Raw genomic sequence first — 230686 nt, 5'->3', positions numbered from 1 at the left:
AGATGGAGATATTGTTGTCTTATCCCCTGCATGCGCCAGTTGGGATCAGTATACCTCTTTTGAAATACGAGGACGCATTTTTAAACAAGCTGTGCATACCTTGTAATAAGAGCAAGTCCCAAGAAGAGGTGTTGCCCTATGCACAGTAGTCTTAAAAAACCTGATAAGCTGATTGTAGCAGCTATTTTCTTGTTACTTATCATCGGGGTAGCAATGGTTTATAGTGCAAGCGCTGCTTATGCTTATCACCGTTTTGGAGACAGTTTTTTCTTTGCGAAACGGCAAGTATTGTTTGCGGCCCTAGGTGTATTTTGTATGTTTATAATCTCAAGAATGGACCCGGATAAATTTTATTTTGCAGCAAAGCCAGTTTTAATCGGATGTTTTATCCTGCTTTTGATCGTTTTGATCCCTGGTGTTGGGATTTTGCGAAATGGAGCGAGAAGCTGGCTCGGTATCGGAGCATTTAGTATTCAGCCTTCGGAGTTTACCAAACTAGGAATGATTCTCTTTTTTGCTCGTTGGTTTTCGAAGAAATCTTTTCAGATAGAGAAGTTTAAACAAGGTTTTATTCCGGGGATGTTACTTCTTTGCTCTGCTTTTGGCTTGATTATGTTACAACCTGATTTAGGTACAGGTACAGTCTTGATGGGAACAGGCCTCATTCTCATCTTTGTTGCAGGAGCGCGGTTTCAGCACTTAGGAAGTTTTTTGATGTTAGGTATTGCGGGCTTTGTCGGCTTGGTTCTAGCTGCTCCTTACCGGGTTCAACGAATTGTTGCCTTTTTAAATCCATGGGAGGACCCGTTGGGAGCCGGTTATCATCTGATTCAATCTCTTTTTGCCATTGGTCCTGGTGGATTACTGGGGCTCGGGATTGGTATGAGCAGACAAAAACATCTGTATTTACCTGAGCCGCATACCGATTTTATCTTTTCGATATTGGCCGAAGAGCTCGGGTTTGTCGGTGCGGCAAGTGTAATTATTTTATTTGCCATACTCATTTGGCGCGGTTATCGTGTTGCCATGTCAATGCCGAATCAATTTTACAGTCTGATGGCTGCTGGTGTTACTTCAATGATTATGATTCAAGCAGGGATCAATATCGGAGTTGTATCTGGAGCATTCCCTGTAACAGGGATCACGCTTCCGTTTTTAAGCTATGGAGGGTCATCATTGACCCTGACCTTAGCAGCTGTAGGAATTTTACTTAGTTTATCACGCTTTGTTAAACAGTGAGGGAGGAGCAACTATGAAACGCATCTTACTAACCGGTGGTGGCACTGGGGGTCACATTTATCCTGCACTAGCAATTGCTCGTGCAGTTAGAGAAAAATATCCAGAAGTAGAAATTGGATATATTGGTACAGATAATGGTCTAGAATCCAAGATTGTTCCCAAGGAAGAGGGAGTACAATTTTTTACTGTGGAAATCCAAGGCTTTAAACGCAGCCTGTCTTGGGAGAATGTGAATACAGTTCGCAAATTTATTCGTGCTGTGAGCAAATCAAAAGAATACATAAAAAAATTTCAACCAGATGTAGTAGTTGGTACAGGAGGGTATGTGAGTGGACCAGCAGTCTTTGCGGCTCATCAGTTAAATATTCCAACGATGATTCATGAACAAAACGCCGTTCTTGGATTGACGACTAAGTTTCTTGCTCGTTTTGCAGATGTGGTAGCAGTAAGTCTAGAAGATACTGCCAAACATTTGACGGGTGCTAAAAAAGTTGTGTACACTGGAAATCCACGTGCTACCGAAGTAATTCGAGCAAACAGAACAAAAGGAAGAGAATCATTAGGTTTGATGGAAAATACACCTGTCGTACTCATTTTTGGCGGCAGCCGTGGTGCAAAATCCATTAACCAAGCAGTACTTGGAATGCTTCCAAAGCTAAAAAACCTTCCAGGTGTACGCTTTGTTTATATTACAGGAGAAGTCCATTATCAAGACATTACTGCGAAAATAAATACACAAGAATATCCCAACTTAGATGTAAAACCTTTTGTTTATAATATGCCTGATGTTTTGGCGACAACGGATCTCGTTGTAGCAAGAGCAGGTGCATCAACTTTGGCTGAATTGACTGCGCTTGGAATCCCATCCATCTTGATCCCATCTCCTTATGTGACCAATAACCATCAAGAAGCAAATGCTCGTGTATTAGAAGAACAAGGTGCTGCCCGGTTATTGTTGGAGCGAGATTGTAATGGAGAGAATCTATGGGGTAAGATAGAAAATCTCGTTCTTGACCCAGAAGAGAGAAAAGCGATGAGCGCAAATGCCAAAGCATTGGGCCGCCCAGAAGCAGCCACTCTAATCGTAGAAGAACTGGAACAACTCATAACAACAAATGTCCACTCCTAGAAGAAAGTTGGTGAACAGGGAACGATGGAAAAACATCTATTAGAAGAGTTCCAAAAGCATGGAGTAACCCATATTAAACAGAACGAAGCCCTTTCCCGACACACCACTTGGAAAGTGGGAGGTCCCGCAGATTTTTATATTGAACCTGCCGATAAAGAAGAATTAATGAATGCGATGAAAGTCGTTACTGAACATAAATTGCCTTGGCGAGTGATTGGCAGAGGCTCCAATCTCCTTGTAAAAGATGGGGGGATTCGAGGAGTTGTCTTTCAACTTCAAAAAGCATTTGACTATTTGCAAATAGAAGGAACAACGGTAACTGCTGGCGGAGCTTATTCCACTATTTTATTAGCGAGCAGAACAGCAAAAGCTGGTTTAACCGGTTTGGAATTTTCAGGGGGCATTCCCGGCAATGTCGGTGGAGCCGTTTATATGAATGCAGGTGCCCATGGTTCCGAAATCAGCAGAGTGTTAAAGAGTGCAGAAGTACTCACAGAATCTGGCCAATGGTTACAACTGAGCAATGAGGAATTACATTTCCGGTATCGTACCACCATCCTTCAAGAAGAGATCAAGGGTATCGTCACAGGAGCAACCTTTGAACTAGAAAAAGGGGATGCCAAACAAATAACGGCATCACTCGCTGCCTTTAAAGATCGAAGACGCAAGACACAGCCTTTGCAATATCCTTGTGCTGGAAGTACTTTTCGCAATCCACCAGGAGATCATGCTGGTAGATTGATCGAAGCCGCTGGATTGAAGGGATACCGAATTGGGGATGCAGAGTTCTCTACGCTTCATGGGAACTTTATTATCAATTTGGGACAAGCCAAAGCAAGTGATGTGTTAGATTTGATCGATCATGCGAGAAAGACGATTGCAGAAAAATTTAATGTAGAGCTTGTTCCGGAAGTAGAGGTTATCGGGGAAGAATAGTTTGCTTGAAAACTATTCTTATTTCATAATAAAAATAGGCTTGGAATTCTACCAAGGAGTCACCGTGAGAGTTATCTTTTGGAGCGCGGTCATCTTCGGTGCTATGGCCGGCTTGGGCTTTTGGTCCGCTGCCAAGCTCCGCAGGAAGTTCAACGATGACCAAAGCGAGATGATCGATGCCCTGAAGGTCCTCAGCTATCACCGATGGCGCTTTACTTTTTGGGCTGCTCTGGATGTCTTAATCGGCATGTGGCAGTGGCTGTTCTAAGTTCTACCTCTCTTCATCGTGTTTCATATACGACTTGAAGAGAAGCCCCTCATCACGACGAGCACTAAAAAGATGATAATAAGAATAAATATAAAGGTAAATAGGAGTTCCATTTTGGGTCTCCTATTTTATGTTGCTTAATTAGATAGAAAATAGGGACTATTATGGATTTATTTTAGTTTACTTTATAATTTAAATAACATGTTATACTCGAATAAACCGAATGTATTTGTCTTGCTCAGGAGATTGTTTTGAAGACGCCTATTGGTCTCGTGGTTCTCGTTTTGGGTTTCCTTTGTATGCTCGCCCTCCGGAGGTACCGAATGATCTACACGGTCGATAAGCCGACGGTGATCCTGTTTCTCTTTGGAGTCAGCTGCATGCTGATAGGGTCCAAGATTCTGAACAGTTGACAGACATCCGAAACTTCTGCTGGCTTTGACTTTTTGATCTCAACCAGCACCGAGCCCACCACACCCAGTGGTGGGACAACGAAAATAAATAAATTTTAAATACAAAAAATGGAGATTATTTCCAATTGCTTTATCTTTGGGATTCTCTCCTTTTTTCTTTTGTGGTAGTATAGAGGGAAGAAATTGGACAAAGGAGAAGGTGGCATGGTGGAAAGGGTTCCTCCTTTTCGCATCAGAGTCGAGCGCAAAGCTCCATCATTATGGGCAGTTTTGTTTATATTTTTGTTTTTCATAGGCATTCTATTTGTACTATTTCTACGCTCCCCACTCAGTCACATTTCCAAAATTACCATTACTGGTAATCAAATCTTAACCAAACAGGAAATTTTACAGCAATCGGGGATTCGCCAAGGAATGTCTTTTTTTGGTGTAAAAACAAAGGATGTAGAATCCAATCTTCATCGAGTAAGTGCAGTCAAACTGATCACTTTGGATAAGCAATTTCCCAGTACTATCACGATCAAAGTAGTGGAATATCCGGTTATCGCTTACATAGATGACGAGCAAGCTCTCATCCCTCTTTTGGCTAATGGAGCTTTTCTCCAAACTCATCCTGTCACCTCTATGTTGAGAACAATGCCCGTAATGGAAGGATGGGACAAAGAAAAAGCTACTTTTTCGAAACTTACATCGCAATTTGCTCACTTACCGGCTTCTACGCGCAGTCAAATTTTGACCGTACGACCGTTGGAAAATAAGCCGGCATATGCTGTGCTTTCGACACGCAGAGAGCATAAAGTAGAGGTTCGAATTGATCAATTAGCTGAAAAGATGAAATTATATTCCAGATTTTTGAATCAACCCCCTGGAACGGTTCACTTATTGGAGAGCGTATGGTTTACACCTGAACATTAAAATCAGTCTATTTTCCATTACTGTAATATTATGTAATTTACATACCAGAAAAAGGGGATTTGTCTTTACTGTTGAATTATCACATGGAAGAGATACTATCTTATCCCGCTTTTCGATACTCTTCGGGCAAGGAGGTGCCCAAGACATGAGCAATGGATATCTAGTAACGTTAGATATTGGATCTTCGCAAGTACGAGTTGTAGTAGCGGAATTAACGAAGAATAGAACATTTCCTATCGTCGGTGTTGGTACTGCTGTGTCTCAAGGTATAAAAAAAGGAACCATCATCGACGTTGAACAAGCAGCAGGGGCAGTACGGCTTGCTATAGAACAAGCAGAGCAAATGGTTGGTATAGAGATTACAGATGTATATGTAGGTTTATCTGGTAATCATGTCTCCATCCAGCATAGCCATGGTGTGGTCGCGACTTTAAATCAAGATCGAGAAATCGAGGCTGTTGATGTGGAACGTGTGTTACAAGCAACAAAAGTTATCGCACTTCCACCAGAGCGCGTTATTATAGAAGTAGTTTCGAAACAGTTTATTGTGGATGGTATTCCTGAAATTCGTGACCCGATCGGCATGGTTGGGGTACGATTAGAAGTAGATGCCATGGTTGTTACTGGTTCCAAAACGGTAGTCCACAACGTTTATCGCTGTATAGAAAAAGCTTCGCTACATATGGCGGGATTCGTCTTTTTGCCACTTTCTATTAGTGAATTTACCCTGACAGCAGATGAGAAAAATTTAGGAGTTGTTCTAGCCGATATTGGTAGCGGAACGATTAAATTAGCATTTTATTCCCAAGGAAACTTGGCTGGTACAGCAGTTATTCCTATGGGTGGAGAATATATTACTACAGATCTAGTGTACGTTCTCCAAACCCAAAAAGATGTTGCCGAAGAGTTAAAATGTAGACATGGGATTGCAGTAAAGGCACATGCAGACAAACGAGAATCGATCCCGATTCCGATGATGGCAGGTAAAGAACGATATTCTTCACAGTTAGAACTGGCGCAAATTATGGAACCACGCATTATGGAAATTTTCCAGCTGATCAATCAGCAAGTCAAAGCAATGGGTTTTGCAGCAGAACCTGCCGGTGGTTATGTATTAGTAGGTGGAGTAACGGAAACTCCCTATCTATTAGAAGCAGCTAAATCCCAGTTAGGACAAGCAGTTCGTATTGCTAGATCAAAAGAAACTTCCATTTCCTCACCTGCTTTTTTAGCAAGTGTCAGCATGATCCATCAGTTAGCGAAGCAGGGAAGTATTTTAGTAAACAAACCACCTCGTAAAGAAACAGTGCCTCGGATGAAAGAAAAGAAGCGGCCATCTGCATTTCAGAGGATGAAAAATTGGTTAAGTGAATTTATATAGTGTTGGAGGGAATAGCATGCTGGGTTTTGACTTAGAGTTTGATATTGAACAAATCGCACAGATTAAAGTAATTGGTGTTGGGGGTGGAGGAAGCAATGCTGTCAATCGCATGATTGAAGCGGGTGTACAAGGTGTAGAGTTTATTGCAGTGAACACTGATGCCCAAGCATTGAATCGTTCCAAAGCGCCTATCAAATTGCAAATTGGAGAAAAGTTGACTCGTGGTTTAGGTGCAGGAGCCAAACCAGAAGTAGGTAAAAAAGCGGCAGAAGAAAGTCGTGAACAAATTGAAAATGTACTCCGCGGAGCAGATATGGTTTTTGTCACCGCAGGTATGGGCGGAGGAACCGGCACAGGAGCAGCTCCAGAGATCGCTCATATTGCTCGTGAGCTAGGTTCTTTAACAGTTGGGGTAGTAACCAAACCATTTAGTTTTGAAGGAAGAAAGCGTTCTGTACAAGCTGAGACAGGTGTAGCTTCTCTAAAAGAGAATGTCGATACGTTGATCGTGATTCCAAACGACCGTCTGTTGGAGATTGTAGATAAAAACACACCGATGTTAGAAGCTTTCCGTGAAGCGGACAATGTACTGCGTCAAGGGGTTCAAGGTATCTCCGACTTAATCGCTGTACCTGGATTGATCAACCTCGACTTTGCTGACGTGAAGACCATCATGACAGAACGCGGTTCTGCTTTGATGGGAATCGGTACAGCAGCAGGTGACAACCGGGCGACAGAAGCTGCGAAGAAAGCAATCTGTAGTCCTTTACTAGAAACATCCATCAATGGAGCACGTGGGGTATTGATGAATATTACAGGTGGAGCAAATCTCAGTCTTTATGAAGTAAATGAAGCTGCTGATATTGTGACCCAAGCCTCTCATGCGGAAGTAAACATGATCTTTGGGGCAGTGATCAACGAAGATCTTAAAGATGAGATCCTCGTTACCGTTATAGCAACTGGATTTGATAATCAATCCCAAGAAACGGGTGGAACAACACAATCCAAGAAACCTATTTTCCATGAACGGGAAAATGAATTTACTCCACTTTTTAAACACAATAACATTCGGCTTCAAAATGAAGAAAAGAACAACAAAAACACCAATCCTGTGATTGATGAAAGCTATGAAATCCCTACGTTTTTGAGGAATCAATTTAAAAAGTAATTAAATACAAATCGCGCTTTTATAATGTGCGCCCCTTAAAGTTAGGCCAAGAAATCTAACTTTAAGGGGTGCATTTTTAATGGAGAATTATGTTTTATTTGTAATATATTCCATAAATTTACTTAAAAAGTATTATATTTGAACTGCTGGATCAAATAGTTATGTTTTCTTCATCTGCTCAGATGAAAAAGGATGCTGCACCTATGTATGATGAGACAGAGGAGGGACTGTTTTGTGCTTTAGTACAGCAGCACGACCTGTATACGTGGTGTGCTTGTGCCGTTGTGAAAAGGGTATATCTTCGCTAGTATTAATTGTATCTATTTTTGTTAAAGTAAGTTTATAAGGATACAGGAAAGGAATCTTAAAACATGATCTTAATTGTAGAAGATGAAATCGCTATCTCACGTGTTTTGTCTGCCTATTTGCAAAAAGCTGAATATACGGTAGAACGTGCCTATGATGGGAAGGAAGCAATAGCAAAATTTGATCAACTACAGCCAGAGCTTGTTTTGTTAGATGTGATGCTTCCTAAATCAGATGGCTGGGAAGTATTAAAACAAATACGGAGCAAAAGTCCATGTCCGGTAATTATGATAACAGCATTAGATAAGTTAGACGAAAAACTTACTGGACTCGATCATGGAGCAGATGATTATATTAGCAAACCATTTGAACCAAAAGAAGTAGTTGCGCGTGTACGTGCTGTTTTACGTCGGTATAATCAGATTTTAGAAGAGAAGGATGTTATCTATTATGGTGGATTAAAGCTTGATTTTCATGCTCACATCGTTATATTGCATGGAGAAAAACTTGATCTAACCCCACGAGATTTATCGTTATTATTGTTTTTAGTGAAAAATCCCAATCAAGCATTTACGAGAGAACAATTGTTAGATCATGTATGGGGAGCTGGTTTTGATGGAAGTGATCGATCTGTAGACCTAGCAGTGAAACGATTGCGGAAAGCATTATCCAAGTGGTCAAAAAAAGAAGGAGAAATTGTTACCTTAAGAGGAGTGGGTTATCAATTATATGTCCATTCAAAATAAAACAAGCAAGAAGCAGGTTTCATTAATTAAGCATTGGACCAGACGTTATGTACTCATTTTACTTTTATGTTTAATCATTGTGGGATTGGTTTCGAATTATTGGATGAAGTCATTGCAAATAGAAGATCGATTAACTTTTCTAAAGTTTTTTGCTAGAGATCTTGCTGAAAATCAACCTCCACTGAATCAGACGAAGGCTCCAAATAGCGATATAAATGCATCAGATCATAATGACTTTGATGAAAACATTCGTAAGCGAAAAGAGAGATTTACCGATTTAAAAGTACAAGTGATTAATGAAAAAGCATATATCCAAATTTCCAATCAGTATGGTAGAGCTGTTTTCCAAAATCAAGAGGTAAAAGATCCAGAAATTAAAGCAATCCTTTCTAATCAAAAATTAGTGACGAGAGAAGCAATTGAAACAATACATACAAAAAGTGTAGGGACATTGTATCTTATTTCAGAACCAATTCGTAAAAGTAATAAAGTAAATGGGAATCTTTATATGTTTATAACGGAGAAAGATCTCTTGGGGAATATCTCCAAAGATTTATTTATAACTTGGTTCATCATTATCGTATTACTAGGTATTTCAGGTTTTTTTATTATTTATTGGTTATCCATACGATTAACTCGACCTATCCGTAAAGTAGCCGATGCAGCATCGCAAATACGCAAAGGAAATTATCAAGTTTCCTTATCAGAAGAAGAAATTAGAGAAAAAGAATTATATGAGTTAGTTTCTTCGTTTAAAGAAATGGCTGTGCGCTTAAAAAAACTAGAAGAAATGCGAACAGAACTTTTAGCAGGTGTAACACATGAATTGAAAACGCCGGTTACCTCGATAAGTGGCTTAATACAGGCTGTGAAAGATAAGGTTGTCACTGGAGAAGAAGTTGAAGAATTTTTAGATATTTCAATTGCAGAATCAAAAAGATTAAAAAATATGATTAAAGATTTGCTGGATTTTAATTCCTATGCTGTCGGTGCAATTCAGGTAAACATAGAAGAGATGAATATGAATGAATTAATCAAAGAAGTTATTCATCATTGGCAAGTAACAAATAGACATGATTCCATCGAAGTAACTGTTTCCTTACCGGAAAATATACTTTGGGCGCTTGGTGATCGTCTAAGAATTCAGCAAATACTATTCAATCTATTGCGTAATAGTCAAACAGCTAATAAAGAAGACGGAAAGATTGAATTAAAATTGTATCAAGATAGTAAGGAAATGATCTCCGTCGATGTGATAGATACCGGCTGTGGAATTCCATTGTCTGAACAATCGTTTATCTTTGAGCGTTTTTTCCGTGGTGCTGCTAAAAAGGATCGAGTGAGTGGGTTGGGACTTGGGCTGCCTTTTAGCAAAATGTTGGCAGAAACACAGAAGGGAATTTTAGTTCTGACAGAAAGCTCATCAGATGGAACTACTTTTACACTTGCACTTCCAAGCGTTAATGTGAAATAGGTTAGGATTATTCAAAAATCTTTCAAAAATATAAATAATCTGGACATATACCTGACTTATTCCTTCTGTATAGTTACTCATGTATTTAACAAGGAGGTTACATATTATGAAAAAACAAATCATCACGATAGCATTAGTAGGAGCTGTATCACTAGGAGGATTAATTCCATTTGCTGGTACTTCACATGCAGCAGCCCTAGACAAGCAGTCAGTGAAATCTGTTGAACTCAAACATCAAACTCCAACTCCAACATCAGTAATAAAACATAGAAAACACGTTCCAGTAATAAAGCACAAAAGACATGTTCCGGTAATAAAACACAAAAAACATGTTCCAGTAATAAAACATAGAAAACATCATGTACCAGTAATAAAACATAAAAAACATCATGTATTAGTAAAACATGCTCCAATCCTAACACATAAAAAGTAACTTCACAGCACCATTAAAAAGAAGTGAAATCAAAACAGTGCCGAGTCAATCAGCACTGTTTTTTTGTAGTTAAATGATATAAATAAATATAAAGAAAAACTTAAATTTTTAATAAGGGGTAGTGACAGGGTTCCTACCATAGACCGCAAAGTAGCATCATGATGTAAATGATTCTCCTAATTCGAAAGGTCTTCTTTAATGAGAAATCCATTAGAATCAAAAATAGTTATTCGGATTGGGGGAAAAACTTGATGAAGCGGAATTGGAGTCCAGATGAATTATTAGAACATTTTGGATTGGTTCCAGTTGAAAAACAACTCATTGGAAATAAAACGGGAGCAAGTCGATTAGGGTTTACGGTTTTACTGAAGTATTTTCAACACGAAGCTAAATTTCCCAATAAGAAACAAGGCATTCCTCCAGTAGTGATTGAGTTTATTGCAGAGCAATTAGATCTACCTCCAGACTTATTTGAGGAATATCGCTGGGGTGGTAGTGAGCGCAATTTTACCTATCACCGAAAGCAAATCAGAGAATTTTTTGGTTTTCGAGAAATTCAGGAAAAAGATAAGGGACGCTTAAAAACATGGTTAAAAGAACAAGTCCATTTTAGCCATGATACCAATGACTTAATAACAAAGGTCTATGGCCTTTTTCGGAAATGGAAGGTAGAACCACCTCAACCGATTACTTTGGAACGAATGATTCATTCCGCCATTGATACATTTGAAAAGACATTCTATCACACAACATACCAACAATTATCTGAAACCACCTGTTCACGGTTGGATGCTCTTCTTGAGTCCGCTATAGAGGAAGAAAACGAGGAATGGAAAGAAGAACAAAAGAAGGAAACCCTCACTTTTCGCTATCTATTGTCGTCTCCCAATAAACCGAGTGTAAACACGATGAAGGAAGAAATAAAAAAGCTGTTAGCGATTCGTCATCTTCAAATTCCTGATTCGCTATGCAAACAATTAACTCCGAAAATACTTAAGATTTATCGATTGCGTGCAGCTACTGAAACGGTAACGGAGCTTCGTGCCCATCCACCTTATATTCGTTATAGTTTGCTTGCCATTTTATTTTGGCATCGCTTAGCAGAAGTCACCGATCACTTGGCAGATTTAATCGATGAAGTTACTAGAAAACTTGGAAATAAGGCTGAAAACAAAATCAAAATCGAAGTGGTAAAAGATTTACAAAAAGTAGAAGGAAAGAACAAACACATCATTGATTTATTGGAAGCTGCTATTACCCATCCAGAAGGTGTGATCCAAGATACCTTATATCAAGTGGTAAATCCAGAAACCATTCGAAATATCATCCAAGAAATGAAACGAAACAAACGGGAATACCGAGAAAAAATTTACACCAAGATGCACACTTCCTATCAAGGGCATTACCGATCTTCTTTCTGTGACATGTTAAAACATCTGGATTTTCATTCGAATAATAAAAATCATCAGCCGGTAATTGAAGCGATTCAACTCATTCGAGACTATGAAGAAAGTGGACAACGCTATTTCGCTCTTTCGGATGAAGTACCAATTGAGGGAGTCATCCAACCGAAATGGAAAGAGATCCTTATTGAAACGGATAGTAAAGGAGAAGAACGCGTCAATCGAGTAAACTATGAGATTGCTGTTTTGCAATCGCTACGAAAGCGACTACGCTGCAAAGAAATTTGGATTGAAGGTGCAGATCGCTATCGGAACCCAGAAGAGGATCTTCCCCAAAATTTTGAAGAACACAAAGAAGAGCATTTTCAAGCCTTGAAAATCCCACTGGATGTCGAACTGTTCATCTCGAAAATAAAAGATTTGATGAAAGATAGCCTAAGTCTATTGAATCAAGGGTTCGAAGAGAAAAGCAATCTAAAAGTAGTGATTACTACGAAGAATAACAAAGGCTGGATAAAAGTCACTCCACTAGAGAAACAGGAGGAACCTCAGCACTTGGTGCAAATTAAAAATCACATCAAGAAACGCTGGTCTGATCTCAATTTGCTCGATATCTTAAAGGAAACGGACTTTCATACCCATTTTACCGAGCATTTTAAGTCTACCGCGGATCGACAGATTTTAGATCAAGAAACGATTCAACGACGATTGCTACTCTGTTTGTTTGGTCTAGGAACGAATACCGGTTTAAAGGCAGTTTCTGCTGGAAATGGTACCGATAGTTATCGGGAACTTCGCTATCTGCGGTATAAGTTTATCCATAAAGAACATTTGCGGAAAGCCAATGCAGAAGTGGTGAACCGAATTATCCTTTACCGATTGAAAGAAGTTTGGGGAGACGCTACTACTGCTTGTGCTTCTGACTCTACCGCATTTGTTGCTGTGGATCAAAATTTCTTAACTCAGTGGCATCCCCGTTATCGAAGACGCGGAGTTATGATCTATTGGCACGTAGATCGGAAGTCAGCTTGTGTTTATTCTCAACTAAAATCTTGTCTTTCTTCAGAAGTTGCTTCCATGATGGAAGGCGTTCTTCGCCATTGCACGGATATGGAAGTAAATAAAAATTATGTCGATACGCATGGTCAGAGTGTCGTTGCCTTTGCTTTTTCCCATTTGCTCGGTTTTAAACTGATGCCACGCTTCAAAAATATTGGTTCGCAAAAGCTGTATCGCCCTGAAACAGGAATGAATGAAGCATATCCTCACTTACAACCTGTATTAAGCAAACCAATTAACTGGGATCTCATCCGACAAGAGTATGAACAGATCGTCAAATATGCTACTGCTCTTCGTTTAGGAACTGCATCGGCAGAGGCTATTTTAAAGCGATTTACAAGGGATATCCAACATCCCACCTATCGGGCAATCTGTGAATTAGGCAAAGCCATTAAAACCATTTTCTTATGTGAATACCTACACTCGGAAGAAATTCGCAGAGAAATCCAGGAAGGCCTCAATACGGTGGAGAATTGGAACTCTGCTAATACCTTTATCTTCTACGGAAAAAATAGTGAAATGCGTTCGAATTCTTTGGAGGATCAAGAGGTGTCAGCATTGTCCCTTCAGTTGCTTCAAAATTGCTTAGTCTATATGAATACCTTGATGGTTCAAGAAGTTCTCTATGAAAACAATCAATACTGGTTGAAGAAAATGACACCAGAAGATTTTAGAGGATTATCTCCATTGTTTTATCATCATGTAAATCCATATGGAACTTTCAAGTTGAATATGGAAAAGCGAATACCAATTAAATTGAATGTCGCTTAAAATCATTTATTGGAGTCTTCAAAGTTAATATAGCATTTTATATAAATTACGCGGCGACTGGAAACGATTAGCAAAGGCTAATTGTTTCCAGTCGCCTTTCCCTTACTAGGGGATTGCGCAACTCATCTCAAAGAGGGGTATGGCACCGATTCGGGAAATGAGGGGCAACTATGGAAATAAAATACATTTTCATTTGCGAGTTTCCTTACAATTACCCTCATTATGTGTTCAGAAAGATATCGGTTTTGCAACACACAGGAGTTGGTTTTGATTTGTCCAGATAAGTGTAGACGATTCAGTAGCCTATCCACTTTTTTTGCTGGAAAGTCGCGCACCCCGCTTTCTCCTAAGAGACAGCGGGGTGCCGTTGGTGTGGGTGTCAGAGGCTCAGCGCGAGAGCGCTTCCTCCACCACCTCACTAAGAGGGGACCACTTCTTAATCAGGCCGTTCGCCTCCTCCGCAGAAGAGAGGAAGAGAAGGTTCTTCATCTCGTTGTCCGGGTCCTCCCGGCGGTCGAAGCGACGACGACACTCCCTCTTCGAGGGGGCGTCGTAGATCCCTACGAAGTTGATGCTCTTCTTGTCGCGCACGACGCCCATGATCTGCAGGTTGTTGGCCGGAAGCCCCGACTCCTCCGTGATCTCTCGCTCCGCGTGGGCAAAGAGGTCGGGGATGTCGAGGATTCCCGCGAAGGGGAACGCACCAGCCGTCTTGTGCTCGCCGGCGACGATCCACTTGGGGAGCCGGTTGGCAACCCACTTGGGGAGCCAACGCCAACGACGGACCCCGAAGGAGGCGATGTTGACGGTCTTGAACTGGATCTTGACCGCCAGTACGCCACCTCGAAGTTCAACGATGACCATCTCTTCGGGGAGCCGGTTGAGCTGGTCGAGCAGCTTCGAGTACTCCCTGCGGAACGTCTTGAAGTCCATTCCGAGGGAGGAGATGTCGATCTCCAGCTCCTTGCCTCGCGACGCACGCACGGCGAACGAGGTGTCCCAGAGGTGGACATTCTTCGCATCGTCACTGACGACGGCGGCGTAGACGCGACCGTTGCGACCTTCGGGGTTCGTCGACTGCCAGTCGGCGTCGATCTTCGCCTGCAACCACCCGGGCAGAAGGGAACTCACGACGTACTGGTTGGGTACGAATCCGTGCGGAAGGGTTTCGAACATGATGACTCCCTGAGTCTCAGGTGGGCTACAACCCATACCAACAATACTTAATATTCATGATAGCAAAAGAGGAGAGCATGTTTCAATTCAAATAAGTTTCTGGACTGGATTAAGTTATCAAAAAAATAAACATTTTCTAACGGTGGATGTATTCATTTTCCCTGTTCGATATTCAATGACCAGTTAAATAACCTTGTCTTTGTTACTGAACACACTAAACATTAACGGAAATTTGTAATTAATTTCCAAGTCGATCCCTCAATGTCCTAATCAGTGCCTTACCCCAAAGAGGTGAGCTCACCTTGCTGATGGTTGTAACGGAAGGTGTGAAGGTCACATTTTAGGACTGATTGCGGTACTAAATCGATTATAGATAAAAACGAAAGCACTTAAAATCTTATTACTTTATAAGAAATTTGCTATAATAGAAATACTGTCAGTAATACCTGCGAAGGAGCAATCATGCGTGATCTGAACCCGGCAGTCTTCCAGATCGACGGTCTGGAAGACAAGTTCTTCACCAAGCTCACCAAGGGTCAGTGGCGAGTTGCAGTGTCGCCCCCCACCGGCGAGGACTACGTGTTCTTCAAGACCATGCTCTCCAGCGAGGAGGAGTGGACGGACTTCCGCCGCCGCGCTGAGGCTGGTGAGTTCGAGGACAAGTTCCCGGGTCTCCAGTTCCACATCGACCCCCAGGAGTCGCACGACATCGTTGTCGCGATCCCGCAGGTCATGCGAGACGGAATGTGGACCTCCGTGGTCTACGTGTGTCTCCACATGTAACACCCGGCGGCTCACAATCGGCACCTAACTGTTCACAAAATATGTGATCAGTCAGGTGCCGACGTGTTTTTAAGCTCTTTATAAATATTGAAACATAATATAAATTATGTTTACTTAATGAGCAAAATCAGCTAGGATATAAGCTAGTAATGAAACATAATTGATGAAATGAGTGCACGAATTCGATGAAACATAATTTATCAGAAGATATTCTTTGCTTGTTCGAACAACATTTGACCTTGAATGGAAAATCTCCTAACACGATCTCCTCTTATCTATCTTCTGCGAAAGCATATATTCAGTGGTTCCAAGATCGATTCCAGAGGGTTCCACAGCAATTATTTGTGGAGAATGTAGCTGATTATAAAGTTTTTCTCCAGCAAAAAGGCATTGCTCCAAGTACGTTTAACTCTCACATGGCTGGTTTGCGGTCTTGGAATGAATATTTTATTCAAATGGGGGCGCAAGATCATTTGGTGATCCAGAAAGAGGATTGGAAGAAGGTTCAGCACGGATATGCATCACCAGCTGTACATAGTGAAGCCGATGTACAACGATTTATTCAGACGGTGTTAGAATCAAAAAACAAACGCGATTATGCTTTGGTGAATTTACTGGTTTATACCGGTCTACGGATCAGCGAGGCTCTTTCATTGGTAATCCATGATCTCTATTTGGAATCACAAGAGTTGCTAGTGAGAGATGGGAAGGGAAAGAAATCTCGAACCGTTTTTTTATCGGACAAGGTGGTTCGATTATTGAGAGGTTACCTAAAACAAGAAAGATCCAAGTATCGACTGACAGAAGCTAGCCCGTATGTATTCGTTAGTAACCGCAGCCAACGACTCTCAAGAATCACTGTTTTCAAGTCATTTAGCAAGTATAGCAAGTTAGCTGATATTCAACCTGCAATTTCTCCACACGATCTTCGACATTTCTTTTGTTCGAATGCATTAGAAAAAGGATTAAATGTACATGAAGTGGCATCCATCGCTGGACATAGTAACATCCATACCACTTTGCTTTATACCAATCCTAGTCGGAAAGCAATGCTGGATAAGTTAAACCAGCTCTAATATAAAATAGGCTGGTTATGATTATAACTCACAACGGGATAATTTATTATTTTAATAAATATTATTATACTTTGCGGTCTATGGTAGGAACCCTGTCACTGGGCCAATAAGAAAAAGAATCCCCTAAAGGATTCTTTTTCTTATTGACGATTCTGTTGCTCTTCCCACTCACTTCGTAATAAACCCATGACGATACGGTCATAGTTACTACCATCACGAAGTACAGCTGAACGCATTCTTCCTTCTATCTTAAAACCAACTTTTTCATAAGTTTTGATCGCTGCATCGTTATATTCAATAACATCGAGCCCAACACGATTCAAATTAAGTTCGTGGAAAGCATATCGCAACATAACTTTTATTGCATCTGTTCCAAGCCCTTTGCGGCGATATTTTGGATCTCCAATGCCAATTGCCAAAAGCCCTGATTGATTGTTCCATTCAATGGAGTGCAAGGCAACGAACCCGATGAGAACATCGTTTTCTATCGTTCGTATAGCAAATTGAAAACCACCCGGCATACGACTTTGTAAGCGGTCCGGGGTTTGTATCTCGTCTAGTGTTTTTGGATAGGCAATATCAGTATCCAATCTTCGGAGTGTATCTGCATCTTCATACCAATGAACCATTTCCATTGCATCATTTGCTTGAAAAGAAGTCAATCGCACTTGGCTGCCATGAAAAAGTGAAGTTAGCTTTAATGTCATTTCTTTATCCCTCTTTTTTTCTAAAAATTATCACCTCAGTTGTTGACGAAACGTTTATCCCAATCATTGGCGTTCATTCCTTTATGTAAGATATTATAATTTTAAATCGAAATTCTTTTTATTTCAATGAAAAACATAAAGAGAGCATGGATGTTTCATTTCAAGTCTTGTTTTGTTTGAAATGCAATTCTTTCATCAGCATCTTGAGAAATGAGAGTGAGCAGATCATCTAACTCAATTATTTGAATATTTAAAATAAAAATACCCTCCATAATTGCATGCCGTGATTTTTCCTTTTTCGCCAAAAGAATCAAAAATAGTTAGGCAAGTTTCAACAGACTTAGCAATATATATCTTTTATACTGCTTACGAAGGCCAAGGGAGAGAGGAGAGGGACTAGCTGGTTGTATATGCAGATGTCGTATTTGTTTTAAATGGTTGTATCGACTTTCTCTTACTGTGGCTGACTTCGGGCATACGGAAGGAGAGAACGACGGTACTTCGTTTGTTCTCTGCATCGATTATCGGTGGTCTGTATGCAACTCTTTACCTATGGCCAAATTTTACGCTGGCCTATACGCTTCCGGTTAAAATTTTGTCTTCTATCTTAATGATTTGGATCGTATTTGGCTATCGGAATCCGTTTGTATTTCTCCGAACTTTAGGAGTTTTCTACTTTATTTGTTTTGTGACAGGTGGAACAATGGTCGCACTGCATTATTTGCTTGTAGGGGACGCACAAGTAGCTGGGGGGATATTATTTACTGAGACAAAAGGATGGGGTTCTCCTGTCTCTTGGGTATTCATTATGATTGGCTTTCCGCTCGTTTGGCTTTATACCAAGTTTTCCTTCCAATCGATGAAAGAACGAGATCAGATTGAACAGTATATGACTGCTGTTCGCATCCAAATACAAGGGAAGAGTTTTGAGTGTACTGGATTAGTCGACACAGGAAATCAACTGAGGGACCCCATTTCACGGGCACCTGTCATGTTAGTAGAAATGAAGCAGTTGATCGAATTTGTTCCCGAAGAAGTACATCGGATGTTTCTTTCAAAAGATTGGGAGCAGAGTTGGAGTGAGATTCCGCCAGAGTGGATGGTTAAAATAAGAATTATCCCATATCGTGCAGCTAGAACTGATAGTAATATGATGATTGCTTTTAAACCAGATCAAGTAGAGATATGGAGAGACGACCAGTGGAATAATGTTGGAAAAATTCTCATAGGAATAGATGTCGGGCAATTATCTACTGATGGTTCCTATCAGGCGATTATTCATCCTTCCTGTTTATCTATTGTTAGTTAAGGAGGTAGTCATATTGTTAGTCAAATGGAGATTGTTTGCACAATTGTTCTGGTACCGTTTACTTATACACATGGGACTTCGCGGACGTGAAATTTACTATATTGGTGGAAGCGAAGCATTACCACCTCCATTATCGAGGGAAGAAGAAGAGCATCTACTTGTTCGGCTTCCAAGTGGGGATGCAGCCGTACGGGCAATGTTAATCGAGCGTAATTTGCGATTGGTTGTCTATATTGCTCGTAAGTTTGAAAATACTGGGATCAACATAGAAGATTTGGTTTCCATCGGAACGATTGGTCTTATCAAAGCCGTCAATACATTTGATCCCAGTAAAAAAATCAAACTAGCTACGTATGCGTCACGTTGCATAGAAAATGAAATTCTCATGTTTCTACGTCGTAATAATAAAATCCGTTCGGAAGTCTCATTCGATGAACCTCTAAACACGGATTGGGATGGCAATGAATTGTTGTTATCGGATATTTTGGGAACGGAAAATGATACGATCTATCGTGACATAGAGGATCAGGTCGACAAGAAAATTTTACGTTTGGCGCTCGATAGTTTAACGGAGCGAGAGCGGAAAATTATGGTTTTACGTTTTGGATTAAATGGTGGAGAAGAAAAAACACAAAAAGATGTTGCAGATATGTTGGGCATTTCACAATCTTATATTTCTCGACTAGAAAAAAGAATAATCAAACGATTGCGAAAAGAGTTCAATAAGATGGTCTAGGAAAACCTTTATATTTCTTTGTATTTTTTCTGATGACATAAGAGGATGACTACTAACACAAATTAGTTAATTTACATTTTATGTATTTGAATTATATTTTTCCCTCCGAAGGAGATACTTAACATGATTTCATCCTGAGGAGGGACTTTTTCTTGGCACGAAACAAAGTAGAAATTTGTGGAGTAGATACATCAAAATTACCAGTCCTAAAAAACCAGGAAATGAGAGAGCTGTTTCGCGAGTATCAGGCAGGGGATTTGGATTCTCGAGAAAAGCTAGTGAGTGGGAATCTCCGTTTGGTCCTAAGTGTTATTCAGCGATTCCATAACCGTGGGGAATGTGTAGACGATCTCTTTCAAGTAGGCTGTATAGGACTCATGAAAGCGATTGATAACTTTGATTTAGGTCAAAATGTTAAGTTTTCCACTTATGCAGTTCCGATGATCATTGGGGAAATCCGTCGTTATTTACGAGATAATAACCCTATTCGAGTATCACGCTCCTTGCGAGATATTGCCTATAAAGCACTCCAAATGAGGGACAACCTTACAAACAGACATTCTCGAGAACCCACGGTTCAGGAGATATCCAAAGCACTAGGTGTTCCCAAAGAAGATGTTGTATTTGCTCTAGATGCTATTCAAGATCCAGTTTCTTTGTTTGAACCCGTCTTTCAAGATGGAGGGGACCCAATCTATGTGATGGATCAAATTAGCGATGAGAAAGCAAAAGATATTCAATGGGTAGAAGAAATAGCTTTAAAAGAAGCGCTTGCCAGGTTAAATGACCGGGAAAAAATGATCTTATCTATGCGTTTTTTTGAAGGCAAGACTCAGATGGAAGTTGCAGATGAGATTGGTATTTCCCAAGCTCAAGTCTCTCGTTTAGAAAAAGCAGCTATTCATCAAATGCATCGCTATGTTACATAATATAAAAGAGGATTCAACTAATAGTTAGATAGGTAAAAAACAGCAAACCAGTGCGATTGCACTGGTTTTTAATTTGACTAATATAGGAAGAGACTTTATCTTCCATCAAAGCTCTGACTGAGGTCACTCAAGATGTTTTGTTTTTGCGATACAGCACTATTCCGATGATGAGAAGAACTAGACCTGCAACAATCATAAGAGGATAGCGGGTAGCTGTTTTAGGCAGTGCCCCACCATTCGATGCAGCGTCAGTAGCATCTTTAGCAGTTGTAGTTGGTTGTGTTTTTGTATCTGTATTTGAGTTACTAGGATTAGGTGTAGGATTGTTATCATTACCTGGTGTTTGAGTGGAATCGTTTTTCACTTCAAACTTTTTCGAGTAATCAAATTTGATCTGTTCATCGTAATCATGCATTTGGCCATTAAAAGAGAAGGTTACTTTATATGTTCCATCTTTGAAGTCGGAAAAAGCATGGGAAAATTCGAGTCCATCAACATCTTTTTTACTATACTTGCCAACTACTTTTCCCTGTTTATCTTGTACCTGTATCTTCCACTTTCCGTAAGCCTTATCAATATTGGTTACATTAATTTTAAATAGATCTTTTCCTTTGATCGAATTATCATAAGTGACTTTTAGTCCGAAGATTTTAAATTGATCTGTCAGATTCATCTCTTTCCCATCTACTTTACCCGAAAAACCCACCTTTACATCCAATTCTTCTCCAAATTTATATCCTTTTAAAGGGATATTCAGAGAGGTTCCATTGTGCTGCTTGGATTCTTGTTTGAGTCCATTGTAATAATAAGTCCAAATTCCTTTTACTTTTGTTCCATTTTCTATTGTTGCTCTTAATTGTTTTTTTTGTGTATTCTTATCACTAATTTTCAGCTCTACGTTATTATCATGTTTTTGCGCTTGCTGATCAGAATTTAAATTTTCTGTTACATTCTGATTGATGTTGTTATTATTCGTATTGGATTCAGCAAAAATAGTAGATGGAGCATTAGAAATTAAGAAAAAAATAAAAAGAAAAGTAATCAAAGGAATAGTAAATCTTTTCATGTAGTAACCTCCTGTATTCCTTCATCTAAATAGTTAAGTATAAGATTCTTTTTTTCCCTGTATTTCTACTATATGCGGAATAAAGCGATTGATCTATTGGTAAATCATACATTTTAATAGGAAGATTTGTAATTACAAAAAATTCGCACCAATAAAATCTATGATGGAATAACTTTATGGTTTATAGAGCTTCTCAATAGGAAGATCTTTTGTGTCTAGTGTTTGATAGGGATTTATTGAATTTTAAAAAATTATAGTATAAGAATTTTTTTTATTTCATTCCATCTGATCAGAAGAAGGGAAGAGTGTTTAACGAGAATGTAGCTTCATATATATAAATATTATATGGTTGACATTGGGGAGTTGCGGATATGATGAAGATATCAGAGTTACAGGCAAAAGATGTGGTCAATATTGCAGATGGGAAGAAATTAGGGCAGATTCAGGATTTGGAGCTTGATTTAAAACAAGGACTCATCAAGGCTATTGTTGTTCCGACAGAGCAGAAGTTGTTTAGCTGGTTATCAAGCGGGCAGGAAGTGGTCATCCCATGGAATCAAATAGTAAAGATTGGTTCGGATGTTATATTGGTACGTTTAGGTAACAGATACCAAGAAATGGATGCTTATACACAAAAATAACAAGATTCCTTAATAGGAATCACTTTTTTGTTTTGGTGTAGTCTCTTTTGAAATGTTAAGATAAGACATAGGAGGCTATCTGCATGGAACCATTTGTATTATATAGTAAAAATCATCCCTATTTGCATTTAGCGCAATGGGAATCAACCTTTCCACATTTGGTTGCTGGTATGAGTACACGTACCGAGCAGAATCGCAATTATGCATTACATGTCGGAAATTATCCCGAACAAGTAATCACCAATCGGCAATACTTGGCAAAGTCTTTATCTTTTCCTTTTGAAAGTTGGACTTGTGGAGAACAAGTTCATCAAGATCATATTGAATTGGTTATGAGTGCCGATCGCGGAAAAGGAAGAGAAACACGAGATTCTGCGTTCGCATGCACAGATGGACTTATCACGGATGAGTCTGATATATTGTTAGCCTCATTTTATGCAGATTGTGTACCTCTTCTCTTTTATAGCCCTGATCTGGATATGATTGGGGTCGCTCACGCAGGATGGAAAGGTACTGCGGCCAACATTGGTGTGAGCATGATAGAAAAATTTCTCAAGTTAGGAGCGGATAAAAACCAAATTTTGGTAGCGGTTGGTCCATCTATTGGCAGTTGTTGTTATGAAGTAGATGACCGTGTGATGGAACCGCTTTATCAGTTGTTGCCAAAAGCATTTGATGAGTCTATATTTATACCTACAACACGAGGACATTATCGACTGGACCTAAAGAAAGCAAATCAACATTTGCTTTTATCCACAAGACTAGCCAATGATCAGATTTTGGTAAGTAATCGCTGTACCCAATGTGAAGACACTCTGTTTTTTTCTCATCGAAGAGAGGCGACGAACGCAGGGAGAATGGTTGCTTTTATTGGGAAAAGAAGGAGTAAGGAATGATAGTTATGGAACATTTTTCAAAAAGGATTGCGGAAATTAGGCATCGTGTTGATAAAGCATGTGAACGTGCTGGCCGTAGTCCTGATGAAGTAAATATAGTAGCAGTTACCAAATATGTCGATACAGAAATAACCAATCAAGTGATGAATGCTGGATGTTTGCATATTGGTGAAAGTCGTGTGCAACAAGCTGTGCCAAAATGGAAGCAGCTGGGAGACAGAGGAACCTGGCATTTCATCGGTCATCTTCAGAGGAACAAAGCAAAGGATATTATTGGACGTTTTGAATATTTACATGCATTAGAAAGTTTACAGCTGGCAGCTGAGTTAGATAAAAAATGTGCTTCAAATCACAAAAAGATAAAATGCTTTATTCAAGTGAATGTATCTGGAGAGAAAACAAAATTTGGAATTTCTCCTGTCGAATTAAATGATTTTGCAAGGTCAATGGCGAATTTTTCACATATTGAGCTTGCGGGCCTGATGACAATGGCACCAAATACTCCCGATCGAGAAGAAGTGCGACCCGTTTTTCGGGAGTTAAGACACTTGCAAAAAGAGTTACAGCGCCAGCAATTTGCTGTTCCACATTTATCGATGGGCATGTCGCAAGATTTTGAGGTAGCTATCGAAGAAGGAGCTACTTTTGTGCGATTAGGTTCTATTCTAGTGGGGACAAGCTCTTAGACGCCCGGTAGGGAGGAGAGGATTGTGACAATTATGGGAAGATTTATGAATTTTTTCGGAATGAATGATGATGAAGAGCAGTTCGATGAGATGGATCTAGATAGAGAGCCAAACAATAATGCAAAAGGGAAAAGTAATATTGTGTCTTTACATACACAAAAAAATATTCGTTTGATATTGATTGAGCCACGTGTATTTGAAGAGACACAAGAGATTGCGGATAATTTAAAAAGTCATCGTCCAGTTGTAGTAAATTTACATCGAGTCAGACGTGATCAGGCAAAACGTGTAATCGATTTTTTAAGCGGTACTGTTTATGCACTGGGTGGTTCGATCCAGAGGGTAGGGGATCATATTTTCATTTGCACCCCTGCGAATGTAGATGTACAGGGCACGATTACGGAGATCATGAACGACGAAACTTTTTAAAATTCTTAGTTGAGGTGACTTTAAGCCATGATTTTACTCGATTATGTACCTACTATTATTAAATGGGCTTTTAACATCTTTGAGATTCTACTCATTATATACATCCTTATGTCTTGGGTCCCTCAAGCTAAAGATTCCCCGATTGGCATCGTAATCGGCAATATAGTAGAGCCATATCTCAATATATTTCGCCGTTTCATCCCGCCAATTGGTATGATTGATTTTTCTCCAATTGTTGCAATTTTTGCCCTTAAATTTGTACAGATTGGACTACTGACCGTCTGGTTTTGGATTGTTTCTCTCATATAGGAGTCTGGGCTATGGATGATCATCAACTTTTTACTCATTTTCGCAAAGAGGAACATGCTTTTGTTGAACGGGGACTTGATTGGATATACCAAGCATCTAGGAAGCACAAAGAAGTACTAACTTCATTTTTAGATCCAAGAGAACAATATATTTTATCTACACTGGTCAATCGAGAGAATCAAGATATCCGCATGGAAAAAGATGGTGGATATACAAACGCAGAAAGATGCCGCATATGTATATTTCCTGAATATCTCTTTCCGGATGCAGATGCTTTTTCTCTTGTTTATTTAAGTTTTGATAGCGAATTTTCATTGGAGCATAGAGAAGTTCTCGGCTCTCTACTTGGACTTGGTATTCAGCGTTATATGCTGGGAGATATTTTACCTAAATTAAATGGTGCAGATGTCATAATAGCAAAAGAAATGAAAGATTATGTGATGGGTACCTTGACAAAAGTGGGGAGAAAGGGGATTATCATTTCGGAGATTGCTCGTGATCAACTTTGGACAGAGCAACAACAAGGAATGGAGCAACAAGCTGTTGTCTCCTCTTTACGCTTAGATACCATCATTGCAGCTGTTTGTCGAATTTCCCGTTCTAAATCTGTTGATTTAGTTCGATTAGGTAAGTGCAAGGTAAATTGGCAAACGATCGATCAAGCTGGTTATATTGTTACAACGGGGGATGTTATTTCCGTTAGAGGTTATGGTAGAATTCGACTGAACGAAGTGCGAGAAGCGACAAAAAAAGGGAGGCTTCCTATACGATTTTTACGCAATCTCTAGCTGTTTCCAGTTATTTCTACATAGCTAGGTGGTAAATAAGCAGGATATCTGTTAATATTGTCGAATAGGGAAGGCATGCGATAGACCATACAGGAGGTATGCTTAGATTAAGAGAGAGAAATCTTTCTAGTAACTAACTATAATCCTAAGTGGTACTACTTTTGTCTGTGATCGGGACTATTTCTAGAGCATGCAGTTAATTTGGAGGTGCATTCATGCTAACGACGACTGAGATACACAGCAAAGAGTTTAAACGCTCTTTTCGTGGTTATGATGTCGATGAGGTTAATGATTTCCTAGATCAGATTATACGAGATTATGATTTGATTATTAGGGAGAAAATGGAATTAGAACAACAAGTGGAAGAGTTGCAAGCTGAATTAGAGGGAGTTATGGAAGGCGAGTCCATGTACGCTAATTCGCAACAGCAACAACCGGTTCAAGAAGTTCCAGCTCAACAAACCCCGTCTCGCTTTGCTGCGGATAATACGATGAATTCCTTGCAACCTACAGCAGCAGCGCTGACCTCGATGGAACAAAGCATCCATAAGTCGATTCGAGTTGCGCAAGAAGTGGCTGACGAAGTTCGTCTAAATGCGAAAAAAGAAGCTGAACTTATTGTGCAGGAAGCGGAGAAAAATGCAGACCGTATCATCAACGAAGCTCTTACCAAAGCTCGTGCGATACACACGGAATTGCTTGATTTGAAACAAAAATCTACGATCTATCGCACTCGATTTCGTACCTTAGTTCAATCTCATCTTGACATATTGGATAACTCCGATTGGAATTCACTAGAAGAAATTGAACAAGGGCTTGACGAACATGATAAACAACTTGAACAATTATCAGAAGTAGACGATAATCAAGACTATATGATTGAAAATACATTACCAACTATTCAGCATGATTTTAATGATGAAGATGCTTTAGTAATGGATGAAGTTGCAGTTTCTTATATGGAAGAGGAAGAAGAACCTCGCCGTGAATTACGAAGAACTTCACGTAAATTAAAGAAAAAAGCAATGTTCTAGTCAAAAGTATGGAGTGGGACAAGTAGCTAGAAATACTCTTTCTGCCAGCGAGCTAGGGATGGTGTAAGCCTAGTAAAGAGACTTTATGCTATATCACCCAGGAACTGTTCACCTGAACTTCAAAAATCGATAAGTAAGGTGAGACGGCTGACTCTCGTTAACGAGTTATGAGGTAGTGGCAATATAAAATGTCACTACGAATTTGGGTGGTACCACGAGAACCTTCTCGTCCTATGGGATAGAGGGGGTTTTTTTATTTTATTGTAAAGGATTGGGAATATGGCCGATTATAGTAAAACCCTCCAATTACCAAAAACTGCTTTTCCGATGAGAGGGAATTTGCCTAACAAAGAACCAGAACGCCAGAAACGTTGGAAAGAAGAAAAAGTGTATCAGCAAGTTTTGCAAAGACGTCAGGGTGCCCCTAAGTTTATCTTGCATGATGGACCTCCATATGCAAACGGAGATCTGCATATTGGACACGCTTTGAATAAAATCTTAAAAGATTTTATTGTTCGGTATAAATCACTTGCTGGGTTCGATGCTCCTTATATTCCGGGTTGGGATACACATGGTTTACCAATTGAGCATGCTATTGTTACCAAGAAAAAAGTAGATAGAAGATCAGTTGATATTCCAACTTTTCGAGATCTTTGTACAGATTATGCGTTATCTTTTGTGGAACGGCAAAAATCCCAGTTTGAACGATTAGGTGTACGTGGAGATTGGGAAAATCCATATATTACGCTTAAACCTGAATATGAAGCTGAACAAATTCGTTTATTTGGAGACATGATGGCAAAAGGTCATATTTATCGTGGAATGAAGGCCATCTATTGGTCCCCTTCTTCGGAGACCGCACTTGCCGAAGCAGAAATTGAATACCATGACAAACGATCTGCTTCTATTTATGTAGCTTTTCCAGTGATGGAAACTGGGGGTGTTCTTCCAGAAGGAAGTGAAGTAGTAATCTGGACAACCACTCCTTGGACAATCCCAGCAAATTTAGGGATAGCTTTAAATGAAAATTTTTCCTATAGCCTTGTAGAAACTGGGGGCAGAAAACTCGTATTAGCTACAGATCGGGTAGCCTCCGTAATGAAAACGATCGGTGTAGAAGATTATAATATAACGAATAATTGGCAAGGGAAAGAACTGGCTGGTGTCGTTTGTCGTCATCCATTCTATGATCGGAAAAGTCCCTTAATTTTTGGAGACCACGTTACATTAGATGCTGGTACAGGTTTTGTACACACTGCACCAGGACACGGGGAAGATGATTTCTGGTTAGGTAAGAAATATAATTTAGGTGTGCTTTCTCCTATTGATGAAAAAGGAAAATATACGGATCAAGCACCTGGATTTGAAGGTATTTACTATGAAGATGGAAATAAAAAAGTTACGGAAAAATTAGAAGAGGTAGGAGCATTATTAAAACTCACCTTTATCACACACTCTTATCCCCATGATTGGAGAACCAAGAAACCGATTATTTATCGGGCTACGGAACAATGGTTTGCTTCTATCGATGGATTTCGAGCAGACATGTTAGAGCAGATCAAACAAGTGAAGTGGACTCCAGAATGGGGTGAAGTAAGGTTATCCAATATGATAGCTGATCGTGGAGATTGGTGTATTTCTCGTCAGCGCGTTTGGGGTGTACCACTGCCGATATTTTATTGTAGTTCTTGTAATCATCCCCATATCAATGAAGAAACGATTGGATTTATCGCCGATTTATTTGCGCAAGAAGGTTCAAATGCTTGGTATAAAAAAGATGTGACTGAGCTAATGCCAGAGGGACACATTTGTGAACAATGTGGTGCTAAAGAATTTGTGAAAGAAACAGATACGATGGATGTATGGTTTGACTCAGGCAGCAGCCATCGTGCAGTGCTCACTCAGCGCGAGGAGACAGTATGGCCTGCTGATTTGTATTTAGAAGGCTCGGATCAGTACCGGGGCTGGTTTAATTCCTCTCTTTCTACTGCTGTAGCAACAACAGGACATGCACCATACAAAGCAGTTTTAAGTCATGGGTTTACCTTAGACGGAGAAGGACGCAAGATGTCGAAATCACTTGGAAACACCATCGATCCAGCCAAGGTGATGAAACAATATGGAGCGGATATTTTGCGACTATGGGTAGCTTCTTCTGATTACCAAGCTGATTTCCGTGTATCCGATGAAATCTTGAAGCAAATCGCGGAAGTGTATCGCAAACTTCGTAATACATTCCGGTTCTTACTTGGAAACTTAGCGGACTTTGATCCTAGAGCGCAGCAAGTATCCATAGATCAAATGGATGAATTAGAGAAGTATGTACTCATCAAGTTACAAGCATTGGTAGAACGTGTGACCAAAGGCTATGAGAAATATGATTTCAATCTGGTTTATACCAACATTCATCAATTTTGTACCGTATTTCTCTCACAGTTTTATCTCGATGTACGAAAAGACAGATTGTATGTCGAAGCACCAAATTCCGTTTCTCGCCGTGCGACACAGACCGTTCTACATGAGCTATTGGTGACACTTGTTAAGTTATTAGCACCTATTATCCCGCATACAGCAGATGAAGTTTGGGAGTATGTTACTGGTGAAAAAGAAACAAGTGTTGAGTTGACGGATTTTCCAGTAGTAAATGTTGATATACTAGATTCTGTATTGGAAAAGAAATGGGATCAATTTTTAACCCTTCGTGATGTTGTATTTAAATCATTGGAAGAGGCACGTACTGCTAAGGCCATTGGAACTTCACTAGGAGCAAAAGTGGACATCACACCAGGATTTGAAGCTGCAACATTGCTAAATCGAATTCCAGAACTCAAAGATTTGTTTATCGTATCTGATGTGGAAATTCACCCGGTTTCTGGAGATGTAGAAACGATTGAAGTACAAGTAACGGCTGCATCTGGTGAGAAATGTGAGCGTTGCTGGGTAATCTCCCCATCTGTGGGTCAGAATGAGCATCATCCATCACTTTGTGATCGCTGTGCTCCTATAGTTGAAGATTGTTATACGAATGAAATAGATGTTTCATAGGAACAAGAGTTGCTAATTAGCAACTCTTTTCTTTTTGGTTACAAATCAAAGAAATGATTGAAAAAAATTGTCTGAAAATGTTGGAAACGGTTACTTTAATGTTTAATATTTCTTATAATAGAAAATGAGTCCCAATTTTAAACGGATTAAATCTATAATTGTGAGGTGTTTCCATCTTGATTAAAACCGTTTCTATTTACAAAGACATTGAAAACGTGGAACTATTTGAGCAATTTTACAAAAAAGTTATCTTTCCACGGCTTCATAAATTTCCTGGTGTTCTTTATACAGAGGTTACAAGAATGGTTCCGATCAGTGAGGAAAAAGTAGCAGAGGCACTTAAAGGAGTCGAATTTATTTTAGAAACCTACTTTGAGTCTTATCAAGTATTGGATACAATTTATTCGACCCCAGAGGGGCATGAATTAATGCAGTTAATTGAAGATCATTCCCCAGGAGAAATGAATTCGTTTGTAGGGAGTAAACAAAGATTTTTGGCTGATTGCTATAAAAACAGACAAGACCAAGATACAGATTCTGATCAAAAATACCTTGATTCTTTTTAAAGGAAAATATCAATATACATAGGAAAGAAACTAATCACATACCTATCACTCTATTCACATAACGAAGAAAAATTTGATCCATTTTCAAGACCCCTAGAAAGACTTATAGGGGTCTTGAATGTGTTAGGAACTACAAATATTACGGATAGATATCTTGGAATGCACTCGATTTATATGAAGTAAGGTTTATGATCAGCGCCGCTGAGAAATAGGAAAGCCTTTCCCAGCGGTGGAGGGGTGGATGAATGATTGTCATCCGCCCCTCCACCGCTGGAGCACACATGCAGACAGGTCATCAGACCCGTTCGCCGTCGACTTCTACCGTCGGCCAATCGGGGTCGGTGTCGACGATGATTTCCTTCCCAGTATAGGGCTTGTAGTCACTGTACACACCGCGGTATAGGGCCTGCTTCTGGGGATTGGTTGTCATGGCGGTGTATACGAACCCACCGACCTCGACTTCCTCTGCCATGAGCTTGTGTTCCTTGCTCTTGGCAGAGGCGTTACCCTTCAGAGAGATGGTGCCGCGAATCTTGATGGACTCCGCCTCACAGTCGAACCCGTACAGCTTCAGGCGGGCGAGCTTTTCGCCTACACCTGTTACCTCTTCGATGTTTCCCTGCTCGGAGAACACCGTCGAGCCCCAGATGATCGCTTTCCTCTGTCCGGTGGTTCGTGTGGTGCTCACCTCACCGATGACACCTCGGATGCGGCCATCACGGATGATGGTGATGTTGTTCGGGTGATCCGGCACCTCCACAGCGTGCCTCGGCTGGCAGCAGTAACGAGCTTCGTACCCGTAGTAGCCCTTGCAGCTTCCGCGGACGATGATGTCTTCGTCACCGATCTGGATGGAACCCTTAGCACTCACCCGGAGGTGGGCGAAACCCTCTTCCAGCTGATAGGTCTCATAGGTTCCGTCGATTTTGATGATCTTGTCGTCCTTACGAACGACAGTGCCGCTTGCACGAACCGTCCCGTCGAGGAACTCGATCTCGGCACCGATCAGTGTTTCCGTGCCGTCCTCGTTCGACCGTCGGCCGGTGGCCGTCCATTTGTAAGTGGCGGTCTTACCGCCCAGACCGAGGTCGATCGAACCCAGCATCTCGCCAATGGCAGGCATGGCTCCCCCTTCAAGGGATGTGGTGCTCCAGCAGTTTGTACAAATATTATACTACGTTGATATAGAAAACAAAATATACCCAACTTTCGATCATGACGCATCAAATGTACAGACGCTCACAATTTCCACGATAAGTGAATATAGCAGAGCATTTTCTTGCATTACTCATGTAGTACAAACCAAATGGATAATATATAAATGTGACGGAATGTGATTCAAGTTAACTCTAATTCACTAACTTTTACAGTTAGAAGGATTAACTGTAAAATAATGAACAGGTATTGCGGAAGGGAGTAACAAATGGATATTCGCAAAGGAACAATGGATGATCTTAACAAAATCGTAGAAATGTATATTATCGCCAGACGTGACCTTCAAGAAAATGATATTCACCAATGGGATCACAACGATCCTAGTATTCAGATGTTACAAGAAGATATAAAAAAGGGAAACTTGTATGTCGCGGTTCAAAATGAAGATATTCTTGGTTCTATTGTTTTAGACGAAGAGAAAGAACCTGAACATAAAGATATCGATTGGGCAGTAGAAGATGGTAAAGCTCTCTATTTGCATCGATTAGTGGTTCATTTGGATTTTCAAGGAGAAGGCACAGGCAAAGTTTTAATGGAATTTGCTGATCAATATGCCAAGGGGCGTGGTTATACTTCTATTCGTCTCGATGCTTATGAAGAAAATGAAGTAGCTAGAGGGCTGTATGAGAAGTTTGGATATAAAGAGATGGGACAAGTTTATTTCCCAAGAAGGGAAGTACCCTTTTATAGTTATGAGAAGAAAATACAGACAGAGCGTAAACAAAAATAGATACAGGGTAAGAAAAATAATCCTATCTCCAATAGTGAGATAGGATTATTTTTTATCTTTTACAAAGGTCACTGCTTACATTTTTTCAGAATAGATGATAAAATACCATGATTTACCTGTTCGTAAAAGGGTTCTTCGTTTAAAATCTTTATGTCGGCCTAACTAGAGAGAGAAAAATGGAAACGACGATTATTGTCCAGAAGAACCAACGATGGTGGACAAAGGAGTATGTATACATTGTCCTTGTCAACTTCTGTTTGATAGGGGCATTTTATCTCATTGCTCCAATCTTGCCGCTGTTTTTGGAGCAGGACAAAATGACGGTATCGGAAGAAGAAGTCAATCTGGCTGTGGGAATCTTTATTCTTCCCACCTTTGTTTTCCGACCTGTCTCGGGATATCTTTGTGACCGGATTGGTTATAAGTCGATCGGCCTTGTCGCAATTGGGTTGATGGGACTGTCCTTCTTTGGATACGCAACAGTAAAAACTGGAGACCAACTGATTGTCTGGCGATTGGTTCATGGTGTTGCATATGGCTTGTCCATCCCTCCAGTAAAGGCATATTGTACACGCATTATCCCTAAAGGAAGCATCAAGGGGCTAGGTTATTTCAGTGCTTCTGGGGATTTGGCGATGACAGCAATGACTGCATTCAGCTTGTTCATGGCAGAAAACGGTCATTTTTGGGACGTTTTCAAGGTTGGGATTGCCTTCGCCTTGCTCGGGTTTCTTCTCTTCAGTGTACTAAGGAAGCCTGAAGTGGTGAGGATGAGCACAGGAATCCTTCAAAAGGATGAAAAACAGATGTCCTTGCCCCAGGTTTTCAAGGTGATCAGCCCATTTGCTTCGATTATGGGCTTGGCTACGATCTACACTGCAGGTGTAACCACCTATATCTACCCTTATACGAAAGAAATGGGGTATGATGGTCACGCCTATAAGTTTATGATGGTCAACTCGCTAGTCATCCTGTTTGGTCGGGTGCTGGTGAGTAGTTTTGCTCGCAGTCAAGAAAGTAGTGGAAAAGGCTTGGAACGAAGTCGCTTGGTAACTGTATCTTATAGTTGCTTTGCGATTGGTCTTCTTTGCCTGAGCTTCGGGAAAAATTTGCTTTTCTTTTACATTGCCGCAGTGGCTAATGGAATGGGGCTCAGCTGCCTTGCTCCTTGTGTTTACTCGCTGGCAGTTGTTTTTGTTCCTGAAACCAGAAAAGCGATGGCTACAGCTATCTTCTACACGATCTATGACCTTGGAGCAGTTTTGCCTCCCGTAGGCAATGCTTTAAGAGAATGGATTGGGTTTGGGTACCAAGGTATGTGGATGATGGATTCACCGTGCATGATGTTGTCCGCTGTCTTGGCTTACCTACTCATCATCAAAAAATCCCATACAATCTGGGATGAAACACCAAACGAATAATTGGTGTACGGTAGCCGGTGAACAAGTGAAAACTTGTCTGCCGGCTGCCTGCGTTTTAGTAAGTACTTTTTTTGTTTTTGGAAATGCTAACAAAAAAAGTGTGGAGGATGTTCGATGAATCAACAACAGCTTGAGAAGTTAAAGCAGCTATTAATAAAGGAGAAACAAGATTTTAAACAGCGTTTAGAACAAAATCATGATTATGGGTTAGAAATGGGAATGAATGACTCGGTTGGAGAATTATCGGGCTATGACAATCACCCGGGAGACGTTGGTTCAGAGCTATTTGAACGAGGGAAAGATTTGGCATTGCAAGATGCGGATCAGCATCACATCGATGCTGTGAATCGTGCTTTATCTCGTATGGAACGAGGGAGTTATGGAATATGTGAGGTATGTCACCAAGAAATTCCTTATGAACGATTAGAAGCTGTTCCGTGGACAACTACGTGCAACGGGCATCAATCTACTCATCAAATTACTGGGCATCGTCCGATTGAAGAAGAGGTGATAGAAAATTCTATAACACACAGCTTTAAGGATGATAGTGATTACAATGGCTTTGATGGAGAGGATGCTTGGCAGTCGGTAGAGCGTTTTGGCACATCCAGTCCACCTGATGATTTTCAAGATGGTACATCCTATGATGAATTATTGGAAGATAACGATGAGCCCCAAGGATATGTGGATCTTATTGAAGGGTTTGCCGTCACCGATATAACCGGTCACAATGAAGGAATGCCGGAAATCATTCATAACGAAGCATATTATCGGAAAGAAAGAGAACTGAATTTAGACGAAGATAGCTAAAAATACAGTAATAGGAAGCGACCATTGCTCATTATTTATGAGATGGGAAAGGGTGCTTCCTTGTATTAGTAAGAACAGATATTTTCAGAGAATCTGGAGTGACGCATATTAGGCTAGTGGGAACCCGTTTTCCCAGTTTACTGCCTGTTGTTCTTAAGTAAAACATAATCGTTCAAAAGTCATTTTCCTCCTTCGTCTCCTTGTGCTACAATCGGAAATGAATAAATGGAACGGGGGAGTTTTGTGTTACTTTTTTTTCTCATATCGATCCTAATTATCGGACTTGATCAATTAAGCAAGTGGTGGATTGTCCAACATATGGAGCTATATCAATCAATTTCTGTGATAAATAACTTCTTTTCTATCACCTCTCACCGCAATCGAGGTGCTGCTTTTGGTATCTTACAGGAACAGCGTTGGTTGTTTATTGTAGTGACAGTTGGTGTTGTCATTGCAATTATTGTATTTATGGTGAAAATGAAAAAAGAATCGATGCTGACGAAGACAGCACTCTCTTTTGTGCTGGGTGGAGCAGTAGGAAATTTGCTTGATCGGATTCGTACAGGAGAAGTTGTTGATTTTTTTCATTTTCAGTTTGGGAGTTATCATTTTCCTATCTTCAATGTTGCGGACTCCGCAATTTGTGTAGGTGTAATTTTGTTTTTAATTGCGAACTTAATGGATTACAAAAAAGAGCAGTATGATACTTCAGTTGGAGATGCCTAATGGATATACACCAAGTGATTATTACCGAAGAGATGGCAGGAGAGCGTTTGGATAAAGCAATCGCAGGATTTGAGCCAGATTGGTCTCGGGTACGAGTACAAGAATGGATATCAAACCATCGCGTTTTGGTAAATGGAAAAATAAAGAAAGAAAGCTATCGAGTAAAACTCGGAGAAAAAGTGGAGATAGATGTTCCAGAAGTAGTAGACTCCGATATTTTACCAGAAAATATTCCCTTAGAGATTTGTTATGAAGATAAAGATGTTTTGGTGGTGAATAAACCTCGTGGCATGGTCGTCCACCCTGCTCCTGGTCATTATAGTGGGACATTAGTTAACGCCTTGCTTTATCACTGTAAACAAGAGTTATCTGGGATAGGAGGGGTAGCTCGTCCCGGTATTGTCCATCGGATCGATAAGGATACCTCTGGCTTGCTCATGGTTGCTAAAAACGACCTGACCCATCATTCGTTGGTAGAGCAATTAAAGGAACATACGATAACGAGAATGTACCTTGCCATCGTTCATGGTGTTATCCGCCATGAACGCGGCTTGATTGAAGCTCCAATTGGTCGAGATCCGAGAGACAGAAAAAAGATGGCGGTAGAACATCGAAATGGAAAGCATGCAACTACCCATTTTACCGTGATGGAAAGGTTTGCTGAGGCAACTTATGTAGAGTGTAAGCTTGAAACTGGCCGAACTCATCAAATTAGAGTCCATATGAAATCGATTGGTCATCCGTTGATTGGGGACTTGGTATATGGACCTGTAAAAAATAAATATGGGTTTGAGGGGCAGGCTCTCCATGCAGAAGCATTAGGTTTTACTCATCCTCGCTCAGGAAAACGAATCGAATTAAAAACGGAACCGCCATTGGCTTTTACTCAACTAATGGAAAAACTGCGTTCAGAATAAACCTAGGGATTTCCCTAGGTTTTGCATTAGGCTTATAGAAAATTTATTATTGTTTATCAAAAGTTTTTGTGTTTTTCAAGGAGTATGATTCTCCTTCCCCGACATATCTGCCACATGTTCCATATGGATTTTCCAATATCATCTTTAAAATTTCTTTTCCTTCTGAGGTATTGACTAGCTGTCTGACATCATCGATAGTTTCGTAATAGGTCTCCATTACAAATTTTATATCTTGAAAGCTGGTGGGTATTTCTCTCGTGCTTGTGATTAGATGAGTAATTTTCACCTTGATTACACCAGGAAATTTGATCATTCGTGGTAAGACGTTATCAACATAATATTTTTCAAACTTTTTTTCATCTGTAATTTTTGTATAAATTCCAACTGTTTTATACATGTTCAGGCGTCCCCTTTATGCACTAGTTGTAATTCTTCAATGAGGGCAGTCCTATATGGATATTTACGATGACGCTGTTTAGTGGAAGTAGTATTGTTTTAACTTGTGCCAGTTTTCTGGTAAATTGTTGATAATCAAAATATTCTGTAGCGAATCGAAGGAATCCTGCAATTTTTAAAATATATTTATGTTTGTTGAAATATTTAGCTGTACACAAATAAAAATGTAAGCGATCAAAAAGGCATCTTTTTGAATAGATGCCTTTTTTGATGGATAATTTTATATGCTTTTATGCAGTAACGACATCATCTGAAACAGGAGTAGATGAGGAACTGGTCTCTTCTTGTTCTTTGATATGTTGATGATGTTCTGGATAAGCATAGCTGCCATGTTCGGAGATATCTAATCCGAGTTGTTCCTCTTCTTCGGAAACCCGGAAACCAACTACCGCCTTTATCGCAGATAGCAGAACAAAGGATGCGATTGCAACATAGAGAATGGTCACAGTGACTCCTAAAGTTTGTACTCCCAATTGTTTCAAACCACCACCATAGAACAAACCAGCGGAACCGATCCCGACTTTTTCAACTAATTTAGGTGCAGCGAAGAAACCAGTGGAAATTGTTCCCCAAATTCCAGCTACTCCATGGACAGAAAAAGCATAGATTGGATCGTCAATTCCTCTTTTTTCAAGGTAGCTTGCAGAGACGACGGTAATAGAACCAGCAATAAATCCGATAACAATTGCAGCCCATGGCTCAACGAAAGCACAGGAGGCGGTAATAGCTACTAAACCAGCGAGTAACCCGTTTACCATAATCGATACTTCTAATTTTTGTCTGCGTAAATAAGCCATTGACATCGCGCCTAATACACTTGCAGCTGCACCTAGATTGGTAGTCAAAGCGACATAACCAAAGAATCCATCTTTTAGTGTCAAGGTGCTTCCTGGATTAAAACCAAACCAACCAATCCAAATGATAAGTGCTCCTAGTACAGAATACACTTGGTTGTGACCGGGAATCGTGTTGACAGAACCATCTGCGTTATATTTTCCTTTACGAGGACGGAGCATCAAAGTTGCAACAAGGGCTGCTACTCCCCCTTGTAAGTGGACGACTGTTGATCCAGCAAAGTCTTGTTTGCCTAATTCATGCAACCAGCCTTCTGTACCCCAAACCCAATGGCCGACGACGGGATAAATAAAGATGGTAAAGAGTGCTCCAAATAGTATATATACACTCAACTTAGCTCGCTCCGCAAATCCACCCCAAGCGATAGCTAAAGAAACGGCAGCAAAGGAGAATTGAAATAAATAGGATATTTCTACAGGTATTGTACCTGCTGAAGTTGGTGTTGAAAGGAAAAAGTTATTGGTTCCAATCCATTTTCCATCTCCAAAAATGAATCCGTATCCAAACGCCCAGAAAGCAATAGCAGCAATAGAAAAACTAAGTAACTGTTTCGCTGCGATATGACCTGCATTTTTCATTCGTGTTGAACCTGCTTCTAACAGAGCAAATCCAGCTTGCATAAATAGTACCAATACTGCACTGAAGAAGACCCAAAAGGAATCTGCCAATAATGATAAATCTGCTAATTTCAAATCCAACACCCCTAAAATTTTAATATTGTTAACTTATCTAACACATAAATGTGTTCAGAATTAAAATGTTGGATTGATAATAGCATGATCGGGCAAATAAGGCAATTTTGTGTAAGGAATGCTGACATAATGAGTATAATTCCATTTAAATCTGAACATTTGCCCTTTTATAGCTCGTATTGATCGAGAAAAGTTAGCATGAAAATATGGGAAGGAGGATCGGAATTTAAGCAATATCATCTAAATTTGATAATTTTTTTTGATATTTTTAATGAGATGAAAATATTAGATGGATAGCCCTCTCTATCAAGTTTCCAAACGTTAGTGAGTTAGTTCTAAATAGCATTTATTCAAAAAAAGAACTAGAATTTATGTAGTCATTGAAAAGAAATATCAGGATAAATTAAATGAGTATTACTTTTTTTCTTAATTATCTGTGATAATAGTATATATCTAGATAGGGGGGATAAAATGAAGCAATCATGGAAAACAATTACTTTCCTATTTGCAATTGTATTTTTTGTGTTTATAGATGGTCATACAACGTTTGCAGAAGAAGGTTATCCACCAGAGTTACAGGTGGGCATTGAACCTAGCAGCACATCCAAAGGGACAATGGTATTTTTTCTAAACATTTCAGGTGAGAAAAAAGCAGTTGGAACATGGAGTTATATCCATAATGGAAAAAAAGGACCTTCTATTTACAAAGAAAACAATGTAACGATCTCCATCCCTTCTTTAAATCCCAGCAAAACCGAACATCTGACTTTTCAGTTTCATGGACAGATTGATGGAAAATCATATACGCTGACTCATGATATCGTAATTCCCACTTTTCGAGTGGAAATTAAAAATAATACGCTGTCTGTTGCACCATTAATGGATTATTTACCGGTAAAAGGTGATTTTGCGATTGCGTTTTATGATCAAAAGAATGAGTTAGAAAATGCATGTATTTTTTATGAGGAAAGTTATGGTTATTGTTCGCTTGATGATCTTGACAAAAGCAAGACATATTCGCTCGCCGTTTATTTTGATGGTTCATTTGAAAGTTATGGTTCGGCCTACGAGTTTAGTTTTGTTCAAAAAGGAAAATATCAACAGGGTAAGCTAGCTTTGCAAAAACCAAATTTTTATCCTTCTGAAAAAGAAACCTCTCAAAAAATTCAAGAGATCATGATAAATGATCCTGCTTATCATAAACGCCTGGAAAAACAAGATGAAATAAATATGAAACCCCTCCTTTGGGATTTGTTTGTCATCATTCCTTTGGCTTTGATTTTGGTGTTTAATGGAAGAAAAATGAAATCAAAAAGTAACCAATTTTTTTAATTTTTGTGAGGGAGGTTTTGAATTGAAACACTTATTTTGGGTATTTTCTGCTATTCTTTTCTTGATTTGTCCTCTTTTCTTTTGTCTTTGTACCCCTGTATGGTCTGCGTCTCCATCTTATCCAAAAGAACCGAGCAATTGTATTTATCAACTCCAACCAATCTCCCAAACAACTGGACCAGATTTAAAAGCTGATCTGAAACCGCATATAAGTCCAAAGGAACCGTTGCAGTTTCATCTTTATGTGGAATCAGATAAAAAAGTAACAGGCACATGGAGTTACAGCTTAAATGGTAAGCCTATTTCTGCTATCCAAAAAGAGGATACTGCTACGTTATCCATACCTCATCTAAACCCGGCTCAGACACAATGTATTACTTTTCAATTTCAAGGACAAATTGGAGGGAAACCTTATACATTAATCAATCAATTTGTCTTGCCGACATTCCAGTTGATAAAATACGGTGAAAAATATGGAAATCTTCTTGAAGTTCAATCGACACTTGAAATGGATTTTACAGGAAATGGAGATTTAGCAGTTGCGTTTTATGATGAGGAGAATCAATGGAAATATGCTTGTGTAGAAAAGGATACGAATTTTTCGATAGTCAGTTGTTATCCTGATCAAACATTTGACCCTGAAAAAACATATAAAGTCGTCGCTTACATTGCTGGTACAGTGAAAAGTTTACAAGGACACTATGATTTTGCCTTTGCGCAAACAGGAACCTATCACGCAGGAAAACTTTCTTTACAGCAACCAGAAGCCTATCCATTACGATGGAGAATAGAAAATAAAATTGAAGATATCCAATTTGAACATGATAATCCGAAAAAACCAATGACATTCGAAATAATATTCACTTTGATAGTTTTATTTCTTTATTGGTTCTTTATTCGACAATGGTGGATACAACGAAAGAAAACAAGAGGATGAGAATGGTTTGTATAAAAACAAAGAAAGATACTTTATGTACTGAAGTGCTAAATATCAATGAAGGATGGTTATTTGGTCGAGAAAAAGTTGATTTTCATATAATTGGTATGAATTGTCCCTTGAAAACAAAACCTTTTCCTATATGAATTTAAGAAAAGGAAGGATATTATGGGGCAACGAAATATTTTTGCATACTTTCAAACAATGGATCAAGCGCAGAAAGCAGCAGAAGAATTAAAGGCAAAAGGATTTGAAACCGTATCGGTCGACCGATTTTCTCCGATGTTAGGCGGTAATCCATATGATGGGGATGAAGAGATTACAAGTATTTTTCAAAATCAAAGTAACTCGTTAACTACCACAACTTTAGGATCACCGCCAATGGACGATGATGCCCGGATATTGGCAGCTACTCATCCAGATGCAAGTGGAATATCTGGTGGGACAGGGTTTTCCCATCCAGAGGATATATGTGTCACTGTCATTACAGACAACGATCATTATGAAGAAGCTTCTCGTATATTGGAACAATATGGTGCGAGAGAATAGGTAATTTTTTCTGCATGGTTATAGCGAATACGTTTTACTTATATGAAAACTACTTGAGTGTGTAGAGCAACTCAAGTAGTTTTCATATAAGTAAAGCCAATCAAAAGATAACTAACCAGTTCTCCAAATAAACAGAGCAGAGCATTTAGGAATAGATCCATTAGTTTCCCAGTTCCATCTAACTGTTTCATAATAGATTCTAAAAGAAAGAGCAGAAAAACTTCCTCCATCATCAAAAACCCTCATTCTAGCAGACCATAAGGTGTAAGACTTATCATTCCTTCTGTGATAACAGTTAGTAACAAAAATTTCGAATGTGAGAGTACATTCTGACGGAAAACAACTAGCTGAGATCAGCCGATTAATCGATGCTGGTAAAATCCAAATAACAATTGATACTGTTCCACCCTTAGCAGAAGCGGTGAAGGCACATGAACTTAGCGAAAGTCAGCGGGTACGAGGAAAAATAGTTTTAAAAGTTAATGGATAATAAGCGTTTAAGCCATCTCTAAAAGATGGCTTTCTCTATTACGTAAGATCATATAAAAGTTTATCGTAAGAATTCTTTTTGTCTCTAATAGGAGGTAAGACATCTTCTCAACGAAATCCCCCGGAAGCTGTGATTCTTTCTCCTGTTAACCAAGCAGAATCATCAGAAGCTAAGAATACAACTACAGGGGCGATGTCTTGTGGTTTTCCAAATCGGCCAAGTGGTGTGACTTTAGCCAGTGCCTTTTCTCGCTCACTGCCAACAATACCGAGACTTTGGGTTCCCTCTGTATCAGTTCCTCCTGGAGCGACCGCATTGACCCGAATGTTTCGGGGTCCTAGTTCTTTTGACAGTGCTACAGTGAGAGAATCGATTGCTCCTTTGCTGGCGGAATAGATTGTTGAGTTGATGACAGGATTCTTACTTGCAGTCGAACTGATATTGATAATACTGCCGCCACTGGATGGAAAATATTTCAGAGACTCCTGAATCATAAGGATTGATCCCAGGACGTTTGTGTTGAAAGACAAGTGGAATTCTTCCTCCGAAACATTTTCAATGGCTTCAAATTTATATAATCCAGCATTGTTTACAAGCACATCGATAGAACCAAAAACTTTACTCGCTTCTTTCAACATTCGTTTCACGTCCGCTGAATTCGCTACGTTACCTTGAATACTGATCGCTTTGCCTCCCTTTTCCATTATTTCTGCTACAACACGATCAGCACCCTCTTTACTGGAAGAATAGTTTACGACAACTGCTGCTCCCGCTGCTGCTAATTCGATTGCGATCTGAGCCCCAATTCCTTTTGATGCCCCTGTTACGAAGGCGGTTTTATCGGATAGTTTGCTCATATGATTTCCTCTTTTCTGATGTGATAGATAATAGTTGCATGTTGACAACAGTGTTAATTATTTTTCTTAAGAATAGAATCATTATAGTCTTATATCGCTGTTTCTTTGTAAAAAGAGTTTTCGATTCATGAATGAACTTTTATGCTATGAGAGGATCATAAGACGATTATATATTGTCGAAACGTAGAATATTATGTAAAATATATGAAAGAATTTCTAAATATCAAACAAAGGATTTATCATGCGTTGGTGGAAACTCGTGCCGCTTATCCTCGGTCAAATGATCATGATCGTCACGGTTAATGATCTGATCAGCCAAGCATTGCACGTTTTGCTCGATCAGCATGGACTGTCATCAGGCTTGATTATGTCCAGCTTCTGGTTGACCTGTATGATTTGTGGTCTTCTCTTTGGGAAGATCGTGGATCGGTATGGGGCGAAGAAGCTGGCTATCCTGTTTCTTCCGATCCTTTTGGGAGCAACCAGTCTGTACTCCTTCGCTCATACAACGAAGGAATATGTCATTGTCCAAGTATTGATTGCGGCAGTATTTTCATTGTTGACCAATGCTTTGATCGTATTGATGCGGACGAGCATTCCTGCTGACCCCAAATTTCAGGTCAAAGTCAATGGTTACAGAGCAGCGAGCAACTATATCGGTTCAGGGCTTGCCATGTTTCTCGGGCTCCAACTCGTGGTTAACCCTACCAAGCTTTGGTTGACTGTAACGGAGATCATGGCGGTCTCGGTCATTTTGGTATATTGGGGCATTGCTCTAGTCAGTGACTCGGAGATGACCTTGAGGCAGGAAGTGTTGGCACTGATCAAAAGCGTGTTTCTCGCATGCTTTAGGGGCTCCAAGCAGATGATTGAAAAGGAGGCCTTGTTCGTAGCCCTTCCTGGAATGGGCATTTCTGTCTGCTACTTGGCTTTTCTAACCTACTTTGCTCTTTATGTAGGAAGGGAAACAGCAGGAGGAATCCTATTTATTGCTGTCATAGTGACCGGCATTTCTACGATGACTGTTGCACCAAAAGTAATGGTGAGTAGAGGGTATCATTTCCTCTTGGGATCGAGTATCCTGCTTCTACTCGGAAGCCTGATCTTGATTCGGATTGGTCATCCTATCTGGCTCCTTGTGGTAGCTGGAGTGATGATGGGGCTTGCCATCGCGGGGTTTAGTACTAGTATTTCAGAGGAAGTCAACCGCCGGGTTAGCAGGGACCGGCTTGGTGCAGGCTATGCAACTTCAGGCTTTTTGCAAAGTCTTGGTGGAGTAATTGGGACTAGCTTCTCGGGTGTGATGTGGGGGATCTGGCGTGAGAATATGTGGATCTCACTCATTCCCTTCCTAGCGGCCTCACTCATTCTCCTCTACTGGATTCGGTTGAAAACTGAGAAAGATAAAACAGAAACTCTGAGTACCATCCAACAGTGGAGAGAGCTGTATAAATTGAGGTACGAAGCTGCTAATGAGGTAGCAAGTGCTGCTTTTCTAGCTATGCCCAATAGCTATACCTATAAGTACTGGATGAGGCTGAATCAAGATCTCGTGGACGCTCCGAAAGGTCTAGTCTCAGACTCTGAAATTCTAGTATTTAAGACCCGAAGTGTTGCTCTTGCGTTTGGTCTCCTGCGAGCTGCAGCAAGTTCAGGAGTAAGTACAGGAACAGGTTCAGGAAATTGGGGGGATTTTCGTCAGACGACCAGATTCCTTCGAAGCAGACTGACCCAACTTCTGGAGCAAATCGATCGAGAAAAAATCCAAAATACAAAACTATTTGAAAACTATCTGGGTTTTCAAGCCATGTGGAACTCAGAAGACAGTGTACAGGACTATCAGGCAGAGCTAGAACAATCCAGTTTGATTTTGTGGTGCTACAACCTTCGACAAGTCTGCACCTCCGAATTTCTTCCCAGCCCCAAAATGATTCAACGTCATTTGGAGGCTGTGCGGATTTTGGGTGTGCTGGAAGAAGAACCTAAGCTGCAAAAAAGCCTTATTCAAGAATTGGATAGGCTTGAGGATATCTATGGAAATTGGGCTGATCAAACAGATCTAGTCTTTTCAAATGATCTAGTCTTGGTATAGATTCCGATGCACCCCTCCTTCTAGAAGGAGGGGTGCAATGCTTTAGATACGAGGTCAAAAAGGATATTTCTCATTCGAGGATAAATGAATCGTTTTTCCATCAGAAGTTCATAGGGGTTACTATATATTGTCCCAACACGGAAGATTGTGTAAACTGTATGAAGGAACTCCTAAACATCAAACAAAGGATTTATCATGCGCTGGTGGAGACTAGTACCTCTAACTCTCGGGCAGATGATCGTCATTGTGACGATCACTAGCCTAATCAGTCAAGCATTGCATATTCTACTTGATCAGCAAGGGCTGTCCATCGGGTTGATTATGACCAGCTTCTCCTTGACCGGATTGATTGGTGGACTCCTCTTTGGAAAAGTGGTTGATCGGTTTGGAGCGAAAAGGTTGGTACTCTTTTTCCTCCCTATTCTCTTGGGAACGATCTCCCTTTATCCTCTAGCTCACACGACAAAAGAATATGTGATCATTCAAGTACTGGTCGCTATCGTATATTCTTTGCTGGGAAATGCTTTCGTCGTGTTGATGCGGAGGAGTACTCCTTCCAATCCCAAAGTTCAAGCACAAGTCAATGGCTACCGTCTAGCAAGTAACTATCTCGGTTCAGGACTTGCAATGTACCTGGGGCTTAAGCTTGTGAACTATCCATCTCTCCTTTGGTTCACAGTAACAGGAATCATTGCAGGAGCGATGATTTTGGTTTACTGGGGAATTAAGCTTGTTCACGAACCGGAGAGAACGAGGCAAACAGCGAAAACGCTGGTCAAAAGGGCATTTTTTGCTTCCCTTCGGAATACTAAGAGATTGATCGAACGAGATGCCTTTTTTATCACTCTTCCTGGAATGGGCATTACCGCTAGTTACTTTGCATTCCTCACCTACTTCGCTCTCTATGTAGGGACAGAAACAGCTGGTGTAATCCTCCTTACATCGACTATTGCCAATGGGATCGTCTCCGTCACTATCCTACCAAAAGTAGTAGTCAGCAAAGGCTACCCCTTCGTCATGGGATCAAGTATCCTGATCCTGATCGTAAGCCTGATCTTGATCTGGACTAGTGGTCCCTTCTGGCTTCTTTTGGTAGCTGGAGTCATGATGGGGGTTGCAGTCGCAGGAAGTGCCCACAGTATTTCAGAGGAAGTCCATCATCGAGTAAACCATAGACTACTCGGGGCTGGATTTGCAACCTCTAACTTTCTAAGGCAACTTGGTGGAGTCATTGGCACCAGTTACTCTGGTTGGATGTGGGGGATCTTGGGAACCAATATGTGGATCTCGCTCATCCCCTTCCTGCTGACCTCAGGCACACTGCTCTATTGGATTCAAACAAGGGCACGTAAAGAAAAAACAGAACATCTTACCGTTGAACAACGGAGATATCTCTTCGCTTCAATGTTCGAAGTAGCTCAAGTGGTAGCGGTAGGGGAAGAAAAAACATCTTTTTTTGAGACTTCTCAAGATCCATGGGACTCAGCTCCCACCCCATGGGAGCAATGGACGGGAATCCAATCCTACCTTAGGCGACCAGGAGTTTTGAAAGAGAGAGAACTAGAAGAGTCTGAAGTACTGGTGCTAAAGACAAAAAGTATTGCGCTGGCACTTAGCCTCTTGGTAGTGGTAAAAAATACAGGAGAATGCAGTTATGATTTCCAAATTGTTAGTCGAAAGCTGATCCGAATGCTTCGGAGGAAGCTGACACACCTTTTGAAGGAAATCGAACGAGCAAAGCTGCGTGACAGCTCCCTTGTTTTCTCCCACTTGGATTGGTGGAATCCTGAAGACACCGTTCAGGAGTTTCAGGCAGAACTCGAACAAACAAATCTGCTTCGCTGGAACTCCAAAATTCCATACAAGGAATTTCCATTTTCAGTGGGAGAGCACGCTAAAAAGGTGCAGCAGTTTCTCGAAGCTGTGCAGATCTTGAGGGTGTTGGAACCTTCTGATCAAGAAATCATCGAAAGAGAAATAAAACAACTTGATGTAGCCTACAGGAAGTGGTCTGGTCAAGCAGATCTAGTCTTGGGATAGGTTCCGCTGTGCTGCTCCTTCTAAAAGAAGCAGCACAGCTCAAATATAAGGATTAAGTTGATCATTCGGAAATGATTCGGTGATTTTTTAACATTTCTGTCTGATTAACTCTAATGAGAAGTCGTTAATAATCAAGTTTTGCCAAATGAATGTTAGCTGTACCGTGATATCGATTTCATAGAGTGGCGATTTTTGTTGAATCAAACGTTTGATTTTTATATTTCTTCTAATTTATTTTTTGCCCAATGCTCTTTTGCATCTAAAAATACATAAGGTAAATTTGTCGCTCGGATATAGGGATTTACATAGGTAGTGTAGAGTTCTTGTGGTAAACCGAAATATGGAGCGACGTTTAGACAAATATATTCGCAGCCAGAATGTTTTATCTTCTGCAAAATGAAGACAGCCGTTATTGATAAATAGCCTCTCACCTTCTCGAACTACTTGTTCTTCCTCATTTATTTGAAAATTTGCCTCTCCTTTTACAATCAAAACCATTACCATTTTGAAGAATGGTAGTTTTGTACCATGCAATTGATAATTCGACCATTCGATGCTCTGTGAGTTCTTTAAATGTTTGATCCACCTAAAAATCTTTCATTGGTACCTCACCAACTCAATATCATGATACTTTTTGGTCGATTTACGTGTTATTTTATTTATGTATAATTTAGTATTATTTTATCATCATAATATTTATATATATAGAGGTGGAAATTGACCATGATCAGGAGAAAGGGGTTGTTTTTTTCGTTATCACCGGAGCAACATTTTGGGGAATTGGGGGCATAGTTGCAAAAAAGCTACTTCAACAATACGCAATCGATGTGAAAACAAGGAAAAAGATAAAATGAAGAGAAGTTGCCTTTTTGTAGTCCATATTACATAGCCTCAGTGATAGGGATCTTCCCTAGACCGCAAAGTAGCACCATGATATCATAGGGATAATTAGCGGATTTAATGTAAAATTTTATGTGTAATCAAATAGTATTAAGAGGTTGTTCCTGTGCAACATCAGCTTCTCACATCCGAGCCATGTACCAAACTTCTTTCGGCCTAAAAAATGTTTGCAATTCAGTGAAATTCGTATAGCGGAGGATTGTTGACTATGGCAAATATAAGCGTTATTGTCCATGACTTAAATACGAAGGAAGACAATATGCTGGAAGAAGTATGGAATGGTCTTAACTCTCCGGTTAAAACCATTCATGCCAAATATTTTTACGATAAAAAGGGTTCGGAATTGTTTGAGCAAATAACCGAAACGGATGAATATTATCCGACTAGAACTGAGATATCGATTTTGGAAATGTACAGAGAAGAAATTGCTAAAAGAGTTGGGCAGGTGACAACACTAATTGAGTATGGCAGCGGCAGTAGCAAAAAAATTAAAACATTGTTAGCGTCCCTTCATTCACTTAAAGAATACATGCCGATTGATATATCAAAAGACTTTTTATTTCAATCTTGTTTGAAGCTGTCACATGAATTTCCGAAATTAAAGATAGAGGCTGTTTGTGGTGATTACATGCATCCGTTACAACTGCCATTGGATCACGCCAAGAGAAAGGTCGTGTTTTTCCCGGGCTCCACGATTGGTAATTTTGAACCGAATGAAGTGTATGATTTTCTGAACCGCACCTGCGAACTGCTTAACAGTGGGGACGGCTTTATTATCGGGGTGGATGTGAAAAAAGAAACTCATATCTTAAATGCTGCTTATAACGATCAAAAGGGTATTACAAAGGCATTTAATTTGAATATATTGAACCGGATTAATCAAGAGTTGGGAACTGAGTTTCAGCTTGATCAGTTTGAACATGTGGCGTTTTATAATGAGGAAAAAGGACGAATCGAAATGCATTTGAAAAGTAATTGCGAGCAGAAAGTATCTATTGGACAGTACGTGATTTCATTTCAAAAAGGAGAGTATATTCATACAGAAAATTCATATAAATACACTGTACAGGAGTTCCAGTCTATTGTGTCTCAGTGCGGATTTGTGCCTCTTGAAGCGTGGACGGATGAAAATGAATTGTTTAGCGTTCATTACATTGAAAAAATATGAGAGAGTGCCTGGGAGAATTTTTTTCAGGCAATTTCTTTTTTATTTTTATGTGAGTTGGAGCGAACAAGTAAGGTCATATTGATTTGGCAAGTGGAAATACTGTTTGGAAAGGTGTTAGTCTGCCACTATAAGTATAATCAAGAATGAATTGTGGGATGTACGGTTATTTTCTATTTTTTCGAAAAAAGATAAGAGAGAGGATCTCTACAAATCTATAGAATTCCTCTTTTTTTTGCGTTTTTTATATGAAAAAGGTGTCATTTTCATTGACTTACGAAATTTATCAATAAAATAACTTGTGGTATTAAAACCCACTTGATTCAAAACAAATTGAATTTCATCATAGTGAAGTGGTGTATATCTTAACATTTTGAAGAATGGTAGTTTCATAACATGCCGTTGGTAGCTCAACTGTTCTATACTCTGTCAGTACCTTAAATGCTTGATCAACCTTAAAATCTTTCAATTGTACATCTGCTTCTCAAATATCATTACATTTTTTGTTTGATTTAAGTATTTTTTTATTTATATATAGATTATTATTATTTCATGATCATAATATTTTTATATATAGAGGTGGAAGTAAACCATGAGCAGGAGAAAGGGGTTATTTTTCGTTATCACCGGAGCAACATTTTGGGGAATTGGGGGTACAGTTTCAAAAAAGCTATTTGAACAATACGCAATCGATGTCAATTGGCTTGTAACAACACGGTTACTCATTGCCGGTTTGTTACTATTAACCATTCAATTGATAGGAAATGACCGCTCTCAAGTATTTGGTGTCTGGAAGAACAAAAAAACCGCTATTCCATTGATTATCTTTGGATTAGTCGGAATGCTGGCTGTTCAATACACGTATATGGCTGCAATTCAACATGGGAATGCTGCTGTTGCAACGCTATTGCAATACTTAGCACCTGTATTCATCATTCTTTATTTGGTTTTAAGCAGACAATCTGCTTTGACAAAACGAGATATATTAACAGCTTCACTGGCATTAGCTGGCTGCTTTTTCTTATTGACAAATGGATCGATCTCCAAATTATCAGTACCTACACTCTCCATTGTTTGGGGTATTTTATCTGGACTAGCGGCAGCCTTTTATACGTTATATGCGGTTCCATTGCTCAAACAATTTAATTCCCTTGTCATTGTAGGATGGGCTATGGTGATTGGCGGCTGTGCATTAAGTTTTATTCATCCGCTGTGGCAAATGAACTTTAAGAGTTTACCGTTAGAAGCTTATTTCTATTTAATTTTTGTTATCCTCTTTGGTACTATGATTGCATTTTGGTTTTATATCGAGAGTTTACAAGGTTTGTCTCCAAAAGAATCAAGCCTTTTAGGCAGCCTTGAGCCACTATCTGCTGTGTTGACAACTGTTTTTTGGCTAAAAGATTTGTTTGGTATTTTTCAATGGATCGGGACGGCTTGTATTATTGGAGTTGTTTTTATTTTGGCTTTGAATAAAGATCCTTCTTCGATGACTAGTCCATCTTCCGAAACCGAAAAGCCTCTCCATGTGTGAGAGAGGCTTTACTTTCTCTTTTTTTTGAAAATTAAGTATATTTTAAAGCAGAACGGGCCCTATGTCACTACATTAAAATTTGTAATATTAAATTGCTTTTTCCTATTTATATTAATGTAAATATTATTATAATAGAAAATATATTGAATAATATAACATCTGGGGTGATTAGTCTGAAACATTCATTTTCAAATCCTTTTCCTTGGTTTAAGCAAATGATGGAAAATAGTCCTGTTGTGTATGACAAAGATTTTATGCATTATTTCGGCAGCAAGGGTACATGGCATGTATTTCGCTATGATGATGTACAAAACGTATTCAACGATCATGAAAACTTTTCTAATGAGTACTTTCCTAAAGTAGCAGAAAGTCCAGTGTCGATAGCCATGTCAGTAACAGATCCACCGCGTCATAGACAACTTCGTTTGCTAGTATCAAAAGCTTTTACTCCACAAGCAGTAGATGATATGAAACCTTGGATTGAGAAAATTACCCATGAACTGTTAGATCAAGTGGCGGATCAGGGTGAAATGGATGTGACCCGCGATTTAGCTGTATCTGTTCCGATTCAAGTGATTGCGAAACTGTTAGGAATATCGCCTCAAGATCAAGATAAATTTAAAGAATGGTCGATTATGTTTGCAAAACAACCTTCGGAAGTTGAAGGAGGTGCAGCAGGTTATTTTAAAGCTCAACAAGAGATGGGTGAGTATTTCCTAAATATGATTGAGCTTCGCAAGGTACAGCCTGAGGATGATTTAATCTCGAAACTATTGCAGGCTGAAGTAGATGGTGAAAAGCTGTCAACAAATGACGTATTGGCTTTTTGTATTCTCTTGTTAATAGCAGGTAACGAAACGACTACCAACCTTATCAATAACTCCATCTTTACACTTATTGAAAATCCTGAGATACAAGAGCATCTGGTTGAGCATCCGGCAGATATCCCTAATGCGATTGAAGAAGTGCTCCGATTTCGGTCACCCCTGCAATATATAAATCGAATCGCCGCCAAAGATGTCCAATTAAGAGGGCAGCAGATCAAAAAAGGTGACTTTATCAATTTATGGATGGGTTCTGCAAACCGGGATGAATCCGTATTTGCTAATGCCGATCAATTCAACATTCATCGAACAAATTTGAAGCACATCGCGTTTGGACATGGCATTCATTACTGCATGGGAGCACCTTTAGCCCGTCTTGAGGCGAACATCGTACTCCGATTGCTGTTTGAACGGTTACACCAATTCCAGCTCAAAGATCAGAAACAACCTGTTATGAATCAAAGTGCTGTGACATACTCCATCAAGGAGTTTCCGGTGATCTTTCAAAAGCGCTAAATCTAAAATACTGCGACAAAAAGAACCGTACCCTTGTGTCGCAAACAAAACAAACAATCCTTAGGTGAGGATTGCAAATGATTCAAAAAAGAAACCATACCTAAAAACAATCTACCCTTTTTTAAGAAGGTAGATTGTTTTAATATATATGTGATTAAAAATCATATGCAGGCTCCCGGGACGGGGATCACATACTTAATAGCATGAGTTCCATCCCGGGCGGACCATCAGGCAGCGACGTTGGCGAGCTCAGCCGCCTTCCGTTTGATCGCATCCACAGCATGTTTGGCCGAGACGGTGGCCGGCTTGTCGTTCAGACCTGCCTTGTTGACGTACTGCTCGGCGTCCGTGAGCCGTTTGTAGAGCTGGCTCTCCTCTGCGATGGTCAGCTTGGAGCTGATATCGAACAGCGTCTTGAGGCCGTCCTCAAGCGCCTCGCCATTCGTCTTCTCGGTCATGGAGGTGCTGGTCATTTCGGGTCCTTCCCCCTGATGGTGAGAGAGTTGTAGTTAATACTATACTTTAAGTATAGATTATAGGCTGAATACAGTAAATACTTGAAGACTATAAATAAGTAAGAGCAATCTTGCTATCCTCTGCGACAAGGGGATGGTTCTTATTGTCGCATTGCTAGTTTAGAAACGACCTATGGAACAAAGTGATACCTTTGCCAGATAAATAGTAAGAATAAAAGATGAAACCAGTGTTCTTTGGTACTTTACCGGAGACACTGGTTTCATCTTTTTCTGGAAATATTGGTGATGATCTCTTGATCATAATTGAACTTTTTCTCACATAAATTAGTTTGAAAATAGAGGACAGAGTTTGACAAGCAGAACCATTTTAGAAGTAAGGAAAGGGCGAAAATAAGATGCAAAATACTCCGAAAGATAGCAGGAATGGTCATGGTCTTTCCAAGTGGAAGATAGATGAACCGGCAACTTTTCATTCAGAGACGGTAGGAAAAAGAGGCCCTATACTGGAACAAGACAATATTTTGCATGAGACATTGGAAACTTTCATCCATGAAAAAATATTGGAACGACCTGTTCATGTGAAAGGTTATGGAGCTTTTGGCTACTTTGAAACAACAAATTCCATGTCAGCATATACCAAACTCTGTTTCTTACAAAATCTAGGTCAACAAGTCCCCGTTGCGGTGAGATTTTCTCTTGCTATAAGCACGAAGGGTACACCCGATACTTCCCGCAATATCAGAGGATTTGCCACTAAGTTCTATACGGATGAGGGTGTTTTTGATTTGGTTTGCAATCATATTCCTGTATTTCTTATACGTGATCCGATGCGTTTTCCTGAGACTGTTAAATCTCTTTCGCCATCGCCAATCAATAACTTGATTGATCCTGAACGATTTTGGAGCTTTGTAGCAAGAGCACCAGAATCTACTCATCTAGTTGTTCGGCTTTATTCCGATGCAGGTACAGTAAAAAGCCTGCGCCACATCCCGGGTCATAGTGTAAATACATATGTCTGGAAGAATGCCCAAGGAATTCGCACCTATGTAAAATACCACTGGATTCCTGCTGCTGGCATAAAGTATATAGACAGTAAAGAAGCAGCCTATTGGAATGGGAAGAATCCAGATATCGCTGGAGAGGACTTATACAGCGCGATAGAAAAAGGAAAAACGGTAGCGTATGGACTTTATGTACAGCTCATGAATCCGGAGGATGAAACGGAACTGCCTTATGATCCTCTCGATGATACGAAGGTTTGGGATGAACAGCAATATCCCTTGATGCCTGTTGGTCAATTGGTGTTAAACCGCAATCCTGATGACTATGCAGAACAAGTAGAAAAAATAGCCTTTTCACCGTCCAATCTATTAGAGGGAGCAGAATTATCAGATGATAAAATGCTTCAAGGAAGGGCAAATATTTACTGGGATTCTCAGCGTAGGAGATTAGGCCCAAATTTTCGTGCTATCCCTATCAATCATCAAAAAAATTGGTCACCAGCGAACCTTGTGACAAGCGGCTGCGGGAGACATCTAAAAGGCCGTATCGTGCGCTGTGCTATACCAAAACAAGATGATTTTACACAGGCTGGTCACTATTACGATTCACTTTCGGAGGGAGAACAAGAACACCTTGTAAAGAATCTAGCCAATGATCTAGCTGGAATCTCTCCTGAAATACGAGACATTGTCATGCCATATTTCTATCATGCTTCTGTCCAATTAGGAGAACGGATTTCAAGTCAGATAGAGAGGAAGAGAAGGAGGGAGTAGGGCTCTATTTTCTCATCTCATTTATCAATGAGGCGATAAGGAGTTTGGAGAACGGAACCTTGTAGAGGCACCCAGTTGTCCAGTCGTACGAACATAAGTAATCATATAGATGAAAGTCGTCATAGTCTCTTTTTGTTGCATTTAAAATGTACTGACCGGCTGATAGCAAGGGTATCAGCCGGTCGTGTGTTCCCGTTAAGGGATTACTTATCTGTCTTTGTACAGAATGCTCCTGAGCATCTCATTCAGGACATCCGTCGGGATCTGGACACTTCGGTGTGGACTGACCATATTCACGCCTGCTACCTAGGCTAACAGACCAAAAATCATTTTCGACGAAACCCAGGTACAAATGTAGCCAAGGGGCATAATCTTGAATAACGATTTCGGCCCCTGCATCATAGAGTTTTTTCGCTTTCGCAAAGGTATTTGCATGTCCAAGAAAGCGAACTCCCGCTGCTTCTGCTGCTTGATAATCAGTGGGAGAATCGCCAATCATCAAGCATTCTGCTGGTTCTCGCTTCAGGAATCGCATTGCGTCTATGAGACATTTTGGGTTGGGCTTAAGATCGCGAAAATCAGAACTACTGCGACCAAATACAGCGTCTCCAAAAAACTCCTGCCACCCATTTACTCTAACAACATGGTTTGCCGCTATTGTCCTGTTATTGGTCACAATTGCCATCGACTTGTTGTTCTTCTTGAGAACGGGAAGCAATTGATCAGTAAATGGGGTAGGCGGAGCTACCAAAGCAGCCGCAATTTCCAAATAAGTTAGTTTTTCTTCCCAGAGAGCGAGGTCTCGACAATATGGTTCCGGACTCGGCCGATCAATAGACCGAATTACCTCAAAAGGATCATCTTCAAGAATAGCCTTTTCTGGCAAGAGCTTCATGAGCCAAAGGGTTTGTTTCAGTTTATGAGCCTGTTCGTAAGCTGGACGTGATCCGAAGAGGTGACAAAGTGGACCATCCATATCGAATAGGAACGCCTCTACGCCTTCTAGTTTCTTTTGCAAGGTTTTCCCTGATGGATTGACATACTGACCGAACTTTTCTGACAAAGACATTTTGCTCCTTAAGGATAAGAGGATTCTGTCTATGTAATTCTATCGAATAAGCATGAAAATTGCAAAAGGAAAGGATCTATCCATTTTATGCGACAAGGGGACGGTTCTGTTTGTTGCATTGCTAGTTTAGAAACGATCTATGGAACAAAGTGAATTTACCTATGTCTATTTGATAGTTAATAATGAATCAGTGTTCTTTGGTGCTTTATCAGAGACACTGGTTTCATCATTTCTGGAACTTTCTTATTCTCACATAAATTAATTTGAAATGAGAGGACAGAGTTTGACTAGTAGCACCATTTTCTCAGCGTCGGAGAATAGGCTCAAATTTTCGTGCTATCCCTATCAATCATCAAAAAAATTGGTCACCAGCCGACCTTGTGACAAGCGGCTGCGGACGACATCTAAAAGGCCGCATCGTGCGTTGTGCTATACCAAAACAAGATGATTTTACCCAGGCTGGTCAATACTATGATTCGCTTTCAGAGACAGAACAAGAACACTTGGTAAAGAATCTAGCTAATGATCTTGCTGGAATCTCTCCTGAAATACGAGACATTGTCATGCCATCATGCTTCTGTCCAATTAGGAGAACGGATTTCAAGTCGAATAGAGAGGAAGAGAAAGAATTAGTGCAAGATAAGGACTGTTCCCCCCTTGTTGAGTTTATAAATAAAACAAAAAAGAGGTTTTCTCATATTTTCGGGAAGACCTCTTTTTATAGTGATATTTTCATTATTCAACTGTATCGTCATCATTCCCCATTATGATAATCTTTCAAGACTAAATTTTATTCTCTTTTTGCTGTCATGCTGTATTTATATTGACAGATTCACAAAAAAATCAGTTATCAGTTTCATCGCCGGGTGCCATCATAAATTGATCAGAAAAAATCATAAATCTCATCCTCTTCACTTTTGATTTCCAATTCATTTTGAATTTCAAGCATTTGTTTCATACATTGTACCAGCTCATCATGTTTATTCAAAACATCATAGCAACGTGATAACCTAGATAAAGCAGTATATTTTCGATTAATAAAACCATGTTTTCTAGTTATCTCAATAGATTCCTGGTAGAAAGGAATAGATTTCTCCCATTTCATTTGTTTGCTCTGTATATCACCTTGTACGATTAAAGCTTTAGCTAATCTGAAATCATTTGTAATTTCTCGGCTGATCTCAATAGCTTTTTTAGAATGTTTTTCTGCTTTCGACCAATCTTTTTGTTTGGAATATAAAATTCCTAAATATGTGTGAGTATCAGCATGTACACGTGGAAAATCAAATTCCTGATCCATTAATAAGACCATTTCAAATCGTTTCAATGCTTTATGATATTTATTTTGTTTTATGAAGATACTTCCCATTACATTTAAGAGATCGAAGAGTCTATCTGGAAACTCATTTATGATCGCAAATTGAATAGCTTCTTCACAAATTGTGATTGCCTCCGTGTACATCCCCCAACTTCGCAAAATCATGGATCGGAATTTGTGTAAATTAAGTACTATTTTTTTCCGTTTGATCTTTGCGATTGAGTTCCATAGGTCATCCAAAATTTGAGAGGCATAGTTTGTTTGGGAAGTTTTCATCAAGTAGAGCACTTTGTTACTAAGTAGTGAGTACTTGATATCTTTTCGAGCTAGTGAAGTATCATAAGATTCTAAACCTGACTTTACATATTCAAGAGCTCCAGTGAAGTTATTCTGGTTAAAACTACAGATGCTCAATTGATTATAACATGCTGAGATTATATTATCTGAAGGTTCAATTCTATATTGGCTACAGATTTGGATTCCTTTATTGCAAAATTTCTCAGCAAATTTCCAATTCTGAGATTGTCTATAATATAAGCCTTTCAAATAACAAAGTTCAGGGGTCAAAGGATGAAAATCGACTAACTCAATTATAGTTAGTTGTTTCATTGCAACTTCATTCAATCCTTGCTCAAGTAGTGATTCCACACAGTCAAAAGTAAATCGCAGCTCCTCAATGGATTCTTTCTCTTGCTCTACAACTTCATTCAATTTCTTTTGTGTTATCCCAAGCTTTTTCAACAAATACTCAAACGTTCCGTCTCTAGTCTTTACCTCTCCTCTTTCCAAATTACTGATCGACCCAGATGAAATATGGTAATCTTCTAAATCCTTCAAACGAAGTCCCTTTTCTTTTCTCACTTTACGAAGCACATACCGAACTAGTGGGTTATCTGGATTATATGTTTCCAAACCTAGCACTCCCTCTATTATACTATTTGACCAATTATGCCATAAAGTGAATTTATCCGACATAATATTTTGATTTCAATTTCTATTTTGAAATTAGGGGTTTCGTTAATCGTAAATGTCATAAATACCTTGAGACGAGATGAAAGGATGAGATTTGTTTTTAAGTAGGAAGTTAAATTGGGAGATAGAGGGAATTATGCAAAAATTGCATCTATAATCAAGAACTAGACGATTGGGAAGCGAAATTAAATACGGAAGGCATGAGTACAAAAGATGTCTGTCCAGTGATGAAAAATTATTTGGACTACTTCCAGTTATTTTAAGGGAAAAGAAAGGATCACACTAGATGGATGTAGCGATTCGAATAGAGAATGTCAGCAAAACCTATCAATCCAAACGACAAACGGTAGAAGCAGTAAAACATGTTTCTTTGGAAATACAAAAAGGAAAGATTGTTGCTTTGCTGGGACCAAATGGATCAGGTAAAACGACGTTAATGAAAGCAATGTGCGGGCTTTACATCGGGATTAGTGCAGTTGCTGTCTTTAGTTTTATCCTACAAGAAGAAATGCGATTGGGCACTCTGGAACAGATCTATCTAACTCGTACATCTTTAGTCAAAATGCTTTTCGGAAGAGCAATAGGGACATTTTTATTTGACGCGATTGGGGGAACCGTGTTAGCAGCCATGACATTTACGTTTATTTCGCTTTTTACATCTATTCATCCTTGGGAGATGTTTCGTCTTCCGATTTCATGGTTTGCATTTATTATCATTGTCCTCTTTACGATGATAGGTATTTATGGATTTGCCTTTCTCCTCGCAGGATTGTCTCTTGTTTTAAAACGGATAGGAGCAATAACCATAGTTTTGAATTATATTTTTCTATTTTTCACTGGTATAACTCTTTCTCAACAAACGCTGCCAACTGCGCTGGATGTGTTTTCAAAATGTTTACCGATTACTTGGGGGAGCATCAACTTGAAAAATATGATTCTTCTCAAATTGCCGTTTGAAGATGTAGTAATGAGTTCATCTTTTGGATGGTTGATGGTAAATAGTTTTGTTTATTTAGTAATAGGATTGATTTTATTTTATAGGCTGGAAAAACGAGCAAGAAGGAATGGAAATTTAGGAAGCTATTAGGAGATGTAATTGGATTGTACCACACCATTCCATACGCATTAGATTGGACACCTAAGATAGCTAGAAATGGGTAAGTAATGTTGAACGTTTTAAGATTTATTCCTGATAAAGCAAAAACATCCCAAACCACTTATAGTGGAGAGGGATGTTTGTTCGGTTTTTAGAATCAAAGCAAAATCTTTCCAAGCTGAAAATGGATCTGATCTTGTGCACGAACTAAATATTTGGGTGATACTATTTGAGAATTCACTTGAACTTTCCCCTGTTTAATCCATTTTTGAATCTGAGTACGACTCAAATCTTGTATTCTAGTAGAAAGAACTAGATCCAATCTTATTGGTTTATCCATAGACTGAATGGAAATTTGTATGGTTTGTACGCCTTGCTGGAGTATTTCTTGGATAGATTCGATTGGATCTTTCATTACCTCATTTTCAAATTCCAATTCCACATCTTCGGTTGATAAAATAGGTTTTGCCTTGTAGATGTCTAGTTTCTTGTTCCAAGTATGATCATTGGGGCATTTATAAATCGCAAATTGATAGATATCTTTTCCATTCGCATTATGCCTCCGTTTCATAGAATCAACGAATGGCACCTTTCGTCCGCATTGGGGGCAGTATCGTGCAGTTGCTTCTTCAACTATTTGATCAAAGCTCCAATGATAGAGATGGATCGACATTTTCCTTCACCTCGTAGGTAAAAGGAACGCAAGACCATGTCGCAAAAGGAGATGTCGACTTTTAAATAAAAAAATGCGGAATAACCCTAAGGTTCTCCGCATGATTTGTTTATAACAACTTATTCCTGCGTTCCTTGTAATGGTTAAAAATAGGCAGACTAATCCCGTGATCGAAATTGGTGAAAAAAGGATTGTATGCTATTTAATTGATAAACCATTACAAGTAAACTGGCATAAGTATGAATGCTCCTCTCAACTATCTCCAGTATTGATAATACCCTATTAATCTCTACTTTTCAATCTTACTATGGCTACCATCGTTTGTTTTAATTTATACTTTGAAATTTTGAATTCTCTACCTTTGCGATTCTTTCATTTAGGAGAGTTAATCTGAATACAAGTGAACGGTTTTAAAGGGAAAGTTAAATTCATCTAATGCGAATAATAACAGGAATATTCAATCTATAATAAACCCATGAACTTAGATTGGATGATCGAAAATAAGACTGTACCCATCGAAGTTACGAATGCCTTACAGGAAATAGCGGACAAATATGGCTACACGGCTGACCTCATGCATCAGCATAAGCAAAAAATCATAGATGAACTGAAGCAGACAGGTAAGGGATATATCGTGAAATTTCTATTTTCAGTAGGGTTCGATCACCACGAAAGATGGATTCACGCCTTGATTCGGATGGAAATCAGGCGGTTACAAGCGTTAGATAAGGGGAGAATCAAATGACATTACGATTGCAAGTAGAAGGTTGCCGGGAAAAGGTGAGAGCGTTTGTGGATTCGCTTCAATGTCTGCCACAATGGCGATTTCACAGTGGTTCCAAAGTGTCCCTATCAGAGGAAGAATATCGGATTGAATACACCTTTGAAGAGAAAGCTTATCAGAAACCTTCCATTCCAACGAGAAATGTAAGTAAGCTGATGATTACAAGTGAGGCAGGTCAGAAATTCGAGTTGGTACTCTTAGATGCGGAAGTAGTGCAGATGGGAAAAGGGATGACCTATATACATGGACGCAGTTTTGATATTTTTTAAATAGGGAGATATCCGTTCTTACGGATTTCTCTTTTTTGTATTGTTCTTCAATGAGTCTATGTCATTGAATCTATCTAAGATGATAAACGACTTATTATAGCTAATATTGAAAATATTATCAAATTATGGTTAGATGAAAGTATGTCTGTTTTGATCTGATGGAAATATGTACTTCTCGCCTGATCGAACATGATGTTCTCGGCTGAGTTGAGCTGCATGTTTGCTCGATTGCGTTATCGTAAAAACAGCTGCTTTTGGCAGGATTAGCGATAACAACGCAGGTAGAGGGCTTTCGTCATTCCCTGCACATTACTTTGTTTTACCTTTAGCTTTTCGTCTACCTCAAGTAGACACTGTGGACGGTAGGCCAATGCATAGCATCTGGCCGCGTGCGACGTGACTGATCTCCCTTAATAAAAGGGGGAAATAATGAATGGAAAAACAAACGAAAGTTGTTGTGGACCAACAGTCATGTCAAGAAGTAGAGGGATTAAACACATACCCGGTAGAGACGATCGAGGTGAAAGATGCTAAAATCGACTCACTGCTCACGGAGTTGAATGAGATGAAAAATCGGGCAATTACTGCCGAGGCTCAATTTCAATTGATTTCACAGGAACTCGCCGCAACCAAAGTCGAGCTCCAAAAGCAGCAAGCAGAAACCAATGAGATGGAAAATTGGGCAATTAAGGCCGAGACTCAATCTCAATTGACTGCACAGGAACTCGCTGAAACAAGAGACGAGCTCCAAAAGCAGCAAGCTGCAAAAAATGAGTGGGAAAACCGGGCCATCAAAGCTGAGGATGCTTTAGAAAAAGCGAACTCCGGTAAATGGTGGAAAATAGTGTTAGATTGGGTTGGACTAACGACGTTTTCGGTGATTTTCAGTAAAGCTGTCGAAAACGGTTCTACCCAAACAATAAATAAGATCACACCACTGTTTCCAGTCGATGCGATCTTATCAATCCCCTATGAATACGCGGCTTTGCTTTGGCAGGCTCTCCGTGTATTTGTAGGTTTATAACACATTAGACGGGGGATCGGTCACGTCGCACGCGACCTGATCACCGTCCACAATATTTTATAAGAAGCAGAGATTTCTGTCAAGAATTCTCATGGAATATATTGGTTTTCCTCGTTCTTGATCCAGCCGCTCTAGTGAAATGTTGTCCATCTCTCCCTCGCTTCCTTTCCCATTTGGAGTAGTTTTTATACAACAACCTCATAAAATGGATTAAAATTAGGATATATAAGTAGAAATAAAGCTAAAAATCAAGATACGAAATAAGAACAAAGGGGAGATTTCATTGAACTTACATGTTCTTGAGCAGTTAGAAGAATTACTGGAATTAGTTCCTGAAAAACTAAAACTATTATCAGAAGGGGAAATTATCAAAGCACTCTCTCCGGGAAAGTGGTCGCGCCTTGAAATTATCGGTCATTTGTGTGACTCAGCGATAAATAACCTGTCTCGTTTTATTCAAATTCAGTATCATCCAGAGCCGATGGTAGTCGCTCCATATAATCAAGATGAATGGGTTTTTGCACAACACTATAGAAATGCATCTTTAGATGAGGTGCTGACATTATGGATAAGTTTAAATCGCTCAATTGTTCGTGTGATATCTAACATGCCAAAAGAAATGTTCTCTCGTACATGTATATTGCCCAACGGCGATCAGGTAACACTCGAATGGTTGATATATGATTACCTACAGCATATGAAACATCACTTAGAGCAAATATTCCCTGGTTTTAAAAAACACTATAGTTAAAGGAGGCTAGTGTTTAACATCAGCCTCCTTTGTATATCTATTTACTTTAAAAGGCTGTTTAAATTAATAGAATCTGCAATCTTTTTGTTTCCAGCATCTCCTGGATGGAGGTGGTCTCCTGAATCATACTCTGGTAATAATCTTGCTGGATGCTCGGGATCTTTCAGGATAGCATCCAGATCCACTACGCTATCAAATTCACCACTGCGAATCCATTTGTTCACTTTTTGGCGAAGTTCATCTTTGTCTTTGCTATAATAATTATCTAGCTCTGTTCCCGATAGTGCTCCTTCAAATGGAGTCAGAGTTACACCAATGACTTTGATATGATGAGCATGAGCTTGTCTGATAAGTTGGCGGTATCCTGCAACCAATTCATCAAATGTCGGTCTTTTTTCGGCAGGAGCAAAACCGGTACCCGGCCAGCTGATATCATTAATGCCGATCAGCACAATTACCGATTTTACATTTGGTTTGCTTAGTACATCTCGATGGAAACGTGATAACACACTTTCTCCCATGCCGTCTTTTAACAAACGGTTTCCGGAGATTCCTGCATTGATTACCGAAACATTTTGTGAGATAAGACGATCAGCAAGGAAATTGGTCCAACGGGTATCTGCATCTACGGTTGCTCCATCGCCATCTGTGATCGAATCTCCTATTGCTACAACAGTACCGTTGTTTTTAGGAGAATGTACCGATATACCTGTTACATACATACTTGCATCGGTAGTAGAATTAGGTGTGATACTCGTTGCTGATGTAACATTTCCATTTGCGATATAGGTGGTTTGACGTGCATCCCAGTGGAATGTTGTTGGGATCGTTGTTTTTGGTAAATACAAACTTATACTTACTATGGACGATGGATCAACTTTTAAAGCTATGGTATCACTGACGATAGATGATCCTGCTGGAATGACAACTGATGTTTTCCCGCCAAATTTTATTTTTTGATCTGTATTTTTCACAATATTTGATCCTTTATCCGTTAAGGCAACATGCGCTTCTCCGATGGTTAATGGTTCTTTTCCATATTCATTGGAAAAAGAAATACGTATTTGATTTCCTCCGACGCTAATTTTGGCGATTTGACGTATTGTTTGGTTTGAGATTTTCGCAGGTAATTTTGTAGGTAAAGGAAAATCAGCTCCCCAAGTTGGCTCCGGACTAGCATTCCAAGTTGTTACCCAGTTTTTATTTATCTTTTGCACATTGGTGAGTGCATGACTATCTTTATAAAAATTTGCAAAAACGGTGGGTTGAATAAAAGGAAAGGCAAAAAGCGCTGCAACAAAAATACCAATAATAAGGGATTTATATCTTTTCATTTTTTTTGCTCCTTTTTTCTATTGATTTAAATTGGTCTCGATTATAGTTGTTTTAAGGAACCGCCATTTACCATGTACTCTGATCCAGTGACAAAGGAAGCTTGATCGGAGGCGACAAAGGCAATAATAGCAGCTGCTTCTTCCGCAGTTCCTAATCGCCCAAGAGGTAAGGCTCTAATATTTTTAGCGAAATGTTCAATTGCAGCTTCTTTATCCATATCAAATGTGGCAGCAAGACCATCTGCGAAACCACCTGGGCGATCCCATAATGGAGTTCTGGTAGGTCCTGGAGATACGACATTGGAGCGAATTCCTTTTGGTCCAAATTCTTGAGCAATGGATTTAGAAAGGCTCAACATTGCAGCTTTGGATACACTGTAATCTGGGAGCATGGCATCTGGAAGCTGCCCTACTTCAGAAGAAATACTGACGATCGAACCTTTTTGCTGCTGAATCATATAGGGCAGGGCAGCGCGAGTGACGCGAACCATACTCATAAAGTTGGTGTGAAGAACATCTTCCCATTCTTCATCTTCAATGGAGAGAAATCCATTGCGAATAGGAGCAATCCCTACATTATTTATCAAAATATCGATTCTACCAAACCTATCTACAGCAGTTTGAATAACAGATTCGGCCCCTGCTCGTATACTTAAATCAGCGGATACGGCAATAAGCTTATCCGTTGAAATATGCTCCATAGCATCAATACTCCGACTTGCCCCTACTACTTTAGCACCTTGTTCTAAAAATAAATGGGTCGCTGCCAAACCAATTCCCGAACTAGCTCCAGTGATCACCACTACTCTATCAGTGAGTTGTAAATCCATGTGATTACCCCTTACTTTTTGAAATAAATTTCTACTTCTTGCCTGTGAACAAGGCTGGTGTTTGACTTCAAAGGTATTAGGATATTTGTTTCGGTTGATAGCTTGCTTTTTTGGGGCTGTAGGCCAAAGTCCGCACTGCGATTAGGATAAGACTGAGTGCAAGGAATAAGATGCCAGCCCACACTACGTAATGAGTTCCCATATTGGAAATAAACAATCCTCCAACAGAAGTTCCGATGGTAATCCCTAAGTTGGCAAAGGCTACAAATAAACCATTCGAAAATTCAGGTGCTTCCGGTGCAGCAGATGTGATCCAGTATTGGGAGATGTTGAGCCCTAAAGTAAAGAGAACACCCCAGATGGCGATTAGGAACATCATGAGACCAGAAAAATCTGCCAGCCCATACACCAGCAAATAAATTACGGTAAAAATAAACGGATATACCAATGCGGTAGGCATTGCTTTTTTCTGAAGGAATCTACCTGCGACAATGTTCCCGATGATCCCGGTTAGACCAAATAATACTAGCATCAGACTGATCTGTTTGCCCGACATATGTGTTACTTGATCCAAATACTCCGCAAAATAACTATAAACGGCATACATGGCAGAATTGATGCTAATAACGGTTAAAATGCTTAACCATACCAATGATTTCTTTAAAATGCTCAGTTGTGATCCATATGAAAGTCTTTCTTTTACTGGCATGGATGGAATGAAAAGCAAAATAGCTATAAAAGCAATGGCATTCACAATGGCAAAGAACCAGAGAGAAGCATCCAGAGAGATGGAATTCGCGATCAGGGTTGCAATGGGTGTTCCAATAACCATCCCGGCAGTAACACCCATAAATATTTTGGCATTTGCTTTCGTGAGTTGATCTTCACTAACCGTATTAGCTGCTGCAACAAAAGCGACAGAGAAGTATACGGGATGAAGAAATGCAGGGATGATTCTAGCGATTAAAAGCAGAGGGAAATTGCTTGCATAGACGGAAATGACGTTGGTAAGGACGAAAAGACCTATCACTAACAGCATAGAAGTTTTTCGGTTTATTCCTGAAAATAATAGAGGCATGATCGGCCCCGTAATGGCAACTGCTAGTGCGAAAAGACTGACAAGTAATCCAGTTTGGGATGCGCTAATGTGGAAATGTTCCGCAATCTGAGGTAATATCCCGATGACTCCCATTTCGGTATTGATAATGCCAAAAACTCCAAATGCAAGAATAAAAACAATGAGTGATTGGTACCGTGTCTGAGTACTCATTTTTTAAATACTCCCCTTCTTAGATGTGATAAAAAGTTGATAACACAATTGATAGATACAGTTGAAATCTATGTGATACTAATTAATCAATGTACTAATTTTCTAGTACAAACGAATAGTAACACGCAGAAGAGGTAGAGTCAATATATTTTTTAAAGTACTAATTATTTGGTACATTAGTAATTTGAATTTTATTGATTGATATGTTATTCTTTTCTTATGAGAAAACCATTTCAACCAAATAAAAATGATATTCGTTTATCTTCTGTTTTACATGCTTTGAGCGATCCGAGGAGATTACAGATTGTAATGAGCTTAGGGAAAGATGGAGAGGAAAATTGTGCGATCTACCATGATTTGATGCCCAAATCAACATTAACTCACCATCTCAAAGTTCTTCGAGAGGCAGGTGTGGCACAAGTAAGGATTGAAGGAACACAACATTTCTACTCATTGCGATATGATGATCTTGAGGAACTTTTTCCAGGAATGCTCCAAGCTGTTTTACAAGTGAACTTAGAAATGATTGATTAAGTTTCTAATTAAGAAAAATAAGGGTTAATCCATCAGTTGGATTAACCCTTATTTACGATCTAGCAGAATTCGTTAGCAGGTTTCATTGCATGGTTCAAACTTTGCGTAGAACGCCGTCCCATCCGGTCAAGTTTTCGCATCAAATAGAGCTTTTTTATCTTCAAGATCATTTTCAGCAGGTGGATGTTTGTTATTCTCCTTCGTTTTATGGATTATGATAGAGGACAAGTTTATAAAGTGAAGAAGTCGCTTTTGTTAAAGAAACGAGGAGTGACTTGATATGGAAACAAATTGAATATTCTATTTCTAAAACAAAACATAAAGAATGGGCAATTTTCTATCCCAAAGTTCTTCTAATCTAACTTTTGCTTCTCTAATATCTCCTGACTGCCTGGCAAATCATCAAACCAAGCAGCATCATCGGGACATTCCAATACCATAAAATGTCCATAAAAATGAGGATTACGAGCTTGATGGTATTTTAAATAGATTTTACCATCATTTACGGCAAGGATTTCTATTTTGCCAGAGGAGTGACTCATAACATATCGAACTCGTTTTCCGAGTCCCGATGTTTTTGCTTTGGCATTTTCGATGATCTCATAAGCTTCTTTTAGGGTTAAGACAAAGCTTGCATTCCCTTTCACTGGACGGTTTTGAAAAAAATAATAAGGAGTGACACCAGCCCAAGAGAGTTTATCCAATAATTCCGTGAGTACAGCAGGATTGTCATTGATTCCTTTTAATACTGGTGTCTGATTAACGACTGTAACCTTTGCTTTTTGTAAGGCTTCAATGGCTTTATAAGCTTCCACAGTCAATTCTCTTGGATGGTTATAATGCGCCATGATATAGAGACGATTCTCTAGTGTACTGTATTTTTCCAATACCTTTAGTAGTTCTTCATCTTCATAAATTCGCTTCGGATGAAATGCCGGCAGTTTTGTACCAAAACGAATAATTTTTACATGAGGGATTTGGCGGAGTGAGTGGAGAATCTGTTCGATTTTTCGCGTAGAGAGGATGAGAGAGTCGCCGCCAGTCAGCAATACATTATTGATATTTTCATTACTGCGGATATAATCTAACCCTTTGCTTACATCTAAGAAAGTCTCTGAAACATCGTTTCGAAACAATCGCTTACGAAAACAAAAGCGGCAATAGGCACCACATACTTCCGATACTAGTAATAATGCTGTAGTTCCATACTTGTGCTGGCAACCGGCAACAGTATAATTCAAATGTTCATCTGAAGCATCCCAGCTTCCATATTCATCAAGTTCTGCTTCTTGCGGAATGATCAGTTTGTAAATTGGATCATCTGGGTCATCCCAATCGATGAGCGAAAGATAATAATCGTTTACACGAAAGACAAATTCATCTGTAATCGTGCTTAATATTTTCCGTTTCTCCTCAGGAATCCTTTCTAGGCTGCGAATATCCGTTATATAGCGCAAAAGGAACCCTCCACTCCTCTAATTATTTCTAATAGTAAGTATATATTTTTTTGTTTATTTAATTAATATATAATTTTATTTATATTTTGCATTAAATAAGATTTGTGGCTTAAACATGCTATGATCAGGACAAAATCAAGAAGGATAGAATGAAAGATATAAAAATCAATCTACCTGTTAGGAGAGGTGCACAAATTGGCAAGTATCGATGATTTTCAGAAACTAGATATGCGAATTGGGACAGTAATATATGCAGAACCTTTTCTAGAGGCGCGAAAACCAGCAATCAAATTAAAAATTGATTTTGGTGAAATGGGAATAAAATATTCTTCCGCTCAGATTACCAACCGATATGTTCCTGAGCAACTTATTGGCAGACAAGTAGTGGCAGTTGTTAATTTTCCCCCTATGCGAATTGCTGGCTTTAAATCCGAAGTTTTGGTACTTGGGGGAGTTCCAGGACCAAGTGATGTCGTTCTGTTAAAACCTGATGAGACAGTCGAGAATGGTACTGCTGTTTTATAAATTTTCACATAAAAAAAGCAGCTTCGCTGAACTGCTTTTAAATTTCGCTTCGTTTTATGATTTGTTTCTCCAGCCATTCCCAAGGGAAGAGCTTTTTGAGTAACAGGGTTGATTGGATACCTTTTCCGATGGGGTATCTTAATTTGGGACGATTGGATGAAGCAACACGGACAATTAAATCTGCTACTTCTTGCGGATTTCCAGCTTGGTCAGCAGTTTTTTTCATTTGGTTCATCATGTTGTCCATACTCGTTTGATAGGCAGAGTTTTCGTTGTTATGAACAGTGGATACACCTTTTGACCAAATCGCTGTCTGATAGGAGCCGGGTTCGATTAAAGATACATACACGCCAAATGGAAGCATCTCCAGTCGGAGTGATTCACTAAATCCCTCTACGGCATGTTTGGATGCTGCATAGGGACTCAGTGCTGGAAAACCAAATTTCCCACTGATACTACTGATATTGATAATCTTCCCTTCTTTGCGCTCACGCATATGAGGCAAAATGCTTTGTGTTATGGCGACTAATCCAAAAAAGTTTGTTTCGAATTGCTGGCGATATCTCTCAATGGTTACATCTTCGCAAAAACCTGCTTCTGCATAACCTGCATTGTTTACCAAGACATCTATTTTACCGACACGCTGGATAATATCCCTGGCTGTTCTTCTTATCTCTTCATGATTGGTCACATCTAATTGGACAAGTTCCAACTTGTTTTGATGTTCCGCTAAAATACGATCTTTTAAAACTTGACCTTTTTTCAAGTTTCTCATCGCGGCAATGACATAATATCCTTTTGCTATAAAAGAGATGCTGGCAAGTAATCCAAAACCACTAGAAGCTCCGGTGATAAGGACGACAGGTTTGTCCATCCTATTCTTCCTTTCTATTTTTTGGAAAGTGACATACGGATATATTTTTTTCTTTCGTTCATCCTATATCTTGATAAGCATCTATTCAAAAGTCAAAGGAGAACAAAGAATGAGAAAGCAATTGGTATGTTTGATATCCGTATTATTACTAAGTTTTTCGCTTGCCTATCTTACTCCAGCTCATGCTGCTACTATTGGTGATGATAATAACAGTCGAAATGCGCGGCCTAACAACACCAATAACGTACCAAACCATAACAACAGAGACAGTTTAAATAATCGTTACAATACAAACGACATCAATAAGCGTAATACTCCATACAATACAAGCAATATTACCAACCCAAATAATAACGATCAATACAGTCCCAATAACATGAATAACACCAATAATATACAGCGTCGCGGTACCACTTTCACTCGTACATCGACAACAATGACTAATCGTAATGCTCCAAGCTATGGCTGGTTAGGACTAGTTGGGCTGATTGGATTTTTAGGTTTGCTCGGTTTGAGAAAAAGAACAAATAACTAAGTATGAAAAGATTCCCTTCGCACACTACATAGCTTAGGGAATTTTTATTTATTTCTTTTGCAGCTCATAACTCAATTTTTGAATAAAAATCGTTTCCGCTTTGGAGAATCGGGTTTCTTCAGCTCGAACCCAACCAAGGTGAACAGACTCAGGGTGTGGGATATCCAGTTCAATAATTACAAGGTCTCCTTTTACCACTTGAGGTAGTTTGGAAAAGGAAAAGTCCAAACCAATTGTGACAATGTTTTCTTCTTGCAGGGCACGGAAAATCGCATCTTGGTTATTTGTCGTAAACATGATATTTGCTTGTCCATATTTTTGCTGAAATTGCTCCATATACCACTTGATATAGTCATCGTTAAAGAAAACAAAGGATTGTGCCAGTAACTCTTGCGGAGTGATGGTACGCAAGAGAGCGAGAGGGGATTTACGACTGACACAGACAACCATGCGTCCTTTTAACAATCGTCCATATGTCAGGCGGGTATTTTTTTGTATGAGGTGTTCAAATAAAATGATCAGCCCAAGATCAACTTTGTTATTTCGAATGTCATCAATGATTTCTTGTGTTCCTTTTTCGCTAATCTCCATTTTTATTTGAGGATAAGCAGTCTTAAATTGAATCAAGGTGTCTAGATAAAGGGAAAGTGGACCTGGAATCGTAGCAAGATGCAATTGACCACTCTGCGTATTGGAGAAGTCAGACGCTTGATCCTTCAATTCTTGTACTTTGCTAATGATTTCAAATGATTTTTTAATGATTGCTTCCCCCTCCACAGTAGGTACGGTTCCTTGACGGGATCGGGTGAATAGTGTTAAACCAAGCTCTGCTTCTAAATTAGAGATCGATTGGCTTACTGCCGATAAGGTGATATGCAAGTTTTGTGCAGCATTGGTAAGCGAGCCTGTTTTGGCTACTTCAATGATGCATTCCAATTGTTCTAAGTGCATCTTTCTCCTCATCCTTTACTTATATTTAAGATAACCTTATTATCATTAAATTTACCTTAATATATTACTTCGTTAATATAGAAGCAAATGTAATTTTGATTTCCTTTATCATAGCAATGATTTATCAGAAACAAAAAATGAAATATTCCATTTTTATAGAGATACTTTTGGGAGTGTACGAATATGAAATTGTTTCAAGTATTTAAAGATGATCTTAAACATTTTGTAAAAAAACCCATGCTCATTATTACCTTTATAGCTGTCGCTTGTGTTCCCATTTTATATAGTGGTTTTTTAATCAAAGGGACATGGGACCCATATGGAAAACTGGAGAACTTACCGGTAGCAGTTGTCAATTTGGATAAAGGTGCTGCCTACAATGGGAAACAGTTAAACGTTGGAAAAGAATTTATGGATAAATTAGAAGAGAATCCGAAATTCGCTTGGAAATTTGTCAGTCAAGATGAAGCAAAACAAGGAATGGCTGATAATCGCTATTATGCGATGATCACGATTCCAAGTAATTTTTCCAAAAATGCAGCGTCCTTAAACACAGATGATCCCCATCAGGCAGAGATCCAGTATGAATCCAATAGTTATTACAATTTTATAGCAGGGCAAATAAGTGAAAATGCGACCAAAGAGCTGCGTACCGGGCTGTCTGATAATTTAACACAAGCTTATACCAGAAGTGTTTTCGGGCAGTTTACCAAGCTTTCCGATGGTCTGCAAACAGCAGGAAAAGGTGCAACAAATATTCAAAAAGGTGCCGGCCAGTTAGATGATGGATTAACAAAAGTATCTACCAACTTAGCGAAGTTATCTACTGGTGCAGTCAAAATTCAAGAAAGTACCAAAAAACTATCCGATGGTTCTACCGGATTGGTACAAGGTACGGGAGATATTAACAAAGGTGCTAACGACTTAGCGAGTGGAACAAAAAAGCTTGCAGCAGCAGGAAAACAACTGGAGACAGGGGCTAAAGAAGCTAAAACAGGTACTGCTAGTCTAGCAAATGGAATCCAAGCCTCAAAACAAGGAACAGATCGCCTTACGGCAGGACTTCAGTCTTCATTAAAAGGGAGCCAACAGTTAGAAGCAGGTTTGTCTGCTTCCAGTTCGTCAAGTAAAGATTTAGCGAATGGTGCATCGCAAGTATCTACTGGGTTGCAGCAAATGCAAATCACTCATCCGGAGCTTGCTTTAGACCCTAACTTTCAAAAGTTATTAGCTGCGAGTATTCAGGTGTCCTCAGGAGCCAATCAATTGAGTGAGGGGCAATCCAAATTATTAGCAGGCAGTAAATCGCTCACTTCTGCTCAAGAGCAATTATTATCTGGAAGTCAGCAATTGAGTCAAGGAAGTAATCAGTTGTTACAAGGAGCAAAGAAGCTCCAAACCGGTCAACAACAATTAGAAGATGGTCTTCACCAATACAATACAAAGTTTACAGGTGTAGTATCAGGAAGTCAGCAATTAGCGGAAGGTTCGAAACAATTACAAGCAGGAGCAGGAAAATTGCATGATGGACTTGGCCAGCTATCCTCGGGAAGTGGCACCCTAGTCTCAGGCAGCCAGCAGCTAGCAACAGGCACAAAGAAATTAGAAGTTGGAGCTGGAAAGTTAAGTGATGGCTCAGGAGAACTTGCTGCGAAGTTAAATGATGCAGCTGATCAAACAAGTCATATAAAAGCAGATGACAAAACCATCAAGCTATTTTCCACACCTGTATCAATCAAAGCAAATGACGATCGTCATATTAGTCTATATGGGTACGGGATTGCGCCGTATTTTATATCGCTCGCTTTATTTGCTGGTTCACTCGTATTCACGACTGTCTTTTCTGCTCGGACCTCTACGACGAGGAAAGATGCAGCTGGTTGGAAGTTATTTGTGAGTAAGACATTGACCTTTGCATTGATGAGCTTGGGGCAGTCTCTTATTGCATGTACCATATTGATATACTTCCTTGATATAGAGGTTCAAAACATCCCGCTGTTCTATGGTTATACGACACTAGTAGCCTTCACGTTTATGTTTTTCTGTCAGGCAATGGTAACCTTGTTTGACCAAGTTGGACGCTTTCTCATCTTACTAGTCATGATTTTCCAATTGGCTTCCAGCGCAGGGACATTTCCATTTGAGCTGCTTCCTAGCTGGGCAAAAGCACTCAATCCCTGGCTGCCAATGACATATAGCATTCGTGGATTCCGAGATGTAATTTCCAGCGGTAACTTTGGGGACTTACAAACTGATGTAAACCATCTCTTGATTTTTTTCGTTATCTTTCTAGTATTGACGATAGGTTACTTTTTCTTTAAACGTCCTAAAAGAAGAAAAGCTATGGCGAATTTGGTACATGCATAAAATGTAGACATCAATTCTGAAGTTTAAAATAGCTCGCCTAAGGTTAGGCGGGCTATTTGGTAAAGAAATGAAGCTGTTTTAGAAGACTGTACTTTTATGATACATGTTTGGTTTCTTTGATTTTGTACTCTTTTTTGATGAACATAAGGATGATATCGATTACTAAGAATAAGCAAATTCCAGCTAGCCAATATAAAAAGTCTGTCTTTGCCATAGTGTACAGTTTCCACTGACCAAATTCGTACAACATAGTAATGACATAACTAAGGATAGTAAAGACAATGACTTGAACAAGTATAGAAATAATTCCCCAATATTTGTTTTGTACTTTTTTTACAAGAAATTCTATGAATAAAGAAACTGGGATACTGATGAAAAAGATTAATGGAATAAGGTAAAGATTCCAAAAGAACATTCCTAAACCTAACTCATCTGAACCTGTAAAGATTACAAGCGAGCAAATAATAAACCAGTAAAGAATAGATCCAACTAATAATTTCCTCTTTAATGAAGAGTATTTACTTGAAATAGAGTAATTTTCTTTCGAAATGTTGATGAAAAAATGATTGAGTAACCAAAAGAACACTACAGCTGCAAGTATAGGACAATAAAGGTTTGGTCCTGAAGCATCTGCAATTGGTCTTAATAACAAAGTAGAAATCACACCAATAAACAAAAAATGTAGTAAAGCAGAAATGATTTTTACATTATTCTGTATCTTCTTTGTGATTGTGTCGAACACAAGGATACAGGTAACCCGAAAAAAAATAGGATTGGAATTAAGAAAACACCCATTTCTACTGCTAATCCAAAGTTTAAATCCCGCTAAAATAAATAACCATACAAAGCATAATATCCAATCAATAATACATAAATAATGGCGCTGTTCATCAATTTTTTTCTTACCATCATTATCACCTCAAGTTGTTTTCCTTGCTTTCACAATATCAAGTACTTATCTCTTCTCCTATTGATAAAGCTAAAGAAAAACTTACACTTTTGTAAGGATATTTGTTATGTTTCGAGGTGAGTTTGAAAATTACGACAAAAAATTTTAAATACTAAGAAATGAGAGCAAATCAAGTACTTTAGAATGGGTCTTTTTTTTGTTAAAAATGTGTTGACTCTCCTGTAAGAGGAGACATTAAGCTCAAAGAGAAAGGAGAGGTGAGATGTATTTTACAGTAAAGGAAATGGCAGAAATGTCGCATATAACGGTGAAGACACTACATCATTACCACAAGATTGGATTGCTTTTACCAGCAAAAATAACCGAGGCGGCTTATCGTTTGTACAGCATGACGGAACTGGAACGATTGCAGGAGATTTTGTTTTATCGAGAGTTAGATTTTCCGTTATTGGAGATTAAACGATTATTGGATCATGAAGCCAATCGGCAAAAAGTATTAGCAGAGCAAAAACAATTATTACTAACGCGTAGAAATCGGTTAGACCAGTTATTAGACACGATAAGTAAATCGATAGACTTTGAGAAAAGGGGAGTAACCATGGAGAAACAAGATTTATTTAAAGGATTTCGCAATGAGGAAGATTGGAGAGAGGCACTCAAAGAACAAGATCAGTATTTACAAGACAAATATGGGTATTCGCTATTAGATGAACAAAAAGAAATAAAGGTAGACGATCTCAACGAAAAGGCAGGGGAAGCGGTTCGTTTTACAAACAAGATGATCGTAGCATTACAAAAAGGTACGAAGTTTAATGACGTACAATTGCTAGAGACAATTGGAGAACATGTCGCTTATTTAAAAGCCCAAAATTTGTTATCCGATGATGCTCAGTTTGTAGAACAGACGAGATTCTTTTTAGAAGATGATTTCCACCGGACGATGTTGGAGGAACAGCAAACAGGACTTGCTTATTTTCTCTATGTTTCAGCAGAGGCTTATATTCAAGGTAATAGATGATAAATTGAAGTTAAAGTGAAGTGATGTATTTAAAAACAGATATCACAATAGTAAGACTTTATGATTTAGATTTTATTCCATTTGACAAAAGTAACATAGATGAGGGATAATACTCCTAGTTTAAAAAGGAACCTTTAATACAGTCCTGTGAGGCTGGCAAGGATGCGGAGATAGTACTATGACGTACTTCTTGTTCAGTGTGGGCAAGAAGTTTTTTTATTATCCACAAAGGAGCATTCCATTGTCCACAAAATTAATTTTGGATGAAGCGGCTGTTCGCCGAGCACTTACCCGTATTGCGCATGAAATTATTGAGCGCAACAAAGGGGTAAAGAACACAGTGCTAGTGGGAATCAAAACACGTGGGGTTTTTTTGGCAAGGCGTTTGCATGAGCGCATCTGGCAAATTGAGGGGCAAAAAGTACCGATTGGGGAACTAGATATCACGTTATATCGAGATGACCTGACTGAGAAAAACGATGAACCTCAATTGCGTGAAACCAATGTTCCTGTCATTGCAGGGAAAAAGGTTGTGCTGGTTGATGATGTGCTTTACACTGGTCGGACGATTCGAGCTGCGATGGATGCGTTGATTGATCTGGGAAGACCAGAGATGATCCAACTTGCTGTACTCGTAGACCGCGGACACCGTGAACTGCCGATTCGACCAGATTTTGTAGGAAAAAACGTTCCTACTTCCAAGCGAGAGATCGTTCAAGTTTCCCTCATGGAAGCAGATCGTCAAACCGATGAAGTTTCCATTAAGCAAAATAAGTAAATAATTCCTTTTAAAGGCGGTCCTGTGAGGCTGACAAAGGCAAACTTTTGAAGGTACCAAAAGTCTCTTTGTCATGCAGGCAAAGAGACTTTTTTTGACCAAATCAGTAGGGGGAGAACAGATGGCTAAAATACTATTGAAAAACGGACGTATTTTGGGAACGGCAGGAGATGAGTTGGTTACTCGAGACATCTTGATCCATGAAAATCAGATTGAGCAAATTGGGGAAAACATAGTAGATAAGGAAGCTACAGTAATCGACTTAGCTGGGAAATTTGTTGCTCCAGGATTTGTTGATTTGCATGTTCATCTGCGGGAACCCGGATATACCCATAAAGAAACGATTGAAACAGGAGCAAATGCAGCCGTTCGTGGTGGTTTTACAACGATTGCATGTATGCCAAATACACGCCCGGTTATCGATACAGTAGAAGTAGTCAAAGAAATCCTCGCCAAAGCAAAAACAGCAGGCAAAGCGAGAGTATTACCGATTGGCGCAATCACCACTCGCCAGCTTGGAGCTGAGCATACTGATTTTGAAGCATTACTGGAAGCAGGTATTTTCGCACTCTCCGATGATGGAGTAGGAGTTCAAAGCAGCCAAATGATGCGCGAAGCAATGCGAAAAGCGAAAAAGCTCGGATTACCTATTGTTGCCCACTGTGAAGATGACACCCTAGTCAAAGGTGGAGTAGTTCACGAAGGGAAATTTGCCGCAAAACACGGCTTGACAGGGATGCCAAGTCTATCCGAATCCATCCATATCGGACGTGATATTTTACTAGCAGAAGACACTAGTGTGCACTATCATGTCTGTCATATCAGTGCAAAAGAATCCGTGCGATTAGTCAGAGAAGCTAAATCTCGAGGTCAAAAGGTAACAGCAGAAGTTACCCCACACCACTTGCTGCTCTGTGAAGACGATATTCCAGATGTGGATGCGAACTGGAAGATGAATCCGCCTCTTCGTGCGAAAGAAGATAGAGAGGCATTGATTGCAGCATTGCAAGATGGCACGATCGATTTTATTGCAACCGATCATGCGCCGCATAGTGAGGAAGAAAAAGCAGCCGGAATAGAACTTGCTCCATTTGGAATCGTAGGTTTGGAAACAGCATTTCCTCTTCTCTATACCAACTTAGTAAAAACAGGGAAATTTACGCTGCGTCAGTTGGTGGAGTTAATGAGTACGAAACCAGCAGAACGGTTTAACTTACCGTATGGAAAGCTGGAAGCAGGACAGCTTGCCGATATTACGGTGATTGATTTGGAACAAGAACAGGAAATTGATCCAAAAACCTTCTTGTCCAAAGGGAGAAATACACCTTTTGTCGGATGGAAAACGCAAGGTTGGCCAACGCTGACAATTGTTGATGGTAAAGTAGTTTGGTCGGCTTAAAAAACAGATTGCATAAGCGGAGGGTGAACAGGATGAAAGCACGATTACTTCTCATAGACGGTACAGTATTTACAGGTAAATCATTCGGAGCAACTGGAGAATCCATTGGAGAAGTCGTATTTAATACAAGTATGACTGGGTACCAAGAGATTGTCACAGACCCATCTTACTGTGGGGAATTAATCACAATGACGTATCCGCTCATCGGAAACTATGGGTTTAACCGTGAGGACAACGAAGCTTTACAACCTCACTGCCAAGGTTTAATCGTTCGAGAGCATGCAGAGTATGCAAGCAACTGGAGAAATGAGATGCCGATTGACGAGTGGCTCGCCATGCATCATATCGTCGGGATTTCGGATCTCGATACACGGATGTTGACGAGAAAGATTCGAATTCATGGGACGATGAAAGGCATGATTACGACAAGTGAGGAGCCTGTTGAAGTTCTTTTATCTCGCCTGCAAGATGCTTCTCTGCGTACAGACCAAGTAGCACAAGTGAGCACGAAGAGCGTACAAATTTCTCCTAACAATGGGAAACGTGTGGTTTTAGTAGATTATGGAGCAAAGCACAACATTCATCGTGAATTAATGGAACGCAATTGTGAAGTAGTAGTGGTTCCTTATAACACAACTGCGGAAGAGATTTTGAAATATCAACCAGATGGTGTGATGCTTTCCAACGGACCTGGAGATCCAAAAGATGTTCCAGAATCTGTCCAAGCGATTCAAGGTTTACTCGGCAAAGTTCCGATCTTTGGCATCTGCCTCGGACACCAACTCTTGTCACTGGCTTGTGGAGCAGATACGGAGAAATTAAAGTTTGGTCATCGCGGGGGCAATCATCCAGTAAAAGAGTTAGCAACTGGACGCTCATACCTCACAGCGCAAAATCACGGTTATGTGGTTCGCGAAGAAACGCTGAAAAATACAGCTCTAAAAGTTAGTCATGTTGCGTTAAATGATGGAACAATTGAAGGTGTCGAACACAAGAAATTTCCTGCTTTCTCGGTACAGTATCATCCAGAATCAGCTCCAGGACCACTGGATAATGGTTACTTGTTTGATCGGTTTATGACAATGATGGAGGGGAAATAATCATGCCAAAAGATACATCACTTAAGAAAATCCTCGTAATTGGATCTGGACCTATCGTAATTGGGCAGGCAGCTGAATTTGACTATGCTGGTACACAGGCTTGTCAAGCATTAAAAGAAGAAGGTATGGAAGTTATTCTCGTCAACAGTAATCCTGCAACGATTATGACCGATACCAATATGGCAGATAAAGTTTATATCGAACCGTTAACGGTCGATTTCCTCACGCAAATCATTCGCAAAGAGCGACCTGATGGCTTACTTCCTACCCTTGGAGGTCAAACTGGGTTAAACCTTGCAGTAAAACTAGCAGAGGCAGGTGTCTTAGAACGAGAAGGCGTTCGCTTGCTTGGAACAGAACTGCGTGCGATTACTTGTGCCGAAGACCGTGACCAGTTCCGTGCTTTGATGCACGAGTTAAATGAACCCGTTCCTTCCAGCGAAATTGTACACACCGCTGATGCAGCTGTTGCATTTGCCAACAATAATGGTTATCCGGTTATCGTCCGCCCGGCTTACACTTTGGGTGGAACCGGTGGCGGTATCGTAAACAACGAAGAAGAATTGCGCGAAATCGTGGAGAATGGCCTTCGTTTAAGCCCAATCACCCAGTGTCTCATCGAACAGAGTATCGCTGGTTTTAAAGAAATTGAATACGAAGTAATGCGAGATGCCAATGATAATGCGATCGTCGTTTGTAACATGGAAAACTTCGATCCAGTTGGTGTGCACACAGGAGACAGTATTGTTTTCGCTCCAAGCCAAACTTTGTCTGACAAAGAATACCATATGCTGCGCTCCTCCGCGCTAAAAATGATTCGTGCTTTAGACATTCGCGGCGGATGTAACGTTCAATTCGCACTAGACCCAGACAGTTTCCAATACTATGTGATCGAAGTAAATCCACGGGTTAGCCGCTCAAGCGCATTAGCTTCTAAAGCGACTGGCTATCCAATCGCCCGAATCGCCGCCAAAATCGCTATGGGATACACTTTAGATGAACTGATCAATCCAGTGACAGGACAGACCTACGCTTGCTTCGAACCAGCCTTAGACTATGTGGTTAGCAAAATTCCACGTTGGCCTTTTGATAAATTTTCTTCCGCTAACCGACGTCTTGGCACACAGATGAAAGCGACTGGGGAAGTCATGGCGATAGGACGTACGTTAGAAGAATCCCTGCTCAAAGCTGTTCGCTCTCTGGAGATCGGTGCAGACTACCTCTACTTAACGGAAACGGCTGAGATGACTCGCGAGGAATTGGAACATAGATTGGTACGAGTAGATGATGAGCGTCTCTTCTTACTTGGGGAATGGTTCCGTCGCGGTTACACAGTAGAAGATGCTCACCAACTCACAAAAATCGATCGTTTCTTTCTAGTCAAACTGGAGCGAATCATCAAGTTAGAGCTTCATCTAAGTGAAACAAGCGAATTGACAGCAGACTTACTCTTGACTGCAAAGCGATTGGGCTTTACGGATCGAACGATTGCAAGACTTACAGGAAACAAAGGAAAAGCCATTGCTAAAAAGCGCAAAGAGCTTGGAATTACCCCAGTTTATAAAATCGTAGATACTTGTGCAGCTGAGTTCTCTGCTTCTACTCCTTACTACTACTCGACTTATGAGCAAGAAGATGAAGTGGAAAAAGGTGATAAGAAAACGGTTCTCGTCCTCGGTTCCGGTCCGATCCGCATCGGTCAAGGGGTAGAGTTTGATTATGCCACTGTACATGCGATTTGGGCCATTCGCGAAGCCGGCTATGAAGCAGTTATCATCAACAACAATCCAGAGACCGTATCTACTGACTTCAACACATCTGACCGCCTCTACTTTGAACCGCTCTTCAAAGAAGATGTGATGAATGTGATCGAACGAGAAAATCCGATCGGCGTGATCGTGCAGTTCGGTGGTCAAACAGCTTTAAACTTAGCAAGAGATTTACGTGAAGAAGGGATTCCAATCCTCGGTACTTCACTAGAAGAGATTGATCGAGCAGAAGATCGGAAAAAATTTGAGAAACTGCTCAGCGATGAAAATATCGCTCAACCGCCAGGATCAGCAGTGACTTCGATTGAGGCAGCAGTCCAAACTGCCACGGACTTGGGATATCCAGTGTTAGTCCGCCCATCCTATGTCCTCGGTGGACGTGCGATGCAAATTGTCTACAACGAAGCTGAACTTCGCGATTATATGGTAGAAGCAGTAAAAGTTAACCCGGAGCATCCAGTATTGATTGACAGATACCTTCTAGGAAAAGAATTAGAAGTAGATGCGATCTGCGATGGAGAGCAAGTCGTGATTCCTGGGGTCATGGAACACATTGAACGGGCTGGTGTACACTCTGGTGACTCCATCGCAGTCTACCCGCCGCAATCGATTACTAACGAGCAAAAACAACGCTTAGTGGAGATTACGACAAGTATTGCAAAAGCACTCAACACCAAAGGACTTATCAATATCCAATTTGTGCTGTTCAAAGAACAGTTGTATGTCTTAGAAGTGAATCCACGAGCATCTCGAACAGTGCCATTTTTAAGTAAAGTCACAGGCATTCCAATGGCACAAGTAGCTACCAGAATTATGCTCGGTGAAAGCCTAGCAGATCAAGGTTATACAGGAGGATTATGGCCGGAAACTCCTGAAGTAGCAGTAAAAGTTCCTGTGTTCTCCTTTGCCAAATTACGCCGTGTAGATATTATGCTTGGCCCTGAAATGAAATCGACTGGAGAAGTGATGGGTCGAGATCGCGATTATGCAAGAGCGGTCTACAAAGGTTTGATCGCAGCGGGAATTTCCTTGCCTCGATTTGGTACAGTTGTGGCAACGATCGGAAATAAAGAGAAAGAAGAAATAATTCCGCTGATGGAACGCTTTATCCAACTAGGATATCGGGTTGTTTCTACCGCTGGAACAGCAGATGTGCTGGAGAAAGCTGGTATTCCTGTCCAAAGAGTAAACAAACTAAAAGATGGTTCTCCTCATATTCTTGACATGATACGCAAAGGAGAAGCAGATTTAGTCGTAAACACTTGGACGCGTGGCAAAACCCCTGAAAGAGATGGGTTCCTTATCCGCCGTGAAGCAGTAGAGCACGGGGTAGCATGTCTCACCTCTCTTGATACCGTGGAAGCATTACTGACAACGATGGAAACCATTCACCTGTCTGCTCTGCCGATTGGCGAGGAAGCAAAGGTTGCCAGAAAACAAACGGTAATGGTGTAGGAGGGGCTCATGAGTAAACAAGTAATCATCGCTCTGGACTATTCCCTGCAAGAAGCGGAAGCTTTCTTGCACTCCTTTCCGCCTGCGTTTATCAAAGTTGGTTACCAATTGTTTTATGAAGCTGGTCCTGCATGGGTTGCCAAAAAGAAAGAGGAAGGCTACCAAGTCTTCCTCGATCTTAAGCTTCATGATATCCCGAACACCGTTTACGAAGGGGTAAAAACGGTGAGTAAACTTGGAATTGACTTATTAACGATTCATGCCAGCGGCGGAAGTCAAATGATCAGACGGGCGCGAGAAGCGGTAGAGCAAACAGCTACCGCAAACCACCGCACCAAAATTTTAGCAGTCACCCAATTGACCAGCACAGATCAAGCGATGTTGACGGATGAACTACAAATTCAAGGAAATGTGTCCGATTCTGCGATCCATCTTGCCCAGTTAGCACAACGATCAGGCGCAGATGGTGTCATCTGTTCGGGTCAAGAAGTAAGTGCGATAAAACAAGCAACTGCTTCGAATTTCCTAGCTGTTACCCCAGGAATTCGTCCAAAAGAAGCTGGCGCAGATGATCAAAAACGAGTTGTTACCCCCGTGGAAGCACTTCAGCGTGGAGCGGATTATCTGGTCATTGGCAGACCGATTACCAAAGCGAGCGATCCAGTACAAGCATATGAAAACATCTTACAATCGATCGAGGAGGCAACAGCATGAGTGAGTGGACATTAGAAGCAGCGATTGAACGGACAGGAGTATTAAAAAAGGGTCACTTTCTCTTAACATCTGGCCGGCACAGTGACCAATACATGCAAATGGCACAATTACTCCAATATCCTAGAGAAGCAAAAGAAGCTGGAGATGCTGTAGCAAAACTGTTTGCAGATCAAGAAATCGATCTCGTAGTAGGACCTGCGCTAGGCGGAGTGATCATCGCTCACGAAGTGGCAAGAAGCCTTGGAGTCCGCTGTATCTTTGCCGAACGCAAAGAAGGCGAAATGCAAATCCGCCGCGGTTTTGAAGTAGACCCTGGAGAACGCGTCTTGGTCATCGAAGACGTTGTGACCACAGGCGGTTCAGTGAAAGAAGTTATCGCGCTCTTGGAAGAAAGAGAAGCGAAGATCATCGGAGTAGGTTCTTTAGTAGATCGGTCAAAAGGCGAAAATCCGTTTGATGTTCCTTATAAAGCACTAAAAGCAGTGCAAATTGAAAGCTACTTAGCAGAAGATTGTCCATTGTGTAAAGAAGGTATTCCTGTGGTGAAACCTGGAAGCAGACATAAAAAATAAATTTGGATAAAGTGCCATCATGAATATGATGGTACTTTTTTTGTATTTATAAACAATTTATAATAGGGTAAGGAAGCGTTGTCTAACAGAGAGAAAAAACAATGTTGACGCCGAGTTCCTCTACCCCTACTCAGCTGTTTGCGGCTGATGTTTATACATTGAAGAGGATTGCAGAAGGGAAAAGGCAGGTTATCCTAGTTCATGGTTATCCGGGATCAGGTAAATCACGCTATGCTCAAAGGATGATTCGTGATTTTCGAAGACTCCTTGGTCTCAATGTAACCTTGATTGATCCAGACGAACGACACCGAATTATCAAGGGAGAAGTCCCCCCAAAAGTAGGTAGAAAGGCGATGAGAATCGCCTTGAAAAGGTTCGTTATGGAACTGTTGAAACCCTCCAAAAATCCCATTCTTGTTGCAGATGCGGGCGACAACCAAGGGATGAGGGATTCCATGATCTACTTGGCACTAGCCGTTTGTGAACTCTGGAATAGACTAGCACCTAAAATAGGGCTCAGAGAATACCAGACTCACATTCATCTTGTAATGGTACAGACTGATTGGTGGGTTGCGCTTTGTAGGAACGCTGTCCGTGATCGGCAGGTTGACCCAACTCTATTTGGGGATGCGGTTAACGGTGTCGATAGTACCTTTGAGTCAATGAAAGAGCTCTGTGATACATGGGAAGTGGTGGACAGCGGACTTTCCGAGAAAAATGCGCAGTTGTTCAGATTGTTGTATCAAGAGAAGAAGTGCAATTACAACCTACTACCTGATGGTTCCGTGTTTGGAACACTCCATTGTTCGAACGCAGTGGTTTCAGAGGGTGACCATCTTTGTCTCTTCCATCGGGCTCAAGTAACTAGGAGCCAGTTGAAATTTTGAAGAGATACCAGCAGTGCACCTTCTACACAGAAGATGCACTGCTGTCTGCATATAAGGTTATAGCCACTAATACGAAAATATAGTAAACTGATCACAAGGAAGAGTCTTTAAGGAGTGGAAATGAAATTTCTTTCTGTAGAGGACGTAGCTGCTGAAATCAAAAGACGGATCACCAGAGGTGAATTGGTGATCGGCGCTGCGCTTACCCCTGAAGAGGTTGTAGCTAAGGTATTTAAGACAGATAGAAATACGCTGCAACTCGCCCTTGAGCAACTTCACGAAGAGGGATATTTGGATGAGAGGAATCGAGTCCATAGGGATTGGCGTGATCGAACAAAAGCAAAGGGAGCATATGGTTCCACCCTCGTGCAAAATCTGCTGGAGGTATTCGGGGAAGCTGATGACGTGAGAATTTGCGTTTATAGCTTTACTTCGGAAACCTTCAATGGCGCTATGGGACCCATTTGGGAGAAGATTCAGAACAGAGAACTTGCGATTGGTTCGCTTTCTGTAAGGCTGTTGGTTTCGAACCCTACTGCCCCCCTTGTGATCCCAGCCATGGTGAATGATCCAAACGATCCTTTTGCGCTAGAGCGTTTGCTTCAGATCACGGATGAGCACACCAGAAAGCTTGTTAATGGTTTTAATGCGTTGCGGGAGAACGAAAATGTCGGTGATATTTGCATCGAGCTTCGAATGCTTCCGCAGACACCCACCCACAAGGTGCTGATCCTCAATGACCGATATTTGCAGGGACTGTATATTCCAGAACGGGTAACTATCCAAAACGAAGATATGACTGATCTTCGAGGATGGAGGATGCCCTTGGATGTCTCTCGAAATGTCGAAGAAGTTGCGGCAATGGTAGATTGGTTTGATGGGTGGTGGAAAGTAGCTACCCCTGCAGAAGTATAGAAGTAATTTGACCATTTCCATGTTTCTACTGTATGGAATAATCGGTATAGTAGAATGAAGGCGGCAGTGACAACTCAGTTGCCACTGCCGTCGCCTGTAACAATAGCTGTTTCAGGCTATCCAGCAGACGGTTGATCTTCTGCTAGGAGTACTTTAATATCGCTGGCCAAGGCCTTGACTTTCTGGATCAGCTTCTTTGCTAGTTGAGTAACATCGAAGGTTACATCCGACAAGCACTGTGTCCAGCTGTTCGAGACTGACGTGGAGACTGTTTGAATCCCCAATGGACTTTCCTCTTGCTCCAGACGTGCAGAGGCTTCGTTTGCAAAATCCCCCGCCTTCTTCACCAATGCCATTGCTGTCTTATAACGATACACCCATTCTGCATGAGTCCCATCTTTGTCAGCATCCGGCGCGTTATAGTTGCTCTTTGCCTCACTTGTCCGATCGATTGCCTCGTTCAGCTTGAGAAGCTCCTCTTGGCATCGTTCAATAAGCTCCAAGTAATGGAGAATGACTTCTCTTTCCGCTCCAAACGCTCTCCAAGCCGCTTTCTGTGTTTCATTCAGCTTGTTCCAAGCATCAAGCATAGTCGAGAACATGGTGCTATCTTGCCATGGATGCAGAGAAAAGTCTTCTGTGGAGATCAAGTCTCTCACATCTCGATAAGCGAGGACCAACTGATTGCGATCGCCGAGGGCTTGGTGAAGAGTCTCTGTCGCCTCCTCAAGCCTCCTCAAACTTGCCGATGAACAGAATCCCCGCACGTCTTCAGGGTTATAACTTCCCACGATGAACATTTCGAAGCTATCTGCTTTTGAAATGGGAGCCTCATCTGGATGGAACATTCCAGTGTGACTCATCGGTTGAAACTTCACTTGATGCAGATAGGAATCCTTGGCATATTCCTTCATCAGGTCGGGAAGAGTTGGACTATTGCTGAACACCAGGAAGACCCGGTATTTTTCTGTGGTTTTCTTTTCTACGAAGTCCAGCAACAGTCCAATCGAAATGTCATCGCCTTGTTCTCGGCTTGCGATTTTTACACATGAGACTTTACGGGATACCTTTAGCATGCTATCCGCGTAAGTTGTCCATGCATGCTCCTCGCCGGTGCCAAGAACAATGATGATCTTTCCGCCACTGTCTTCCAGCAAGTCGTGAAGTGTGGGATGAGAGGGTGCAAGTTGTCGGGTCATAGTAGGTAAATCCATTCTGTGAGTCACTGATTTAAATCTATTATAATCAATAACCGAATGGATGGAAAGGTTTCAAAAAAACACGCGGGCTAGGGGACGATGTCCTCTAGCCCGTTTCACTACGTTCCCGCAGTATTCTCCTCATTTAGGAGTTAGATATCCAACAGTGCAGTTTCTTCAGCTACCCCATTCCAGTGGCTGTCGAATGCCCTTCGGTTCTGTTCAGCTTGTTCTGTTTTTGCTGAGTAGTAGATGAGAGGCACATCTGTACTGAGCAGGTCACAGATATGCATTACCTCTCCGTTGTATTCGACGTTATGCCTCCTATACACATATGGTGCGGACAGGGACTCTTCATCGTTCAGGTAAATTCTTGCTGTAGGCATTATGGGTGAAGTCTTGATCAAGACTTTAACCCGTAGTTCCCCAGCTTTCTCTAGCGAATCCATTTGTTGAACGAGTGGAATTGCGAAACTTTGGCAAATTCCTCGCAGTCTTTCCTGAGGACGAGGATCAGTTGGATCGTCGACTAGGAAAGGCAGTCCATGCCTCAAGTTGAAGTTCGGCAGCATCAGACGGACAGTGATGGACTTCGGACGTGGCCGCCTCCCCATACGGATATCCGTGATGATGGGGATAATGGCATCGTAAAGCGACTGTGTAGTGACACTCCAAATAGAGAGTTCTACCTCTTCTTCGAGAAAGGTTCTTTCTAGAAAATTGTGAAGTCTTTCAGCAGGGGAGAGATGTGGTTCATAGTCCATATCCCATCCCTTTTTTGATGCTGAGATAATCCAGCGACCATAACTGAATTCGGTCACAAATCCCTTTTCCAGAAGAACATGGAGTGCTCTGCGCATGGTACTACCAGCTACCCCACATCTCTCAGCCAAAGCACTTTGAGACCAGTGCATGTCTGAAATGGAGCCGGTTCGAATTTCCTTTTCCAATGCTGCTGCAATTCTGAGGTGTACTTCTTCTAAATCCATCTTCACTCCTAAAGATGTAGGTGACAATAATAATTATACTGATTTTCTATCGATATAGCTATTTATGTCAGCTGGGATAATTCAATATTTTTTAGGGATGAACATGGGATTTAGAAAGAAAATAATATAAAATGAGTGTAGACCTGTGTTTCAAAGAGAAAGAGAGAAAAGTGAACACAAAAGGTGTGAAGGAACTTTTCTACGCCGGGGCAAAAGAAATCGACGAACTCAGCGCAGGATACAACGGTATTCTAATTGCGGAGTTTGGTCTTCCTGGTGTCGGAAAAAGCGTTGCTGCTCGCAATACGCAATGGGATTTCGAACAACTGAACAGTACCAAAATCTTTCGTCCTAACCATGTTGTGATTTTGGATACGGACAATTATCTCTCCGAGGCTGAAAAAAATGGTGAAATCGAAGTTACGAGAGAAAGAGCAGATCGAGCTTGGGAATTGACGATTGCTGAATATAGAAAAATCATCGTCAATGCCTCAAACCTAGTGATCATCGTGCCCGATGCTGGGGACGATTTGACGAAGAGAACTGAGATCTACGAGCTTGCCAAGGCGAACAATTTCTACATTCATTCCAGGTACCACAGAGCGTCTACCGAAACGGCTATTGAATGGAATGGAAATCGCCTGCGTAAGGTGGATTTCCACATTATGTATCGCGTATATCTGAGCTTGGAGACAACTTGGAAAGATATGCACGATAAGGGTCACAGCTTTGAGATTGTCGACGTCAAGCGTGTAGATTTTGATGCAGTTATTCGAAAGTTCTCTGCGACACAACTATCCAGTTTCCTTGCAGAAAACGTCTCTCTCATTCATACTTGCGTCGAGTATGCTAATGAGAATCAGGACGTTGAAAGAGCGCGCAGGGCATGGACTATGGCCAGAGACTTGCTTTCGTGGAAGACTCCAATTCTTCAGGCGTACCGAACTCGAGAGGGTTCGGAAGACGTAATGGGATGGTGGGCCTCTCTCGAACAATTGAAAGAGGATTCCTGGAATACATGGAAAAATCTCGAAAAGAGTCCATCTGTTTTGTCAGCCATGGCGATTTCTGAAGTAGCTTGGGGAGCTATTGGTGAGGTATCTCAGAGGATTGACGATCTTCGGGCAGTTATTCCCAAGGCATTTGAATTTGCAGAGCGAGCGAGTCGTTTGACCGATGATTCCAAGCCTTCTTTGCTTCAAGAAATCATTGCGTTTAAGCAAATCATCTATGAAGCGAGGAAAGCAGCACAAAGAGCAGAGGTTGCTCAACAAGATGCTCTCCGGTATTTGGAGGATTGCAAGAAACCGGAGAATACCAGTCGTGGAGAGATCCCAACAGACTTGGACATCTTTGGCGCAAGCTTGGAAGCTGGGAAAGCATCTCAAAAATGGGAAAATCTAGGCTGCGACACTTTCCTTGACACCTTGCATGTAGTTCTTACCCGACAGCTGAAAGTCATCCAAACTTGGATGGATGAACAGATCTGGAACGACAGTGTGTGGAATAGGGCAAGAATTGACTTGTACGGGGTCTTGAAAGAACTCGAATTGAGGCTCTAGTCCGGTTCTACACCAGCGGCGGTGACAACACATGATGTCACCGCCGCACTACGTTTACTTATAGTTTTGATATTTTGGCCCATATGTATCCATTTGATGAATCTTACCAAGAGAATGTCAAGAAATTCATATACGATGTGTCCAGCACTGTTTTCTCTGTTTTATGTCAAGGTTGAAATTCTTTTTGGGGAGGAAAAGAGGAACTTCAAAAAAAGTAGATTGAAAAGAACGCGGGCTAGGGACACGATGTCTCTAGCCCGTTACTACGTTTCCGCAGCCCCTATCGCTTTTTGAAGTCAGATTTCCTCCAGTAGTATTTTTTGATCAATCGAATCCCATTCTGAATCGAACGTAGTCTGGTTTTGTTTCATTTGTTCCGTCCCTGCTGGGTAGTAAATGAGAGGTACGTCTTTACTGACCACGTCCAAAATTCTCATCTCTTTGCCATTGAAGGTGACGGTGTGCTGTCTCTTGTGGTAGAAACCAAACAAGGATTCTTCACCGTTGAGATAAAATCGACCTGGAGGCAAAGTGGGGCTTTTCTTAATCCAGACATTTGCGACACGCCCAGGTGTCTGCAAAGACTGAATTTGTCGAACCAACGGAATAGCAAACCGTTTGGCGATTCCCCTTATTCTATTTTGAGGACGCGGATCAGCAGGGTTATCTAGTGACCTCGGTACCCCAAGAGGAACAGAATAGTCTGGAATAATCAACCGGATGGTGATTGATTCAGGACTGTAGCGATTTCCATTTCGGATATCCGTAAGGATCGGAGCCAATATCGGAAATAGGAACTCTGTCGTAAAACACCAGACTGAAAGTTCTGCTCTTTGTTCTAGGAATGTTCTGTTCAGAAAGTTGGACAGTTTCACAGAAGAAGGGAGACTAGGATGATAGTCCATGTCCTTTCCCATTCTGGATGCGATGATGACCCATTCCCCATATCGTTCTTCGTTAACAAATCCCTTTTGTTGAAGTACGAATAGAGCCATCCGCATAAGAGAAACAGGCACATGAAATTTTTTAGCTTTCTCATCCTGATTCCATCGCATTCCCGAAATGCAACTGTGACGGATCTCATTTTCCAATGCTTCTGCAAGTTCTATGGCGAGCTGGAGCGGCACTGTTTGTTCTGTCTTCATCTTTACTCCAAAAGCACTAGGTTACAATATTCATTATACTATTTTTTTAAGAATCTGCTATTTTAAAATAGGTACTAATATGGTAGGAATTTGATTAATAAATTATTTAGGAACATTTAAAAACAAATAGGATTAGAGATAAAACTGATATAAAATAAATTTATCCAAAGTTTCAGAGAGAAAAGAGAGAAACGGTGGAAACGAAAAATCATCCAGTTGAACTTTCTGGTGCCAGTGCAAAAGTGCTCTTTGAGCTCAGTGCTGCATATGATGCCATTGTGGTTGGCCTGTCCGGTCTGCCTGGTGTTGGCAAAAGTGTAGATGCTGAAGCATTGCAATGGGATTTCATGCTAGAGAATAAGAGCAGAATCTTTGGCCCTTACGAGGTTTTTATCTTGGATACAGATAAAAATCTTCCTAAGGAGCAGCAGGAAGGGAGAATGGCTGTCACTCCAGAAATCGCCGACATGGCATGGAAAAAGACGAAGCGTCAATACAAAAAGACCCTCGGCCCAAATAGGGTCATCATTTTCCCTGATGCTGGTGACAATGTGGAAGAGAGAATCAAAGTTTATGAAAGAGCACTAAACCGTAATGCTTATCTCTTTCTCAGGCACCATCGATCTGATTTTGATACAGCTGTAATCTCTAATGCAGGCCGTCTTCGTAAGGTTGATCCTTGGATCATGTGGCGTGTATTCGAGGCTATGGAGAACGCTTGGAAGGTCTTGCATCAGTTTGCTCATGGGTATGAAGTCATCGATGTTAAGCGTGTTTCTTTCCAAGAAGTAGCGCAGAATACATCTTTGCAGGATCTCCTTCATTATCTAGGGGAGAATATCGAAGTGCTCCAAGTGCGAGCCAACCAAGCGATGCGAGATGAGGATGCTCAAGCGATGCGATTGGTTTGGAAGGCTGCTAAGGATCTGCACGCTTGGCGTGTTCCCATCCTTAAGACTTACCGAACTCGATCAGGTTTGGAAGTGGTTGACGCTAGTTTGGCTCCTTTGAAAGATGTCGTGCAGACATCATGGGAAACATGGCGAAGCATTGAGAAGAAGCAGAACTCATCTATTTTGGTTACCATGGATCTGCATCAGGCAGCCTGGAGTGCTACAGATAAGGTAACGAAAGCCCTTGAGCAGCTTCGGATTGCTATCCCTCAAGCCCTTGAGTTTGCTGACAGGGCTAGCATTCTGCAAGATCCCAAGAGTGCCCTGCTTCAAGATGTTGTCAGGTTCAAGCGAATCATTCGTACGGCTCTAGATGTTGCTGAAGAAGCCGAGCTAGCACGTCAAGAAGCTTGGCATCTCTTTGAAGAGAGTAAAAGAGCAGATACTGGCCTTACGATTCCTGTAGACTTGGATCTCTACGAAGCGGGGTTAAATGCAGGAAAAGCAGCCAAGTATTGGGCAGATTTGCAATGCGGTGAGCTTCTAGAGTCATGGAAGACTGTACTGAAGCAACAACAGAAGGTTCTCGAAAAATGGAATAAAACGCAAGTTTGGGATGACGAAAAGTGGAATAATGCAACACAGAAGTTGTATGTGGTCTTGACAGAGCTCAAAAATAAGCTCTGCTAACTCTGATCCATATTTGCGGCGGTGACATCCTTTGTCACCGCCGCACTGGGTTTACTTACGATCCAGTATTTTAAATATGATAGAACAAGCTCAAACTGCTTATCATGAAAACAGTCACACTTCTATCCGATATAATTTGGAAATATATGCTATAATCATCTCGATATGGACAGTATATGAGGTGGGTTATATGTTGAAAAATAGCAGAGAGTTAATTTTCATACTATTTATATTATTATGTTTTACATTATTTTCATTCTATTTTAAATATAAAGTAGAAGCCAAGGAACCGAAACATAAGGAAGAATTCTCCATAGACTATGGCTCCATACAACAAGAAGGCTATATCGCCTACCTCCGAAAAATAGGGAAGATTACCGCCACTACAACCCCTGAACAAATCGATAAAATCATCCAGAATGAACTACAACAAAGGCAAAATCGTTTTCCATTCACAAATGGGATTGATACCACGAGTATATTTGGCAAACGAGTATATTCCCAGCAACAAAAGCTTCTGCAAAAAACCATCGATAAAGTGAATCACCTTTCTGAGCAAAGAACTCTGCCTGCTTTGACTCATCATGATAATGCGGTAGTTGCCCTAATTGAGTTTCCGGATCAGAAACACAATCAGATTAAACCAACAGCAAAGAGCAGCTTTTGGACCAATGATTTTAACCCTGCTCACTATCGTCAACTCATTTTTGGGATAACAGCTTTGAGGCATAATGGCAAAAGATTGATCACTGCCAATCAATACTATAAACAACAATCTGCCGGCTCGTGGTCGTTAGCCGGAGATGTGACGGATTGGACTGTTGCCAAGCATGATGCTGCTTTCTATGGGGCTCATCATAAAACGGATGAGTATGACCAAAATGATGGTAATCCAACAGAATTAATAAAAGAAACGTTGCAGAGTGTCGCGGCTAAAATCAAAGGGAAAGAAAAGTTGTATGACCAGCGGGATCCTTATGATCTTGACGATGATGGCAATGTAATGGAACCCGATGGATTGCTCGATAATCTATTTGTTGTGCATGCTGGTCTTGGGGAAGAGGAAAGCGGCGGAGATAATGCGATCTGGTCGCATCGATCCGTCATCGGACCTAAACCAGTGGAGATTCCAGGAACGACTCTAAAAGCATATGATTACATCATCCAACCAGAAGATGGAGCAACTGGAGTGTTCGCTCATGAATACGGGCATAATTTGGGCTTGCCTGATGAATATGATACCGGGTCAACAGGTACTGGTTCACCAGTAGAAGCATGGTCTTTGATGTCCTATGGCAGTTGGACTGGAGAGATACCGGGAACAGAACCATCTGGCTTTAGTCCGTGGGATAAATTATTTTTTGCTAGTTTGTACGGAGGAAATTGGTCTATCCCCAAAATAATCAAATTAGAAGATCTAAAAACACCAAAAACGCTTGGTTTGCAGGAAGCAGTGGCACCTGTGAAAAATGGGAAAATGATCAAAGTGGATTTGCCGGATAAGATCGTTTCTCCGCCGCTTCGTCCCTTAGGTAAGAAATCCTACTATTCTACGAAAGGAAATATGCTGGATACAAGATTGATTTCCCCAACAATCGATTTAACCAATAAAAAATCAGCTGCTTTGAATTTTGATACATGGTATGACATCGAGTCTGGATATGATTTTTTATATGTGGATGCATATGTAGATGGAGCAAAGGAACCAAAACAAATTGCTTCCTATACTGGCAAAACAGGTGGAAAATGGGTAAAGAAACAGCTTGATTTATCTTCCTTTGTTGGACATCAAATTCGTTTGGAATTTCGGTATGTGACAGATGTTGGGGCAGCTCAAGAAGGCTTTTATGTGGATAATATCCAAGTTGCCGCAGATGATAAGCAAATGTTTATGGATGATGTGGAAGGAAAACCGCTCTTTACACAAAAAGGGTTTCAAATTTTCGATGGTTCTCCGATCGCCTATCCAAATTACTACTTAATCGAATGGCGTACCCATCATGGACTCGATCAAGGTCTTGCTCATATTCGCCGTAATAATAGCATGCTGAGCTACGATTCTGGTATGCTCGTTTGGTACTATGACGCTAGTTACGGAGAAGATAATCAGACAGGACTGCATCCGGGAGAGGGATTTTTAGGTGTAGTGGACAGCCATCAAGCCGGACATTTTTGGAGTGATGGAAAAGTAGGATCAACCCGTTATCAAATCAACGATGCAGCATTTCATTTTAAACCAACAAGCCCGATGGATATTCAGTATCCAAAAGTGGAAATGAAATATGACAGTGTCTCCGGAATTCCTTATTTCTCCGACAAAAATGATTATAGTAGTTCCTTTAATCCAGCTGGTGGAAAAATATTGCCAAAACATAACCTTGCGATTACATTAAAAAAAGTAAGTAAAGACGAAAGAAATGTTTGGATCACTTTTTCAGTCCGATAAAGCATCCGCCCCCCAGAGTTATCTGAGGGGCGTTTTTGACTACTTCAGCAGCATTTGTGCTAATGGAAGTGCGTAAGTAGTCAGATGGAGGCAGAACTTGTGAAGCGCTTGATCCACAAAGGGGGCTCCTCCTCCATCTTCGAAATAGGATTTTTGTCCCATGCGCATCATCTTGGCTTTCACGGGCCAGCGCCGATCGATGAAGCCGTGGAGAACAGCGTTTACGATCAGCCAAAGGAGGAAATTTGTCCACCCGATCAGCTCTACGGGGTTGAACTCGACTCCATGTTTACGAATCATCGCGTAGTTCAGCATGTAACTGGATGCTACGAACAATACACCGATGCTCAGCGAATAGGACGACACATGGAGGAAGTTATACCACAGGCTTTTCAGATAGTCTTTCCTCTTGTCCCCGTAACTCTTTCGGTAGTCGAACAGCAGAAGGAAGGCTTCGCGACAATTCCATTTCTTTTCTTTGGTTTCCTGATCGAGTGTACCCTTATGTTGATCCATCTTGTCCGTTTGCAGAACGTAGTCTCCTACGCTATGTCCGACGAAGGCACAGTGCCACAGGATCAGTATCGCGAGGATGTCGAATGTCACGTCCTGCATTTGTTTGTCTCCAATAAGAAGCGGAAGGTATCCATTTTCGTTCCTTTCTAGTATAGATTAAAATAGAAACAGTGTTAACAATTAAAATAAAGTATTATTTTTGGAGGTGACTATGCAGTATTATCCAGTACATACCTTCCCTGTAGAGGAAGAGAAAAAAGAATGGATACAAAGAGATCTAAGAAAACAAATGGTTATTACCCCTTACTCTCATACCCCCAAAATTGTATGCGGGATTGATCTTGCCTATAAAGACAATCTAGCAGCAGCAGTTATTGTAGCGATGGATCATATTACTTTTGAAATAGTAGAGTTAGTTTGGCATGTAGAAGAAGTGATAGAACCATATGTGCCGGGAATGCTTGCATTTCGTGAATTGCCACTTATTTTAAAAGCTTGGGAGAAGCTTACGATGGAACCCGATGTCGTGTTTTTTGATGGAAATGGAATGCTGCATCCGAGAAGAATGGGAATTGCTTCTCATGCATCTTTTTTTCTGCAAAAACCGACGATTGGGATAGCGAAAACATATTTATTGGGAGACCATAAACCACTCGATTTGAAACAAGGAGCATATGAGTTCATCGAGGATCAAGAGGAGGTAATAGGTGCGATAGTTCGAACACAAACAGGGGTGAAACCTGTTTATGTGTCAACCGGTAATTATTTAACCTTAGAGGATGCGATACGACTCAGCATGGAACAAGTAGGAAAGATAAGCAGATTGCCTGAGATTGTCAGGCAGGCAGATATTCATTCGCGAGAAGTATTGCGAGAATACATGCAGCGTCCAAAAACGATATAATAATAAAGTCCGTAGAAACAACCGAAGGGAAATCCATGTTTTCTCGATACCTCAGAATGTTCCCCGCAGCTTTTTACCCTTTCATAGGGGTAAACCTTCTGTCCTGTGGCATGATGTACTTGGGGAATATGTCCGTTCCGCTTCTCTCCGATCAACACGGCTGGGAAAAAGAAATGGGGCAGATCAGCGCCCTGTTTCTGGTCGGCATAATGTTTGGACGAGCGCTGGGGGCTTGGCTGCTCAGCAGAGTGAATAACTTGTATGCCCTGCATATTTGTATGGTACTGCTTGTTATCACGACATTTCTGTATGGATTTGTCGGACAAGCTGCTGTCGTCATCACGCTTCGTTGGGTCCAAGGATTGGTTCAAGGAGTAACGCTATCCTTGAGTGATATCATGGTGACACGAGTTTTGAACAGTCCACCACCAGGTAAATCAGATGTACCACAACAGCAATATGCCAAAGGAATGGGGTATTACTCTGTTGCGGGAACCATCAGCATGTTCCTCTTTGGCACTAGTGGCCTGTATCTGATGCAAGATTACTCGTCTCCCATTGTTTTTGGGATAGTGGCGATTCTCACCTCGCTTATTTATATTTGGATGACTCGATTCATGTCGAAGAATCCCGCATTTATCGCAGCCCAAGAGAAACAAGAAAAGGGCTGGAGCTTTTTTGTCCTAGCAGCAATTCCGTTTGGATTTTCAGCAGGCGGAGTATCAGCTGTTTTTACTGCACTCAACTCTTATAGCCAGCCGATTGCGGAAGTGAAAGGCTTGGCGCTGGGTACGGTTACAGGTGGGATCACACTTGCCATTCTGTTTGGACGAGCACTAGCAGGATGGTTTGCTAGACGCCTTCAAGCGAGCATTGTCCTTGGCATTTGTGTCATCTGGCTTGGGAGCGTGTTGCTGTGGAGGACAGAGGGCATTATTTCCTGTATGGGAATTTTGGAGATTGGGTTTGGATTTGGGATCACCATCATCTTGTTCTTTGATGTTCTTCAGCGTCAAATGAATCCTCAGACGATCGGTGCAGCTTTTTCCACCTTTTCGATCATTTGCTTTGACCTTATGCCAGCTTTCGCCAAATGGCAATATGGGAAAGCATCTGTGGAACAGGGGTATGAAAATGCTCTGGGGCTTCTAGTTTGGTACCCAGTGGGCTCTCTTGTCCTGTTTTTGCTGTATATAGGGATCAGAAAACAAAAATAGTATCCCTTAATTGGCTGGTGCAGATGTGCCAGCCACCCACATTATAAATTCATTTGAAAATAGATAATACAAATCGAAAGGAGAGAGTTAGATGAATATTCAATTGATTCGCCATGCGACATTATGGATTGAATATGCTGGGAAGAAATTACTGGTAGACCCAATGTTTAGTAAGCAAGGTGAACTCCCTGCTGCTCCTAACACACCAAATGAACAACGAAATCCACTAGTAGATTTATCTTTGAAAATCGAATCCTTTTTGCAGCCTGATGCAATTTTGCTCACTCACTCCCATCGAGATCACTTGGATGAGGCTGCTGTACAACGTTTATCAAAAAATTTGCGTATCTATTGTCAGCCAGCAGATGAGCAAAAATTAATCGAGCTGTCTTTTACAGATGTCCAAGTAGTAGAAGATCAAGTAAATTGGGATGGTTTAAGTATTATCCGCACGGGTGGTCAGCATGGCAGAGGACAAATCGGCAAACAGATGGGAGCTGTTTCTGGATTTATCCTTCAAGCGGAAGAGGAAGACTGCTTATATATTACAGGTGACACGGTTTGGTGTGAAGAAGTAGAACGAGCGGTAGAAGTATATCGTCCAGAAGTTATCGTTGCGTTTTCAGGTGCAGCTCAATTTCTTACTGGTGGCGCGATTACGATGGATAAAGAAGATTTACGACAATTGCATGCATCATCTCCAGAAAGCAACATTGTGGTGGTTCATCTTGATACATGGAATCACTGTCTACTGACGAGTAAAGCGCTGAGTGATTATTTAGTAGAAACTGATATGTTTGATAGATTTCATATCCCGCAAGATGGAGAAATTGTATTGTTTTAAGAACAAAGCCCAGCTTCTAGCTGGGTTTTTTGACGAGTTCTTCTTCTTTTATCGAAGGAATCTTCATTTCATTGATGTGAGAGAAAGTAAAGACAATGAGAGCTGACCATATGAAGCTAAAGCTGATAAGTTCAATTGAGGTAAAAGTTTCATGAAAAAAGAAAATACCTAAAATTAGGTTAATTGTCGGCGCAATATACTGTAAAAAACCCATCGTAAACATGGAGACTCGTTTTTGACCAATACCAAACCAGAGCAAGGGAACCGCAGTGAGTATTCCTGAAAGAATGAGAAGAATGATGACAGAAGTGGAAACATGGTTGAGCGAGCCTGTCCCATTGCTTTCCACAAAAAATAAATAAGCCATTGCAAATGGGGTGAGGAAGATGGTTTCCAATGCAAGGGAGAGGATAGCATCTGCTTGTACTAATTTTTTGAATAGTCCGTATAAAGCGAATGTAAGAGCTAAAGAAATCGAAATCCAAGGAATTTGTCCATAATTAATGGTTAGAATAATCACACTTATCAATGCAAGACATAAGGAGGCAGTCTGCCATTTATTTAACCTTTCTTTTAAAATTAACATCCCAAAAGCGATACTGATCAAAGGGTTAATATAATATCCCAAGCTAGCTTCAATGACATGATCGTTGGTAACAGAATAGATATAAATAAACCAGTTGGCACTCATAAAAATAGATCCAGCTAACACAAGTAATATTGTTTTTTTATTAGATAGGATTTCTTTTAACAAATGCCACTGTTTTCTTATGGTGATAACAATGGCAACAAAGACAAATGACCAGACAAAGCGGTGTGCTAGTATCTGAAGGGAAGGAACTTGTTCCATATAATGCCAATATATAGGCAGTATTCCCCAGGAAATAAAAGCGAAAGAAGCATAAAGCATGCCGGCTTTATCATCTTTTAAATTAGATGACATAATGATAACCTCATTTCTTGAAAGATTATTTATATATTAAAAAGAGAATATTGTAGAAAAAGAATTGAAATTATCTTGCGAGATGGAATTGTTCTGATAATCCTATCATATTTAATAGTTATTATATACTAAATTATAATATTTCATTTTATTATCGAAATAATATAATTCTTCTCGGTTTTAATCTTTTTTTGGTTTCGATCCTTTTATTCATTTTTTTAACATTTATAGAAAAATAGTAATATCTGCTTTTTTTATTACATAACCGAAAGAAACCTCAAAGCTGACTTGTTGAACTGTCAGTTTTGAGGTTTGTTTTCTAAAATGGATTGCAGTTTTTGTTCCTCTGGAGTGACATAGAGGGTTTTTTGATCCACATAGATCACAAATCCAGGCCGTGCTCCAGAAGGTTTTTTTACATGTTTTACCAAGGTATAATCTACAGGAACTTGACTCGATTCTCTTGCTTTGCTGAAGTAAGCTGCAAGCAAAGCCGCTTCTGTAAGGGCAGTTTCGGAAATACGATCTCCGCGTATGACGACATGGGACCCGGGAATATCTTTGGTATGGAGCCATGTATCTGTTTTTTTCGCTATTTGATGGGTGAGTCTTTCATTTTGTTTGTTGTTTTTACCTACTAAGATAGTGGTGCCATCACTAGCTTTATAGGAAGCAGGAGTGGGGGAAGAAGATTTTTGACGACCCTTCTTTACCTGCTTCTTGATCCATCCTTCTTCGGTTAATTCCTCGCGAATTTGTTCTACTTCTGCTAGATTTGCAAGAGCGATCTGTGCGAGAACGGATTCTAAGTATTCGTTTTCTTCTTGGGCGATTTGAATTTGTTCTTCATTATATTTTTTACCGGCTTTTAGCTTCTGGTATTTTTTAAAATACCGCTGTGCGTTTTCATTAGGAGTAAGTGCTTCATTAAGCGGGATCGTAACTTCTCCAGCAGATTCATCATAGTAATTAACAACGGTAATCGACTTATCACCGCGATTTATTTGGTGCAAATAAGTAGTAAGCAGCTCTCCAGACAACCGAAAGGTTTCGGCCTTGGATGAGTTTGCGATTTCTTTTTGCAATACTTTGATCTTTCGTTTGTTCTTCTCGACATCACGTGTCAATTTTTGAACCAAAGCTTGTGTTTGTTGGGCGACTCGATCTCGTTCAGCTTTATTTCCATAAAAGGCATTTAAACATGTACTCATCGTAGCGAAAGAGCGATGTTCTCCTTTTTTATGGGATAAGGAGCTAGAGGAGAAAAAGGTGCGGTTTTGGTCGATGACAATCTCAGGTTCATAACGATGAGCCAACATATTTTGCTGCCATATAAAAAATGATTCCCAAAGAGATTCTCGATCTCCTAACGTTGCTCTGTAGAGTATTTCTTCCGCTGGCAAAGGCCCTAATCCCATAAAGTGATTAACCATTTGTTTCGCCAACTGTCCTGCATTGTAATCCAAACTTGAAATAAAAGTATCCTGCTGAACAGTTAGTGGATTTATTTTCCCTTGATCAGGAGGGGAAACATATTCCACTCCTGGTAGTACTTGTCGATACTGGCTTGTTTGAAATCCGACACGACGCATTGCGTCAACAATCTTGTTTGTTTCTGGATTTAATAAAATCACATTACTATGACGTCCCATGATTTCGATGATAAGCTTTCTTTCCACCATATCCCCGAGCTCATTTTTTCCTTTTATCCAAAAGTGAATGATTCTTTCCATTTCCACTTGTTCAATTTTCTCGATCATGCTTCCTTCTAATTGTTTGCGCAGCAACATGCAGAACATCGGAGGTTCCGCTGGATTTTCATACGCAGCTGTAGTCAAGTGACATCTAGCATAAACCGGATGACATGAAAGCATTAATTTATGGTTTTTTCCTTTTGCCCGGATGGTGAAAACGATCTCCCATTGGCTAGGTTGATAGATTTTCGTGATGCGAGCCTTCGTTAATTCTGTATGTAATTCATGAGCAACCGCACGAGTAACGGTTCCATCAAATGACATAAAACTCCACTCCCTTATCTTACTCATTGTACATGATCATCGATTTGAACACCATTCCTACTTCTAACCTGACTTGTCCTGCATAAGATGAAAAGAGAAGGTTGTGGGACAAGGGGGAAAGTCATGACGGATACATCACGTTTTGTTGGATGGACAGCTCAGAAAGTTACCGAGTACTTTGGTGTAAAGCAATCAGCTGGCTTATCAGAAAAAGAAGTGAAGAGCCGACTTGCAAAAGTAGGAAATAATCAACTTTCTGAAGGGGAGAAAGTCTCTTTATTTGCTTTGTTTTTTAGCCAGTTCCAAGACTTTATGGTCTTAATTTTACTTGTGGCTACCTTGATTTCAGGCCTTTTAGGAGAATATGTGGATGCCATTGCCATTTTGAGTATCATTGTGCTCAATTCGATTCTTGGCTTTGTGCAAGAAGTGAAGGCAGAACGTTCATTGTCGGCATTGAAAAAGTTGTCTGCACCTATGGCAAAAGTATATCGTGATGGTGAGTGGAAGCAGATCGATGCATCCTTACTTGTACCAGGAGATGTCGTAACGCTCGTGACTGGAGATCGGATTCCGGCAGATATACGTTGGCTGGAAACTACTGGACTAATGGTGGAAGAATCCGCATTAACAGGCGAATCATTACCGATTGAAAAGATAGTAGAACCGTTGACACAAGCTGATCTGACCTTAGCAGATTTTCGCAATATGAGCTTTATGGGAACAATGGTGGTCAAAGGTTCTGGATTGGGAGTAATTGTAAACACAGGAATGAAAACGGAAATGGGACGCATTGCTCATTTGATTCAAAGTACAGAGCAACATACAACTCCATTGCAAAGACGACTAGAACAATTAGGAAAGATATTGATCATTGTCGCGCTTTTTTTGACTGCTTTGGTGGTGGTCACAGGTGTTATGCATGGGCAAGATATGTATAAGATGTTTCTTGCTGGAGTCAGCTTAGCAGTTGCTGCTATTCCTGAGGGTCTACCAGCGATAGTGACGATAGCATTAGCGCTTGGCGTGCAAAGAATGATTAAACGAAAAGCAATCGTAAGAAAGCTGCCATCCGTGGAAACGCTCGGCTGTGCATCTGTCATATGTTCAGATAAAACCGGTACGCTGACAGAAAATAAAATGACTGTCACTCATGTTTATACCAATCAGCAACTTTTAACGCTTGAAAATGATGACTTAGCTGGGCAAAATCCAACTTTACGGCAACTTTTACAAATTGCTGTACTCTGTAATAATGCGGCTTTGGTACGGAAAGGAAAAAAAGTCAGCTACGAAGGTGATCCGACTGAAGGAGCACTGATGGTGATGGGAGCACAAGGAGGTGTTACCCGTGAGGTTTTGGATGATAGTTGGGCAAAAATAAAAGAACACCCATTTGATTCAGTACGGAAAATGATGTCCGTGGTGGTCGAAAATAAGCAAAAACAAAAAAAGCTACTTGTCAAAGGTGCACCAGATGTACTGATTCGCGACTGTACCCATATTTTACAAAATGGAAGAGTAGAGCCCATAACAGCAAAAGTCCGACATCAATTGCTTGAGAAAAACGAAGAATTAGCTTCCGATGCTCTGCGAAATCTCGCATTTGCTTACCGTGAAGTGAGTGGCTCTGTTCTTACTCAATCTGAATCTCAATTAGAGCGAAATCTTATTTTTGTTGGTCTAGCAGGGATGATCGATCCCCCGCGTAAAGAAGTGCGGGAAGCGATACGTCTATGCCGCAAAGCAGGTATTCGTACGGTGATGATTACAGGCGATCATCAAGCGACTGCGGAAGCTATCGCTGTTCAGCTAGGTATCAAACGGCAAAATGGTTTGACAGTGACTGGGCGGGATATCTACAATATGAAAGACAGTGAGTTTGAGCAACAAGTAGAAAATATTGATGTGTATGCACGCGTTTCCCCTGAACACAAACTTAAAATTGTTTCTGCTCTCCAACAAAAAGGACATGTTGTCGCGATGACAGGGGATGGGGTTAACGATGCGCCTGCGATCAAAGCGGCAGATATCGGGATTTCAATGGGAAAATCTGGTACAGATGTATCCAAAGAAGCATCATCGCTTATTCTGGCCAATGATAACTTTGCAACGATTGTGTCTGCTATTGAAGAAGGCCGTCATATCTATGATAATATACAAAAGTTTATCAGTTATTTGCTAGCGAGTAATGTTGGAGAAATTTTGGTTATGTTTTTTGCTATGCTGATGGGATTACCCTTACCACTGATCCCTATCCAAATATTATGGGTAAACTTAGTTACAGATGGATTACCAGCGATGGCTTTAGGAGTGGACCCAGCAGAAGAAGACAGCATGTCAAGGTCGCCGCGAGACAACAAAGAGAGTATCTTCGCTCGTCGTGTCGGTTGGAAAATAGTCACTCGAGGTCTGCTCATCGGACTGTGCTCTCTGCTCGCTTTTTGGGTTACTTATCAAGAAGCTGGTCAATTGGAGTTGGCACAAACGGTAGCGTTTGCCACACTTGTATTTTCCCAGTTAATCTATGTATTTGACTGCCGCTCTACTGGAACGATTTTTGAACGGAATCCATTTTCAAATTTGGCACTTTGTTTTGCCGTTCTCATCTCGATCTTACTGTTAGTTATGGTCATCTACTATCCGGCCTTCCAGCCCATTTTCCATACTGTACCATTACAGTTGCATGAGTGGGTATTGATCACCGTAACTTCAACACTGCCAGTAATTTTGGCGGGTCTAATGGATCAACTGCGCAAACCGATCAGAAAAACAGTTGCACAATAGAAAGGAAAGCACATCATGAAATTCCATAAAATGCATGGGTTGGGAAATGATTTTGTTATCGTTCAAGCAGAGGATCAAATGCCGGATAAAGTGTCTCAGTTAGCAATCCAAATCTGTGATCGACATACGGGCATTGGTGCAGATGGGCTTGTTTTCATCACCCCTTCCGAAAAAGCAGACTTGCACATGCGGATCTTTAATGCTGATGGCACCGAAGCGCAGCAATGTGGAAATGCTATTCGCTGTGTTTCCAAGTATTATTACGAACGAATGGACAATAGCAAAACGGATATTTTGGTAGAAACCAAAAGAGATATTCAATCGATTGTTTTACAAGTAGAAGCAGGTATTGTGACAAAAGTACAAGTAGACATGGGAGAACCAATTCTCGTACCTTCCCAGATTCCAGTAAAGTCGCAAACCATTCATGATCAAGTGGTCATAAGAGAACAAGCTTATGCATTTACCGCTGTTTCTATGGGAAACCCTCATGCCGTGATAGAGGTAGAAAGTTTATCAGATGAATTGGTAAAAGAAATCGGACCTCAGATCGAGACAAATGCTATATTTCCAGAGAAAGCAAATATCGAATTTACCACCATCGTATCTCCCGAAGAAATCAAGATGCGAGTATGGGAGCGTGGTGTAGGCGAGACGATGGCTTGTGGTTCAGGTGCCTGTGCAGTACTTGTCGCTAGTCATCTCAATGGAAAAGCAGGTCGCCAGGCAGCGGTTCACCTACTGGGTGGAGATTTGCTGATAGATTGGAATGAAACAGACAACCATGTGTATATGACTGGTCCTGCGGAGTTTGTATTTACGGGAGAGTTTTTCACAGTCTAATAAGAGATATTCGTTACCAAGAAATGTTCAGAAACGACAGCCCCCCTCTATCGAATGATAGAGGGGGCTATTCTTACTGTGTCAGAGCACAGTCTTTGGAAAGGCATCGACTCCATCGCTTGGAGTAGAACCTTGTAGTAACAAGAGATCCCCTGAGAACATCAAAGAGAACCTTGGAGATCAAAATAGCGTCCAGTCCCCAGTTTCGCATCATCCACAGAGAAGCAATCCAAAGCGTGGTTACGATGATCACACTGTTTCGGCTGCCTTTTTGATCTTCAACTGCGGAGAGTCCTCCCCTGTACATGACGCAGTAGCAAGTGAAGGGCACAAGGTAGAAGGCTGCCGCAAGAGAAATCTTTTGTGCAGATTGGATTGTCAACGGATCATCTGTATATAGGTGAATGATCCAGTTCTGGACTAAGTATTGGAGAATCGCCAATACTCCCAAAAACAAACAGGTGAGTCCGAGGAAGGTATTGACCGTATGCGCAAGCTCCTTATCTTTTTTTACCAGAGCTCGCACTAGTTCTTGCTCTCGAGGGTTCTTTTCTCGAGAGGATGAGATTGTTTCATGCAATTGATGGTGAAAAGCAGTGCGCTCACCATAGAGTTTACTGACTGTAGGTGTCATGACTGCGATAAAAGCCTCCATCACCACAAAAGTAAACTGGGTGAGGTCAGCATTGATTCGCTGGGCGACATATGCCTCTGTACTGACATAGATCATCACTGTTCCATAGGCGATCAGTGACCCTCTGATAAAAATCCCTTGAACCAACGTATGTTTGGAGAGGATGAACATATCCTTGAGGATAGCCCACTCCCACTTCCAAGGAAACTTTTCGTGGAAAGCTTGTTGCTTAAGGGGACGGATCAGGAGCAATAGTCCAATTACTTGACAGATCATCGTCACCCATGCAACACCCTCAAGCCCAAGATCGGTGAAGTGGACGACAAGAAGTACCAAGAAAATGTGCAAGGCATTCATCCAAGCACTGGCCTTCAAAGGAGACTTGAAGTCTTCCATTCCTTGCAAGGCTGCCGTAGCCAGCAATCGAACGCCCTCGACGAAGTAGAGCCCTCCTAGAATCCTAAGGTAAGGAGTTCCCAAGACTACTGTTTCTTGATTCGAACCACTTGCTTTGAGCATTTGTGGGGCAAAAAAGAAAGTGAGGGAAGAAAGCAGCAGGCACAAAGACCCGACAAGGTAAAAGCCTTGGACAATGATTTCTCCCCTTCTGGAATGCGTGTTTCCAGAAATCTGATCTTCCCCCAGCGACTTGCCCACTTTCGTGTTGGTAACATTAGTCAAGGAATCGATCAGGAGACTGAAAGTCGAGAGGATCATGTTGGATACGCCAACTGCTGCTACAGCGTTGAGACCAAGTTTATTGGAAACGAGCAGTCCGTTGGAAAAGATAACTAACTGAATTAGACTTTTCTCTGTAACTGTTTTCCACAGATGGTTTTTGTTCTGTTTCAGCAGACGCCAGTACATGCATTCTCTTTCTTAGCGTTGTTCTCTAACAATTACTATCATATAGTAAAAATGAAATATTGGGAATATTTTTATTAGTTCTTTAGTAAGGGTAGTGTATGATTTATATCGTTTTACTTTCCTTATATGTGAAGAAAGTATTTGTAATCATTTCTGGTGATGAATACAGTGCGAAGAAAATTTCGGTGAGCTTAGCAGAAACCATGAGGATATTCAAAACAGCAGCACCTCTTCATCCGCAGATGAAGAGGTGTTTTTTTACTGTGTCAGAGCACAGTCTTTGGAAAGGCATCGACTCCAACGCTTGGAGTAGAACCTTCTTGCAACAAGCGATCCCCTGAGAACATCAAAGAGAACTACTGTGATCAGAAGTGCATTTAGTCCCCAATTTGCTCTTTGCACCACTAGCACAGTTACGATCCAAATAAAGGTAGCGATCATCACGTTGAACATGCTGCCTTGTTGGTCTTCTACCGCAGCAAGTGCGGCTCTGTACGTAATAGAGTAGCAGGTGAAAGGGATAATCCCTAGGAGAAACATGAGAAGCATTTTCTGAACGAGAGGAACAGTCGAAGGATTATCGGTATAAAAATGACGAGTGATCCATTCTCCTGCTGTCATCAGCAAGAATGCCAGCAGATACATGGAAAAGCTTGCCAATCCTAGCGTCCAACTGACTATCCCGATTAGCTCCTGATCTTTTTTCTCTCTTGCAATTGCTAGATCTCGAATGTTTGCCTGCTTTTGATTCAACTTTGAGAGCTGTGCTTCATGGAGTTGGCGATTTAGAAAGGTCCTTTCTCCATAAAGTTTGCCCGCCAAAGGATTCAAGATCGCAGTGAATGCATCCATCATGACAAACGTGATTTGAGTAATTCCTACTTGAATACCGGAGGCAGCATATGCTGTTGTTCCAAATGAAATCAGCACACTCGCAAAGAACAACAGTGAAAACCTAGTCAAAAGTCCTTGAACCATCGTAAACTTGGACAGCTGGAACATGTCCCATAGAAGGCTTTTGTCCCATTTCAAAGGAATTCCCTTTGGAAAAGCCTGTATTTTAAGGGGACGTACCAAGATGAGCAGTCCAACCACTTGGCTCGTAACTGTCGCCCAACCTACAAATGCAAGGCCGTGATCCAGCCCGTCAATAATGGGAATGGTAAAGGCAAGATGCCAGGCATTCATCCAGAAGCCGGAACGCTTGGGGGAGTGGAAATCTTTCATTCCTTGGAGACTCGCTACGGCTTGCTCCCGAAGTGCTTGCAGGAAGTAGAAACCCCCAATGATTTGCAGATATTCTGTACCAGCCTTTACCGTGTCATCATCTGCTCCACAAAGCGAAAGTAGTTGTGGAGCGAAAACGATGGACAGGAGGCTGAGTGTCAGACTAAGGATACCTACAAGATAAAACCCTTGAACGATTACTGATCCCTTACAGGATTCAGTAGCACCTGACATTCCTTCTTCACCCAATGTCTTCCCTACTTTAGCTGTGGTGACAGATGTGAGTGCCAGCAGCAGGTTAAGGTAAGTGAAAAGGATGAGATTGGAAATACCTACTGCTGCAATGGAAATAAGACCCATTTTCGCAACGATCAAACTATTGGTAATCAATAGGAGTTGATCATAACTTTTCTCAAGAACGGTCTTCCGTAAAGGTTTCAAGATTTGTTTCGGTTGATCCCAATTCATGTTTTTTCTTTCTGATCGAGTTGTGGATATTTCAATTTATTATAGCACCCAAAATGGATTTCTTACTGTTTCCAAACTAATTTATTACAAACTGAATTAGTGCTCCAACCAGGAATAGGGGGAGTATTTGCAGAAGAATATCAATCAAAAACTTAGCAGTAAATAATCCCTAGTACCTGAGAAACTAGAAGAACCGTTTAAAACGGCAGCACCCCTCCATCGACCGATAGAGGGGCGCTAATTTTTACTGTGTCAGAACACAGTCTTTGGAAAGGCATTGACTCCATCGTTTGGAGTAGAACCTTCCTGTAACAAGTGATCCCCTGAGAACGTCAAAAAGAACCTTGGAGATCAAGATGGCATCCAGTCCCCAGTTCCGCACAAACCAAAGCGAGACAGCCCAAAGCGTGGTTGCGATGATCGTACTGTTTTTGCTGCCCTTACGGTCTTTCACAGCATTAAGACCTCCCCTATACATCAAAACGAAACAAGAGAAGGGTACCATTGCGAACAACGATCCAACGGACATCTTGTGAGCAGCTTGGATTGTCACAGGATCATGTGTATAGAGCTGAATGATCCAGCCTTGAACCAAATATTGGAGGATTGCCAACGCTCCCATTACCAGACAGGTAAGTCCAAGGAAGCCATTTACAGTACGTACTAGCTCCTTGTCTTTTTTTAGTAGAGCTTGAACTCGTTCCTGTTTTTGACCGTACTCCAGTGAGGTGTCATGCAGTCCCTCATGCAGAGCTTTTCGCTCCCCATACAGCATACTGACTGTAGGTATCATGACTGCGATCAAAGCATCTAGCATCACATACATCCACGAAACGATATCAGCATTGATTCGCTGGGAGACATATGCCTCTGTGCCCACATAGATCATCACAGATCCATAGATGAAAAACGAACCTCTGGTGAAAATCCCTTGAACCAATGTATCCTTGGATTCCTTGAACATCTCCTTGAAAATCACCCGTTCCAACTTCCAAGAAAACTTTTCATGGAAAGCTTGCTGCTTGAGAGGCTGGATCAGGAGCAATAGTCCGACCACTTGACTGACCAACGTTGCCCAGGCAACACCAACAAGCCCAAGGTTGGTGAAGTAGACGACAAGCAGAACCATGACAATGTGCAAGGCATTCATCCAAGCGCTGGCCTTCAAAGGAGACTTGAAGTCTTTCATCCCTTGCAGCGAAGCTGCACACAGCTTTCGCAGACTCTCGAATAGGTAGAGCCCCCCAAGAATCTTCAGATAAGGAGTTCCTTGTGCTACCGTCGCTTGATTTGCCCCACTAACTGTGAGAATTTGTGAGGCAAAAAAGTAAGTGAGGGAAGAAAGAAGAAGGCTCAAAGCCCCGACAAGGTAAAAGCCTTGGACAATGATCATTCCTGGTGGGAAGCAAGAACTTCCAGAAACTTTCTCTTCTCCCAATGACTGACCTACTTTTGTGTTGGTAACACTAGTCAAGGAATCGAGCAGGAGACTGAAAGTCAGGAGGATCATACCGGACACGCCAACTGCTGCTACAGCGTTGAGACCGAGTTTGTTGGAAACAAGAATACCATTGGAAAGGATCACCAACTGACCAAGCGTTTTCTCTGCAAATGTTTTCCACAGTTGGTGTTTGATCTTTTTCAGTAGATGCCAGTACATGAGCTCTCTTTCTCAGTGGTTGATTTCTAATTTTTCTAATTACTATCATACAGGATTTAGGTACCAAAAAGAATTCTTTCTTTTTGATGAGATGGTCGCTATGGAACTTATTGGATAAATAAAAGATTCCAAATAGACGACTATCATTTTTTATCATTCATGGATTATATTCCCGAAAACATATGCAAGAATTAGAGAAACTAGAAGAGTCGATTAAAACAGCAGCGCCCCTCCATCGACCGATAGAGGGGTGCTAATTTTTACTGTGTCAGAGCACAGTCTTTGGAAAGGCATCGACTCCATCGCTTGGAGTAGTACCTTCTTGTGACGAGCGATCCTCTGAGAACATCGAAGAGAATCTTGGAGATCAAGAAGGCATCCAGTCCCCAGTTCCGCATCATCCACAACGAGGCAGTCCAGAGACAAGTTGCAATGATTACACTATTTCGGCTGCCTTTGCGATCTTCGACCGGAGCGAGTCCACCCCTAGACATGACAAAGTAGCAAGTGAAAGGAACAAGCCAAAAGACAGCAGCTAGAGAGAGCTTGTATGATTCATGGATCGTCGCTGGATCGTTTGTATATAGGTGAATGATCCAGTCCCAAGCCAAATATTGTAGGACTGCTAACGCCCCCATAAACAGACAGGTGAGACCGAGGAAGCTATTGACCGTACGTACAAGCTCCTTATCTTTGTCTACCAGCTCTTGAATCTGTGTTTGTTCTTGATCAACTCGCTTCTGGGACGAGAGAGTGTCATGCAATTGGCGGTGCAGAGACGTGCGCTCCCCATACAGGATACTGACAGTAGGAATCATGACTGCAAGAAAAGTTTCCATCAGCACGTAGACAAACTGCATGATGTCAGCTTGAATTTTCTGGGCGACATATGCCTCTGTACTGACGTAGATGAGCACCGTTTCGTAGACGATCAGAGATGCTCTTGTACAGATCCCCTGAACGAATGTGTGTTTGGAGAGGATGAACACATCCTTCAGGATAGCAGTATTCCACTTCCAAGGGAGCTTTTTTTGGAAAGCTTGCTGTTTGAGGGGACGAATCAGGAGCAGAAGTCCGACCATTTGACTGATCATCGTTCCCCATGCCACACCCACTAGACCCCAGTCGAGGAAGTGGATGGCAAGCATCACCAAGGCAATGTGCAAGATATTCATCCAAGTACTAGACTTCAAGGGTGACTTAAAATCTTTCATACCTTGCAAAGCTGCCGCAGCTAGCACTCGTAGCCCCTCGAAGAGGTAAAGACCTCCCAAGATTTTCAGATAAGGAGTTCCTTGTGCTACCGTTGCTTGATTTGCCCCACTTACTTTGAGCATCTGTGGAGCAAATACGAAGGTAAGGGAAGAAAGCAGAAGACATAGGGACACAACAAGGTAAAAGCCTTGAACAATCACTACCCCTTTTTGGGAGTGAGTGCGACCTGAAACCTGCTCCTCTCCCAATGTCTTGCCAACTTTTGTACTGGTAACACTGGTCAAGGATTCAATCAGGAGAAGCATGGTCCAGAGGACCATGTTGGATACACCTACTGCCGCCACAGCATTAAGGCCTAGCTTGTTGGAAACAAGCAACCCATTGGAAAATACCACCAGCTGACTGAGGGTTTTCTCTGCAAATGTTCTCCACAGATAGTGTTTGTTCTTTTTCAGTAGAAGCCAGTTCATGAGTTCTCTTTCTCAGAGTGTTGATTTCTAATTTTTCTAATTCCTATCATACAGGATATAGGTTAGAAAGAGAATATTTCCTTTTGATGAGTTAATGATTCTGGCGGTGCTAAAAAAATGTATGTACTTAGGAGATTAGGCTAAATGCTTATTTATCGAATCAAAAAAATCCCCTCCTAAGTAGACCAGATAGCTTTCTGTCTATTATTTGGGGATCTTATTATTAGTTAATGTTAGATTATTATCCAGTGAACAGTTGCGTCCAGTAGCTGCCATAGCTGCCGCCAGCAACATAACCAACACCGATTTTGGTATACGCTGGATTTAAAATATTGGCACGGTGACCGGAGCTGTTCATCCAACCTGTCACAACAGCTTGTGCAGTAGGATAACCAGCTGCGATATTTTCCCCAGCGGTGCGATAGGAGACACCAAATTGTTTTAGCATATCAAATGGAGACCCATAAGTAGGGGATTGATGAGAAAAGTAGTTTTTGTCTATCATATCTTGAGATTTTTTGCGGGCGATCGAACTCAACTTGCTATCGAGCTCTAATGGTTTTAATCCTTGTTTTGATCGTTCGACATTTACTAGACGGACTACTTCTTTTTCAATTGGCAGTACACTTGAATCAGTGGTGGATGAACTGCTGTTCGATGATCCACTACTTGAGGTTGAAGGTGTCTGATTGGAAGAAGTGGATGGTTTTGTATTCGTTTGATTGGAAGATGAGTTACTTGTTGATGTTGTTTGGTTATGAGATGTGTTTGAATTTGCAGTTTTTTTGGTGGTTGTTTTCTTGGTCACTTTCGTTTTCTTTGCTTTGACCTTTTCTTGGGCTATCGTTTTAGGGAAAGAAACTTTAATTACCTTAACAGTTGTTGCTTTAGTTGCTGTTTTACAAATATTTGCTGGTGTAGATGATTCTCCTGCTGCTTGTCCAAATGTTGGGAGCAAAAAGAGTGCAGGTATGATCATCACATATATCCACCGCATGATATCCCTCTTTTCTAAAAAGATTTTTATGTGTGTACCAGTATATATGATTTTTTTGTGGATAGAGTTGCCAATTTAAGGGAATAGAATACACACATAAATGATTGGCAAGGAGGAAGTATCCTATAAACGCAATAATATTGCGTAGTGGGAAGATATGCGATTTCAAATTCTTCTTAAAAACTACTTGTGTTTTGTGAAATTGGAACTCCAAAATAACCTGTTTATACATTCAAATTAAAATTTAAAAATTGAAGAAAAAATGTAATATATTACCTTGTGAAATTCGAATTATGCTTATTTACACTGAATTTTGGTTTGTTGTATTATGATAATAATAACAAATATTTGAGATTTACATTTTTTTCTACCTCTTTCTTTTCGCTATAAAAAATAAAGGAGGTCTTTGTCGTGAAACTGTATCGTGTAAGTTTTGCGGTGATGTTCACATTTGCTTTAATCATCTCTAGTCTTTTTGTCCAAGCAAGAAGAGTTGATGCTCTATCGTATGACGGTACCAATCCCTATACAACTGGTTGTGCTTACAAAAGCTCGTTTGTGTATCAAACCAAGTACATTTATATGACGACGAGAACCGGAGACAAAGTAAAACTTGGTTATTTACAAATGTGGGGAAGCTCTTACTGTCATACAGCTTGGGCTGAAGTGCATTTGTACAGTGCTGCTCCTTACAATGGCTACGCTAATGCATTTATTCACAGAAGTAATGGTACAGAATCGAATTGTTGGAGTTCAGGTGGAAACGGGACTGTGGATGATGGACAACATTCCTGTCATACTGGACAACTATGGGATAAAGATCCATATCAATCTTGGAGTGCTGGGGATATTGGTAATTGGGGTGCCTACACAAGTTGGTTTTAATTTCATGGAATGAATGAAAAGTGCGCGCGAATTGAAAGCGCTTACTTTTTGGTTTATTGAAACATAAATACTCCTTCATTCGTAAAATCTTTAGATGAAGGAGTATTTATGTTATTTATTACTCGGATGTAGAGTATAAAAAAATCTTTATGCGGGTATTCGATAATTCGTGAAATGTAGTAGGTTTTAGTTGTTATCTTAAATGTTATTATTTTCTTTTAATTGTCATTATATTTATGGAAGTGCTGCTATCTATTGTTTTTAGAAAAAAATATAATAGATATACATTTAGAAATCATATTAAAAGAGGGAGTGGATTAGGTTGTTACATAAATTACGTATCAGTCTGTCCGTCGCTATCATCGCTGCATTCGGATTTGTATTGGGAACTGCTCCAACCTTTGCTGCTAACTACTCTAATGATGGAAAGAGTCCTGTTGCAACTGGCTGTAATAAATCAGGCGTTGTCAAATCGACAAAATATATTAACTCATATAATCTCAAAGGTACAATCCAACTCGTGTACAGTACCAAATGTAAAACAGCTTGGGCATTTGTTAAACTTTCGAAACCTTACTCTTCCAAATACGGTTACGTTAACGCAGTGATCCATCGCAATAACGATAAAAAAACGTATAGCTGCTATTCCATAGGTGGAAATGGCCGCATTATAAAAGGTCAGAGCACTTGTTACAGTGCAATGGTGTATGACTACAAACCAAATACTTCTTATGCACAAGGAACCTATAGTCCTGGGGAAGCAGATGTCTATAGCCTAGGTAGAACTTCAAGTTATTAAACAACCAAAAGCCCTGCTGAATGAAAGCAGGGCTTTTTTTCTTTCTACGAGTTAGTAGATAGAAATGGATTAAAACTTTTTTGAGCGTAATTCATTGCGTCTATAAACGCCTTTTCTTTTGATCGTTCTTCTGGACTTACATTCTCTATATGAGTGTGAAGCCACCATATGTTTCCAAAAGGATCTAAAATACGTACACCTCTATCTCCCAAATATCGTGTGATTGGTTTGGTCATTGATTTTTTAAATATAAAGCTCGTCCTTGCAAAAATCCAACATATTTCTCCTTTGGTCTCCTTGTCCCTTGGGTATAATAACCAGAAATTTCTGAAAAAAATCTAGATATAGATATTCAACCCTCATCTTCAAACAAAGATTCAATGTAATTTGTGGTTCGTTCAATCTCGTACTGCATGATGTAGTAACCAATATAAGCATATAAATTATGAAGGCTTTCGTCGGAGCAAACCTCTATGAATTTAATGTAGTTAGTTAGTTTTTCTTGTGTAAGTTCTTCCGGCCTTTGAAAGAAAACCACTAGTTTGTATCTGCTGATTAGTTCATCATGCAGAAATTTTGATAACTCAATGTTGGGGTGCTCCATTACAACTTCATATATAATTTCTTTAATCTTCATGTGCATATATTAAAATTGTACCTGATGGAGTCTGAAAGATAGTAACATTTTGGAGTTGGAGTAAACCTGTTTCAAATCCCTCAATAGGCTCTATAAGCAGCTTTAATTGGGGAGATTTAGTTTCTAATAAAGGCAGTTCAAATACACATAACATGTAAAACACTCCTTTTATCTGATTGAGTTGTTAGTAAAATTATAGAATCTAAATAAAAATAATTCAATGTTTATATTTTTTAGATAAATTAGTAATATATTTTTCATAATTGGAAGGATAAAGGGAATTTCCGCTGAATATGTAATGCAAAATAAATTATTGTATTACGGGAGATATAGCTGATGAATAGAAAGCTGTTAGGGACAAAACTGAAAGAGCGAAGAAGTGAATTGAAAGAGAGTATGGACAGTATTTCTGATGAATTTATTTCAGCTTCTACAGTTGGAAACATTGAACGAGGCTTACCAAATGTAGCGCAAGAAAAAATTCAATACTATGCAGAAAAACTTGGACTTGGAAAAGAGCTTTTTGGAATCTTGAGTGATGCGGAGCGAAAAGAAAAAGAGTTAGAAGCAGAACTTTCTAAATTAGGTGGAGTTTTGACTGCTGACTTTGACGCCTCTGTGAAGAGATTGGAAGAGCTTAGTTTTTTAAATAAGGACAGTAGATTATCACCTCAATATCACTATTTACTAGGTCGTTGTCAGTTTTTAAAGAGAACAGTACATGGAGAGAAAGTGCTTTATAAAGCACAAAGACATTATAATGCAATTCTCAATTTACTTCTGAAATCGTTAGAACCTGATGAGGCTAATTTGAAGGCAGCTACATTAAACGAATTGGGTAGGACATTTTATTATTTGAGAGACTACGCCAAAGCATTAGAGTGTACAGAGCAAGGAATAGAAGCTTATAGAGAGAATGGTAAACGTCAAGCGACTTTATTTTATCTTTTGATAAATAAGGCAATGTATTTAGAGCATTTAAATGAGGATGAAAGAGCATTGCGAACACTAGAAGAACTTTGGGGAAAAATATCTAATTCGAATCCAACAAAGATACTTGCTGTATTACGGTTAGAGACATTTTTGCAAATCCATATTAATTTTGCCAAATTACTTAATAAAGTGAAGCATTATCATAGAGCTCTAGAATTTGCAGAGGCTGGTGTTAACATTGCAAGGCAAAATAATAATTATGATAAATTAGCTTTGCTCTGGACCACCATTGGAACCATTTATGAAGAGAGAAATATTGATGAAGCTGTTCAGCATTATCTAAATGCTTTAAGTATCAGAGAAAAGGTAAAAGAGCAAAACATTGTTTATGCTCTTAAAAATCTTGGATTTCTTTATATAAAAATGAAGAGGTTTGAGGAATCGCAGAAAGTCTTAAAGGAAGCTATTGAGATTGCAGGTAAACGAAAAGATGAAGTGACAATCTTAGATACTTTGATGGTACAAGGTGCTTGTTATCGTGAGCAAGGTTTGTATCTAGAGGCGATACCATCATATAAAGGAGCACTAGAATTATCAGTAAAACATAAGCAATTAAAAAAACAGTATGAAAATATTGTGAATCTGTGTTATTGTTATAAAAAAACAAACAATATGGAAACACACCAATATTATTTACAAAAGACATTTGAGCTTCAAGTTAGTATGATGGATTTGGAAGCGACCCATCAATGAGGCTAGGGGGTATCCTTTATGCGTTTTCATGGACCAGACGATACAGTTGGAGATGACTAGATTTTTTCATGAAGAACCTGTAAAAATTGCAGGTTCTTTTTTATGCTTAAAAAATTGAAATGAGGTGTTAATGAATGGATTATAAAAACATTGTAAAAGAGATATTAAGTAACTTTGAGAATGTTAATGAGCATGATTGGAGGTTAAAGGGAATTGCATTGCTTGGAAAGATGCGAAGCGGAAAAGATACAGTAGCTGATTATGCTGTTAGGAGATACGGATTTACTAAATATGCTTTTGGTGATGCACTTAAACAGTACGCTCATATATATTCTGATGTTCCAATTGATGCTGGAGAAAAACCAAGGGAACTATAGCAAGAATTCGGGCAGAAATGCAGAGAGATTGATGAAAACATTTGGATTAAATGTTTGATTGGCACTTTGAATTATGATATGCCAAGCCTTTTTATTATCTCTGATATGAGACAACCGAATGAAAGGATGTTTGTACATGTGAATGTGATACCAGTTATTAAAATTGAGAGTAATTTGTTTGTAAGGCTTGAGTGAATCAGAGGAAAATGACAATTTAATATGAAATCATTAATTCATGAAACGGAAATGCGGGTAGATTTGCTTGCACTTGATTTCAAAATAGAAAACGATTCAACTATTGGGGAAGCAACAAAACAATTGGATAAATTAAGGGGGATTTTTCGATGACACCTGAAAAATTGCATATGGAGCTACTGAAAATTGAAATACAGGACAGCGATTTTCTAATTGATTTAGAGAATGCGCTGTTTATTTTGTCTGATGAGGAAAAACAGGTATTTGATTTATTTTATAATCAGGTCTCATCAACACATGGAATTGTTGATGAGACCAAAATAAATTACATGAAGGTGCGCAGTTTGTTGAAGAGTTCAATTGCTTCATCTTCATAGATTCCATATTTTAAATCGTACACTGTAATTCCCGTTAGTTCTGTTATGAATGGTGTTAATTCTTTTCCAGCTTCCAATTTAACGAAAGTATGAAAAGTTCCTATCTCATTACCTAACAAACAGGGCTGTGTGAGTTGAATAATCTTGTTGATTATCATGTCGAACGTTCAATGAAAGAAGAACGCAATAAAAGATGCAAAGAAAAGGACCAGAGAGGAATGGAAAGAACTCGAACACAGTCTAAAGAACGAGCAAATCACAAAAGAGAAAATACATCAATTGATTGATAGTTATGTTGATGCTGGCCTTCTTGAAGATGATTCACTAAAAGAAAGATTTAAGGAATGCAAAAGTTATAGTTGCGGTAATTTCTTTTACGCGAAAAATAAACGTATTCAATATTGTAGCTATACTTGGTATTACAACCAGCACAACGCAATAAAGAGGAAAAAGAAGAATGGGACATATTTTAAGAAATCGGACTACTTGCCGAAGCTTGAAACATCAAAAAATGTGGAGTGGATTGTAAATCTGATAAGAAGAATGATAAAAGGGTTATAGGACTTGGAAAGATGAATGAGCAGGTAGTAGTGAAGCGGTATTATTTGAATTTAGTTGTATTATCTGTAATTCCTTATTTATACAAATCTTACCCACACTTCATTAACAATTGTTGGATGTTTTTGAATTCATCAGAATTTATAATAAACATAACGCTTAATAGAAGGATAGAGGGATGCTAGTATGAAAATTGGAAAAAGTATATTTACTGTAGTGTTGTGTGCAGGAGCTTTACTCACAGGTTTTGGACAACTAGAAAATGCCCATGCTGCCGGAATTGGATTACTAAATAGTGGACAGAGTGTTGCTGTAGGCGTGGCAGCCGGTGGTAACATAGCAAATTTAAACGTAGACAAGAAGCATGAACATGTCCACGTGATAAGAGAGGCTGAATCTGACCTTGAAACAATAGGAAACTTAGACTTTTGAGAATGGGGGTAACACTATGAAAATGAAAAAAGTATTTCTTTCCACAGCTTTACTATTAGGATTTGCTTTTACAACTCTTACCCCTGTCGCTCACGCTACTGATGTATTGAATTTAGTTAATGCAAAACGTATTCCTGTCTCTGTTCTTAGTGAGGGCAATACTCCAGCAGACAATATTCAGGTAACGAGTGTAGAACAAGAAGTAGTTGGTAGTTGGGTAGGTGCTGATGGGGTTGTTAGGGAGGCGAAACGCCCATATGAAGAAGATGCAGTTGAAGCTATACTGGCAACACTGATAAGTCACGATTATGAGGAATAATGAAAGTGTATCTCTATAGAGCTCAAATAATGGAATGCTGCTCATTTAATTGAAATACTAAAAACAAAAATAAAATTACCAGAAAATTTCGGTATAATTGTAGTTGATTTATTTGAATGATGCCAAAGTGCAAAGTAATCCTTATTAAATCAAGGATAGTTTTCATTTTGGCTCGTTATATTTATACATTGATATGAATATTAATTCCTATGCGATATTCTGTTATACAAGTGAGGGTGTTATTCTTCAAAACGCGATTTCAGAAAAGAATAGGTCAGATTATTCTGAATGATATGTCTTGATTTCGGTTCTAAGGGGGTGTGGTGAGATTTTAAAGGACCTTCCGAGGGGTATTTTTGAGCTTAGAAACGAAATTGAGAGGGCAATTTTGAAAAAGTAGATGAAACTGCATGTGGGAAAGAGCCACGGTATTGTATTATTCGCAAAGGAATCAACGGATGTTTCCTGCTACTCATCTACAAGATATCACAAAGAAGAAAGAGAAGTAAAAGATTTTTTAAAAAATGTCCTTTTCATCATCTCACCATTGTATATATCTTTTAAATAATAAAAGCTGACGTCCTGAAAAGCTTTTATTATTTGTTTTAAATACTCTTAAAGGCTTTTCAGAAAAAGATATAGTTAGTGTATTATAAGATATATTCTACTGAAAAAAAGAACTTAAAAAAGAAAAAGAAAGAGTTCCGCGCCGTCAGGCATTTATGCATGATTTATGCATAAGGTTTTTGGGTTAGATTTTTTTATTTCTATAAAAAAATATCAGAATATTATGTATTTATTAAAAATTGGGGAGCCTGATACTTGGGTAGCACCAGACTCATCCCTAGTTACGGAATAACCACAACCGTTACTCCGATGTCCGGCAACCGGAACTTACTATAAGAAGTAGTCCCAGTATCAGCAACGCCATTCCCGTCCTTGTCATAAATCGAGATAGAGCCACTCGAACAGACAGAGATTCTCGCAATACCATCAACAAGGTACACTTCAACAGAACAGTACTCGTCGCCTACTGTCACGACCCTGTATCGATGAGTGGGAAGGTTCCTCACTCGGACAACGGGATTGAGCTTGGAACGGCGGTAAGGCATAGAAGTCTCCGATGCTAGAAATCACTAACTTATCTTATTAAAAATATCAGAGTTAGGGGTTTAAATCAACAGAGAGGGGGTGTTTTGATGAACGACTTGAAGAAAGACATATGACTACAATGACATTGCTTTTATCTGGAAAGAGCGTAGCTGATACAGCAGAAGAGGTTGGAATTAGCAGAAGGCAGTTATATCGATGGATGGAAAAACCACTGTTTGCTCAAACAATGAATAAGATGATTGTCAATAATACCAAACACAAAGTTTCTGAGGTAATTGATGCAATGATTAAAGCAGCAGTTGAAGATAGAAATGCACAGGCTGGAAGGCTTATATTAGAAACTCATGGACTTTATAAAGGTGCTGATAAGGTTGAAGTGAATGTAAATAACAATGAAATTGACCTTGAGAAAATAAAGGCAGAATTAGAGGGTATGTGACATCTTTTATTTTTAAATAAAAAAGATTATAAAAGTCGAATTTCCTCTATTTAAAGGTAACATGAAAAGATGATTTCTCGAAATCAGACAGTAGATGTCACAAGCCAACTAAAACATATGGTGCGACCTAATAATAAACGAACCAACAAAAATATTTTCAACTTTTCACTTCAACATCGGAACATACTTATATAAATCGTCAACTCAAAATACTTTCTATCAAAAATAACACCCCTACCATATCTAAATTCAATGAATTCATAATAACAGATATTACATTTTATTTCTGAATGTAAATAAAATGTAATATTGCAATATTCAGAATGTAATGTAAACACAATAAAATGTTATTGGTTATGAGGGGGTGAACTTTATGAGTATTTTTAAATGGGTTCGATGGAAGAAGGCTCCAAAACCAAATGCCTGCCCTGTATGTGGTAAGAATGACCAGATGGTTTGGGATAGAGGGGAATGGAAATGTGTTCGTTGTGACCATGTCTGTTAAATTATAGATATCGACAAAACTTGCTCACTTATGACAGACCACTTTCATATAAAATGACTTCAACAAGAAGTTAAAAGATATGGAGTGGTCTTTTTTATGAGAAAAAGGGAACATTATGCCTTTTTGGATGGATACAAACCTTCAATATTGATTGAGCCAACTAACGAACTTTTTAAGCTCATACCAACAAGCTATCCTCACTTGAAATCTTATATAGACCAAGAAAACGTATTTATGTTTTTTCAAACCGAAAAACAAAAAAAAGAATATCAAAAGAGAATGAAAGGTGTAAAATGGGGAACCTATGATTTTCATATGATTATCGGAGAAACACTTGGTTTCCCAAAAAGAAGTATTGAATATTTCGCCGAAATGAGAGCTTTAGAAGACAAACTTGGTCATTATCCAGAGATTGAAAGGCGAGAAAAAATTGGAGTAGAGTGGGCAGGTTTCTTCTTTTCCTCTCACATTGATTTTGTTGTAGAAGAGATTCAATGGCTTTTTAATACATACCAACACGAAAAAGCGGTCGGTTTACCAGTCTGTCTTAGTAGGTTAGCGGAAGGATTAGGTTCCATAGACATACCTTATGGAGACATTGCAAAGCTTCGCTCAATTGTCCATGAGATTAAAGAGGATAGAAGACAAAGAGTAGAAGTAACTATATAGTAATGAAAAAAATCTTGTAAGCTTATACTGTTGTGCACCCCAAAAGTTAGACCAACAAATCTAACTTCACAGGGGGTGCATTTTCTATGAAGAAAACATATGAAGCAACGTTCAAGTTGAAGGTAGTAAACGAATATTTGAAAGGAGTGGAAGGATATACACTGCTAGTCAAAAGATATGGAATTCCAGACAAGTCACAAAAAAGGATCTCTGCTAGGAAGTCATAAAAATAGGAATATGATAAACTATTGGAAAGCCGACCCATGCTAGTGGATAAGGAGCCCCTGCTATGGGGAAGAAGAAACAACAACGCATGGCTGTATGGATTGCGGTCTGTGTGTGGAGGTTTTGGTACTGGTTCTACCTTCCTCGTCATCTCGAAATCCTGATGCTGAAAACGGTTGGGAAGAGGATGGACGATTGGGAATTTCCTGGTGGAGGTGTTGAGCCCGAGGAAACCAAGATCGAAGCGGGAACCCGTGAAACATGGGAGGAGACAGGACAACATGTCTCCAAAGTCTTCTCTACCGAAATCTATCACGAGGTTTTTGGTCGAACAACGGTGATTGGTCTTGCTGGGTTGATCAATCACAGGAAGGTGACACCTCTTGTTCTTAATTCGGATCACCATTCCCAAGGGGGATGGTTTCAGGGACCAGAGACTGTTCCTTGGACGGTGGAAATTCCTCCCACTGTGTATGGGGAAATGGGAAGGGCGCGGTCTGTCATCGCCGCATACCGCAGGAGGACGTTGATGAAGGTGGCTCTCGTGGTCATTCTTCTCTTCCTTCTCTAGAGGAAAACAATGCCAGCCGCTGACCTTCAACAGGATAGCGAGTGATCTTAGGATCTTGCTGTCGCCTCCCTCCCGCTTCGGTGGGAGGGAAAATTATTATAGGAAATAAAAGTGACAAAAATGTGTCTTTTTTATTTCCTAATAAGAATTTATCTGCTAAAATAATAGTAATTAATTTTGCTAATACTTGTTATTGTTGTATGAATCCGTTTTCAAAGATATGGGGTGTCGAGATGGAAAGAAAAATTGATAAACAACTATCGCGTATATTGCCAAATGGACTTCCAAACTATCCAGGTCTGCCAAATCGTTGGTATTTATACCCATATGGGCTTCTAATCTTTTTACTTGCTGTACCTAGCTGCATTTTCTATATGGCTTACAAAGCAGTTATGGAGTATAGTGAGAACTCTGTCAATGTCTCGATAATTTCTTCTGCTTACTTAGTCATTTTATGTGTAGCATTTTACTACATCCTTCGTTTCAATTATCGTTACTGGTTTAATTCGGTACCAAACCCACGTACTTTTGAGGAATTTGTCGCTTTCGCTCAATTTGTAAAAGAGAAAGGGAACAACTGGCAAGTCATCTTGATCCATGAGTATATTCTGAATAAATTTCCTAATGAGAATGTAAGCGCTGTCGAAGTGGATTTGGGGATCGCGTACCTGAAAAATGCAGGGCAAAAATATTTAGTAAAGAATGTAGATATAGAAAAAGGTATAGAGTATGTAAAGAGAGGTCTTGATGCAAAAGATAATCAAGTGAGACAGCTAGCTTTAGAAACATTGAGAGATCACTATCTATCAATAGCAGAGAAGGAAAGATCTGAAGAAATGAATGATTTACTTAGGAAACTAAAACTAGATCAGGTCGTTTTAGGATAAGTCCATTAAGTAAATGTGGGTACGCCGGTTTTCTGAGAACCGGCGTACTTTTTTTCTCTTTATGAAGAAATGATTTTCCTCCTATGTGGCAAGGTTTATTCATCCCTCATCTTTGTTTCCTCTAGGTTAGTTGCCCATTGATTAATATGCTAACCAATAGTAGGAATATTGGCAGCGATCATACCTGATTTGTCTCCTATTGCAAGGCAGTCTGGAGATTTTGTAGATTGTGCCTTGAAATCGAAAAATAATCTTCTCCCTTTTTCAGTTCATCTGTTGTTAATCCTTCTATAGGGTCTAGTATCAGCGCTTTGGCATGGATTTCATTTGTTACTGTCTGTGCTACTTTTGGATTGACTAATTTTTCAAAAAAGATGTAATGTATCTTCTTTTGTTCTGCATATTGGATAATTTCTTTCAACTTTTTGGGACTTGGCTCTTCATCAGGTGATATGCCAGAAATAGCAATCTGCTTTAGACCATAACGCTCTGTCAAATAGTGAAAAGCAGCATGGGATGTGATTACATTTTTGTTTTTTGCCTGAGCCAAAACAGACTGATAAGACTGATCTAATTGGTCAAAACGTTTAGCGAGTTTCTTATAGTTTTGTTCATACAGTGCTTGATGTTGTGGATCTTTTTGGATCAAAGCCTGCTTGATATTTTCCGCTTGTTTTTTGGCGAGTATGGGGTCTAACCAAACATGAGGGTCCTTGTTTATAGCGTTGCTTTCATGAATGTGACCTTCTTCTTGTTCTGTACTATCATACAGAGCAATATTTTTCGTTGATTCGACGATCATCGTTTGTTGGCTGTCTAAATTGGATCGTACTCGATCAATCCAGCCTTCTAAGCCTGCACCGTTATAGATAAGCATATCAGCTTGATTAAGTTGAATGAGGTCTTTTTGTGTAGGTTCATAATCATGTGGTTCTACCCCTGGCGGTGTGAGGTTGTGAACGGTTACCTGTGTTCCTCCTATTTCTTTTGCGAAGAAAGCTAAAGGATACATACTTGTGTAAATTACTAATTTACGATTCTCTTTTTGCTCGGATTTCGTGGGATGATCAGCATGGCTGTTGGTACAACCAACGAGTGACCCGAGTAGAATGAATAGAAACCCAAAAACAACGCCTTTTCTCAATTTCATGTGCACCTCTCTCGTTAAATCGTAATTATTATTATTTAACTCTCTGCGATTTTCATTATATCGATTTGACTACTTTGTGTCTATTAATATTTATAAAAAATATAAAATCATTTATAATTTCCCATAGTAATTGATTTTTTGCTTATAATTTATCTCTCTTTCCGTCTTTTATTTTTTTATTGCAATAGGGTGATCACATTTACAAAATAGAATAATTACGATATAAGTAGTGGGATAGAGAAAATTTTGCATCTTCTTGGTCGTTTGATAGCGGAGAAGAAGGGAATGGAATGAGGAGTGAGTTGGAAATATCATGCTTCGTTTACTTAAAAATTACTATGTAGAGATTTTGCTTGTCTTTGTTTTAGCAAGCTTTCTTCTCTTTTTTAGTTCTGATCAATTTTTAGCTTTTGAATGGGATATCCGATTCTTGACTTCTTTTACAAAAAATCCGCAGTTACTTAGTTTATCTACTATTTTCCTAAGTATTTTTTTAGAAGGATTGCCGTTTATTTTATTTGGCGTGTTTATCTCAAGTTTTATTCATGAATTTGTTAATGAAAACGGATTGTGGAGATGGGTTCCCAAAAATCCATTTCTATCGATTCCGATGGCGATTGTATTAGGTTTTGTGCTGCCGGTCTGTGAGTGTGGAATTGTGCCGATTGCTAGACGTCTAATAGAGAAAAAATTGCCTGTATATACTGCATTTACGTTTTTATTGGCAGCACCCATCGTGAATCCGGTTACGATCTTCTCTACTTATATAGCATTTGGAAACGATTGGAGTATAACGATCGTTCGAGTAGCTATGGGAGCAGGTATTGCGATTGTTATGGGGGGATTGTTTTATTTGTTTTTTCGGAATACTCCTGTTTTAAAGGAAATTCCCAATAGTTGCGACCATATACATGAAGCTTGTTGTACGACTGATCATGAGGGGCATGAGCATTCTTATACGAAGAATTGGAAAGAAAGCGTGGAACATGCCTTACATCACTCCATTTTTGAGTTTTTAAATACGGGGAAGTATTTTGTTTTAGGAGCTTTTTTAGCAGCTTGTTTTCAAACTTTTATTGGCTTTTCTGCCATTCAAGCGGCAGCAAAGTATGAGGGCATATCGATTCTTTTATTGATGGGAATTGCTTTTGGTTTATCCATTTGTTCTTCTTCTGATGCGTTTATCGCTGCTTCTTTTCGTAGTGCGGTCGGTGCTGCACCTCTCTTTGCGTTCCTCGTCTATGGACCGATAATGGATTTGAAAAATCTGTTGATGATGAGCGGTAGTTTTCGACCTGCGGTCATTTGGTTTTTTTGGGGTGGGACTACTTTGTTGACGATTATATCTGTTGTGGTGTTTTTATAGTCGAAAGGAGGGGGAACATGGCAGCATTGTTCCGCATCATTATTTTGTTTGGGTTTGCTTTGGTTTTATCTTACTTGATCATATCTCATGATCTCGATTATTTTATTAATCCTCGTCTGCAATACTTAAGTGTTATCAGTGTTTTATTTTTGCTCACACTTGGTTTGGTTCAACTAAAAAACGTTGGAAAACGAGCAGTCCACCCAGTAGGGATATGGGGTTATGTGATGGTTTGTTTACCCATCCTATTTTTTCTCTTTTTTCCTAGTAAACCAGCCGAAACGAGTTTAGCAGATAACAAAATGTATACATATGTTCCAAACCAAGTGAAAAGGGCGAATCCTTCTCCAAATCAGTCCACAGATGCTCCTCAAGAACTAACGGAAGAAGAGTGGGAGCTTCCATATAAAAAGAAAGCTGCTGAATTAAAGAAACTGCCTGTCATCATTTTGACCAGTGAAAATTATATCGATGTGTCCAATGTGTTGATGATGTATCCGGAACAGTTTATCGGGAAAAAGATTCGCACCATTGGCTTTGTATATCGGGAAGAAGGATTGAAAACGGATCAATTTGTGATAGCTCGCTTAGCGATTACTTGCTGTGTGGCAGATGCAGGTGTTGTTGGATTTTTGATTGATACTCCAGAAAGCAATCTGTTTCAAAAAGACCAATGGTTTCAAATCGAAGGGACATTTGAATTAATGAAAAATGAATCTGGGGATGTACCTGGATTGAAAATAAAAAATTATAAAAAAGTACCGGCTTTAAAAGATTCTTATGTTTATCAGCGGTTTTAAGATGAGGGAATAAGCGATTTGCAAAATAATAGAGAACAGAAGAGGATTTAAAAACAATAATGATTACGATTTAATAGAAACGATTATTTGCTTTTTGACATTTTAATTGCACAAATATACGCTTGAGCGGACATTTAAATCATATTCATTCCTATTTATAGGAATGAAGCGATGTTCTTTGGGTGAAATACAAGCAATAGCCTGCCCAGAGCAAAATGTTGTTCGGTAGAACCTACTAACGGAAGAAAGAATCATGCATAAGCATCTAGTCGAGTCTCGTGACCCGCGTCGTAGTCGTAAGATCACAGGAGTTCTCCTCATCCTGTTGCTCATTGGATTTCTGGTCCAATTTGTAGGCAGTATCAGCTCACATTCATCTAGCGTTATGAGTGATGCTATCCATATGTTGGTTGACGGTTCGAGTCAACTAACATATTGGTTGGTACTCTCCATTGCTATTTGGGGTACCCAAACACCGAAGTGGCTTAAGAAGTGTTATCCTTCTGTCACCAGTAGGTTGAAGCAGGCAAATTCTTCCATCCTCTGGATGATCGGGGACTTCGCCAGCGCTCTGTTCCTCTTCGTGGCATCAATCGGTTCCATCTGTCTAGCCTTGCGACGTTTGGCTTATCCACAAGAAGTACATGTGGAAGTATCCTTCAGTGTTGCAGTGATCGGACTGATGGTCAATCTCGTCAGTCTGTTGGTCATCATTGCCACTAAATCGCAAGAGAACCTGAAGGGCGTTTTTCTACATGTGAAGTATGATCTCCAAGACTCTATGTTTGTCATCGTGGGGCAACTGGTGGTATGGAAGTTCGGACATGATTTCCAGTTTGTCCAGTATGTTGACCCGCTTCTCAGCTTGTGGTTGGGAAAGAAAATGATTAAGTCATCATGGGGTCTTCACAAAGCCGCACTTCAAGGAAAGACCTTCCATATGAATGGTATCCGTATTCAGTATCCGGTATATGCCAGTCATGATTGCTCTGGACATGGACACGGATCAGAGGAAAATGAGCATAGGCATCGTTGTAATCATCACTGAGAATTGTATAGAGAAGAGAGGCGTGAAGAGGTTACTTAGGAAGAGATAGAAAACTCAAGTAAACTCGAATGTCTGATAGGAGGTTCTATCTAGTCCCAAACATGCACAGGTGTGCAGTGTTTGGGACTACAATTTTTTCAGGAGAGAAGTTCATATTTAGATCTATATTACAAGTATTCATAAGATAATGGGGCTATCGAAAACAACTGACCATAAGATTTCTCGATAAATGAATGGATAAAACCTGAAGAATATAAGAAAAATGGATGGCAGGGAAATGATAGTAGGCGATTTTCAAGTGGTAGAGGCAGGAATGAATGTGCAAAATAATATTTTTTTGATATTTTGCACAAGAGAAAATTTAGTTGTTATACTAATAGGAGTTGAACCCATATGAGCTCAACTCCAAGTTGGTTTGCGAGAGAAAAAGAGGAAAACAGATGACCGAATCGCTCACTCCGGCAGAGCGTGAGAATCTGACCCGAGGTCAGATCGATTCTCACGTCGTTCTGGGAAACGAGACATCCACACCGGACCAGAAGGCTCTGGCTGAGTCGACGTCCGACATGACGCGGACAGTGCTCGGGGAGGACTCGGGCGAGTGATGGTGAGGTAGTTCACTCGTGATCACAGACGTGCTACGGCTCTACATTATGTGGAAAGTCGTAGCGCGTCGTCCATTATGGCATATGATGTTTCAGGATTTCCTCATAAAACTGAGAGTCTTGAATCTTTACTTGATAAATTTGATCAAATCCTTCGGAGTAACTTGGAGGTTCCCATATCTTACAGGTACTTTTGATTGCAACGATCGGGACTTGTTCTGTTTTATCTCTTGCTTGGTTACGAGCTATGGATGCTTCGATATCAGGAGGAAAGAAGTAACCGATCACTCGAAAGTCATGTTGTTTTGCTTTTGGAATATAACGGAGCCGATCTTTTACTGTTGGATTGGTATTATCTACAACAAATGGCTGTTTTGCATGTAGACAAGCATCCACTAAGTAATTTTCCCGATATCTCGTTTTCAACATATCTAAATTAATACGAATGTGAGTCCGAAAAAAATAGTCTTTTACAAAAGTTGATTTTCCTGATCCTTGTAATCCCATCAATATAATTGCTTCCATTTGAGTACCTACTCATCCTTTGGATACACATATTGTTCGATATATCCTCTGTCTTGCGAGAAGATCGGTATTTCCTTATCTACCACCCAGCGGTGACGGATAGCATTATCTTTTTGATAAGACTGCTTTGTTATACATACCCCTCGTTTTTGCCAAACCGGCAGGTCATTCCAGTTTATTTCTTTTTCCATCATCAGTTTTTCCTGCATCTGTTTTCCACTGAGACCATGTAGTTGTTTAGCAGAAAAATGACTTTGAGCAACCATGGAAACGCTGTTTTTGGCTGCATCCAATTGTCTCCACAAAAAATAATTGACGACTTCATCTGAAGGCAATATCCAAGCTCTACAATCAAAGGTGGCAAGATTCTGGTCGGCTAAAATCTTCTTGATCACATCATTAAATTTTGCTGTCGCCAGAGATGCGGCAACAGAAGTGATTTTTTGCAGGTTGTTATCAAACCATGCTTCTGTCGTAAGTTTGTCATTGTTTGTCAGGAGGAGGGAGATTTCATCACTTTGGTGATAGATGAGTTTACAACCCATTATTTCACTTGCTAAAAATTGCCCGGTTTCCCAAAATGCTTGGACAAGTCGTTCATCAAATGGCTTGTCTAGTTTTTTGGTATAGCTATGGAAGTGACAGCCATCGATTCGGAGCAATACAGGTAAGCGTTTAGGTAAGTAACTACGATATGCAAATTCATAAGCTTTCATACGATTGCCGAACTCATCGGTTTTTTTCATAGGTTTCCCACTCTTTTTGTATTATAATGAATTGTTAATATTATTCTTATTTTTATAAAGAAAAGGGTGCTTTTTTTGAAAAAATAACGGTTCCAACTGGTATTTTGATATTATACCATCCAGCGCAAGCTGTTGAACGGATAAAGGAAAATCCGAGTTATAAGTTACCTTTGTTATTTCTGTGTATGTCTATCGTTGTTTTAGGAGCAATTTTTGGATATGCACAGCCCTATTTAGACCCAACTTTACTGGAACCTGGTGATTCGATCGAAGTAGTTTCCGTTTTTTTTGCAGTTTTTTTGAGTGTATTCATGTTGTTCGTAATAACGCTATATCTTCTTATAGAAGCATTTGTTATTTGGGGCATAACAAAACTAGTTAAAAAAACAGTTTCTTTTCGATATGTGTTTATCCTAACTCTTTATATTTCGCTTATTTTAGAACCTATCACTTTTCTAGTCAGTTTGTTAGTAGACCCTCAAATCCAAGGTCCTCAAGTTACTGCATTGAGTTATTGGATTCCTTCATCTGGTGTGGTAACAGCCGTACTGGATCAAATAGAGCTCGCTTTCATCTGGGAAATGATAATTTTATTCTTTGCTTTGCGGCCGCTAGCTAATGTCACCGTGTTACAAGCAAGTATGATAACGGTGATTGTATTCATATGTTCTTGTTTCGTTGATATTGCAACATATATGCTATGATTATCGAATGGATTGGCAGCATCATAATTTTCGCAACAAACCCTTAAAGTTAAGATAAAAGTTGAGGTGTTGAAGTGTCTTTAGATTCCACAGAAAAGAATAAATTATATGATGGGAGTTTGGAAGATAAGAGGAGAGTTTCGCTATTTTCTTCTGTAGTAGCACAGCTTCGGAATGCAGGATGTGTATTTGCAGAGGAAGAAGCTCAGTTGTTACTTGAAACAGCACAGGATGAATCTGGGCTTACCAAAATGGTACAACAGAGAGTTTCTGGATGGCCAATTGAGCATGTTGTTGGATGGAGTGAGTTTTACGGTCATCGAATTGCAGTTGATAATGGTGTTTTTGTACCGCGAAAAAGAACCGAATTTCTGGTAGAACAAGCTGTAAAACTTGCAAAGAGCGGGGATACCATACTAGATTTATGTTGTGGATCAGGTGCATTAGGCATTGCGGTAACTGCGTCTTTAGAGAATTATCAGTTGTACGCTTCAGATTTGGATGCAAAAGCAGTGCAATGTGCTAGGAAAAATATCTCTGCTAGAGGAGGTAAGGTGTATGAAGGCGATCTATTTTCACCACTGCCAGATTATTTACAAGGCAGGGTGAACATTTTGCTCGCCAATACCCCCTATGTGCCGACAAATGCAATTGCGTTTCTACCTACAGAAGCTCGTGAGTATGAAGCACGGATGGCACTCGATGGAGGAAAAGATGGTTTAGATATCCAGCAGCGAGTAGCCTCAGCCGCATCGCTGTGGCTCGCTCCCAATGGATATCTATTCGTTGAAACAAGTGAGCAGCAAGCCTTGAAAACGGCTGAGCTTTTTATACAGAATGGGTTGCTTTCGCAAATCGTAACCAGTGAAGAGTTAGATGCTACTGTTGTTATCGGGATGAAAAAAGAGATTCCATGTAGATAAAGAAACCTACCATGTCCATAAACGACTAGGTAGGTTTTCTTATGCGAAACAGGATACGAATCAAGTAAATGATAATACCAAGGCTTGCTAGGATCAGTAGTATCCACTCTATTGTGAGTGTCCAAAAATCAGGGACATATTGTGTTAAGTTATTACCCGCTGCAAGCAATAAGAGGATAGGTGTTGGAACATCGATACCCAAAACGATAGGGTTGTTTTGTCCAAGTTTGAGATTCCAAGACAATGTTTTTCCATCTTTACTCACCGCATTGGCATTTTGTTTCGTAGGAGCGATTGGTAAAGTCAGGAGAAAACGGAATTTGAGCCGATCCAACAAATCACTCAAATAAGGAGCAAAAGGTCCTAGTAAATTCGAAATGTTTTTCTGCATATTAACTTGTGTTTGATAGAGCAGGGTTGTCTTCCAAAAACTACTTTTAATGCTTAATTCCTTGATCGGTTGAAAGGTAGTTTTTGTGGAAAGAACCGCTTTTGATTGGCCGCCGTTTGGTATTAGCTCTGTGGGGATAGCAGCATTTATTTCTTTGTTTAGTGGTTCTTTTGCAATATTTTTAACTGGTTTTGTGGCTATAAAGCCAACTTGATTTTTTTCGCGTATAAACTTAGCTTCATATCCTTTGCTTGAATAGAGGGTTGTGATATGACGTATATACCTTTGTGCTTTGGCATTTGTTAACACTTTCCACTGATAGATTCCAGAACCATCTTTGTTTATCGTTACATGTAAATTCCCTTGGATGCAGCCGGTGAGAAGCGAGAGGATAACAAATAAGAAAAGCAGTTTCCACTTCTTATTTTGCATTGAGGTACTCCTTTAAATAAGTAGATATATTACTAGTATAGGGAAAATACGAATATTTAGTCCTTCATCGACGAGGTTTGGTAATTTGGGACAAGAAACTGATTCTCTTATATAGAAAAATAGAAATCTTCTCTAATCATAAGAGAATAATATTTACTATTATTGTGAAAAATAATAAAATTAGGTTGTAAGGGATTTTACATTTTCAGGAGGGGTATAGTGAAATTTTTGGAGTTTCCAGCTTGCTCTTATGAAAAATATATCGTTAAACTCAATGTAAATCGGGTAAAGAAGGATCAATCCTCTACTATGGATCGTTTTGTCTTTGTGTTTAGTCGGTGTATCGAAGAGAGTTCCACTTATGGAAAAGTGGAGATTGAGTTAGTACCAGAAGGGAACGTTCCAATTTTTCATGATGAATTGAAAAATGCCCAAAAGAAAGAAATCAAAGATCAAGACTTTGAAGATAATGGTTTATCTCTTCAAATTGGGGATGACATCAAAATCATAAAAAATATAAGTGATTTTGCAACCAATTACATTGCAGTGGTGCATGATCCAAACAATGGGCGAGACAGATACCATTGGCTGCTGACAAGAAATCTTGGTCATAAAGGCAAATTGGAGAACCGGCCATCTACTTCCTTTGCTCCTGAATTTCACTTTGAGATGTGTAAGTATCAAGATGAACAAGAAAAATCGGAAATAGAAAATAGTGTGAAGAATATTAAGGATTTAGAAGGACTGGCAGACACCTTTGAAGAGATCGTTTCCCAATTGGAAGCGAGAAGATCGAAAGTGGAAAATCGGACAACAGGTGAGTGCCTTAGATCATACTATCGAGGGAGTGACTGCTAAGGAGAAGATACGACAGATATGGGAGAAAATCGTTTTTTGGTGTCGCTGAAAATAAAGAGAATCATCCTTTTTCCTAGGATGGTTCTCTTTATTTTTCTAAATTGAAATAATAGTATTGCATACATTTATAGTTACTACTATAATGGTGACTATGATGATAGTGACTACTTAAATAGTAACTAAAAGGACAGAAGTGAGGAAACAGATGGATGAGCTAATAAAAGAAATACAGCAATTTGGTCTGACACAATATGAAGCAAAAGTCTATGTTGCCCTCGTTCGTTTAGGTACTTCAAATGGCTATGGGATCAGCAAAAATTCTGGTGTTCCAAGGGCAAGAGTGTATGAGGTATTAGCGAATTTAGAGCAAAAAGGAATGATCTTAAGAGAAGAGATAGATGGGGATGTCTACTATACTTCCTTACCTATTAATGTGTTTCTCCATTCAGTAGATGAGTCTTGGAAGAAGTCATTTGCTTTTGTAAAAAAAGAATTAACTCAACTTGAACAGGCAGTTCCACAAAATAAGTTTCATGTCACTACCATAACAGGAGATGAAACAATAGTCTCATTTGCTAGTGACCTAATAAGAAAAGCGAAAAATCGGATTGTCGTTTCCTTGTGGGATGAGATGTATGATCAGTTAGTTGAGTTGTTAAGGGGAAAATCTAACGAATGTCGAGTGAAGGGAATTATCTTTCAAAAAGATGAAGTGATTCCTGAATTAACTATTCATCGTCGTACTTCTTTTCTTGAAGAGAGGAAAGAGAATAAATGGTTCATCGTATCCGTAGATGGGAAAGATGTTTTCTATGGTCATTCGTTGAGGGAAGAAGGAAAAGCTTTTTATACAAATGACCCAATCCATGCGTATTTAATGGAGGATTATATCTGGCATGACATACTCGTCAATCACTTAGTGAAAGAACAAAAAGGATTGGACGACTGGATAAATGAAGCGGCCAAAGCGTTTTTCAACTAGAAGAAAACAATAGAGGATGAACATCATGAAGAAAACGTTAGGTTATATTGTCATATTTCTTATACTCGCTTTAACGATATTTTTTGTACAACCTTATATTTTATTAGATGATAGTCAAAGCCGGGTTCCGATCACGTCCATAAGTATTCAATATCCATTATTGATCGTGCATATCTTTTTTGCAGCGATCGCAATGGCGATAGGACCTTTTCAATTTTCAACTAGTCTGCGAATCAAAAAAGTTAAATTGCATCGAGTGTTAGGCAAAATATATCTCATTGGCATTCTTTTTGGGGGATTGACAGGGTTTGGTGTTGCACTTTATACGGAAACATTTACAAGAGAAATAGGATTTCTTTTTTTAAATGTATTTTGGCTGTACTCGGCTTGGATGGCGTATTCTACTATCCGCAAGAAACATGTGCAAGAGCATCGACAGTGGATGATACGTAATTATGCGTTGACAGTAGTTGCGATCAGTGCAAGAATTCTCGCGCAATTATTGGTGCCAGTCTATGTATTATTGCGAAATGTATCTAGTGATGTTGCAGCTACTCCAACTGTTTTTGATGGGTTATTAGAAACTGGAGTTTGGTTAGCGATTGGATTACATGTGATCATCGTTGAATGGTTTATCCTTAAGAAAAAGAAAAAAAATGTACCTGCAAGTGCAGGTTAGGTTTGTTAAGGAACTCGAAGTACAGGAGTTCCTTTTTCATTTAAAATTCTGCTTGATTGCATCACAGATATCCAGCACTTTTTGTTTTGCCTCTTTTTGGTTTTTCCCCACAGCTTCCATATAGATTTTGACCTTTGGTTCTGTGCCCGAAGGACGAATAGCGATCCAACTACCATCAGCCAACCAAACTTTACCAACTTCCGCTTTTGGTAATGGATCTAATCCTGTTCGATAATCAAGTTTTTCCTTTGCATTATTCCAAATGGTGAAGAAATCATCGATAATATCCCCTTTTGTTATGTTTGGAAGAGAGATAACTTTGCTAACATGGTAGCCATATTGTCGATATATGTCATCCAATACATCTAAGAGGGTTTTTCCTTGTTTTTTATAGTGGGCGACAACATGACATAGGTAAAATGATGTTTGAATCCCGTCTTTATCTCGGACAAAATCTGCTAGGAGATACCCATAACTCTCCTCAAATCCAAGCAATAAATCTTGATTTTTTTCAATTTGTTCTGCTATATATTTAAAGCCGGTCAATGTTTGGGCAGCTTTTCTTCCATGGTGATGGGCGATTTTTTGTGTCAAACTTGTGCTGACAATGGTAGAGTAAACAGTGCCTTTTTTTTGCTTTACCGTAAGTAAATAATATAACAATAGAGTACCAATTTGGTTTCCGGTCAGGTGTATGTAATCCTCTTGATATGGTATCATTATGCCGACCCGGTCTGCATCTGGATCTGTTGCCAAGATCAAATCGGCATTAACATTTCGGGCAGCTTTTTTTGCCAAGGTAAAAGCGGCTTCATCTTCTGGATTAGGAGAAGAAACAGTAGGGAAGTCGGGGTGGGCTTTTTCTTGTTCGGTTACGAGGTTGGTGGAGATAAATCTTTCGTTTTGGAGTAAGGATGGGAGTGCTATTTGACCAGTTCCATGTAAGGGAGTGTAGACGACGCTCAGATGTTGATCGCTAGAACAACATGATGTGAGGGATTGTACAGCCTGGTAGTATGCTTGATCGATAGCTTTAGGAACTTCTCTTATTTTTCCAATCTGTTGTGCATGCACATAGGATAGGGTGGGAATGGTAAGAACATCTGCTATAGCATCCATGTGTTGCTCGATTAATTTCGCACAAGCTGGTAATAATTGTGCTCCGTCTTTTCCATATACTTTGAAGCCGTTATCAGATGGTGGATTATGACTAGCTGTGATCATAATTCCTCCGATGGCTTGAAGATGACGGATAGCATAGGATAGCATAGGGGTAGGGCATATATGAGAATAGAGATAGACTGGAACCTGATGATAGGCGAATAAACAAGCAGCCTCCTCAGCAAATAGTCTGGAGCAATGTCGATTATCATAAGCTATAGTGATACCTCGGTGCAAATTTGAAGGATGGGTAGCTGCTAAATAACGATAAAATGCTTCCGTTACTTGGCGAATGGTAAATCGGTTTAAGCGATGCGGTCCTATTCCTATTGCGTTTCTTATACCTGCTGTTCCAAAGGAAAGTTTCTTTTTAAATTCGTGTTGTTCTTTAAAGGAATAATTTTGTAATTCAGCTCTTTCCTCTTCGGTGATCACAGTAGAATGCAGCCAGTCAAAATAACGACTCACTTTCTTATTCCTCCTCTAATTTGTATTTGATAAAGTAGGTGAGAAGCATGACGCATCAAGATTTTTTGCAAAAAGCTATTCAATTGGCTGTCGATAATGTCAAAAACAATCAAGGCGGACCATTTGGGGCTATTGTAGTTAAAGATGGAGCGATTATCGGTCAAGGGGTAAATCAAGTAACAACTCATAATGACCCCACTGCGCATGCAGAAATGGGGGCAATTCGCGACGCTTGTAAAAATCTTCAACATTTTCAATTAGAAGATTGTATTATTTATACGAGTTGTGAACCCTGTCCTATGTGCTTTGGGGCAATTTATTGGGCGAGGCCAAAAAAAGTCTACTTTGCTTGTACAAAGCAGGAGGCGGCTACAGCAGGATTTGACGACCAATTTATTTACGATGAATTAGCCATTTCTTATGAGCAAAGAAAAATTAATATGGAGAAGCTATCTCCTCCGGATAAGCTATCCCCATTTCAGATGTGGATGAAATCAATGGAACGAGTTGAGTATTAAAAATATAAAGGGATAAGGTGTGTTTTTAATGGTGACTTCTACTCAGTACGATGTGCTAAAAGAAATCATGGTTAGTCGCGGCAGTGTTAAAAGTTATGATGCTACTCACGTAATGGCGGAAGAGGAAATCAATGAATTATTAACCCTCGCCTCTTCAGCTCCTTCCTCTTGGAATTTGCAACAATGGAGATATCTTGTAATTTCCAAACCTGAACAAAAACAAAAAATGCTTTCTGTTGCCTATGGACAAAAACAAGTAGTAGAAGCATCCATTGTCGTAGCGATTTTAGGAGATTTAGAAGCTTATCGGACTGCCCATCAAATTTATGGAGACGCAGTAGAACAAGGCATTATGACAAGAGAACTCAGGGATAATTTGGTGTCACAAATCGAAGGAGCGTATGCTGATAAAATACGAGCTCAAATGGATTCAACTCTAAACTGTGGATTAACTGCGATGCAATTAATGTTGACCGCTAAATCAATGGGGTATGATTCTTGTCCGATGGGTGGGTTTAATCCAGATAAACTGATACGAGAATTTAACGTGCCTGAACGTTATTTTCCTGTTTTGCTTGTATCCATTGGAAAAGCAGCACAACCTGCAAGACCATCCTCCCGGTTGTCTTTAAATGAATTGGTGATACGTGAATCGTTTTAAATAATAGCGTAACAGCCTTCTCGTCATGGAGAAGGCGTTTTTTCGTGTATAGTGAAAATATGTCATAGAGTGGATGTGAAAACATTGAATTTGCTATATGCACCAGAACCATTTCCAAAGCAAGTAACAAAAAGTATATTTTTAGCCGGTCCCACACCAAGATCTCAAAAAGTTGACTCTTGGAGACCATTGGCTGTAGAAATTTTAAAAAGATTGAAGTTCGATGGATTTGTTTTTATTCCTGAACCACGTAGTGGTGAATTTAAACATGATTATGATGATCAAGTAAACTGGGAGTTAAGCGGCTTAGAAAAAGCAGATTGTATTTTATTTTGGATTCCGAGAAATTTAGTTCATTTACCTGGTTTCACGACAAATGTGGAATTTGGATATTGGATTAAATCCGGAAAAGTCGTATTTGGTTATCCTGAATCTTCTGAAAAGATGCGTTATTTGGATCATTTGGCAAGACTACATGCTGTAACTCCTCAGCACGATCTAGAAACAACAATCAAAAGTGCATTATATTTTTTAATTTAAAAAAGGATAAATATGTATTAGCTTTTTCTTGTACATCCTTGATACGATATGAATAAAGTCCCTCGCCAAGTGCTGGTGAGGGTGTTCGTGTGTAAATATAAAGAGGTGAATCATTAGATGCAAACAAGTGTTGATAAATGGTCGACAACTCGCTTTTATACTTTTTTATTTCTTGTAATGATTTTTGGAATTACGCAGGGGTTTTTGATTCCAGTTATTTCTACGATGTTGGAGCAAATGCATTTGGCTCCTAGTATTAATGGATTCAGTGCTGCGATGCTCTACGTCGGTATGCTGTTTTCGATGATGTTTTATTCAAAACTGATATCGAGGTGGGGATATCGCAACACCATTGTTGTAGGGACCTCCATTTTATTGATATCTTTTGCTCTCTTTCCTTTTACGTATGGGATTTGGTGGTGGTCAGCCTTACGTTTTTTCGTCGGAATAGGGAACAACATTGCTCTTTTATCTTGTCAAGTGTGGTTGATTGCTACCGTCGATCCGGCACACAAAGGAAAAAGACTTTCCCAATTTGGTTTGATGTATGGACTTGGATTTGGAATCGGTCCATTGGGATTGAACATGACTGCTCATGGTTATTTGATTCCATTCGTCATATTGATCATTATGCTTGTCGTCAGTTTGATTGTCAGCTTTCGTCTGACCAAAGGGTATGCTAACTTTGCTAAAACAAATGATAATCAACAGGAAATATCTACTTCTTATAAAATTGTCTACAAAATGGGGTTTTTGGCGATGATCCCTATGTTGTTGTATGGGATATTAGAAGTCGCGTTATCAGGTAATTTTCCAGTGTATGGCTTGAAACTAGGGTTGTCAAAAGGTAAAATTTCTCTCTTGATCACTGCTTTTATTTGGGGAAGTCTTGTGTTTCAATTACCATTAGGCATGTTGGGTGATAAGATTGGAAGAAAAAATCTTCTTCGCATTTTATGTTTCTTAGGTGGATTTGGTATGTTATTTGTTCCTTTGGTAGGAGATAGTTTTATTGGTTTATTTTTCATTCTCGGTCTATCAGGGGGTTTTGTAGGGTCGTTATTCTCTTTAGGACTAGCTTTTATGGATGATATTTTGCCCGCTCATTTATTACCAAAGGGCAGTGCATTGTGTTCCATGCATTATAGTGTAGGGAGTATTATCGGGCCATATTTAGGGGGAACCTTGATGCAGTATTTGGGTATATCATCCCTTTTCTATTTCCTCGGATTAGCTTTGCTCGGATTTGTAGCGTTAACCTTTGTATTTCGGTCTTATGGGATTGCGAAAAAGGAAGCCATTATCGAAACGACTTTTTAATAGGTAATTATTTCACACCAGTCCCCTTTGGAGAAATTTCTAAAGGGGATTACTTAGCTTTTATTGTCTTTTTCTCGTGTTTCTACACATTTTCGTGCATGTCGAAAATTTCTTCTTTTTTCTACTTTTATACATAAGATGGTGATAAGACTTTTATGTAGGAGGAGTTGTGTTGACAAAACGCAAACCTAATCCATATCGAGATCAGTACCGAGTATGGTATCCCTGTCATAGTCCAGATGATCCATGTCCCCCTGCTGCAAAGCATTATGTGGTCCCACCCAATCAATTCTTAGGATTCCAACCACCTAATTTGCCGCAGTATTCGAAACATGAGGCATTGATAAAAGGAACTCTATGGCCTATTTTTTATAGTCCATATCCTCCAAAGAATTGGAGGGACAAAGATGGAACATGAAAAACGGAGAGCATTACTTCGGAAATTACAAGAAGTTGATTTTGTCTTAGTAGAGCTAAACCTTTATCTGGATACACATCCAAGTGATCCAGACGCTCTTGCCCAATACAACCATTGCGCATTGGAAAGGGAAGTAATACGCTCTGAATATGAGGAGAGATATGGTCCATTGATGCACTTCGGTCACTCGAGCAATCGTTATCCTTGTGGTTGGAATGAGGGGCCTTGGCCATGGGAAATATGATTTATTTCAAATGATCATTTATTTGGTCGTTTTTATAGCAAAATTCCATAAACACCACCTGGGAGTAAATAGAAATGACAATAATCTCGCTGTGCAGTTCTGGCGAAAGCTTATTGCTAGAAGTTTAATTTATTCCTTATTTTGGAAAATAACTTTGAAGAAGATCATCCCGAGCATTCATATGGAATATGCTTTCTAACAAGTCTGTTTTTCGAGGTGGGGATATTTTTTGTGGATATATGAAAAAAAGTTACAGTATCCAGTAAAAGTGAGCCAATGTAATCCACATTTAGCAAAGTTGCTCATTGAACAATATGGAGGAGCCGATGGGGAATTAGCTGCTGCACTACGTTACTTAAATCAACGATACACCATTCCAGACAAAGTGAAAGGATTGTTGACAGATATAGGTACGGAGGAGTTTGCCCACTTAGAAATGATCGCAACGATGGTTTATAAGTAAACCATATGATTATAGGTACATTAATTATAACTGAATTCAGCGATAAATGAAACAAATACCTCCATAAGTAGGAGGTATTTTTAAATTTTTGGATGAATGACAATGGAAAACTCATCGTTCCTTTGATGTTTTTCTTTCGTATAGATACAGTTGTCGATAATGGTTTTAAGAAGTAAATTTTTCTCTTTAACGGATTCTAAAGAACTGTATACATCTAAGATGTTTTCAATTTTGGGGATGATATCTAACTTGGCTTTCTGTCTTTCCGTTTCAAGTTCTAGATCGATTACAGATTGATTCAAAGCATGTTGTAACTCATCCAATCGACTTGTAATCTTTTGAGATCGATTGATAAAAGTATCCTCATCGTATATTCCTCGTTCTAAAAGATCATGTAGACGGTCTTGTTGTTTTCGAAGATCACTAATCTCTATTTTTAGATTTTTTATTGTTTGTTCATAAATAGTAGTATGAGTATCTTTTTCAATATACTCTTTTGGATCAATCTTTAATTTGTATTCTTCTAACCAGTCATAAAGTGCTTCTAAGATTCTTCTTTCTACGTGTTCTAGTCGACTACTTTTATTGCAATTTCCACCACGACCTCGATTGGTACAAACAAGATGCGGCCACTTGAATTTTGAATTGGATGCCCTTGCTAATGTGAGAGTACCACCACAAATACCACATATGATTAGTCCAGCTAATGGATTCTGTAATGTCGTAGTTTGTTTCCAACGAGGATTTCTCTTGTTGATTCGAATGTCCTGAGCTTTTTCAAATGTTTCTTCTGAAATAATTCCTTCATGTTTCCCATCTACGATTATTATTTCATCTTCTTTTCTATTTCTAGCATCCACTCTTTTAGTAGGATCAGTGGATTTCACTCGTTCTACTGCTTTCCATCTGATTTTACCAATATAAATTGGATTTTTGATGATTTGAAGGATGACGTTATTAGACCATTTTGAACCAGTGTATGATGCGATTCCTAGTTCATTAAGTTTTTTTGCAATATTGGTAGTACCTAATCGTTCATTAGGATCATCACTTGTATACCATTGAAAGATCATTTTAACGATAGGAGAAGCCTTAGGATCAGGAATGAGTGTTAAATCACTTGTTTTTTGATAGCCAAATGGAGCGCGAGCACCAATGTAGTTCCCTTCCTGAACAGAACGTATCCTTCCATTTTCTAACCGACGTTTAATGATGTTAAATTCTTTTCTAGCCATAAAGGCTTCGAATTCGCTGTACTCTTCATCAAATTGATCATCTAAATCGTAGATTTTACGTGGTGTAATGATTTTTGTTTTGGATTTTTTAAACGTTTTCAAAATAAAGCCTTGGTCTTGCATATCTCCACGACCCAAGCGATCCATATCCATACAAAGTACTGCATTATACTCATCATTACTTATTTCTTCCATGAGTTTTAGCATCTCAGGTCTATGGATCAAGCTTTCCCCAGAGACGATCTCTTGATAAATCTTAATAATGTTTAGCTTTTTCTCTTTGGCTACTTGGAGTAAGGCTTTTTTGTGTTTTGCTAAAGTTTCGCCTTCTCCTTTCATTTCCGATTCAAGATCAGCTCGTGATTTTCTTAAATACATTGCTACTCTTTCCATCTATTCACTTCCTAAATTTCAAGGCTAGTCCTATTGCATCTTATGCATATGTATGGAATAAGAGGTGGTAATATGCAGGAGATACAAAAGGAACGATATAAAGACGGTTTTATGTATCACATTGGTAAAACAGATATATATATTGTAACTCCAATGATAACTGAGGAAGAAAGGAAATATCGTTTAGAAGAAGTTAAAAGGGTATTGTTTCACCTATTGTATAACAAAAAACATGAAGGATTTATATTGCATGAAACATAGTATATAACAAAAAAAGCCCCATCTGGGGCTTTTCGTTTTTTTATGCCAAAGGTACAGAAGGATTTGGGGCTTGTGTTTGCCAAGTTTGTGGTTGAGTCATTCCATAAGCTGACCCAGTAGATTGTTGGAAATGTTGAATCGGAGCTTGAGAAAATTGATTACTAACTTGGATACATTGAGCAACTGCTTGTTCTACTTGTTGAGCAAGTTGTCTGCAATGTGCAGCTTCAGCAATTTGTTGTTGTTCCGTTTGTTGACGACGAGCTTCCGCTTGTTCCAGTTGACGAGCCATGGATTGGATATGAGATAACTGGTTGGTTATCTGTGTAGCTTGTTGTTGCTGATACATGTACATCTCTCCTAGAGAATAGTGTTTGATACGCTCAATAGGATGTGTAATTTTCTCTTTGATATTCATGGAAAAAAGCTGAATACAAAAGAAAAGCGATCTAGTTTCCTAGACCGTTATAAAAAGGATTTTCCAATTCATGCAATTTGGTATAAACTGATTATAAGAACAGCAAAGATATACCTTCAAAGAGGAGGGAATTAGGTCACTATTGCTGGTTCGATCACTTTTATTTCTCCATTATATTCAACCTCAACCTCGATTATTGGAGCTTGTACATTCTCCCACAGCCACTCACATATATCATCCACATCATCGATGTTTCCAGCGAATTGATACCCTTGATAACTGAAGCCAGCACGTTTTTTTGAAAGTTTCTCATTTTCGTTTGCATCAGAAAAAAATCGGCAAGCAATAGGTGGAAAACCAAGTGTTACGCCTAACAAGTATGTACTATCCATTGTTTCTCTGGAAGCCTGTAAATAATCTTGTTTCATTTGTTCGTTTTGAAAAAACAATGTCCCCACGTCGTATAGCGTACTTGGATCGTCAAAGTCTTCTAATTCATATTCAATTACAAATGGATAATTTCTATTGTGTAACTGTCGAAGTGCATCCCCTTCAAATCTACGAGAACAGAGGTAAGCCGGTTTGTATCCCCGTAAAAAAGACTCATGTGTTTTCACTCTTTCACCTACTTTTAAGGAGTGGTCAAAAATGGCAAAGAAGTATGTGTGCCCAAAATGTGATCTGGATTATGAGACAAACGAGAGCAATCCCATTTGCCCAGCTTGTACAGCTAAAGAAAAGAAAAAAATTTATCTTAAAGAAAAGTAAATCACAAAGACTATGGGTTTGTCCCAGTCTTTTATTTCTATTCGATGTATTTATTTTCCTACTTGATTTGTCTCAAAAAAAGCAAAAAGCGATCTAGTTTCCTAGATCGCTATCGCTAACCATCATGTGGATCTCCCATCAGGATCACTCCTTTCCATCTTCACTACAACGTTTGAAATGTTCGCTTAAGATACGTTTGTATTGGTCATATTCATATTGATTTGCTAATTTTCTTCCTTCTTTGTAGCTGGCATAGGCATTGGATTTATTTTCTTCCTTTTCGTAAATACCACCCTGAATCATGTATGCTTGGATCAAATCATGCATGTCTTTTGCTTTTTTAGCACCTTTTATAGCTTTTTCAACATGCCTTTTTGCTTTTTTTAGTTCGTTTTGAAATAGGTACAAATCACTCATCGCTAGATAGGCACTGGTTGCTGTGGTTTTCTTCAGTTTGTCTTTGATATCGATAGCAGATTGAAAACACCTTTCTGCTTTATCATACAGTTTTAATTCATAAGCTAATTTTCCAGAAGCAACTAAAATATAATAGATTCCATCCGGATCTTCTAGAACAGAAGCTATAAGCATGGATTCTTGGAGGAATGTTATTGCTTCCTCTTTTAATTCTCTTTCTTTTAAAATGGATGCTTTAAGTTCGAAAACCTTTATTTTCAATAATCCTTCAATTTGTGAGTGTTCTGACCAAATAACGTTTAACCGTTTTTCTGCTTCATCTATATTTCCTAGTTCGAAATAAATGTGAGCTATGTTGTAATGAATGGAGTGCCAAGTATTTCTACGTTCCCCTTCTAGATTAAAAGTTTCTAGTGCCTTATCCAAAAGTTGAAGGGCACTACCATGATCATTTTCTTTTAAGGAAATAAATGCTAGGTCTACATATGCCGTTGGGATTAAATTAGCGTTTGGCCAGTATTCTTCTTCGTTTAAAAGGATAAGGGATTGATAGATTTTGCTAGCATTTTTGTAGTCTTTGCTTACAAAAAATCTTTTTCCTCTCAAATAATGTCTGGCGATTTCATGATTGATGTAAGTAAGTTTTTTATTAAATTGATATGGTGTTAAACCTTCAATCTTAATCTGAGCTTCAATGGATCGGAAAGTAAAAAGTTCAATTTCGTCATCTAAGTGAATGTTCTTTAAGATAAATGGAATATCTTCCCGTTTGATGTTTAAGATATCGAGGAGTAATTCAAGTTTTTTATCCTCCAGACTTAGTTTTCCTCTTTCAAATCTGCTTAGTGTGGGATGTGTACAACCTATTTGTTGAGCGAGAACTTCCAGTTTCAGCTCTTTATTGGTGCGAATCTTGCGTATTACTTTTCCTATATCAACCTGATTCATGAAGAAGATCAACCTTCCAAAAATATCTTACTATAAAGTTAAATTCATAACAAAAAGCTGTTTTTGGTGTTTTGTGCGCACAAAATAGCTATTTTTGATATTTTTTAGTCCAAATAAGGCATTTTGTGCGCACAAAATGCCGATTTCGGTACTTAGACAAAATTTTCGCCCTGTGATATATTCACGGTAAATTAAAAAATACAAAAATAGTGAAGATAAGTAACATTATAAATGAAACTGAAAAATACATAAATACACCATAGAAAGAAATATCTAGCATACTCACAATCTTATTAACAGAAATTGCATTCACAAACATTGCATTCACAAACTTAAAGGGTGAAGAATATGCAAACAGAAACACAGGAAAACAATATGGGGAAAGAACAAGCGAAACAATTCCTACATGATATAAGCAGCTGCTTTATACAGTTCAGTTCCGAAGTTTCCAAAAGAGCTACATTACTTGAACGTGATGAATACAGTTTTAATGGTCGTACAGTGCATGGTAATGATGGAGTGATGCTATTTTTGGAAAGTCTAGGTAATTCATATAAGCTTCTGGAAAGGATGAAAAGCACCACAAAAAGCCATCCAATGAGAGAACTGGATAGCGTAGGTGAGGATACATATAAGAGATTAAATGATACCATACATGGTGTAATCGATTTATACTCTATATTTTTTAAATTAGAGGATGAGTTGAATAAATCAGAGATAACAAGATTAAATAAACTGTGTTTATAAATTTTGTCTTCTTTTTTGGACTGCTTCAATTATGTTTGCTAACATATCTTGATCTTCATCGGAAAGTTCGCGATCACCCCAGCGAGCTTTTTTTTGTTTCAATGCCTCCAAAGTTTTTTCTAAATCCACATCACTCACTTTCTCCTGGACTTCAGTAGTTGGGTCTTCTGTATTTCCTAGTAGATAATCCGTAGAGACTTCAAAGTAATCTGCTATTTGTTTTAAAACAGTAAACTTGGGTTGTCTTGACCCTCTTTCGTAATTAGCAATTCTTCCTCGGGAAAGTCCCAGTCTGTCTGCCAACTCATATTGGCTTAATTTTTTTCTTTCTCTTAGTTCAATCAAGCGATCTTTAAACATACGATTTTCTCCTTTAATCATTTACTTTATTATATGTAACTTATTGTTACCAAAAAAGAGCACGTTTTGTTTCTAGGAAAGTGTTGACAGAAACAAAACGTTTCTATATATTAAACATACCACAGAAACAAAACGTTACCGGAGGGTGGTGACAAAATGAGACATAAATTAATAGAGATGCGTGGAAAAATGTCTGTAACAAGAGCAGCTCAACACTTTGGTATAACTAGACAGGCGCTTGGTTACATTGAAAAAGGAGAAAGAAATCCATCGCTTTCATTAGCAAAAAAAATTGCTGATTTTTATGGAAGTACTATTGATGACCTTTTTTTTGATCAAAATAGAAACAAATTGTTTCTGGGTGACAAAACAGCATAAGGAGTTGACGAACATTGAAAATTGAAAAATGGCTTGATCATGAAATCCGCTTTGTTGAAATCAAAAACGATTGGTGGGCGGTGGCTGCTGATGTTGCGAAAGTACTTGGTTATCGTGATGCATTCCGTGTGTCTCGTATGTTGGAAGATCACGAAAAGGATACCCACATAGTGGAGACCCTTGGTGGAAACCAAGAGGCTACTGTCATTTCTGAAATTGGTGTTTACAAAGCAATATTTAAATCAAAACGTCCAGAAGCAAAAGATTTTGAGAAATGGGTTTATCAAGTTATCAAACAACTTCGTCAACAAAGCGGTCTAGAAGGCTTCCAAGTATTTCGAATGCTAGACAAGGAGCACCAAAAGCAAGCGATGTTGAAAATTAGTCAAATGAACAATCCTCAGCCAGTCCACTATATGAAAGCAAATAACATTGCTAATAAAGCAGTAGCAAATAAATACGGTCTACCCAAAGCGATCAAGAAAGAGAATATGACTCCTGAAATGTTACAAGATCGCCAGCCCATAGTAGAAGATACTGCTCATCTTATGTTGATGAAAGATAGATTCGAATTGGATATGTCCATTTCGAAGGCAATCTATAAAAAATACAACTGAATTAACAACTCTGTAACATTTTGCATGAAAATGCTACTCTATGCAATCAGAATATTCGTTCTATTGGAGGGGAAGAGATTGGAGAAGATTTATCATCTTGGAAATACAACAGTCACCATAGTTGCTCCTGTAATTACTGAGGAAGAAAGGAAGAAACGTTTACGAAATATTGAGAGCCATATTTATCATTTGCTGAAAATGAAAGTACAAAAGTCAAATGATTTTGCTAGTTAATTTACGGCATAGGAAGGAGGTGAGCTGACTGTTGGAACGACGAGTCGGCAAGGTGTATAACGGTAAACCGAAAGTCAAAGATCTCAAACGTGGCAACATCACAAATTTGCGTGATGTTGCTGCAAAAGAAGATCAACAGAAGAAAAAGGGGGCGAAGTGATGTACACGAGCTATAACAAGCTTTTGACCACCGATACAGAGGATCGTTATCTGGAAGCTCTGTTGAAACAGGAAATAGATTTTCGATTTGAATCATGGGCACAGTTTCACGAGGGTAACATTTTTGAATTTCGTCAGTTACAAAGAAAGGCAGAACGGCTGAGAAAGGAACGAAAAAATTACAAGGAATACCTGGCGGTCAAGTATCCGCTGTGAGGGGAGGTGAGAACATTGTGGGATGCAAAGCGTAAGCAGCTGAAACATGAGATTGAGATTTTGGAGGATGTACAGAAGAAGATGCTCCAAGAAGGCTGCTGTGTAATGGGGATTGGCAATCAGATTAGCAATCTACAAGGCAAATTAAAAGACTTGGCAGTGCAGCAACACCACCAAGCCTAAGAAAACTTAACAGAGGTCTAGTGTACCACAGTTGGAGCTAGATCGAAAGGGAGAATGAAGATGTACATGGATATCAAAGGGGAAGAAAAATTTTACACCTACATCAAGAAGATCGTGTTTCGTCTGAAGGACGGGACTTTAATGGAAGTCATGGGAGAAGAAGCCACCCACTTATATAACTTTGTTTTGGGTGATGAGGATGTCTCTTATATCGAGTTTGACATGGGTGAGGCACGCCGTATGGTTCCACGATCTGCAATCGCATACTTCGATGTTACGGAGCATGTGGAAGCCAATGAGCTGATCGAGAAGATGAACGATCAGTACACCACGATTTGCACGCTGGGCACATCAAAAAGCATTCTAACGGCTGGGACTACTGGTTTATCGAGAATGGAGAGCTGTTTGAGGAAGGTGGGATTCACTTGGCATCGGAGATCGGCATCGTAAAGCAGGCAGAATTGCTGCTGTATCGGCAGAAGAAATTGAATGAACTCCTTGCACCAGATGATCAGAAGGACATTGTCATATAGGGGCGGTTGCCCCTTTTCTATACAGGAGGTACACATGAGAACACCAATCGATAAAAGCAAGGCTTTAACCATTGCACCGAAGCTGAAGATTGATTATATACCAGAACGAATGATTTTGGGTTTTAAGCACCTAGAGAACAAATCGGATTCGAGCATTATGGCTATATCGCTAGTGGGATACAGTTACTAACATCTTTGCATGAGAAGAAAGGGGATCGCAAATGAAGTTCTCAGAGAGTCTAAAGCACATTGCACCAGCATTAGCGAAGTTTCAAGGAGCATGTCCTTCTCCAAAGAAATCGAAAAAAGTAGATGCTAGAAAAAAAGATGGTTCCTTTGCTTATTCTTACTATTATTCGCCACTGGATGAATGCATTGAAACTGCTCGTCCACATTTATTAAAAAATGGATTGTCTTGCATTCAAGATACAGTAAGGGATCAACAAGGCAAAATATGCGGGGTTTACACCATGATCTTACATGAATCTGGTGAGTATATAGAGTTTGATCCAGTCACTTTTGGAGTGAAGAACTTTGAAAAACCACAAGAAGTAGGAGTGATTATCTCCTACATGAGACGTTATTCGCTCTGTTTGGCATTGGGTCTAGCCTCCGAAGATGATGACGCACAATCAGTTTCACAAGGGCAACAGGAGACAAATTACGGAAAAGGAAGACAACAGCGTACTTCCTCTATTCAAAAAACACATCAGAAGCACAGTCAGACGGAAAAAACAGTATCCCAAACAAAACCTTCAGATGTTGCAAAAATGACAGATCAAACTTTGTTGAATATCAAAAATCTTTGGACTGCTATGAAGCTAGCACCGGAAAAAATCAATATCCAAACCGACAAACTATATGAATTACCTCTGTACGAATTAACAGAGGAACAAGGAAAAGACTTCTTAGAAAAGCTGAAAGCAAATCGGACAACAGCAGATACAAAGACATCGAATGTTACGGAATGGAAAGGGAAAATGTCCACTGAGCAACGGAACAAAATCTTTAAAAGTGGTGGAGATAAGGGATTAAAAACAGATGATGTGAAGAAGGTCGCTTACACCTACACCAAACTAGGCAGCATGACCAGAATGACGAAGCAACAAGCGCATGATGTGATTGAGTTTATCGAAAAGTCAACGTCTGAAGAGTTACAGCATTATATCAAATCGGATGATGAAATGAAGGGTGCAGTATAACACGAGGGAGTTTTTCTCTCTCTTCCAATATAGGAGGAATACGAAATGGAAAAGAGTTTGAGTTTGAAAGAGTACTTAGAAGCAGGGGAAACCAATGGATTTATAGTGGATAACGAGGAAAAGGCCAATTGGGTTTTGCGTAAGATCAAGGCTTTGGAGGATCGTAAGAAAGCGAATATTCAATTAGCTGATGTAGAAGTAGCCAAAATTGATGCTTGGCTGGAGGGTGTAAACGAACAACTAGACAATGAACTGGAGCATTTTCAATCGATGCTAGTAATATATGCGGAACGTCAACGAGAAGAGAATCCAAAGTTCAAGTCTCTGAAATTGCCGAGTGGAAAGATTGGGTTTCGAAAACAACAACCTAAGTGGGTTTATTATGACAATGTTGTTCTGTCTTCTCTAAAGCTACGAGGTTACGAAGATTTAATTCGTATCAAAGAAGAAGTGAACAAATCTGAACTGAAAAAGCGATTCCAAGTAGTAGATGGGAAAGTAGTTAACTCTGAAACGGGAGAAATCATCGAAGGTATTACTGTCGAGGATCGTCCCGATGAATTGAGAATCGAAACCGAATAACAGAGGGGTTTGTCCCCTCTCTAAATATAGGAGGTGTAGCATGACCATTTACAAATTAACACGTGATCCCTATGTAGTAGATTACGATGAATGCCGTTCCTGTGTGGTTCTTGCTCACACCGAGGAAGAAGCGAGAAGGATAGCCTTTGAGCATTCAAGCGAAGAAGCATATGCAAATGATTGGTTGAATGCTCGTAGATGCAAGGTGGAGATAGTGCCTTTTAAAAAAGGCGTGATATTAGAGGATATTCATTACGGTTAAAAGCTGAGGAGGAACATCATGAGAAATCTAAAGCCGAATGAACGCTATTTGATAAATGAGTTATTGCACGAATTGGAGCCAAGGCACATGGATCATTTTCTATCGATGATCGTTCCAGAACGTTTAAATATGGCACTGAAAGTATGGGTGGAACGTCATCAATTACTGGAAGCTACTGGTAGAAGGTATGACAATGCAGACCAGGCCTATTATTACATCCTTCATTATGGATCGGATATTCAATTACCTCCTGCTGGATATGTGAGACACCAATTAAATCAGAGGAGAGGGGAAGCGTCATGAAAGTCATGTTCTGTTTGGAACCAAACAAAATTGCTGCTTTGAAAACACTCGATATTCCAGAAGAAGAGTTGGAAGGCTTGGATTCTATTGAGGTTTAAGAGCTACTTCATCAAAAGTATATGGAATGGGTATTCGATTACATCGAACCAAATTGGAAAGTAGTAGAAACGGGGGAATCAAAGTGAAAATATTGCATGAAATAGATGCAGGTTATTACCAAGTAGAGTTTTGGAATTCGAAAGATGTGGCGGAAAACGGAGTGGATGGTGTGGAGGTCATAGAAATGATGTTGACGTTTGATCAATTTGAACTAGAGAAGATGAAACGTCACGCCAAAATAAACGGTTATGACCGGATCAAAATCACCAAGCACCAAGAAATTACAACGTTGCTTGGTTTGGAGGAAAAAAAGTGATAAAAAAGACGGAAATTTTCAAGTTATGTAGCGGTTGCAAATTCAACATTCCATATGGAAAAAGGGAGTCCGTTTGTGAGCTTCAAGAGATGATGCTCAAAGGTGTGCAAGAAGTAAAAGAGAGTTGCAAAGAAAAACAGAAAAGGGTGCATACAGCATGATTAACTCAGTTGTCTTAGTTGGAAGATTAACTCGTGATCCTGAGCTTCGATATACCACTAATGGGGGAACAGCAATCACCAAATTTACACTTGCAGTGGATCGTAACTATACCAATCAGAATGGAGAACGAGAAGCAGATTTTATCTTTATCTCTGTGTGGCGTGGTCTAGCTGAAAACGTGGCTAAGTATTGCGTGAAAGGCTCATTGGTTGCTCTGGGAGGACGTTTACAGGTTCGGAATTATGAGAACCAAGAGGGGCGTACAGTGTGGATGACAGAAGTTGTAGCGGATCAAGTGAAGTTTTTGGATTTCAAGAACAAGGATCAGCAACAGCAAACAGACAATAGCAATTCATCTTATGCTCATGATCCATTCCAGCAAGTAGGGAAGCCGATAGACTTGTCAGATGATGATTTGCCTTTTTGAGAGGACAGTTTATAGATAATGGGTGGCTACGGTCACCCACCATAAAGCATGGGAGGATATCAGATGAGGCAAGTGGAGTGGATAAAGATTCGTGTAGATATGTTCGAAGATGAAAAACTGAAACTAATACAAGCACTACCAGAAGGTGACGCAATCATTAATATGTGGATTCGTCTTCTAACAATGGCAGGGAAAACAAATGATAATGGCTACGTTTATTTAAAGGAAGGTACACCCTACACTCCACAAATGCTTTCTATTATCTGGTCAAAACCTCAAACAGTGGTAGAGCTTGGACTAAAAACATTTGTAGATTTTGGAATGATCGAAATCGATAGAAAAGGAATCTTCATTTGCAATTGGGATAAACACCAAAATATAGATGGATTACACAAGATTAAAGAACAGAATCGAATGAGGAAACGTCGACAACGAGAGAAAGAAAAGTCAAAAGAACTACCAGCATCAGAAGAAAATTCAAGTTTAGAAGATGAGTCACGTGACAGTCACGTGACAGTCACGCAAAGTCACGCAACAGAAGAAGAAAGAGAATTAGAAATAGATAAAGATAAAGAAATAGAAAAAAAGAAAAGTCGTCGCAAAAGCTCCGAGGATGTTTTGTCTTCTTCTATTCAAGATATTTGGAATCATTATTTGAAGACATTTGAAAGCCTCTTTACCAGAAGACCTACTTTGACCGAAAACAGAAAAAAGGCAATCAAAGCAAGACTAGGAGAAAAGCATCCAGCGAAGAAGGGAGAATTCCTCTTTTCTGTGGATGATATAAAACTAGCAATCACAAATATAAGGCAGTCTCCCTTTCATTGTGGGGATAATGATACTGGTAAAATCCACGCCGATATTACTTTCATTTGTCGGAATGCTGGGAAAGTAGAAGAGTGGATGAATTATCAACCAAAACCACAACAACAAAAAGTAATTCCTATGAAAGCAGGTGCGAATTATGGAAACAACCATAGCGGACATTCTAACCAAGCTCCAGCAGCGAAACCAATTACGAAAGGCAGAACCGGATGGATCAACAGACCCAAAAAATACCGAGTATGAATGCGCAAAATGTAAAGACTTAGAAGGGTTCATCATTCGTTTGGAGGATCGGACAGAGGTATGGAGATATTGCGAATGCTATGAGAAAAAGATGCTCGCCAAACGTGTGGAGCGGTTATTTAAATCAAGCCAGATTACCGAGAAATTCAGAAAGATGACTTTTGCAAACTTTTCTTTGGAGGATCGTCCTTCACTAATACATGATGCATTTCAATGTGCAGAATCTTACTTGGATTACTACACCGATATCAAAGAAGAACGGCAAAATAGTATTGCTTTACTGGGGCAGCCAGGGAGTGGAAAAACACATCTGCTCACCTCGATTGCAAATACCCTGTTGGATCGGGGGGTAGGAGTTATCTATTTTCCTTGGGTCGAGGGGTTGAATGATTTGAAAGATGATTTCTCCCAAAAAAATGAGAAGGTGCAGCAGTTAAAAGAAATCAATGTATTATTTATAGATGATCTTTTCAAAGGGAGAAAGACGGCGACAGATTGGCAAAAGGAATCCTTGTTCGAGATTATCAATTATCGGTATTTAAATCATCTTCCAATCTTGATTTCATCAGAAAGAGACATAGACGAAATATGCGATGAGGATGAGGGTATAGGGTCACGAATTTACCAAATGTCCAAAGATTTCACTGTGGTGTTAAGAGGGGAAGAGGGTTTGAATTATCGACTAGAAGAACAGGAGGCTGTCTAATGGCGAAGGTGCTGCCACTGGTACAACATCGGTATGAGTACACAGCTCTTCATAATTACAACTTCATCTGGAATGATCGACAGCTGCGTGAGTTTCGCAAATTGTGGAAGAAAGGATTTGGGATTGATTTTATTGGTAGAGAGTTGGACAGGTATTCAATTGAGATTATGTGCCTAGTCATCGATCAAGCGGAGAAAGGATACATCAATCAACGTGAAGGAGGAATCATGGGGAACCGAGGACAAAAATAAAAAGCCAACCTTTGCATGAGGTTAGCTGGACACAGAATTTAGAAGATTCAATTACTATTGATCATTGTAACGCGAAACAGTGGTCAAATCAAGGGGGAAGCATCGTGGCATACACATTTGATTTTATAAAAACGCAGTATGGATTGCCTTTCATCAAGCGAGGTATGGAGGTACAAGTCTATAACGGGAAGCGTGGGAAAATCACATCTGCTTATGGGGCGCATCTCAGAATTCGATTAGAAGGAGAAACACGTAGAGGAATATACCATCCCACATGGGAGATTGCTTACTTTGATAAAAATGGCGAGATCATAGAGGACTTCAGAAAGAAAGAGGGAGACGCATCATGACGTGGATTGATATAGCTGGTAAATGGTTGACCATTGGCTTAGGTTCAGCAATGGGATTTGCTGCATTGATTGTTGCATGGGCTTATTGCCTCATTTGGTTCTTTAATCAATATACAGAAACCAAATATTTGATAGAGTATGTGATTTACAAAGATGAATTTCGTGAGTGGAAGAAACGAAGAAGAAAGGCCTACATGTTAAGCCCAAAAGAGGAAGAAGAGTTTAGAAGGATGCATGTGGATACATTGATGGAAGAAGAAAAGAAGCAGATGCGAGACCTAGGTACAAAAAAAGAGGAGGGCGACGAGTGAACGATATTCGAAAGCTAATAGATGATATACGTAAGCAAATCGATCATTATGGCGAACTACGGGAGAAATACCCTGTTAGCCACGATTACCATTCAGGGCAACGTGATGCATTGTTTTGGGTTCTAGGTAGATTAAAATCTGGGGTGTATGAGGAGGATTACGAGTGATAAACATTTTTTATGTGGTAGAAATAGGCTGGCAACCAAAAGAGAAAGATGTTAAAGGCGTATTTACAAAGATAGGGGAAGCAAGAAGAAAGGCTGTGGAACTACTAGGTGGATTCTACCCTGTTTGGATATCACGATATGAAGTGAGGGCATCGAGTAAGAGACAATACGTATGTGATAGTAAGGAAAACATTGAATGCTGTTTAAAGGAGGATGACGAGTGAGAGAAAACGTTTTAAGCCTTCCAAAGTATCCATGTACCTTCTGCAAAAAGAACGAAGCTACTCAGTTATGTGATTTTGTAATTGGTTACTACTGGACAAGTGCTAAGGATCGTCGAGGAAGAATATTAGGTGGTCAACATCAGACATGCGACAACCAGATATGTAAAGAATGTGCTGTAAATGTTAATAGCTTTGGGTTTTGTCCCTCCTGTAATGATTTATACAAAATGGTTCGAGAGAAGCAGGATAAACGTAAAGGCAGATTGATTTTTGATATAGAGATGGGAATGGAATGAACGGATATAAATAAGAAAAATCCCACGATCAGCGACAACTGGTCTTGGGATTCCCTCATTTGGATGGATGGAACTACATACCATCATTATACCAAAGAGGTGGAAAGCATGGAATTGTATCATGATCTCTGCATTGAAATAGATATTATTACGATAAGAATTAAGAACTTGGAAAATGAACATAAATACTGGTTAAAAGCATGTCATGAATCCACGATAAACAGAGCTTTTCCACTTGATACTTGCTTGAATCGGATGAAGAAGATATGTGATCAAGTAGAAGAATACACAATTCTACTTGAGGGGAAAGAGAGTACCAAAATAGAAATTGAAAAGCGTATGTCTGAATTTGAAACACTAGAATCAAAAGTGGCATATATGCGTGATGCATTAAGGATGACATTACCAGAAATTGCAGCAGAACTGGGCTATAGTCTCATTTGGATAAAAAAGATAAGCCAACGACTAAGAAAGAGTATACCAAAGAGTATACCGTCCTATTGATTAATCCATGTTATGATGATAGTGCGTGAGTTATAGTTACTTAGCTATATATAGTCAGCATCTGGTAAGTCGACGATCATCCATCACCTCGGAGAAAATTCACTTATCAGATGCTTATAAATCGACAATAGCCACTCAAATGGGTGGTGATTTTTTGTGAAAAGATAATATCAAATGGTGATTTTCGATTCTATTTCTTTATTTGAAATAAAAAATACTTATATTCATAATTATTATGATACAATTTGAATTGTAAATAATATGACGACAGTATCACAATTTAATTTTTACAAGCGGAGGTCATCATTTGAAAAAATTCACAGTTAGTTTGTCCATGTTTTTTGCGGTTTTCATGACTTTATTGCCATATTCTGCTTTTGCTGCGACTAATTTAGGAAGTTTTGACCTTGGTGGGTCTTCCCATTGGGGAAGTGCACCTTGCAGTACCAGTTATCCAAGAATGCAGTTAAAGGTAGTTAGTACAGATAGTTGGCTCGATTGGGATGCTGAATACTCAAGCGCAAATGTTCATTTACAATATAAAAGTTATGCAACAGGTGAATGGACAAGTATGTTCCCACCAGACTATCCATGGGTAGATATTTCTAATGGGCAGTCAATGACTTGGGAAATTAGCCCTTCAAGTTCATCAGCACAATATCGCGTTTATGTTGATGTAGCGCCTAATTTTCACCAAAGTGGGTATGTAACATGTGCAGGAGTAAATTAATATAAGGAATCTTTTACCACTCTCTCGAGTGGTTTTTTTATGCTCAAAATTCGAAAGGATGATGTAATATGAAACCAACAGTAGGTAGAATCGTGTATTACAAGTCTTATGGTACACCTAATGGAGAATACAATAGCGAGGAGCGTGCTGCTATTATCACAGGTGTAGTAGACGATACAACCGTTCATTTGGCTGTATTAAATCCAACAGGGCTGTTCTTTAATCAAAACGTGAAGCAAGGCGACAGCGGTGGCTGCTGGGATTGGATACCTTATCTAAAAGCAAGGGACGATTAGGATGAAGCCTAGTCTCTCTTGCTATTTATAATGTAAAACGAAATTTGAGAGGACATATTGAAACGAACTCTGAACAAACATTTGAGTTAAAATTTATAACTAGTGAATTTATTTCTTGTATACTATAATTTATATATCCGATCCTCTAGTAGCAGGAGAAAGCAAACGATGACTGTGCGTATGATCCGTATCAGCTGCGCTGGGTTCGTCGTCCTTCAGGATGAGGATAGTCGATACTGCTTGTTGATCAACAAGAACCAGCTTGACCGTCACGGGAAGCGTGTTCTGACTCCGATCGGAGGTGGAATCGCTGCTTTTCCGATGGGTCTGGAGTACCTCCGTACCATCGGTGCGGTTGGCTTCGAGAAGGGTGATGACCTTCGTTTCCGGTTGCCCACAAGCGCTCTTGGGAAGCTGAAAGAGTGGTTTTCCAAGGGAATCGATCGTGAACTCTCGCCGGAGCGTGAAATCGTGGAGGAACTCGTCGAGGAGACGGACGTCCTCACGAAGGCCGATCTGGTCGGGATGACGATCGACTTCAGCGGGTACGGAGTGCAGCGAGGTGGGAGCACTCACTACAGCGAGGCCAATCCCATCGATACACTGCGTTTGGCGGAGATGTTCACCGTCAAGCTCAGCAAGGAAACGATGGAGAAGCTGGCAGCATCCACTCAGGGATGGGTTTACTTCGTCTCTGAGGAAGAGATCGAAGCTGGTATCACGCTGGACGGTGTGAAGATCGCCGATGTGTGCAAGACCATCATCCGTCCCAAGCTCAACATCATGATTTGCTGAAGCTGCCCCTGAGGGATCAATTGGTTGAGTTTCCACAAAGCAACAAAGGAGATTCATCCACCGGATAGTAACTCTAGTTCCCTAACTAGACTTGCTATCCGGAGTCGCAAACCTAATCTTTTTCTATAGATCAAAAGACATCATATTAAATATGTGATGTCTTTTTTATATGAGTCTACAAAAGTGAACGGTCTGTATTTGATTGAGTGTTTATTTATGTTTTTGAAAGGATGATATAAATGCTGGGACCAGCGATATTCTTTATACCTCATCAAGATGACGAAACCCTACAAGCAGCCATTGATATTTTGAATCACTTAGCAGCAGGAAGAGAAGTTATCATTGTTCTCTATACCACTGGGAAAGGTTCATTTGTACAAGATGTATTGAATGGTGACGGAACATCCGCATATTGGGGAACTGCTCATAATCCATATTTAGAAGGTTATGAGCCTCTAACGGATGATGATTTTTCTACAGCTCGTAACCGTGAATTTTGTTCCGCCTTAGGGCAATTAGGGGTATCACCTGAGAGTATTCATATACAGCCAGTAGATTTAGAAAAGGGACCAGTTAATAAGGATACAATCAAAGCCCTCATGCTGGAATATGTAGATACTTATGGACCAACAGCTTCCTATAAAACAATGAGCTACTATGATACCAGCGAAAGCCATCGATACAGCGGACAGGCTTTATTAGAGCTTTATAACGAGGGAATTGTGACCGATGCAAGATTCTATATTGCTCGCTCAGATTGGGCATTGAGTCGTCCAGGTACAACATACATGGCTACTACAGTACAAAGGGATAATATCAAAAAGGCGGCACGATGTTATGAAGCTTGGAATCCGGTTAGTGGAGCCTTCGCCATTGGATACCACAGTGTATATGCACAGTTCAATGCGTATTTAGTGAATCCGCAAAATAAGATTCATAAGCCGAATGAATAACTACATTTTTATACTCGGAAAGGACGAACAACAGCATGATCATACATGGAGATTGTCTGGAAGAGTTGAAGAAGTTAGAAGATAACAGCATAGACAGCGTGGTTACTGACCCTCCATATTGTAGCGGTGGATTTACAGAAGTAGGGAAAAAGAGTGCGCCTAATCAAGGAATACCAAATGAGGGAGAAACTTTCAAACGCCTTGGATGGTTTAGCAACGATAATATGACAACAATGGGTTTGATCTTTTTATTAAGATCCGTTTGTGTCGAGCTTTTTCGTATATTAAAACCTAGTTGTAGTGCCTTGATCTTTTGCGATTGGAGAATGTATCCACATTTAGCCCCTGCACTAGAATCATCTGGATTACAACATCGAAATTTGATTGTATGGGATAAGGGTCATTTTGGAATGGGCTTTGGATTCAAACCACAACATGAATTAATCATGGAATTTGTAAAGGGAAAACCAAAATATCATATCAACAATGGACGAAATGTTATCAGTGGTAAACGGGTTGCGCCAAATAAAAAATTACACCCAACACAGAAACCTGTGGAACTGATTGAGGAATTAATCAAAGTGATTACTCCAGAAGGGGGCACAGTTCTAGATCCGTTTTCAGGTAGTGGGACAACGCTTGTAGCTGCAGATAACCTTGGTATGAATTGTATAGGGATCGAAAAAGAGGAACGCTATGTCAAAACAATGGAAGAACGACTGATGAAAACAAGCCTTACTTAGAAAAGGTTTGTTTTTTGTGTAGTGTAGGTGTAGGTGATATGTGATGGCGAAGAGAGGACAAAAGCTGGATGATGGATTGAGGGAAGAAATTAGAGCGCATTATGCTAGTTGTGGGAATCTAAGTGAGACAGCTCGTAAGTTCGAGATATCGCCAAACACAGTGAAAAATGTAATTAGAGCGGATAAAGATGAATTTGCAAAAGTAAGGAAACAAAAAAAGAGTGAGCATATTGAAAAAGCATGGTCTACTGTTAATGCTTATCTCCTTCGTGTAAATGATCCTGAGTTAATCCAAAAAACGAATGCGAGGGATTCTGCTATCGTTATAGGTACACTCTGGGACAAAGTGAACAAAGAAAAAGAATTGGATATCAAGAGAGCAGAGTTAGAACAACGCAAGAAAGAAAATGAACTTAGCGAACTAGATCGAGAAGAGAAACAACTTAAGATTGAGAAGTTGAAAACAGAGATCGAGAAGATCAAGAACTTAGACGAAACAGAACCAATTGAAATCATTATCAAACGAAAAGGTGAGGACTATGGAGAAGGAAGTTAATCCTCACTTTGATGATTTTCTATTTGATTGGCGGTACAAGTTTTATTTCTTGGTCGGAGGCTATGGAAGCTCGAAAAGTTACCACATGGCTCTGAAATTAGTAATGAAGCTGATCAACGAGAAACGGACGGCATTGGTAGTACGCGAAGTATATGACACTATGCGAGATAGCTGTTTAGCTCTGTTGGAAGAAATCATTATTGAGTTAGACCTAGAGGATAAGATCAAGATCAATCGCCAACCTATGCAAATTCGTTTCCCTAATGGTTCCAAGATCATATTCAAAGGAATGGATAAACCTGCTAAATTGAAGTCCATTCACAACGTTACTATCGTATGGATCGAAGAATGTAGCGAATTGAAATATGAGGGATATAAGGAGTTACTTGGACGTTTGCGACATCCAACACTATCACTTCACTTTCTTTTATCTACGAATCCAGTAGGAAAAGGAAATTGGACCTATAAACATTTCTTCAAAGCAATGAACATCAATGATGAGCAGCTATATCAAAGTAGAATATTGATACGGGACAACGCCTATTATCATCACTCTGTTGCTGATGATAATTTATTTTTGCCTGAAAGCTACATTGAACAGCTGGAGGAAATGAAGTTATATGATCCTGATCTGTATCGAGTGGCGCGCAAGGGTAGATTTGGTGTGAATGGGGTTCGCGTGTTGCCACAGTTTGAAGTGAGATCACATAATGAAGTGATAGCAGCAGTTGATGAGATTCCAAAACGAATGAAGCGAGCAGGCTTTGATTTTGGATTTGAAACCTCCTATAATGCTTTGTTACGTGTCGCAATCGATCATGATAGGAAATACTTGTACATCTATTGGGAGTACTACAAGAACAAAATGACAGATGATAAAACAGCCATAGAACTTGCCGAATTTAAGCAAACGAAGGAACTCATACGAGCAGATTCAGCGGAACCAAAGACGATCCGTTATTTTCAGCAACAAGGTTTCCACATGAAAGGTGCGAAGAAGTTTCAAGGATCTAGGCTCCAAAATACCAAGAAGATCAAACGGTTTAAGAAAATCATTTGTTCGGATGAATGCAAACACACCATTGAGGAATTAGCCGAACTCACATACAAGGTAGATAAAGACGGTAACATCATCGAGGACGAATTTAATATTGATCCGCATACCTTCAGTGCCATCTGGTACGCTTTAGATGGTTATGAGGTATCCGATATGAAAGGCGCATTTAAGGCAGCACAACGAATATAGGGGGGTGAAGCGATGCAGACAATGGATGATATTCTACTCCATATCAAGCTGCTAAATGGACAGGTGACAAGCGAGATTATAACGGATTTGATTGAATCTCATACAGCAGACAGAATACGAATGATCCAACTGTATGAGCGATACAAAGCATCTGCTATAGGTGTACCAATTCTTACAAGGAAAGTTCCAGACTATGAGAAAGTAAATAATAAACTCAATAACGATTTCTTCTCAGAGATTATTGATACAAAAGTGGGATATTTCGCTGGCAAGCCTATTGTCTATGCGGTAGATCGTGAATTATCGGTTCATGATACAGCAGATGAAGTATTACAGGATTTCAATATACGGAACAATATAGAAGACATAGACAGCGAAACTGCAAAGAATGCAGCTATAACAGGACTTGCAGCACGTCTGCTATATATCGATAGTGAAGGTAACGAACGTATTATGAATGTTGATCCTTGGGAATGCATCTTTGTCTATGATAGATCGATTAACGAATCACAGTATGGAATGAGATATTACCCAATTACAATTAAACAAGGGACAGAAACCGAAGAACGGACCAGAGTAGAATGGTACGATTCCCAGCAGGTTTCTTTTTTTGTGGAGGAAAACGGAGTTTATGTACTGGACGAAACAGAACCAATGAATCCACGTCCGCACATGTACGATGGGATACCACTTATTGCGTTCCTAAATAACGAAGAACGTCAGGGAGATTGTGAGAAAGTTCTTTCTCTAATCGATGCTTATGACCGTTCTTTGTCTGATGTCAATTCAGAAATTGAAGCCTTTCGTCTTGCCTATATGCTCTTTTATGGTTTTGCTCCTGATGAGGAAACAATGGAACTCGCAAAACAAACAGGAGCATTTGGAATTGATTCACCGGAAGATGGTAGTAAAATTGAGTTTCTCACTAAGGAAATGAATGACAATATGCTGGAGAATCACTTGGATCGACTAGAACAAAACATATTGAGATTCGCCAAGTCGGTTAATTTCGGTGATGAAGCATTCGCAGGGAATCAATCAGGGGTTAGCCTCAAATTTAAACTATTCGCTTTAGAATCGAAATGCATCACAGCGGAACGAAAGTTTACTGCAGCTTTACGGCAACAATTTAAAATCTTATCTAGTGCGTGGGCAAAAAAGGGAATCGTGATCAACTACATTCATATCTGGTTCCAGTTCAAACGTAACTTCCCATTGAATCTATTGGATGAAGCACAAAGCAGTGCCACGCTCAAAGGATTGGTAAGTGAGCAAACGCGATTATCCCAATTATCCTTTGTCGACGATGTGCAGTGGGAAATAGATGAAATGTCAAAAGAAGCGATGGAGCTTGATTCTATGATGGGAGGTTTTGCTGGTGACCCAACAAGAGAACCAAACACAGGAGGAACAGATACAAGCAGAACAGGAAGCGGAAAACAACCTGAATGACCTTATTCTGCTTCTGTTGTTGGCTTATAGCCTGTCGTTAAAGCGTATTCGGTCGATATTGTCACAGGTATTCGGACGATTTGGTGCTCAAACACCATTGGAGTTGATGAAATACAACCGATTGAAGAATGTCACCCAATTGATTATGGATGATGTGAACGAAGCACATAAGAAGAATAAGAAAGCTCTAAAGAGTGGTCTGTTTGATCTCTATCAAAAGGTATACCAAGACACAGCTGCTATCTTACATGTGAATGCTTTGGACATCGGCAAGAAAGAGATAAACGAAATCATTCAATCCAAAATAAATGATTTATCCTTAAATGCACGACTGGAACGAATGAGAAGACGGTCTTTGTTATCCATCAAACAACAAATGATAAAAGGAATGAAAGCAGGAGATACATTCGAAAAGCTTTCACAGAGAATAAAACAGTCCATTGATCAAGATGCAAGAAAAATGAGAACCATTGCTCGAACGGAAGCACACAGGTTAATCAATCAAGCCAAAATGGATGCCGCCAATCAATCCTTTGATCCTAGATTGCGAAAGATATGGGATGGGACGTTAGATAACCGAATCAGACCAGCCCATAAACATCTGGATGGTACAGCAATACCCGCATATGCGAATTTTAGTAGCTTAAATGGTGGTTATGGGCCTGCACCTGGCATGATGAATAACCCCAGTGATGATATCAATTGTAGATGTGTATTAAAGTTTGCACTTGCAGGGCAATGAACTGGAAGGGCACAAGGAGAGAAGAAACATGAATGAAGAAAATAACAATGTTGAGGGTACACAAGTAAACTCAGCAGAAATTAGTTTTACACTAGATGATGTAAAAAGTTACTTAGAGAACAACGAAGATGCAAAAAAATATTTATCCACTGAGAAAGACAAACACTTTTCACGCTCGTTGGAAACGTGGAAACAAAATAATTTATCTTCTTTGATTGAAGAAGAAGTGAAAAAACGTTATCCAGAAGAAACACCGGAACAAATCAAAATCAAAGAACTAGAATCTCGATTGAATCAAACCGAACAAGAACGACAAAAAGAAACGATACGAAATCAAGCGTATAAACAGGCTACCGAAAAAGGGTTACCTGTGGAATTGCTTGATTTTTTTGTGGGTGGCGATGCGGAATCCACACAAGCGAATTTAACCACATTGGAAAAAGTGTGGAGTGAAGCACTAAAAGCGGCAGTTGGGGAAACCTTCAAAGCCAATGGGCGAGAGCCGCACAAGAATACACAAACTGCTACATCTGTTGTGAATCCTTGGAAGAAAGAAACTTTCAACTTAACCAAGCAAGCCCAAATCTTAAAAGAAAACCCTGAGTTAGCGAAATCGCTATAATCTCAGGCGAAATAGGAGTGTTATAGATGCCGAAGACTCAGATCAGTGACGTTATAGTCCCTTCTGTCTTTAACCCTTATGTAATCCAACGTACCGCAGAGTTATCTGCTTTGTACCAAAGCGGTATTGTAGTTCCTAACCCGGAATTAGATCGATTGGCTTCTGCTGGTGGCAAACTGATCAATATGCCCTTCTGGAATGATTTAACGGGTACTGATGAAGTATTGTCCGATAGTGGAGCATTGACCCCAGAGAAAATTACAGCGTCCCAAGACGTTGCTGTATTACTCATGAGAGGTAAGGCATGGAGTGCGAATGATCTCGCAGCTGCTCTATCCGGTGATGATCCAATGGGTGCAATTGGTGATCTTGTTGCTTCCTTCTGGGCGCGAAAACGTCAAGCAGTGCTTATATCTATCTTGAAAGGTGTGTTTGCCGCTGCTTCAATGGCAGGGAACAAATATGATATTTCTGGGGTACTGGCTCGGCTGCTGTTATCAGTGGAACCGAATTTATCAACGCCAAAAATAAACTGGGTGATGCATCTGATCAACTAACAGCGGTTGTCATGCACAGTGCAACCTTTACCAAGCTTGAACAAGATAACCTTATTTCCTATATTCCAAATTCTCAGGGTGTTGTAGAGTTCCCAACTTACATGAATAAACGTGTTATCGTGGATGATGGTTGCCCAGTAAGTTCTGGAGTATATACCACATATCTCTTTGGTGCTGGTGCTATCGGTCTAGGGAATGGCGGTGCTCCTGTTCCAACAGAAACGGATCGTGACAGCCTTGCGGGTGATGATATCCTTATCAACCGTCAACACTTCTTATTACATCCTAGAGGTGTGAAATTCACGAATTCTTCTGTTGCTGGATCCAGCCCAACCAATGCCGAACTAGAAACTGCTGCTAACTGGACCAGAGTGTATGACAATAAAAACATTCGTATTGTAGCGTTTGTACACAAATTAGCATAGGGAGGCGAATCGCTTCCCTTTTCTCATGAAAGGGTGATTATTATATCTGCAACAGCTTTCCAGCGTAGACGAAGAGAATTAGTCAAACAAAAGGAATTAGAAGAAAAGAGAAAATCCAAGGAAGAGGATCAAGATCAGGAAGAACCGAAAAAGATAGTTAAAAAAGGAGAGACAAAGAAGAAATAGTTATAGATACTAATGTCTGTTGTTAATGGGTGCCAGAACCCAATATATGAGTTCTGGCTTTTGTCCATCCAATCCCAGAAGCTACTGCTTCATGCGTTGACGAACTCCTCAAGAAGCCTGAGAGCTTCGGGGGCATTCCAACTTGCAGGACCGTCATACACGAACCTCGTGAGCTCAGTCAGTGCCTCAGAGATATTCCGATTCTTGAGAAGATCGTGGATGTTGTTCAGTTCCAGTACACGCACGTCGTCGTCTCCCCACCCGTCTTGCTTGAGTTGGGTGACATCTTCCCGGAGGGCGGACATGATGTCGTACAGTTGCTGAAGTTCGATGGTCGGTCCACCGGAGGTGGTTGATGCGACGAGTTCGCTACTCATGTGAGTTTCCTTCCAGAGGAGGGGCATTCTTATCTTTTATTATAGTGAATAAAAAAATAAATGTCAGTATTAGAAGGAATGATTTTATGACTGTTGATGAAGTAAAAGCACTCCTGAGAATCGAACCATCTAATACCAAAAATGATGCTTACTTAACTGCAATTTTGCCGCTCGTTGAAGATTATGTAAAAGGCTACTGCAATCAAGATTTTAAGAATGACCTTGGGGAAACGGTTTATCCGGGCTCGGTTCAACTTGCGATAGCTCAACTTTGTCGATGGCATATGCGAGCAGGTCAGGTACAAGTAGAGAACATGAGAAGCAATTCAAGTTTAAGCTTAGAACAATATCCAGCCGATTTATTACGATCACTAAGACAGCATAAAAGACCTATCTTTGTTCCTTCTCCTACAGGTGATAACAAATGATTAATATCGAGATCCAGAATGACAAACGGATCAAGGAATTATCATCAAAAGTTGCTGATGCGATCCGTCAAGGCGTGAAAGATGTAGCGAGGAGACAAACAAAGCTGCTAAAGATAATTCGCCTGTAGGGAAAACAGGGAAATTATCAAAGTCGTGGCAACGAAAACAACTTGGAGAACTAAAACACAGCATTTTCAACAATACCAAATATGCCGCATGGGTGAATGACGGGACTGGAATCTATGGTAGTGGTCGACCTATCACACCTAAGCGAGCGAAGTTTTTACGCTTTGAGTGGCATGGGCGTATTGTTTATGCTCGTTCTGTTCGAGGGCAGAAAGGGCAAAAGTATGTGGAGGAAACCGTTACACAAATGAATGCTAGAGCAGGCAAGATTGTAGAAGCCGCGCTAAAAAGGGCTGGTATCTCATGAGTTACAACATTGATTCTCGTAATCTAGCAACGATCAGGAAAGAAATAAAAGATTCTATTATAGAGAAGCTAGAAGGGGCGAGAGTAGATATATTATTTGCTATCGCTTCTATTGTTTATGGGGATCGTGCAGACATAGGTGACATGGATAATATGCCTGTGATTTGGGTATTACCTGCTCCGCATCAACCAGATTTGATAAGTGGCCACACAGCCATACATGATTTTTTGTTTAACTTCATCGTTATGGTACATGACTTTGACAATGAAAACGGCAAGGATACAGCCGAAGATATAGTTGCACGAGTATATGATGTTATCATTTCAGATCGAACTTTAGGCGGTAAGGTTTACGATGTAAGACCACAAAACATTGATCCATCGTATGAAGCTACACAAAATAGTGACATCTATTGGGCATCATGTCAGTTTGCTTTTCGTATTCAAAGGAGGGAATAAAACATGGGAATTACTAGATATTTTTCGTTTGGAGAAGAAACAACCTTTGGTACTCCTGCTACCCCAGCAGATACCATCGATCCAGCAAGTGCGGAGCTAGATCCATCCGGTGATCAAGCATTGATTTATGAAGGAATTTCAAGACAGGACAGAACAGTAGCAGCTGGACAATACACCAGTGAGGGAAGTATTGAAACCCCATTTGATTTAGAGGCATTTCCCCGTTTTCTAAAATGGGCATTAGGTGGACATTCTGTAACTGGAACAGAAGCACCATATGTACACAGATTTTTCCCACAAGACGCAGCATTGATGAAGAGCTTCACCGCACGAGTGGGAAAAGATGTGTTTGAACACATTTTTACAGGTTGTGTAGTAGATACCTTAACGATTGAGCTAGATGATGATTTCTTGACTGCTTCCGTTGATGTATTAGGCGGAGCAGACCAAAAAGGAACGTTGAATTCCAATCCTATCTTCACAGAAGGAGCCGTATATGCTCCTCATCAGGTTACTGCTACGATTTCTGGAACAGATGAATCTGCTTATATCGAGAATTTCTCTATCAAGATTGAAACAGGAGCAAATAATGAAGATGGAGTTACAATTGGTTCTCGTTTCCCTAGAAGGGCATTCCGTGGGGCATTATCGGTCGAGATTGAACTAGGTTTATCTTTTTTCTCCACTGTTCAATTAGAAAAATTTTGGGGTACATCTACAGGCCCGACAAGTACCACGCTTTCAGAGTTTGATTTGACTATTAACGTTGGAACAGACATTGTGATTCATATTCCGCGGGCGGTTTACACATCAATGGAACAGCCAATGAGTGGGCGTGACCGAGTGGAACAAAAAGCAACACTGAGAGCATTGGTGGCTGAGGATGAAAGTGGACCAATCGAATTCACTGTAACAAATACAATTGCTACTTATTAAGGAGAATGGAACAAATGGGAAAATTAACGTTAGCCCTTGCAAAAGGCATTAAACATATCGAGACAGTAACAGTGGAGCATGATGGAGAATCCTATGAGATTGATGTCCGACCACTACGTCATTCTGAATCGAAAGAAGTGCAGTCCATCCTATCTCGTGGTGTAAAGGTCAATCAAAAAATGATAGGAAAAAGCCAATCGAAGGAAGTTCTGGTGGACACGGCAATCTTAACCGAAGCACAATATGACGCATGGATGAAGGCGGCAGCCCTTGGAACAATTGATTCAGAGTGGACAACAGATAGTATTGATAAAACATGGAATCCCAAATGGATTGAACTGGTTGGGGAAAAGATCATGGAACTATCTGGTATCGAATCGATGAAAAAACAAGCGGAAAAAGCTGAGGCAGAAGATATAGATTCCTTTCGTAAAGAGTGAAGAAGCGGAGGAGTTTTATTTTTTTGTCCGACATTTAAAAATGTCTCTGTGTGACTATAACAATCTCACTCTATTACAAAAGAAAGTACTAGTAGAGTATTGGAATCAAGAACAAAAAGAACAGGAAAAGCAGATAAAGAAGGGAGATAGAAGATAATAGCTAATGTAATTGACATCATTGTCAACGGAATAGACAATGCCTCTGATGAATTTAAACACATAGGAGACACAGCAGAAAATGCATTCAAACAAGCAGAAAGAGCAAGTGCTAGACTATCCAACAATTTAAGTAATACAGGAGATCAGGTCTATCAACATTGGAGTCGAATGGGAGCTGCTAGCGATCAAGCAGTTCAACAGTTTAGTCGAATGTCTTCTGTAATACAATCGACACAAAGCAACATTGATAATGCAACTAATCAAATGGCGAATAAATGGGATTTTTTGAGAGATAAAATGGTAGCCTCCAATCAGAAAATGATGACCGAAGCTACCAAATCCCAAAAGGTAATTGATAACCTAACAAGAATGAACGTCCGAGGTTTGGATCAACAATTTCTTAAAATTAGTCATAGTTTGGAGCTAATGGCAAGGCAGGGAAGCGTTACAAACGTAGCATTGAAAGAATTAGGGCCTAATGCTTCCTTCTTGGATTTAAAAAATCAAATCAAGTTAATAAATACAGGTTTAGCACGAATGCAAATGTTGCAAATAGGATTAGGGATTGCGTTTCTTGGGATGAATGTAGGATTAGCGCAGATGTCCAGTATCGTAGATGGTCGCTTATCCCCAGCTTTTGATCGATTCAAATCGACATGGTTAAGTGCCTTAACTCCATTCATCAAAGTTTGGACAACAGTGGTCTTAGCAATTCTTAATTTTGGTACCTCAATTGGAAAAGCTTTTGATGCATTAGCTAAATTGTCGCCTCTCCTATCACAGGTGACATTTGGCTTTATTTATCTCACAGTAGCTCTGACATTATTATTAGCACCGTTAGCGATTGGTGTTAGTACGACGGGAAGTTTTGCTCTTGCTTTCAATGCTTTATGGGCTGCTATATCACCATTCGTAATCGGATTGATGACGGTGATTGGAACTGCAATGGCATGGGCGGCAGCAATCGTTTTGGTTATCGCTGCTATATACTTACTTTGGACTAGGTGCGAAGCCTTTCGAAGTGTTATTCTCAGCGTTTGGGATGCCATAAAAACGGGATTTCAAGCGGTTGTAACCTTTATCATGCCAGCTGTACAAGCAGTTACCGCTTTTTTTATGGCTCAATGGAATAGAGTGGTTCAATGGTGGAATAGTATTCTGCCTACCCTCGTTTCTGCATTCCAAAATATTTGGACTGTGATCTCCGCTATTCTGTCCGTAGCGATGGCTGTCATTCTGGGGATTATTACGGCGGTATGGCCTATTGCCCTAGTCGTAATACAGACCGCTTGGTCTATCATCCAAACAATTATCAGCACGGCGATAACAATTGTCATGAACATCATCAACATTTTTGCTGCTCTTTTCACAGGAAATTGGAGCATGTTGTGGGCTAGTGTGTTAAATATAGTTACAGCTTTGTCAAGTATGCTTGTTGCTTATCTTTCAGCCCTGTGGACAGGGATCATTTCTCTAGCAAGGATTATTTTCACACCTATTATTTCATTCTTTTCTATGGTTCTATCAACAGTGTATAACGTTTTCTCAAGTATATTTTCAGCTATCACTCAAACAGTGTCATCATGGATAACTGCCATTCAATCCATGATTTCTACAGGATGGAATTTTTTGGTTAATTTAGCTGTTGCAATATGGACATCCCTTAAAAACTTCGTAGTCGAGGCATTTCTATGGATGTACAATCACAACTATTATTTTAAAGCTCTTGTCGATTTCATTGTAAACTGCTGGAATACCGCAAAAACATGGACTTTATCCGTGTGGAATACTTTAAAGTCTTTTCTTAGTGGAGTTTTTTCAGGAATCAAATCCGTAGCGACAACAGCCTTCAATGCTTTGAAATCAGTAATTTCCGTTATTTGGGATTTTTTGAAATCAAAAACGTTATCAATTTGGTCTGGTATAAAAAGTGCTATTTCAACTGCTGCTAATTTTTGTAAAAATATCGTGACTTCTGCATGGAATTTTTTGAGGAATGCAACTTCCTCTACTTTCAATTCTGTTAGAAGTACTGTGTCGAGCGTTTGGCACAGTATTGTTTCTACTTTAAGCGGATTAGCAAGTAAAGCATCTTCTTGGGGAAGCAATTTGATGAACATGTTTATCTCAGGGATAAAATCAAAAATTAGTGCCTTGACCTCCATGGTTTCTGGAGTGGCGAAACAAGTAGCAGGGTTTTTGGGTTTTCACTCTCCGACGAAATGGGGACCAGCCTCCGATTCGGATGAATGGGCACCTAATTTTATGCAAATGTTTAGCGATGGCATCGAATCAGGTATACCAAAAATCAGAATGGCAGCAACAAACGCTGTTGATGCTACTTCACAAATCCAGAAACCTACCAATACAACAAGCAGTGCTAGTGACTCAAGACAACAACCAATAATAAACATCTATGAAGCACAACGCACAACTGATAAAGAAATTTTAGCTGCTTTGAGAAAGGCGGCGTACTTATATGGCTGATCAAGAACAGATATCTTGGATATCTCCTGACAATCAGGAAACCATTTTCACAGTACAAGATTGGATTGACGTGTCAGGGTGGTCTGGTTTCAATGCTCCAGATTTTCAGCATGTCGAAGACCCTATCCCGTTTGAGGATGGGTCTTTTTATCGTCGATCAAAAACACTCCCACGAGAATTGGAACTCGATTTGATTGTATGGGGTGTGAATCGTTCAGACTTATTTCAACGAATTCGAACACTTACCCGCTCTTTGAATGTCTACAAGGGGATTGGAAAGATTCGAGTGATTTCCCCAGATGGAATGGATCGCTCCATCTCTTGTTTATATAAACAGGGATTAGAAGGCAAAGAAGGCAAAGAAGGCAAAGAAGGTGGGATGTCTTGGAGAAAGATGACGCTAACCTTTCGGGCTTTCGATCCCTATTTTTATGGAGGGGAAACATCAGAAGTATTTCAACTCGATCAAAATCCGCCGAAATGGTTTCCATTTTTCCCTTTAAACTTAGGCGGTGATGCAGTTAGTTCTCAAATCGATATTGATTATGACGGGGATGTAGAAACTTTCCCCATGTGGACGATACATGGACCAGGCAACAATCCAAAAATGACTAATCAAACAACAGGAAAAGTATTAACCATAAACAATATAAGTTTGACTAGCTCACAGATAATCACCATTGATACAAAACGTAGAAAAATTATATTAGATGAAAACATCAACATCCTACCATCGCTAGATTATGGTTCTACGTTCTGGACAATAGAATCAGGACAGAACAGTGTAAAAATCGAGATGGCAAACGCTACATCCTTATCATCGATCCAACTTGCCTATAGTACGCGTTATTTGGGGGTTTAGCTTATGTATGAGATATGGATACGTGATAGTTTTTTAGATCGAATAGCACCAATCATCAACTTTACTAAGTTGACTCTCAATATGAATTTTAACGATGTTGGCAAGTGGATATTGGAACTCCCACCAGAGGAAACCGAATCTATCAATACCCTATTAGAAGTGAGACAAGAAGGGGATGGACTTGGAGGAATCATTGTAACTCGTGATGGGGATATCATTTTCTCTGGTCCGATCAGAAACATTGAAATGAATGAAGATTGGTCAAAAGATGGAGATCAAGGCTCCTTTACCGTCATGGGAATCGATGACACAGGACTTTTAGCAACAAGAATGGCTGTTCCTCCAAATCCTAGTGGAGTATACAATTTTTCTCGTGGTACAGGGATCGATTACGATGTTTTCACAGGGAAAGCTGAATCGGCAATGCTTCACCTTGTAGAAAACAACTGTGGTTACTTAGCCGTAGATTCAAGAGCGATTCCCTTGCTTGCTACCACTACCGATGGATTAAAAGGACCAACAATAACCGTCCGAAGCAGATATGATAATTTAATTGATCAACTAAAAACATGTGCGCTGTCAGGAAACTTGGGATTCCGAGTCATTCAATCGTATGATGACTTTTTTGGAATCCCTATTTTATTGTTTGAAGTATTTCAACCGGAAGATGTGACGGGAACCGTTGTATTTTCTAAGGAACGCCGAAATTTATCGGGGTTTCGGTACAATGTGGAAGCACCAGAGGGGAATTACATCTTGTGTGCTGGCGGAGGGGAAGGGACAGCGAGGTATTTTGTAGGCACGGGTGATGAACCATCTAGGCTGTTGTATGGGACAATAGAATATTTCCTTGACCAACGACAGACAACAGTAGAATCCGAATTGCTTCAAGCCTTGTATAACGAACTAGAGGAGCGCACTGAACAGACAGGACTTGAAATATATCCCCTAGATGTTGATGGTACAAGATTTATGGAGGATTACGATTTAGGCTATAAGGCTTCTGTGGAGGTTCGAGGAGAGACAATACAAGATGTTATTCGTTCTGTACAGCTGATATTAGACAAAGATGGAGAAGTAATCACACCGACGGTAGGGACACCGGGTTCAGCGGTAGGAACTACTTTTCGTTTGTTTGATCAGTATAGACGTTTACAAGGAAGAGTTGGGAAAATAGAAAGAAGGTGAAAAGATGCCAACCTATGATTATTTCCCTTTTGATTCTGGAATTGGTGCGAATAGTACCGAATCCAGATGGCGAACGATGTTCCAGAAGTTCAAAACCGATGGAATCATAGTAGAAGGTACATCAATGGATATATCCGCAAATAACTGTGCTGTCTCTGCTGGTTCTGGAATGACAGTCACGATAGTACCAGGGAAGGTTTTTGTTAAAGGACACTTTTTTTCTCACTCTGGTACAAATGAAACGTTGGCTATTGGTTCCAATACCAGCGGATCAACAAGAACTGACCTTGTGGTGTTGCGGTGCGATTTCGTCAATAACACCATGGGATATTTAGTTTTGCAGGGTACGATAACACCCGTACAAAATGCCAATCAATGGGATATCCCACTCTGTAACGTGGCCGTCCCGAATAGCGCAAGTAGTGCATCCAGTTTTACTTTTACGGATCGAAGAAAATTTGCAATTGGGAGTGGTTTAGTTCCTACTATTCGCCGTTCTGGTGCGACTTTTTCTTTGGCTCATAATGCATCTGTCTACACAGCTGTAAATCTCTCTAGCAGTGCGGATTGGGTATCAGATTATCGGATGTACCCAGGGACAGACAATACAAGAGTTTATGTTACACAAGATGGATTCTATAACTTGTATATCACTGCTACTTTCGGAGCTTTGACAGCTGGAACACTTACCGGAAACCCTAGACGAATTATGCGAGCGCGAATAAACGGTTCTGCTGTTACTGCTATTCAACAAATCTATGCACCCAATACAGGCGTTGCGATGTCTGGTAATTCTGTAGAAAGACTCTTAGAAGGCGATTATATACAGTTGGAAGTATTGCAGGACTGTGGATCAGGTACAACATTGAACGTTTCTAGTGCGCAATTAGGATTACATTATTTAAATCCGATATCAGTTTCATAAACGATAGTCACAATAAAATTTGAGGTGATTACAAATGGGAGCAAATACTTATATCGTTAAACAATACGGTGTTTATGTGGATATTGGCTCAGTTGTAGTGTATACGGCTGGACCAAATGATGTTATTAATCATGGTCTAGATTTGGAAAGAGATATGCTGGAATTGTAGTGGGATGGGATGGATTTATCAATGATCCTGATCATGGAAATCTGTATGATAAATACAAAATCAGGTTGTTTCTAGATGATGGGAACGATCTAACGATTACAAGATCGAAACTGCATTACTACACAGCAAAAGTCACACTGAGCTATGCTCCTATGTTACCAACGAATGATGGTACCTTTCGATTGGCAAACGAAGAATTTTTATATGTTAAATAGAAAAAAGCAGTAGAGAGTTTAAACAAAAAGCGCATAGGCGTTTTTATTTTGGCTAAAAAAGGAGCTTTTCCATGGAAATATATTTTAAAACTATCTTAGCAAGTGGAGGAGCCATTGCATCCTATTTGTTCGGAGGTTGGACAATGGCAATTCAGACGTTATTAGTGTTTGTGGTGATCGATTTTATTACAGGCTTCGTGGCAGATGTTGGGTGATGGTCATGTCATTCGTGATGCGACCATCACTTTTTATTTAGCAAATGAAGGATTAAGCATTATAGAAAACAGCGGAAAAATGGGACTACCTGTTCCCTCGGTGATCACACAAGCAATTGAGATATTGAAAGGGAAAGACAAAGAGGAGGACAATAAGTAATGGAAATTAAACAGATGTTGATACCAGCGACAAACACGAAGACAAGGCCAAAGATACCTATGAGTCCTAGCTGGATTACCATCCATGAGACCGATAATTCGAATGCTGGAGCTGATGCAGAGGCACACGCACGATTACAATATAACGGGAATGATAGAACTGCTAGTTGGCATTTTACTTGCGACGACAAAGAAATATGGCAGTCTATCCCCACAAATGAGGTTGCATGGGCATGTGGAGATGGATCAAAGGGCACAGGAAATAGAGAAAGTATATCTGTCGAGCTGTGTGTAAATTCTGATGGTAACTTTGATAAAACAAAACAGAACGCTGTTTGGTTGGTGCAATTTTTAATGAAGAAATACAGCATTCCAATTAGCAATGTGGTTCAGCACAACAAATGGTCGGGTAAAAATTGCCCCAGAAGCCTTCGGAAAAGCGGATGGAATGAATTCATTAATCAAATTAAATCTGGAGGTGCTACAGCTGTGGCAGCATCAAAAACAGTAGAGAGTATGTATGATCTCTCTATTGCTTCTGAATATAAATTGGTTGGAAAGAAAAGCAGCAAGCATACAGATGAGATATGTGAAACGGTAGCGAAGATGATGGAGGGGAATGCAAACTTTATTGTCATTGCAAAGCGTGGTGTAGATATGGAAGTGTTACGGAAGACATTGAAATGAGATGTTTCCGGAGATAAATGAAAACAAAAACATAAAAAGCCGGGGATTTAATTCTCCGACTTTTAATTATACATCTATATCTATACATTGATAGACATGAGTTAGAAATTCGATATAACGTATATTTAGGTAACTAAGTCTGGTAAGTCTTTGGTATTACTACAAATTTTAAGGATCCGGCGACTCGATACCCCATGGAAGAAACAATTCTTCCAACTCAGCTACGCGTTTTTCTTTCGGCCACTTCACATTCAATTCGTTAAAGCTATGAACAAGTTTGTCAAAATAAAGTCGTGACCCAAGATTTTTTGCAAGTGTTGCTGCCTCGGTCAAAATGATAATACTCTGATCCATTTCCCTCTTTTGAAGTTGCACTTCTGCTTGATAATAGAGCAAATCCAATTTCGTGATAGGCTCTATTTCAGGATCGTTGGTTTCTGTCTGCATGGCAATCAATGCTTCATTTGCTTCTTTTGGCTGATTCAGGAAGAGACGAGATTGAGCATCTCCAAAGACGTAGAGTGCGTATCGGGATGCGCGCAAGTATGGATATGCAGGATCTTTCTCAGGTTCGAGGGGGAAATACTTATAGGCCAGTCCCAATGCTCGCATGGTCTCCTGGAATTGTCCACGCATTGCATATACTTCTGCAATACCAGCATATGTTCTTCCTTTCAGCAGTGATGTCGCATGATCCATCAATGATATCGCTTTTTGAAATACATGCAATGCAATACTGCTCCACTTCCGATGAAAAGCGATATTCCCTAACCCAATGAGTGATGCAACTTGTAAATTTACGTCATCAGCGATTTGTCCATACATAAATGCAGATTTTCCAGCTTGTTCTGCTGCATCGAAATTTTCTCGATCAGCAAATAATTCACAGGCCAATAGATGAGCCAACGAAGCGAGTTTGGCAGCTTCCTTCTGAATTGGTGACGATTGACGAGAAAGTGATGCCGTTTGACTGCAATAAAGGGGCAAAATAGCCTCGACCTGATGGGGTTGACCATTGAAGTATAAATCTTGGCAAGCAGCTATTCCTTGTGAAAGCAGATCATTATGCCACAGTTCCTTCGTATTCATTGTGCTGGTGTTGAATAGGGATGTGATGTCATGAATATGAGGCTGATTAATATTTTCTTGTTCTTGACTTTTACTTTTTATCAAGCCAAGTTCTTCAGGTGTCCGCCCGAGACATTTACATAATTGTTGAATACTGTCCATTCTGATCTGCTTTCCACATTCTGCACGTTCAATTGTCGAGAGTGAAAGCTGAGCGAAGTCAGCCAGTTGTTGCTGGTTCCAACCCATTTGAAGCCTTGCTGTTCGTAACAACGTATTTTTCACCATCGTTTCTCCTTTTCTTGTATAAAAACATTAAGATGCCATCACAACTGAAGGATAAATGACGGGTTTCTGACGGATTGAAATACAAAAATTGGTTTATTATCATATTAGAAATATACAAAATGATCTGCTATTTCCTAGTTACGGATATTTTAACATTGGTGATTTAGTAAATGAAAGCTGAGGTCATGATAAAAACGCCACAAGGAGCATCGGTATCTCACAATCAACCAGCTTTCTAGCATTTGTTGGATTAGGTTTTAACCAACAGCAGAAAGATGGGGGGAGAAACGAGATTCTATGAAAATTGAATTTAGATTGGACTATCGATAATAAAACAGTCCCCCATGAAGTTACAAAGGCTTTACAGGTGATTGCAGATAAACATCATCTCTCGGCTGATATGATGCATCAACAGAAGGCGCGAATTATCGAAGAGCTCCATTCCATGGGAAAAAGTTATCTTGTAAAGTTTCTATTCCCAAATAGTATGAATGATGACGAAAGGTGGCTTCATGCTTTGATAAGGATGGAGATCAGGCGATTAGAAGAATTATCTTATTCAGAAATACAGAGAAAGTAAGGTTATTTATTGAGATCAGTTCCCTTTCGAAATGGTGATGAAGGAGGAAAAGGATGGTTATAAAAGGAGAACATGTGCTATCTATTGATGATGAATTGAAACGAGTACTTACTTTAGCGCTTAAAAAATATCAAAAAGATATTGATGAAAAACTAGTGATACAAAAAAGTTAGCTGATGATTGCTTTGTTTCAAATGGAAAAAGGTTTAATCCAGAGAACATTAAGAAGAATGAACCCAGTAAATAAAGATTTATTACCAACTATTGCACCGTCTAACAAGTAGAACAAGATAGATGTATCACCCTAAGTGCTAAGATGTTAATAAATTGCTGAATATTCATACCATTGAAAGGAGGTGTATCACTTGAAAATTAAAAAGATCAAAAAAAACTCACCAAATTTGTCAGATGTTAAACGTTGCTAATCCTACACATAAGAAAATAAAACAAGGGGACCAGCCCAATAAATGGTCCCTTTAAATATTTTTAAGCAGGTGAATAATGTGCTAATAAGATTAGCTGATCATGTTCATGTTGTGGGTTCATCCCAAAGAGGATTTCTATTAAGTGAAGACATTTATAAACTGGAAGATGTGGATCAGTGTCTAATGGAAGGATTACATCTTTTAAAAAGAGGATGCACCAGAGAAGAATTAAATCAAGTTTTAGGAACAGTACGCAGTAAAGAGGTAATAAATACCCTTCAAGAATTGGATTTTATTAAACATGATCAGAACCCTTCCATAAATACAATAACGGAAAAACAATGGTATTATCTTGAGTCACTTGGTTTATCTGCAACAAAAACTCAAGATAATCTCACTCATTCAACGGTAGCTATTATCGGTTTAGGTGGAGTGGGATCAGTTGTTTTTCAACATCTTATTGCAGCAGGGATCAGGTCATTTATTTTGATTGACTATGATCAAGTAGACATCAGTAATTTGAATAGACAGTTTGTCTATAATCGAAGTTCTATAGGCTTTCAAAAGATTGAAGAATGCAAACGGTATGCCAGTAGTATTGATCCAAATATAGAGATTAGTCATTTTGTTGAAAAAATCGATTCCCAAGAGAAATTGCAAATATTTGATTCTCATTCTATTAATCTACTTGTCAATGCTGCGGATTCACCATCCAATTTGACAAAAATCCTCAATCAATACAGTATTATTCAAGGGATACCTTTAATAGATGTGGGTGTAGGACTAAATAGAGGGACTTGGGGCCCATTAATTATTCCCCAAAAAACGCTCTGTATGGAATGTTTTATCAAGCTAGAGATTGGAAAAATGAATGAAGATGAAAAACTTGTGTACTCATTGATGGAAGGGGTTACACAATCGGCATCTTTTGGACCTACAAACACAATCGTATCAACTTTTTTGTCAAAAGATATTATCTTGTTTCTTGCTGGTTTGCACGTTCCATCGATTGGAAAACGTTGGTCTATTGATTTTCAAATGATGGATTTCAGTAATGTTTCATTTTCTGATCAAACGGTGTGTAACTGTTGGAGGTACAAAAATGAAATGGGATAGTCCAAAGATAGTAAAAATACACATTGATACTGACCCATTGAGTATAGAACCTCTTCATTGCTTTGATTATATTGGGCAAGTAATATGCCAGGCTCTGTATGAGCCTTTGTTTACTAGAAATAGGAAAACAGGAGATTGGCAATTAACTGGTGCGAATGATTACATCGTTTCACAAGAAGGATTAAAACATAAATTTTATTTAAATGGTTCACAGAAATGGTCAAACGGAAAGTCTGTAGAAGCTACTGACTATGTGCGTACATTTCATAGACTTTTTCATGAGAAAAGTTCATTAATGCATTATCTTGGTTGCCTTAAAGGTGCGGAGCAAGTGATAGACGGACAATTAGATATCAAAGATCTTGGGATTAGGGCATTGAATCCATTTGTTTTGGAAATTGATTTGGAATACTTTTGTCCCTACTTAGTAGAACTTCTAGGATCGATTTATATTTGTCCGTCTCCACCTAGTGATGAGCTATATAATGGTCCTTTTGTTATCAAAGAATATGTAATAGGGCAGTATATATATTTAGAATCTAATCCATTTTACTCATTAAATTATTCAAAAAAAATCGAAGGTTTGGTATTCTATATCCGCAATAACTTGATACAACCTATAGAAGACTTTGAATCAAAGGAACTTGATATAACCTGTAATACCTATTTTCCTTTTGATGAAATTCAAAGATTTAAACAATCAAAGAACTTTCATATGATACCCTCAAGTATTCTCTTTTCACTTCAGTTTGGTTCCTGTGTTGATTTGAAGACAAAAAAATCTCTTTATGATGTAATTGATAAACAAAATCTTGCTGATCAATTACATGAGGGAATAATTTCTTGGGATTCATTTATTCCAAAAGGAATTATCCCAAACGATTATCTGGATTTCTTCCCAACCTGTACAATCATATCTCATTTGCAATCTTCTATTCTACCTATTAAGTCTATTAAATTACTCTATGCTGATTATTACCCAAATAAAGAGGTTTGCCAACAAATTAAATTAACATGGGAAAATGAATACGGTATAAGTGTTGAACTGCTTGGGACTACTTTTGCAGATTTCGTTAATCGAGTAGACAATAACGATTTTGAAGTTTGTTTGTCGCTAACCAGCTCATTATTTTCTGATCCAATTTGTTTCTATTTAAATTACCTATCTCGGATCTCGTCTTTAAATGAGGATATATATATTGAAACATTGGAATCTGCATTAGAACAAACGAATCAGAGAGATAGATGGAAAAGTTATGCAAATGTTAATAAGATATTAGCTGAAGATTTACCCATACTTCCTTTATTCACGGGAAAAAGTATATTTTTGACCAGTTCCAGAGTTAACGGATATACTGTTTTTCCTGATGGAAGTATCTCGTTTCGATCAATAGATATTAAAGAGGCCTAGGTGGATATTATGAGTGAAGCAACTGTAGTAAATCAAAGTAAAGAGCCTTTGACAATGCAAGCTATTGCAGATCATTTTCGAAAACTAGGTTTAAGCCCAAGAATGACAGTCATTGTGCATTCCTCTTTGAGTTCGTTTGGATATGTAATTGGAGGACCAATAACAATTGTACAAGCCTTGATGGATGTAGTAACGGATCAAGGAACGATTATTATGCCGACTCATACCAGTGACTATTCCGATCCTTCTATATGGGGATGTCCTCCTGTGCCAGAGGAATGGTGGGAAACGATCCGGCAAGATATGCCAGCTTTTGATCCTATCTATACACCAACACGTGAGATGGGAAAAGTGGTGGAAGTATTTCGCACAATGCCGAAAGTAATCCGTAGTAATCACCCAACCTATTCATTTGCTGCATGGGGGAGAAATGCAGAAGAGATAGTAAAGGATCAACCAATTGATTACCCTATGGGAGAAAATTCTCCTCTTTCTCGTATTTATGATTTAGATGGTTATGTATTGTTACTAGGAGTTGGTTACGATACCAATACTTCTTTTCATTTGGGCGAATATCGGCAGAACAATATTACACAGACAATGGAAGGTGCCCCTATCATGGAAGGGGATAAAAAAGTCTGGAAGGTATATAAGAATATCGAATTTGAAACGGATGACTTTCCTTCTATCGGAAATGAGTTTGAAGAAAAGATAATAATACAGAAGAAAAGAGTAGGGAATAGCATCTGTAAATTATTTTCTCAGAGGCAGGCAGTTGATTTCACTGTTGAGTGGTTAAACAATAAGAACAAGAGCTGATCACAGTATTAGTCCTTGTTTAATTCAACTTAATCCCTCCTCCCAACCGTCTACCGAAAGCCGAAAAAACACCGAAACGTTTCGGTAAAATCGGTATATTCGAGAGTGGGGGAGAGGGGGTTATTTGTTTTCTAATTCTATCGACTCACGTGAGAATCCGAGTTGAATCATCACATATAAACAGAAAATTGCTATAATAAGAATGTTAATAAAATGTATCAAGGAGTGTTTATATTCTTGAATAAGAAGATAATGTGGTGGGTATTTGGTTTAGTGGTATTTGGAATTGTTTGCTTCTTTATTATCAAATGGTGTTGGGAGCAAAAATTCAGTTCGGAAGTTAATGCAGCAATTATTACCGCACTAGTTACTGTATTTGTTTCAGTTTTTTCTATTATGGTTACTGTAGGTGTGACAATGTATTATAATAGAAAGAATTTAGAATTAAGTAAGAATTATAATGATAAGATTGTTGAAATTTCGTATCTTTCACAACGCTCAGCAACAAGAGATAAGTTGCTCGAAAAAAGATTTGTGAGTTACCAATTATTATTTTCTATTGTAATGAGATTAAAATTGTGTAATCGTGATTTTGTATATGATATTAATCTTGAAACTAATCAAAAACTCAAGGAAATAAATGAAGAACTTGATGATTTTTTTGATAATAATATTTATATCATTAGTAAACCTATCAGAATGGTTCTAGGTTTATTTTTAATTAGTATTAATTTTAAAGAAAACAAATTTGTAAATCAAAACAGATTAGTAGAAAACTATAAAAAAGTTGTTAGTTCACTAGAAGAAAATGATGAATTATTTAAATTGATTAAAGATAAACAAAAAGAAATTACCCATGAAAAAATTCTAGAATGTATAGAAGATCATGATTATATCTTCATTGCAAACAATTTGCCGGTGGAGTGGTCTAAGGACCAGCTCGGAATTAATACCAGTAACCAAAAGCAAAAAAATAAGTTGATTACAGAACTATATGCTGGGTATCTCTTAAAGACAGGGAGTGAGATTGTGATACCTGCAAGGAAATACGTAGAAAGAGCTTCTATAACATCTAATCTTTTGCAATACTTTATGTCAGAAGAGTTAGATATACAACTTGTAGAAGATGATCTAATAGAATTAACTAAAGAAAAACAAATGTACTGAATCTTAAGGATTATAATAATGATTGATATTTTACGTTATACTTTTATTTTATTTGGGAAAACTTTTCTCTTTATTTTAATTTAGATATTAAAAATAAAACGGCAGGGAATTATTCTTGCCGTTTTTACAACATTTCTTCTTCTTTCATTTCTTTTGTGTTTTTAAACATGAGGGGGCTGACTTGTTTTCTGATTCTGTTTTAACTTTGCTTGAGAGTTGGGATGCATACCTCTTTTGTATTTTTTCTCTGGGAAAGTTCTATCAAGGTCTATGTCGTTATGTTGTGGTTGATCCCATGAATCTATATCTGGTGGCTCATACCGAAATACCTTCAATTTCGCTTTCTCGGTTTTTTTTTCGAGTTCTTTGTTATAATTAATCTTTAATTTTTTTCCGCCTTGTTTTGCTTGTTCGATCTGATGCTTGGGAAGTTCCCAAGCAATGATCCAATCATGAATAGCATCATTCATTTGTATTTCGTCAGGAACGAGAGTGCGTGGGAGAATGGGATGGTTTGTTTTCAATATGCTCCACAATTTTCTCCAGAAGCTTTTTTCCTCTTCTTCATCCTCACCCGCATCTTCCATCTCATATATGGTTATATATTTCTTTCTTGATATTCGACTTGGAAATACCATTGTTTCTACAGCTACAACTGCAAGATAATTTCCATAGTCTGTGTCCAACTCAATTTCTTCTTCCTCTACTAAGGTATGTTGGTCTTTGTAGTATCTCATGCCATTTGTTCAGCCTTCACTCTTTTGATGGCCTTTTCTGCTCAGTTCTTTTTTACGCCTGCAATATCCATTAGACCTCGGATGGAAGGATGTTTGCCTTTTGTTTTTATATATTGAATAGCTGTTTGGTAAGTATGTTCGTCAATGTCTAAGAAGTCTTCTGTGGTGTCTTCTTCATCAAGTAAGTAATTAATTCGATTTGCTATTTTTGTCCGAGGTGTCCGGTGTCCGTTTTCTGTCTGGAGTGTCTGTCCGTTGATGGTGTCCGGAGTGTCCGGAATTTTTAAAGTGTCCGTTTTGTTCTCTGTTTGCTCCAGTGTCTGAGTGTCCGAAACTGTCTGGAATTTATTTTTGTCCGAACTGTCCGGATCAAGATTAATGCCCGTTTCTAGTGTTCGTCCGCTGCTGTCCGAACTGTCTGTTTTTGTTTGTCCGAGTGTCCGAAGGCTTATATTTTCTACTATCTGGCTGCCGGACTGTCCGAAGTGGACTGTCTGAGTGTCCGAAATAGTTTCTTGTTTGATAGTCCATGATGTTCGAGTCGGTCAGTGTCCGAGTGTCCGTTATGATGTCTGTGTCCGAAAGTGTCTGAGTGTCTGAACTGTCCGTAGGTGTCCGTTTTTCGTTTAATCCGACTTGTAAAGAATGACTCACAACCGCTTCTGCAATTAGCATTAAAATTGGAATTGCGATACCTATACCAATTGCTTCATTTCCTTTCCCGAATCCACTCGATACATTTGAATATCCCACGATTAACACACCTGCATATAACGCAATCCGAGGAGCAGAATACCATTTCACCTCAATTCGTTTTATTTTGGAGTGGAAAATATTAATGGTGCCCAAGGCAAATATTCCTTCACCCAAAAAGGTTCCCACATGGGCGGAATAACTTAAATATGATCCTCTTTCGAGTAGATCATATGTATGCCAATAGGATAAGTAGATGGCTGCTGCAAAGAGCAGGGCACCAAATATGAAATTGAATATACGCATTAAATTTTAGTCTCCTTTTTCTTACGAAGGGAATGTTGAAGCATATAAAAATGAGCTAAAAGATCAAGTGAAAAAACGTAGATTAAATACCATAGAGTTAAACGGTTGTGGTAGAAATAAGGTATAATGTTATGGATAGCTTGCCGCCGATTGTCTAAGAGAAAGGAACCCTTGTGGATTACCGTGATGCCTCATGGGATATCGAAAGGTATCGGAACGATGCTGGTGCGTTTCTGAATCTCCTTGAAGATGCTTCTTGGGATGATTCAAGTATCATGCCGATGAATGCATGCTTCTTCGTCTGGGGACTGGGCTCCATCCTCAATGACCAGAAAGTTATCCGATTGAGCAGTACTGTCATGAAGCTACTTGCGGAATGCTTTGCTGGTAAAGAGCTTCCACTTCCATATACTGATATGGAAGTGTCTCAGGATGAGCTGAACGAGATCTTGTCCAAGGTAATTAACCTTCGAGATGATCTGGACGAGTACCCAGAACCTGAAGACATCATGATCTATCCGACAGGACTCGTGATCCGAAGCATCATTCGTGAACTCAGGGATGCTCATTCTTAGTGCAGTTGGAGGGCTAGACAGATCGAGAGGAAAGCAACTCGATCTGTCACCTAATAAAATGAATCCTAGTTGAAGAGATCGGTTTTCATAACAGGGGAATCAGTCCGAGAAAATAACAACAATGATATAGATGTTTCAAACCTCCCTTTCCATCGATAGAAGGGAGGTTGTTGAAGTTAATTACTTTCATAAAAATCCTCCGTTACATTGATGCAATTACCCAGCATATAGTTATAAGCATTCAAATAACTTCTATGTAAAGGCTTAAAAAGTGTACCTATAATGTAATGGTTAATAAATTAACAAAAGATGCGACAAAAGAGCAGATCAAGGCAGCAGGATTAGAAGAACATTATGTCAATCATGATTTATCATTGTTTTATCAAAGTGCTGCTGGAAATCCGTTTACTGCTACATACATACAATCCAAAGGCGATCCGATCGCAGATCTGTATGAAGATATTGCCGCAGAAGAGAAGGCGAGAGCTACATACCAATGGTTAATTGATTTATCCGATGACCCTGATATCAATGATGCACTCAAGTTTTTGAGGGAAAGAGAAATCGTACATGCACAACGATTTCGTGAGGCAGTGGAGTTGGTAAAGGAGTATCAGGGGCAAAAGAAGTTTTTTTAGATGGGTCATTTGGTTGGTCAAATTCTATATCTTAAAAAAGCTATTGTTGGGTCAGGATACGGACAATAGTTTTTTTAATGTTCCCGAATCTGGCTTAAGGTGTTTGGTTCAGATTCGCCAACATTCCCAAATGATGGAGGTCAGATCGAACAGACGGAAATTGATTATAACCAGTATCTAGAGCTTATTTAGTCCAGCACAGAATAAAATTGGAGTAAAAAAATATGCCAAAGCGCCCTCTAAAGTAAGCGTCAGATAATCCCCACCTGTTAATCTGTAATAGCAGGGGTTTTTTTATTTTTACAGGTACTAGTCCATGTCTTGTTAAAAATCTTTTAATTCGTCTTCGATTCATTTTTCTGGAATTTTGTATTATAATTTTCTTAAATTCATCGTTACGCCTCCTGGAGAGAACATTCATATGTACACCGGTTTTGTCGTCATGAAGAAGAACGCTGTCGTCACTTCGAAGCGTCGCGGAAACCGTTCGCACGTCTTCCTTCTGACGCTGGCATCTTCGGCACCGCTTCAGAAGGTGTTCGAAAACCTCCCCACGTGGGGCAAGATCGCGAGTCTTCCGCACTCGGATTTTCGTGGTGAACTGCTGAAGACGATCAGCTACATGGACAACCTCAAGCAGGATCTGTCCACCCTCACTCCTCTGGAGCTCACCCCCAAGGAGTTCGAGATCTTCCAGCGACTGCGGAAGAATCTCCCCGAGTCGGCTGTAACCTCATCCGAACTTTCCCGTGTGGTTGGGGAGTACTTCACCGGCGAGAAGAAGCAGCAGGTTGCCATGTTCCTGTGGGACTTCTACGCCCTCAACCACAATGCGTGGAGCCGTACCTACGATGTCCGTTCGGACATCAAGTGTGAGGAGGATGGGATGGACATGTCGACCCCAGCACTCATGTCTGCTCTCAGCGTCCTCCTTCCTTCACGGGAGGAGATGGAGCAGGTGGCGTAACGCAACCCGTGTGGGTGAGTGAATCTTCGGATTCGCTCCTCACACGGCCACAAAATGAAACGGATACGATTCATATAAATTTAGAAAAAACTCCCTTGTTTTGTAAAAGGGAGTTTTTCGTATGACGGATTGTAGTATGAAGTGAGACACCTAAAGAAGGAACTAAAAGCAAGACTTATTCTGTAACGATCCACTAGTTATTCTCATCTGGAACACGGCACTGATCCGGGATGAATGGAGACCAAGGGAGGATAACATCTAACTTACTTGGATCTTGGATATCTAGTTGTGGGAGTTCCTCAAATAAATAGGTCAAATAGGCGAAAGGATGGAGTCCATTTTCTTTTGCTGTTTCGATGATGCTATAGACAATGGCACTGGCGTTTGCTCCAATATCTACCATCTAAAAATCCCCTTCATCGCTGATGTTAGGGAGATTCTCTCATGCTATTGGCAGTGTGGGAAGGTGGGTAATATTGATCGCTTACCCCGAATCTGGCTTAAGGTGTTTGGTTCAGATTCGCCAACATTCCCAAATGATGGAGGTCAGATCGAACAGACGGAAATTGATTATAACCAGTATCTAGAGCTTATTCAGTCCAGCACAGAATAAAATTGGAGTAAAAAAATATGCCAAAGCGCCCTCTAAAACCATGTAGTAAAGCGGGATGTAATGAGCTGACACATAACAGGTACTGCAATGACAACCAAGTATCAGAGTCACAGAGGCACGAACGTGATCGAGTTCGATAGTATGGAATTGTATCATGATCTCTGCATGGAGATAGATATTATAACGATAAGAATTAAAAACTTAGAAAATGAGTATAAATACTGGTTGAAGGTTGCTATGAAATCCAAACCACCATATACACCGTTGGATAATTGTTTACGTAGGATCGATGAGATACGAGAAAAGATTCAGAAGTATAATGAACTGTTACAGGAGAAAGAAAGAGCAAAAAAAGCCATTGAAAGATGCATGTCTGAGTTTGAAACATTGGAGTCAAAAGTGGCTTATTTAAGGGATGTAAAAAGGATTACACTTCCTGAGATCGCTTCTGATTTAAATTTTAGTTATAGCTGAATTAAGAAATTGAGTATGAAAACAACTACAAGAAAAAGACAGAAAATGAAAGTGACATAACCAAAGGGTATAAGGAGTAATATGATTCAGTTCTTTTTGAGTCCTTGAAGAAAAAGAAAAAGTTCAATTGCCCAGTACTTAAAATAGGGTAACTGAACTTTTTTTCGAAACTTCCGAATGCTTGCTAGTATAGCATTTTAGATATTTTTTGGGCTAAGTGATTAATTCTAGGCATTACAAGAGAATCATCTACAGTAGAAAGTTTTTCTGGTTTAAAGAGTTGTAATTTTTTCATCTCATAAAAATCGAAAAGCATTTGTTCAATTGTCAATTGGTTTTTCATCAAATATTTGATGTCAAGCAATGTATGTAACATTTCATCCTGTAAAATCAAGAGTTTTCCATTGATATTCTTATTGAAGACACCATGTTCCTTTCCTGCTTTAAAAAAAGCTAATAACTGCTTTTCGCGATTTTGGATGGTGTCCCAAAGTTTATCGTACATGAATGGATAAGTGTTCTGTAGGTCTTTCAGAAAATTATCCGTGATAAAAAGTGCAAGTGAGACAGATTGCTCGAACAATTCTTGAAATTTTGTTGCATATAGAGATTCCTCTTTAGGGAGGTCTGTAGGCATATCTTCAATATACTGCACGAATCCGTTAGTGATTTTATGGAATACATCCTCTTTCGTAGGAAAATACTTATATAGTGTTGCTCTACTAATATCCATAATTTCCGCGAATTCGTCCATACGTAATGTCTGAAATCCATATTTTCTTACACTTTGCATTAGCTTTAAAATAAGTTCATCTTGTTTTTTTGTGAATTTGTCATTGGAAGTACCTTTATCAGCCACCGTGTTTCCTCCTTATTTTCTATATTATATCAAAAATCACTATTAGCTAATACGAAACATATAAAATAGACTAGAAAGATATTTTTTGTATTTTTTATTATAAAAACATGATACACTATCCATGTAGTTAAATCGTCTATCTTTAAAGGAGAGGTTACAAAATGAAGACTAGAAAACTAGGTAATAGTAATATAGAGGTTTCATCTATTGGATTAGGACTCATGGGAATGTCTCCAGGAATTTATGGAAGCATTAATGATGAAGAATCAATTAAAACGATACATTGTGCAATGGAACTTGGAGTTACTTTACTAGATACAGCTGACACTTATGGCAATGGACATAATGAGGAACTTCTAGGTAAGGCTTTAGCAGGTCATCGGGAAAAGGCCATTGTTGCTACCAAGTTTACGTTTGGACCGAATTGGGAGTTCATCGGTGGTCATCCAGATTACGTAAAAAAAGCAATTGATGCAAGTTTGCGACGCTTAGGTCTTGATTATATTGATTTGTATTATCAGCATCGTGTAGATCCTAATGTTCCGATCGAGGAAACAGTTGGAGCAATGGCTGATTTAGTTCAAGCAGGGAAAGTTCGTTATCTGGGTCTTTCTGAAGCAGGGGCAGCCACCATTCGCCGAGCACATGCGGTTCATCCTATTTCCGCACTACAAACGGAATACTCTATTTGGAGCAGGGATATAGAAGAGGGGATTCTTCCTGTCTTAAGAGAACTTGGCATTACTCCTGTGGCATATAGTCCTCTGAGCAGAGGTTTTATTTCAGGGGAATTACGCAAGTTTGAAGATCTAGAACCGAATGACATGCGTAGATATTTGCCACGTTTCCAAGGCGAAAATTTCCAAAAAAATGTGGACATAGTGGATAAGCTTCAGGAAATAGCAAAGGAAAAAAACTGCACGGTTCCGCAGCTTGCATTAGCTTGGACAATAACGAAAGGTGCGTTGCCAATTCCAGGTACGAAACGGATAAAATATCTGGAAGAAAATGTTGGAGCTATAGATATCGATTTTACTCAAGAAGAGCTTAAACAAATTGAAGCAGTTAGTCCAGAGAACGCTGTACATGGTGGACGTTATGAAGATATGAGCACAGTTAATCTATAAGAATTAATAGAAATGAGAGTTTTGTAGGATTTAAAGCAATGAGACCTTCGTTATGTAAACTAAACTTAGAGTATAACGTTTTCGGAAAGAGTGAACCAAAAAGGAACTAATGGGTTGATTTATCCGTGTTATTATAGGAGTAACAAATTTTAACATACAACTCCTCGGTATAGCAGGTGCGATTAGGGAATGCCTAGTCGCTCTTGTTATTTTAATTTATAGGAGTGATAGGCTTATAAATATAGAGAGTAACTATAGACAATGTGAATGTAAGTATGTAAGAGGTATTAACTGAACATGAGATTTTCTTCCAAAAATTCTTATTATATATTATAGTTAAACCAGTAGGATTATTTTGACCCTGCAACCTTGAAGGAGAGCCTTGTCTAGGGCTAAAGGTGTACAGATCAAGATCATCTCATTTGGCTTCCTCCACGGCGAGGAGCCTGATGGACATCTGAAGTACGACTTGCGCCACCACTTTCGCGACCCGCATGTCAACCGTGAGCTACGTTACATGACTGCTCACGATGCTCCGGTTCGTGCAGCAGTGATGAGTACGCCTGGTATCAAGCAGCTTCTTGCTGCGATGGCTGCTTCGATCGAGTCCTTCATCTCAGGACCGAGTAGTGAGCACCAGCCGATCCTCGTTTCAATCGGGTGCGCGGGTGGGCGTCATCGCGCAGCAACAACTGCGTTGGCACTCAAGGCGATCATGAGTGGTGATGTGCTGGGAGCGGCTGAGCTTGGTATTGCTGAACTCGCTGAGCAGTACGTTGATCGTGGTCTGAGCGTCGAGTTGACACACCGTGATCTGACCAAGGACGTTGTCGAACGCTGATCGAATTCTCTACAGAGAAAGATTTCAGCAAGCAGAATCGATGAAGTCAATTAGGGTCATCCTCCCATTGTAGGTAAAACACTTTTCGTGTCAGCATACTTCTAGTGTGCGCCTATGATGGGAGACTCGTAAATTATATCCCAACAATATATAAAACCATTGTGATAGAGTTTAAAGATTTAATCACTTGCGAGAAAAAAATAAATTTTATGCCACTCATTTGAGTGGTATTTTTTGTACCTTTTAAAGGGCGAAGTTATATGAAACCAACAGTAGGTAGAATCGTATACTACAAATCTTATGGAACACCTAATGGGAAGTATAGAAGCGAGGATCGTGCAGCTATAGTCACAGGAGTAGTGGATGATACAACCGTTCATTTAGCAGTATTAAATCTAACAGGGATGTTCTTTAATCAAAATGTGAAGCAAGGTAATAGCGGAGGTTGCTGGGATTGGATGCCTTATCTAAAAGCAAGGGGCGATTAGGATGAAGCCTAGTCGCTCTTGCAATTTGTTTATTTATTTTTTGATACAGAATGTACAACAGAAGATATTACTAGCTTTAAAAGCAGTCTGATGGGATGTCAAAGGACACCCCGCCAGAGAGCGGATGACTGATCAGATCAGGCAAAGAGAGTGGAATGCATTTCCTCAGCGAACCCGATGACCTTCAAGGATTCCGGGGAAGAAATGTCATCGTCTTGTAGCTGCTTAAGGGCCTAGAATCAGCATCTGGCGACTGAGGAGCAGCGCACCCATATATGTAATATCAATGGAAAGATACAAAGCATATACTGACAAGTGACTATTGATTACAGAGTGGAGGAACTCAACATGTATGATGTTCATGTTGACCAAGAAATGAAGTCTCATCCTGTTATTGTTAAGGTTAAACAAGTTGCCCCAAATCAGATTTCTATCAAATATGATCAACCCACTGATTTAAAATCTGCAACAACGATATCAAATTATTGGATTAGAAGTAATGGAGGTCCTGATGGCATTGCAAGTTTGGGGATGTCTGAAACACTTATGAAATCAAATGCAATACGATTGGATATGGGAAGGATAGCACCTGTTGGCAATTCAAAAAGAAGATTTATCATGACGTTTAGATCGAGTGCTATGTCAGGAGTTTTATATGTAGTGCTTCCGTGTTTTGTGAACTTAGAAGGAAGAACAGGTTATGGAGGAGCAAATTGGGATGCCTATAGTAGGAATATGTTTATTGGAATGTAGTTCAGAGTAACCTTGTCATTCATCTAAACAAATGGACTGCTCACATCATTTTATCGTGGTTCTAGGTCTTAAGGGAGGTTAAACCTTTTTAGGTGATAGCAATGTTTAACTTCGAGATTCATAATGACAGGCGAATTCAAGAGCTGTCTTCAAGAGTTGCTGATGCGATCCGTCAAGGTGTGAAAGATGTAGCTGATGAGACACATGATAAAGCTGGACCAAATTCACCTGTAGAACCGCTGCTAGTCAAAAAAACGGAGAAGATAGAGTTGAATATAAGAGGATAAAATCAAGTGACCGATTGGTTTCATCTAAAGACAAAACCAATCGGTCTTTGTTCCAAGAATAGATGTTAGGTGTTCTACCTGCCAGCCATTCCCGGACAGTTGATGTCAGTGTGGCCACCGTTGGTTCCACCACACTGATCGCATGTACCACCAGGCATGTTCTCTCTTTTCTCGATGTCTACAATTAGTACAATTGTAAATTACCATTATATTTGATTAAAATCAACAAAATAAAAAAGCGAAGGTTTCCCCTCTTTTGATTCTTTTCATAAGGAGTAAATAACCCATTGTTAATTTACAACTTGGAAACAACTTGTATATTTTTTTGAAAAAAACGATCAGTAGAATAAACATGAATCAGAAGTGGGGATATTGATTCCCATCCAACTATCTTGGAGAAGATATGTCGGGTACGGATGGTCATGTAGGACGTCATGTAACCAAGAAGACTGACTGCCCTGAGGAAGTAACCGGGAAAGAGGAGAGGAACCTTGAAACCCTGAGGGAAGCGAGGAAGGACCTGAACCATCCTCTTCTGCGGGCAGCTCTCGGAAAGAAACCCGCATCCGACAACTGATTTCTAGCTCCTGAGGGAGCACTGTGACCTGCTGATATCTTCCGGATGTCGGCAGGTCGCTCTACTTTTACACACCCAAGATACTAAAATTTATAAATATGTTTCTATATATTGTGTAGTAAAATGAAATTCAAAGAAGTAGTAAGCCTAGGAGGTTTAGGTGAAATTTCGTCCTTTCGAAGGCAAGAAAGATGATACGACGCAAGATGATGAGGCGTTCCAAGAAAGTGCTACAGCCGTGGCAACATCAACACTAGTAGAGAGTATGTACGATTTATCCATTGCATCTGAGTATAATTTAGTAGGTAAACGTAGTAGCAAACACACGGATGCAATATGTGAAACGATAGCAAAATTGATGGAGCAGAATGTAAATTTTGTCATCCTTGCAAAAAGTGGTGTGGATATGAAAATATTACGGAAGACGTTGAATGATGTGTTATCTGAGGATAAATAAAAAAGAGAGGCATATAAGAAGTGGTGTAATTAGGATGATTGATTTATAATAAAAAGGCGATCTTGTGCGGATCGCCTAACAAATATTGATGATGTTTACTTTTAATCACCTAATGGATCACCATTACCACCATAAAAGCGATTATTCATGTGAGACACCCTCCTTTATTTTATGGTAAAGGAAGAAATGATAATACTTGAATTTTTCTTCGTTTCTACTTTCATAAAAATCACATAGTTTAATTAGGTTGTCAACTGAAACCGCATTATTATCATTTATATTTGATATGATTTCATCGGCAGTTTGGAAGAGTTCATTTGATTTTTTCAATTTCCCAAGTGTAATCAAAGCATCGATGTGATAACTTTTGTCTTTGTTATGAATTGATTGAAATATTTCAACAGCAGAAGACAGTTGTTCCTCTGCTTTTTTTGTTTTCCCCAGTGAAATCAATAGTTTCCCGTAATGCAAGCGTGTTATTCCAACCCTCTCAGGATTGTTGGAAACATACTCTCTGAATGCAAAAGATTTCCTATATCGGGTTTCCGTTTCCTCTGGTTGATTTAGAGCGAAATGTATTTAATTTTGGGCAAAAAGATCCATTTAATATGCTTTTGTAACTAAATCATGCCTTTTCAGAATCATTTCTTTATAAGAAGTAATTTTATGTTCTAACATTTTATTTGTTTCTTCCAGTATCTTTAACTGGGTTTCGATCAAACTTTTATGATCTTCTAATAGTTTTAATCGGTTTAATACTGTATGTTCCCCATCTTTATACAAGTAGGCATATTCTTTTATTTTTGTGATTGGCATTTTCGTCTCTTTTAATTTTAAAACAAATTTTAGCCATTGAAGGTGTGCTTCCGTATATTTTCTTTCTCCGCGTTCATTCCGATTTGGAAGAATGATATTTTCTTTTTCATAGTAACGTAATGTATGTGTACTTAATCCTATTAGTTGTGCCACTTCACCAATGGTATACATAAAAACCTCCATATTTTGCCGATAATACTCAGTGTGAAAAATGCTTGACTTAGAGTTTGCTTTAACCAGTATGATAATCCACATCAACGAACAATCAATTTCTGTTAGTATACACAAAATATTAGGAGGAAATAAAATGAAAAAATATACGGTTATTACAGGTGCAAGTTCAGGGATAGGTTATGAAACAGCGCTTGCTTTTGCTGCTCGTGGAAAAAATTTAGTTATTGCGGCACGTAGAACGAATGAACTTGAAAAACTAAGGTCAGAAATTTCGAAAGTAAATGCTGAATTAGATGTCGTTATAAAAACAGTTGATTTATCTAATACGAAAAATGCTTATACATTGTATGAAGATTTAAAAGAATACGAAATAGAAACTTGGATTAATAATGCAGGGTTTGGCAATTTTGCAACAGTGGAAGATCAAAATTTAACTAAAATTGAGACAATGCTTAATTTAAATATTGAAACCCTAACTATTTTAACTTCTCTTTATGTGCGTGACTATTCAACAGTCGAAGGAACTCAATTAATTAACATTTCATCAGGTGGAGGATACACGATTATTGGAAATGCAATCACATACTGTGCTTCTAAATTCTATGTAAGTGCCTTTACTGAAGGACTCGCACATGAATTAAAAGAAAAAGGTGCAAGCATGCAAGCAAAAGTATTAGCTCCTGCTGCAACTGAAACTGAATTTGCGAAAGTATCGAGAGACTTGAAAGAAAATGTTAAACTTGAAGGACTACTTCCAAAATATCATACCGCTAGGGAAATGGCTGGATTTATGCTTGATCTTTACGATAGTGAAAAAGTAGTAGGGATTGTCGATGGTCTTACCTATGAATTTCATTTGAAAGATCCAATTTATCCTTATGCAGTGAGAATATAATAAGGTTGATTAAAAACTGACATCAGAAAGTTAGATGATGTCAGTTTTTGATTCAATTCAATCATTTTATAACTTGTCCTACAGCTTGAAATAGTATCCTCTGAACAAATGAAGTAATTTGGAGCACCTTTTTTTAATTATTTTGATGGCAAGTCTCTTATATAACTTCTATTTTTAAAAGCAAATGACACCAAGAACATAAATGTAGAAAAGTCATGCTTTTGAAAGTTAGCCAGATTGTTCAGCATTTTTCACTTCTCTAATATGGTGTTTCTTTTGTTGAGCTCGCATTAAGAATATTCCTAGTACTAATGAAATGCCTAGGAATATCGCGAAAAAATGAAATCCCATATTGGTAGCATAAATAAATATGCTTTTGGATTTGGCATCTAATATTTTTCCTGATTCAGAAAACATTTTCGAAACATCGATCGACGAGCTGACCAATTGTACAATCAAGAGTGCAAGTGATTGACTGATTGCTCGACACATGTTGTAGATGGTCCAAAACATGCCTGAAGCGGAACCTATTTGCTCGGGAGGAGCAGCTGATAATACCGCTTTCGCAAGGGACGGCCATGAAAGACCTGTCGCAGCAGATATGATCAAAAGAGGGATAATGACAGCTGCGTTTGACAACTGGGTGCCAAGTTGTCCTAATAATAACAAAGAAATTCCAATTAGGGATGATCCTAACAGAATCATACTCACTGTGCCAAATCGGTCAGCCAGTTTACCACCTATTGGACCTGTAAAAAGTTGAGGAGCAGATAATGGTATTAATAATAACCCTGTTTCCAATGCACTGAGGTGCTGCGCTCCTTGTAAATACAAGGTAAGCAAAATAGTGACAGAGAAATAACCGATACAGTAGCTCATTGTGATACCAAGTCCAAGAGTATATTTTCGATTACTTAAGAGACTTAAATGGAACAAAGGATGCTTAGAATGTAGTTCAATGTATACAAAAAGAGCCCAAGAAATTAGCGTTCCTATGAACAAGCCTAGAATACTTCCTGATGTCCAGCCCCAAGTTGATCCTTCTGACAAAGTAACAAGAAAAGCAACCAATCCAGAACCGAAAGTCATAATACCCAGCCAATCAGTCTTCTCTCTCGCCTCCTTTGAAGTATTTTCTAAAATGAAAATAGCTGCGATCAAGCAGATGATCCCAATCGGTACGATAACGAAGAAAATGGAGCGCCATCCAAACTCGCCTATCAGTGCTCCACCGAGTACTGGTCCAATGAGTGATCCAGTCACCCATGAAAGATTATTGATGCCTAGAGCAAATCCAAGTTGATTTGGTTGAAAAGTACGTATAAGAATTGGAGTGGCTGTTGCCATTGCCATTGCGGCACCTGTCCCTTGGAAAAGTCGAGCAGCAATTAATGTTGAACCAGAAGTCGCCAGCCCACAAAAAACAGTAGCGAGGGTAAACAAGGTGAACCCCCATAAAAAAATACGTTTGGTGCCAAACATGTCCGACCATCGCCCGGATGGAAGTAAAAATACGGTATTGGTTATAAAGAATGAAGTAATCGTCCACATACCTGTATCAATTGAGACTTGCAAATCTTTTACGATCGGTTGCAGACCAATTACCACGATAGTTGCATCTAAGTTTGTGATAAAAGAAACGAAGGTAATGACAGATAAAATAGCCCATTTATTGGGTTGTTCAAGAGACATTTTGCTTCCTCCAATGATATTCAAACTTCTATAGACAATATACAGCCGTTTGAATATCATGTAAAATGATTAAAAATAATATAAAAAATCATTTTTAGTGATTTATAGAGAGGAGAAGAAACTTTGGAGAATAATGATTTGCGAATTTTTCGTGCAGTCGCCCATGAAGGAAGCATTACCAAAGCTGCACAAACGCTGGGTTATGTTCAATCAAATGTAACTGCCAGAATGCAGCAGCTGGAGGCGGAATTAAAAACCCCACTTTTTTATCGGAAACGAGGGGTGGTGTTGACGCCGTCAGGAGAGAAACTATTGATCTATGCTGAGCGTATTTTGCAATTACTAGATGAAGCTCATAAAGCGCTAAATGATGATTTAGAACCGTCAGGTCGATTGGCGATTGGTGCATATTACACGGTATCTGCTATCCACCTTCCAAACATTTTAATGAACTTTCATACCATCTATCCTCAGGTGGAACTTTCACTCGCAACCGATATTTCCATGATACTCATAGAAAAGATAAACCACTTTCAACTAGATTGTGCATTTGTCGCATCTTCAGTAAAGGATGATCATATTGTGGAGGAACTTGTTCATGAGGATGAACTTTTGTTAATTTCAAATCCTGCAAATGAAGACATCAAAGATATATGCAAGCAACCCTTTCTCATGAATACCAAAGGGTGTTTTCACCGTGAACGATTGGAGAGCTGGTTAAATTTGAATGGAATTACTTCTATTCGATACATGGAATTCAATCAAATGGAAGCTATCCTAGGTGGAGTGATGGCTGGACTTGGTTCCTCACTCGTTCCAAAGTCTGCCGTTGAATCATACCTAAAAAAAGGAGAACTGCGATCTTTTCCCCTTCCTCGAGAATATGGTCTCGCAAGAACATATCTCATTCGTCATAAAGACAGTATTGTTACAAGCGCTTTTTCAAAATTTATGGAGTTACTCAAAAGAAGCCAGCTTTATAATCAACCTAACACAATTTCTAAATAAAGGGTTCATTTGTATCTTTTAGATAGGTCATTATCTTAAAAAAGCTATTGTTGGGGCAGGATGTGGACAATAGCTTTTTGTGATTTTTTGTTAAAAATCAATCGATAAATACAGCCTTGAATCAAATGATACGATGATCCAAAAAGTGTTGATAGTATCGAGCTCCGCATCAAGTTTATTTATCGTAACATTCCACCTTGACACGCACTTACATATAAAATAGACTGGAACCAAACCGATTTACTAAACCGATTTAGTAAATCGGTTTATAAAAAAAGATGGAGAGGAAGAACGGGATAGCTAAAGTGAAAAAGTCTGAAGAATGGAGAGAATTAATTTGAGCAGTTTGGATGTCATCACATTCGGTGAAGCAATGGCTATGTTTATTGCAGATGAACCTGGTCCCTTACACGAAGTTGCTCAATTTTCGAGAGATCTGGCTGGTGCCGAAGTGAATGTAGCAATTGGACTTAGCAGATTAGGTTTAACGACAGGATGGGTTAGTAAAGTGGGAGCTGACTCTTTTGGGGATTTTATTTTAAAACGGCTCAAAGATGAAAGCGTTGACACGAATCAAGTAACCGTAGATGATCGTTACCCCACTGGATTTCAAATCAAATCACAAGTCTTGGCAGGTGATCCTGAGATTGAGTATTTTCGGAAAGGATCAGCAGCGTGTTATATGGGATCAGGGGATTTTCCGGAAGACTATTTTATTAATGCAAGACATGTTCATATGACTGGGATTCCGTTAGCTATCTCGGAAGATATGAGAGAATTCTCCTATAAAGCATTGGAGTTTATAGAGAATAACGGGAAATCGATATCCTTTGATCCAAATTTACGTCCTGCTCTTTGGAAATCGAGAAAAGAAATGATTCATGTGGTGAATGAGTTTGCGGTTAGATCTAATTATGTTCTTCCTGGAATAGAAGAAGGAAAAATATTGACTGGCTATCAAGAGCCTCGTGATATCGCTTCCTTCTATTTAGCAAAAGGAGTACAGCTTGTAATGGTAAAACTCGGGAAAGAAGGTTCCTATTATAAGTCATTAAAAGAAGAAGGAATGATTTGTTCGTTTCCTGTAAATAAAGTAGTTGACACAGTTGGTGCCGGGGATGGATTTGCTGTAGGGGTAATCAGTTCCTTACTAGAAAAGCGTTCCATTGAAGAAGCTGTAAAACGGGGAAATGCGATGGGGGCTTTAGCAGTGCAATCGATTGGAGATCATGCTGGTTATCCAACAAAGCTGCAACTACAGGAATTTATGGAAAAACATAATGTCGGATAGAATCTGATTTCTAGTGATTTGGCACTAGAATTGTTGTACAAAAAGCAAAGGGAGGGATCGTTTTGAGAGAGCAAAAAGTCGCTGATGAAATTTTGAAAAGTATTGGTGGAAAAGATAATGTGAAATCTGTAGAGCATTGTGCAACACGGTTACGATTAGTTCTAGTTGATAAATCAATTATTGATGATAAGGCTATTGAAAATATTGATGGTGTGAAAGGACAATTTTTTGCAGCAGGACAGTATCAAATTATTCTTGGAACTGGCTTCGTAAATAAGGTGTATGATGCATTTGTAAACGGAGATACAAGTCTGGAAAAGGACAATAAAGAAGAAGTTTATAAGGAAATGAATGTATTAGAAAAGATCTCCAGAGTCTTAGGGGATGTATTTATACCTATTATCCCGGTATTGGTGGCAACTGGATTATTTATGGGGTTGAGGGGATTTATTACAAGTCTAGGGATTGAGCTGAATCCTACATTTTTAACTTTTACTCAAGTTTTAACTGACACTGCTTTTGCATTCTTACCAGTTCTTGTTTGTTATTCGGTTATGAAGAAATTTGGCGGTTCCCCGGTTATCGGTATTATCATTGGACTGATGTTGGTTGCTCCACAACTTCCGAGTGCTAACGACGTTGCAAAAGGGACAGCAGAACCTATCTTATTATCGATTTTAGGTATGCATATTCCCGTGACGGGATATCAAGGTTCTGTATTGCCAGCTCTATTAATTGCGATATTAGCAGCAAAACTTGAAAGACGATTGAGGAAAATCATTCCAGATACTTTGGATTTAATTGTTACACCATTTTTGACACTTTTGATAAGTATTGTAAGTGGTTTACTGATTATTGGGCCCCTCATGCATGGTGTAGAAGCTTTTATCCTATATGTTTTTAAATTATTACTCACTCTTCCATTTGGCATAGGTGGAGCAATAATAGGTTCCTTGGATCAAGTTATTGTAACTACAGGAGTACATCATGTGTTTAAAGCCTTGGAGATAGAACTATTAGCAAAAACAGGTGCAAATCCATTTAATCCACTTGTATCAGGTGCTATTGCTGCTCAAGCTGGAGCTGCATTAGCCGTAGTATTTAAGACCAAAGATAAAAAGAAAAAGTCTCTCTATATGTCTTCAACCATTCCAGCGTTTTTAGGTATTACAGAGCCAGCAATTTTTGGTATTAACTTGAGGCTTATTAAACCATTTTTCTTTGGTTGCATTGGTGGCGGTGTTGCAGGGGTGTTTTCGTCAATCGTAGGTTTGAAAGCAACAGGATTGGCTATAACGGTTATTCCAGGAGCCCTGTTGTATTTAAATGGTCAACTTCCCATGTATATCGTTGCCGTCTTGATTGGTTTGGTCGTTGCATTTACTTTGACTTTCCTTTTCTTTAAGTCTAAAGAGTAGTAATTTCCGTTAAAGATGCAGTTTGCTTCTATTGGAAGGAAGGGAGATAACGATGGATCGTTTGTATAACAATATAAAATTGCCAGCGCCTTGGCCTCCAAAATACAAGGAACAGACACTAGACCAACCTCTGGAAGTTCCATATTTGAAGCGAAAACCAGCAGTGATAAACATTGATATTGGTAGACAGTTATTTGTAGATGATTTTCTGATTGAGGAAAATAATTTGACAAGAGAATTCCACCAACCCAAGGTATCGAATAAACCCATTTTCGAACCCAAAACACCTCTAGAAATGAATGATGGCTATTATCCTTGTGCTTGTCCGTTTAACGACGGGATCTTTTACGATGATGAGGATCAGAAATTTAAAATGTGGTATCACGCGGGTTGGTTTAATGGTGTAGGATATGCGGAAAGTGAAGACGGAATAAATTGGATTCGACTAAAAGAGTTATATCCCGATAGAGAATCTGAGAGCGTAATCCCTCACGAATTCGGGACAATTAGAGATGGAGCAGCAGTCTGGATTGATTATGATGCTAAAGATTTTAATGAAAGATACAAGATGTTGGTCTTTTTTCGCAAGTATGATTTTGAGATAAAGTACTATCACCAAAAACCAAAACATGCTCATGATGTTCCAGGATCTGTCCCGCCAAAGGAAGAAGCAGTTTTGTTTAAATCTGCAAATGGCATTGATTGGGAAAAAGCAGGGACCGTTGGGCCTTGTGGTGATAATACAGCTTTTTATCACAATGCCTTCACAAAGAAATGGACTTTCAGTTTGCGAACATTCTCATCTCTTGATAGTAGAATTCGAACGAGAGGGTTGTATGAAACGGATGATTTCTTTGGAGGTACAAACTGGACTCCAGACGATATTCAATTCTGGGCTAGAACGGACATTTATGATTCACCTGATCCAGAGATGGGATATTACACACAACTTTATGATGTAAGTGCTACTCCATATGAAAGTCTGATGCTGGGTGTCTTCTCTGTTTTTATGGGACCACCAAACAATATCAGCGGGCAAAAAGGTACACCAAAAATCAATGATTTGAAATTAGCTTATAGTAGAGATGGATTTCATTGGGATAGACCTTCTTATGACAATTTTATAGCTTCATCACGAAAAAAAGGTAGTTGGAATTATGGTTATTTGCATGCAGTGAATGGTGTTTCCTTAGTGGTTGAAGATCAGATATATTTCTATTTCTCCAGCTTCTCAGGCAATTCTCCTAAGTTAGGTTCACACAAGTATGCTGGGGGAAATCTTGGTCTTGCAACTCTAAGAAGAGATGGTTTTGCTTCTTTGACTGACCATGGAGAGGGTGGAGAAGTTCTAACAACGAAATTAGAATTTAATGGGAAACATCTATTTGTTAATGCTTCTTGTGAATCGGGAAGTATTCATGCAGAAATATTGGATGAGAACTCAAATGTCATCGATGGTTTTGGTAAATCTGATTGTGTTCCTATCTCTACAGACAGTACAAAGGTTGAAATCGTATGGAAGAAAAGAAAATTAGAAGAATTGAATAACCAAGTAATAAAAATCCGATTTCATCTAAATGAAGCAAGCATGTATTCTTTTTGGATAGCTTCTGATAAAGATGGTCATAGTAATGGATTCATGGCAGCTGGAGGTCCTGGATTTTGTAAAGGACGCGATGTGGCTGAACCAAAATAAGATAAAAAATGGAGGAAGTTTACTTCATTCATACTGATCAATGGAGGGGCAATATGTTTAAAAAGCTTTTTGGTTTTCAATCAGAAGGTAATCAGGAAGAAGTATTGTATTCACCAATACTAGGACGTTTACTAAAAATAGAAGAAGTTCCAGATCCGACATTTTCCAAAAAAATGCTGGGAGAAGGATTAGCTATTGAACCAACAGAAGGAAAAGTAACTGCTCCTGTTGATGGAGAAATCATACAAATATTCCCAACTAAACATGCGATAGGCATCCGATCACAAACCGGCTTGGAAATCTTAATTCATATTGGCTTGGAAACGGTAAATATGAAAGGCGAAGGTTTCATTGTATTTGTTAAAGAAGGAGATCAAGTGAAGGTCGGTGATAACTTGATCAATTTCTCATTAGATTTAGTGAAAGAACAGGCAGAAAGCTGCATTACACCGATGGTTATTACAAATTCGGAAAAAATTGAAGCGATAGAACCTTATTCAAAGGAACATAATGGGAAAAAGGCTTTATGGAAGGTGAAAGTAAAAAGATAAGCAGTCTTTTCTTGATATTTTGGTTGACAGAGTACTACAAAAGGACTATTGAAAAGCACCTCTTCAATCGACCATAAGATTAAGAGAATAGGAGGTGTTTTTCTTTAGAACTATCATTCCAATCAATTGGAAGACTGATTCCCAAATAATCTTTTTCTTAATTAACTGAATCACCAAAGACTGCAAGTTTTTCAATACTGGATTTGACCAAAAATAATAGATACAATTAATGTAGTAATTAAGAAAAAGAGGTAGATTTAATGGGAAAGGTAACAATGGCAGATGTAGCAAAAAAAGCTGGGGTATCAAAAAGTACAGTTTCCCAGTTTTTAAATAAACGCTTTGAATATATGAGTGAAGAAACAAAGCATAAAATTAATGAAGCTATTGAGGAACTTAGATATCAACCGAACTATATTGCTAGGAGCTTAAAACAAAAACGAACATCCATGATAGGGATTATTGTTGCAAATATTATGCACCATTTCTCTACAGAAGTCAGCAGAGCTATAGAGGATTATTTCATTAAACGTGATATTCATGCAATAATATGTAATGCTGACAATGACCCGGAAAAAGAAAAAAAGTATATTGAAATGCTTCGAGCAAAACAAGTAGATGGACTTATCATTTTTCCGACAGAAAAAAATATAGAGTTGTATAGCAATATGGTTCAAGTTGGTTATCCAGTTGTATTTATGGATAGAAAAGTAAGAGACATTCCTATACCATCGGTCAAAGTAAATAACTATGAAGTAACACAGAGTATTATTCAACATTTTATTGACACAGGTCATAAAAGGATTGCTATTGTAACCCAACCATTGGAAATCTCTACTCGGGTTGATCGAGTGAAAGGTTATAAAAGGGCACTCCTTGATAATGGTATCAAGTTAAACTCAGATTATATCGTTTGTGCAGATACGAAAGAACTCAATCAAAAGCTTAAGAGGCTATTTAGTGAGGAAACAAAACCTACAGCGTTGCTTGCAGGTAATGATTTAGTTTTTTTAGAAGTACTTGATTTTGCTAAAGAAAATGAATTAGAGATGGGTAGAGATTTTTCTTTAGCTGTTTTTGATAATATACCTTTTGCACACTTGGTGACTCCACCTGTAACAACAATTGCACAACCTTCTTATGTAATGGGAGAAAAGGCTGCCGAAATGCTATATAAACTCATTAAGAAAGAGGAATCAGACCTAGACGATATCATTTACCAATGCCAGCTTTTGATTAGAGACTCCTCGAAAAAATTTACATTTTCTCCTGATTAAGTACTGTGTTCATTCATTTTTAACTGGGTAGGATGAGCATTTTAACTAAATCGATTTATCTAATAGGAGGAGACCTATTATGAAAATTCAATTGGCACTCGATCGTCTTACTATAGATGAAGCAATAAAAATAGCGAAGATGACAGAACCATACATTGACTGGATTGAAGTTGGTACATCATTGATAAAAAAATATGGGATTATAAGTGTAAAAAGAATGAAAGAAGCATTTCCAACAAAATTAGTCGTTGCAGATATAAAAACAATGGATAATGCAGCATACGAATTTGAAATTTGTTTTGAAGCTGGGGCTGATTTGGCGACTGTTATGGGTGTCTCACCTATGGCAACAATAAAAAAATGCATAGATGTTGCTAAGAAGTATAAGAAAGGAATTATCATAGATTTATTAAATACAAGTGAAAATCAAAAAAGACCATTATTCTCGTTAGCTCACGATAAGGTAATATACTGTGAACATGTCAGTAAAGATGAGCAAGAGCTGTCTGGAAAAAGAAATGAATCATCAAACCTAAGGTATGATTCATCTATCAATTTCGCTATTGCGGGTGGCATTGATATAGATTTCATACCTACTGTTATGAGGAAAAGGCCTAAAGTTGTTATCATCGGTTCAGCAATTACTCAGGCAAGTAACCCAAGCAGAGCGGCAAGAGAGTTAAAGACTGAAATTTGTAAAGAGGATAACGAATTATGCAAACAGTAGAGCTTATCATGGATGAAATTCAAAGAGTAGTCCATAAAATAGAGGAGCAATTGTTAGAGAACTTTTGTTCAGCGCTGTTGAACAGTAAAAGAATATTCGTAGTTGGTGAAGGACGGTCAGGGCTAATGGCAAAGTCCCTTGCCATGCGATTAATGCATCTGGGAGCCACCACATATGTTGTGGGTGAAACGATTACACCTTCGATTGAAGAAGGTGATGTGTTAGTTGCTGTTTCGGGTTCAGGTAAGACTAAATTGGTTGTTTGGACTTCAGAAAAGGCCAGATCCATACAATGCGATGTAGTGGTGGTCACCACAGATCCTACGTCTGAGCTTGCATCACATGGCAATTTGATTATTCCTATACAAGCTGCAACCAAATATCGCAATAAAAACGAAGCAGAATCGATTCAACCACTCGGATCTTTATTTGATCAAAGTATTCATATCTTATTCGATGCTGTTTGCCTTCTCTATTCAGAAGCAACAAGTGTTGATAATGAAAAGGCATTTCAGCGTCATAGTAATCTTGAATAGTACTAGTATATTGTCCAGAGTGAATACTTCTGTATGGAAGCATGTTTGGAACATTTGACCGAAGGTGCGAGGGTACTATATGTTTTCTTATCTAAAAATAGAAGGTTGGATAACCAACCTTCTATTTTTGTTATTTTTTTAATATCTATAAATTAGCCTTTTATAAATCAAAACAGAGAAAGAATTATTAATTAATTATATTTCCACACTAAAATAGTATAGATCGGAATTTCCTCTGCTATTATTTCAAAGAGAAATGAACTTTTTTGTTCCTTTTTCCGTCTTTGGATAAAGAAGATGAAAACGTCATAGATTGAAAAGATGGGTAATAAAAAGCAAATGTAAGGAGAAAGAAAAATGGGAAAATGGATTATGCGCATGTTAATATTCACTTCCGTTTTTGTTATTTGTCTTTTTATCACCAGTTATTTAGATATCGGTCATGGAGGAAAGGGACATGTATCAGCTAAAAGTAGTTCACAGAAAATACTTTCAAATGAAATAGATAGTAGTCTCAAAAAAATTCGACTTGACGCAAAAACACTAAAACATAAACAAATTTCTGTCTATTATGTTCCTCATCCAGATGACGAACTTTTGACTTATGGAGTTCCTATCCGTAACGATTTGCATGCTGGGAAAATTGTTTACCTTGTGTTATTTACCCATGGAGAAACATCTTCCATTATAAAAAAATTAAATCGCATGGTTTATCCAAAACTAACTCCATATGAGCTTGGCTTGGCTCGGGTGAAAGAGTTTAATCGTTCCAGCCAAGATCTAGGAATAGACAGTGCCCATAAAGATATCTATGACCCACAGAAAGAGAAAGCAAGAATGGAATTGATTCGTAAAATAGCGCTCTTTTTTGAACAAACTTTTCCTCATGTTATGCAAAATGGCCTTAGTAGGTATGATGTTATACCTGATCATGCCATCACTGGTATGGTATTGGATCAATTGTATAAGGAAGGTGAAATCAAGCATAAGAAAATATATGCTTCCATTTACATGTCACGTTTTGCTAAACATCGACTAACAGGGAAACGGATTTTCCCTGAAAATGCAAAAGATAATCGTATCTTTAATAAAGCGATTCGCGATTATGATCGTTGGGACCCAACTCATAAGTGGTACGCATGTGGCTTTATGAGTGTACGCCCCCAATTTTACAGTTTTCATAAGCATAAATATTCTATCTTAGTAAAGGAATAGTAGAAAAATATAGGAGATACCAAATAAAAAGTCTTGGGTTTGATGCCAAGATTTTTTTATTTCAATTTTTACTAGGATCTATATGATATCACTCGCTTTTTAAAAATCCTTCGTTTTGAATGTCTACATTTACATGAAATTTCATATTTAAGTGAGGATAGTATTCTTCTCTCCATTTTTTTAATTTTTCCCGGGGAATATCGTTTCGGAAAAATTGACCTAAACCAAAAATATCAGCTTGCTCTTTTTTCGTTAAAGATAGTATTCGATAAAATCTATTAGTTAGCAGAGTTGCAAGTTCTTTTTTTATTTGCTCAGGAGACGGATTTCCTTTTGTCTCTAAAATCGTCACTTTTAAATGAAGTTGACTTTCGATGTAGGGCTTACCTTGAAGGAACTTATGCTTATTTCTTCGGTTATCACTTACTATCAAAATCGTTGCATGATCCATTACTTCGACTTTTCCATGTAGCCCTTCTCCATTAAATAGATTGAACACAAGCGATTCATTAGGGCTAATTTGGTTGACCATTTTCCCGTTTTTGATAATTGCTGAACCAAGGTATTCAATTCGAGTAAGTTTCCCAGATTGGATAATGGGTACAGCAACATCTCGTGTATAAGAATGAATACTGCGGTACATTTGCCATATACGAGTAAGAGCAATTTCCGGTGTCCAACCAGCATTTTTTTCAAAAAAATCAAGTAAAGTAACACCAGTTGGTGTCTTTGAATTTTTTACATTGTCAAAAAAGTGATCTAGATTCTCGTTACATATTACCATCTGGGTTTTAGGGGATATATCACGTGATCTCATAAATCCAGAGACGATGTCTTTTAAACCCTCTTTCGCAAACTGTTTGTCTATTACGATCACTTTGACATGAAGCAGGTCAACAATTCGTTCCATGTTCATGCTGAGTTTATCCACTGCATCTGCGATTGACTTTCCTGTTCCTTTTATGATGCGAATATCTAATTTATCTTCTTCTAGTACAGGTATTTCAAGAATGATTTTGTATCCTTCTTGTTGCTTGGAGATACCTAGAACTGCTGGTAATAAGCGATGATTAATATCTCTATTGTTCCAACAACCGCATAAGAAGAGTTCCAAGCTTATGATAAGAAATAGTATGAATTTCCTAAGCATGGTTAGATTGTTCTCCTCTTTTAGAGCGAAGTCCTAGCAAAAGAATGGAGATAGGTACGAAAAGTAAACAAAAAAAACGAAATGGACCATTAAACAAGAATAATTTTTCTACATAATTCCAATTCGGGATAAGAAAACAGATCAAATAGGCAATGATCGATATACTAATAGTTAGATAGAAAGGGGAAATAGAAGGGAACACTCTATTAATGATTTGAATAAGCATCCATTCTATTAATGAAAGATAGAGAATACCAAAGGAAATTAGGCTTAATAAAAAAAACAAAGTTACTCGATCAAACATCAGCCAATTCATATAGATAGAGTCGACTGCTTCTACAAAAGGAAAATACATAGTAGAAGCTGTAGCCTCACCAAAAGTTAGGATAGGAATATAAACCGAAATCACAAAAAATGGCAGGAGAGCTAATGCAGAAAGAAAAATCTTTTTCCGGTTAAGTGAGAAATGTGGTTGAACAAAACCGAGAAACAAGAAGATTCCAGCTACTGGAAAAAAACTTGCTAAATAGGAAGATTTATTCAGAAATGAAAAGTTGTTTTCGCCGATGAAAGGGAATGTATAGCGCCAATCAATATTTTGCAAAGAGGATAAACAAGCAAATAGAAATAAGGGAAGAAATAAAATTCCGATTAAGATACCTGAACGTAATATTACTTTTATGCCTTTTAACGAAAGCAAAGTGGAGGTTGTGAGTAACAAGATTTCCATAGCCCAAAGAGGAGTATTAGATAAAAAAATGATGGTAATGATCTCGGAATAGGCACGGATGGCAATAAAAAGACTATTGAAGAAGTAAATAGCAATGGGTAATAAAAATATAATAGAAACGATTTTGTTGGTTTCCAGATAAATATCGATAATATTTTTATTAGGGAAATAGCTTAATCCTTTTATGTAAATAGAAACAAAAATGATATGAATAGCAGCACCAATGAGTATTGCTATCCAATGACTTTCATTCGTACTAGAGATAATATCATTGGGATACATAAAAAATATTAATCCTAAATGGGTAAGGTAATAAGTCGTTATGACAGGTAAATTTTTATTCATAGTTACAATCATCCTTTGAAAATGGTAGATCAACAAATGGAATTCCATATATTTCTATGCTGGCGAAATAAACGCAGATCACTACAATCCCTATTAATAAACCTAATACACCATAAATAGCTGCAAGGATGACAATAAAATATTTCATTAATCGAATCACAAGGTAGTTTTGAATACCAACCACAGTGGAATTTGCAATGATAGAAGTTGCAACTACTATTGTTAAAAGATTACTGACTAATTTAGCAGATATAATAGCTTGTCCCAAGATTATCCCACCAACCATCGTAACAGTTGGTCCAATACTTTTTGGCAATCGAATGCTGGCTTCTAAGATTAATTCAAGGATGATCAGCATAAGTAAGACTTCAATAAGAGCAGGGTAAGGAATCCCTTCTCGACTTTTTGCAATCGAGAGAGCTAGTTCTATTCGTAGAACTTCTGGGTTTATAGATACAAAAGCAACATACAAACCAGGAATTAGTGTTGCAGTTATCGCTCCTACTATTCGAGTCAAACGTATGAAAACCATGATGGGGATGGGGAAATTCCGGTCATTTTCTAGTGCAAACATATCCCATAACGAATTAGGCAGAATAATCCCAGATGAAAATCCATCAACAAGTAAGATTACTTTCCCTTTTTGAATAGCATGTACCATGTCTGTGGGAAGTTCAGTGACTTTATATTTGGATATGATATCCCATTGAGAGAAACCTAATAATTTTATAATATCTTGGGAGTTATACACACTTTTTTTCTTGTTGCTCTGCAACTGGTGTATGACTTTTTGAAGTAGTTCTGGATTCACTTGATTCTCCATAAAAAGCAAAGAAACATTCTTTTTTTGTTCTGTTCCAATGGAAAAATTTTTTATGTGTAAGAATTCTGTTTGAAAATGTTTTCGAATAATCCCCAAGTTTGTTTCCAGATCCTCTATGAAGGAATCATGAGGTCCCTGTATTATGTTTTCATTAGTTGGTAATTCAATGGAACGATTTAATGATTTGGAGATTGGCTCAATAATGAAATAACTTTTATGGAGAAGATGGAACAGAATCAATTTTCCCTCGACGATTGCATCTACAACTTGGCTTTTTTCTGTTGCAATGGTAAGCATGTTTTGGGTTTGTTTTTCTTCGAAATCCCTTGTGAACAATTCAAAAGTTAAGGGATGAATCTCTAGTATTTGTAACGTTTTTGGAAGATCTAATAAAGTTCGAATACCAAATAAAATTACAGGTTGGTTCAGAAGATAGTCTTTTTGCAGAAAGAAATCATCACTTTTCGCAAAGATTTCTTTGATCTCTTTTAGCCAATCATCCATTTCGATAAGTCTCCTCATAATAAAGCCTTTCCTTATCAACTTATCCATAAATAGATGTGCTTTATACTCTTGAAATGAATATATAGAAGAATAGAAATTTCCAACTAATTTATTTAGAATGTGGGGGGAGAATGAGCAATAGATTGGTTTACTTTGAGTGTAGAGGTGAGTTTGAAAAAAAGCTTGTTGACGATGAATACATGTCAACAAGCCTTTGGAGTCTAGTTGTTTTCTTTTGAAATACTTTCGTTTTCATCATTTACTACTTGATAAGTAGGCAGTGCACTTTTGATACCCCAGAAATAAAAGATCAAAGAGCATACAGAAATGAAGAGCATATCCCACCCGTAATGGATGACATTGATTCCGCCAAACTTGTCGCTTCCAAGGTAAGACACTCCAATCATAAAAATCAAGTAAATAAGAAGCCATAAACCCGCTTTGAAATTTTCTCCAAAACCTTGCCAATTGTTTTTGGCTTGATAGTAAAAGTAGATAGGCAAACCGATAATCATGATGAAGGTAACTTCCCCTGTCAATGGCCATTTTGCCCAGTAAAGTATGAGAGAGGCAATGATAAATGCAATTGGAGCAATAATCGACATTCCTTTGATTTTGAGAGGTCGTTTTAATGTATCATCTTTTATCTTGCGAAATGCCATGACAGAAACTGGTCCAGTAACATAAGAAATTAGGGTAGCAACAGAAATGACTTCTGCCAATGTTCCCCAACCTCGGAACATGAACATGAAAATAAAAGAGATGACAAGGTTAAAGCCCATAGCGGCACGAGGTACCCCATATAAGGGATGGAGTTTTCCAAAAATATGTGGAAAATAGCCATTACGTTCCATTCCGTAAATCATTCGTGCTGTTGTTGCGGTGTACGTAATCCCAGTACCAGATGGAGAAATAAAAGCATCTGCAAATAATAAGATCGCTAACCAATTCAAGTTTATTGCTAATGCTAGATCGGCAAATGGAGAACTAAAATTAAGCGCGCTCCAACCGTGGTGGAGCATATCACTTGGAACAGTACCAATATAAGCAACTTGCAGTAAGACATAGATGATTCCTGCGATGAGAATAGCTCCTGTGACAGCCAGCGGGACAGAACGACTTGGATTTTTTGCTTCCCCTGCCATATTGATAGGACTTTGAAAACCATTAAATGCGAATACAATACCAGAAGTAGCAACAGCAGTTAACACGCTTGCCCAACCATTTGGAGCAAATCCACCTGGAGCATGAGTGAAGTTATCTGCATGAAAACCAGTAATGATAAGGCCTAAGATGGTTAGACCAGGGATAAGAAATTTAAAGACGGTAATGGCAGTGTTGACTCTAGCAAATAATTGAACGGTCCAATAGTTGATGAAAAAGTAAATAATAACGAGAATGGCTGCTAGAAATAAACCAGTAGTGGTAAGTACTTCCCCATTATAGAGTTTTTTTGCCCACTCCCAAGGCCAAGAACTCATATACTGGATTGAAGCAATCGCTTCTACAGGAATAACAGATACAATCGCAATCCAGTTTGCCCAACCTGAGATAAAACCGACAAAGCTGCCATGAGAGTAATGACCATAGCGTACCATTCCACCGGATTTTGGAAACATCGCTCCGAGTTCGGCATAGGTTAAGCCGATAAACAAAATAGCGATCATTCCTACGACCCATGCCCACACCGCTGCTGGTCCTGCTACTTTAGCAGCTTTCCAAGCACCAAATAGCCATCCTGATCCGATAATTGATCCAAGACCTGTCATCATAAGAGCAAATGTACCGATATTTCTCTTCATTTGTCCCATCTTTTCAACTCCAATTCTTAGTTGTTTCATTTAAAACACGTTATGACAGCGTTTTCCTTTTAAATGGATTAAAAAATACTTAAATCACACTCACTGACGAGGTGTTCAAGTAACTTTACTCCAGCTACACTATTTCCGAGATCATCTATGGCTGGACCATAGATTCCAATACCACATCCGTCTGGAAATAGAGGTCGTTTCCTAGCTGGCGAAAGTGCCATGATACCACCAGATACTCCACTTTTGGCTGGTATTCCAACAAAAGCTGCAAATTTACCAGAAGCATTATACATGCCACAAGTGAGCATTAAACTTTTTGTCAGTCTAGCTACTTTTTTGGAATGATTTGTTCGCCTAAAATAGGATTGTATCCATCGTGTGCTAATACTAATCCTATTAAGGAAATATCATCTGCTGTAACTTCTATGGAGCACTGCTTTAAGTAAACCTCTAGTGTCACTTCGACTTCAGATTCCAAATATCCCATTTCTTTTAAGTAATAGGCGAGCGCCCTATTTCGATGAGCTGTATTCCATTCCGATTGAAAAACAGATTCATTTAGGACAGGACGTTTACCAATCACTTTTTCTAGTAATTTGTACAAAGATTCTAACTTCATTTGAGGAGAATCTCCGTTGAGAAGGGATGCAACTGTGATGGCTCCAGCGTTTATCATGGGATTAAATGGCTTTCCTGGTTTATGCATTTCTAGACGAATGATAGAGTTAAAGGGGTCACCAGTCGGTTCAACATCTACTCGTTCCATGACATAGGAAATGCCACGTTCGATACATACAGCGATAAAGCTGATGACTTTGGAGATGCTCTGCATCGTAAAAGGAATATTCCAATCCCCTGCTCGTATCTTCCATCCAGCGGGTTCAATGATCGAAATTCCCAAGTGGGATGAATTAGCTTTTTCAAGAGCAGGGATATAGCTGGCACATTGTCCTTTTGAAGTATAGATCTTGAATTGCGTGATTAAGTGATCTAAATTTGGTAAGGTAATTTGGTTATTATTTGCTTTTTCCTCTACAATAATAGGTAGCACCTCCTTTTCACTTGAGATGATTTTTATTTATTTTGTGGTTAGATTCATAAAATGAAAAGGTTTTCAACTTGTTATCTAGAGGCACATAGCTTATTCTAAAACATGATCTATGTAATCAGACAAAAACCTACAAAAAACCCCACTGAAAATATTTTGTTAGTCAATGAAAAATAGGAAGTGGACTAGGGTAGTGAAGATGAATATCAGTGGATTATTAAAAAAAGACAATTTTATCCTCATTCTCATGATCGTGACGGTTCCATTAGCCAGCGAATTAAATTTTTATCCATTTAATGAATCATTCCGCATTAGTTTTGCAGCGCCGACCTTTTTCTTCTTTTTGTTATTGTTCCGTAAAATGCCTGTCATCTTACCTGGGTTTTTAACAGCTGTATTAATTGTCGGATTTAGGATTGTTATTGATTTCATGACCCTTCCACACTTTGATTGGATATCATCTTTGCAAAATCAATTCTCTGCTTTTTTCTACTACTTTACTTATTCCTTACTTTTTTATCTGTTTCAGGTAAATCGCTTTTATGAACGTCCCCTGATTGTTGGGATGATGGGATTTTTCATCGAAATTTTTTCTGATTTATTTGAGATGACCGTACAGTATGTTGTACTAGGTACAATGATTAGTTGGATAGCATTTTATCAAGTGATGATTATTGCTATATCTCATAGTTTTATGGTACTTAGCTTTTTTAGTATGTGGAAATTATACGAAGCGCAAGTAAAAGCCAAACAGATTGCAAAACAAAATGAACATATGCTCATGCTTATTTCCAATTTATATGAAGAAGCAATTCATTTGAAAAAAACATTGCAAACAATCGAGAACACAACCAAAAAATCATATGATCTATATAAAAGTCTTCACAATTCGACAGATAAGGGCAATAGAGTCCAAATGGAAGAATGGAGGAGACAAGCTTTAAAAATAGCGGGAGATATACATGAAGTAAAGAAAGATAATCAACGCATTTATGCTGGTCTTGCGAAACTTATTTCTGATGAAGGCATGACCGATTTTATGCATGTTCGTGAACTTCTTGAAATTATTATACGGATTAATAGGAAATATGCAGCGTTGAAAGAAAAAAGCATTCAATTCGATTACCAGATAGAGGGGATACATCCTCGCTATCATGTCTTTACGGTTTTATCGATTATCAATAACCTTGTGGCCAATGCGGTGGAGGCGATGTTTCAAAAAGGGACGATAACCCTTTGTGTAAGCCAAGATGGTGAGTTTGTTGAATTTCAAGTAATCGACAGTGGACCAGGGATAGCTTCAAAGCATTCCAAATTAATTTTTAAGCCAGGGTTTACCACCAAATATGATGATCTAGGAAATTCCTCTACAGGTATTGGATTGTTTTACGTAAAAGAAGTGGTAGAAGAATTAGGTGGTTCGATTGCTGTTCAGTCGGATCAGGGATGTCACTTTCATATAAGATTACCAATACAGTGTTTGATGAAGAAAGGATAATCCGATGCTATTTTATATTGTGGATGATGACGAAGCTGTTCGATCCATGTTGGATCAGATTATCGAGGATGGGGATTTAGGGAGATTGGTAGGAGAAGCAGAAGATGGTTCTCAGATTGATGGCCCATCATTAAATGCAAAGAACATTGATATTTTAATTATTGATTTGTTAATGCCAAATCAAGATGGCATACAAACCATTCGAAAAATAAAGCCTTCCTTTAAAGGGAAAATTATTATGCTTTCTCAAGTAGAGTCAAAAGAGTTAGTCGGAGAGGCTTACTCACTAGGACTTGATTATTATATAACGAAACCAATCAACAAAATGGAAGTTGTTTCCGTCATTCAAAAAGTGATGGAGCGTATTCGACTGGAAAAGTCCATCCAAGATATCCGTAAATCCCTTGGTGTTCTCGGTATGGAGCAAGTCCAAGTTCCAAAAGCCGATTTGAGAGTTTCTGGGAATATCCTTTTATCCGAATTGGGATTAGCGGGTAAAAGCGGCAGTACTGATTTACTCGATATTATCGATTATCTCTATTACAACCACAAGGATGAATCATTGAAACAAGGGTTTCCAGCTCTTAAAGAAATTTTTCTTCATGTAGCAAAACAGAAGTTAGGGGACGCTATTTCGGACCAAGCTGTCAAAAAGGAAGTCAAAGCGTCTGAACAAAGGGTGCGCCGGGCAATTTATCAATCTTTAAAGCATATAGCATCTTTAGGTCTTACTGACTTTTCCAATTGGACATTTGAAAACTATGCTTCCAAGTTTTTTGATTTTGCTAGTGTACGTGAGATGATGACAGCTGAGCAAAAAGGGCAGACGTTATCGAATTCAATCGTTCGAGTGAACACCAAAAAATTCATTCAAGTTTTTTATTTCGAAGCGGTTCGCTTACACACGGAGAGTTGATTAACTTTGCTTAGAGTTAAGTTTGACTAAGGTTAGAAAAATCAGGGGTAAATGTTATGATGGTTTCCTGCATAGAATCAGGGAGCAAGGCAACAGGATATAAGTGACCATCGACCGCAAAGGTGATTTTTCCTGTTTCTTCCGATACAACTAGAACGAGAGCATCACTCTTTTCTGTCAAACCTAGAGCAGCTCGATGACGGGTTCCGAGTTTTTTTCCATTTCCCTTCCTTCCGGATAGAGGTAAAACATTTGCCGCAGACACAATTTGATCAGACTGGACTAGGATTGCACCATCATGAAGAGGGTTCCCTGGGTAGAAAATAGATTCAATCAAAGTATGGTGCACAGATGCACCAACATGGATGCCAGGTCGGATGAGAGGTGTAAGAGAATCTTGGCGTTCGATAACAATCAGAGCCCCATGTCTTCGTTTTGCAAGATTTTGAATGGATTGAGATATATCTTTGTAATTTTTTGTATAGGGTGACAGATAGCAATTCAAATAAAAAGTAGCGGCTAATGTTTCAATTTGTAAGAACCGTTCCCGTAAACCCTCAAGATGCCCCAAAAGACAATAATTATCTGCATCCAGCAAATGGATGCCTTTCTGTATGTCTACCATAATATTTTGTAATTCATTGGATAACTGATTTTTTAACGGAGAAAAATCACAGTTTGTCTCTTGCATGAGTGGCTCCCTCTTTCAACTTGATATTTCCTTTTTCTGTATTGTTTCCGAGAATAGATGTATGAATTCTACTTTTTTGATTTTATGAGTAGAAAGCCGTAAAACGAAAGAAATTTGTAGCAAAAGATGAGAATCATCTGGAGGAAATAATCCCTCTGTTTGAAAAAATCTTAATCTTTCTTATTGTGAGTACTGTGTAAATTTGTAATATTTTTCTTGTATCTTCTTCATAGTGGGAAGATATATAATTATTCTAATCGGAAGTAATAACAAAATCATATGAATATTTTACTTCTGAGAAAAAATCATATGGTAGTGGAGGGGTAGAAATGAATCTAAAGAAATTAGGTGCTTCTCTTTTGGTTTCTACTGTTGCTCTTGTAATGCCATTTTCATCCGTATTTGCAGGGTCGTGGGAGTATAAGGGTAATAAGTCTTTTTATTCTCATGCAAATGGTTGGACGACAGATTACGTATACTCTACTGGAGGATATTTTAAATTTTGCGTAAGTCAATGGGGTACTTCAGTAAAAAATTATACTTTGTGGGAGTATGACCCAGACAATCCTGACGATAAAATAGCTAGTTTTAGCTTCATGTCTAACGGTGATTGTAAGACTGTTTATGTTCAGCCTTATGTAGATGGAGACAATGGTAAAGCAGAAATTTATGTTCAGACAGACAGTTACCTAGCGAGTACGGCTACTGTTGATTTATGGGATTGATAGTACTATTTTCTTATTTTATAAATGATGACAGCGCTCTCATGAGCCTGTCTTTTTGATTTTTTGTTATAATTTCCTTCATTTAATAAGAGTAATAAGGACTACGAAAGTTTAGATCGAAGAGTCGCAGATGCTATTATCGGAGAAGAAATATTTAGGATGAAATAGAAGTTAAAAGAAAAAGGCCTGCTTTTTTGCAAGGCCTTTCCTTCTACAAACTTTCCACTTGTTTTAGCAATTTTATTTTTTGAAAAAACCGAACCAATTTATTGCCCATCGGCAGCATTCGCAGTTCATTATCGCTGACGGTTTTGGTTAAGAGTAACAAAATAAAGTAGATGATAATTGCGATTATAATGTAGATGAAACTAATCCACAAATAACCCCAACGATCAAAGTGCTCTGCTATAAACCAACCTCTCATAGCCTGATAAGATACATATAAGACGCCCGCCATCAAAACCGAGGCAAACAATGGTTTCATAAATACATTTTTTATCGAAACCTTGATATTGGTTTTGCGGAAAACCATCCATATGTTGAGCATACAAACCACAGTGTAAGCAATAACCATAGCAATTGCAGATCCAGCGATTCCATAGAAGGGGACAAAAATGAAGTTACAAATAAACTTGACTGCTGCTCCGATTAACAAGTGACGAACAGGCAGTTTGTTGTATCCTAAACCTTGAAGGATGCCTGAACTTGTAACGGCTAGCGTGCTGAAGACCGATGAAAAAGATAGAATAGCTAAAGTAGAAGTACCTTTTGCATCCAAATACATCGCGATATTAAAGGGTTCTGCTAAAATACTTAAGCCCAGACACGCTGGTAGACTAATGACAAGGGTCATCATCCAAGCTTGAGAAATCTTGTTATTGACAGCTTCCATATTATTTTTCGCAACATAAGCACCGATTGCTGGAATCAATGCTAGAGTTAGAGAGGATGAAAAAGTAGAAATGATATTTACAAAAGGTTCTCCCCTTGCATATATTCCATACAGGGTACCTGTCATGGACGCATTATAGCCCATTTCCATTAATATTCTTGGGATTGTGAGAGAGTCTACTAATCCGATTAACGGAAGGACAAGTGTTGCTAGTGAAATAGGAATGGCATAAGCAATGATAGATTTCGATAAATCCCATATGGATTCTTTCGATGTAGGTGATACTTGTATAGCTGGTTTTTTTTCTTTCACATTGTACCAAAGTACTACGATCAATCCGGCAATTGCACCAAATACCGCTCCAGCAGTTGCTCCAGCAGCTATTATCTCAGCTCCAAAGCCAGAAACTTTTAGCCAATAAACTAATCCGATAACTGTGACAACGCGCACAATCTGTTCGATTACTTGGGAAATACCAGTGGGCATCATTTGCTGATGGCCTTGAAAATAACCACGGTAAGCCCCCATTACCGGAACAAAAAGAATAGCGACAGCCAATACTTGAATAGGCAGTGTATTTTGTGGACTCTCCAGCATTACATTTGCGACAAAATGTGCACCAAAAAATAAAATAAGTCCAGAGACAATCCCTGTTAGCGATAATATGATTGCAGCAGCTTTCTTTACTTTTTGGGCGCCTTCATAATCATCTCGTGCAAGTCGTTCTGCTACAAATTTGGAAACAGTAATTGGTATACCAGCAGATGCGATCATCAGAAGGATGGAGTAAAAAGGAAAAGAAATCCGATATATCCCCACGATCTTATCGCCCGCAATGTTTTGTAAGGGAGCCCAGAACAGACTACCCAGTATTTTGGTGAGTAGTGTTGCAACACTGAGTATCAGGGTTCCTTTGACGATTTTGTTTGACATGAATCAAGCTTCCTTTAACCCGTTTTTACAATATCGTATTTATTCTAACAGGAATGAGTAGAAAAAACGACCTGACAACGTGAGGAATTCATGACACTAAACGAAACGGGGACATAAAATCTTTGTTAACTGCATTCGTTTTGTTGCGTCTTCCTGAAAAACAAACTACAATAGCATAGAGAGATTTATAAGCGATATTCCCAGCATGGGTGAGGAGGAGCAATATTTTGGGCATTAAATTAATTAATATAGGTTTTGGTAACATCGTTTCAGCAAATCGTATCGTGTCGATTGTTAGTCCTGATTCAGCACCAATCAAAAGAATCATACAAGAAGCACGAGATCGAGGCGTATTGATCGATGCTACATATGGAAGACGAACCCGTGCAGTAATCATAACAGATAGTGATCATGTTATTCTTTCCGCTGTACAACCTGAAACAGTAGCACAGCGTCTAGCAAATGTCAGCAAAGAAAGTACAGAAGAATTAGTAGATTAGCTCAGGTATAAATTGGTAATAACTACTAAAAGATGTTAGAGTAGGAAGGTATACGATACATGACAAATGCCAGTTATCAAGAACGAGGTCTTCTTATTGTCGTATCCGGTCCTTCAGGTGTGGGAAAAGGAACGGTGTGCGGGTTATTACGTAAACGTAACCCGAATCTGATCTACTCCGTTTCTGCTACTACGCGTTCCCCTAGACAAGGTGAAATCCATGGAGTAAACTATTTCTTCCATACAAGAGATGAATTTTCCGCCATGATTGAACAAGGAGAACTAATTGAGTGGGCAGAATACGTGGGAAATTATTATGGGACGCCCCGCCAGTTTGTAGAGGATAAATTGAATGCAGGCGAAGACGTTATTTTGGAAATTGAAGTTCAAGGAGCAAAGCAAGTAAAAGAACAATTCCCTGAAGGGATTTTTATTTTTCTATTACCGCCATCGATGGATGAATTGAAGCGGAGGATCATGGGCCGTGGTACAGAAACGGTATCCACGATTCAACGTCGTCTTCATGTGGCTTCGAGTGAGTGTAGAGAATTAGCAATGTATGATTATGCTGTGATTAACGATAAACTGGAAAATGCTTGTGAAAAGATTGAGGCTATATTGATAGCAGAACATTGTCATACATCGAGAGTTATTATTGAAGATTAACGAGATGGATAGGAGGAATGGATAAGTGCTATATCCATCCATTGATAAATTAATGGCAAAAGTAGACAGCAAATATTCATTAGTGGTACTTGCTGCAAAACGCGCACGCGGACTATTGGAAGGGCAGAATGCCCATATCAAACCAAAATCACACAAGCATGTTGGTGTGGCATTAGAAGAAATTTCTGCCGATATTGTCGTTACACCTGTTCGTGCAAGACGACAAGGATAAAGTCTGTAAGATTTCAAAATAAACAACCTGGTATAAGGTTGTTATTTTTTTAGTGAGATATACCATAAATTGCGAACAAACCTGTGTTTAGTGAGGGATAAAGATGGAGAGAAAACGCATCTTATTGGGGATTACTGGAGGAATTGCAGCATATAAAGCAGCAACGATTGCGAGTAAACTTACGCAGCTAGGTATGGATGTACGCACGATTATGACCAAGTCAGCTACCGAATTTATTACTCCTCTAACTTTACAAACACTCACCCGTAATCCAGTAGCGGTTGACACCTTTGATGAACGTGATCCCTCTCGTGTCATGCATATTGATTTGGCAGATCACGCTGATTTGGTACTTATTGCACCAGCGACAGCGAATCTAATCGGGAAAATAGCAAATGGTATAGCAGATGATATGTTATCCACAACTATATTGGCAACCCAGGCGCCTATTGTGCTGGCACCAGCGATGAATGTACATATGTACCAAAATAAAATCGTCCAAGAAAATATGCAGAAACTCTCATCCTATGGTGTGACATACATTGAACCTGATGAAGGTCAATTGGCCTGTGGTTATGTAGGAAAGGGTCGACTCGCAGAACCAGAAGAGATTATCGCATGGGTTCAGGCTTTTTTTGCTCCAAAACGTTTGTTAGAAGGAAAGACAGTCCTACTCACAGCTGGACCAACTGTGGAAGCCATTGATCCTGTTCGTTATTTGTCGAATCACTCATCGGGAAAAATGGGATATGCACTAGCAACAGCTGCACTACAAGCAGGCGCAAAAGTGATCTTAGTCAGTGGACCAGTTTCTTTGACATCTCCTGATGGAGCAGAAGTTATTGCCGTAACAGGAGCACAAGAGATGCACGATACAGTTCTCGCAAATCTAGATAGAGCAGATATTGTAATCAAAGCGGCGGCAGTCTCCGATTATAGACCGAAGGAAGTATTGTCACAAAAACGGAAAAAGCAGACAGACAGCTGGGAATTAGAATTGATAAAGAATCCCGATATTGCATATGAAGTAGGCAAACGTAAACGAGAAAATCAACTTTTAATTGGCTTTGCTGCTGAAACAGAAAATATCGAAAAGTATGCAAGGGAGAAGTTGGAGAAGAAAAATATGGATTTTATTATCGCCAACGATGTGCTTCAAGCAGGAGCAGGATTTTCTGTTGATACAAATGCAGTAAAAGTTTATGGAAGACAAGGATTTATCCACTCTTACCCAGTGATGCCTAAGCGTCAATTGGCAGAAAAATTGATTCGGTGGATCGGGGAACAGCTATGATCCAAGTAGCAAAAGTAGTGGTGGATGTTCCGAGCAAAGGAACAAATCGACCTTTTGATTACTTGGTACCCGAAGAATTAATCGGTGAGATTCAAATAGGGAGCCGAGTGGAAGTTCCTTTTGGACCAAGAAAAATACTAGGATATGTGATTGGGCTAACCCTCTCCTCTCCCACCCAAAAACTAAAGAATATTTTAGATGTGAAAGATATTTTACCACCGCTTACTCAAGAATTAGTTCAACTGGGACAAGCGATGGCGGAAGAATATTTTTGTCATACCATTACCGCATTTCAATCGATGATTCCCGCAGTGCTCAAGGGAAAATATCATAAGAAAGTTTATTTGAGTTCAGAAGGTAAAACCTTTGATAAACAGCTGGAGCCTTTGCGCCAACTGCTCGAGAAGAAGATATCGTGCAGCTTTGAAGAAGCGGAGCGACTTGTTGGCAGACAAGCATTGCGAAAATCGATTCAAGATGGAGCTATTAGGCTGGAAGAGCATGTGGGTGACCGAGTGACCAAAGAACGAATATCTTGGGTGAAAGTGAAAAGCACAGATTTGCAAGAAATTCCCAAAAGGGCAAAAAAGCAAGTCGAGGTGATGCAATGTTTACTCCAAGATCATGCCGAGTTACCACTTTCCACGTTATTGGCTCATACCGGAGCAAATAGGCAAACGGTCAAAGCACTAGCTGAACGTGGATTGGTACAGATCGAAGACAGGGAACAATATCGTGATCCATATCGAGATACCACCTTCGAACCTACTGTGCCCTTAGAACTGACAGCAGAACAACAACAAGCATTTGACACGATAAATAGACCTATTAAAGAAGAGCAGTATGAGACAATTCTTTTACATGGTGTGACAGGCAGCGGAAAAACTGAAATTTATTTGCAATCGATTGAAGAGGTATTACAGCGAGGAAAAGAAGCAATAGTGCTTGTTCCAGAAATTTCGCTAACCCCGCAGATGGTAGATCGATTTAAAGGGCGATTTGGAGATAAAGTAGCAGTACTCCACAGTAGACTTTCAGCTGGAGAACGATATGATGAATGGCGAAAAATTCGTCGAGGTGAGGTTCAAGTGGCAATTGGTGCGCGTTCCGCTATCTTTGCTCCTTTTACCAAACTGGGATTGGTCATTATTGACGAAGAACATGAGTCATCCTACAAACAAGAAGAAAGCCCACGTTACCATGCGAGAGAAATTGCCAGATGGCGAGCACAATTTCACCAAGCTGCCGTAGTGCTGGGGTCTGCCACGCCTTCACTGGAAAGTTATTTTCATGCTCGAACCAATGCTTATGCTTGGGTAACATTAAAAGAGAGAGTAAAAGGCAGACCTTTTCCAACAGTAGAGACAGTAGATATGAGAGAAGAACTGAAACAAGGCAATCGGACGATGTTTAGCAGAGCACTTACCACATCGATTCAGGAAACCATTGCTCGTGGAGAGCAGGTTGTTTTGTTTTTAAATCGCCGGGGATATGCTACGTTTGTGCTATGTCGTTCATGCGGAGAAGTAGCCAATTGTGAGCATTGTGATATTGCATTAACTTATCACCATACCAATCGAACCGTGCGTTGCCATTACTGCGGCTATACGGAAAAAGTGCCCACTACTTGCCCAAAATGCCAGAGTGAACATATTCGCCATTTCGGTACCGGAACACAAAAGGTCGAGGAAGAGTTGACGAAGCATTTTCCTGGAATTCGTGTCATACGGATGGATATGGATACAACAAGTAAAAAAGGTTCTCATGAACGGCTATTACGTTCCTTTGGGGAAGAAAAAGCAGATATTTTACTCGGTACACAAATGATTGCCAAAGGGCTGGATTTTCCGAAAGTTACATTAGTAGGGGTTATTGCAGCAGATACCATGTTGAATCTTCCAGATTTTCGAGCGGTCGAACGAACGTACCAATTGCTGACACAAGTGAGCGGCCGTGCTGGCCGTCATGAACAGCCTGGGAAAGTGATCATCCAAACCTATCAAGAAGATCACTATAGTATTCAAATGGTTTCTCAGCATGAATCAGAGGCATTTTATCGCAAAGAATTATTATTGCGGAAACAACATCACTATCCCCCGTTTTGTGGATTGTTTACGATAACAGTCAGTCATATCGATCGTGTTTTAGCCATGAAACGGGCAGTGGAAATCGCCGATGTTTTGAAAGGAAATCCAAATTATGAGGTGCTGGGTCCAGTAGCACCATCTGTATCGAAAATAAAGGATCGCCACCGCATTCAAGTAATGGTGAAATATCCGAACGACCATAAAATTATCCAAGAAATTCAATCAAAGTGGAAAATTGTTGAAGATTGGTCCAGAGATAAAGAATTACGCATACAAATTGATCGTGATGGTGAAATAGGAGTGAGCACAAATGACTATACGCAACATCGTGAAGTATCCCGATCCCATTCTTAAGGAAAGGGCAGTAGAAGTGACAAGATTTAATGACAGGTTGGGCAAACTGCTCGATGATATGGCTGAAACCATGTATGATGCTCATGGTGTTGGATTGGCAGCCCCTCAAGTTGGGATTGGAAAAAGAATCATCGTGGTAGATGTCGGGGAAGAATTAATCGAGATGGTAAACCCAGAAATTGTGGAAAAATCAGGGGAACAGATAGAACCACCCGAAGGCTGCCTCAGCATTCCTGGATTACTCGGTTATGTGAAAAGAGCAAATGTAATTCGGGTGAAAGGGCAAGATCGAAACGGAAATACAGTGGAGATGGAAGCAGAAGGCTTTTTAGCCCGGGCATTCCAACATGAGATCGATCACCTAAATGGTGTATTATTTATTGACATAGCAGAGAATGTGTTCCGTCCGGAGGAGGAAGAGAACCGATGAGAGTGATATTTATGGGCACCCCAGCTTTTGCGGTGCCTTCTTTGTTAACATTGATAGAAGAGGGGTACAGTATTGTTTCCGTCATTACGCAACCAGATCGTCCAGTTGGCAGAAAACGTATTTTAACCCCGCCTCCAGTCAAAGAAGTGGCAGTTGAACACAACATTCCAGTTTACCAGCCAGAAAAGATCAGACTGGAAGAAGGAATCAACTACGTGAGATCAATGGAGCCTGATTTGATTGTCACGGCTGCATTTGGTCAAATCTTGCCAATCGAAATTTTGGAGATACCGAAATTTGGCTGTATCAATGTCCATGCCTCTTTGTTGCCCAAATATCGAGGAGGAGCCCCCATACACCAAGCTCTGATCGATGGAGAAACAGAGACTGGTGTGACACTAATGTATATGGTCGAAGCTTTGGATGCTGGGGATATGATCAACAGCAGAAGTATTCCGATTGCAGAAGATGATCATGTAGGGAGCTTATTTGAAAAGCTATCTCATGTAGGAGCTGAATTAGTAAAAGAGACACTGCCTGCGCTGATTCAAGGGAAGATTACTCCAGTTCCGCAAAATGAAGAGCAAGCTACTTTTGCCCCAAATATCAAACGAAAGCAAGAAGAAATTGATTGGAGCCGTTCCGCTGTAGAGATTCGCAATCAAATCAGAGGACTGCATCCTTGGCCAGTTGCGTTTACATATTGGCGAGGACAAGCATTTAAAGTCTGGTGGGCAGAACTGGTAGAACATAATCCAGAAGGGAAGAAACCGGGTGAAATATGGGATTTAACAACAGAAGGTATTTTTGTTGCCACAGGTTCTGCTTCCCTCCGCTTGACGGATATCCAACCAGCAGGGAAAAAACGACTAGCAGCCAGTGATTTTGTCCGAGGACGACAAATGAATAGTGGTGAATTTTTGGGTGAAAATAATTTGGAGTCTAGCACACTTGTATGAGTGTTTGCTAGACTCTCTGTTTAGGAAAGGGATGGGATAGAATGGAGAGAAAAGTCATCTTATATATCGCCATGTCGATTGATGGGCATATTGCTGATGATGAGGGTGGATTGGATTGGCTACATACTACCCAAGGAGAAGGTGACAATGGGTATAGTGAGTTTATCGAGCGGATCGATACTGTTGTCATGGGAAATACAACCTACAAAGAAATTCAGACGTTTGATGTCCCGTTTCCATATGCTGATAAAGAATGTTTTGTCTTTTCTAATCAAGCGGCAGGATCAGATGAGTATGTCCAATATACAAATGAAAATGTAGTAGATTTTGTCGAAAGGCTGAATCAGAAAGAAAAGAAAGATATTTGGATAGTTGGCGGAGGGAGTTTAATCAAACATTTTATGCAGCATCAGTTGATTGATGAATTGATACTGACCATTGCTCCGGTTACTTTAGGGAAGGGTATTCGACTCTTTCAAGGGGAGAGTATTGAGACACGATACCATTTGCAGAGTATTCAACGTATCAACGAATTTGCGCAGTTGCATTATATGAAAAACGTCTAGCGTACGCCCTTATCAGATGGAAAGGGTTTTGGAGTAAGTTTGAGTTGATTGTCATTCAGAATAACCTCATAATATATATGCAAATGTATGTTTGATGAGGAGGTTTTGCGCAGTGAGGAAAATACTACATATGGATTTGGATGCTTTTTTTGCCAGCGTAGAGCAATTGGACAATCCTTCACTGCGGGGCAAACCGGTAATTGTAGGGGGAAGAGAGAACCGTGGGGTAGTTTCGACCTGTAGCTATGAAGCTAGGGCTTTTGGGGTGCATTCTGCGATGCCTGGGGTGGTTGCGAGAAGAAAGTGTCCCCAAGGGATATTCGTTCCTCCTAGATATGATCGCTATAGGGAAAAATCAGCAGAAGTGCGGAATGTTTATACCAGTTATACGGATCGTTATGAAACGATCAGTTTGGACGAAGCTTATCTCGATGTCTCTCACTATCCGGATGCTGTTCCGATTGCGAGAGAAATCAAACAGCGAATAAAAGAGGAAACCGGGTTAACGTGTAGCATCGGGCTTTCCTATAACAAATCATTAGCAAAAATAGCAAGCGATCTCAGGAAGCCAGATGCACTCGTGATTATTCGTCCAGAAGATGCTTTATCCATCTTGGAAAACCTCCCTATAGGTACGATTCATGGAATCGGAAAACGATCGAAAGAACGTTTAGCACAAAAAGAAATTTATACAATTAAAGACTTTTGGCAGCTGGCTCGTGAAGAAGTAGTCGAGATGTTTGGGAAATTTGGCTATGATCTCTATGATCGAGCGAGAGGAAGAGATGATAGAGAGATTGTCATGAATCGAGCTACGCAGTCTGTCAGCAGAGAAACTACTATGCCTGTTGATTTGTATGAAAGAGATGAAATAGCTCCCGTTGCAAGAGAACTTTTAGATGAAGTTATCGAAGTAGTGAAAAAGAAAAAATTATATCCCCAAACATTGTCTTTAAAAATCAGATATGCAGATTTTACAACCCATTCTAAACAACAAACCGTGACTTCGAACATAGATTGGTATTTTTTACTGGAAGAATTAATAGATACTTTTGACTATACAGGAGGGGTTCGTCTCGTATCAGTGCGTTTTTCTAATTTTAGCTTAAATCCGATAGGTCAAGGTTTTGAGCAGCTCTCTCTTGACTGGGATGAGAATATTACGAAAGGTATATGAAAAAACAGAAGAACTCCCATCGTATTTTTTTATGAATACGGTGGGAGTCTTTATTGTATCATTCACTATTTTCAGCAGCGTGCTCCCGGAAGGAAGCACGCTTTTGAGTGTCAGGTTTGACCCCTGTCACTCATTAACTACTAACAAAGGCTGTTAGGGTTTCGGCATCCCTGTCGAGCCACATGTAGTAGAAATCCTGCGACTCCCCGTTTTTTTCCATGAAGAAGTTGAGTGTTCCTTCGATGGTGGAGAAATTGATCATCACATCTTCATGAATCGAAGAAATGTCCAGGATGACCCCTTCCCCTTTTTTGATTTGAATACGCTGGATGTGACTGACTTTCACAGAGTCCTCCGAAGAGGAATATCCATCTTCGGATGTCCAGATGAAGAGTGTGAGATCTCCATAAGAGATTGTGAGCGGGTTTCCTTCTCCGGAAAATCGAGCACTGTCACTGAGACGCATTCGTTCTCCTAAGTGTGTTGAGCGGGTGCGTGATCATATTATCACAGCGAGATGATATCAGTTTTTTCTTAATATTAAGCTTTTGTAAATGATTTTTAATGTTATCCTATTTTTTCTATTTATGAGAATTTTATTTTTTTATGAGATTTATAATAATATTATTTACAAACAAAATATTAAACGTTTATGCTAAAGAATATAAAGTTCCTAACTGTAAAATATCTCAGAATGGGATGAAAGAAAAAACAAAAATTTCATTTTTACTAAATGCAAAAGGAGCGAAAATATGAAAAAGATTCTGTCTATTGTGATAGCGCTCTCATTGATTTTGACTCTTACCGCATGTGGATCGAAAAAAGATACCAAAAAGATCGCGATCCTCACCCCTTATCTTTCCTCTGTGACAACAAACCAAATGGTGAATTCACTTAAGAAGGAATCCAAGGCAAAAGGCTGGGAAGCCAATGTTGTGGATACCAAAGGGGATGTTGGTCAGCTTGCTAGTAGAATGGAAGATGTGATTGCTGCGAATGTGGATGCAATCGTATTGGTGAGCACAGATCCAAACCAATTAAAAGCGCAGATTCAAGCAGCAAAAGAAAAAAATATTCCTGTCTTTGGCTGTGATTCGGCTTATATTGATGGAATGGCTATGAATGCAACAAGTGATAATACAGCAATGTCCAAATTGATCACAGAGCATTTGTTTCAACAACTCGGAAACAAACCAATTAATCTAGTTGTTTTAACCTATCGTCCGCATCCGGGTGTATTGAAAAGAACATTGGAGTTAGACAAACTTCGCAAACAAAATCCATATGTGAAAAAAGTGATTGAACAGCAGGTTAATGTGCCTGGACCGATTGAAAATGCACGAAAACAAATGGAAAATATACTACTTGCCAATAAAGAAGATGGATCGATAACAGCAGTATGGGCAGGGTGGGATGAACCAGCAATTGGTGCAACTCAAGCAATTCAAGCTGCCGGCCGCAAAGGAATCATTGTAACAGGTATCGATGGAAACAGCCAAGCAGTTGATTTGATTAAAAAAGGTTCGCCATTAGTAGCAACCGTAAAACAAAACTTCACTGGTATGGCGGAACTGGTCACCAAACAAATCGAGCAAGTTTTCCAAGGAAAGGCAGTAACCGAAAAAGAACAATATGCTCCAGCTACTCTCATCACCAAAGAAAATGCTGGAAAATAAATAGGATGCAGCATTTGCCTGCATCCTCCTTCACATATTAGGAGGGGGATGAATCTTGTTACAAGTTAGACAGCTGGACAAACGGTTTGGACATCACTACGCTCTTTCAAGTGTGTCCCTTGATATAAAGGCTGGAGAAATTCATGCGTTAGTCGGAGAAAACGGTGCAGGTAAATCTACGCTCATCAAAATATTGACTGGAATATATTCATCAGATGGTGGAAGCATTTTGTGGCAAGATAAAAAAATAGAAATCACGGAACCTAAAATAGCCAGGAAAATCGGCATACAAGTGGTGCACCAAGATCGCCAATTGATCAATAGCTTTACCGGTTATGAAAATCTATTTTTAGGTTTGACTTATCCAACATATCCATTAGGTTTTAAGATTCGTTGGAAAGCAATGAAACAAAAAGCGGAGCAATTAAAATCGAATCTTGGAATATCGTTAGACTTAGGAAAAATAGCAGAGAACATGACTCCATCGGAGAAAACGATGCTTGAAATCATGCGTGCAGCCATGCTCGATTGCAGGTTACTTATATTGGATGAACCGACAGCAGCATTAAATGATGAAGAATCAGAACTCCTATTTGATTTGATCGATAAACTTGCGGCTAAAGGTACATCCATCCTGTATGTTTCTCATCGGATGAACGAAATTTTACGTTTGTCCCAACGCGTTACCGTGATGCGAAATGGAAAAGTAGCAGGAACATTTGTTACGAAAGACATGAATAAAGAAAAATTGGTGCAATTGATGACGGATCAGACTACAGCAGCGGACAAACAGATCAAAAGATCAGTAAATACCAGCAAATTGGATGTTCTTCAATTGGAAAGAGTCTCTTCTGTCGATCAGAAAGTACAAGATGTTTCCTTGCATGTAGAACAAGGAGAGATAGTAGGAATTTTTGGGTTAGCTGGTTCTGGCCGTACAGAATTGCTAGAAACCATTTACGGCACAAGGAAGATGCGTCATGGGAGACTTGTGATGAAGGGAAGAAACATCACTTCTTTTTCTCCTAAAAACTCTCTTAGACGTGGTGTGATTCTCATACCTGAAGACCGAAGAGCAGATGGATTGGTGTTAAATATGTCGGTAAAAGAGAACATGACACTATCTACCTTACCCAAATTTTCTTCCATTCTCCGAATAAGAAGGAAAAAAGAAAAGGCAGAAGTCCATACTTGGATGGAGAAATTGCAAGTTAAGGCAGTTAGTATAGAACAACCAATAAAGGAATTGAGCGGGGGAAATCAACAGAAAGTCGTGTTTGCGAAAGCATTGTTGTCTGATCCCAAACTATTTTTATGTGATGAACCTACTCAAGCAGTCGATGTTATGACAAGAGAAGAGATTCATCGCTTATTGATAGAACAAGCAGAGAAAGATGCTGCTATTTTATTTGTATCTTCTGATGTACAAGAAGTACTGGATATTGCGGATCGAATATATGTCCTGCACGAGGGTAGAACAGTAGCTGAATTTCCAAATAATGCTGTCACTGCGGAGCAGATTTTGCAAGTATGTTACAACCAGAGAAAGCAGAGTGATGTCATAAATGAATAGGGTGCAAACAACATACGCTGTTTCTTTGCAGAAATGGTTTCGGGTATACGGGACACTTTTTGCAGGGGTACTAATCATTTTATGTTTCAGCCTTCTTAGTCCAGATTCGTTTGCAACAGTGGATAATGTAATCAATATCAGCAGACAAATCTCTTTCTTGGTGATTATATCGCTCGGTGCTACATTAGTCATGGCAGTTGGGGAATTTGATCTTTCCATTGGAGCGATGGCGAGCTTAGGAGGAGTAATAGCTGCAAAGTTAGCGGTAGCAGGGCAGTCAATGTGGCTCTGTGTTTTGATTCCTTTGGTGATTTCTATTGTTATTGGTTATATAAATGGTTGGATTATCACCAAATTTAAAGTTTTATCTTTTATCACAACATTAGGGATGGGGACCGTTCTTGGTGGGATCACCTTTTGGCTCACTGATGGAGCTACCATTTTTGAAAACATACCAGAGTCATTTCGTTATCTAGGACAGAAGATGTGGTTTACAGTCCCTGTTTTATCGTTTATCATGCTATTTTTAACGATTGTGTTTTGGTATATCATGTCACATACGGCATTTGGCAGAAAGCTGTACGCCATCGGGGGTAACGAATCTGCTTCCCGAAATGCAGGTGTATCAGTGGCACAAAATAAAAATCTTGCATTTGCCTTTTGTGCGCTGCTAGCTGCACTCGCAGGGATACTTATTGCTTCTCGACTAGGGTCTGCACAACCAACGAGTGGAGATGGATTATTTTTACCTGCTTATGCTGCGGCTTTTCTAGGAATGACGTCTTTTAAAGAAGGTGTTCCTAATATTTGGGGTACTTTTGTTGGGGCAGCCATAATTGGGATACTAGCAAATGGTTTGACCATGTTGGAGGTTCCCTCTTTTTTGCAAGATGTAGTAACAGGTTGCATTGTAATCGTTGCAGTGATTTTGCAAAAAATAGGGCGTGATTCCTCATGATATTTAATAGCCAGCGAAATCAAAAAACATGGCAGCATATGAAAGAACAGCACGAAGCACTACTAATAGGTTATTTGATAGCAGGGCATCCAAATTCGATGCAATCGACGAGGATCATTGAAAATGCCCTTTTAGCTGGTTTGGATATTTTGGAATTAGGTATACCAAGTAAAAATCCTCATCTAGACGGTCCTGTTATTCAAGAGGGACATGCGAAAGTACGGGAAAATGTAGACCAATGGTTCATACCCTTTGTGAAAGATATTCGTCGAAGAGTACAGAAACCAATTTGGGTGATGAGTTATCAATCTGATTTGTTTCAATCTGATATATTTGAACAATTAGTTCGAAATCAGCTGATAGATGCTTTGCTGATCCCAGATTGTTCGATAGAGGAAAGAGAGGAAATAGCACGAGATATAAGGGATTATGGAATAGATATGGTGCATTTTGTACAGCCGCATATGACAGATCAAGAAATTGCCACTATCGCTAGTAAGTCTTCCATCGTTTATGCACAAACCTACTCGGGAAGGACTGGATCACCAACTGTTACTTTTGAAAATCTACCAGTCTATCATGAGAGGATAAAAAGGCATGCTCCTCCTTTAGTTGTTGCGGGATTTGGGATAAAAACATCTGATAATGTAAAAACGGTAGTGGAGAGCCATTTTGATGGAGCTGTAGTGGGTTCAGCTTTGGTAGAGTGTTGCAATGAGCATCGATGGGACAAGCTCTATGATTTGATCACAGAGATGAAAAGTAAGACAAGTCTTTATGAGATTAAAGGATGATATGCCATGAGTTTTATTGCTTCCTTTGACATAGGAACAACACAAGCCAAAGGTATCCTTGTTTCAAAAGATGCCAGACCTTATTTGGAAAAAGATATATCCATCAGGACAGATTATCAAAATGGGAAAATGGAGCAAAATGCAGATCATTGGTATCAAGCAGTCATATCGATTTTAGCTTATTGGTCTGCCCAAGGGATTAGAGCTAAAGATATAGAACTCATCACTTTTAGCGGGCAAATGCAAGATTGCATACCAGTGGATAAGGAAGGTGTGTCTTTAAGACCTGCGATTTTATATGGAGACAGCCGGGCAGCAGACCAAGCTGCTATGTTAGAAGAGAAGCTTCCTATACAAGCGATTACAGGCAATCACATGGATGGAAGCCTAACATTTCCCAAAATACTATGGTTGAAAGAGCAAGAAACCGAAGTCTATCAAAATACTGCCTGTTTTTTGATGGGTTCTAAAGATTATGTGATCCGGCATTTGACAGGCAAGTGTGTAATAGACCCAACAACAGCAGCTACAACTGGGATGATGAACATCCAAACTAAAAAATGGCAACGTCAGTGGTTAGAGGCTTTTGGGATAGACCCAAATAAACTCCCACAAATCATATCTTCTGATCAAATAGTAGGAACGGTAACAAATCAAGCATCAAAAACAACTGGACTTCTTACTGGCACCCCAGTTTTATGTGGAATCGGTGACGGCGGCTCCGCTTCTATCGGTGCAGGAGTATCTCGACCAGGAGAAATCTATGGTTATATTGGTACAACAGGCTGGATGGCTACACCTGTTCCTACGATTTTGCAGAGTTCAAAAGGTTTGTTTCACCTTCCTTATATAGAAGACAATCAGTTTCTCGCGATTGCTCCATTGATGAATGCCGGCAATGTCCATCAATGGGCAGCCCATACATTTGATAACTCATATGAGGGTTTTGAACAGTCTGTATCAAGTACTGATCGATCCAACAATGAACTTTTGTTTTTACCTTATTTAAATGGAGAAAGATTTCCTATACAAGATGCTGCCGCTTCAGGCTGTATGATAGGAATCCGCTCTAATACTACACGAGCTGATATGGGATGTGCTGTTTTAGAAGGTGTAGCAATGGCGATGAGGCAAGTAATGGAAGTTGTTGCAGATGAAAATACTGGAAACCTCTCTCTTATTGGTGGCGGAACCAAAAGTAAAGTTTGGAATCAGATCATGGCAGATGTGTTAAATAGAGAAGTGATAGTTCCAGCAGAATCGCAGTTTTTCCCAGCTATGGGAGCAGCAGCACTTGGAGCAAAAATTTTTGGTTGGGGGATAGATGCTGCCGAATTTGCTAAAGGTACTTCTTTTGAAAGATATACGCCAAGTGATATTATGTCAGAGCACTATAATAAGAAATATAAAAAGTTCAAGCATTTTTATGGGCAGCTAAAGTCTATCTTTTAAAGCCATCTACACAAAGAGACCAGAGATATTCTGGTTTTTTTTTATTCTTATCCAATTAACTCTACCAATCTAATCTGATCATCCTATCACATAATATTTGTCATCATACCGATGAATACTGTATCATATGTGCAAACACAGAAGTAAGAAGGTAAAAAAATGCATATCAGTAAGACTGCTCGCGCTTGGGCTTTGGATACATTGCAGAAATGGCAGCAAGAAAGTGCTTTTAGTAATCTTCTCTTGCATCAGCAACTACAAAAAAGCAGTTTAGATAGTCGAGATAAACGCTTAGTTACAGAACTTGTATATGGGACGATCCAACGACTGAATACACTGGATTATATCATCGATCAATTTGTAAAAAAGAAAACATTGGATGCATGGGTAAGGCAATTGTTACAACTCAGTCTCTATCAGTTTTTGTATTTGGACAAAATACCGGAGAGAGCAGTTGTACATGAAGCAGTAGAACTCGCGAAATGGCGAGGAAATATAGGGATAAGTAAGTTCGTAAATGGAGTATTGCGCTCTTTTTTGCGAAAACAAAAAGAGTTTATTTTTTCCAAAGATGCTGCGACATTAAAACAGCGAGCGTTGACCTATTCTTTTCCAGAGTGGATCGTAACAAGTCTATCCGATGCATATGGAAAAAATACGGCAAATCTCGTAATGGAAGCTTGTAATCTCCCGCCCAAAGTCAGTATTCGAGTAAATACAATACACGCGGATCGAGAAACTTTTTTGGCAAATTGGGGCTCATCGGAGTCTACTGATGCCAAATCCTCCAAACTAAGTGAAGATGGGGTAATCCTCTCGGGTGTCGGCAATGCTGCAAATCTAGCAGGATTTGAGGAAGGAACTTATACGATTCAAGATGAGAGTTCGATGTTAGTGGCGACATTGTTCAATCCAGAGCCTGGTATGCATATATTAGATGCATGTGCTGCTCCGGGAGGAAAAACAACCCATCTTGCTGAAAAAATGAAAAATAAAGGAAAGATAACTGCACTTGATATCCATAAACACAAAGTAAGATTAATTGATTCCAACGCAAAAAGACTAGGGATCTCTATTATCTCTACGAGAGCACTAGATGTTCGCAAGTTAGAGGATCAAGTGCAGTATGATGGAGTATTGCTCGACGCTCCGTGTTCAGGTCTTGGAGTAATTCCTCGTAAACCAGATATCAAATGGCGAAAATCAGCTGAAGAAGTTGGACAACTTGTGATCATTCAGCAACAACTATTAGAATCCATAGCAGCAAAAGTTAAACCAGGTGGTATACTGATGTATAGCACTTGTACATGGACACAG

The 230686-nt window shown here is 39.3% G+C and carries 250 protein-coding genes, 7 pseudogenes and 1 other annotated feature (2 of these 258 only partly in view); of the genes and pseudogenes, 195 read left to right on the top strand and 62 right to left on the bottom strand.

The window, feature by feature from the left end; translation table 11 throughout:
* The 12 genes from murD to AC5WOE_RS13875 all read left to right on the top strand — a co-directional run.
* Positions 1-106, top strand: the 3' portion of a protein-coding gene (murD, locus tag AC5WOE_RS13930) for a UDP-N-acetylmuramoyl-L-alanine--D-glutamate ligase (RefSeq protein WP_496049169.1). The gene continues 1250 nt to the left of window position 1, outside the view; only the last 106 of its 1356 coding nucleotides appear in the window; its start codon lies off the left edge, out of view; its stop codon occupies positions 104-106.
* A gap of 32 nt (positions 107-138) precedes the next feature.
* Entirely contained in the window at positions 139-1239 is a 1101-nt protein-coding gene (gene spoVE, locus AC5WOE_RS13925) for a stage V sporulation protein E (RefSeq protein ID WP_496052828.1), read from the top strand.
* 13 nt (positions 1240-1252) lie between these two features.
* Positions 1253-2368: an undecaprenyldiphospho-muramoylpentapeptide beta-N-acetylglucosaminyltransferase gene (gene murG, locus AC5WOE_RS13920; RefSeq protein WP_496052827.1), complete on the top strand. Its 1116-nt coding sequence runs from the start codon at positions 1253-1255 to the stop codon at positions 2366-2368.
* 24 nt (positions 2369-2392) lie between these two features.
* Entirely contained in the window at positions 2393-3304 is a 912-nt protein-coding gene (murB, locus tag AC5WOE_RS13915) for a UDP-N-acetylmuramate dehydrogenase (protein ID WP_496049166.1), read from the top strand.
* Position 3305: 1 nt separating this feature from the next.
* Positions 3306-3572, top strand: coding sequence for a hypothetical protein (locus AC5WOE_RS13910; RefSeq protein WP_496052826.1), 267 nt, complete (start codon positions 3306-3308; stop codon positions 3570-3572).
* Positions 3573-4168: 596 nt separating this feature from the next.
* Complete coding sequence (locus tag AC5WOE_RS13905; RefSeq protein WP_496049164.1) at positions 4169-4900, top strand: cell division protein FtsQ/DivIB; 732 nt, start codon at positions 4169-4171, stop codon at positions 4898-4900.
* A 145-nt stretch (positions 4901-5045) separates the two neighbouring features.
* A complete protein-coding gene (ftsA, locus tag AC5WOE_RS13900) occupies positions 5046-6281 on the top strand; it encodes a cell division protein FtsA (RefSeq protein WP_496049163.1) in 1236 nt (411 codons plus the stop codon).
* A 16-nt stretch (positions 6282-6297) separates the two neighbouring features.
* Positions 6298-7449, top strand: coding sequence for a cell division protein FtsZ (gene ftsZ, locus AC5WOE_RS13895; RefSeq protein WP_496049162.1), 1152 nt, complete (start codon positions 6298-6300; stop codon positions 7447-7449).
* A 371-nt stretch (positions 7450-7820) separates the two neighbouring features.
* On the top strand, positions 7821-8501 hold the full coding sequence (locus AC5WOE_RS13890) for a response regulator transcription factor (RefSeq protein WP_496049161.1): 681 nt from the start codon (positions 7821-7823) through the stop codon (positions 8499-8501).
* Positions 8485-9975, top strand: a complete 1491-nt coding sequence (locus AC5WOE_RS13885; RefSeq protein WP_496052825.1) for a HAMP domain-containing sensor histidine kinase — start codon at positions 8485-8487, stop codon at positions 9973-9975. The genes AC5WOE_RS13890 and AC5WOE_RS13885 overlap by 17 nt, the downstream gene beginning before the upstream one ends.
* 106 nt (positions 9976-10081) lie before the next feature.
* Positions 10082-10408 (top strand): hypothetical protein, encoded by a 327-nt coding sequence (locus AC5WOE_RS13880; RefSeq protein WP_496049159.1) that lies wholly within the window; start codon positions 10082-10084, stop codon positions 10406-10408.
* 251 nt (positions 10409-10659) lie between these two features.
* Positions 10660-13641, top strand: a complete 2982-nt coding sequence (locus AC5WOE_RS13875) for a Tn3 family transposase (protein WP_496052824.1) — start codon at positions 10660-10662, stop codon at positions 13639-13641.
* 387 nt (positions 13642-14028) lie between these two features.
* Here AC5WOE_RS13875 and AC5WOE_RS13870 read toward each other — a convergent pair whose 3' ends face one another.
* Positions 14029-14817, bottom strand: a complete 789-nt coding sequence (locus tag AC5WOE_RS13870) for a hypothetical protein (RefSeq protein ID WP_496052823.1) — start codon at positions 14815-14817, stop codon at positions 14029-14031.
* A 462-nt stretch (positions 14818-15279) separates the two neighbouring features.
* Between AC5WOE_RS13870 and AC5WOE_RS13865 the strand changes: the two genes are divergently transcribed.
* Together AC5WOE_RS13865 and AC5WOE_RS13860 are read left to right on the top strand one after the other, a co-directional pair.
* Complete coding sequence (locus tag AC5WOE_RS13865; RefSeq protein ID WP_496052822.1) at positions 15280-15600, top strand: hypothetical protein; 321 nt, start codon at positions 15280-15282, stop codon at positions 15598-15600.
* A gap of 185 nt (positions 15601-15785) precedes the next feature.
* Entirely contained in the window at positions 15786-16676 is an 891-nt protein-coding gene (locus AC5WOE_RS13860) for a tyrosine-type recombinase/integrase (RefSeq protein WP_496052821.1), read from the top strand.
* Positions 16677-16816: 140 nt separating this feature from the next.
* Here the strand turns inward: AC5WOE_RS13860 and AC5WOE_RS13855 are convergent, their stop codons facing one another.
* Positions 16817-17383 (bottom strand): GNAT family N-acetyltransferase, encoded by a 567-nt coding sequence (locus AC5WOE_RS13855; protein WP_496049158.1) that lies wholly within the window; start codon positions 17381-17383, stop codon positions 16817-16819.
* A gap of 400 nt (positions 17384-17783) precedes the next feature.
* Between AC5WOE_RS13855 and spoIIGA the strand changes: the two genes are divergently transcribed.
* The 3 genes from spoIIGA (at position 17784) to sigG (ending at position 20357) form a co-directional block, all read left to right on the top strand.
* Positions 17784-18692, top strand: a complete 909-nt coding sequence (spoIIGA, locus tag AC5WOE_RS13850; protein WP_496049437.1) for a sigma-E processing peptidase SpoIIGA — start codon at positions 17784-17786, stop codon at positions 18690-18692.
* 13 nt (positions 18693-18705) lie between these two features.
* A complete protein-coding gene (sigE, locus tag AC5WOE_RS13845) occupies positions 18706-19428 on the top strand; it encodes an RNA polymerase sporulation sigma factor SigE (RefSeq protein WP_496049157.1) in 723 nt (240 codons plus the stop codon).
* 152 nt (positions 19429-19580) lie between these two features.
* A complete protein-coding gene (gene sigG, locus AC5WOE_RS13840) occupies positions 19581-20357 on the top strand; it encodes an RNA polymerase sporulation sigma factor SigG (protein WP_240874880.1) in 777 nt (258 codons plus the stop codon).
* Positions 20358-20484: 127 nt separating this feature from the next.
* Here sigG and AC5WOE_RS13835 read toward each other — a convergent pair whose 3' ends face one another.
* The gene (locus AC5WOE_RS13835) at positions 20485-21423 is read right to left on the bottom strand and encodes an LPXTG cell wall anchor domain-containing protein (protein ID WP_496052820.1); all 939 of its coding nucleotides are present in this window, start codon (positions 21421-21423) and stop codon (positions 20485-20487) included.
* 371 nt (positions 21424-21794) lie between these two features.
* On the opposite strand from AC5WOE_RS13835, the gene AC5WOE_RS13830 reads away from it, so the two are divergent.
* From AC5WOE_RS13830 to AC5WOE_RS13790, 9 genes are all read left to right on the top strand, one after another.
* Positions 21795-22064, top strand: a complete 270-nt coding sequence (locus tag AC5WOE_RS13830; protein WP_240874882.1) for a YlmC/YmxH family sporulation protein — start codon at positions 21795-21797, stop codon at positions 22062-22064.
* A gap of 83 nt (positions 22065-22147) precedes the next feature.
* Positions 22148-22960: a peptidoglycan editing factor PgeF gene (pgeF, locus tag AC5WOE_RS13825; RefSeq protein WP_496052819.1), complete on the top strand. Its 813-nt coding sequence runs from the start codon at positions 22148-22150 to the stop codon at positions 22958-22960.
* Positions 22957-23646, top strand: a complete 690-nt coding sequence (locus AC5WOE_RS13820; protein WP_496052818.1) for a YggS family pyridoxal phosphate-dependent enzyme — start codon at positions 22957-22959, stop codon at positions 23644-23646. The genes pgeF and AC5WOE_RS13820 overlap by 4 nt, the downstream gene beginning before the upstream one ends.
* 24 nt (positions 23647-23670) lie before the next feature.
* The gene (locus tag AC5WOE_RS13815) at positions 23671-24075 is read left to right on the top strand and encodes a cell division protein SepF (protein ID WP_496049153.1); all 405 of its coding nucleotides are present in this window, start codon (positions 23671-23673) and stop codon (positions 24073-24075) included.
* A 27-nt stretch (positions 24076-24102) separates the two neighbouring features.
* The gene (locus AC5WOE_RS13810) at positions 24103-24384 is read left to right on the top strand and encodes a YggT family protein (RefSeq protein ID WP_496049152.1); all 282 of its coding nucleotides are present in this window, start codon (positions 24103-24105) and stop codon (positions 24382-24384) included.
* A gap of 11 nt (positions 24385-24395) precedes the next feature.
* A complete protein-coding gene (locus tag AC5WOE_RS13805) occupies positions 24396-25172 on the top strand; it encodes a YlmH family RNA-binding protein (RefSeq protein WP_496052817.1) in 777 nt (258 codons plus the stop codon).
* 215 nt (positions 25173-25387) lie between these two features.
* On the top strand, positions 25388-26206 hold the full coding sequence (locus AC5WOE_RS13800) for a DivIVA domain-containing protein (RefSeq protein WP_496049150.1): 819 nt from the start codon (positions 25388-25390) through the stop codon (positions 26204-26206).
* Positions 26207-26443: a binding site (T-box leader), on the top strand.
* Positions 26444-26485: 42 nt separating this feature from the next.
* Complete coding sequence (ileS, locus tag AC5WOE_RS13795; protein ID WP_496049149.1) at positions 26486-29251, top strand: isoleucine--tRNA ligase; 2766 nt, start codon at positions 26486-26488, stop codon at positions 29249-29251.
* A 176-nt stretch (positions 29252-29427) separates the two neighbouring features.
* Positions 29428-29817: a hypothetical protein gene (locus AC5WOE_RS13790; protein ID WP_496052816.1), complete on the top strand. Its 390-nt coding sequence runs from the start codon at positions 29428-29430 to the stop codon at positions 29815-29817.
* 295 nt (positions 29818-30112) lie between these two features.
* On the opposite strand, the gene AC5WOE_RS13785 is transcribed toward AC5WOE_RS13790, so the two are convergent.
* Positions 30113-30940 carry a hypothetical protein gene (locus AC5WOE_RS13785; RefSeq protein ID WP_496052815.1) on the bottom strand — a complete coding sequence of 276 codons (828 nt, stop codon included), beginning with the start codon at positions 30938-30940 and terminating at the stop codon, positions 30113-30115.
* A 300-nt stretch (positions 30941-31240) separates the two neighbouring features.
* Between AC5WOE_RS13785 and AC5WOE_RS13780 the strand changes: the two genes are divergently transcribed.
* From AC5WOE_RS13780 to AC5WOE_RS13760, 5 genes are all read left to right on the top strand, one after another.
* A complete protein-coding gene (locus AC5WOE_RS13780) occupies positions 31241-31762 on the top strand; it encodes a GNAT family N-acetyltransferase (RefSeq protein ID WP_496049146.1) in 522 nt (173 codons plus the stop codon).
* A 176-nt stretch (positions 31763-31938) separates the two neighbouring features.
* The gene (locus AC5WOE_RS13775) at positions 31939-33183 is read left to right on the top strand and encodes an MFS transporter (RefSeq protein ID WP_496049145.1); all 1245 of its coding nucleotides are present in this window, start codon (positions 31939-31941) and stop codon (positions 33181-33183) included.
* A 114-nt stretch (positions 33184-33297) separates the two neighbouring features.
* Positions 33298-33993: a TraR/DksA C4-type zinc finger protein gene (locus AC5WOE_RS13770; RefSeq protein WP_496052814.1), complete on the top strand. Its 696-nt coding sequence runs from the start codon at positions 33298-33300 to the stop codon at positions 33991-33993.
* Between the two features lie 243 nt (positions 33994-34236).
* Positions 34237-34719 carry a signal peptidase II gene (gene lspA / locus AC5WOE_RS13765; RefSeq protein ID WP_496049143.1) on the top strand — a complete coding sequence of 161 codons (483 nt, stop codon included), beginning with the start codon at positions 34237-34239 and terminating at the stop codon, positions 34717-34719.
* Positions 34719-35636: an RluA family pseudouridine synthase gene (locus AC5WOE_RS13760; protein ID WP_496052813.1), complete on the top strand. Its 918-nt coding sequence runs from the start codon at positions 34719-34721 to the stop codon at positions 35634-35636. Before lspA ends, AC5WOE_RS13760 begins: the two co-directional genes overlap by 1 nt.
* Before the next feature lie 46 nt (positions 35637-35682).
* Here the strand turns inward: AC5WOE_RS13760 and AC5WOE_RS13755 are convergent, their stop codons facing one another.
* Together AC5WOE_RS13755 and AC5WOE_RS13750 are read right to left on the bottom strand one after the other, a co-directional pair.
* The gene (locus AC5WOE_RS13755; protein WP_496049141.1) at positions 35683-36033 is read right to left on the bottom strand and encodes an EthD domain-containing protein; all 351 of its coding nucleotides are present in this window, start codon (positions 36031-36033) and stop codon (positions 35683-35685) included.
* A gap of 289 nt (positions 36034-36322) precedes the next feature.
* The gene (locus AC5WOE_RS13750; protein WP_496049140.1) at positions 36323-37645 is read right to left on the bottom strand and encodes an ammonium transporter; all 1323 of its coding nucleotides are present in this window, start codon (positions 37643-37645) and stop codon (positions 36323-36325) included.
* Positions 37646-38110: 465 nt separating this feature from the next.
* Between AC5WOE_RS13750 and AC5WOE_RS13745 the strand changes: the two genes are divergently transcribed.
* From AC5WOE_RS13745 to AC5WOE_RS13735, 3 genes are all read left to right on the top strand, one after another.
* Positions 38111-38971, top strand: coding sequence for a hypothetical protein (locus AC5WOE_RS13745; RefSeq protein ID WP_496052812.1), 861 nt, complete (start codon positions 38111-38113; stop codon positions 38969-38971).
* 22 nt (positions 38972-38993) lie between these two features.
* Entirely contained in the window at positions 38994-39908 is a 915-nt protein-coding gene (locus AC5WOE_RS13740) for a hypothetical protein (protein WP_496052811.1), read from the top strand.
* A 168-nt stretch (positions 39909-40076) separates the two neighbouring features.
* The gene (locus AC5WOE_RS13735) at positions 40077-40457 is read left to right on the top strand and encodes a hypothetical protein (protein ID WP_496049137.1); all 381 of its coding nucleotides are present in this window, start codon (positions 40077-40079) and stop codon (positions 40455-40457) included.
* A gap of 71 nt (positions 40458-40528) precedes the next feature.
* Here the strand turns inward: AC5WOE_RS13735 and AC5WOE_RS13730 are convergent, their stop codons facing one another.
* Positions 40529-40690: a hypothetical protein gene (locus AC5WOE_RS13730; protein ID WP_496052810.1), complete on the bottom strand. Its 162-nt coding sequence runs from the start codon at positions 40688-40690 to the stop codon at positions 40529-40531.
* Between the two features lie 83 nt (positions 40691-40773).
* On the opposite strand from AC5WOE_RS13730, the gene AC5WOE_RS13725 reads away from it, so the two are divergent.
* The gene (locus AC5WOE_RS13725; protein WP_496049135.1) at positions 40774-40947 is read left to right on the top strand and encodes a zinc-binding dehydrogenase; all 174 of its coding nucleotides are present in this window, start codon (positions 40774-40776) and stop codon (positions 40945-40947) included.
* A gap of 107 nt (positions 40948-41054) precedes the next feature.
* Here AC5WOE_RS13725 and AC5WOE_RS13720 read toward each other — a convergent pair whose 3' ends face one another.
* A complete protein-coding gene (locus AC5WOE_RS13720; RefSeq protein ID WP_496049134.1) occupies positions 41055-41804 on the bottom strand; it encodes an SDR family NAD(P)-dependent oxidoreductase in 750 nt (249 codons plus the stop codon).
* A gap of 241 nt (positions 41805-42045) precedes the next feature.
* Between AC5WOE_RS13720 and AC5WOE_RS13715 the strand changes: the two genes are divergently transcribed.
* Together AC5WOE_RS13715 and AC5WOE_RS13710 are read left to right on the top strand one after the other, a co-directional pair.
* Positions 42046-43896: an MFS transporter gene (locus AC5WOE_RS13715; protein ID WP_496052809.1), complete on the top strand. Its 1851-nt coding sequence runs from the start codon at positions 42046-42048 to the stop codon at positions 43894-43896.
* Between the two features lie 195 nt (positions 43897-44091).
* On the top strand, positions 44092-45936 hold the full coding sequence (locus AC5WOE_RS13710; protein ID WP_496052808.1) for an MFS transporter: 1845 nt from the start codon (positions 44092-44094) through the stop codon (positions 45934-45936).
* A 73-nt stretch (positions 45937-46009) separates the two neighbouring features.
* Here the strand turns inward: AC5WOE_RS13710 and AC5WOE_RS13705 are convergent.
* Positions 46010-46486: pseudogene (locus AC5WOE_RS13705) on the bottom strand (cupin domain-containing protein); the annotation flags it as partial.
* A gap of 166 nt (positions 46487-46652) precedes the next feature.
* Here AC5WOE_RS13705 and AC5WOE_RS13700 point away from each other — a divergent pair.
* Positions 46653-46766 (top strand): annotated as a pseudogene (locus tag AC5WOE_RS13700) (EamA family transporter); the annotation flags it as partial.
* 278 nt (positions 46767-47044) lie between these two features.
* On the top strand, positions 47045-48004 hold the full coding sequence (gene egtD, locus AC5WOE_RS13695; protein ID WP_496052807.1) for an L-histidine N(alpha)-methyltransferase: 960 nt from the start codon (positions 47045-47047) through the stop codon (positions 48002-48004).
* A gap of 204 nt (positions 48005-48208) precedes the next feature.
* Here egtD and AC5WOE_RS13690 read toward each other — a convergent pair.
* Positions 48209-48331: pseudogene (locus AC5WOE_RS13690) on the bottom strand (AraC family transcriptional regulator); the annotation flags it as partial.
* 262 nt (positions 48332-48593) lie between these two features.
* Between AC5WOE_RS13690 and AC5WOE_RS13685 the strand changes: the two are divergent.
* Positions 48594-49535, top strand: a complete 942-nt coding sequence (locus AC5WOE_RS13685; RefSeq protein ID WP_496049130.1) for an EamA family transporter — start codon at positions 48594-48596, stop codon at positions 49533-49535.
* 215 nt (positions 49536-49750) lie between these two features.
* Positions 49751-50875, top strand: a complete 1125-nt coding sequence (locus tag AC5WOE_RS13680) for a cytochrome P450 (protein ID WP_496052806.1) — start codon at positions 49751-49753, stop codon at positions 50873-50875.
* A gap of 227 nt (positions 50876-51102) precedes the next feature.
* Here the strand turns inward: AC5WOE_RS13680 and AC5WOE_RS13675 are convergent, their stop codons facing one another.
* A complete protein-coding gene (locus AC5WOE_RS13675) occupies positions 51103-51348 on the bottom strand; it encodes a hypothetical protein (protein ID WP_496049128.1) in 246 nt (81 codons plus the stop codon).
* Between the two features lie 398 nt (positions 51349-51746).
* Here AC5WOE_RS13675 and AC5WOE_RS13670 point away from each other — a divergent pair, with 398 nt between their 5' ends.
* Positions 51747-53126, top strand: a complete 1380-nt coding sequence (locus AC5WOE_RS13670; protein WP_496052805.1) for a catalase — start codon at positions 51747-51749, stop codon at positions 53124-53126.
* A gap of 241 nt (positions 53127-53367) precedes the next feature.
* On the opposite strand, the gene AC5WOE_RS13665 is transcribed toward AC5WOE_RS13670, so the two are convergent.
* The gene (locus tag AC5WOE_RS13665; protein WP_496052804.1) at positions 53368-54189 is read right to left on the bottom strand and encodes an HAD family hydrolase; all 822 of its coding nucleotides are present in this window, start codon (positions 54187-54189) and stop codon (positions 53368-53370) included.
* Positions 54190-54614: 425 nt separating this feature from the next.
* On the opposite strand from AC5WOE_RS13665, the gene AC5WOE_RS13660 reads away from it, so the two are divergent.
* Entirely contained in the window at positions 54615-54965 is a 351-nt protein-coding gene (locus AC5WOE_RS13660; RefSeq protein ID WP_496052803.1) for a catalase-related domain-containing protein, read from the top strand.
* Positions 54966-55078: 113 nt separating this feature from the next.
* On the opposite strand, the gene AC5WOE_RS13655 is transcribed toward AC5WOE_RS13660, so the two are convergent.
* Complete coding sequence (locus tag AC5WOE_RS13655) at positions 55079-56425, bottom strand: tetratricopeptide repeat protein (protein ID WP_496052802.1); 1347 nt, start codon at positions 56423-56425, stop codon at positions 55079-55081.
* A 346-nt stretch (positions 56426-56771) separates the two neighbouring features.
* Here AC5WOE_RS13655 and AC5WOE_RS13650 point away from each other — a divergent pair, with 346 nt between their 5' ends.
* Entirely contained in the window at positions 56772-57572 is an 801-nt protein-coding gene (locus tag AC5WOE_RS13650; RefSeq protein WP_496052801.1) for an ABC transporter permease, read from the top strand.
* 166 nt (positions 57573-57738) lie between these two features.
* Here AC5WOE_RS13650 and AC5WOE_RS13645 read toward each other — a convergent pair whose 3' ends face one another.
* Entirely contained in the window at positions 57739-58254 is a 516-nt protein-coding gene (locus tag AC5WOE_RS13645; RefSeq protein ID WP_496052800.1) for a S4 domain-containing protein, read from the bottom strand.
* A gap of 490 nt (positions 58255-58744) precedes the next feature.
* Between AC5WOE_RS13645 and AC5WOE_RS13640 the strand changes: the two genes are divergently transcribed.
* The 4 genes from AC5WOE_RS13640 to AC5WOE_RS13625 all read left to right on the top strand — a co-directional run bounded on the left by AC5WOE_RS13640 (position 58745) and on the right by AC5WOE_RS13625 (position 61082).
* Positions 58745-58999 carry a hypothetical protein gene (locus tag AC5WOE_RS13640; protein WP_496052799.1) on the top strand — a complete coding sequence of 85 codons (255 nt, stop codon included), beginning with the start codon at positions 58745-58747 and terminating at the stop codon, positions 58997-58999.
* The gene (locus AC5WOE_RS13635) at positions 58996-59307 is read left to right on the top strand and encodes a hypothetical protein (RefSeq protein ID WP_496049121.1); all 312 of its coding nucleotides are present in this window, start codon (positions 58996-58998) and stop codon (positions 59305-59307) included. The genes AC5WOE_RS13640 and AC5WOE_RS13635 overlap by 4 nt, the downstream gene beginning before the upstream one ends.
* 433 nt (positions 59308-59740) lie before the next feature.
* Positions 59741-60331 carry a hypothetical protein gene (locus AC5WOE_RS13630; RefSeq protein WP_496052798.1) on the top strand — a complete coding sequence of 197 codons (591 nt, stop codon included), beginning with the start codon at positions 59741-59743 and terminating at the stop codon, positions 60329-60331.
* A gap of 283 nt (positions 60332-60614) precedes the next feature.
* On the top strand, positions 60615-61082 hold the full coding sequence (locus AC5WOE_RS13625; RefSeq protein WP_496052797.1) for a DinB family protein: 468 nt from the start codon (positions 60615-60617) through the stop codon (positions 61080-61082).
* A gap of 41 nt (positions 61083-61123) precedes the next feature.
* Here the strand turns inward: AC5WOE_RS13625 and AC5WOE_RS13620 are convergent, their stop codons facing one another.
* From AC5WOE_RS13620 to AC5WOE_RS13610, 3 genes are all read right to left on the bottom strand, one after another.
* Positions 61124-62416, bottom strand: a complete 1293-nt coding sequence (locus tag AC5WOE_RS13620; RefSeq protein ID WP_496049118.1) for an SGNH/GDSL hydrolase family protein — start codon at positions 62414-62416, stop codon at positions 61124-61126.
* A 41-nt stretch (positions 62417-62457) separates the two neighbouring features.
* Positions 62458-63246, bottom strand: a complete 789-nt coding sequence (locus tag AC5WOE_RS13615) for an SDR family NAD(P)-dependent oxidoreductase (RefSeq protein ID WP_496049117.1) — start codon at positions 63244-63246, stop codon at positions 62458-62460.
* A 76-nt stretch (positions 63247-63322) separates the two neighbouring features.
* The gene (locus tag AC5WOE_RS13610) at positions 63323-64516 is read right to left on the bottom strand and encodes an MFS transporter (protein ID WP_496049116.1); all 1194 of its coding nucleotides are present in this window, start codon (positions 64514-64516) and stop codon (positions 63323-63325) included.
* A 219-nt stretch (positions 64517-64735) separates the two neighbouring features.
* On the opposite strand from AC5WOE_RS13610, the gene AC5WOE_RS13605 reads away from it, so the two are divergent.
* Positions 64736-65050, top strand: a complete 315-nt coding sequence (locus tag AC5WOE_RS13605) for an ArsR/SmtB family transcription factor (protein ID WP_496049115.1) — start codon at positions 64736-64738, stop codon at positions 65048-65050.
* Positions 65051-65403: 353 nt separating this feature from the next.
* Here the strand turns inward: AC5WOE_RS13605 and AC5WOE_RS13600 are convergent, their stop codons facing one another.
* Positions 65404-66507, bottom strand: a complete 1104-nt coding sequence (locus tag AC5WOE_RS13600) for a KamA family radical SAM protein (protein ID WP_496049114.1) — start codon at positions 66505-66507, stop codon at positions 65404-65406.
* A gap of 195 nt (positions 66508-66702) precedes the next feature.
* Between AC5WOE_RS13600 and csaA the strand changes: the two genes are divergently transcribed.
* Positions 66703-67032: a chaperone CsaA gene (gene csaA / locus AC5WOE_RS13595; RefSeq protein WP_496049113.1), complete on the top strand. Its 330-nt coding sequence runs from the start codon at positions 66703-66705 to the stop codon at positions 67030-67032.
* A gap of 37 nt (positions 67033-67069) precedes the next feature.
* Here the strand turns inward: csaA and AC5WOE_RS13590 are convergent, their stop codons facing one another.
* Positions 67070-67906, bottom strand: a complete 837-nt coding sequence (locus tag AC5WOE_RS13590; RefSeq protein ID WP_496049112.1) for an SDR family oxidoreductase — start codon at positions 67904-67906, stop codon at positions 67070-67072.
* Between AC5WOE_RS13590 and AC5WOE_RS13585 the strand changes: the two genes are divergently transcribed.
* Positions 67899-68441, top strand: coding sequence for a hypothetical protein (locus tag AC5WOE_RS13585; RefSeq protein WP_496052796.1), 543 nt, complete (start codon positions 67899-67901; stop codon positions 68439-68441). The two genes, AC5WOE_RS13590 and AC5WOE_RS13585, sit on opposite strands and share 8 nt — an antisense overlap.
* 48 nt (positions 68442-68489) lie before the next feature.
* Here AC5WOE_RS13585 and AC5WOE_RS13580 read toward each other — a convergent pair whose 3' ends face one another.
* A complete protein-coding gene (locus tag AC5WOE_RS13580; protein ID WP_496049110.1) occupies positions 68490-69392 on the bottom strand; it encodes a LysR family transcriptional regulator in 903 nt (300 codons plus the stop codon).
* Between the two features lie 183 nt (positions 69393-69575).
* Here AC5WOE_RS13580 and AC5WOE_RS13575 point away from each other — a divergent pair, with 183 nt between their 5' ends.
* Positions 69576-71759 (top strand): YhgE/Pip family protein, encoded by a 2184-nt coding sequence (locus tag AC5WOE_RS13575; protein WP_496049109.1) that lies wholly within the window; start codon positions 69576-69578, stop codon positions 71757-71759.
* Between the two features lie 94 nt (positions 71760-71853).
* On the opposite strand, the gene AC5WOE_RS13570 is transcribed toward AC5WOE_RS13575, so the two are convergent.
* Positions 71854-72501, bottom strand: coding sequence for a hypothetical protein (locus AC5WOE_RS13570; protein ID WP_496049108.1), 648 nt, complete (start codon positions 72499-72501; stop codon positions 71854-71856).
* Between the two features lie 430 nt (positions 72502-72931).
* Here AC5WOE_RS13570 and AC5WOE_RS13565 point away from each other — a divergent pair, with 430 nt between their 5' ends.
* The 9 genes from AC5WOE_RS13565 (at position 72932) to AC5WOE_RS13525 (ending at position 83276) form a co-directional block, all read left to right on the top strand.
* A complete protein-coding gene (locus AC5WOE_RS13565) occupies positions 72932-73687 on the top strand; it encodes a MerR family transcriptional regulator (RefSeq protein ID WP_496049107.1) in 756 nt (251 codons plus the stop codon).
* Positions 73688-73928: 241 nt separating this feature from the next.
* Positions 73929-74465 carry a bifunctional pyr operon transcriptional regulator/uracil phosphoribosyltransferase PyrR gene (pyrR, locus tag AC5WOE_RS13560; protein WP_496049106.1) on the top strand — a complete coding sequence of 179 codons (537 nt, stop codon included), beginning with the start codon at positions 73929-73931 and terminating at the stop codon, positions 74463-74465.
* Between the two features lie 121 nt (positions 74466-74586).
* Positions 74587-75864: a dihydroorotase gene (gene pyrC / locus AC5WOE_RS13555; protein WP_496049105.1), complete on the top strand. Its 1278-nt coding sequence runs from the start codon at positions 74587-74589 to the stop codon at positions 75862-75864.
* A gap of 32 nt (positions 75865-75896) precedes the next feature.
* Positions 75897-76964 carry a carbamoyl phosphate synthase small subunit gene (locus tag AC5WOE_RS13550; protein WP_496049104.1) on the top strand — a complete coding sequence of 356 codons (1068 nt, stop codon included), beginning with the start codon at positions 75897-75899 and terminating at the stop codon, positions 76962-76964.
* A gap of 2 nt (positions 76965-76966) precedes the next feature.
* Positions 76967-80188: a carbamoyl-phosphate synthase large subunit gene (gene carB / locus AC5WOE_RS13545; protein WP_496049103.1), complete on the top strand. Its 3222-nt coding sequence runs from the start codon at positions 76967-76969 to the stop codon at positions 80186-80188.
* A 9-nt stretch (positions 80189-80197) separates the two neighbouring features.
* Positions 80198-80902 carry an orotidine-5'-phosphate decarboxylase gene (pyrF, locus tag AC5WOE_RS13540; protein WP_496049102.1) on the top strand — a complete coding sequence of 235 codons (705 nt, stop codon included), beginning with the start codon at positions 80198-80200 and terminating at the stop codon, positions 80900-80902.
* On the top strand, positions 80899-81474 hold the full coding sequence (pyrE, locus tag AC5WOE_RS13535; protein ID WP_496049101.1) for an orotate phosphoribosyltransferase: 576 nt from the start codon (positions 80899-80901) through the stop codon (positions 81472-81474). Before pyrF ends, pyrE begins: the two co-directional genes overlap by 4 nt.
* Positions 81475-81575: 101 nt before the next feature.
* Positions 81576-82361, top strand: a complete 786-nt coding sequence (locus AC5WOE_RS13530) for an AAA family ATPase (protein ID WP_496049100.1) — start codon at positions 81576-81578, stop codon at positions 82359-82361.
* A 120-nt stretch (positions 82362-82481) separates the two neighbouring features.
* Positions 82482-83276 (top strand): GntR family transcriptional regulator, encoded by a 795-nt coding sequence (locus AC5WOE_RS13525; protein WP_496049099.1) that lies wholly within the window; start codon positions 82482-82484, stop codon positions 83274-83276.
* Between the two features lie 116 nt (positions 83277-83392).
* On the opposite strand, the gene AC5WOE_RS13520 is transcribed toward AC5WOE_RS13525, so the two are convergent.
* Positions 83393-84139 carry a hypothetical protein gene (locus AC5WOE_RS13520; protein WP_496049098.1) on the bottom strand — a complete coding sequence of 249 codons (747 nt, stop codon included), beginning with the start codon at positions 84137-84139 and terminating at the stop codon, positions 83393-83395.
* A gap of 488 nt (positions 84140-84627) precedes the next feature.
* Positions 84628-85464: a helix-turn-helix domain-containing protein gene (locus AC5WOE_RS13515; protein ID WP_496052795.1), complete on the bottom strand. Its 837-nt coding sequence runs from the start codon at positions 85462-85464 to the stop codon at positions 84628-84630.
* A gap of 131 nt (positions 85465-85595) precedes the next feature.
* On the opposite strand from AC5WOE_RS13515, the gene AC5WOE_RS13510 reads away from it, so the two are divergent.
* Positions 85596-87026 carry an ATP-binding protein gene (locus tag AC5WOE_RS13510; protein WP_496052794.1) on the top strand — a complete coding sequence of 477 codons (1431 nt, stop codon included), beginning with the start codon at positions 85596-85598 and terminating at the stop codon, positions 87024-87026.
* Between the two features lie 296 nt (positions 87027-87322).
* On the opposite strand, the gene AC5WOE_RS13505 is transcribed toward AC5WOE_RS13510, so the two are convergent.
* A complete protein-coding gene (locus AC5WOE_RS13505; protein WP_496049095.1) occupies positions 87323-88171 on the bottom strand; it encodes a hypothetical protein in 849 nt (282 codons plus the stop codon).
* Between the two features lie 194 nt (positions 88172-88365).
* Here AC5WOE_RS13505 and AC5WOE_RS13500 point away from each other — a divergent pair, with 194 nt between their 5' ends.
* Both AC5WOE_RS13500 and AC5WOE_RS13495 read left to right on the top strand, forming a co-directional pair.
* Positions 88366-89754, top strand: a complete 1389-nt coding sequence (locus tag AC5WOE_RS13500) for a hypothetical protein (protein WP_496049094.1) — start codon at positions 88366-88368, stop codon at positions 89752-89754.
* 193 nt (positions 89755-89947) lie between these two features.
* Positions 89948-92200, top strand: coding sequence for an immune inhibitor A domain-containing protein (locus AC5WOE_RS13495; protein WP_496052793.1), 2253 nt, complete (start codon positions 89948-89950; stop codon positions 92198-92200).
* A 39-nt stretch (positions 92201-92239) separates the two neighbouring features.
* Here the strand turns inward: AC5WOE_RS13495 and AC5WOE_RS13490 are convergent, their stop codons facing one another.
* Positions 92240-92815, bottom strand: coding sequence for a hypothetical protein (locus AC5WOE_RS13490; RefSeq protein ID WP_496049092.1), 576 nt, complete (start codon positions 92813-92815; stop codon positions 92240-92242).
* 112 nt (positions 92816-92927) lie between these two features.
* On the opposite strand from AC5WOE_RS13490, the gene AC5WOE_RS13485 reads away from it, so the two are divergent.
* The 3 genes from AC5WOE_RS13485 (at position 92928) to AC5WOE_RS13475 (ending at position 95681) form a co-directional block, all read left to right on the top strand.
* Positions 92928-93620 (top strand): endonuclease V, encoded by a 693-nt coding sequence (locus AC5WOE_RS13485; protein WP_496049091.1) that lies wholly within the window; start codon positions 92928-92930, stop codon positions 93618-93620.
* A gap of 35 nt (positions 93621-93655) precedes the next feature.
* Entirely contained in the window at positions 93656-94837 is a 1182-nt protein-coding gene (locus AC5WOE_RS13480) for an MFS transporter (RefSeq protein WP_496049090.1), read from the top strand.
* 91 nt (positions 94838-94928) lie between these two features.
* On the top strand, positions 94929-95681 hold the full coding sequence (locus tag AC5WOE_RS13475) for an MBL fold metallo-hydrolase (RefSeq protein WP_496052792.1): 753 nt from the start codon (positions 94929-94931) through the stop codon (positions 95679-95681).
* A 16-nt stretch (positions 95682-95697) separates the two neighbouring features.
* Here the strand turns inward: AC5WOE_RS13475 and rarD are convergent, their stop codons facing one another.
* Together rarD and AC5WOE_RS13465 are read right to left on the bottom strand one after the other, a co-directional pair.
* Positions 95698-96624 (bottom strand): EamA family transporter RarD, encoded by a 927-nt coding sequence (rarD, locus tag AC5WOE_RS13470; RefSeq protein ID WP_496052791.1) that lies wholly within the window; start codon positions 96622-96624, stop codon positions 95698-95700.
* Positions 96625-96923: 299 nt separating this feature from the next.
* On the bottom strand, positions 96924-98642 hold the full coding sequence (locus tag AC5WOE_RS13465; RefSeq protein WP_496052790.1) for an Rqc2 family fibronectin-binding protein: 1719 nt from the start codon (positions 98640-98642) through the stop codon (positions 96924-96926).
* Between the two features lie 123 nt (positions 98643-98765).
* Here AC5WOE_RS13465 and AC5WOE_RS13460 point away from each other — a divergent pair, with 123 nt between their 5' ends.
* Positions 98766-101429, top strand: a complete 2664-nt coding sequence (locus AC5WOE_RS13460; protein WP_496049086.1) for a calcium-translocating P-type ATPase, SERCA-type — start codon at positions 98766-98768, stop codon at positions 101427-101429.
* A gap of 15 nt (positions 101430-101444) precedes the next feature.
* On the top strand, positions 101445-102272 hold the full coding sequence (gene dapF, locus AC5WOE_RS13455) for a diaminopimelate epimerase (protein WP_496052789.1): 828 nt from the start codon (positions 101445-101447) through the stop codon (positions 102270-102272).
* Between the two features lie 73 nt (positions 102273-102345).
* On the opposite strand, the gene AC5WOE_RS13450 is transcribed toward dapF, so the two are convergent.
* The 5 genes from AC5WOE_RS13450 to AC5WOE_RS13430 form a co-directional block, all read right to left on the bottom strand.
* Positions 102346-103773 (bottom strand): MATE family efflux transporter, encoded by a 1428-nt coding sequence (locus AC5WOE_RS13450; RefSeq protein ID WP_496052788.1) that lies wholly within the window; start codon positions 103771-103773, stop codon positions 102346-102348.
* A gap of 258 nt (positions 103774-104031) precedes the next feature.
* The gene (locus tag AC5WOE_RS13445) at positions 104032-105468 is read right to left on the bottom strand and encodes an MATE family efflux transporter (RefSeq protein WP_496052787.1); all 1437 of its coding nucleotides are present in this window, start codon (positions 105466-105468) and stop codon (positions 104032-104034) included.
* Between the two features lie 244 nt (positions 105469-105712).
* Positions 105713-107128 carry an MATE family efflux transporter gene (locus tag AC5WOE_RS13440; protein ID WP_496052786.1) on the bottom strand — a complete coding sequence of 472 codons (1416 nt, stop codon included), beginning with the start codon at positions 107126-107128 and terminating at the stop codon, positions 105713-105715.
* Between the two features lie 260 nt (positions 107129-107388).
* Complete coding sequence (locus AC5WOE_RS13435; RefSeq protein WP_496052785.1) at positions 107389-108813, bottom strand: MATE family efflux transporter; 1425 nt, start codon at positions 108811-108813, stop codon at positions 107389-107391.
* 241 nt (positions 108814-109054) lie between these two features.
* Positions 109055-109810: a CAP domain-containing protein gene (locus tag AC5WOE_RS13430; protein ID WP_496052784.1), complete on the bottom strand. Its 756-nt coding sequence runs from the start codon at positions 109808-109810 to the stop codon at positions 109055-109057.
* Between the two features lie 411 nt (positions 109811-110221).
* Between AC5WOE_RS13430 and AC5WOE_RS13425 the strand changes: the two genes are divergently transcribed.
* Together AC5WOE_RS13425 and AC5WOE_RS13420 are read left to right on the top strand one after the other, a co-directional pair.
* Positions 110222-110695: a DUF2690 domain-containing protein gene (locus AC5WOE_RS13425; RefSeq protein ID WP_496052783.1), complete on the top strand. Its 474-nt coding sequence runs from the start codon at positions 110222-110224 to the stop codon at positions 110693-110695.
* A gap of 322 nt (positions 110696-111017) precedes the next feature.
* Positions 111018-111494: a DUF2690 domain-containing protein gene (locus tag AC5WOE_RS13420; RefSeq protein ID WP_496052782.1), complete on the top strand. Its 477-nt coding sequence runs from the start codon at positions 111018-111020 to the stop codon at positions 111492-111494.
* A gap of 352 nt (positions 111495-111846) precedes the next feature.
* Here AC5WOE_RS13420 and AC5WOE_RS13415 read toward each other — a convergent pair whose 3' ends face one another.
* Both AC5WOE_RS13415 and AC5WOE_RS13410 read right to left on the bottom strand, forming a co-directional pair.
* Entirely contained in the window at positions 111847-112098 is a 252-nt protein-coding gene (locus AC5WOE_RS13415) for a hypothetical protein (RefSeq protein WP_496052781.1), read from the bottom strand.
* A gap of 22 nt (positions 112099-112120) precedes the next feature.
* Entirely contained in the window at positions 112121-112285 is a 165-nt protein-coding gene (locus AC5WOE_RS13410) for a hypothetical protein (RefSeq protein WP_496052780.1), read from the bottom strand.
* Between the two features lie 182 nt (positions 112286-112467).
* Between AC5WOE_RS13410 and AC5WOE_RS13405 the strand changes: the two genes are divergently transcribed.
* The 5 genes from AC5WOE_RS13405 (at position 112468) to AC5WOE_RS13385 (ending at position 116075) form a co-directional block, all read left to right on the top strand.
* A complete protein-coding gene (locus tag AC5WOE_RS13405; RefSeq protein WP_496052779.1) occupies positions 112468-113817 on the top strand; it encodes a tetratricopeptide repeat protein in 1350 nt (449 codons plus the stop codon).
* A 134-nt stretch (positions 113818-113951) separates the two neighbouring features.
* Positions 113952-114194: a deoxynucleotide monophosphate kinase family protein gene (locus AC5WOE_RS13400; RefSeq protein WP_496049073.1), complete on the top strand. Its 243-nt coding sequence runs from the start codon at positions 113952-113954 to the stop codon at positions 114192-114194.
* Between the two features lie 344 nt (positions 114195-114538).
* Positions 114539-114766: a hypothetical protein gene (locus AC5WOE_RS13395; RefSeq protein ID WP_496049072.1), complete on the top strand. Its 228-nt coding sequence runs from the start codon at positions 114539-114541 to the stop codon at positions 114764-114766.
* Between the two features lie 744 nt (positions 114767-115510).
* Positions 115511-115756 carry a hypothetical protein gene (locus AC5WOE_RS13390; protein WP_496049071.1) on the top strand — a complete coding sequence of 82 codons (246 nt, stop codon included), beginning with the start codon at positions 115511-115513 and terminating at the stop codon, positions 115754-115756.
* Between the two features lie 22 nt (positions 115757-115778).
* Positions 115779-116075, top strand: coding sequence for a hypothetical protein (locus AC5WOE_RS13385; RefSeq protein ID WP_496049070.1), 297 nt, complete (start codon positions 115779-115781; stop codon positions 116073-116075).
* 848 nt (positions 116076-116923) lie between these two features.
* On the opposite strand, the gene AC5WOE_RS13380 is transcribed toward AC5WOE_RS13385, so the two are convergent.
* Entirely contained in the window at positions 116924-117115 is a 192-nt protein-coding gene (locus AC5WOE_RS13380) for a hypothetical protein (protein ID WP_496049069.1), read from the bottom strand.
* A gap of 182 nt (positions 117116-117297) precedes the next feature.
* Here AC5WOE_RS13380 and AC5WOE_RS13375 point away from each other — a divergent pair, with 182 nt between their 5' ends.
* From AC5WOE_RS13375 to AC5WOE_RS13350, 6 genes are all read left to right on the top strand, one after another.
* Positions 117298-117627: a phBC6A51 family helix-turn-helix protein gene (locus tag AC5WOE_RS13375; protein WP_496049068.1), complete on the top strand. Its 330-nt coding sequence runs from the start codon at positions 117298-117300 to the stop codon at positions 117625-117627.
* A gap of 373 nt (positions 117628-118000) precedes the next feature.
* On the top strand, positions 118001-118132 hold the full coding sequence (locus tag AC5WOE_RS13370; protein ID WP_496049067.1) for a hypothetical protein: 132 nt from the start codon (positions 118001-118003) through the stop codon (positions 118130-118132).
* A 96-nt stretch (positions 118133-118228) separates the two neighbouring features.
* A complete protein-coding gene (locus AC5WOE_RS13365; protein WP_496052778.1) occupies positions 118229-118801 on the top strand; it encodes a hypothetical protein in 573 nt (190 codons plus the stop codon).
* Positions 118802-118887: 86 nt separating this feature from the next.
* Positions 118888-119028 carry a hypothetical protein gene (locus AC5WOE_RS13360; protein WP_496049065.1) on the top strand — a complete coding sequence of 47 codons (141 nt, stop codon included), beginning with the start codon at positions 118888-118890 and terminating at the stop codon, positions 119026-119028.
* Between the two features lie 62 nt (positions 119029-119090).
* A complete protein-coding gene (locus AC5WOE_RS13355; protein WP_496052777.1) occupies positions 119091-119597 on the top strand; it encodes an NUDIX hydrolase in 507 nt (168 codons plus the stop codon).
* Between the two features lie 233 nt (positions 119598-119830).
* Positions 119831-120484: a hypothetical protein gene (locus AC5WOE_RS13350; protein WP_496049063.1), complete on the top strand. Its 654-nt coding sequence runs from the start codon at positions 119831-119833 to the stop codon at positions 120482-120484.
* A gap of 196 nt (positions 120485-120680) precedes the next feature.
* Here AC5WOE_RS13350 and AC5WOE_RS13345 read toward each other — a convergent pair whose 3' ends face one another.
* Entirely contained in the window at positions 120681-121634 is a 954-nt protein-coding gene (locus AC5WOE_RS13345) for a metal ABC transporter substrate-binding protein (protein WP_496049062.1), read from the bottom strand.
* Between the two features lie 313 nt (positions 121635-121947).
* Between AC5WOE_RS13345 and AC5WOE_RS13340 the strand changes: the two genes are divergently transcribed.
* The 3 genes from AC5WOE_RS13340 to AC5WOE_RS13330 all read left to right on the top strand — a co-directional run bounded on the left by AC5WOE_RS13340 (position 121948) and on the right by AC5WOE_RS13330 (position 124848).
* Entirely contained in the window at positions 121948-123000 is a 1053-nt protein-coding gene (locus AC5WOE_RS13340) for a permease (RefSeq protein ID WP_496049061.1), read from the top strand.
* Between the two features lie 17 nt (positions 123001-123017).
* Positions 123018-123800 (top strand): TIGR03943 family putative permease subunit, encoded by a 783-nt coding sequence (locus AC5WOE_RS13335; RefSeq protein WP_496052776.1) that lies wholly within the window; start codon positions 123018-123020, stop codon positions 123798-123800.
* A 253-nt stretch (positions 123801-124053) separates the two neighbouring features.
* Positions 124054-124848, top strand: a complete 795-nt coding sequence (locus AC5WOE_RS13330; protein WP_496049059.1) for a cation efflux transmembrane domain-containing protein — start codon at positions 124054-124056, stop codon at positions 124846-124848.
* A gap of 680 nt (positions 124849-125528) precedes the next feature.
* Here AC5WOE_RS13330 and AC5WOE_RS13325 read toward each other — a convergent pair.
* Positions 125529-125978 carry an AAA family ATPase gene (locus tag AC5WOE_RS13325; protein WP_496052775.1) on the bottom strand — a complete coding sequence of 150 codons (450 nt, stop codon included), beginning with the start codon at positions 125976-125978 and terminating at the stop codon, positions 125529-125531.
* 8 nt (positions 125979-125986) lie between these two features.
* Complete coding sequence (locus tag AC5WOE_RS13320; protein WP_496049057.1) at positions 125987-126724, bottom strand: tRNA(His) guanylyltransferase Thg1 family protein; 738 nt, start codon at positions 126722-126724, stop codon at positions 125987-125989.
* Positions 126725-126828: 104 nt separating this feature from the next.
* Between AC5WOE_RS13320 and AC5WOE_RS13315 the strand changes: the two genes are divergently transcribed.
* Together AC5WOE_RS13315 and AC5WOE_RS13310 are read left to right on the top strand one after the other, a co-directional pair.
* Positions 126829-127428, top strand: coding sequence for a YIP1 family protein (locus AC5WOE_RS13315; protein WP_496052774.1), 600 nt, complete (start codon positions 126829-126831; stop codon positions 127426-127428).
* 74 nt (positions 127429-127502) lie between these two features.
* A complete protein-coding gene (locus AC5WOE_RS13310) occupies positions 127503-128351 on the top strand; it encodes a putative protein N(5)-glutamine methyltransferase (protein ID WP_496052773.1) in 849 nt (282 codons plus the stop codon).
* Between the two features lie 25 nt (positions 128352-128376).
* Here the strand turns inward: AC5WOE_RS13310 and AC5WOE_RS13305 are convergent, their stop codons facing one another.
* The gene (locus AC5WOE_RS13305; RefSeq protein ID WP_496049055.1) at positions 128377-129174 is read right to left on the bottom strand and encodes a hypothetical protein; all 798 of its coding nucleotides are present in this window, start codon (positions 129172-129174) and stop codon (positions 128377-128379) included.
* A 219-nt stretch (positions 129175-129393) separates the two neighbouring features.
* Between AC5WOE_RS13305 and AC5WOE_RS13300 the strand changes: the two genes are divergently transcribed.
* From AC5WOE_RS13300 to AC5WOE_RS13290, 3 genes are all read left to right on the top strand, one after another.
* The gene (locus AC5WOE_RS13300; protein WP_496049054.1) at positions 129394-130032 is read left to right on the top strand and encodes a hypothetical protein; all 639 of its coding nucleotides are present in this window, start codon (positions 129394-129396) and stop codon (positions 130030-130032) included.
* Positions 130033-130237: 205 nt separating this feature from the next.
* Complete coding sequence (locus AC5WOE_RS13295; protein ID WP_496052772.1) at positions 130238-131014, top strand: TrmB family transcriptional regulator; 777 nt, start codon at positions 130238-130240, stop codon at positions 131012-131014.
* A gap of 25 nt (positions 131015-131039) precedes the next feature.
* Entirely contained in the window at positions 131040-131693 is a 654-nt protein-coding gene (locus AC5WOE_RS13290; RefSeq protein ID WP_496052771.1) for a DUF2306 domain-containing protein, read from the top strand.
* Between the two features lie 36 nt (positions 131694-131729).
* Here the strand turns inward: AC5WOE_RS13290 and AC5WOE_RS13285 are convergent, their stop codons facing one another.
* Positions 131730-133322 (bottom strand): phospho-sugar mutase, encoded by a 1593-nt coding sequence (locus tag AC5WOE_RS13285; protein WP_496052770.1) that lies wholly within the window; start codon positions 133320-133322, stop codon positions 131730-131732.
* Positions 133323-133369: 47 nt separating this feature from the next.
* Here AC5WOE_RS13285 and AC5WOE_RS13280 point away from each other — a divergent pair, with 47 nt between their 5' ends.
* The 7 genes and pseudogenes from AC5WOE_RS13280 to cotJC form a co-directional block, all read left to right on the top strand.
* Positions 133370-133840 (top strand): nucleoside deaminase, encoded by a 471-nt coding sequence (locus AC5WOE_RS13280; RefSeq protein WP_496049051.1) that lies wholly within the window; start codon positions 133370-133372, stop codon positions 133838-133840.
* A gap of 28 nt (positions 133841-133868) precedes the next feature.
* Positions 133869-134501: a nitroreductase family protein gene (locus AC5WOE_RS13275; protein WP_496049050.1), complete on the top strand. Its 633-nt coding sequence runs from the start codon at positions 133869-133871 to the stop codon at positions 134499-134501.
* Positions 134502-134585: 84 nt separating this feature from the next.
* The gene (locus AC5WOE_RS13270; RefSeq protein ID WP_496049049.1) at positions 134586-135041 is read left to right on the top strand and encodes a nucleoside 2-deoxyribosyltransferase domain-containing protein; all 456 of its coding nucleotides are present in this window, start codon (positions 134586-134588) and stop codon (positions 135039-135041) included.
* Positions 135042-135158: 117 nt separating this feature from the next.
* Complete coding sequence (locus AC5WOE_RS13265; protein ID WP_496052769.1) at positions 135159-136361, top strand: MFS transporter; 1203 nt, start codon at positions 135159-135161, stop codon at positions 136359-136361.
* 172 nt (positions 136362-136533) lie between these two features.
* On the top strand, positions 136534-136779 hold the full coding sequence (locus AC5WOE_RS13260; RefSeq protein ID WP_496049047.1) for a spore coat associated protein CotJA: 246 nt from the start codon (positions 136534-136536) through the stop codon (positions 136777-136779).
* Positions 136769-137023 carry a spore coat protein CotJB gene (locus AC5WOE_RS13255; RefSeq protein WP_496049046.1) on the top strand — a complete coding sequence of 85 codons (255 nt, stop codon included), beginning with the start codon at positions 136769-136771 and terminating at the stop codon, positions 137021-137023. Before AC5WOE_RS13260 ends, AC5WOE_RS13255 begins: the two co-directional genes overlap by 11 nt.
* Before the next feature lie 229 nt (positions 137024-137252).
* Positions 137253-137483, top strand: a pseudogene (gene cotJC, locus AC5WOE_RS13250) (spore coat protein CotJC); the annotation flags it as partial.
* Between the two features lie 83 nt (positions 137484-137566).
* Here the strand turns inward: cotJC and AC5WOE_RS13245 are convergent.
* A complete protein-coding gene (locus AC5WOE_RS13245) occupies positions 137567-139114 on the bottom strand; it encodes a recombinase family protein (RefSeq protein WP_496052768.1) in 1548 nt (515 codons plus the stop codon).
* 72 nt (positions 139115-139186) lie between these two features.
* Here AC5WOE_RS13245 and AC5WOE_RS13240 point away from each other — a divergent pair, with 72 nt between their 5' ends.
* Positions 139187-139375, top strand: coding sequence for a hypothetical protein (locus tag AC5WOE_RS13240; protein WP_496052767.1), 189 nt, complete (start codon positions 139187-139189; stop codon positions 139373-139375).
* Positions 139376-139415: 40 nt separating this feature from the next.
* Here AC5WOE_RS13240 and AC5WOE_RS13235 read toward each other — a convergent pair whose 3' ends face one another.
* The 3 genes from AC5WOE_RS13235 to AC5WOE_RS13225 all read right to left on the bottom strand — a co-directional run bounded on the left by AC5WOE_RS13235 (position 139416) and on the right by AC5WOE_RS13225 (position 141926).
* Positions 139416-139724 carry a hypothetical protein gene (locus AC5WOE_RS13235; protein WP_496052766.1) on the bottom strand — a complete coding sequence of 103 codons (309 nt, stop codon included), beginning with the start codon at positions 139722-139724 and terminating at the stop codon, positions 139416-139418.
* Positions 139725-139924: 200 nt separating this feature from the next.
* Positions 139925-140410: a hypothetical protein gene (locus AC5WOE_RS13230; protein ID WP_496049042.1), complete on the bottom strand. Its 486-nt coding sequence runs from the start codon at positions 140408-140410 to the stop codon at positions 139925-139927.
* A gap of 295 nt (positions 140411-140705) precedes the next feature.
* Complete coding sequence (locus AC5WOE_RS13225; protein WP_496052765.1) at positions 140706-141926, bottom strand: helix-turn-helix domain-containing protein; 1221 nt, start codon at positions 141924-141926, stop codon at positions 140706-140708.
* A gap of 348 nt (positions 141927-142274) precedes the next feature.
* Here AC5WOE_RS13225 and AC5WOE_RS13220 point away from each other — a divergent pair, with 348 nt between their 5' ends.
* Complete coding sequence (locus AC5WOE_RS13220) at positions 142275-142673, top strand: hypothetical protein (protein WP_496052764.1); 399 nt, start codon at positions 142275-142277, stop codon at positions 142671-142673.
* Here the strand turns inward: AC5WOE_RS13220 and AC5WOE_RS13215 are convergent.
* Positions 142668-143033: a helix-turn-helix domain-containing protein gene (locus AC5WOE_RS13215; protein WP_496049039.1), complete on the bottom strand. Its 366-nt coding sequence runs from the start codon at positions 143031-143033 to the stop codon at positions 142668-142670. The genes AC5WOE_RS13220 and AC5WOE_RS13215 overlap by 6 nt on opposite strands.
* 156 nt (positions 143034-143189) lie before the next feature.
* Here AC5WOE_RS13215 and AC5WOE_RS13210 point away from each other — a divergent pair, with 156 nt between their 5' ends.
* From AC5WOE_RS13210 to AC5WOE_RS13030, 37 genes are all read left to right on the top strand, one after another.
* Positions 143190-143411 carry a helix-turn-helix transcriptional regulator gene (locus tag AC5WOE_RS13210; protein ID WP_496049038.1) on the top strand — a complete coding sequence of 74 codons (222 nt, stop codon included), beginning with the start codon at positions 143190-143192 and terminating at the stop codon, positions 143409-143411.
* Between the two features lie 14 nt (positions 143412-143425).
* A complete protein-coding gene (locus AC5WOE_RS13205) occupies positions 143426-144028 on the top strand; it encodes a BRO-N domain-containing protein (protein WP_496049037.1) in 603 nt (200 codons plus the stop codon).
* A gap of 78 nt (positions 144029-144106) precedes the next feature.
* On the top strand, positions 144107-144262 hold the full coding sequence (locus tag AC5WOE_RS13200; protein ID WP_496052763.1) for a hypothetical protein: 156 nt from the start codon (positions 144107-144109) through the stop codon (positions 144260-144262).
* 31 nt (positions 144263-144293) lie between these two features.
* Positions 144294-144422, top strand: a complete 129-nt coding sequence (locus tag AC5WOE_RS13195; RefSeq protein ID WP_496049035.1) for a hypothetical protein — start codon at positions 144294-144296, stop codon at positions 144420-144422.
* A complete protein-coding gene (locus tag AC5WOE_RS13190; protein ID WP_496049034.1) occupies positions 144422-144637 on the top strand; it encodes a hypothetical protein in 216 nt (71 codons plus the stop codon). Before AC5WOE_RS13195 ends, AC5WOE_RS13190 begins: the two co-directional genes overlap by 1 nt.
* Positions 144638-144652: 15 nt before the next feature.
* On the top strand, positions 144653-144820 hold the full coding sequence (locus AC5WOE_RS13185) for a hypothetical protein (RefSeq protein WP_496049033.1): 168 nt from the start codon (positions 144653-144655) through the stop codon (positions 144818-144820).
* A 54-nt stretch (positions 144821-144874) separates the two neighbouring features.
* On the top strand, positions 144875-145270 hold the full coding sequence (locus AC5WOE_RS13180; protein ID WP_496052762.1) for a hypothetical protein: 396 nt from the start codon (positions 144875-144877) through the stop codon (positions 145268-145270).
* 117 nt (positions 145271-145387) lie between these two features.
* Complete coding sequence (locus AC5WOE_RS13175; RefSeq protein ID WP_496049031.1) at positions 145388-145543, top strand: hypothetical protein; 156 nt, start codon at positions 145388-145390, stop codon at positions 145541-145543.
* A gap of 31 nt (positions 145544-145574) precedes the next feature.
* The gene (locus tag AC5WOE_RS13170; protein ID WP_496052761.1) at positions 145575-146555 is read left to right on the top strand and encodes an ERF family protein; all 981 of its coding nucleotides are present in this window, start codon (positions 145575-145577) and stop codon (positions 146553-146555) included.
* Between the two features lie 45 nt (positions 146556-146600).
* A complete protein-coding gene (locus AC5WOE_RS13165; RefSeq protein WP_496049029.1) occupies positions 146601-147137 on the top strand; it encodes a host-nuclease inhibitor Gam family protein in 537 nt (178 codons plus the stop codon).
* Positions 147138-147177: 40 nt separating this feature from the next.
* A complete protein-coding gene (locus tag AC5WOE_RS13160) occupies positions 147178-147399 on the top strand; it encodes a hypothetical protein (protein ID WP_496049028.1) in 222 nt (73 codons plus the stop codon).
* Between the two features lie 18 nt (positions 147400-147417).
* The gene (locus tag AC5WOE_RS13155; RefSeq protein WP_496049027.1) at positions 147418-147702 is read left to right on the top strand and encodes a hypothetical protein; all 285 of its coding nucleotides are present in this window, start codon (positions 147418-147420) and stop codon (positions 147700-147702) included.
* Between the two features lie 124 nt (positions 147703-147826).
* A complete protein-coding gene (locus tag AC5WOE_RS13150; protein ID WP_496052760.1) occupies positions 147827-148117 on the top strand; it encodes a hypothetical protein in 291 nt (96 codons plus the stop codon).
* A complete protein-coding gene (locus AC5WOE_RS13145) occupies positions 148114-148278 on the top strand; it encodes a hypothetical protein (protein WP_496049025.1) in 165 nt (54 codons plus the stop codon). The genes AC5WOE_RS13150 and AC5WOE_RS13145 overlap by 4 nt, the downstream gene beginning before the upstream one ends.
* Entirely contained in the window at positions 148275-148706 is a 432-nt protein-coding gene (ssb, locus tag AC5WOE_RS13140; protein ID WP_496052759.1) for a single-stranded DNA-binding protein, read from the top strand. Before AC5WOE_RS13145 ends, ssb begins: the two co-directional genes overlap by 4 nt.
* Positions 148707-148769: 63 nt before the next feature.
* Positions 148770-149774: a phage replisome organizer N-terminal domain-containing protein gene (locus tag AC5WOE_RS13135; RefSeq protein WP_496052758.1), complete on the top strand. Its 1005-nt coding sequence runs from the start codon at positions 148770-148772 to the stop codon at positions 149772-149774.
* A complete protein-coding gene (locus AC5WOE_RS13130) occupies positions 149671-150480 on the top strand; it encodes an ATP-binding protein (protein WP_496052757.1) in 810 nt (269 codons plus the stop codon). Before AC5WOE_RS13135 ends, AC5WOE_RS13130 begins: the two co-directional genes overlap by 104 nt.
* Positions 150480-150731 carry a helix-turn-helix domain containing protein gene (locus AC5WOE_RS13125; protein ID WP_496052756.1) on the top strand — a complete coding sequence of 84 codons (252 nt, stop codon included), beginning with the start codon at positions 150480-150482 and terminating at the stop codon, positions 150729-150731. Before AC5WOE_RS13130 ends, AC5WOE_RS13125 begins: the two co-directional genes overlap by 1 nt.
* Before the next feature lie 104 nt (positions 150732-150835).
* Positions 150836-151081, top strand: a complete 246-nt coding sequence (locus AC5WOE_RS13120; protein ID WP_496052755.1) for a hypothetical protein — start codon at positions 150836-150838, stop codon at positions 151079-151081.
* Positions 151078-151392 carry a hypothetical protein gene (locus AC5WOE_RS13115; protein ID WP_496052754.1) on the top strand — a complete coding sequence of 105 codons (315 nt, stop codon included), beginning with the start codon at positions 151078-151080 and terminating at the stop codon, positions 151390-151392. Before AC5WOE_RS13120 ends, AC5WOE_RS13115 begins: the two co-directional genes overlap by 4 nt.
* Positions 151389-151559, top strand: coding sequence for a hypothetical protein (locus AC5WOE_RS13110; RefSeq protein ID WP_496052753.1), 171 nt, complete (start codon positions 151389-151391; stop codon positions 151557-151559). Before AC5WOE_RS13115 ends, AC5WOE_RS13110 begins: the two co-directional genes overlap by 4 nt.
* On the top strand, positions 151556-151783 hold the full coding sequence (locus AC5WOE_RS13105; protein WP_496052752.1) for a hypothetical protein: 228 nt from the start codon (positions 151556-151558) through the stop codon (positions 151781-151783). The genes AC5WOE_RS13110 and AC5WOE_RS13105 overlap by 4 nt, the downstream gene beginning before the upstream one ends.
* Positions 151780-152079, top strand: coding sequence for a hypothetical protein (locus AC5WOE_RS13100; protein WP_496049018.1), 300 nt, complete (start codon positions 151780-151782; stop codon positions 152077-152079). The genes AC5WOE_RS13105 and AC5WOE_RS13100 overlap by 4 nt, the downstream gene beginning before the upstream one ends.
* A gap of 108 nt (positions 152080-152187) precedes the next feature.
* A complete protein-coding gene (locus AC5WOE_RS13095; protein ID WP_496052751.1) occupies positions 152188-152583 on the top strand; it encodes a hypothetical protein in 396 nt (131 codons plus the stop codon).
* A gap of 307 nt (positions 152584-152890) precedes the next feature.
* Positions 152891-153313 carry a hypothetical protein gene (locus AC5WOE_RS13090; protein ID WP_496049016.1) on the top strand — a complete coding sequence of 141 codons (423 nt, stop codon included), beginning with the start codon at positions 152891-152893 and terminating at the stop codon, positions 153311-153313.
* Between the two features lie 68 nt (positions 153314-153381).
* Positions 153382-153609, top strand: a complete 228-nt coding sequence (locus AC5WOE_RS13085) for a hypothetical protein (protein ID WP_496049015.1) — start codon at positions 153382-153384, stop codon at positions 153607-153609.
* Positions 153610-153777: 168 nt separating this feature from the next.
* Positions 153778-154404, top strand: a complete 627-nt coding sequence (locus AC5WOE_RS13080) for an SMODS-associated NUDIX domain-containing protein (RefSeq protein ID WP_496052750.1) — start codon at positions 153778-153780, stop codon at positions 154402-154404.
* Positions 154405-154643: 239 nt separating this feature from the next.
* Entirely contained in the window at positions 154644-155357 is a 714-nt protein-coding gene (locus AC5WOE_RS13075) for a PIG-L family deacetylase (RefSeq protein WP_496052749.1), read from the top strand.
* A 35-nt stretch (positions 155358-155392) separates the two neighbouring features.
* Positions 155393-156100, top strand: a complete 708-nt coding sequence (locus tag AC5WOE_RS13070; RefSeq protein ID WP_496052748.1) for a DNA-methyltransferase — start codon at positions 155393-155395, stop codon at positions 156098-156100.
* Positions 156101-156143: 43 nt separating this feature from the next.
* On the top strand, positions 156144-156656 hold the full coding sequence (locus AC5WOE_RS13065) for a hypothetical protein (RefSeq protein WP_496052747.1): 513 nt from the start codon (positions 156144-156146) through the stop codon (positions 156654-156656).
* Positions 156640-157902 (top strand): PBSX family phage terminase large subunit, encoded by a 1263-nt coding sequence (locus tag AC5WOE_RS13060; RefSeq protein WP_496052746.1) that lies wholly within the window; start codon positions 156640-156642, stop codon positions 157900-157902. Before AC5WOE_RS13065 ends, AC5WOE_RS13060 begins: the two co-directional genes overlap by 17 nt.
* A 21-nt stretch (positions 157903-157923) precedes the next feature.
* The gene (locus AC5WOE_RS13055; RefSeq protein ID WP_496049435.1) at positions 157924-159354 is read left to right on the top strand and encodes a phage portal protein; all 1431 of its coding nucleotides are present in this window, start codon (positions 157924-157926) and stop codon (positions 159352-159354) included.
* Positions 159281-160096: a phage minor head protein gene (locus AC5WOE_RS13050; protein WP_496049009.1), complete on the top strand. Its 816-nt coding sequence runs from the start codon at positions 159281-159283 to the stop codon at positions 160094-160096. The genes AC5WOE_RS13055 and AC5WOE_RS13050 overlap by 74 nt, the downstream gene beginning before the upstream one ends.
* Positions 160097-160124: 28 nt before the next feature.
* Positions 160125-160718, top strand: a complete 594-nt coding sequence (locus AC5WOE_RS13045) for a DUF4355 domain-containing protein (RefSeq protein ID WP_496049008.1) — start codon at positions 160125-160127, stop codon at positions 160716-160718.
* 26 nt (positions 160719-160744) lie between these two features.
* Positions 160745-161275, top strand: coding sequence for a hypothetical protein (locus tag AC5WOE_RS13040; protein WP_496052745.1), 531 nt, complete (start codon positions 160745-160747; stop codon positions 161273-161275).
* Complete coding sequence (locus AC5WOE_RS13035) at positions 161215-161700, top strand: major capsid protein (RefSeq protein ID WP_496052858.1); 486 nt, start codon at positions 161215-161217, stop codon at positions 161698-161700. The genes AC5WOE_RS13040 and AC5WOE_RS13035 overlap by 61 nt, the downstream gene beginning before the upstream one ends.
* A 33-nt stretch (positions 161701-161733) precedes the next feature.
* Positions 161734-161886 carry a hypothetical protein gene (locus AC5WOE_RS13030; protein ID WP_496049006.1) on the top strand — a complete coding sequence of 51 codons (153 nt, stop codon included), beginning with the start codon at positions 161734-161736 and terminating at the stop codon, positions 161884-161886.
* A gap of 89 nt (positions 161887-161975) precedes the next feature.
* Here AC5WOE_RS13030 and AC5WOE_RS13025 read toward each other — a convergent pair whose 3' ends face one another.
* Positions 161976-162263 carry a hypothetical protein gene (locus AC5WOE_RS13025; RefSeq protein WP_496049005.1) on the bottom strand — a complete coding sequence of 96 codons (288 nt, stop codon included), beginning with the start codon at positions 162261-162263 and terminating at the stop codon, positions 161976-161978.
* 86 nt (positions 162264-162349) lie between these two features.
* Between AC5WOE_RS13025 and AC5WOE_RS13020 the strand changes: the two genes are divergently transcribed.
* From AC5WOE_RS13020 to AC5WOE_RS12950, 15 genes are all read left to right on the top strand, one after another.
* Entirely contained in the window at positions 162350-162691 is a 342-nt protein-coding gene (locus AC5WOE_RS13020; protein ID WP_496049004.1) for a phage head-tail connector protein, read from the top strand.
* Positions 162688-162819: a hypothetical protein gene (locus AC5WOE_RS13015; RefSeq protein WP_496049003.1), complete on the top strand. Its 132-nt coding sequence runs from the start codon at positions 162688-162690 to the stop codon at positions 162817-162819. The genes AC5WOE_RS13020 and AC5WOE_RS13015 overlap by 4 nt, the downstream gene beginning before the upstream one ends.
* 92 nt (positions 162820-162911) lie before the next feature.
* The gene (locus AC5WOE_RS13010; protein WP_496049002.1) at positions 162912-163124 is read left to right on the top strand and encodes a hypothetical protein; all 213 of its coding nucleotides are present in this window, start codon (positions 162912-162914) and stop codon (positions 163122-163124) included.
* Positions 163121-163582, top strand: coding sequence for a hypothetical protein (locus tag AC5WOE_RS13005; protein WP_496049001.1), 462 nt, complete (start codon positions 163121-163123; stop codon positions 163580-163582). Before AC5WOE_RS13010 ends, AC5WOE_RS13005 begins: the two co-directional genes overlap by 4 nt.
* A 3-nt stretch (positions 163583-163585) precedes the next feature.
* A complete protein-coding gene (locus AC5WOE_RS13000; protein WP_496049000.1) occupies positions 163586-164518 on the top strand; it encodes a phage tail tube protein in 933 nt (310 codons plus the stop codon).
* A gap of 14 nt (positions 164519-164532) precedes the next feature.
* Positions 164533-164958 (top strand): hypothetical protein, encoded by a 426-nt coding sequence (locus AC5WOE_RS12995; protein ID WP_496048999.1) that lies wholly within the window; start codon positions 164533-164535, stop codon positions 164956-164958.
* A 327-nt stretch (positions 164959-165285) separates the two neighbouring features.
* Positions 165286-167604 carry a phage tail protein gene (locus AC5WOE_RS12990; protein WP_496052744.1) on the top strand — a complete coding sequence of 773 codons (2319 nt, stop codon included), beginning with the start codon at positions 165286-165288 and terminating at the stop codon, positions 167602-167604.
* Positions 167597-168466, top strand: coding sequence for a phage distal tail protein (locus tag AC5WOE_RS12985; protein WP_496048997.1), 870 nt, complete (start codon positions 167597-167599; stop codon positions 168464-168466). Before AC5WOE_RS12990 ends, AC5WOE_RS12985 begins: the two co-directional genes overlap by 8 nt.
* 3 nt (positions 168467-168469) lie before the next feature.
* On the top strand, positions 168470-169654 hold the full coding sequence (locus AC5WOE_RS12980; RefSeq protein ID WP_496048996.1) for a siphovirus ReqiPepy6 Gp37-like family protein: 1185 nt from the start codon (positions 168470-168472) through the stop codon (positions 169652-169654).
* A 4-nt stretch (positions 169655-169658) separates the two neighbouring features.
* Positions 169659-170579 (top strand): hypothetical protein, encoded by a 921-nt coding sequence (locus AC5WOE_RS12975; protein WP_496048995.1) that lies wholly within the window; start codon positions 169659-169661, stop codon positions 170577-170579.
* A 34-nt stretch (positions 170580-170613) separates the two neighbouring features.
* A complete protein-coding gene (locus AC5WOE_RS12970; protein ID WP_496048994.1) occupies positions 170614-170748 on the top strand; it encodes a hypothetical protein in 135 nt (44 codons plus the stop codon).
* On the top strand, positions 170748-170963 hold the full coding sequence (locus tag AC5WOE_RS12965; RefSeq protein ID WP_496048993.1) for a hypothetical protein: 216 nt from the start codon (positions 170748-170750) through the stop codon (positions 170961-170963). Before AC5WOE_RS12970 ends, AC5WOE_RS12965 begins: the two co-directional genes overlap by 1 nt.
* A gap of 71 nt (positions 170964-171034) precedes the next feature.
* A complete protein-coding gene (locus AC5WOE_RS12960) occupies positions 171035-171178 on the top strand; it encodes a phage holin family protein (protein WP_496048992.1) in 144 nt (47 codons plus the stop codon).
* Positions 171168-171338: a phage holin family protein gene (locus tag AC5WOE_RS12955; protein ID WP_496048991.1), complete on the top strand. Its 171-nt coding sequence runs from the start codon at positions 171168-171170 to the stop codon at positions 171336-171338. The genes AC5WOE_RS12960 and AC5WOE_RS12955 overlap by 11 nt, the downstream gene beginning before the upstream one ends.
* Positions 171338-172024 carry a peptidoglycan recognition protein family protein gene (locus AC5WOE_RS12950; RefSeq protein ID WP_496048990.1) on the top strand — a complete coding sequence of 229 codons (687 nt, stop codon included), beginning with the start codon at positions 171338-171340 and terminating at the stop codon, positions 172022-172024. The genes AC5WOE_RS12955 and AC5WOE_RS12950 overlap by 1 nt, the downstream gene beginning before the upstream one ends.
* Positions 172025-172192: 168 nt before the next feature.
* On the opposite strand, the gene AC5WOE_RS12945 is transcribed toward AC5WOE_RS12950, so the two are convergent.
* A complete protein-coding gene (locus AC5WOE_RS12945; protein WP_496048989.1) occupies positions 172193-173377 on the bottom strand; it encodes a helix-turn-helix domain-containing protein in 1185 nt (394 codons plus the stop codon).
* Positions 173378-173684: 307 nt separating this feature from the next.
* On the opposite strand from AC5WOE_RS12945, the gene AC5WOE_RS12940 reads away from it, so the two are divergent.
* The 5 genes from AC5WOE_RS12940 to AC5WOE_RS12920 all read left to right on the top strand — a co-directional run bounded on the left by AC5WOE_RS12940 (position 173685) and on the right by AC5WOE_RS12920 (position 178898).
* Positions 173685-173960: a hypothetical protein gene (locus tag AC5WOE_RS12940; RefSeq protein WP_496048988.1), complete on the top strand. Its 276-nt coding sequence runs from the start codon at positions 173685-173687 to the stop codon at positions 173958-173960.
* A gap of 503 nt (positions 173961-174463) precedes the next feature.
* Positions 174464-175501, top strand: coding sequence for a HesA/MoeB/ThiF family protein (locus tag AC5WOE_RS12935; protein WP_496048987.1), 1038 nt, complete (start codon positions 174464-174466; stop codon positions 175499-175501).
* Positions 175488-176912 carry an ABC transporter substrate-binding protein gene (locus tag AC5WOE_RS12930; RefSeq protein WP_496052743.1) on the top strand — a complete coding sequence of 475 codons (1425 nt, stop codon included), beginning with the start codon at positions 175488-175490 and terminating at the stop codon, positions 176910-176912. The genes AC5WOE_RS12935 and AC5WOE_RS12930 overlap by 14 nt, the downstream gene beginning before the upstream one ends.
* Before the next feature lie 9 nt (positions 176913-176921).
* A complete protein-coding gene (locus AC5WOE_RS12925) occupies positions 176922-177731 on the top strand; it encodes an AAC(3) family N-acetyltransferase (protein ID WP_496048985.1) in 810 nt (269 codons plus the stop codon).
* 237 nt (positions 177732-177968) lie between these two features.
* Positions 177969-178898 carry a hypothetical protein gene (locus tag AC5WOE_RS12920; RefSeq protein WP_496048984.1) on the top strand — a complete coding sequence of 310 codons (930 nt, stop codon included), beginning with the start codon at positions 177969-177971 and terminating at the stop codon, positions 178896-178898.
* A 161-nt stretch (positions 178899-179059) separates the two neighbouring features.
* Here the strand turns inward: AC5WOE_RS12920 and AC5WOE_RS12915 are convergent, their stop codons facing one another.
* Both AC5WOE_RS12915 and AC5WOE_RS12910 read right to left on the bottom strand, forming a co-directional pair.
* Entirely contained in the window at positions 179060-179635 is a 576-nt protein-coding gene (locus tag AC5WOE_RS12915) for a hypothetical protein (RefSeq protein ID WP_496048983.1), read from the bottom strand.
* 375 nt (positions 179636-180010) lie between these two features.
* The gene (locus AC5WOE_RS12910) at positions 180011-180634 is read right to left on the bottom strand and encodes a hypothetical protein (protein ID WP_496052742.1); all 624 of its coding nucleotides are present in this window, start codon (positions 180632-180634) and stop codon (positions 180011-180013) included.
* Positions 180635-180807: 173 nt separating this feature from the next.
* Between AC5WOE_RS12910 and AC5WOE_RS12905 the strand changes: the two genes are divergently transcribed.
* The 3 genes and pseudogenes from AC5WOE_RS12905 (at position 180808) to AC5WOE_RS12895 (ending at position 182814) form a co-directional block, all read left to right on the top strand.
* Positions 180808-181209, top strand: coding sequence for a hypothetical protein (locus AC5WOE_RS12905; RefSeq protein WP_496048981.1), 402 nt, complete (start codon positions 180808-180810; stop codon positions 181207-181209).
* Positions 181210-181496: 287 nt separating this feature from the next.
* A pseudogene (locus AC5WOE_RS12900) lies at positions 181497-181847 on the top strand (manganese catalase family protein); the annotation flags it as partial.
* Between the two features lie 421 nt (positions 181848-182268).
* Positions 182269-182814, top strand: coding sequence for a hypothetical protein (locus AC5WOE_RS12895; RefSeq protein WP_496048980.1), 546 nt, complete (start codon positions 182269-182271; stop codon positions 182812-182814).
* Positions 182815-183007: 193 nt separating this feature from the next.
* Here AC5WOE_RS12895 and AC5WOE_RS12890 read toward each other — a convergent pair.
* Positions 183008-183205: pseudogene (locus AC5WOE_RS12890) on the bottom strand (transposase domain-containing protein); the annotation flags it as partial.
* Positions 183206-183444: 239 nt separating this feature from the next.
* Here AC5WOE_RS12890 and AC5WOE_RS12885 point away from each other — a divergent pair.
* Positions 183445-183567: a DUF8602 domain-containing protein gene (locus tag AC5WOE_RS12885; protein ID WP_496048979.1), complete on the top strand. Its 123-nt coding sequence runs from the start codon at positions 183445-183447 to the stop codon at positions 183565-183567.
* Positions 183551-183901 carry a hypothetical protein gene (locus AC5WOE_RS12880; protein ID WP_496048978.1) on the top strand — a complete coding sequence of 117 codons (351 nt, stop codon included), beginning with the start codon at positions 183551-183553 and terminating at the stop codon, positions 183899-183901. The genes AC5WOE_RS12885 and AC5WOE_RS12880 overlap by 17 nt, the downstream gene beginning before the upstream one ends.
* Before the next feature lie 184 nt (positions 183902-184085).
* Here the strand turns inward: AC5WOE_RS12880 and AC5WOE_RS12875 are convergent, their stop codons facing one another.
* Entirely contained in the window at positions 184086-184760 is a 675-nt protein-coding gene (locus tag AC5WOE_RS12875; protein WP_496048977.1) for a TetR/AcrR family transcriptional regulator, read from the bottom strand.
* A 161-nt stretch (positions 184761-184921) separates the two neighbouring features.
* Here AC5WOE_RS12875 and AC5WOE_RS12870 point away from each other — a divergent pair, with 161 nt between their 5' ends.
* The 6 genes from AC5WOE_RS12870 to AC5WOE_RS12845 all read left to right on the top strand — a co-directional run bounded on the left by AC5WOE_RS12870 (position 184922) and on the right by AC5WOE_RS12845 (position 189290).
* The gene (locus AC5WOE_RS12870) at positions 184922-185887 is read left to right on the top strand and encodes an aldo/keto reductase (protein ID WP_496048976.1); all 966 of its coding nucleotides are present in this window, start codon (positions 184922-184924) and stop codon (positions 185885-185887) included.
* 382 nt (positions 185888-186269) lie between these two features.
* The gene (locus tag AC5WOE_RS12865; RefSeq protein WP_496048975.1) at positions 186270-186728 is read left to right on the top strand and encodes a RapZ C-terminal domain-containing protein; all 459 of its coding nucleotides are present in this window, start codon (positions 186270-186272) and stop codon (positions 186726-186728) included.
* A 260-nt stretch (positions 186729-186988) separates the two neighbouring features.
* Positions 186989-187216, top strand: a complete 228-nt coding sequence (locus AC5WOE_RS12860; RefSeq protein WP_496048974.1) for a hypothetical protein — start codon at positions 186989-186991, stop codon at positions 187214-187216.
* Positions 187217-187564: 348 nt separating this feature from the next.
* Positions 187565-187969, top strand: coding sequence for a hypothetical protein (locus AC5WOE_RS12855; protein WP_496052741.1), 405 nt, complete (start codon positions 187565-187567; stop codon positions 187967-187969).
* Positions 187970-188070: 101 nt separating this feature from the next.
* The gene (locus AC5WOE_RS12850) at positions 188071-188256 is read left to right on the top strand and encodes a hypothetical protein (RefSeq protein WP_496048972.1); all 186 of its coding nucleotides are present in this window, start codon (positions 188071-188073) and stop codon (positions 188254-188256) included.
* 737 nt (positions 188257-188993) lie between these two features.
* Positions 188994-189290: a hypothetical protein gene (locus AC5WOE_RS12845; RefSeq protein ID WP_496048971.1), complete on the top strand. Its 297-nt coding sequence runs from the start codon at positions 188994-188996 to the stop codon at positions 189288-189290.
* Between the two features lie 141 nt (positions 189291-189431).
* Here the strand turns inward: AC5WOE_RS12845 and AC5WOE_RS12840 are convergent, their stop codons facing one another.
* Together AC5WOE_RS12840 and AC5WOE_RS12835 are read right to left on the bottom strand one after the other, a co-directional pair.
* Positions 189432-189761, bottom strand: a complete 330-nt coding sequence (locus AC5WOE_RS12840) for a hypothetical protein (protein ID WP_496048970.1) — start codon at positions 189759-189761, stop codon at positions 189432-189434.
* A gap of 132 nt (positions 189762-189893) precedes the next feature.
* Positions 189894-190277 (bottom strand): MerR family transcriptional regulator, encoded by a 384-nt coding sequence (locus tag AC5WOE_RS12835; RefSeq protein WP_496048969.1) that lies wholly within the window; start codon positions 190275-190277, stop codon positions 189894-189896.
* A gap of 136 nt (positions 190278-190413) precedes the next feature.
* On the opposite strand from AC5WOE_RS12835, the gene AC5WOE_RS12830 reads away from it, so the two are divergent.
* Entirely contained in the window at positions 190414-191175 is a 762-nt protein-coding gene (locus tag AC5WOE_RS12830; RefSeq protein WP_496048968.1) for an SDR family NAD(P)-dependent oxidoreductase, read from the top strand.
* A gap of 228 nt (positions 191176-191403) precedes the next feature.
* Here the strand turns inward: AC5WOE_RS12830 and AC5WOE_RS12825 are convergent, their stop codons facing one another.
* Positions 191404-192867, bottom strand: coding sequence for a DHA2 family efflux MFS transporter permease subunit (locus tag AC5WOE_RS12825; protein ID WP_496052740.1), 1464 nt, complete (start codon positions 192865-192867; stop codon positions 191404-191406).
* Positions 192868-192990: 123 nt separating this feature from the next.
* On the opposite strand from AC5WOE_RS12825, the gene AC5WOE_RS12820 reads away from it, so the two are divergent.
* The 9 genes from AC5WOE_RS12820 to AC5WOE_RS12780 all read left to right on the top strand — a co-directional run bounded on the left by AC5WOE_RS12820 (position 192991) and on the right by AC5WOE_RS12780 (position 202586).
* A complete protein-coding gene (locus AC5WOE_RS12820; protein WP_496048966.1) occupies positions 192991-193875 on the top strand; it encodes a LysR family transcriptional regulator in 885 nt (294 codons plus the stop codon).
* 337 nt (positions 193876-194212) lie between these two features.
* Positions 194213-195166 (top strand): sugar kinase, encoded by a 954-nt coding sequence (locus tag AC5WOE_RS12815; RefSeq protein WP_496052739.1) that lies wholly within the window; start codon positions 194213-194215, stop codon positions 195164-195166.
* Positions 195167-195222: 56 nt separating this feature from the next.
* Positions 195223-196584, top strand: coding sequence for a PTS transporter subunit EIIC (locus AC5WOE_RS12810; protein WP_496049434.1), 1362 nt, complete (start codon positions 195223-195225; stop codon positions 196582-196584).
* 52 nt (positions 196585-196636) lie between these two features.
* The gene (locus AC5WOE_RS12805; RefSeq protein ID WP_496052738.1) at positions 196637-198280 is read left to right on the top strand and encodes a hypothetical protein; all 1644 of its coding nucleotides are present in this window, start codon (positions 196637-196639) and stop codon (positions 198278-198280) included.
* A 53-nt stretch (positions 198281-198333) separates the two neighbouring features.
* Positions 198334-198831, top strand: coding sequence for a PTS sugar transporter subunit IIA (locus AC5WOE_RS12800; protein WP_496048963.1), 498 nt, complete (start codon positions 198334-198336; stop codon positions 198829-198831).
* A gap of 260 nt (positions 198832-199091) precedes the next feature.
* Complete coding sequence (locus tag AC5WOE_RS12795) at positions 199092-200108, top strand: LacI family DNA-binding transcriptional regulator (RefSeq protein ID WP_496048962.1); 1017 nt, start codon at positions 199092-199094, stop codon at positions 200106-200108.
* 79 nt (positions 200109-200187) lie between these two features.
* On the top strand, positions 200188-200835 hold the full coding sequence (gene hxlA / locus AC5WOE_RS12790) for a 3-hexulose-6-phosphate synthase (protein WP_496048961.1): 648 nt from the start codon (positions 200188-200190) through the stop codon (positions 200833-200835).
* Entirely contained in the window at positions 200823-201371 is a 549-nt protein-coding gene (gene hxlB / locus AC5WOE_RS12785) for a 6-phospho-3-hexuloisomerase (RefSeq protein ID WP_496048960.1), read from the top strand. Before hxlA ends, hxlB begins: the two co-directional genes overlap by 13 nt.
* 357 nt (positions 201372-201728) lie before the next feature.
* Positions 201729-202586, top strand: a complete 858-nt coding sequence (locus AC5WOE_RS12780) for a PIG-L family deacetylase (RefSeq protein WP_496052737.1) — start codon at positions 201729-201731, stop codon at positions 202584-202586.
* Between the two features lie 88 nt (positions 202587-202674).
* Here AC5WOE_RS12780 and AC5WOE_RS12775 read toward each other — a convergent pair whose 3' ends face one another.
* From AC5WOE_RS12775 to AC5WOE_RS12755, 5 genes and pseudogenes are all read right to left on the bottom strand, one after another.
* A complete protein-coding gene (locus AC5WOE_RS12775) occupies positions 202675-203736 on the bottom strand; it encodes a Ger(x)C family spore germination protein (RefSeq protein WP_496048958.1) in 1062 nt (353 codons plus the stop codon).
* Positions 203729-204811: a GerAB/ArcD/ProY family transporter gene (locus AC5WOE_RS12770; protein ID WP_496048957.1), complete on the bottom strand. Its 1083-nt coding sequence runs from the start codon at positions 204809-204811 to the stop codon at positions 203729-203731. Before AC5WOE_RS12770 ends, AC5WOE_RS12775 begins: the two co-directional genes overlap by 8 nt.
* The gene (locus tag AC5WOE_RS12765; protein ID WP_496048956.1) at positions 204804-206138 is read right to left on the bottom strand and encodes a spore germination protein; all 1335 of its coding nucleotides are present in this window, start codon (positions 206136-206138) and stop codon (positions 204804-204806) included. Before AC5WOE_RS12765 ends, AC5WOE_RS12770 begins: the two co-directional genes overlap by 8 nt.
* 221 nt (positions 206139-206359) lie before the next feature.
* Positions 206360-207949 carry an APC family permease gene (locus tag AC5WOE_RS12760; RefSeq protein ID WP_496052736.1) on the bottom strand — a complete coding sequence of 530 codons (1590 nt, stop codon included), beginning with the start codon at positions 207947-207949 and terminating at the stop codon, positions 206360-206362.
* Between the two features lie 68 nt (positions 207950-208017).
* Positions 208018-208958, bottom strand: a pseudogene (locus AC5WOE_RS12755) (glutaminase).
* A gap of 238 nt (positions 208959-209196) precedes the next feature.
* Here AC5WOE_RS12755 and AC5WOE_RS12750 point away from each other — a divergent pair.
* The gene (locus tag AC5WOE_RS12750; RefSeq protein ID WP_496052857.1) at positions 209197-210495 is read left to right on the top strand and encodes an ATP-binding protein; all 1299 of its coding nucleotides are present in this window, start codon (positions 209197-209199) and stop codon (positions 210493-210495) included.
* Positions 210496-210499: 4 nt separating this feature from the next.
* Positions 210500-211411, top strand: a complete 912-nt coding sequence (locus AC5WOE_RS12745; RefSeq protein WP_496052735.1) for a response regulator — start codon at positions 210500-210502, stop codon at positions 211409-211411.
* A 16-nt stretch (positions 211412-211427) separates the two neighbouring features.
* Here AC5WOE_RS12745 and cdaS read toward each other — a convergent pair whose 3' ends face one another.
* Complete coding sequence (gene cdaS / locus AC5WOE_RS12740; RefSeq protein ID WP_496052734.1) at positions 211428-212102, bottom strand: sporulation-specific diadenylate cyclase CdaS; 675 nt, start codon at positions 212100-212102, stop codon at positions 211428-211430.
* 329 nt (positions 212103-212431) lie between these two features.
* Between cdaS and AC5WOE_RS12735 the strand changes: the two genes are divergently transcribed.
* On the top strand, positions 212432-212827 hold the full coding sequence (locus AC5WOE_RS12735; RefSeq protein ID WP_496048953.1) for a YndA family protein: 396 nt from the start codon (positions 212432-212434) through the stop codon (positions 212825-212827).
* A 211-nt stretch (positions 212828-213038) separates the two neighbouring features.
* On the opposite strand, the gene AC5WOE_RS12730 is transcribed toward AC5WOE_RS12735, so the two are convergent.
* Positions 213039-214652 carry a putative polysaccharide biosynthesis protein gene (locus AC5WOE_RS12730; protein WP_496052733.1) on the bottom strand — a complete coding sequence of 538 codons (1614 nt, stop codon included), beginning with the start codon at positions 214650-214652 and terminating at the stop codon, positions 213039-213041.
* A gap of 227 nt (positions 214653-214879) precedes the next feature.
* On the opposite strand from AC5WOE_RS12730, the gene remA reads away from it, so the two are divergent.
* From remA to dinB, 9 genes are all read left to right on the top strand, one after another.
* A complete protein-coding gene (gene remA, locus AC5WOE_RS12725) occupies positions 214880-215152 on the top strand; it encodes an extracellular matrix/biofilm regulator RemA (protein ID WP_496048951.1) in 273 nt (90 codons plus the stop codon).
* 59 nt (positions 215153-215211) lie between these two features.
* Complete coding sequence (gmk, locus tag AC5WOE_RS12720) at positions 215212-215817, top strand: guanylate kinase (RefSeq protein ID WP_496048950.1); 606 nt, start codon at positions 215212-215214, stop codon at positions 215815-215817.
* 25 nt (positions 215818-215842) lie between these two features.
* Entirely contained in the window at positions 215843-216049 is a 207-nt protein-coding gene (gene rpoZ / locus AC5WOE_RS12715) for a DNA-directed RNA polymerase subunit omega (protein WP_496048949.1), read from the top strand.
* Positions 216050-216152: 103 nt separating this feature from the next.
* Positions 216153-217343 (top strand): bifunctional phosphopantothenoylcysteine decarboxylase/phosphopantothenate--cysteine ligase CoaBC, encoded by a 1191-nt coding sequence (gene coaBC / locus AC5WOE_RS12710; protein WP_496048948.1) that lies wholly within the window; start codon positions 216153-216155, stop codon positions 217341-217343.
* On the top strand, positions 217340-219784 hold the full coding sequence (priA, locus tag AC5WOE_RS12705) for a primosomal protein N' (RefSeq protein ID WP_496052732.1): 2445 nt from the start codon (positions 217340-217342) through the stop codon (positions 219782-219784). Before coaBC ends, priA begins: the two co-directional genes overlap by 4 nt.
* Positions 219741-220214, top strand: coding sequence for a peptide deformylase (gene def, locus AC5WOE_RS12700; RefSeq protein WP_496052731.1), 474 nt, complete (start codon positions 219741-219743; stop codon positions 220212-220214). Before priA ends, def begins: the two co-directional genes overlap by 44 nt.
* Positions 220211-221173 (top strand): methionyl-tRNA formyltransferase, encoded by a 963-nt coding sequence (gene fmt, locus AC5WOE_RS12695; protein WP_496052730.1) that lies wholly within the window; start codon positions 220211-220213, stop codon positions 221171-221173. The genes def and fmt overlap by 4 nt, the downstream gene beginning before the upstream one ends.
* Before the next feature lie 41 nt (positions 221174-221214).
* Positions 221215-221739, top strand: coding sequence for a dihydrofolate reductase family protein (locus AC5WOE_RS12690; RefSeq protein WP_496052729.1), 525 nt, complete (start codon positions 221215-221217; stop codon positions 221737-221739).
* A 112-nt stretch (positions 221740-221851) separates the two neighbouring features.
* On the top strand, positions 221852-222916 hold the full coding sequence (gene dinB / locus AC5WOE_RS12685) for a DNA polymerase IV (RefSeq protein ID WP_496048931.1): 1065 nt from the start codon (positions 221852-221854) through the stop codon (positions 222914-222916).
* A 133-nt stretch (positions 222917-223049) separates the two neighbouring features.
* On the opposite strand, the gene AC5WOE_RS12680 is transcribed toward dinB, so the two are convergent.
* A complete protein-coding gene (locus tag AC5WOE_RS12680) occupies positions 223050-223382 on the bottom strand; it encodes a hypothetical protein (protein ID WP_496052728.1) in 333 nt (110 codons plus the stop codon).
* A gap of 286 nt (positions 223383-223668) precedes the next feature.
* On the opposite strand from AC5WOE_RS12680, the gene AC5WOE_RS12675 reads away from it, so the two are divergent.
* The 6 genes from AC5WOE_RS12675 to rsmB all read left to right on the top strand — a co-directional run.
* The gene (locus AC5WOE_RS12675; RefSeq protein WP_496048929.1) at positions 223669-224592 is read left to right on the top strand and encodes a sugar ABC transporter substrate-binding protein; all 924 of its coding nucleotides are present in this window, start codon (positions 223669-223671) and stop codon (positions 224590-224592) included.
* A gap of 55 nt (positions 224593-224647) precedes the next feature.
* Entirely contained in the window at positions 224648-226165 is a 1518-nt protein-coding gene (locus tag AC5WOE_RS12670; protein WP_496048928.1) for a sugar ABC transporter ATP-binding protein, read from the top strand.
* Positions 226158-227123: an ABC transporter permease gene (locus AC5WOE_RS12665; protein ID WP_496052727.1), complete on the top strand. Its 966-nt coding sequence runs from the start codon at positions 226158-226160 to the stop codon at positions 227121-227123. The genes AC5WOE_RS12670 and AC5WOE_RS12665 overlap by 8 nt, the downstream gene beginning before the upstream one ends.
* Entirely contained in the window at positions 227120-227917 is a 798-nt protein-coding gene (trpA, locus tag AC5WOE_RS12660) for a tryptophan synthase subunit alpha (protein ID WP_496048926.1), read from the top strand. The genes AC5WOE_RS12665 and trpA overlap by 4 nt, the downstream gene beginning before the upstream one ends.
* A 6-nt stretch (positions 227918-227923) precedes the next feature.
* A complete protein-coding gene (locus tag AC5WOE_RS12655; protein WP_496052726.1) occupies positions 227924-229369 on the top strand; it encodes a xylulokinase in 1446 nt (481 codons plus the stop codon).
* Positions 229370-229528: 159 nt separating this feature from the next.
* Positions 229529-230686 carry the 5' portion of a 16S rRNA (cytosine(967)-C(5))-methyltransferase RsmB gene (gene rsmB, locus AC5WOE_RS12650; protein WP_496048924.1) on the top strand. 189 nt of this gene lie beyond the right edge of the window, so only the first 1158 of its 1347 coding nucleotides appear in the window; its start codon is at positions 229529-229531; its stop codon lies off the right edge, out of view.

This window comes from Shimazuella sp. NTD248, from assembly GCF_059510395.1.
The sequence above is the reverse complement of the archived record's forward strand: the minus strand, read 5'-3'. Positions and strand labels throughout refer to the sequence as shown.

What these genes read in the sequence shown, in the direction of transcription:
- spoVE (WP_496052828.1), top strand. Translation starts at nt 139, where the DNA reads ATGCACAGTAGTCTTAAAAAACCTGATAAGCTGATTGTAGCAGCTATT.
- murG (WP_496052827.1), top strand. Translation starts at nt 1,253, where the DNA reads ATGAAACGCATCTTACTAACCGGTGGTGGCACTGGGGGTCACATTTAT.
- murB (WP_496049166.1), top strand. Translation starts at nt 2,393, where the DNA reads ATGGAAAAACATCTATTAGAAGAGTTCCAAAAGCATGGAGTAACCCAT.
- ftsA (WP_496049163.1), top strand. Translation starts at nt 5,046, where the DNA reads ATGAGCAATGGATATCTAGTAACGTTAGATATTGGATCTTCGCAAGTA.
- ftsZ (WP_496049162.1), top strand. Translation starts at nt 6,298, where the DNA reads ATGCTGGGTTTTGACTTAGAGTTTGATATTGAACAAATCGCACAGATT.
- AC5WOE_RS13890 (WP_496049161.1), top strand. Translation starts at nt 7,821, where the DNA reads ATGATCTTAATTGTAGAAGATGAAATCGCTATCTCACGTGTTTTGTCT.
- AC5WOE_RS13885 (WP_496052825.1), top strand. Translation starts at nt 8,485, where the DNA reads ATGTCCATTCAAAATAAAACAAGCAAGAAGCAGGTTTCATTAATTAAG.
- AC5WOE_RS13880 (WP_496049159.1), top strand. Translation starts at nt 10,082, where the DNA reads ATGAAAAAACAAATCATCACGATAGCATTAGTAGGAGCTGTATCACTA.
- AC5WOE_RS13875 (WP_496052824.1), top strand. Translation starts at nt 10,660, where the DNA reads ATGAAGCGGAATTGGAGTCCAGATGAATTATTAGAACATTTTGGATTG.
- AC5WOE_RS13870 (WP_496052823.1), bottom strand. Translation starts at nt 14,817, where the DNA reads ATGTTCGAAACCCTTCCGCACGGATTCGTACCCAACCAGTACGTCGTG.
- AC5WOE_RS13865 (WP_496052822.1), top strand. Translation starts at nt 15,280, where the DNA reads ATGCGTGATCTGAACCCGGCAGTCTTCCAGATCGACGGTCTGGAAGAC.
- AC5WOE_RS13860 (WP_496052821.1), top strand. Translation starts at nt 15,786, where the DNA reads ATGAAACATAATTTATCAGAAGATATTCTTTGCTTGTTCGAACAACAT.
- AC5WOE_RS13855 (WP_496049158.1), bottom strand. Translation starts at nt 17,383, where the DNA reads ATGACATTAAAGCTAACTTCACTTTTTCATGGCAGCCAAGTGCGATTG.
- AC5WOE_RS13835 (WP_496052820.1), bottom strand. Translation starts at nt 21,423, where the DNA reads ATGAAAAGATTTACTATTCCTTTGATTACTTTTCTTTTTATTTTTTTC.
- AC5WOE_RS13830 (WP_240874882.1), top strand. Translation starts at nt 21,795, where the DNA reads ATGATGAAGATATCAGAGTTACAGGCAAAAGATGTGGTCAATATTGCA.
- pgeF (WP_496052819.1), top strand. Translation starts at nt 22,148, where the DNA reads ATGGAACCATTTGTATTATATAGTAAAAATCATCCCTATTTGCATTTA.
- AC5WOE_RS13820 (WP_496052818.1), top strand. Translation starts at nt 22,957, where the DNA reads ATGATAGTTATGGAACATTTTTCAAAAAGGATTGCGGAAATTAGGCAT.
- AC5WOE_RS13810 (WP_496049152.1), top strand. Translation starts at nt 24,103, where the DNA reads ATGATTTTACTCGATTATGTACCTACTATTATTAAATGGGCTTTTAAC.
- AC5WOE_RS13805 (WP_496052817.1), top strand. Translation starts at nt 24,396, where the DNA reads ATGGATGATCATCAACTTTTTACTCATTTTCGCAAAGAGGAACATGCT.
- AC5WOE_RS13800 (WP_496049150.1), top strand. Translation starts at nt 25,388, where the DNA reads ATGCTAACGACGACTGAGATACACAGCAAAGAGTTTAAACGCTCTTTT.
- ileS (WP_496049149.1), top strand. Translation starts at nt 26,486, where the DNA reads ATGGCCGATTATAGTAAAACCCTCCAATTACCAAAAACTGCTTTTCCG.
- AC5WOE_RS13785 (WP_496052815.1), bottom strand. Translation starts at nt 30,940, where the DNA reads ATGCCTGCCATTGGCGAGATGCTGGGTTCGATCGACCTCGGTCTGGGC.
- AC5WOE_RS13780 (WP_496049146.1), top strand. Translation starts at nt 31,241, where the DNA reads ATGGATATTCGCAAAGGAACAATGGATGATCTTAACAAAATCGTAGAA.
- AC5WOE_RS13775 (WP_496049145.1), top strand. Translation starts at nt 31,939, where the DNA reads ATGGAAACGACGATTATTGTCCAGAAGAACCAACGATGGTGGACAAAG.
- AC5WOE_RS13770 (WP_496052814.1), top strand. Translation starts at nt 33,298, where the DNA reads ATGAATCAACAACAGCTTGAGAAGTTAAAGCAGCTATTAATAAAGGAG.
- AC5WOE_RS13760 (WP_496052813.1), top strand. Translation starts at nt 34,719, where the DNA reads ATGGATATACACCAAGTGATTATTACCGAAGAGATGGCAGGAGAGCGT.
- AC5WOE_RS13755 (WP_496049141.1), bottom strand. Translation starts at nt 36,033, where the DNA reads ATGTATAAAACAGTTGGAATTTATACAAAAATTACAGATGAAAAAAAG.
- AC5WOE_RS13745 (WP_496052812.1), top strand. Translation starts at nt 38,111, where the DNA reads ATGAAGCAATCATGGAAAACAATTACTTTCCTATTTGCAATTGTATTT.
- AC5WOE_RS13735 (WP_496049137.1), top strand. Translation starts at nt 40,077, where the DNA reads ATGGGGCAACGAAATATTTTTGCATACTTTCAAACAATGGATCAAGCG.
- AC5WOE_RS13730 (WP_496052810.1), bottom strand. Translation starts at nt 40,690, where the DNA reads ATGATGGAGGAAGTTTTTCTGCTCTTTCTTTTAGAATCTATTATGAAA.
- AC5WOE_RS13720 (WP_496049134.1), bottom strand. Translation starts at nt 41,804, where the DNA reads ATGAGCAAACTATCCGATAAAACCGCCTTCGTAACAGGGGCATCAAAA.
- AC5WOE_RS13715 (WP_496052809.1), top strand. Translation starts at nt 42,046, where the DNA reads ATGCGTTGGTGGAAACTCGTGCCGCTTATCCTCGGTCAAATGATCATG.
- AC5WOE_RS13710 (WP_496052808.1), top strand. Translation starts at nt 44,092, where the DNA reads ATGCGCTGGTGGAGACTAGTACCTCTAACTCTCGGGCAGATGATCGTC.
- egtD (WP_496052807.1), top strand. Translation starts at nt 47,045, where the DNA reads ATGGCAAATATAAGCGTTATTGTCCATGACTTAAATACGAAGGAAGAC.
- AC5WOE_RS13685 (WP_496049130.1), top strand. Translation starts at nt 48,594, where the DNA reads ATGAGCAGGAGAAAGGGGTTATTTTTCGTTATCACCGGAGCAACATTT.
- AC5WOE_RS13680 (WP_496052806.1), top strand. Translation starts at nt 49,751, where the DNA reads ATGATGGAAAATAGTCCTGTTGTGTATGACAAAGATTTTATGCATTAT.
- AC5WOE_RS13675 (WP_496049128.1), bottom strand. Translation starts at nt 51,348, where the DNA reads ATGACCAGCACCTCCATGACCGAGAAGACGAATGGCGAGGCGCTTGAG.
- AC5WOE_RS13670 (WP_496052805.1), top strand. Translation starts at nt 51,747, where the DNA reads ATGCAAAATACTCCGAAAGATAGCAGGAATGGTCATGGTCTTTCCAAG.
- AC5WOE_RS13650 (WP_496052801.1), top strand. Translation starts at nt 56,772, where the DNA reads ATGGATGTAGCGATTCGAATAGAGAATGTCAGCAAAACCTATCAATCC.
- AC5WOE_RS13645 (WP_496052800.1), bottom strand. Translation starts at nt 58,254, where the DNA reads ATGTCGATCCATCTCTATCATTGGAGCTTTGATCAAATAGTTGAAGAA.
- AC5WOE_RS13640 (WP_496052799.1), top strand. Translation starts at nt 58,745, where the DNA reads ATGATCGAAAATAAGACTGTACCCATCGAAGTTACGAATGCCTTACAG.
- AC5WOE_RS13635 (WP_496049121.1), top strand. Translation starts at nt 58,996, where the DNA reads ATGACATTACGATTGCAAGTAGAAGGTTGCCGGGAAAAGGTGAGAGCG.
- AC5WOE_RS13630 (WP_496052798.1), top strand. Translation starts at nt 59,741, where the DNA reads ATGGAAAAACAAACGAAAGTTGTTGTGGACCAACAGTCATGTCAAGAA.
- AC5WOE_RS13620 (WP_496049118.1), bottom strand. Translation starts at nt 62,416, where the DNA reads ATGAAAAGATATAAATCCCTTATTATTGGTATTTTTGTTGCAGCGCTT.
- AC5WOE_RS13615 (WP_496049117.1), bottom strand. Translation starts at nt 63,246, where the DNA reads ATGGATTTACAACTCACTGATAGAGTAGTGGTGATCACTGGAGCTAGT.
- AC5WOE_RS13610 (WP_496049116.1), bottom strand. Translation starts at nt 64,516, where the DNA reads ATGAGTACTCAGACACGGTACCAATCACTCATTGTTTTTATTCTTGCA.
- AC5WOE_RS13605 (WP_496049115.1), top strand. Translation starts at nt 64,736, where the DNA reads ATGAGAAAACCATTTCAACCAAATAAAAATGATATTCGTTTATCTTCT.
- AC5WOE_RS13590 (WP_496049112.1), bottom strand. Translation starts at nt 67,906, where the DNA reads ATGGACAAACCTGTCGTCCTTATCACCGGAGCTTCTAGTGGTTTTGGA.
- AC5WOE_RS13580 (WP_496049110.1), bottom strand. Translation starts at nt 69,392, where the DNA reads ATGCACTTAGAACAATTGGAATGCATCATTGAAGTAGCCAAAACAGGC.
- AC5WOE_RS13575 (WP_496049109.1), top strand. Translation starts at nt 69,576, where the DNA reads ATGAAATTGTTTCAAGTATTTAAAGATGATCTTAAACATTTTGTAAAA.
- AC5WOE_RS13565 (WP_496049107.1), top strand. Translation starts at nt 72,932, where the DNA reads ATGTATTTTACAGTAAAGGAAATGGCAGAAATGTCGCATATAACGGTG.
- pyrC (WP_496049105.1), top strand. Translation starts at nt 74,587, where the DNA reads ATGGCTAAAATACTATTGAAAAACGGACGTATTTTGGGAACGGCAGGA.
- AC5WOE_RS13550 (WP_496049104.1), top strand. Translation starts at nt 75,897, where the DNA reads ATGAAAGCACGATTACTTCTCATAGACGGTACAGTATTTACAGGTAAA.
- carB (WP_496049103.1), top strand. Translation starts at nt 76,967, where the DNA reads ATGCCAAAAGATACATCACTTAAGAAAATCCTCGTAATTGGATCTGGA.
- pyrF (WP_496049102.1), top strand. Translation starts at nt 80,198, where the DNA reads ATGAGTAAACAAGTAATCATCGCTCTGGACTATTCCCTGCAAGAAGCG.
- pyrE (WP_496049101.1), top strand. Translation starts at nt 80,899, where the DNA reads ATGAGTGAGTGGACATTAGAAGCAGCGATTGAACGGACAGGAGTATTA.
- AC5WOE_RS13530 (WP_496049100.1), top strand. Translation starts at nt 81,576, where the DNA reads ATGTTGACGCCGAGTTCCTCTACCCCTACTCAGCTGTTTGCGGCTGAT.
- AC5WOE_RS13525 (WP_496049099.1), top strand. Translation starts at nt 82,482, where the DNA reads ATGAAATTTCTTTCTGTAGAGGACGTAGCTGCTGAAATCAAAAGACGG.
- AC5WOE_RS13520 (WP_496049098.1), bottom strand. Translation starts at nt 84,139, where the DNA reads ATGAGTCACACTGGAATGTTCCATCCAGATGAGGCTCCCATTTCAAAA.
- AC5WOE_RS13515 (WP_496052795.1), bottom strand. Translation starts at nt 85,464, where the DNA reads ATGGATTTAGAAGAAGTACACCTCAGAATTGCAGCAGCATTGGAAAAG.
- AC5WOE_RS13510 (WP_496052794.1), top strand. Translation starts at nt 85,596, where the DNA reads ATGAGTGTAGACCTGTGTTTCAAAGAGAAAGAGAGAAAAGTGAACACA.
- AC5WOE_RS13505 (WP_496049095.1), bottom strand. Translation starts at nt 88,171, where the DNA reads ATGAAGACAGAACAAACAGTGCCGCTCCAGCTCGCCATAGAACTTGCA.
- AC5WOE_RS13490 (WP_496049092.1), bottom strand. Translation starts at nt 92,815, where the DNA reads ATGCAGGACGTGACATTCGACATCCTCGCGATACTGATCCTGTGGCAC.
- AC5WOE_RS13485 (WP_496049091.1), top strand. Translation starts at nt 92,928, where the DNA reads ATGCAGTATTATCCAGTACATACCTTCCCTGTAGAGGAAGAGAAAAAA.
- AC5WOE_RS13480 (WP_496049090.1), top strand. Translation starts at nt 93,656, where the DNA reads ATGTTTTCTCGATACCTCAGAATGTTCCCCGCAGCTTTTTACCCTTTC.
- AC5WOE_RS13475 (WP_496052792.1), top strand. Translation starts at nt 94,929, where the DNA reads ATGAATATTCAATTGATTCGCCATGCGACATTATGGATTGAATATGCT.
- rarD (WP_496052791.1), bottom strand. Translation starts at nt 96,624, where the DNA reads ATGTCATCTAATTTAAAAGATGATAAAGCCGGCATGCTTTATGCTTCT.
- AC5WOE_RS13465 (WP_496052790.1), bottom strand. Translation starts at nt 98,642, where the DNA reads ATGTCATTTGATGGAACCGTTACTCGTGCGGTTGCTCATGAATTACAT.
- AC5WOE_RS13460 (WP_496049086.1), top strand. Translation starts at nt 98,766, where the DNA reads ATGACGGATACATCACGTTTTGTTGGATGGACAGCTCAGAAAGTTACC.
- dapF (WP_496052789.1), top strand. Translation starts at nt 101,445, where the DNA reads ATGAAATTCCATAAAATGCATGGGTTGGGAAATGATTTTGTTATCGTT.
- AC5WOE_RS13450 (WP_496052788.1), bottom strand. Translation starts at nt 103,773, where the DNA reads ATGTACTGGCGTCTGCTGAAACAGAACAAAAACCATCTGTGGAAAACA.
- AC5WOE_RS13445 (WP_496052787.1), bottom strand. Translation starts at nt 105,468, where the DNA reads ATGAATTGGGATCAACCGAAACAAATCTTGAAACCTTTACGGAAGACC.
- AC5WOE_RS13440 (WP_496052786.1), bottom strand. Translation starts at nt 107,128, where the DNA reads ATGTACTGGCATCTACTGAAAAAGATCAAACACCAACTGTGGAAAACA.
- AC5WOE_RS13435 (WP_496052785.1), bottom strand. Translation starts at nt 108,813, where the DNA reads ATGAACTGGCTTCTACTGAAAAAGAACAAACACTATCTGTGGAGAACA.
- AC5WOE_RS13430 (WP_496052784.1), bottom strand. Translation starts at nt 109,810, where the DNA reads ATGCGGTGGATATATGTGATGATCATACCTGCACTCTTTTTGCTCCCA.
- AC5WOE_RS13415 (WP_496052781.1), bottom strand. Translation starts at nt 112,098, where the DNA reads ATGGAGCACCCCAACATTGAGTTATCAAAATTTCTGCATGATGAACTA.
- AC5WOE_RS13410 (WP_496052780.1), bottom strand. Translation starts at nt 112,285, where the DNA reads ATGTTATGTGTATTTGAACTGCCTTTATTAGAAACTAAATCTCCCCAA.
- AC5WOE_RS13405 (WP_496052779.1), top strand. Translation starts at nt 112,468, where the DNA reads ATGAATAGAAAGCTGTTAGGGACAAAACTGAAAGAGCGAAGAAGTGAA.
- AC5WOE_RS13400 (WP_496049073.1), top strand. Translation starts at nt 113,952, where the DNA reads ATGGATTATAAAAACATTGTAAAAGAGATATTAAGTAACTTTGAGAAT.
- AC5WOE_RS13395 (WP_496049072.1), top strand. Translation starts at nt 114,539, where the DNA reads ATGACACCTGAAAAATTGCATATGGAGCTACTGAAAATTGAAATACAG.
- AC5WOE_RS13390 (WP_496049071.1), top strand. Translation starts at nt 115,511, where the DNA reads ATGAAAATTGGAAAAAGTATATTTACTGTAGTGTTGTGTGCAGGAGCT.
- AC5WOE_RS13385 (WP_496049070.1), top strand. Translation starts at nt 115,779, where the DNA reads ATGAAAAAAGTATTTCTTTCCACAGCTTTACTATTAGGATTTGCTTTT.
- AC5WOE_RS13375 (WP_496049068.1), top strand. Translation starts at nt 117,298, where the DNA reads ATGACTACAATGACATTGCTTTTATCTGGAAAGAGCGTAGCTGATACA.
- AC5WOE_RS13370 (WP_496049067.1), top strand. Translation starts at nt 118,001, where the DNA reads ATGAGTATTTTTAAATGGGTTCGATGGAAGAAGGCTCCAAAACCAAAT.
- AC5WOE_RS13365 (WP_496052778.1), top strand. Translation starts at nt 118,229, where the DNA reads ATGAGAAAAAGGGAACATTATGCCTTTTTGGATGGATACAAACCTTCA.
- AC5WOE_RS13360 (WP_496049065.1), top strand. Translation starts at nt 118,888, where the DNA reads ATGAAGAAAACATATGAAGCAACGTTCAAGTTGAAGGTAGTAAACGAA.
- AC5WOE_RS13355 (WP_496052777.1), top strand. Translation starts at nt 119,091, where the DNA reads ATGGGGAAGAAGAAACAACAACGCATGGCTGTATGGATTGCGGTCTGT.
- AC5WOE_RS13350 (WP_496049063.1), top strand. Translation starts at nt 119,831, where the DNA reads ATGGAAAGAAAAATTGATAAACAACTATCGCGTATATTGCCAAATGGA.
- AC5WOE_RS13345 (WP_496049062.1), bottom strand. Translation starts at nt 121,634, where the DNA reads ATGAAATTGAGAAAAGGCGTTGTTTTTGGGTTTCTATTCATTCTACTC.
- AC5WOE_RS13340 (WP_496049061.1), top strand. Translation starts at nt 121,948, where the DNA reads ATGCTTCGTTTACTTAAAAATTACTATGTAGAGATTTTGCTTGTCTTT.
- AC5WOE_RS13335 (WP_496052776.1), top strand. Translation starts at nt 123,018, where the DNA reads ATGGCAGCATTGTTCCGCATCATTATTTTGTTTGGGTTTGCTTTGGTT.
- AC5WOE_RS13330 (WP_496049059.1), top strand. Translation starts at nt 124,054, where the DNA reads ATGCATAAGCATCTAGTCGAGTCTCGTGACCCGCGTCGTAGTCGTAAG.
- AC5WOE_RS13325 (WP_496052775.1), bottom strand. Translation starts at nt 125,978, where the DNA reads ATGGAAGCAATTATATTGATGGGATTACAAGGATCAGGAAAATCAACT.
- AC5WOE_RS13320 (WP_496049057.1), bottom strand. Translation starts at nt 126,724, where the DNA reads ATGAAAAAAACCGATGAGTTCGGCAATCGTATGAAAGCTTATGAATTT.
- AC5WOE_RS13305 (WP_496049055.1), bottom strand. Translation starts at nt 129,174, where the DNA reads ATGCAAAATAAGAAGTGGAAACTGCTTTTCTTATTTGTTATCCTCTCG.
- AC5WOE_RS13295 (WP_496052772.1), top strand. Translation starts at nt 130,238, where the DNA reads ATGGATGAGCTAATAAAAGAAATACAGCAATTTGGTCTGACACAATAT.
- AC5WOE_RS13290 (WP_496052771.1), top strand. Translation starts at nt 131,040, where the DNA reads ATGAAGAAAACGTTAGGTTATATTGTCATATTTCTTATACTCGCTTTA.
- AC5WOE_RS13280 (WP_496049051.1), top strand. Translation starts at nt 133,370, where the DNA reads ATGACGCATCAAGATTTTTTGCAAAAAGCTATTCAATTGGCTGTCGAT.
- AC5WOE_RS13275 (WP_496049050.1), top strand. Translation starts at nt 133,869, where the DNA reads ATGGTGACTTCTACTCAGTACGATGTGCTAAAAGAAATCATGGTTAGT.
- AC5WOE_RS13265 (WP_496052769.1), top strand. Translation starts at nt 135,159, where the DNA reads ATGCAAACAAGTGTTGATAAATGGTCGACAACTCGCTTTTATACTTTT.
- AC5WOE_RS13255 (WP_496049046.1), top strand. Translation starts at nt 136,769, where the DNA reads ATGGAACATGAAAAACGGAGAGCATTACTTCGGAAATTACAAGAAGTT.
- AC5WOE_RS13245 (WP_496052768.1), bottom strand. Translation starts at nt 139,114, where the DNA reads ATGGAAAGAGTAGCAATGTATTTAAGAAAATCACGAGCTGATCTTGAA.
- AC5WOE_RS13240 (WP_496052767.1), top strand. Translation starts at nt 139,187, where the DNA reads ATGCAGGAGATACAAAAGGAACGATATAAAGACGGTTTTATGTATCAC.
- AC5WOE_RS13235 (WP_496052766.1), bottom strand. Translation starts at nt 139,724, where the DNA reads ATGTATCAGCAACAACAAGCTACACAGATAACCAACCAGTTATCTCAT.
- AC5WOE_RS13225 (WP_496052765.1), bottom strand. Translation starts at nt 141,926, where the DNA reads ATGAATCAGGTTGATATAGGAAAAGTAATACGCAAGATTCGCACCAAT.
- AC5WOE_RS13220 (WP_496052764.1), top strand. Translation starts at nt 142,275, where the DNA reads ATGCAAACAGAAACACAGGAAAACAATATGGGGAAAGAACAAGCGAAA.
- AC5WOE_RS13215 (WP_496049039.1), bottom strand. Translation starts at nt 143,033, where the DNA reads ATGTTTAAAGATCGCTTGATTGAACTAAGAGAAAGAAAAAAATTAAGC.
- AC5WOE_RS13210 (WP_496049038.1), top strand. Translation starts at nt 143,190, where the DNA reads ATGAGACATAAATTAATAGAGATGCGTGGAAAAATGTCTGTAACAAGA.
- AC5WOE_RS13190 (WP_496049034.1), top strand. Translation starts at nt 144,422, where the DNA reads ATGTACACGAGCTATAACAAGCTTTTGACCACCGATACAGAGGATCGT.
- AC5WOE_RS13180 (WP_496052762.1), top strand. Translation starts at nt 144,875, where the DNA reads ATGAAGATGTACATGGATATCAAAGGGGAAGAAAAATTTTACACCTAC.
- AC5WOE_RS13175 (WP_496049031.1), top strand. Translation starts at nt 145,388, where the DNA reads ATGAGAACACCAATCGATAAAAGCAAGGCTTTAACCATTGCACCGAAG.
- AC5WOE_RS13170 (WP_496052761.1), top strand. Translation starts at nt 145,575, where the DNA reads ATGAAGTTCTCAGAGAGTCTAAAGCACATTGCACCAGCATTAGCGAAG.
- AC5WOE_RS13165 (WP_496049029.1), top strand. Translation starts at nt 146,601, where the DNA reads ATGGAAAAGAGTTTGAGTTTGAAAGAGTACTTAGAAGCAGGGGAAACC.
- AC5WOE_RS13160 (WP_496049028.1), top strand. Translation starts at nt 147,178, where the DNA reads ATGACCATTTACAAATTAACACGTGATCCCTATGTAGTAGATTACGAT.
- AC5WOE_RS13155 (WP_496049027.1), top strand. Translation starts at nt 147,418, where the DNA reads ATGAGAAATCTAAAGCCGAATGAACGCTATTTGATAAATGAGTTATTG.
- AC5WOE_RS13150 (WP_496052760.1), top strand. Translation starts at nt 147,827, where the DNA reads ATGGGTATTCGATTACATCGAACCAAATTGGAAAGTAGTAGAAACGGG.
- ssb (WP_496052759.1), top strand. Translation starts at nt 148,275, where the DNA reads ATGATTAACTCAGTTGTCTTAGTTGGAAGATTAACTCGTGATCCTGAG.
- AC5WOE_RS13135 (WP_496052758.1), top strand. Translation starts at nt 148,770, where the DNA reads ATGAGGCAAGTGGAGTGGATAAAGATTCGTGTAGATATGTTCGAAGAT.
- AC5WOE_RS13130 (WP_496052757.1), top strand. Translation starts at nt 149,671, where the DNA reads ATGGAAACAACCATAGCGGACATTCTAACCAAGCTCCAGCAGCGAAAC.
- AC5WOE_RS13125 (WP_496052756.1), top strand. Translation starts at nt 150,480, where the DNA reads ATGGCGAAGGTGCTGCCACTGGTACAACATCGGTATGAGTACACAGCT.
- AC5WOE_RS13115 (WP_496052754.1), top strand. Translation starts at nt 151,078, where the DNA reads ATGACGTGGATTGATATAGCTGGTAAATGGTTGACCATTGGCTTAGGT.
- AC5WOE_RS13095 (WP_496052751.1), top strand. Translation starts at nt 152,188, where the DNA reads ATGGAATTGTATCATGATCTCTGCATTGAAATAGATATTATTACGATA.
- AC5WOE_RS13085 (WP_496049015.1), top strand. Translation starts at nt 153,382, where the DNA reads ATGAAACCAACAGTAGGTAGAATCGTGTATTACAAGTCTTATGGTACA.
- AC5WOE_RS13080 (WP_496052750.1), top strand. Translation starts at nt 153,778, where the DNA reads ATGACTGTGCGTATGATCCGTATCAGCTGCGCTGGGTTCGTCGTCCTT.
- AC5WOE_RS13075 (WP_496052749.1), top strand. Translation starts at nt 154,644, where the DNA reads ATGCTGGGACCAGCGATATTCTTTATACCTCATCAAGATGACGAAACC.
- AC5WOE_RS13070 (WP_496052748.1), top strand. Translation starts at nt 155,393, where the DNA reads ATGATCATACATGGAGATTGTCTGGAAGAGTTGAAGAAGTTAGAAGAT.
- AC5WOE_RS13065 (WP_496052747.1), top strand. Translation starts at nt 156,144, where the DNA reads ATGGCGAAGAGAGGACAAAAGCTGGATGATGGATTGAGGGAAGAAATT.
- AC5WOE_RS13060 (WP_496052746.1), top strand. Translation starts at nt 156,640, where the DNA reads ATGGAGAAGGAAGTTAATCCTCACTTTGATGATTTTCTATTTGATTGG.
- AC5WOE_RS13055 (WP_496049435.1), top strand. Translation starts at nt 157,924, where the DNA reads ATGGATGATATTCTACTCCATATCAAGCTGCTAAATGGACAGGTGACA.
- AC5WOE_RS13045 (WP_496049008.1), top strand. Translation starts at nt 160,125, where the DNA reads ATGAATGAAGAAAATAACAATGTTGAGGGTACACAAGTAAACTCAGCA.
- AC5WOE_RS13040 (WP_496052745.1), top strand. Translation starts at nt 160,745, where the DNA reads ATGCCGAAGACTCAGATCAGTGACGTTATAGTCCCTTCTGTCTTTAAC.
- AC5WOE_RS13025 (WP_496049005.1), bottom strand. Translation starts at nt 162,263, where the DNA reads ATGAGTAGCGAACTCGTCGCATCAACCACCTCCGGTGGACCGACCATC.
- AC5WOE_RS13020 (WP_496049004.1), top strand. Translation starts at nt 162,350, where the DNA reads ATGACTGTTGATGAAGTAAAAGCACTCCTGAGAATCGAACCATCTAAT.
- AC5WOE_RS13015 (WP_496049003.1), top strand. Translation starts at nt 162,688, where the DNA reads ATGATTAATATCGAGATCCAGAATGACAAACGGATCAAGGAATTATCA.
- AC5WOE_RS13005 (WP_496049001.1), top strand. Translation starts at nt 163,121, where the DNA reads ATGAGTTACAACATTGATTCTCGTAATCTAGCAACGATCAGGAAAGAA.
- AC5WOE_RS13000 (WP_496049000.1), top strand. Translation starts at nt 163,586, where the DNA reads ATGGGAATTACTAGATATTTTTCGTTTGGAGAAGAAACAACCTTTGGT.
- AC5WOE_RS12995 (WP_496048999.1), top strand. Translation starts at nt 164,533, where the DNA reads ATGGGAAAATTAACGTTAGCCCTTGCAAAAGGCATTAAACATATCGAG.
- AC5WOE_RS12990 (WP_496052744.1), top strand. Translation starts at nt 165,286, where the DNA reads ATGGGAGCTGCTAGCGATCAAGCAGTTCAACAGTTTAGTCGAATGTCT.
- AC5WOE_RS12985 (WP_496048997.1), top strand. Translation starts at nt 167,597, where the DNA reads ATGGCTGATCAAGAACAGATATCTTGGATATCTCCTGACAATCAGGAA.
- AC5WOE_RS12980 (WP_496048996.1), top strand. Translation starts at nt 168,470, where the DNA reads ATGTATGAGATATGGATACGTGATAGTTTTTTAGATCGAATAGCACCA.
- AC5WOE_RS12975 (WP_496048995.1), top strand. Translation starts at nt 169,659, where the DNA reads ATGCCAACCTATGATTATTTCCCTTTTGATTCTGGAATTGGTGCGAAT.
- AC5WOE_RS12970 (WP_496048994.1), top strand. Translation starts at nt 170,614, where the DNA reads ATGGGAGCAAATACTTATATCGTTAAACAATACGGTGTTTATGTGGAT.
- AC5WOE_RS12960 (WP_496048992.1), top strand. Translation starts at nt 171,035, where the DNA reads ATGGAAATATATTTTAAAACTATCTTAGCAAGTGGAGGAGCCATTGCA.
- AC5WOE_RS12955 (WP_496048991.1), top strand. Translation starts at nt 171,168, where the DNA reads ATGTTGGGTGATGGTCATGTCATTCGTGATGCGACCATCACTTTTTAT.
- AC5WOE_RS12950 (WP_496048990.1), top strand. Translation starts at nt 171,338, where the DNA reads ATGGAAATTAAACAGATGTTGATACCAGCGACAAACACGAAGACAAGG.
- AC5WOE_RS12930 (WP_496052743.1), top strand. Translation starts at nt 175,488, where the DNA reads ATGAAATGGGATAGTCCAAAGATAGTAAAAATACACATTGATACTGAC.
- AC5WOE_RS12925 (WP_496048985.1), top strand. Translation starts at nt 176,922, where the DNA reads ATGAGTGAAGCAACTGTAGTAAATCAAAGTAAAGAGCCTTTGACAATG.
- AC5WOE_RS12915 (WP_496048983.1), bottom strand. Translation starts at nt 179,635, where the DNA reads ATGAGATACTACAAAGACCAACATACCTTAGTAGAGGAAGAAGAAATT.
- AC5WOE_RS12910 (WP_496052742.1), bottom strand. Translation starts at nt 180,634, where the DNA reads ATGCGTATATTCAATTTCATATTTGGTGCCCTGCTCTTTGCAGCAGCC.
- AC5WOE_RS12895 (WP_496048980.1), top strand. Translation starts at nt 182,269, where the DNA reads ATGTACACCGGTTTTGTCGTCATGAAGAAGAACGCTGTCGTCACTTCG.
- AC5WOE_RS12885 (WP_496048979.1), top strand. Translation starts at nt 183,445, where the DNA reads ATGCCAAAGCGCCCTCTAAAACCATGTAGTAAAGCGGGATGTAATGAG.
- AC5WOE_RS12870 (WP_496048976.1), top strand. Translation starts at nt 184,922, where the DNA reads ATGAAGACTAGAAAACTAGGTAATAGTAATATAGAGGTTTCATCTATT.
- AC5WOE_RS12860 (WP_496048974.1), top strand. Translation starts at nt 186,989, where the DNA reads ATGAAACCAACAGTAGGTAGAATCGTATACTACAAATCTTATGGAACA.
- AC5WOE_RS12855 (WP_496052741.1), top strand. Translation starts at nt 187,565, where the DNA reads ATGTATGATGTTCATGTTGACCAAGAAATGAAGTCTCATCCTGTTATT.
- AC5WOE_RS12850 (WP_496048972.1), top strand. Translation starts at nt 188,071, where the DNA reads ATGTTTAACTTCGAGATTCATAATGACAGGCGAATTCAAGAGCTGTCT.
- AC5WOE_RS12835 (WP_496048969.1), bottom strand. Translation starts at nt 190,277, where the DNA reads ATGTATACCATTGGTGAAGTGGCACAACTAATAGGATTAAGTACACAT.
- AC5WOE_RS12830 (WP_496048968.1), top strand. Translation starts at nt 190,414, where the DNA reads ATGAAAAAATATACGGTTATTACAGGTGCAAGTTCAGGGATAGGTTAT.
- AC5WOE_RS12825 (WP_496052740.1), bottom strand. Translation starts at nt 192,867, where the DNA reads ATGTCTCTTGAACAACCCAATAAATGGGCTATTTTATCTGTCATTACC.
- AC5WOE_RS12805 (WP_496052738.1), top strand. Translation starts at nt 196,637, where the DNA reads ATGGATCGTTTGTATAACAATATAAAATTGCCAGCGCCTTGGCCTCCA.
- AC5WOE_RS12800 (WP_496048963.1), top strand. Translation starts at nt 198,334, where the DNA reads ATGTTTAAAAAGCTTTTTGGTTTTCAATCAGAAGGTAATCAGGAAGAA.
- AC5WOE_RS12795 (WP_496048962.1), top strand. Translation starts at nt 199,092, where the DNA reads ATGGGAAAGGTAACAATGGCAGATGTAGCAAAAAAAGCTGGGGTATCA.
- hxlA (WP_496048961.1), top strand. Translation starts at nt 200,188, where the DNA reads ATGAAAATTCAATTGGCACTCGATCGTCTTACTATAGATGAAGCAATA.
- hxlB (WP_496048960.1), top strand. Translation starts at nt 200,823, where the DNA reads ATGCAAACAGTAGAGCTTATCATGGATGAAATTCAAAGAGTAGTCCAT.
- AC5WOE_RS12780 (WP_496052737.1), top strand. Translation starts at nt 201,729, where the DNA reads ATGGGAAAATGGATTATGCGCATGTTAATATTCACTTCCGTTTTTGTT.
- AC5WOE_RS12775 (WP_496048958.1), bottom strand. Translation starts at nt 203,736, where the DNA reads ATGCTTAGGAAATTCATACTATTTCTTATCATAAGCTTGGAACTCTTC.
- AC5WOE_RS12770 (WP_496048957.1), bottom strand. Translation starts at nt 204,811, where the DNA reads ATGAATAAAAATTTACCTGTCATAACGACTTATTACCTTACCCATTTA.
- AC5WOE_RS12765 (WP_496048956.1), bottom strand. Translation starts at nt 206,138, where the DNA reads ATGGATGATTGGCTAAAAGAGATCAAAGAAATCTTTGCGAAAAGTGAT.
- AC5WOE_RS12760 (WP_496052736.1), bottom strand. Translation starts at nt 207,949, where the DNA reads ATGGGACAAATGAAGAGAAATATCGGTACATTTGCTCTTATGATGACA.
- AC5WOE_RS12750 (WP_496052857.1), top strand. Translation starts at nt 209,197, where the DNA reads ATGAATATCAGTGGATTATTAAAAAAAGACAATTTTATCCTCATTCTC.
- AC5WOE_RS12745 (WP_496052735.1), top strand. Translation starts at nt 210,500, where the DNA reads ATGCTATTTTATATTGTGGATGATGACGAAGCTGTTCGATCCATGTTG.
- cdaS (WP_496052734.1), bottom strand. Translation starts at nt 212,102, where the DNA reads ATGCAAGAGACAAACTGTGATTTTTCTCCGTTAAAAAATCAGTTATCC.
- AC5WOE_RS12735 (WP_496048953.1), top strand. Translation starts at nt 212,432, where the DNA reads ATGAATCTAAAGAAATTAGGTGCTTCTCTTTTGGTTTCTACTGTTGCT.
- AC5WOE_RS12730 (WP_496052733.1), bottom strand. Translation starts at nt 214,652, where the DNA reads ATGTCAAACAAAATCGTCAAAGGAACCCTGATACTCAGTGTTGCAACA.
- gmk (WP_496048950.1), top strand. Translation starts at nt 215,212, where the DNA reads ATGACAAATGCCAGTTATCAAGAACGAGGTCTTCTTATTGTCGTATCC.
- coaBC (WP_496048948.1), top strand. Translation starts at nt 216,153, where the DNA reads ATGGAGAGAAAACGCATCTTATTGGGGATTACTGGAGGAATTGCAGCA.
- priA (WP_496052732.1), top strand. Translation starts at nt 217,340, where the DNA reads ATGATCCAAGTAGCAAAAGTAGTGGTGGATGTTCCGAGCAAAGGAACA.
- def (WP_496052731.1), top strand. Translation starts at nt 219,741, where the DNA reads ATGACTATACGCAACATCGTGAAGTATCCCGATCCCATTCTTAAGGAA.
- fmt (WP_496052730.1), top strand. Translation starts at nt 220,211, where the DNA reads ATGAGAGTGATATTTATGGGCACCCCAGCTTTTGCGGTGCCTTCTTTG.
- AC5WOE_RS12690 (WP_496052729.1), top strand. Translation starts at nt 221,215, where the DNA reads ATGGAGAGAAAAGTCATCTTATATATCGCCATGTCGATTGATGGGCAT.
- AC5WOE_RS12680 (WP_496052728.1), bottom strand. Translation starts at nt 223,382, where the DNA reads ATGCGTCTCAGTGACAGTGCTCGATTTTCCGGAGAAGGAAACCCGCTC.
- AC5WOE_RS12675 (WP_496048929.1), top strand. Translation starts at nt 223,669, where the DNA reads ATGAAAAAGATTCTGTCTATTGTGATAGCGCTCTCATTGATTTTGACT.
- AC5WOE_RS12665 (WP_496052727.1), top strand. Translation starts at nt 226,158, where the DNA reads ATGAATAGGGTGCAAACAACATACGCTGTTTCTTTGCAGAAATGGTTT.
- trpA (WP_496048926.1), top strand. Translation starts at nt 227,120, where the DNA reads ATGATATTTAATAGCCAGCGAAATCAAAAAACATGGCAGCATATGAAA.
- AC5WOE_RS12655 (WP_496052726.1), top strand. Translation starts at nt 227,924, where the DNA reads ATGAGTTTTATTGCTTCCTTTGACATAGGAACAACACAAGCCAAAGGT.